The organism is Shimia thalassica (genome assembly GCF_001458215.1).
Taxonomy (GTDB): domain Bacteria; phylum Pseudomonadota; class Alphaproteobacteria; order Rhodobacterales; family Rhodobacteraceae; genus Shimia; species Shimia thalassica.
Genome location: NZ_CYTW01000006.1, coordinates 1 through 225,679, shown reverse-complemented (window position 1 = coordinate 225,679; position 225,679 = coordinate 1). Strand labels below are relative to the sequence as shown.

General features: G+C 54.4%; 191 protein-coding genes, 2 tRNA genes, 3 pseudogenes and 1 riboswitch. Of the genes and pseudogenes, 91 read left to right on the top strand and 105 right to left on the bottom strand.

Annotated elements, in window-relative coordinates; translation table 11 throughout:
- Positions 1-162: 162 nt before the first annotated feature.
- On the bottom strand, positions 163-756 hold the full coding sequence (msrQ, locus tag PH7735_RS18995) for a protein-methionine-sulfoxide reductase heme-binding subunit MsrQ (protein ID WP_058312999.1): 594 nt from the start codon (positions 754-756) through the stop codon (positions 163-165).
- Between the two features lie 359 nt (positions 757-1,115).
- On the opposite strand from msrQ, the gene PH7735_RS18990 reads away from it, so the two are divergent.
- The gene (locus PH7735_RS18990) at positions 1,116-1,553 is read left to right on the top strand and encodes a hypothetical protein (protein WP_158503267.1); all 438 of its coding nucleotides are present in this window, start codon (positions 1,116-1,118) and stop codon (positions 1,551-1,553) included.
- 13 nt (positions 1,554-1,566) lie between these two features.
- Here PH7735_RS18990 and msrP read toward each other — a convergent pair whose 3' ends face one another.
- Positions 1,567-2,475, bottom strand: a complete 909-nt coding sequence (gene msrP / locus PH7735_RS18985) for a protein-methionine-sulfoxide reductase catalytic subunit MsrP (RefSeq protein ID WP_058312997.1) — start codon at positions 2,473-2,475, stop codon at positions 1,567-1,569.
- Between the two features lie 69 nt (positions 2,476-2,544).
- Positions 2,545-4,038 carry an FMN-binding glutamate synthase family protein gene (locus tag PH7735_RS18980; RefSeq protein WP_058313021.1) on the bottom strand — a complete coding sequence of 498 codons (1,494 nt, stop codon included), beginning with the start codon at positions 4,036-4,038 and terminating at the stop codon, positions 2,545-2,547.
- 126 nt (positions 4,039-4,164) lie between these two features.
- Here PH7735_RS18980 and PH7735_RS18975 point away from each other — a divergent pair, with 126 nt between their 5' ends.
- Together PH7735_RS18975 and PH7735_RS20640 are read left to right on the top strand one after the other, a co-directional pair.
- Positions 4,165-4,608 (top strand): DUF302 domain-containing protein, encoded by a 444-nt coding sequence (locus PH7735_RS18975; RefSeq protein WP_058312996.1) that lies wholly within the window; start codon positions 4,165-4,167, stop codon positions 4,606-4,608.
- 406 nt (positions 4,609-5,014) lie between these two features.
- On the top strand, positions 5,015-6,235 hold the full coding sequence (locus PH7735_RS20640) for a calcium-binding protein (RefSeq protein WP_058312995.1): 1,221 nt from the start codon (positions 5,015-5,017) through the stop codon (positions 6,233-6,235).
- A 333-nt stretch (positions 6,236-6,568) separates the two neighbouring features.
- Here PH7735_RS20640 and PH7735_RS20635 read toward each other — a convergent pair whose 3' ends face one another.
- Together PH7735_RS20635 and clpB are read right to left on the bottom strand one after the other, a co-directional pair.
- Positions 6,569-6,817 (bottom strand): hypothetical protein, encoded by a 249-nt coding sequence (locus tag PH7735_RS20635; RefSeq protein WP_145865374.1) that lies wholly within the window; start codon positions 6,815-6,817, stop codon positions 6,569-6,571.
- A 330-nt stretch (positions 6,818-7,147) separates the two neighbouring features.
- Positions 7,148-9,763: an ATP-dependent chaperone ClpB gene (clpB, locus tag PH7735_RS18960; RefSeq protein ID WP_058312993.1), complete on the bottom strand. Its 2,616-nt coding sequence runs from the start codon at positions 9,761-9,763 to the stop codon at positions 7,148-7,150.
- Between the two features lie 209 nt (positions 9,764-9,972).
- On the opposite strand from clpB, the gene PH7735_RS18955 reads away from it, so the two are divergent.
- Together PH7735_RS18955 and pyrF are read left to right on the top strand one after the other, a co-directional pair.
- Complete coding sequence (locus PH7735_RS18955; RefSeq protein WP_058312992.1) at positions 9,973-10,254, top strand: hypothetical protein; 282 nt, start codon at positions 9,973-9,975, stop codon at positions 10,252-10,254.
- A 109-nt stretch (positions 10,255-10,363) separates the two neighbouring features.
- Positions 10,364-11,059, top strand: a complete 696-nt coding sequence (gene pyrF / locus PH7735_RS18950; RefSeq protein WP_058312991.1) for an orotidine-5'-phosphate decarboxylase — start codon at positions 10,364-10,366, stop codon at positions 11,057-11,059.
- 81 nt (positions 11,060-11,140) lie between these two features.
- Here the strand turns inward: pyrF and PH7735_RS18945 are convergent, their stop codons facing one another.
- Positions 11,141-11,575, bottom strand: a complete 435-nt coding sequence (locus PH7735_RS18945; RefSeq protein WP_058312990.1) for an NUDIX hydrolase — start codon at positions 11,573-11,575, stop codon at positions 11,141-11,143.
- A 33-nt stretch (positions 11,576-11,608) separates the two neighbouring features.
- Between PH7735_RS18945 and PH7735_RS18940 the strand changes: the two genes are divergently transcribed.
- A complete protein-coding gene (locus PH7735_RS18940; protein ID WP_058312989.1) occupies positions 11,609-12,862 on the top strand; it encodes a DNA polymerase IV in 1,254 nt (417 codons plus the stop codon).
- A gap of 1 nt (position 12,863) precedes the next feature.
- Here the strand turns inward: PH7735_RS18940 and PH7735_RS18935 are convergent, their stop codons facing one another.
- A complete protein-coding gene (locus tag PH7735_RS18935; RefSeq protein WP_058312988.1) occupies positions 12,864-13,724 on the bottom strand; it encodes an N-formylglutamate amidohydrolase in 861 nt (286 codons plus the stop codon).
- A gap of 154 nt (positions 13,725-13,878) precedes the next feature.
- Here PH7735_RS18935 and PH7735_RS18930 point away from each other — a divergent pair.
- Both PH7735_RS18930 and ykgO read left to right on the top strand, forming a co-directional pair.
- Positions 13,879-13,953 (top strand) — tRNA-Val (locus PH7735_RS18930).
- A 70-nt stretch (positions 13,954-14,023) separates the two neighbouring features.
- Positions 14,024-14,149, top strand: coding sequence for a type B 50S ribosomal protein L36 (gene ykgO, locus PH7735_RS18925; protein WP_012177066.1), 126 nt, complete (start codon positions 14,024-14,026; stop codon positions 14,147-14,149).
- 125 nt (positions 14,150-14,274) lie between these two features.
- Here the strand turns inward: ykgO and PH7735_RS18920 are convergent, their stop codons facing one another.
- From PH7735_RS18920 to PH7735_RS18875, 10 genes are all read right to left on the bottom strand, one after another.
- Positions 14,275-14,814: a GNAT family N-acetyltransferase gene (locus PH7735_RS18920; RefSeq protein WP_058312987.1), complete on the bottom strand. Its 540-nt coding sequence runs from the start codon at positions 14,812-14,814 to the stop codon at positions 14,275-14,277.
- A 102-nt stretch (positions 14,815-14,916) separates the two neighbouring features.
- A complete protein-coding gene (cysK, locus tag PH7735_RS18915; RefSeq protein ID WP_058312986.1) occupies positions 14,917-15,990 on the bottom strand; it encodes a cysteine synthase A in 1,074 nt (357 codons plus the stop codon).
- A gap of 203 nt (positions 15,991-16,193) precedes the next feature.
- Positions 16,194-17,414 carry a phenylacetate--CoA ligase family protein gene (locus PH7735_RS18910; RefSeq protein ID WP_058312985.1) on the bottom strand — a complete coding sequence of 407 codons (1,221 nt, stop codon included), beginning with the start codon at positions 17,412-17,414 and terminating at the stop codon, positions 16,194-16,196.
- 167 nt (positions 17,415-17,581) lie between these two features.
- Positions 17,582-18,406, bottom strand: coding sequence for an ABC transporter ATP-binding protein (locus PH7735_RS18905; protein WP_058312984.1), 825 nt, complete (start codon positions 18,404-18,406; stop codon positions 17,582-17,584).
- Positions 18,407-18,477: 71 nt separating this feature from the next.
- On the bottom strand, positions 18,478-19,764 hold the full coding sequence (locus PH7735_RS18900; protein ID WP_058312983.1) for an ABC transporter substrate-binding protein: 1,287 nt from the start codon (positions 19,762-19,764) through the stop codon (positions 18,478-18,480).
- A gap of 87 nt (positions 19,765-19,851) precedes the next feature.
- Entirely contained in the window at positions 19,852-20,928 is a 1,077-nt protein-coding gene (locus tag PH7735_RS18895) for a branched-chain amino acid ABC transporter permease (protein WP_058312982.1), read from the bottom strand.
- Positions 20,929-20,933: 5 nt separating this feature from the next.
- A complete protein-coding gene (locus tag PH7735_RS18890; RefSeq protein WP_058312981.1) occupies positions 20,934-21,188 on the bottom strand; it encodes a hypothetical protein in 255 nt (84 codons plus the stop codon).
- A gap of 4 nt (positions 21,189-21,192) precedes the next feature.
- Complete coding sequence (locus PH7735_RS18885; protein WP_058312980.1) at positions 21,193-22,197, bottom strand: branched-chain amino acid ABC transporter permease; 1,005 nt, start codon at positions 22,195-22,197, stop codon at positions 21,193-21,195.
- Between the two features lie 41 nt (positions 22,198-22,238).
- Positions 22,239-23,054 (bottom strand): ABC transporter ATP-binding protein, encoded by an 816-nt coding sequence (locus PH7735_RS18880; protein ID WP_058312979.1) that lies wholly within the window; start codon positions 23,052-23,054, stop codon positions 22,239-22,241.
- Complete coding sequence (locus PH7735_RS18875) at positions 23,051-25,021, bottom strand: AMP-binding protein (protein ID WP_058312978.1); 1,971 nt, start codon at positions 25,019-25,021, stop codon at positions 23,051-23,053. The genes PH7735_RS18880 and PH7735_RS18875 overlap by 4 nt, the downstream gene beginning before the upstream one ends.
- 197 nt (positions 25,022-25,218) lie before the next feature.
- Here PH7735_RS18875 and PH7735_RS18870 point away from each other — a divergent pair, with 197 nt between their 5' ends.
- From PH7735_RS18870 to PH7735_RS18860, 3 genes are all read left to right on the top strand, one after another.
- Entirely contained in the window at positions 25,219-27,126 is a 1,908-nt protein-coding gene (locus tag PH7735_RS18870) for a hybrid sensor histidine kinase/response regulator (RefSeq protein ID WP_058312977.1), read from the top strand.
- A 4-nt stretch (positions 27,127-27,130) separates the two neighbouring features.
- Complete coding sequence (locus PH7735_RS18865; protein WP_058312976.1) at positions 27,131-27,835, top strand: response regulator transcription factor; 705 nt, start codon at positions 27,131-27,133, stop codon at positions 27,833-27,835.
- 92 nt (positions 27,836-27,927) lie between these two features.
- Complete coding sequence (locus PH7735_RS18860; RefSeq protein ID WP_058312975.1) at positions 27,928-28,326, top strand: MAPEG family protein; 399 nt, start codon at positions 27,928-27,930, stop codon at positions 28,324-28,326.
- 60 nt (positions 28,327-28,386) lie between these two features.
- Here PH7735_RS18860 and PH7735_RS18855 read toward each other — a convergent pair whose 3' ends face one another.
- Positions 28,387-29,259 carry a LysR family transcriptional regulator gene (locus PH7735_RS18855; RefSeq protein WP_058313020.1) on the bottom strand — a complete coding sequence of 291 codons (873 nt, stop codon included), beginning with the start codon at positions 29,257-29,259 and terminating at the stop codon, positions 28,387-28,389.
- 98 nt (positions 29,260-29,357) lie between these two features.
- Here PH7735_RS18855 and PH7735_RS18850 point away from each other — a divergent pair, with 98 nt between their 5' ends.
- Both PH7735_RS18850 and PH7735_RS20430 read left to right on the top strand, forming a co-directional pair.
- Complete coding sequence (locus PH7735_RS18850) at positions 29,358-29,639, top strand: DUF1330 domain-containing protein (RefSeq protein ID WP_058312974.1); 282 nt, start codon at positions 29,358-29,360, stop codon at positions 29,637-29,639.
- Positions 29,640-29,695: 56 nt separating this feature from the next.
- Positions 29,696-29,944 (top strand): WGR domain-containing protein, encoded by a 249-nt coding sequence (locus PH7735_RS20430; protein WP_082645323.1) that lies wholly within the window; start codon positions 29,696-29,698, stop codon positions 29,942-29,944.
- Here PH7735_RS20430 and PH7735_RS18845 read toward each other — a convergent pair.
- Together PH7735_RS18845 and fdhF are read right to left on the bottom strand one after the other, a co-directional pair.
- Positions 29,934-31,133, bottom strand: a complete 1,200-nt coding sequence (locus tag PH7735_RS18845; protein WP_199535009.1) for a hydantoinase/carbamoylase family amidase — start codon at positions 31,131-31,133, stop codon at positions 29,934-29,936. The two genes, PH7735_RS20430 and PH7735_RS18845, sit on opposite strands and share 11 nt — an antisense overlap.
- A 147-nt stretch (positions 31,134-31,280) precedes the next feature.
- The gene (gene fdhF, locus PH7735_RS18840) at positions 31,281-34,058 is read right to left on the bottom strand and encodes a formate dehydrogenase subunit alpha (RefSeq protein WP_058313019.1); all 2,778 of its coding nucleotides are present in this window, start codon (positions 34,056-34,058) and stop codon (positions 31,281-31,283) included.
- 210 nt (positions 34,059-34,268) lie between these two features.
- Between fdhF and PH7735_RS18835 the strand changes: the two genes are divergently transcribed.
- Complete coding sequence (locus PH7735_RS18835; protein ID WP_058312972.1) at positions 34,269-34,928, top strand: histidine phosphatase family protein; 660 nt, start codon at positions 34,269-34,271, stop codon at positions 34,926-34,928.
- Positions 34,929-34,977: 49 nt separating this feature from the next.
- On the opposite strand, the gene PH7735_RS18830 is transcribed toward PH7735_RS18835, so the two are convergent.
- Positions 34,978-35,160 carry a zinc-finger domain-containing protein gene (locus tag PH7735_RS18830; protein WP_058312971.1) on the bottom strand — a complete coding sequence of 61 codons (183 nt, stop codon included), beginning with the start codon at positions 35,158-35,160 and terminating at the stop codon, positions 34,978-34,980.
- A gap of 86 nt (positions 35,161-35,246) precedes the next feature.
- On the opposite strand from PH7735_RS18830, the gene PH7735_RS18825 reads away from it, so the two are divergent.
- Positions 35,247-36,179 carry an ABC transporter ATP-binding protein gene (locus PH7735_RS18825; RefSeq protein ID WP_058312970.1) on the top strand — a complete coding sequence of 311 codons (933 nt, stop codon included), beginning with the start codon at positions 35,247-35,249 and terminating at the stop codon, positions 36,177-36,179.
- A 46-nt stretch (positions 36,180-36,225) separates the two neighbouring features.
- Here the strand turns inward: PH7735_RS18825 and PH7735_RS18820 are convergent, their stop codons facing one another.
- Positions 36,226-37,803: a DUF5928 domain-containing protein gene (locus PH7735_RS18820; protein WP_058312969.1), complete on the bottom strand. Its 1,578-nt coding sequence runs from the start codon at positions 37,801-37,803 to the stop codon at positions 36,226-36,228.
- 150 nt (positions 37,804-37,953) lie between these two features.
- On the opposite strand from PH7735_RS18820, the gene PH7735_RS18815 reads away from it, so the two are divergent.
- Positions 37,954-38,772 (top strand): sulfotransferase family protein, encoded by an 819-nt coding sequence (locus PH7735_RS18815; RefSeq protein ID WP_058312968.1) that lies wholly within the window; start codon positions 37,954-37,956, stop codon positions 38,770-38,772.
- Between the two features lie 94 nt (positions 38,773-38,866).
- Here PH7735_RS18815 and PH7735_RS18810 read toward each other — a convergent pair whose 3' ends face one another.
- The 6 genes from PH7735_RS18810 to PH7735_RS18785 all read right to left on the bottom strand — a co-directional run bounded on the left by PH7735_RS18810 (position 38,867) and on the right by PH7735_RS18785 (position 43,254).
- Positions 38,867-39,850 carry an adenosine kinase gene (locus PH7735_RS18810; protein WP_058312967.1) on the bottom strand — a complete coding sequence of 328 codons (984 nt, stop codon included), beginning with the start codon at positions 39,848-39,850 and terminating at the stop codon, positions 38,867-38,869.
- Complete coding sequence (gene nth, locus PH7735_RS18805; protein WP_058312966.1) at positions 39,847-40,491, bottom strand: endonuclease III; 645 nt, start codon at positions 40,489-40,491, stop codon at positions 39,847-39,849. The genes PH7735_RS18810 and nth overlap by 4 nt, the downstream gene beginning before the upstream one ends.
- 51 nt (positions 40,492-40,542) lie before the next feature.
- The gene (locus tag PH7735_RS18800; protein ID WP_058312965.1) at positions 40,543-41,385 is read right to left on the bottom strand and encodes a sterol desaturase family protein; all 843 of its coding nucleotides are present in this window, start codon (positions 41,383-41,385) and stop codon (positions 40,543-40,545) included.
- Positions 41,382-41,930, bottom strand: coding sequence for a TetR/AcrR family transcriptional regulator (locus PH7735_RS18795; RefSeq protein WP_058312964.1), 549 nt, complete (start codon positions 41,928-41,930; stop codon positions 41,382-41,384). Before PH7735_RS18795 ends, PH7735_RS18800 begins: the two co-directional genes overlap by 4 nt.
- A gap of 96 nt (positions 41,931-42,026) precedes the next feature.
- Positions 42,027-42,821 (bottom strand): ion transporter, encoded by a 795-nt coding sequence (locus PH7735_RS18790; RefSeq protein ID WP_058313018.1) that lies wholly within the window; start codon positions 42,819-42,821, stop codon positions 42,027-42,029.
- Positions 42,822-42,906: 85 nt separating this feature from the next.
- Positions 42,907-43,254 carry a hypothetical protein gene (locus tag PH7735_RS18785; protein WP_058312963.1) on the bottom strand — a complete coding sequence of 116 codons (348 nt, stop codon included), beginning with the start codon at positions 43,252-43,254 and terminating at the stop codon, positions 42,907-42,909.
- A gap of 138 nt (positions 43,255-43,392) precedes the next feature.
- Between PH7735_RS18785 and PH7735_RS18780 the strand changes: the two genes are divergently transcribed.
- The 3 genes from PH7735_RS18780 (at position 43,393) to PH7735_RS18770 (ending at position 45,665) form a co-directional block, all read left to right on the top strand.
- The gene (locus PH7735_RS18780; protein ID WP_058312962.1) at positions 43,393-44,280 is read left to right on the top strand and encodes a bifunctional helix-turn-helix domain-containing protein/methylated-DNA--[protein]-cysteine S-methyltransferase; all 888 of its coding nucleotides are present in this window, start codon (positions 43,393-43,395) and stop codon (positions 44,278-44,280) included.
- Positions 44,281-44,362: 82 nt separating this feature from the next.
- Positions 44,363-45,016: a YiaD family glycine zipper/OmpA-like lipoprotein gene (locus PH7735_RS18775; protein ID WP_058312961.1), complete on the top strand. Its 654-nt coding sequence runs from the start codon at positions 44,363-44,365 to the stop codon at positions 45,014-45,016.
- Between the two features lie 106 nt (positions 45,017-45,122).
- The gene (locus PH7735_RS18770) at positions 45,123-45,665 is read left to right on the top strand and encodes an NADPH-dependent FMN reductase (protein WP_058312960.1); all 543 of its coding nucleotides are present in this window, start codon (positions 45,123-45,125) and stop codon (positions 45,663-45,665) included.
- Positions 45,666-45,675: 10 nt separating this feature from the next.
- On the opposite strand, the gene PH7735_RS18765 is transcribed toward PH7735_RS18770, so the two are convergent.
- Positions 45,676-46,074: a VOC family protein gene (locus PH7735_RS18765; protein WP_058312959.1), complete on the bottom strand. Its 399-nt coding sequence runs from the start codon at positions 46,072-46,074 to the stop codon at positions 45,676-45,678.
- 41 nt (positions 46,075-46,115) lie between these two features.
- Between PH7735_RS18765 and PH7735_RS18760 the strand changes: the two genes are divergently transcribed.
- Positions 46,116-46,919 (top strand): HTD2 family dehydratase, encoded by an 804-nt coding sequence (locus PH7735_RS18760; RefSeq protein ID WP_058313017.1) that lies wholly within the window; start codon positions 46,116-46,118, stop codon positions 46,917-46,919.
- A 5-nt stretch (positions 46,920-46,924) separates the two neighbouring features.
- On the opposite strand, the gene PH7735_RS18755 is transcribed toward PH7735_RS18760, so the two are convergent.
- Positions 46,925-47,959 (bottom strand): NAD(P)/FAD-dependent oxidoreductase, encoded by a 1,035-nt coding sequence (locus PH7735_RS18755; RefSeq protein ID WP_058312958.1) that lies wholly within the window; start codon positions 47,957-47,959, stop codon positions 46,925-46,927.
- A gap of 61 nt (positions 47,960-48,020) precedes the next feature.
- Between PH7735_RS18755 and mnmC2 the strand changes: the two genes are divergently transcribed.
- A complete protein-coding gene (gene mnmC2, locus PH7735_RS18750; protein WP_058312957.1) occupies positions 48,021-48,695 on the top strand; it encodes a tRNA (5-methylaminomethyl-2-thiouridine)(34)-methyltransferase MnmC2 in 675 nt (224 codons plus the stop codon).
- Complete coding sequence (locus tag PH7735_RS18745) at positions 48,692-49,558, top strand: DMT family transporter (RefSeq protein WP_058312956.1); 867 nt, start codon at positions 48,692-48,694, stop codon at positions 49,556-49,558. Before mnmC2 ends, PH7735_RS18745 begins: the two co-directional genes overlap by 4 nt.
- Before the next feature lie 3 nt (positions 49,559-49,561).
- Here the strand turns inward: PH7735_RS18745 and PH7735_RS18740 are convergent, their stop codons facing one another.
- Positions 49,562-51,511, bottom strand: coding sequence for a lytic transglycosylase domain-containing protein (locus PH7735_RS18740; protein ID WP_058312955.1), 1,950 nt, complete (start codon positions 51,509-51,511; stop codon positions 49,562-49,564).
- A 143-nt stretch (positions 51,512-51,654) separates the two neighbouring features.
- On the opposite strand from PH7735_RS18740, the gene dapA reads away from it, so the two are divergent.
- A complete protein-coding gene (gene dapA / locus PH7735_RS18735) occupies positions 51,655-52,527 on the top strand; it encodes a 4-hydroxy-tetrahydrodipicolinate synthase (protein ID WP_058313016.1) in 873 nt (290 codons plus the stop codon).
- Positions 52,528-52,647: 120 nt separating this feature from the next.
- Here dapA and ubiB read toward each other — a convergent pair whose 3' ends face one another.
- Together ubiB and ubiE are read right to left on the bottom strand one after the other, a co-directional pair.
- Positions 52,648-54,180: a 2-polyprenylphenol 6-hydroxylase gene (ubiB, locus tag PH7735_RS18730; RefSeq protein ID WP_058312954.1), complete on the bottom strand. Its 1,533-nt coding sequence runs from the start codon at positions 54,178-54,180 to the stop codon at positions 52,648-52,650.
- Positions 54,177-54,920, bottom strand: coding sequence for a bifunctional demethylmenaquinone methyltransferase/2-methoxy-6-polyprenyl-1,4-benzoquinol methylase UbiE (ubiE, locus tag PH7735_RS18725; RefSeq protein WP_058312953.1), 744 nt, complete (start codon positions 54,918-54,920; stop codon positions 54,177-54,179). The genes ubiB and ubiE overlap by 4 nt, the downstream gene beginning before the upstream one ends.
- A gap of 254 nt (positions 54,921-55,174) precedes the next feature.
- On the opposite strand from ubiE, the gene mutM reads away from it, so the two are divergent.
- The 7 genes from mutM (at position 55,175) to gyrB (ending at position 64,423) form a co-directional block, all read left to right on the top strand.
- Positions 55,175-56,026: a bifunctional DNA-formamidopyrimidine glycosylase/DNA-(apurinic or apyrimidinic site) lyase gene (mutM, locus tag PH7735_RS18720; RefSeq protein WP_058312952.1), complete on the top strand. Its 852-nt coding sequence runs from the start codon at positions 55,175-55,177 to the stop codon at positions 56,024-56,026.
- 63 nt (positions 56,027-56,089) lie between these two features.
- Positions 56,090-56,866, top strand: a complete 777-nt coding sequence (locus PH7735_RS18715; protein ID WP_058312951.1) for an enoyl-CoA hydratase — start codon at positions 56,090-56,092, stop codon at positions 56,864-56,866.
- A 248-nt stretch (positions 56,867-57,114) separates the two neighbouring features.
- Positions 57,115-57,378: a 30S ribosomal protein S20 gene (rpsT, locus tag PH7735_RS18710; protein WP_058312950.1), complete on the top strand. Its 264-nt coding sequence runs from the start codon at positions 57,115-57,117 to the stop codon at positions 57,376-57,378.
- Positions 57,379-57,890: 512 nt separating this feature from the next.
- Positions 57,891-59,261 carry a chromosomal replication initiator protein DnaA gene (gene dnaA / locus PH7735_RS18705; RefSeq protein ID WP_058313015.1) on the top strand — a complete coding sequence of 457 codons (1,371 nt, stop codon included), beginning with the start codon at positions 57,891-57,893 and terminating at the stop codon, positions 59,259-59,261.
- A gap of 221 nt (positions 59,262-59,482) precedes the next feature.
- Positions 59,483-60,601, top strand: coding sequence for a DNA polymerase III subunit beta (dnaN, locus tag PH7735_RS18700; protein WP_058312949.1), 1,119 nt, complete (start codon positions 59,483-59,485; stop codon positions 60,599-60,601).
- Between the two features lie 64 nt (positions 60,602-60,665).
- The gene (recF, locus tag PH7735_RS18695) at positions 60,666-61,772 is read left to right on the top strand and encodes a DNA replication/repair protein RecF (RefSeq protein WP_058312948.1); all 1,107 of its coding nucleotides are present in this window, start codon (positions 60,666-60,668) and stop codon (positions 61,770-61,772) included.
- Positions 61,773-62,005: 233 nt separating this feature from the next.
- Entirely contained in the window at positions 62,006-64,423 is a 2,418-nt protein-coding gene (gyrB, locus tag PH7735_RS18690; RefSeq protein WP_058312947.1) for a DNA topoisomerase (ATP-hydrolyzing) subunit B, read from the top strand.
- 167 nt (positions 64,424-64,590) lie between these two features.
- Here the strand turns inward: gyrB and PH7735_RS18685 are convergent, their stop codons facing one another.
- Together PH7735_RS18685 and PH7735_RS18680 are read right to left on the bottom strand one after the other, a co-directional pair.
- Positions 64,591-66,432, bottom strand: a complete 1,842-nt coding sequence (locus PH7735_RS18685) for an amidohydrolase (protein WP_082645321.1) — start codon at positions 66,430-66,432, stop codon at positions 64,591-64,593.
- A 441-nt stretch (positions 66,433-66,873) separates the two neighbouring features.
- Positions 66,874-66,949 (bottom strand) — tRNA-Lys (locus PH7735_RS18680).
- 390 nt (positions 66,950-67,339) lie between these two features.
- Here PH7735_RS18680 and dapF point away from each other — a divergent pair.
- The 3 genes from dapF to PH7735_RS18665 are packed head-to-tail and all read left to right on the top strand — an operon-like array spanning position 67,340 to position 70,113.
- Complete coding sequence (dapF, locus tag PH7735_RS18675) at positions 67,340-68,185, top strand: diaminopimelate epimerase (protein WP_058313014.1); 846 nt, start codon at positions 67,340-67,342, stop codon at positions 68,183-68,185.
- Positions 68,170-69,459, top strand: coding sequence for a tRNA (N(6)-L-threonylcarbamoyladenosine(37)-C(2))-methylthiotransferase MtaB (mtaB, locus tag PH7735_RS18670; RefSeq protein WP_058312946.1), 1,290 nt, complete (start codon positions 68,170-68,172; stop codon positions 69,457-69,459). Before dapF ends, mtaB begins: the two co-directional genes overlap by 16 nt.
- A 27-nt stretch (positions 69,460-69,486) precedes the next feature.
- Entirely contained in the window at positions 69,487-70,113 is a 627-nt protein-coding gene (locus tag PH7735_RS18665; RefSeq protein ID WP_058312945.1) for a glutathione S-transferase, read from the top strand.
- Positions 70,114-70,212: 99 nt separating this feature from the next.
- On the opposite strand, the gene PH7735_RS18660 is transcribed toward PH7735_RS18665, so the two are convergent.
- A complete protein-coding gene (locus tag PH7735_RS18660; protein WP_058312944.1) occupies positions 70,213-70,653 on the bottom strand; it encodes a 6,7-dimethyl-8-ribityllumazine synthase in 441 nt (146 codons plus the stop codon).
- An 80-nt stretch (positions 70,654-70,733) separates the two neighbouring features.
- Positions 70,734-70,883, bottom strand: a riboswitch (FMN riboswitch).
- A 68-nt stretch (positions 70,884-70,951) separates the two neighbouring features.
- On the opposite strand from PH7735_RS18660, the gene PH7735_RS18655 reads away from it, so the two are divergent.
- A complete protein-coding gene (locus PH7735_RS18655) occupies positions 70,952-71,584 on the top strand; it encodes an FMN-binding negative transcriptional regulator (protein ID WP_058312943.1) in 633 nt (210 codons plus the stop codon).
- Positions 71,581-72,186: a glutathione S-transferase gene (locus PH7735_RS18650; protein WP_058312942.1), complete on the top strand. Its 606-nt coding sequence runs from the start codon at positions 71,581-71,583 to the stop codon at positions 72,184-72,186. Before PH7735_RS18655 ends, PH7735_RS18650 begins: the two co-directional genes overlap by 4 nt.
- An 18-nt stretch (positions 72,187-72,204) precedes the next feature.
- On the opposite strand, the gene PH7735_RS18645 is transcribed toward PH7735_RS18650, so the two are convergent.
- A complete protein-coding gene (locus PH7735_RS18645) occupies positions 72,205-73,110 on the bottom strand; it encodes a hypothetical protein (protein ID WP_233488355.1) in 906 nt (301 codons plus the stop codon).
- Between the two features lie 374 nt (positions 73,111-73,484).
- Here PH7735_RS18645 and petA point away from each other — a divergent pair, with 374 nt between their 5' ends.
- From petA to pncB, 5 genes are all read left to right on the top strand, one after another.
- Entirely contained in the window at positions 73,485-74,045 is a 561-nt protein-coding gene (gene petA / locus PH7735_RS18640) for a ubiquinol-cytochrome c reductase iron-sulfur subunit (protein ID WP_058312940.1), read from the top strand.
- An 11-nt stretch (positions 74,046-74,056) separates the two neighbouring features.
- Positions 74,057-75,370, top strand: coding sequence for a cytochrome b (gene petB / locus PH7735_RS18635; RefSeq protein ID WP_058312939.1), 1,314 nt, complete (start codon positions 74,057-74,059; stop codon positions 75,368-75,370).
- Between the two features lie 15 nt (positions 75,371-75,385).
- Entirely contained in the window at positions 75,386-76,177 is a 792-nt protein-coding gene (locus tag PH7735_RS18630) for a cytochrome c1 (RefSeq protein ID WP_058312938.1), read from the top strand.
- 245 nt (positions 76,178-76,422) lie between these two features.
- The gene (gene pncA / locus PH7735_RS18625; protein WP_058312937.1) at positions 76,423-77,022 is read left to right on the top strand and encodes a bifunctional nicotinamidase/pyrazinamidase; all 600 of its coding nucleotides are present in this window, start codon (positions 76,423-76,425) and stop codon (positions 77,020-77,022) included.
- Between the two features lie 80 nt (positions 77,023-77,102).
- A complete protein-coding gene (pncB, locus tag PH7735_RS18620; RefSeq protein ID WP_058312936.1) occupies positions 77,103-78,395 on the top strand; it encodes a nicotinate phosphoribosyltransferase in 1,293 nt (430 codons plus the stop codon).
- Here pncB and PH7735_RS18615 read toward each other — a convergent pair.
- From PH7735_RS18615 to PH7735_RS18575, 9 genes and pseudogenes are all read right to left on the bottom strand, one after another.
- Positions 78,392-79,366, bottom strand: a complete 975-nt coding sequence (locus tag PH7735_RS18615; RefSeq protein WP_058312935.1) for a phosphotransferase enzyme family protein — start codon at positions 79,364-79,366, stop codon at positions 78,392-78,394. The two genes, pncB and PH7735_RS18615, sit on opposite strands and share 4 nt — an antisense overlap.
- Positions 79,363-80,628 carry an aspartate aminotransferase family protein gene (locus PH7735_RS18610; protein ID WP_058312934.1) on the bottom strand — a complete coding sequence of 422 codons (1,266 nt, stop codon included), beginning with the start codon at positions 80,626-80,628 and terminating at the stop codon, positions 79,363-79,365. Before PH7735_RS18610 ends, PH7735_RS18615 begins: the two co-directional genes overlap by 4 nt.
- A gap of 62 nt (positions 80,629-80,690) precedes the next feature.
- The gene (locus tag PH7735_RS18605; RefSeq protein ID WP_058312933.1) at positions 80,691-81,644 is read right to left on the bottom strand and encodes a GlxA family transcriptional regulator; all 954 of its coding nucleotides are present in this window, start codon (positions 81,642-81,644) and stop codon (positions 80,691-80,693) included.
- Positions 81,645-81,722: 78 nt separating this feature from the next.
- A complete protein-coding gene (gene arfB / locus PH7735_RS18600; protein WP_058313013.1) occupies positions 81,723-82,148 on the bottom strand; it encodes an alternative ribosome rescue aminoacyl-tRNA hydrolase ArfB in 426 nt (141 codons plus the stop codon).
- 334 nt (positions 82,149-82,482) lie between these two features.
- The gene (locus tag PH7735_RS18595) at positions 82,483-83,118 is read right to left on the bottom strand and encodes a queuosine precursor transporter (RefSeq protein WP_058312932.1); all 636 of its coding nucleotides are present in this window, start codon (positions 83,116-83,118) and stop codon (positions 82,483-82,485) included.
- Positions 83,119-83,206: 88 nt separating this feature from the next.
- Positions 83,207-84,106, bottom strand: a complete 900-nt coding sequence (locus tag PH7735_RS18590; protein WP_082645320.1) for an esterase-like activity of phytase family protein — start codon at positions 84,104-84,106, stop codon at positions 83,207-83,209.
- Positions 84,079-84,885 (bottom strand): penicillin-insensitive murein endopeptidase, encoded by an 807-nt coding sequence (gene mepA / locus PH7735_RS18585; protein ID WP_233488359.1) that lies wholly within the window; start codon positions 84,883-84,885, stop codon positions 84,079-84,081. Before mepA ends, PH7735_RS18590 begins: the two co-directional genes overlap by 28 nt.
- A gap of 86 nt (positions 84,886-84,971) precedes the next feature.
- Positions 84,972-86,359: pseudogene (locus tag PH7735_RS18580) on the bottom strand (MFS transporter).
- 54 nt (positions 86,360-86,413) lie between these two features.
- Positions 86,414-86,950 (bottom strand): acyl-CoA thioesterase, encoded by a 537-nt coding sequence (locus PH7735_RS18575; protein ID WP_058312929.1) that lies wholly within the window; start codon positions 86,948-86,950, stop codon positions 86,414-86,416.
- A gap of 131 nt (positions 86,951-87,081) precedes the next feature.
- Between PH7735_RS18575 and PH7735_RS18570 the strand changes: the two genes are divergently transcribed.
- The 3 genes from PH7735_RS18570 (at position 87,082) to yaaA (ending at position 90,301) form a co-directional block, all read left to right on the top strand.
- Positions 87,082-87,363, top strand: a complete 282-nt coding sequence (locus PH7735_RS18570; RefSeq protein WP_058312928.1) for a YggT family protein — start codon at positions 87,082-87,084, stop codon at positions 87,361-87,363.
- Positions 87,364-87,447: 84 nt separating this feature from the next.
- Complete coding sequence (recQ, locus tag PH7735_RS18565) at positions 87,448-89,487, top strand: DNA helicase RecQ (protein WP_058312927.1); 2,040 nt, start codon at positions 87,448-87,450, stop codon at positions 89,485-89,487.
- Positions 89,488-89,518: 31 nt separating this feature from the next.
- A complete protein-coding gene (gene yaaA / locus PH7735_RS18560) occupies positions 89,519-90,301 on the top strand; it encodes a peroxide stress protein YaaA (RefSeq protein ID WP_058312926.1) in 783 nt (260 codons plus the stop codon).
- Here the strand turns inward: yaaA and PH7735_RS18555 are convergent.
- Complete coding sequence (locus PH7735_RS18555) at positions 90,298-92,487, bottom strand: response regulator (RefSeq protein WP_058312925.1); 2,190 nt, start codon at positions 92,485-92,487, stop codon at positions 90,298-90,300. The genes yaaA and PH7735_RS18555 overlap by 4 nt on opposite strands.
- Before the next feature lie 141 nt (positions 92,488-92,628).
- On the opposite strand from PH7735_RS18555, the gene PH7735_RS18550 reads away from it, so the two are divergent.
- Both PH7735_RS18550 and pbpC read left to right on the top strand, forming a co-directional pair.
- A complete protein-coding gene (locus tag PH7735_RS18550) occupies positions 92,629-98,064 on the top strand; it encodes an alpha-2-macroglobulin family protein (protein ID WP_082645319.1) in 5,436 nt (1,811 codons plus the stop codon).
- On the top strand, positions 98,061-100,106 hold the full coding sequence (gene pbpC, locus PH7735_RS18545) for a penicillin-binding protein 1C (protein ID WP_306341234.1): 2,046 nt from the start codon (positions 98,061-98,063) through the stop codon (positions 100,104-100,106). Before PH7735_RS18550 ends, pbpC begins: the two co-directional genes overlap by 4 nt.
- Positions 100,107-100,174: 68 nt before the next feature.
- Here the strand turns inward: pbpC and PH7735_RS18540 are convergent, their stop codons facing one another.
- Positions 100,175-101,350, bottom strand: coding sequence for an acetyl-CoA C-acyltransferase family protein (locus PH7735_RS18540; protein WP_058312923.1), 1,176 nt, complete (start codon positions 101,348-101,350; stop codon positions 100,175-100,177).
- A gap of 130 nt (positions 101,351-101,480) precedes the next feature.
- Between PH7735_RS18540 and PH7735_RS18535 the strand changes: the two genes are divergently transcribed.
- The 3 genes from PH7735_RS18535 to tdh all read left to right on the top strand — a co-directional run bounded on the left by PH7735_RS18535 (position 101,481) and on the right by tdh (position 104,428).
- Entirely contained in the window at positions 101,481-102,044 is a 564-nt protein-coding gene (locus tag PH7735_RS18535; RefSeq protein WP_058313011.1) for a helix-turn-helix domain-containing protein, read from the top strand.
- Positions 102,045-102,200: 156 nt separating this feature from the next.
- Positions 102,201-103,388 (top strand): glycine C-acetyltransferase, encoded by a 1,188-nt coding sequence (locus PH7735_RS18530; protein ID WP_058312922.1) that lies wholly within the window; start codon positions 102,201-102,203, stop codon positions 103,386-103,388.
- A gap of 11 nt (positions 103,389-103,399) precedes the next feature.
- Complete coding sequence (gene tdh, locus PH7735_RS18525) at positions 103,400-104,428, top strand: L-threonine 3-dehydrogenase (protein WP_058313010.1); 1,029 nt, start codon at positions 103,400-103,402, stop codon at positions 104,426-104,428.
- Positions 104,429-104,841: 413 nt separating this feature from the next.
- Here tdh and PH7735_RS18520 read toward each other — a convergent pair whose 3' ends face one another.
- The 3 genes from PH7735_RS18520 to PH7735_RS18510 all read right to left on the bottom strand — a co-directional run bounded on the left by PH7735_RS18520 (position 104,842) and on the right by PH7735_RS18510 (position 108,468).
- Positions 104,842-105,570: a metallophosphoesterase family protein gene (locus tag PH7735_RS18520; RefSeq protein WP_058312921.1), complete on the bottom strand. Its 729-nt coding sequence runs from the start codon at positions 105,568-105,570 to the stop codon at positions 104,842-104,844.
- A gap of 95 nt (positions 105,571-105,665) precedes the next feature.
- Positions 105,666-107,261, bottom strand: coding sequence for a phosphoglycerate dehydrogenase (gene serA, locus PH7735_RS18515; protein WP_058312920.1), 1,596 nt, complete (start codon positions 107,259-107,261; stop codon positions 105,666-105,668).
- A 61-nt stretch (positions 107,262-107,322) separates the two neighbouring features.
- Positions 107,323-108,468, bottom strand: a complete 1,146-nt coding sequence (locus tag PH7735_RS18510; RefSeq protein WP_058312919.1) for a phosphoserine transaminase — start codon at positions 108,466-108,468, stop codon at positions 107,323-107,325.
- Between the two features lie 228 nt (positions 108,469-108,696).
- Between PH7735_RS18510 and serB the strand changes: the two genes are divergently transcribed.
- Both serB and PH7735_RS18500 read left to right on the top strand, forming a co-directional pair.
- A complete protein-coding gene (serB, locus tag PH7735_RS18505; RefSeq protein WP_058312918.1) occupies positions 108,697-109,569 on the top strand; it encodes a phosphoserine phosphatase SerB in 873 nt (290 codons plus the stop codon).
- Between the two features lie 74 nt (positions 109,570-109,643).
- A complete protein-coding gene (locus PH7735_RS18500; protein WP_058312917.1) occupies positions 109,644-109,958 on the top strand; it encodes a YciI family protein in 315 nt (104 codons plus the stop codon).
- A gap of 92 nt (positions 109,959-110,050) precedes the next feature.
- On the opposite strand, the gene PH7735_RS18495 is transcribed toward PH7735_RS18500, so the two are convergent.
- Positions 110,051-111,046, bottom strand: coding sequence for an asparaginase (locus PH7735_RS18495; RefSeq protein ID WP_058312916.1), 996 nt, complete (start codon positions 111,044-111,046; stop codon positions 110,051-110,053).
- 163 nt (positions 111,047-111,209) lie between these two features.
- Between PH7735_RS18495 and PH7735_RS18490 the strand changes: the two genes are divergently transcribed.
- From PH7735_RS18490 to PH7735_RS18470, 5 genes are all read left to right on the top strand, one after another.
- Positions 111,210-111,737: an invasion associated locus B family protein gene (locus tag PH7735_RS18490; protein WP_058312915.1), complete on the top strand. Its 528-nt coding sequence runs from the start codon at positions 111,210-111,212 to the stop codon at positions 111,735-111,737.
- A gap of 120 nt (positions 111,738-111,857) precedes the next feature.
- Positions 111,858-112,862 (top strand): Hint domain-containing protein, encoded by a 1,005-nt coding sequence (locus PH7735_RS18485; RefSeq protein ID WP_058312914.1) that lies wholly within the window; start codon positions 111,858-111,860, stop codon positions 112,860-112,862.
- 71 nt (positions 112,863-112,933) lie between these two features.
- Entirely contained in the window at positions 112,934-114,130 is a 1,197-nt protein-coding gene (rlmN, locus tag PH7735_RS18480; protein ID WP_058312913.1) for a dual-specificity RNA methyltransferase RlmN, read from the top strand.
- Between the two features lie 86 nt (positions 114,131-114,216).
- Positions 114,217-114,600 carry a phage holin family protein gene (locus PH7735_RS18475; protein WP_058312912.1) on the top strand — a complete coding sequence of 128 codons (384 nt, stop codon included), beginning with the start codon at positions 114,217-114,219 and terminating at the stop codon, positions 114,598-114,600.
- A 132-nt stretch (positions 114,601-114,732) separates the two neighbouring features.
- Positions 114,733-114,942 carry a hypothetical protein gene (locus tag PH7735_RS18470; RefSeq protein ID WP_058312911.1) on the top strand — a complete coding sequence of 70 codons (210 nt, stop codon included), beginning with the start codon at positions 114,733-114,735 and terminating at the stop codon, positions 114,940-114,942.
- Positions 114,943-114,947: 5 nt separating this feature from the next.
- On the opposite strand, the gene PH7735_RS18465 is transcribed toward PH7735_RS18470, so the two are convergent.
- On the bottom strand, positions 114,948-115,784 hold the full coding sequence (locus PH7735_RS18465) for an LOG family protein (protein WP_058312910.1): 837 nt from the start codon (positions 115,782-115,784) through the stop codon (positions 114,948-114,950).
- Between the two features lie 177 nt (positions 115,785-115,961).
- On the opposite strand from PH7735_RS18465, the gene dapD reads away from it, so the two are divergent.
- Entirely contained in the window at positions 115,962-116,789 is an 828-nt protein-coding gene (gene dapD / locus PH7735_RS18460) for a 2,3,4,5-tetrahydropyridine-2,6-dicarboxylate N-succinyltransferase (RefSeq protein WP_058312909.1), read from the top strand.
- A 66-nt stretch (positions 116,790-116,855) separates the two neighbouring features.
- On the opposite strand, the gene PH7735_RS18455 is transcribed toward dapD, so the two are convergent.
- Both PH7735_RS18455 and PH7735_RS18450 read right to left on the bottom strand, forming a co-directional pair.
- A complete protein-coding gene (locus tag PH7735_RS18455; RefSeq protein WP_058312908.1) occupies positions 116,856-117,932 on the bottom strand; it encodes a transporter substrate-binding domain-containing protein in 1,077 nt (358 codons plus the stop codon).
- Positions 117,933-118,041: 109 nt separating this feature from the next.
- Positions 118,042-119,610, bottom strand: a complete 1,569-nt coding sequence (locus PH7735_RS18450; protein ID WP_058312907.1) for a choice-of-anchor L domain-containing protein — start codon at positions 119,608-119,610, stop codon at positions 118,042-118,044.
- Positions 119,611-119,806: 196 nt separating this feature from the next.
- Between PH7735_RS18450 and PH7735_RS18445 the strand changes: the two genes are divergently transcribed.
- Positions 119,807-120,175, top strand: coding sequence for a DUF8846 family protein (locus PH7735_RS18445; protein WP_058313009.1), 369 nt, complete (start codon positions 119,807-119,809; stop codon positions 120,173-120,175).
- Positions 120,176-120,194: 19 nt separating this feature from the next.
- Here the strand turns inward: PH7735_RS18445 and PH7735_RS18440 are convergent, their stop codons facing one another.
- A complete protein-coding gene (locus PH7735_RS18440) occupies positions 120,195-121,289 on the bottom strand; it encodes a Hint domain-containing protein (RefSeq protein WP_058312906.1) in 1,095 nt (364 codons plus the stop codon).
- Between the two features lie 25 nt (positions 121,290-121,314).
- Positions 121,315-122,880, bottom strand: coding sequence for a Hint domain-containing protein (locus PH7735_RS18435; RefSeq protein WP_058312905.1), 1,566 nt, complete (start codon positions 122,878-122,880; stop codon positions 121,315-121,317).
- A gap of 312 nt (positions 122,881-123,192) precedes the next feature.
- Between PH7735_RS18435 and dapE the strand changes: the two genes are divergently transcribed.
- The 4 genes from dapE (at position 123,193) to PH7735_RS18415 (ending at position 128,792) form a co-directional block, all read left to right on the top strand.
- Positions 123,193-124,338 (top strand): succinyl-diaminopimelate desuccinylase, encoded by a 1,146-nt coding sequence (gene dapE, locus PH7735_RS18430; RefSeq protein ID WP_058312904.1) that lies wholly within the window; start codon positions 123,193-123,195, stop codon positions 124,336-124,338.
- 8 nt (positions 124,339-124,346) lie between these two features.
- Positions 124,347-124,931 (top strand): TIGR04282 family arsenosugar biosynthesis glycosyltransferase, encoded by a 585-nt coding sequence (locus PH7735_RS18425; protein ID WP_058312903.1) that lies wholly within the window; start codon positions 124,347-124,349, stop codon positions 124,929-124,931.
- Positions 124,932-125,029: 98 nt separating this feature from the next.
- Positions 125,030-127,285: a ribonuclease R gene (gene rnr, locus PH7735_RS18420; RefSeq protein WP_058312902.1), complete on the top strand. Its 2,256-nt coding sequence runs from the start codon at positions 125,030-125,032 to the stop codon at positions 127,283-127,285.
- Positions 127,286-127,412: 127 nt separating this feature from the next.
- Positions 127,413-128,792: a lytic murein transglycosylase gene (locus tag PH7735_RS18415; RefSeq protein ID WP_233488354.1), complete on the top strand. Its 1,380-nt coding sequence runs from the start codon at positions 127,413-127,415 to the stop codon at positions 128,790-128,792.
- A 94-nt stretch (positions 128,793-128,886) separates the two neighbouring features.
- Here PH7735_RS18415 and PH7735_RS18410 read toward each other — a convergent pair whose 3' ends face one another.
- From PH7735_RS18410 to PH7735_RS18385, 6 genes are all read right to left on the bottom strand, one after another.
- Complete coding sequence (locus PH7735_RS18410) at positions 128,887-130,062, bottom strand: ABC transporter permease (RefSeq protein WP_058312901.1); 1,176 nt, start codon at positions 130,060-130,062, stop codon at positions 128,887-128,889.
- A gap of 5 nt (positions 130,063-130,067) precedes the next feature.
- Entirely contained in the window at positions 130,068-131,339 is a 1,272-nt protein-coding gene (locus PH7735_RS18405) for an ABC transporter permease (protein ID WP_058312900.1), read from the bottom strand.
- A 121-nt stretch (positions 131,340-131,460) separates the two neighbouring features.
- Entirely contained in the window at positions 131,461-132,564 is a 1,104-nt protein-coding gene (locus PH7735_RS18400) for an extracellular solute-binding protein (protein ID WP_058312899.1), read from the bottom strand.
- 73 nt (positions 132,565-132,637) lie between these two features.
- The gene (locus PH7735_RS18395) at positions 132,638-133,741 is read right to left on the bottom strand and encodes an ABC transporter ATP-binding protein (RefSeq protein ID WP_058312898.1); all 1,104 of its coding nucleotides are present in this window, start codon (positions 133,739-133,741) and stop codon (positions 132,638-132,640) included.
- A gap of 433 nt (positions 133,742-134,174) precedes the next feature.
- Positions 134,175-135,563 (bottom strand): aspartate aminotransferase family protein, encoded by a 1,389-nt coding sequence (locus PH7735_RS18390; protein ID WP_058312897.1) that lies wholly within the window; start codon positions 135,561-135,563, stop codon positions 134,175-134,177.
- 104 nt (positions 135,564-135,667) lie between these two features.
- Positions 135,668-136,357 (bottom strand): GntR family transcriptional regulator, encoded by a 690-nt coding sequence (locus PH7735_RS18385; RefSeq protein WP_058313007.1) that lies wholly within the window; start codon positions 136,355-136,357, stop codon positions 135,668-135,670.
- A gap of 138 nt (positions 136,358-136,495) precedes the next feature.
- Between PH7735_RS18385 and PH7735_RS18380 the strand changes: the two genes are divergently transcribed.
- From PH7735_RS18380 to PH7735_RS18360, 5 genes are read left to right on the top strand one after another with little or no spacing between them, the layout of a single operon-like run.
- Entirely contained in the window at positions 136,496-137,581 is a 1,086-nt protein-coding gene (locus PH7735_RS18380; RefSeq protein ID WP_058312896.1) for a polyamine ABC transporter substrate-binding protein, read from the top strand.
- Between the two features lie 60 nt (positions 137,582-137,641).
- The gene (locus tag PH7735_RS18375; protein ID WP_058312895.1) at positions 137,642-138,763 is read left to right on the top strand and encodes an ABC transporter ATP-binding protein; all 1,122 of its coding nucleotides are present in this window, start codon (positions 137,642-137,644) and stop codon (positions 138,761-138,763) included.
- Between the two features lie 3 nt (positions 138,764-138,766).
- Complete coding sequence (locus PH7735_RS18370; RefSeq protein ID WP_058312894.1) at positions 138,767-139,657, top strand: ABC transporter permease subunit; 891 nt, start codon at positions 138,767-138,769, stop codon at positions 139,655-139,657.
- Positions 139,654-140,475 (top strand): ABC transporter permease, encoded by an 822-nt coding sequence (locus PH7735_RS18365; RefSeq protein ID WP_058312893.1) that lies wholly within the window; start codon positions 139,654-139,656, stop codon positions 140,473-140,475. The genes PH7735_RS18370 and PH7735_RS18365 overlap by 4 nt, the downstream gene beginning before the upstream one ends.
- Positions 140,475-141,800 carry an NAD(P)/FAD-dependent oxidoreductase gene (locus PH7735_RS18360; RefSeq protein WP_058312892.1) on the top strand — a complete coding sequence of 442 codons (1,326 nt, stop codon included), beginning with the start codon at positions 140,475-140,477 and terminating at the stop codon, positions 141,798-141,800. Before PH7735_RS18365 ends, PH7735_RS18360 begins: the two co-directional genes overlap by 1 nt.
- Here PH7735_RS18360 and PH7735_RS18355 read toward each other — a convergent pair.
- From PH7735_RS18355 to PH7735_RS18345, 3 genes are all read right to left on the bottom strand, one after another.
- The gene (locus PH7735_RS18355) at positions 141,779-142,624 is read right to left on the bottom strand and encodes a phosphotransferase (protein WP_082645317.1); all 846 of its coding nucleotides are present in this window, start codon (positions 142,622-142,624) and stop codon (positions 141,779-141,781) included. The two genes, PH7735_RS18360 and PH7735_RS18355, sit on opposite strands and share 22 nt — an antisense overlap.
- 93 nt (positions 142,625-142,717) lie before the next feature.
- On the bottom strand, positions 142,718-143,371 hold the full coding sequence (locus PH7735_RS18350; protein WP_082645316.1) for a flagellar hook capping FlgD N-terminal domain-containing protein: 654 nt from the start codon (positions 143,369-143,371) through the stop codon (positions 142,718-142,720).
- Between the two features lie 10 nt (positions 143,372-143,381).
- Positions 143,382-145,115, bottom strand: a complete 1,734-nt coding sequence (locus PH7735_RS18345; protein WP_058312890.1) for a flagellar hook-length control protein FliK — start codon at positions 145,113-145,115, stop codon at positions 143,382-143,384.
- A 112-nt stretch (positions 145,116-145,227) separates the two neighbouring features.
- Between PH7735_RS18345 and PH7735_RS18340 the strand changes: the two genes are divergently transcribed.
- From PH7735_RS18340 to PH7735_RS18315, 6 genes are all read left to right on the top strand, one after another.
- A complete protein-coding gene (locus PH7735_RS18340) occupies positions 145,228-145,512 on the top strand; it encodes a rod-binding protein (protein ID WP_082645315.1) in 285 nt (94 codons plus the stop codon).
- Positions 145,502-145,852: a hypothetical protein gene (locus PH7735_RS18335; protein WP_058312889.1), complete on the top strand. Its 351-nt coding sequence runs from the start codon at positions 145,502-145,504 to the stop codon at positions 145,850-145,852. Before PH7735_RS18340 ends, PH7735_RS18335 begins: the two co-directional genes overlap by 11 nt.
- Positions 145,853-146,051: 199 nt before the next feature.
- A complete protein-coding gene (locus tag PH7735_RS18330) occupies positions 146,052-147,263 on the top strand; it encodes a flagellin N-terminal helical domain-containing protein (protein WP_058313004.1) in 1,212 nt (403 codons plus the stop codon).
- 76 nt (positions 147,264-147,339) lie between these two features.
- Positions 147,340-147,714, top strand: coding sequence for a flagellar biosynthesis regulator FlaF (gene flaF / locus PH7735_RS18325; RefSeq protein WP_058312888.1), 375 nt, complete (start codon positions 147,340-147,342; stop codon positions 147,712-147,714).
- Entirely contained in the window at positions 147,711-148,115 is a 405-nt protein-coding gene (flbT, locus tag PH7735_RS18320; protein ID WP_058312887.1) for a flagellar biosynthesis repressor FlbT, read from the top strand. Before flaF ends, flbT begins: the two co-directional genes overlap by 4 nt.
- Positions 148,112-148,900: a DUF1217 domain-containing protein gene (locus PH7735_RS18315; protein ID WP_058312886.1), complete on the top strand. Its 789-nt coding sequence runs from the start codon at positions 148,112-148,114 to the stop codon at positions 148,898-148,900. Before flbT ends, PH7735_RS18315 begins: the two co-directional genes overlap by 4 nt.
- A gap of 12 nt (positions 148,901-148,912) precedes the next feature.
- Here PH7735_RS18315 and PH7735_RS18310 read toward each other — a convergent pair whose 3' ends face one another.
- On the bottom strand, positions 148,913-150,238 hold the full coding sequence (locus PH7735_RS18310; protein WP_058312885.1) for a FliI/YscN family ATPase: 1,326 nt from the start codon (positions 150,236-150,238) through the stop codon (positions 148,913-148,915).
- Positions 150,239-150,322: 84 nt separating this feature from the next.
- On the opposite strand from PH7735_RS18310, the gene PH7735_RS18305 reads away from it, so the two are divergent.
- From PH7735_RS18305 to PH7735_RS18265, 9 genes are read left to right on the top strand one after another with little or no spacing between them, the layout of a single operon-like run.
- Positions 150,323-150,709: a FlgB family protein gene (locus PH7735_RS18305; protein WP_058312884.1), complete on the top strand. Its 387-nt coding sequence runs from the start codon at positions 150,323-150,325 to the stop codon at positions 150,707-150,709.
- Between the two features lie 14 nt (positions 150,710-150,723).
- Positions 150,724-151,110, top strand: a complete 387-nt coding sequence (flgC, locus tag PH7735_RS18300; RefSeq protein ID WP_058312883.1) for a flagellar basal body rod protein FlgC — start codon at positions 150,724-150,726, stop codon at positions 151,108-151,110.
- Between the two features lie 8 nt (positions 151,111-151,118).
- Positions 151,119-151,409 carry a flagellar hook-basal body complex protein FliE gene (fliE, locus tag PH7735_RS18295; protein ID WP_058312882.1) on the top strand — a complete coding sequence of 97 codons (291 nt, stop codon included), beginning with the start codon at positions 151,119-151,121 and terminating at the stop codon, positions 151,407-151,409.
- A complete protein-coding gene (locus PH7735_RS18290; RefSeq protein ID WP_058312881.1) occupies positions 151,409-151,678 on the top strand; it encodes a flagellar biosynthetic protein FliQ in 270 nt (89 codons plus the stop codon). The genes fliE and PH7735_RS18290 overlap by 1 nt, the downstream gene beginning before the upstream one ends.
- 3 nt (positions 151,679-151,681) lie before the next feature.
- Positions 151,682-152,395 carry a flagellar hook-basal body complex protein gene (locus tag PH7735_RS18285; RefSeq protein ID WP_058312880.1) on the top strand — a complete coding sequence of 238 codons (714 nt, stop codon included), beginning with the start codon at positions 151,682-151,684 and terminating at the stop codon, positions 152,393-152,395.
- A gap of 13 nt (positions 152,396-152,408) precedes the next feature.
- Entirely contained in the window at positions 152,409-153,194 is a 786-nt protein-coding gene (flgG, locus tag PH7735_RS18280) for a flagellar basal-body rod protein FlgG (RefSeq protein WP_058312879.1), read from the top strand.
- Entirely contained in the window at positions 153,194-153,610 is a 417-nt protein-coding gene (gene flgA / locus PH7735_RS18275) for a flagellar basal body P-ring formation chaperone FlgA (protein WP_058312878.1), read from the top strand. Before flgG ends, flgA begins: the two co-directional genes overlap by 1 nt.
- A gap of 11 nt (positions 153,611-153,621) precedes the next feature.
- Entirely contained in the window at positions 153,622-154,347 is a 726-nt protein-coding gene (gene flgH, locus PH7735_RS18270; RefSeq protein WP_058312877.1) for a flagellar basal body L-ring protein FlgH, read from the top strand.
- An 11-nt stretch (positions 154,348-154,358) separates the two neighbouring features.
- A complete protein-coding gene (locus tag PH7735_RS18265; protein WP_058312876.1) occupies positions 154,359-154,871 on the top strand; it encodes a hypothetical protein in 513 nt (170 codons plus the stop codon).
- Here PH7735_RS18265 and PH7735_RS18260 read toward each other — a convergent pair.
- The 10 genes from PH7735_RS18260 to PH7735_RS18215 form a co-directional block, all read right to left on the bottom strand.
- On the bottom strand, positions 154,868-155,287 hold the full coding sequence (locus PH7735_RS18260) for a hypothetical protein (RefSeq protein WP_058312875.1): 420 nt from the start codon (positions 155,285-155,287) through the stop codon (positions 154,868-154,870). The two genes, PH7735_RS18265 and PH7735_RS18260, sit on opposite strands and share 4 nt — an antisense overlap.
- The gene (locus tag PH7735_RS18255; protein ID WP_058312874.1) at positions 155,284-156,360 is read right to left on the bottom strand and encodes an EscU/YscU/HrcU family type III secretion system export apparatus switch protein; all 1,077 of its coding nucleotides are present in this window, start codon (positions 156,358-156,360) and stop codon (positions 155,284-155,286) included. The genes PH7735_RS18260 and PH7735_RS18255 overlap by 4 nt, the downstream gene beginning before the upstream one ends.
- A complete protein-coding gene (locus tag PH7735_RS18250; RefSeq protein WP_058312873.1) occupies positions 156,357-157,124 on the bottom strand; it encodes a flagellar biosynthetic protein FliR in 768 nt (255 codons plus the stop codon). Before PH7735_RS18250 ends, PH7735_RS18255 begins: the two co-directional genes overlap by 4 nt.
- The gene (flhA, locus tag PH7735_RS18245) at positions 157,121-159,190 is read right to left on the bottom strand and encodes a flagellar biosynthesis protein FlhA (protein WP_058312872.1); all 2,070 of its coding nucleotides are present in this window, start codon (positions 159,188-159,190) and stop codon (positions 157,121-157,123) included. The genes PH7735_RS18250 and flhA overlap by 4 nt, the downstream gene beginning before the upstream one ends.
- Positions 159,187-159,969 carry a lytic transglycosylase domain-containing protein gene (locus PH7735_RS18240; RefSeq protein ID WP_058312871.1) on the bottom strand — a complete coding sequence of 261 codons (783 nt, stop codon included), beginning with the start codon at positions 159,967-159,969 and terminating at the stop codon, positions 159,187-159,189. The genes flhA and PH7735_RS18240 overlap by 4 nt, the downstream gene beginning before the upstream one ends.
- A gap of 41 nt (positions 159,970-160,010) precedes the next feature.
- Positions 160,011-162,275: a hypothetical protein gene (locus tag PH7735_RS18235; RefSeq protein WP_058312870.1), complete on the bottom strand. Its 2,265-nt coding sequence runs from the start codon at positions 162,273-162,275 to the stop codon at positions 160,011-160,013.
- On the bottom strand, positions 162,272-163,141 hold the full coding sequence (gene motA, locus PH7735_RS18230) for a flagellar motor stator protein MotA (protein WP_058312869.1): 870 nt from the start codon (positions 163,139-163,141) through the stop codon (positions 162,272-162,274). The genes PH7735_RS18235 and motA overlap by 4 nt, the downstream gene beginning before the upstream one ends.
- A 129-nt stretch (positions 163,142-163,270) precedes the next feature.
- Positions 163,271-163,870, bottom strand: coding sequence for a MotE family protein (locus PH7735_RS18225; protein WP_058312868.1), 600 nt, complete (start codon positions 163,868-163,870; stop codon positions 163,271-163,273).
- Positions 163,867-164,238 (bottom strand): hypothetical protein, encoded by a 372-nt coding sequence (locus PH7735_RS18220; RefSeq protein WP_058312867.1) that lies wholly within the window; start codon positions 164,236-164,238, stop codon positions 163,867-163,869. Before PH7735_RS18220 ends, PH7735_RS18225 begins: the two co-directional genes overlap by 4 nt.
- Positions 164,239-164,248: 10 nt before the next feature.
- The gene (locus PH7735_RS18215) at positions 164,249-164,626 is read right to left on the bottom strand and encodes a flagellar basal body-associated FliL family protein (protein WP_370737393.1); all 378 of its coding nucleotides are present in this window, start codon (positions 164,624-164,626) and stop codon (positions 164,249-164,251) included.
- A 225-nt stretch (positions 164,627-164,851) separates the two neighbouring features.
- On the opposite strand from PH7735_RS18215, the gene fliF reads away from it, so the two are divergent.
- From fliF to fliP, 4 genes are read left to right on the top strand one after another with little or no spacing between them, the layout of a single operon-like run.
- Positions 164,852-166,471 (top strand): flagellar basal-body MS-ring/collar protein FliF, encoded by a 1,620-nt coding sequence (fliF, locus tag PH7735_RS18210; protein ID WP_058313002.1) that lies wholly within the window; start codon positions 164,852-164,854, stop codon positions 166,469-166,471.
- Positions 166,468-167,073: a FliH/SctL family protein gene (locus tag PH7735_RS18205; RefSeq protein ID WP_058312866.1), complete on the top strand. Its 606-nt coding sequence runs from the start codon at positions 166,468-166,470 to the stop codon at positions 167,071-167,073. Before fliF ends, PH7735_RS18205 begins: the two co-directional genes overlap by 4 nt.
- Positions 167,070-167,339 (top strand): FliM/FliN family flagellar motor switch protein, encoded by a 270-nt coding sequence (locus tag PH7735_RS18200; protein ID WP_058312865.1) that lies wholly within the window; start codon positions 167,070-167,072, stop codon positions 167,337-167,339. Before PH7735_RS18205 ends, PH7735_RS18200 begins: the two co-directional genes overlap by 4 nt.
- Positions 167,336-168,076, top strand: coding sequence for a flagellar type III secretion system pore protein FliP (gene fliP, locus PH7735_RS18195; RefSeq protein ID WP_058312864.1), 741 nt, complete (start codon positions 167,336-167,338; stop codon positions 168,074-168,076). The genes PH7735_RS18200 and fliP overlap by 4 nt, the downstream gene beginning before the upstream one ends.
- Positions 168,077-168,235: 159 nt before the next feature.
- Here the strand turns inward: fliP and PH7735_RS18190 are convergent, their stop codons facing one another.
- From PH7735_RS18190 to PH7735_RS18170, 5 genes are all read right to left on the bottom strand, one after another.
- Positions 168,236-169,351, bottom strand: a complete 1,116-nt coding sequence (locus tag PH7735_RS18190) for a flagellar basal body P-ring protein FlgI (RefSeq protein WP_058312863.1) — start codon at positions 169,349-169,351, stop codon at positions 168,236-168,238.
- Complete coding sequence (locus PH7735_RS18185; protein WP_058312862.1) at positions 169,348-170,352, bottom strand: flagellin; 1,005 nt, start codon at positions 170,350-170,352, stop codon at positions 169,348-169,350. Before PH7735_RS18185 ends, PH7735_RS18190 begins: the two co-directional genes overlap by 4 nt.
- A gap of 7 nt (positions 170,353-170,359) precedes the next feature.
- Entirely contained in the window at positions 170,360-171,787 is a 1,428-nt protein-coding gene (gene flgK / locus PH7735_RS18180) for a flagellar hook-associated protein FlgK (protein ID WP_058312861.1), read from the bottom strand.
- A 28-nt stretch (positions 171,788-171,815) separates the two neighbouring features.
- A complete protein-coding gene (locus PH7735_RS18175; protein WP_233488353.1) occupies positions 171,816-173,117 on the bottom strand; it encodes a flagellar hook protein FlgE in 1,302 nt (433 codons plus the stop codon).
- A 98-nt stretch (positions 173,118-173,215) separates the two neighbouring features.
- A complete protein-coding gene (locus PH7735_RS18170) occupies positions 173,216-174,049 on the bottom strand; it encodes a flagellar motor protein MotB (protein ID WP_058312860.1) in 834 nt (277 codons plus the stop codon).
- 241 nt (positions 174,050-174,290) lie between these two features.
- Here PH7735_RS18170 and PH7735_RS18165 point away from each other — a divergent pair, with 241 nt between their 5' ends.
- Both PH7735_RS18165 and PH7735_RS18160 read left to right on the top strand, forming a co-directional pair.
- Positions 174,291-176,105, top strand: a complete 1,815-nt coding sequence (locus tag PH7735_RS18165) for an autotransporter assembly complex protein TamA (RefSeq protein WP_058312859.1) — start codon at positions 174,291-174,293, stop codon at positions 176,103-176,105.
- A complete protein-coding gene (locus tag PH7735_RS18160; protein ID WP_058312858.1) occupies positions 176,105-179,551 on the top strand; it encodes a translocation/assembly module TamB domain-containing protein in 3,447 nt (1,148 codons plus the stop codon). The genes PH7735_RS18165 and PH7735_RS18160 overlap by 1 nt, the downstream gene beginning before the upstream one ends.
- A 40-nt stretch (positions 179,552-179,591) precedes the next feature.
- On the opposite strand, the gene PH7735_RS18155 is transcribed toward PH7735_RS18160, so the two are convergent.
- From PH7735_RS18155 to PH7735_RS18130, 6 genes are all read right to left on the bottom strand, one after another.
- The gene (locus PH7735_RS18155) at positions 179,592-180,350 is read right to left on the bottom strand and encodes a CpsD/CapB family tyrosine-protein kinase (protein WP_145865373.1); all 759 of its coding nucleotides are present in this window, start codon (positions 180,348-180,350) and stop codon (positions 179,592-179,594) included.
- Between the two features lie 66 nt (positions 180,351-180,416).
- A complete protein-coding gene (locus PH7735_RS18150) occupies positions 180,417-182,522 on the bottom strand; it encodes an NAD-dependent epimerase/dehydratase family protein (RefSeq protein WP_058312856.1) in 2,106 nt (701 codons plus the stop codon).
- A 19-nt stretch (positions 182,523-182,541) separates the two neighbouring features.
- The gene (locus PH7735_RS18145) at positions 182,542-183,513 is read right to left on the bottom strand and encodes a glycosyltransferase family 2 protein (protein WP_058312855.1); all 972 of its coding nucleotides are present in this window, start codon (positions 183,511-183,513) and stop codon (positions 182,542-182,544) included.
- Positions 183,510-184,784, bottom strand: coding sequence for a glycosyltransferase (locus PH7735_RS18140; RefSeq protein ID WP_058312854.1), 1,275 nt, complete (start codon positions 184,782-184,784; stop codon positions 183,510-183,512). Before PH7735_RS18140 ends, PH7735_RS18145 begins: the two co-directional genes overlap by 4 nt.
- The gene (locus PH7735_RS18135; protein ID WP_058312853.1) at positions 184,781-185,758 is read right to left on the bottom strand and encodes an NAD-dependent epimerase/dehydratase family protein; all 978 of its coding nucleotides are present in this window, start codon (positions 185,756-185,758) and stop codon (positions 184,781-184,783) included. Before PH7735_RS18135 ends, PH7735_RS18140 begins: the two co-directional genes overlap by 4 nt.
- On the bottom strand, positions 185,746-186,864 hold the full coding sequence (locus PH7735_RS18130) for a Gfo/Idh/MocA family protein (protein WP_058312852.1): 1,119 nt from the start codon (positions 186,862-186,864) through the stop codon (positions 185,746-185,748). The genes PH7735_RS18135 and PH7735_RS18130 overlap by 13 nt, the downstream gene beginning before the upstream one ends.
- 129 nt (positions 186,865-186,993) lie before the next feature.
- On the opposite strand from PH7735_RS18130, the gene PH7735_RS18125 reads away from it, so the two are divergent.
- A complete protein-coding gene (locus PH7735_RS18125) occupies positions 186,994-187,752 on the top strand; it encodes a WecB/TagA/CpsF family glycosyltransferase (protein ID WP_058312851.1) in 759 nt (252 codons plus the stop codon).
- A gap of 14 nt (positions 187,753-187,766) precedes the next feature.
- On the opposite strand, the gene PH7735_RS18120 is transcribed toward PH7735_RS18125, so the two are convergent.
- From PH7735_RS18120 to PH7735_RS18045, 17 genes and pseudogenes are all read right to left on the bottom strand, one after another.
- Positions 187,767-188,537, bottom strand: a complete 771-nt coding sequence (locus PH7735_RS18120; RefSeq protein WP_058312850.1) for an SDR family NAD(P)-dependent oxidoreductase — start codon at positions 188,535-188,537, stop codon at positions 187,767-187,769.
- Complete coding sequence (locus tag PH7735_RS18115) at positions 188,530-190,122, bottom strand: GMC oxidoreductase (RefSeq protein WP_082645312.1); 1,593 nt, start codon at positions 190,120-190,122, stop codon at positions 188,530-188,532. The genes PH7735_RS18120 and PH7735_RS18115 overlap by 8 nt, the downstream gene beginning before the upstream one ends.
- Complete coding sequence (locus PH7735_RS18110) at positions 190,119-192,116, bottom strand: acyltransferase family protein (protein WP_058312849.1); 1,998 nt, start codon at positions 192,114-192,116, stop codon at positions 190,119-190,121. The genes PH7735_RS18115 and PH7735_RS18110 overlap by 4 nt, the downstream gene beginning before the upstream one ends.
- Positions 192,117-192,214: 98 nt before the next feature.
- Positions 192,215-193,663: a hypothetical protein gene (locus tag PH7735_RS18105; RefSeq protein WP_058312848.1), complete on the bottom strand. Its 1,449-nt coding sequence runs from the start codon at positions 193,661-193,663 to the stop codon at positions 192,215-192,217.
- A gap of 79 nt (positions 193,664-193,742) precedes the next feature.
- Complete coding sequence (locus tag PH7735_RS18100; RefSeq protein WP_058312847.1) at positions 193,743-194,411, bottom strand: sugar transferase; 669 nt, start codon at positions 194,409-194,411, stop codon at positions 193,743-193,745.
- Positions 194,412-194,918: 507 nt separating this feature from the next.
- A complete protein-coding gene (locus PH7735_RS18095; protein WP_058312846.1) occupies positions 194,919-196,196 on the bottom strand; it encodes a Wzz/FepE/Etk N-terminal domain-containing protein in 1,278 nt (425 codons plus the stop codon).
- Complete coding sequence (locus PH7735_RS18090; RefSeq protein ID WP_058312845.1) at positions 196,193-196,954, bottom strand: 4'-phosphopantetheinyl transferase family protein; 762 nt, start codon at positions 196,952-196,954, stop codon at positions 196,193-196,195. The genes PH7735_RS18095 and PH7735_RS18090 overlap by 4 nt, the downstream gene beginning before the upstream one ends.
- Positions 196,954-200,151 (bottom strand): annotated as a pseudogene (locus tag PH7735_RS18085) (MupA/Atu3671 family FMN-dependent luciferase-like monooxygenase); the annotation flags it as partial. The pseudogene PH7735_RS18085 and the gene PH7735_RS18090, both read right to left, overlap by 1 nt.
- Positions 200,152-201,114: 963 nt before the next feature.
- Positions 201,115-201,585 (bottom strand): annotated as a pseudogene (locus PH7735_RS21255) (formyltransferase family protein); the annotation flags it as partial.
- A gap of 14 nt (positions 201,586-201,599) precedes the next feature.
- Positions 201,600-202,613, bottom strand: coding sequence for a glycosyltransferase (locus PH7735_RS18080; RefSeq protein ID WP_058312843.1), 1,014 nt, complete (start codon positions 202,611-202,613; stop codon positions 201,600-201,602).
- Entirely contained in the window at positions 202,610-209,008 is a 6,399-nt protein-coding gene (locus tag PH7735_RS18075) for a type I polyketide synthase (RefSeq protein ID WP_058312842.1), read from the bottom strand. The genes PH7735_RS18080 and PH7735_RS18075 overlap by 4 nt, the downstream gene beginning before the upstream one ends.
- A 100-nt stretch (positions 209,009-209,108) precedes the next feature.
- A complete protein-coding gene (locus tag PH7735_RS18070; RefSeq protein ID WP_058312841.1) occupies positions 209,109-210,497 on the bottom strand; it encodes an oligosaccharide flippase family protein in 1,389 nt (462 codons plus the stop codon).
- Positions 210,494-211,318 carry a glycosyltransferase family 2 protein gene (locus PH7735_RS18065; protein ID WP_058312840.1) on the bottom strand — a complete coding sequence of 275 codons (825 nt, stop codon included), beginning with the start codon at positions 211,316-211,318 and terminating at the stop codon, positions 210,494-210,496. The genes PH7735_RS18070 and PH7735_RS18065 overlap by 4 nt, the downstream gene beginning before the upstream one ends.
- Before the next feature lie 16 nt (positions 211,319-211,334).
- Positions 211,335-214,268 (bottom strand): calcium-binding protein, encoded by a 2,934-nt coding sequence (locus PH7735_RS18060; RefSeq protein WP_058312839.1) that lies wholly within the window; start codon positions 214,266-214,268, stop codon positions 211,335-211,337.
- A 62-nt stretch (positions 214,269-214,330) separates the two neighbouring features.
- Positions 214,331-216,961, bottom strand: coding sequence for a Hint domain-containing protein (locus PH7735_RS21205; RefSeq protein WP_082645310.1), 2,631 nt, complete (start codon positions 216,959-216,961; stop codon positions 214,331-214,333).
- A gap of 181 nt (positions 216,962-217,142) precedes the next feature.
- Positions 217,143-219,356, bottom strand: a complete 2,214-nt coding sequence (locus PH7735_RS18050; RefSeq protein WP_058312837.1) for an NADP-dependent isocitrate dehydrogenase — start codon at positions 219,354-219,356, stop codon at positions 217,143-217,145.
- A gap of 189 nt (positions 219,357-219,545) precedes the next feature.
- A complete protein-coding gene (locus PH7735_RS18045) occupies positions 219,546-220,319 on the bottom strand; it encodes a FadR/GntR family transcriptional regulator (protein WP_058312836.1) in 774 nt (257 codons plus the stop codon).
- A gap of 334 nt (positions 220,320-220,653) precedes the next feature.
- Between PH7735_RS18045 and PH7735_RS18040 the strand changes: the two genes are divergently transcribed.
- The 3 genes from PH7735_RS18040 to dld all read left to right on the top strand — a co-directional run bounded on the left by PH7735_RS18040 (position 220,654) and on the right by dld (position 225,587).
- Positions 220,654-221,706, top strand: a complete 1,053-nt coding sequence (locus PH7735_RS18040) for a TRAP transporter substrate-binding protein (RefSeq protein ID WP_058312835.1) — start codon at positions 220,654-220,656, stop codon at positions 221,704-221,706.
- A gap of 116 nt (positions 221,707-221,822) precedes the next feature.
- Positions 221,823-223,889 carry a TRAP transporter large permease subunit gene (locus tag PH7735_RS18035; protein ID WP_058312834.1) on the top strand — a complete coding sequence of 689 codons (2,067 nt, stop codon included), beginning with the start codon at positions 221,823-221,825 and terminating at the stop codon, positions 223,887-223,889.
- A gap of 15 nt (positions 223,890-223,904) precedes the next feature.
- Positions 223,905-225,587 (top strand): D-lactate dehydrogenase, encoded by a 1,683-nt coding sequence (gene dld, locus PH7735_RS18030; protein WP_058312833.1) that lies wholly within the window; start codon positions 223,905-223,907, stop codon positions 225,585-225,587.
- Positions 225,588-225,679: the final 92 nt, after the last annotated feature.

Here is a 225,679-nt window from a genome sequence, read left to right as displayed (position 1 = left end):
GCATCTCTGCGCCGCCGGTGAAGGGGGTTCTACGGCTACTATCAAAGAGTCGCAACCCCTTTTTATCAAAAACCACTCCCTTTTTCAAAAAATATCAATAATTAAACAATATCAACATGTTAGAGATAATGAACGTGAGGGGGAAGGTTAGCGAATAGGTGACTACCGAAACATCCCGCCATTCTTTGCACGACTCGCCAACAATCCGAGTACCACGGCCACATATATATAAGGTTCGGGGTGGAATCCTTTGACCTGCATGAAGTAATGAACCGTCCCCAGCACGACCACAACATAAGTCAACTTGTGCAACGTCTTCCAGCGACGCCCCAATTTGCGAACCGACCAATTGTTCGAAGTGATTGCCAGTGGGATCATCAGGAGCAAACCGGCCATACCGATGGTGATGTAGGGACGCTTGATAATGTCTCCCCAGATTTGAGAGGGGATTTGTACATCCAGCACAAGCCAGACCAACAGATGCAGACAGATATAGAGAAAGGCCAAAAGGCCGATTGCCCGGCGATACTTGATCAAACTTATCCCGGTTACGTTTCGCAAGGGCGTGATGACCAATCCCGCGATGATCAACTGCAAACCAGCCTTGCCAAGAGAATGTTCCATGACTTTGACTGGATCGACGCCCAGCCCCCCGGTCACCCCCTGCCACAAAAGCCAAAGAGGGTAGCTAACGCCAAGGACATAGACGAGCCACACGGGAATCCGGCGGATTGCAGTCTTCAACAGACCATTCATTCTTTGTTAAGTCTCATGGCTTTTGAAACGGACACTCTTCTTGATTGCGACAAAATTCGGCCATTTTCGATCTTTAGACACGGCTCAGGGTTATTTGCCCGACCAATACACAAATCGATACTTTTGGATGTTCTACTATGACTTTTGAGCAGAATTCTTTGCACCTTGTTCTATCCCTGTTGTTCTTTTGTTTCGCAGCCTGCGCCGCACTGTCGGTATTGTGCTTATGCAAAGGAAAATCTGTTTTCTCTCATGATACCTCTTTTAGAGGACATGTTTCGGCCGCGCTGTCTTCGTTCTTTTCCAAAACACCGCGTGATCTTGGCAACAAGACTCTGGAGTATCGCTGTCATTGGGCCATGCGGCTGCTTGCGCCCTGGATTGCCCCGACCGTTCTTGTCGCCCTGCTTTTTTCGCCGATCTTTCAAGTAACAGGCTATGACACTCACACACTTCAAACGATCTTCGTGACCGGGGCCGCCGGATTGCTGGGATACTGTGGGTTTATGATGGTTTTCGTTCAACGAGTCGTCTGCAACGCGCACCATGTTCAAAGTCACGGCCTGTCCCTTCGCGGTCAAACCCGTCGTCTGGATGGTCTTGCAGCAGTGCGTGTCAGCGAAACAATCCCCGTGATCGTTCTGACCTTTTCGAACCAACCAACGCTGTATATCCCGAAGTACACCATGCATCGTGACACCCTTATCCGTGATCTGCAGGAAATTGCGGATCACAATGGGAACAACGGGCGTGTTGCTCCCATCCCGACGTGGCAGGCACGCATGGAGCTTGCTTAGACAAGCGACCCACTCAGAAGAACTTTCGCAGGTCCATCCCTTCGTAGAGACCTGCGACCTCTTCCTCGTAACCGTTGAACATAAGTGTATCTTTGCGCGGCGCGAAAATTCCGCCGCCAATGGTCCGCTCTGTGGCTTGTGACCAACGCGGATGATCTACGGTCGGGTTCACATTACTATAGAATCCATACTCGTTTGAGATTGCCTTGTTCCAGCTGGTTGGCGGCTCTTTGTCTGTTAGCGTGATGCGAACAATCGATTTGATCGACTTAAAGCCATACTTCCATGGCACAACCAGACGGATGGGCGCGCCGTTCTGGTTCGGAATGGTTTTCCCATAGATGCCCGTCGCCATAAGCGTCAAAGGATGCATCGCTTCGTCAAGGCGCAGACCTTCGACATAGGGCCAGTCCAAGAAGGGATATTTTTGGCCGGGCATTTCTTCCGGCCGGACCAGTGTTTCAAAGGCCACGTATTTGGCGCCGTCTTTGACGCCGGCCATCTGCAACAGGTCCGCCAATTCGAAACCGTTCCACGGCACGACCATCGACCATGCCTCGACACAGCGGAATCGATAGATCCGTTCTTCAATGGTCATCTTGGACAGGATGTCGCCCAGCGCATAATCACCGGGGTTTTCAACCATACCATCAATTTTGATGGTCCAAGGGTCGGTTGTAAGGCTGTGGGCATATTTGGAGGGGTCTTCCTTGCCTGTGCCGAACTCATAAAAGTTGTTGTAAGAGGTGATGACGTCCCAACTGTCAGGAACCAACTTCTGCGAAGCCTGCGCAGCGTTTGCCCCTCCGAGGCCTGCAACACCCAGCCCTGCGAGTCCTGCCAAGATCTGGCGGCGATTCATATATACGGATTCAGGTGTGACATCCGCATGTGTCAGATCATTGGTCCAGCGTTTGGCCATCTATCCCTCCCTAGGTTTTGTTTCACTAGGATGTAGCCACATGGAGCCCGCAATCCAAACCACAACTTCTCACGAAGGCGTGGTTGAATTGTAACTTGGATAAATTTTGTTCATCGGAACCGAACGGCCATTGGGCTGAACGATGCGCACATGACGCCGTCGCATTTGACGGGGTTCGCTCACCCCGACCGAATGGGCGATGGTTTCGACCTCTTTGATGATCATCGTGGCATAGCGTGCGACACGCTTGTATTTACGCTCGACCACCAGCCCCTTTTGGAAACGGGGATCATGCGTTGTAATGCCCGTCGGACAGGTGTTCTTGTTACACTTGAGCGCCTGAATACAGCCCAGCGAGAACATAAAGCCCCGCGCCGAGACGATGAAATCGGCCCCCGCCGCCAAGGCCCACGCCACGTCGCCGGGATTAACCAGCTTGCCCGAGGCAATAATGCGTATGCGGTCATGCAAATGAAATTCGTCGCGCAGGTTCACCACCAGCGGCAGCGCCTCGCGAACGGGCATCCCGACGAGATCGATCAATGGCATCGGGGCCGCACCGGTTCCCCCTTCGCCGCCGTCAATCGTTATAAAGTCTGGCGCGGCATCCGATCCACGGCGCGCAATCGTTTCAAAGAGCTGCCGGAAGGGTTCTTCAGTGCCCACCACAGTCTTGATGCCAACAGGTTTGCCCGTGACTTCGCGGATGTGCTGGATCATATCCAAAAGGTGGTCGAAGTTATCGATTTCACGGTGACGGTTAGGCGAGATTCCATCCTGTCCGACCTTTAGGCCACGAATGGCCGCGATTTCTTCGGTCACTTTCTCTCCGGGAAGAATGCCGCCTTTGCCGGGTTTTGCGCCTTGCGCCATCTTGAGTTCGAACATCCGGATCTGCTCATGCGCTGCAACCGAACGCAGTTTTTCATCACTCAGGCCTCCGTGTTCGTCCCGCACGCCGAATTTCGCTGTGCCGATCTGGTAAACAAGATCACACCCGCCTTCGAGGTGGAACGGCGATACGCCTCCTTCGCCTGTGTTCATCCAGACACCGGCCTCTTTCGCGCCCATAGCCAACGCTTGAACCGCAGGCTTTGAAAGCGCGCCATAGCTCATCCCGGAAATATTATAGATCGATGGGGCGAGATAAGGCGTGCGCGCACCTGGCCCGATCAACAAAGGTTCGGTGCTGGCGAACTGATCATCCAAAGGTGGAAACGGATCATTTACGAAAATTGGTGTTCCGACAACATTCAGATTGCGCGTTGAGCCAAAGGCCACCGTATTGCCCTTTCCCTCGCCAGATCGTGCAACCCACTCTCGTTGTGCGCGGTTAAAAGGAAGCTCTTCTCGATCCATCGCAAAGAAATACTGCCGGAAGAATTCACCCAACTCCGAAAACAGGTGCCTGAACCGGCCAATCAAAGGGTAGTTTCTTCTTATGGCGTCTTCGGTTTGCATACGGTCGATCACAAACAGAACCATGGCCACCAATACCATCACACCCAGAACGGCAACAAAAACGAGCCCAAGTATCTCGACGAGATCAAATGCTCTATCCATGGACATATTCATATTTTCTAATCCTTGTTGACCTGCATCAAAGCCGCTAGGCGTTATGTTAATAAGGTGCCGTTTGTATCGCCTTGTCTCAAGTCACATTACACAAAACTTTTCGGGAGGATTGTTATGAAGTCTGTACTACTGGCCGCTGGCCTTGCATTGACCGCATCGCTGGCCGTGGCAGGGGACACAGCTGTGACTTATACGGTTGATCAGGACTATGATGATGTCATCTTTGGTCTCGAAAGCGCGATCACCGACAAGGGATTGATCATCGATGCGGTGAACCATGTCGGTGAGATGCTGGAACGGACAAAAGAAGATGTCGGGTCAACGGTCACAATTTTTGATCGCGCCGAAGTTTACAATTTCTGCTCTGCAGCTCTTTCACGCAAAGTAATGGAAGCCGACCCCATGAACCTTCAATTCTGTCCCTATGGTATTTTCGTAATGCAAAAGCCCGGGGAAGAGGGCGCAACCACGATCGGCTACCGCATTATGCCCGAAGGTCCGATGAAAGAGGTTCAGGCCCTTTTGGAAGACATCGTTCAAGAAGCGATAAGCGAATAAGCCTCATTCCACTGCAAAATCTGCGGTCACGAGAAGGTTAATTCCGATAAGGTGGTGGTGTCTGCAACCGGCGCCACCCCTAAGTGCATGCGCCCAACGTCATTCCCGCCACGATAGAAAGCGGCCAGAGCCACTCTGGCCGCCCAAAAAAAGAATCGTTTTTCCGTTGAAAAGACTCACGTTTCCACGGCGAAAACAGTTCACCCCAGCCACCATCGACTGTTTCAACTTTGGATCACAGATATTGATAGTGATGTCCAAAATGCGCCTTTTTACCGCCACATTTTCGCCTAATTCTTTGCCGGAAAGGCCCGATGTGTTAACCTTTTGTTAATATTTTAGAGCGCGGACACAACATTCTAACCGAGAAACGCTCCCAACTTTTAACAGAAGAAGGTTTCTTACAATGGCTGCAGATCCTCAAATAATCGACTGGAACATCAAAGAAGGCACGATGTACAGCGAGTACTTGATCGGTACGAACTGGAAAGACTGGATGTACGCCTATGGAGGCGACGATACCGTCTTCGGGCTCGAAGGTGACGACACTGTTTTCGCAGGCGAAGGCAATGATTCTGTCAGGGGCAAAGAAGGAGACGATGCTCTTTTTGGCGACGAGGGCGACGACATCCTTAGCGGCGGAGATGGAGACGACGGCATATTTGGCGGCGCTGGAATGGACACGATGTCTGGCGGTGACGGCAATGACAAGATGTATGGCGGCGATGATGATGACAGGGTCAGCGGAGGAGCAGGCAACGACATCGTGCATGGCGATGCGGGTCACGACTACCTATTTGGTGGGGTTGGCGACGATACGCTAAACGGCGGATCGGGAAGTGACTTTCTCTACGGCGGTTCTGGGTTTGATCGTTTGACCAGTGGCGAAGGCGATGACAGCCTTTATGGCGGGGACGATAACGATACACTTTACGGAGAGGCCGGAAATGACCGACTTAGCGGCGGGTCAGGTAATGACGGCTTGTTCGGCGGGCTCGACAATGACCTACTCTATGGGGGTTCTGGCGACGATAGCCTGTACGGCAATAACGGAAACGATCTGCTATACGGCGTTTCCAATGATGACCGCTTGAGCGGTGGCGCTGGCAACGACAGTCTTTATGGCGGCGACGATAGTGATACGCTGTTTGGTGGCACTGGGGAAGACAGCCTCAGTGGCGGCAACGGCGACGATAGCCTGTACGGCATGGAAGAAAATGATGTGCTGTCTGGAGGAAACGGGCTTGACCTAATGAGTGGCGGGGCCGGTAACGATACTCTCTACGGGGTGGAAGACGATGATCGTTTGTTTGGTGGCACAGGCGAAGATTTGTTGGACGGCGGGATAGGCGATGACGAACTCAGCGGTGGTTCGGACGCCGACACGTTTGTATTCAGCGCAGGCTCGGGCAACGACACGATCACCGACTTCGAAGATGGCTTGGACCTTATCGATGTCGCCGGTTGGACACCTGGTGTAATTGCCCTCGTCAGCAACCCGGCGTTTTCAGAAACGGTTCTCGCAGGAGACACGTATGTCTTGATCGACGGTCTCGACACGTTGACGATTTCAAACGACGGGCCTGGTAGCATCACGCTGACCTCTGATGATTTCATCATCGTTTAAGTAGGCTAAACAAGTTTATGGCCCGCCAAACAGGACTGTTTGGCGGGCCATTTTCGTAAATACTGTGAGTGTACAACGGCATCATCTGGTTTTTTGGATCCGAGAGGCCGATAAAAGACGTCGAGGCGTTGCTGGAAGAGGTCGTTCGCAAAGCCATAAGCGAGTAAAAGTGTGTGTTTGTACAAGAAACGGCATGAGGTTTGTGCGTTTGGTACAAAAGTTTCCGTTAAGACTTTGGCAAGAAACCCGCCCGAGGGGGGCGGGTTTTTCTGATGGAAGCTGCAGAGAGTTTCGATTGGCATCTTCGGCAGTAAGAGCCCAGGCGCCCTGAACTCAACCTTCTCTTGCGCCAGATTCAGCCTTGTTTGTTTCTTCTGATTCCACCTTGGTGTTGTAGTTCTCGCGCTCTTGGCGGACGAACTCATCTGCGGTGAGTTGCTCTGATTGCGGGCGTCCGAAATCCGCGATAGCCGGATTGGGCACATGATCGAGAGTCGAGCCGGTTGCGGCATCTACACCGATGCCGACGATCCCGCCGACCAGAATGTTTCCAGCCAGCGCCGCGCCTCCAGAACCACGCATACGGGTTTCGATTACGATCGTTCGCTTGTCATTTCCCCGTTTGAACGTTGCGACAAAGCTCTCTTTACGGGATACCTTGAGTTGGCAAGGTGTCGTGCAACGCATTCCATGGGACATTTCGACGTCAAGCCCGCTGGGATGGGAACCGAAATGAACATCTTCGCTTGTGCCCTTGGTGACTGTGGCACAGGCGGCCAGAAACACAAATTACTTCAACTTATTGTCTCTAAGAAATGACTTCCCATCACCTCCAGGAAGAGTGCAAATAAGTGTCATTCCGTGAAAGGAAGAGCCCGCCACAAGGGCGGGCTCAAAGAGTTTTAAATAAGATCAATGCACAACGGCATCATCTGGCTTGTTTCGGTCCGACGTGCCGACGCGATCGCCGATAATCAGACCCTCGGTGCCAGCCCTGATCGGGATGGTCTCTCCGTCTTTGATGTCACCAGACAACAGCGCTTCGGCCAGCGGGTTTTGCAACGCGCGCTGGATCACGCGTTTCAAAGGTCGTGCGCCGAAAACAGGGTCGTAGCCTTCATCGGCCAACCATTGCTTCGCGCTGTCTTCTAGCACCAAGTCGATCTTGCGGCCTGCCAGACGTTTTTTCAAAAGCGACAGCTGGATATCGACGATACCGTCCATATCAGCCCGCGCCAGTCGATCAAAAATGATCGTTTCGTCCAGCCGGTTCAGGAACTCTGGGCGGAAGTGCGCCCGCACAGCGTCCATGACATCCCGCCTTGCATCAGCCGCATCCGCGCCTTCTGGCAATTGCGAGAGCGATTGCGCCCCAAGGTTTGACGTCAGGATGATCAATGTCTGCTTAAAGTCCACCTTGCGACCCTGACCGTCGGTCAGAACACCATCGTCCAGAACCTGAAGCAGAACGTTGAAGACATCCGGATGCGCCTTCTCGACCTCATCGAACAAGACAACCTGATACGGACGGCGCCGAACCGCTTCGGTCAGAACGCCCCCTTCATCATACCCGACATAGCCGGGAGGCGCTCCGATCAGACGCGCGACAGAGTGCTTCTCCATAAACTCTGACATATCAACGCGCACCATCGCGTTGTCATCGTCAAACAGAAACTCTGCCACAGCTTTGGTCAGCTCGGTTTTCCCGACGCCAGTTGGTCCGAGGAACAGGAACGATCCCAAGGGACGATTTTCGTCGTTCAGACCCGCGCGCGCACGACGTACAGCGTTCGCAACGGCCGTGACCGCCTTGTTCTGGCCAATCACACGTCGATGCAGATCATCTTCCATCCGCAAAAGCTTGTCACGTTCGCCTTCAAGCATTTTGGACGTCGGAATTCCGGTCCAACGCTCAACGACCAAAGCGATCTGCTCGGGGCGTACCGCCTCTTCGACGGTCATGTCGGAACCGACTTCTTCAGCCTCGGCAAGCTTTTTCTCGAGATCCGGGATCACGCCGTATGACAGCTCACCAGCTTTGGCGAGATTGCCCTCGCGTTTGGCGATGACAAGATCCGCACGTGCCTGATCCAGCTGTTCTTTGATATCGCGGGCCGAAGCCAACTTATCGCGTCCAGCCTGCCATGTGGCAGTCATTTCGGAAGATTTCTCCTGAAGATCGGCAAGATCTTTTTGAAGCGTTTCCAAGCGGTCTTTCGAGGCTTGGTCATCTTCAAGCTTCAGCGCTTCTTCTTCAATCTGCATCTGCAAGATTTGACGATCAAGCGCGTCCAGTTCTTCCGGTTTTGAGTCGACTTCCATACGCAAGCGAGACGCGGCCTCATCGACCAGATCGATGGCCTTGTCCGGCAAAAAGCGGTCCGTGATATAGCGGTGCGACAGCGTCGAGGCCGCCACCAGAGCCGCATCAGAAATACGGACACCGTGGTGCAGCTCGTACTTTTCCTTGATGCCGCGCAGGATCGAGATCGTGTCTTCCACGGTCGGCTCTTCTACGACAACGGGCTGAAAACGGCGGGCCAATGCCGCGTCTTTTTCAACGTACTTGCGGTATTCGTCCAGCGTGGTCGCACCGATACAATGCAACTCGCCTCGCGCCAGCGCAGGTTTGATCAGGTTCGCCGCATCCATTGCGCCATCAGATTTTCCGGCACCCACAAGCGTGTGCATCTCGTCGATGAACAGAATAATCTCGCCGGCGGCCTCGGTTACTTCGGTCAGCACGGCTTTCAGGCGTTCTTCGAATTCACCGCGATATTTGGCGCCTGCAATCAAGGCCCCCATATCCAGCGATAGCAGCTTTTTGTTCCGTAAAGATTCAGGCACGTCACCGTTGACGATACGAAGGGCCATGCCTTCTGCGATCGCCGTTTTACCGACGCCCGGCTCACCAATCAGAACAGGGTTGTTCTTGGTGCGGCGGCTCAGAACCTGCATCGCGCGGCGAATCTCGTCGTCCCGACCAATAATCGGGTCAATTTTGCCTTGCTCTGCTGCTTCGGTCAGATCACGCGCATATTTCTTGAGGGCATCATAGCCTTCTTCGGCTGATGCACTGTCTGCGGTGCGGCCTTTGCGGATGTCATTGATGGCAGTGTTCAGCGCCTGCGCATTTACGGATCCCGCATCCAAGGCGTCTTTTGCCTTCGACTTTACCATAACAAGCGCCATCAAAATGCGCTCGACAGGTACAAAAGAATCACCCGCTTTTTTGGCGATTTTTTCTGCTTCGGTCAGAACTTTGACTGTGGCGTTATCGAGATATGGCTGACCTGTGTCCCCGCTCACTTGGGGAATCTTGGTCATCGCCAGATCGACGGCTTCGCGAACGCGTTCGGCGTTTCCGCCCGCGCGCGTGATAAGATTGGCCGCAAGGCCCTGCTCATCGTCCATCAGTGCTTTTAGAATGTGTTCCGGCACCATGCGCTGGTGGTTTTCCCGCATGGCAATTGTTTGAGCGGATTGTACGAAACCGCGCGACCGCTCCGTGAACTTACTCAAGTCCATGGTTATTCTCCTCTTATAAGCGCCCTATCGATGGAAACGCCCGCTCTGCAGCGCGCCCCCTTTTTGGGCCTCATTAACGAGATGGAAGTGTCGATGTGTCATTTCAAGATAGTGCCGCAGAAAAGATATCTTTGATTGGTTCCAATCCCGCCACAATTTGCCCACTTCTTTGGGTTTGATTGTGAATGAGCAGCAAATAGGAGGTTCATATGAAGATCGTAGAAATCGAAATGTCCCAACAGCACACCGATCCTTCAGTCGGCGTTTCAGTCGCGCAGGTCACCTTCCACACGGATCAAAACAACCAGACGCACTTTACCTGCCTGCTTAAAGCGGACGCTTTGGCCGAACATCCCGCACAAAGCCAAAGGTTGATGTTTGTTCACGATGCACTGCGTCAACTGCGCCGTATGCCGGAATTTCGCAGTGGCCGTGAAGTCATCACGTTTGCCAAGCGTATGATCGGGGCTCCCGAGGGGCTGGCCGCTTAATCAGCGGTTGTCCAAATCTCTTTAACGACAAGCGACATCGCACAGTCGCTTGCGCAGACAGGGGCAGAGGATTAGGACAGGCACAGCTTGTTTCTAAAAGGATCGCTCTATGTCCGACGACCGTCTGATCGTGGCACTTGACGTGCCCAATGCCTTGCAAGGTCTGCAATTGGCCGAAAAACTGGGCGACACTACTGCCTTTTACAAAATCGGCCTTGGGATGTTGACCGGTGGCGGCCTTGCTTTGGCCAACGAGTTAAAGCAGGAACACGGCAAACGCATTTTCCTCGACATGAAACTCTTCGATATTGGCGCAACGGTTGAAAATGCCGTGCGCGGGCTTGCGCAATTCGACCTCGATTTTCTGACCGTTCATGGCGATCCGTATGTTGTCAAAGCCGCCAAAGAGGGGGCTTCGGGAAAAGACCTCAAAATTCTTGCAGTCACGATTTTGACCTCGCTTGATCGCAACGATCTGGATGGGGCCCTGATTAAGGACGGCGAAATTAGAGATCTTGTTCAGGAACGCGCAGGCCGCGCGTTTGATGCAGGCGCTGATGGCGTGATTGCTTCGCCACAAGAAGCCGCGCTTATCCGGGCACTGCCCGAAGCAAACGGCAAATTGATCGTAACACCCGGTGTGCGCCCCGCAGGCGCCGCGTTGGGAGATCAAAAGCGTGTCGCAACCCCTGCCAGTGCAATTTCAGACGGCGCGGATCACATCGTCGTAGGCCGCCCCATCTGGCAGGCCGAGGACCCACGGGCCGCCGCCCAATCCATCGTGGACGAGCTGGCCGCGCTTTAAGAAAACGACCGCGCAGCATTCGAACGCCCATGTTGTGTGAACTACAAAGCGATCAAAGGTCCTGAACGCGGCATCACGCGTTCAGGACGCACCCGCCAAATAGTCGGCAAGGCGCGACTGGAACTGTGGAATCGCTTTGGGGTGTTTGAGATAGGACATCGGATCAATCAGTTCCCACCGTTGCCCTTCCGCGCCAAACACAATGTCCTTTTCTGCTGAGGCGGGCAAATGCGCGGCAAAGAACCAAAAGGCCACTCCACGCTTCCAATAGATCCTTCCCCAGTTTGGCGTCGTCGCGGGAATGACCAACCCCAGCTCTTCTTGTGTTTCACGTAACACACAAGCGAGCCCGGTTTCGTCCCCCTCTCGACCACCCCCCGGCATATCCCAATGACCCGGCCAGGGGATGTCGCGGTCTTCGTCTCTTAGAATTGTAATCAACTTGGCCCCGACAAAGAGCGCAATCTTAGCCCCGTGAAAGGCAGTGTCGTCTCTGCCCGCAGATGATACACTCATCTTGACCCACCTTTAGATAATACCAGTCTGACCATGCCTGCCCTTTGCCGCGATTGCATCACAACCTTTGACGCCCCGGGCCGGTGCCCGGCCTGTGGCAGCTTGCGTGTCAAACATCACCCGGAACTGTTTGACCTGTCCATCGCACATATGGATTGCGACGCCTTTTACGCCAGCGTTGAAAAGCGGGACAACCCGGATATCCGCGACAAACCCGTCATCATTGGTGGCGGAAGGCGTGGCGTGGTTTCAACCGCGTGTTACGTGGCCAGAATTCGGGGCGTGCGGTCCGCTATGCCAATGTTCCAGGCTCTCAAACTGTGTCCGGATGCCGTGGTGGTGAAACCGCGTATGGACGTTTATGCGGACATTTCGCGGGACATTCGCAAAATGATGGATGAGCTCACCCCTGACGTTGAACCCCTTTCGCTGGACGAAGCGTTCATGGATCTCACAGGGACCGCAAAACTGCATGGGGCACCGCCCGCCGCGATGCTGGCAAGGTTGGTCAAACGCATGAAGGACGAATTGGGTCTTACGGGGTCTATTGGTCTGAGCCACAACAAATTCCTCGCCAAAGTGGCATCTGATCTGGAAAAGCCACGCGGATTCTCTGTTATCGGCAAAGCCGAAACAGCCGAATTTCTGTATGACAAGCCCGTCAGATTGATCTGGGGCATTGGCCCCGCGGCGCAGGCATCCCTTGATAAAGCTGGGATTCGGTCTTTTGCTGATTTGCTGCGCTGGGACGAACGGGACCTATCGGAACGATTCGGCTCTATGGGCACCCGCCTGTGGTATCTTGCGCGGGGCCAGGACAAGCGGCGCGTCTCGGCTCATGCTCCGATGAAAAGCATCAGCAACGAAACCACCTTCTATGAAGACACCAGCAGCGACGACATTCTGGATGGTCACTTGTGGCGTTTAGCCGAAAAGGTCTCAGACCGTGCCAAAGCCAAATCCAAGGCCGGGCGGGTCGTGACACTTAAATTGAAACGCTCGAACCACAGCCTGATCTCCAGACGCGTGGCTTTGCGGGATGCAACGCAAATGGCCGATTCGATTTACCAAACCGCGCGCGGTCTTTTTGATCAGGTCGGCGATCAGGGCCCTTATCGCCTGTTGGGTGTGGGTCTTTCGGATCTGGTCGCGGAAACTCAGGCTGATTTGTCGAATGATCTTCTTGATCCGGAAGCGCACAAACGCCGCAAAGCCGAACGCGCCACGGATGAGATACGCAAAAAGTTCGGCACCAGTGCGATTCTCAAGGGACGTGCGATGCGCTGACTTATTCGGCAGCCAACCTTTGTCCAGGCCTGCCGATTTCAGCGATTTTGCCAATGACCGTCGCCAGAAGATTTTGGAATTCTGCAAAATCTGACCGCGGCTCGATTCGTGCCTCATCCATATAAAGGGAACGGTTGATCTCGATCTGGACAGCATGTTGTTTTCGCGACGGACGGCCATAGTGCTGTGTGACATACGCCCCCGCAAAAGGTGTATTACGGGTGATGTTCAGACCTGCGCCAAGAAACGCGTCCTCGATCAAATCCACGATTTCGCTATCGCTCGAAGCGCCGAACCGATCCCCGAGTACGATGTCAGGGCGTGTTCGTCCCGCATGCGCCATACTATCAAGAGCTTCGTTTGGCATCGAATGGCAATCGATTAGAACAGCCCGTCCAAACATATCGATCGATTCATTCAAAAGCTGCTGTAGGCGCGCATGATAGGGGCGCCAATACGAATCAATCCGTCTGTTTGCCTCTTCCAAAGAAAGTTTGCCGCTATAAATGGGTCTGCCGTTGGCAACCACACGGGGGATCACGCCCAACCCGGACGCCACGCGCGGATTATGCCCCACCTTGCGCACCCCCTTGATCAGGGCCGGGTCCAGCTCGTCTACTGATCTGTTCAAGTCCAGAAAGGCACGCGGGGCGCCAGCTTTCAGGAAAGGGGCCCCATGAAGAGGAGCGGCCTCAAAAAGCCTGTCTACAAAGGCATCTTCCGAGCTTCGGATACTGTGCGCATTTAAAAGGCTGCGCCGGACGAACCATTCTGGATAATCGCAAGCACTGTGCGGAGAGGCAAAAACCACTGCAGAAGATCTGCAATCAGGCTCTAGAACAGTAAAGGCGGTCTTCGGCATGGTGTCTCCAGTCCACTAAATATATAACCCGAAAAATATCATGTTCAAAAGCCCTTGAACCTTTGCGCGACTCCTTTTATAGACCCCGCTACCGGCGCGGATTTCCGCGCCCCCTTTTGTTAAAGGGGGGCAGAGAAGCCAAACTGGACAGAGTGGGCGATTAGCTCAGCGGTAGAGCACTTCGTTGACATCGAAGGGGTCACAAGTTCGATCCTTGTATCGCCCACCATTCATTCATAGCCCCGGCAACGGGGTCCCGTTCAACCCGGCGCATGTCGCGCCTAATTGAGGAGAAGACCATGAAGGTCAAGAACTCGCTCCGCTCGCTGAAGCAGCGTCACCGCGACTGCCGTGTTGTGCGCCGCAAGGGCCGCGTTTATGTCATCAACAAGACTCAACGCCGCTTCAAGGCTCGTCAGGGTTAAGCCCCGACAGTTGGCGATATTTTTAAGGCCGTCCTTCGGGGCGGCCTTTTGCTTTTGGGCGTGTCGTCCTTAGCAGGTGCGTGAAACGACTCGTCGACGCTCTATCCAACGCCGCAGGCTCTCGCCTACCAGAGGTCAGGATTGTTCAGTGCCGGGACGCACGTGCAAGGCCCTGAAATCGGGTCCATGCTGTTTGCTGTAAGTGACTGGCCCAACCAACCTTCGGGTTGCGACAGCGCAAGGGGGGCCTGCGCAAACTCCTCCGAGATTTGGCGAAACCCCACTCGGGAATAAAACGCAGGGTCACCATAGGTCGTGACAAAGTCGATCCCGTTTTGCCTCAACTCACTTAATCCAAATGAAATGAGCTGCTGTCCGACGCCTTTACCTTGCCATGCCGGCGTGACCGCAACGGGCGACAGAATAAAGACCTGACGGTCCTCCTGCGCATAGGTGAGCCGTGACAAAAAGATGCCACCCACGATCTCGGGCCCTTCCAGCGCGGTAAAGCAGTACAGATCTTCCTTGGCGGAACCGGACATCAGGTTCCGCACAAAATCCGCGATCAAGGCCCCCTCTTCAGGGCCTTCAGAGGTTGCAAACGTGTTTTCAAACAGGTCTGAAATTTCTTGGGTGCGGGAAATAAATCCGGACGAAAACTTCATTTCGAATCTCTTTGACAGGCAACTGCGGTGCGCGCACCCTAACAAACCCGTCTGGGGCAACAAAGCCGTCACACGGCTTTGTTGCTTGGCATTTAAGAAGCGTTACTCCGCCATCTGCTGACCCGGGGTCGAGCGGGAAATGTCGCGCTCTTCGTCACTCATGTCCTCTGCGACGCCCTCAAACAAAGGTGTCGACAGATATCGCTCTCCTGTGTCTGGCAGCATCACGAGGATATTTGACCCCTCGGGTGCATCTTTGGCCACATCCATCGCCGCAGCGAGTGTCGCCCCGGCGGAAATGCCGACAAAGATACCTTCCTCAGCAGCCAAGCGGCGCGACCACGCAATTCCGTCTGGTCCGTTGATCTTGAGCAGGCTGTCGTAGTATCCTTTGTCCAGCGCCTCTTGCAGGACAAAAGGCACAAAGTCAGGGGTCCAGCCCTGTACAGGGTGTGCCTGAAACGCTGGGTGGCCTTCTGTGGCCTGATGGGCGTCATTTCGCGGGTTCACCTCACCCGAAGACACAAGCGCCGCGTTAGAGGGCTCGGCAAGGATGATCTTGGTTTCAGGGCTTTGATCGCGCAAAACCCGCGAAACGCCGGCTACCGTGCCTCCGGTGCCATAACCAGTGACCCAATAGTCCAGCGATTCACCTTCGAAATCAGCAAGGATTTCGCGCGCCGTCGTGTTTTCATGGATGTCAGCGTTGTCCGGGGTCTCGAACTGGCTGGCAAGAAACCACCCATTCTTGTCGGCCAGCTCAATGGCTTTCTGATACATGCCAAATGCCTTTTCGGCTTTTGGAGTCAGCACAACTTTGGCACCAAAGAACCGCATCAACCGGCGGCGTTCGACAGAAAAGGCCTCTGACATGGTGATGACCAAAGGATACCCCTTGGCGGCACAGACCATCGCCAATCCGATGCCGGTGTTGCCCGAGGTCGCCTCGACCACGGTTTGACCCGGTTTCAACCGGCCATCGCGTTCGGCAGCTTCGATGATATTCAGGGCAAGCCGGTCTTTGACAGAGCCCGCAGGGTTTGCCGCTTCCATCTTGACGAAAATGTTTACGTGATCCGGCGCGATCCGGTTCAGCCGGATAACAGGTGTGTCACCTACGGTATCCAGAACGCTGTCAAAACGGCGTCCACGGCCATTGGTTTGTCTGATTGTCATGATCTCTTCCCTTTGTGCGGGGTAACTCAAAAACGTGTTCTTCAAATGAACCATGTTTTGCGCACTGGCGAAATGGGGCACCCGCAGACAAGGAAGGTCTTCCAAAGAAAACGCACCAAGCAGAAAAAAGGCGCAAACCGCATTGCCGAATAAGGATCAGCGGCGGTCTGCGCCCAGTGGTAGGGGAAGTAAATTTGACCGGATCAGTCGTACTTGCGCTGATCCTCGATAACGATTCCGTCCTTGGGCAAACTGTCGGGCGCTACAATCTCGACCTGCCCTTTGAGTTTGAGAGTTTCAGCCACAGATTTGGCGTATACATCCGCATCGCCATTCTCGGCTTCGATCTGAACCGTCATCACATCCATCTCGCCAGAGCGTGTTGCGATAACACGGGCCTTGGCAATTTCATCGTGTTTGGCGACCAGTGCCGCAACCTGTTCGGGGCGCACAAACATCCCTTTGATCTTGGCGGTTTGATCGGCACGTCCCATCCAGCCCTTGATGCGCATGTTGGTCCGACCACAGGGGCTTTGTCCCGCCAGAACAGCAGAGAGGTCGCCTGTGGCAAACCGGATCAGCGGATAATCAGGATTAAGTGTCGTGACCACGACTTCGCCCACTTCACCCTCTGCAACAGGCAGGCCGGTGCCGGGCGTAACGATTTCGACGATGACACTTTCGTCCACGATCATGCCTTCCATCGAAGCACTTTCGTAAGCGATGTTGCCCAAATCTGCTGTCGCATAAGACTGAAGGCATGTAATGCCCCGATCCGCATACTCCTGACGCAGGCTCGGGAACAGAGCACCGCCCCCAACAGCCGCTTTCGTGATGTTGAGCGTCACGCCCATTTCATCAGCCTTGTCGAGGATGATCTTGAGGTAATCGGGCGTGCCCGCATAGGCCGTAACACCGATAGCGGCGGCGGCCTGAACCTGAAGTTCGGTTTGACCAATGCCGGCAGGTACAACCGCAGCGCCAACAGCCTTGGCCGCATTTTCAAAAATCATACCCGCTGGCGTCAGATGATACGCAAAGCAGTTTTGAACGATGTCATCAGCGCCGAATCCCGCGGCATGCATTGCGCGCCCCATGCACCACCAGTCATGGCTGGTGTTGCCGGGTTCATAGATTGGACCGGGCGATTGAAAAATATGGGCAAAGTCACTGACCGGTATGGCGTTGAAACCGCCAAGAGGAGGATTTGCAGCCTGTGCTTTGCCCAAATCTGATTTGCGCAATACTGGTAGCTTGACCAGATCCGCCGCCGATGTGATCGAGGAAGGATCAACATCTGCAAATGTTTCGGAATATCCAGCGAGCGATTTGGCCCGTGCGATCTGTTCGGGCAGCGCCTTGGCAAGATCTGCAGCGCGGGCGTCTGCCGTCCGTGTTTCCAGTTCGTCGAAATACTGGCTCATCGTGCCATCCTTTATTCTGAACTCGCCAAGGCTTTGGGCCAATCATTGCCTTCGGGCGTAGCTTCCCTGATGGCAGGACGATTCCGCCCTGCCCCACTGTCTTTGTGATCTTATGCAAGACCTGTGCGGGCTGTATTAGGTGGCACCCCGCGCGGATTGGTGCAGGCTTAGCTCAGCCAACGCTTGCGGCGGCGATACGACCGCACGTCGCGGAAAGATTTTCGACCGTCATCGGACATGCCGAGGTAAAATTCTTTCACGTCCGGATTTTCACGCAGCTCTGCCGCAGGGCCGTCCATCACGATGCGACCACTTTCCAGAATGTAGCCATAGTTCGCAAAACGCAGGGCCACGTTGGTGTTCTGTTCGGCAAGAAGGAAAGTCACGCCTTCCTGTTCATTCAGGTTTTTCACAATGGTGAAAATCTCTTCAACCAATTGCGGCGCAAGACCCATCGAAGGTTCGTCCAGAAGAATGGTTTCCGGACGCGACATCAATGCGCGGCCCATGGCAACCATTTGCTGCTCACCACCAGATGTATATCCGGCCTGGGATTTGCGGCGTTCTTTCAGACGTGGGAAATAGGTATACACCATGTCCAGATCTTGCTGAATTCTTGCTCCGCCGTCCGAGCGCGTGTAGGCTCCGGTCAGCAGGTTTTCTTCAACGGTCAGGTGTTCGAAACAGTGACGGCCTTCCATCACCTGAATCACGCCCTGCTTCACCAGATCTGCAGGGTCCCGGCCTTGAATGTTTTTGCCACGGTATTCGATACTACCCTTGGTGACATCGCCTCGCTCGGATTGCAGGAGGCTGGAAATGGCCTTGAGTGTCGTCGTTTTACCAGCACCGTTCCCACCAAGCAGCGCCGTGATACCGCCTTTAGGTACCGAAAGGCTTACCCCTTTCAGAACGAGGATCACGTGATTGTAGATCACCTCAATGTTGTTGACCTCAAGCAGGGTCTCTTCTGTGCGACCAGCGTCGAGCATGTGAAAACTCTTTCTTAACGGTTGGAGTTGCCCCGGCCAGACCGAAATCCGGCCGGGAACATTACAGCGGCTTACTTGTTACAGTTCGACGCGATGTTGTTTTCTTTGGCATACGAAGTCGAATCTGCTTCGATCAATGCACCGATCACTTCCATGTCGGTTGCTTTGAAGTCCGAGATCAGCGACCAAGTTTTGTTTTCGGCATCCCACTGGGTTACGCCAACAAGACCTGGACCACCGTGGTTTTCGCACGACACTTCAAACGACGGACCAAAGTTCGGCATTCCGAGGGAAGCCATCTTTTCTTCGGTGATCGAAAGCGCTTCCATACCGTCACGCATCATGGATGCAGTGATGTCTTTGGTACCGTGGATTTCCTGAGCGGTCTTGGCAGCTTCTGCTGCAAGCATCGCTGCATACATACCACGGTTGTAAAGAACGTTACCGATTTGGTCGCCGGCACCGGCAGCTTTACCCGCATCAACAACATACTTTTGCATGTCGGCGAACACAGGGAAGTCACGGCCCACGTTGTGGAATGTCAAAGCTTTATAGCCGTTTGCTTTGGCGCCCGCTGGCATCACGTCATGCTCTGCACCTGACCACCAGATGCCGATGAAGTTTTCCATTGGGAAACGGATGTTCGCAGCTTCCTGAATGGCAACCTGGTTCATCACGCCCCAGCCCCACATCAGGACATTGTCAGGCTTCTCGCGACGGATTTGCAGCCACTGCGATTTCTGCTCCTGACCGGGGTGGTCAACAGGCAGCAAGCTCAGCTCGAAACCGTGCTTTTTGGACAGCTCTTCCAGTGTACGGATAGGCTCTTTGCCGTAAGCAGAGTTGTGATAGACCAGAGCGATTTTCTTGCCCTTGATGTCACCGTCGTTGATTTCCAGCAGATAGTTCACCGCACCCGAGGCACCATTCCAGTATGTACCGGGATAGTTGAAGGTGTGGCTGAACACGTCACCGTTGGCTGCCGATGTACGGCCATAACCCATGGTGTGCATCGGGATATCGTCAGCAGTGGTTTTCGGGATCAGCTGATAGGTGATACCAGTCGACAGCGGTTGATAGACAAGTGCGCCTTCACCTTTGGTCGACTCGTAGCATTCAACACCTTTCTCGGTGTTATAGCCGGTCTCACATTCCAGCAGCTTTGTCTTTACGCCGCCGATGCCGCCATCACGCTCGTTCAGCAGAGTGAAATAGTCTGCATAACCGTCTGCGAAGGGGATCCCGCCAGCAGCATAAGGGCCGGTGCGATAGCTGAGCGATGGGAATACCAGGTCCGCCATAACGGGGCCAGCTGCCATCAATGCGGTCAGTGCCGCTGTTGCTAGTGTTTTCTTCATCGGGTTAATCCTCCCTTGGTTTTTCCGATGTTGGTTTCCCAAGGCCTCCTCCTGGCCTGACGGGAATAAGTTAGCTTTGGCCCCGCCTTAGTGCGGGAAGGGCCACAGCCGTAGTTTTTGTTTTGTCACACGCCACAACTGAGCAAGCCCGTGTGGTTCGAGGATCAAAAATAGAATGATCAATCCGCCCACAATCACAAGCTGCAAGTGTGCGACGATATCTGTGGGCCAACCCAACCAGTCCACGCCGACAACTTTCAAGACGACCGGCAACAGAACCAGAAATGCAGCGCCGGCGAATGAGCCAAAGATCGATCCCAGACCGCCAATGATGATCATGAACAGGACCAGGAATGATTTGTTGATGCCGAAAGCTTCGCCCACTTCAACCGCGCCGAGATAGACCGAGAAGAACAGAGCGCCAGAGACACCTACAAAGAAACCCGAGACGGCAAAGGCGCTGATCTTGGCTTTCAACGGGTTCACGCCGATGATTTCTGCGGCGATGTCCATGTCACGGATGGCCATCCACTTACGACCGGCCATCCCGCGGGTCAGGTTGCGTGCGATAAGGGCGCTGACCACAACGAACACAAGACAGAACAGATAGGTTGCCCACGCTTCGGTATTTGGACCGGTGACCGGAATTCCGAATACTGTGCGCTCGGGCGCGTTGATCTGACCTGATGCCGAGTAGTTATAGAACCATGGCACCCGGTTAAACAGCCACACCAGAAAGAACTGGGCCGCAAGCGTCGCCACAGCGAGGTAGAAGCCTTTGATCCGCAACGAAGGCAAACCAAAGATCACGCAGACAAGGCCCGTGATGCCGCCCGAGATGAGGACGTGAAAAAAGATATTCACCTCTGGCATGCTGGTCATCAGTTTATAGCAGGCATAGGCGCCCACTGCCATGAAACCACCTGTACCCAGCGAAACCTGTCCACAGTATCCAACCAGAATGTTCAGACCCAATGCCGCGATGGCATAGATCAGGAACGGCAGGAAAATGGCGTTCGCCCAGTAGTCGTTGATGATGAACGGAATGACAAGAAATGCCACTGCCATAACTGTAAAGTACCCAAGACGATCAAATTTGATCGGGAAGGTCTGGTTGTCGGTGGCGTAGGACGTTTTGAAATCGCCCGCTTCACGATAGAACATATTGTTTAGCTCCCTTGAGCGTGCGCATTTTCGCGCGCAGCTGCGTCAAGTTGATTGGACTTTTTTGCATATCCGCTGGCCTCGGCAGCACGCACGAGTTTCAGATAAGCAAAGAGACCGGTAATAAGACCTGCAAAGGCAAGAAGTGACGCCACCATCAGCTGTCCATCTGAAAGAGAGTCCGAGGATATGGCGATATAACCAAAAGCCCAGAAACCCGACCATGCGATAACATTCAGAATGGCGATCACTTTTGTCATACCTTTACACCCTCTCGATGATTTTTTCGCCGAACAGGCCTTGCGGACGGAACACGAGGAAGACCAGCGCCAGAACATAGGCGAACCAGTTTTCAGTCGCACCGCCGACCATCGGGCCGATCAGGAATTCAAACATCTTCTCGCCGACACCGATGATCAGGCCACCCACGATGGCACCGGGGATGGATGTGAACCCACCCAGCATCAGCACGGGCAACGCCTTGAGCGCGATAAGAGACAGCGAGAACTGAACGCCGGATTTGGCGCCCCACATGATGCCTGCAACCAGTGCCACGAACCCGGCAACCGACCACACGAGAACCCAGATAAAGTTCAGTGAAATACCAACCGACAGCGCAGCCTGGTGATCATCTGCAACCGCACGCATGGCGCGACCTTGTTTGGTGTACTGGCTGAAGATAACCAGAGCCGACACAAGGATGATCGCAACGATGGTCGCGGTAATATCGAGGTTGTCGATAAAGAAGCCGTAGCCGAACCAGTTGTAGGTGGCTTCGTCGATCGCGAGGTTGATCCCCTGCGGCAAACAGGCGTTGGCCGTCAGGCAGACATCAAGCGTCTTGATCTCGGAACCCCACATCAGGTCCGCGAACCCTTCGAGGAAATAGGCCAGACCGATGGTTGCCATGAACAGGATGATCGGTTCTTGTCCGACCAGATGGCGGAACACGAACTTCTGCACGGCCCAAGCCAGGAAAATCATCACCCCAACGGTGAGCAAGATCGCCAGAAGGGAATGAACATGCCATCCAAAGTGGTGGATGTGGGTGCCCAGAACCGCATTAATCAAATGCGAGAACGGAACCTGTCCTTTTTGAATGCCCACCAGCGTCATCGCCGCGAACAGCGCCATAACACCTTGCGCAAAGTTGAAGATACCAGAGGCCTTGTAGATCAGAACGAAGCCAAGCGCGACAAGTGCGTAAAGCACGCCCGCCATCAGGCCGTTCAGGAACACCTCCATAGCAAATACGAGTTGTTCAGGCATCGGTTACGCCTCCGGTTTTCACTTTGGTTTCAAAGAATTGATTAGTCATGTGCCACCCCCAGATAGGCGTCGATAACCGCCTGGTTGTTGCGCACTTCGTCTGGTGTGCCGTCGCCGATTTTTTTACCGTAATCCATCACGACAACACGGTCCGAAAGATCCATAACAACGCCCATGTCGTGTTCGATCAGGGCAATCGTGGTGCCAAATTCGTCATTCATGTCGAGAATAAAGCGGGACATGTCCTCTTTCTCTTCGACGTTCATGCCGGCCATAGGTTCGTCCAGAAGCAGGATCGAAGGCTCTGCAGCCAAAGCACGTGCAAGTTCGACACGTTTCTTCAGACCATAAGGCAGGCGCCCGACCGGTGTTTTACGGATGGCCTGGATCTCAAGGAAGTCGATGATCTTTTCCACGGCTTCGCGGTTTTCGATCTCTTCCTTTTCGGCTTTCCCTCTCCAGATTGCTTGCGAGATCAGACTCGCATTCATCTTGCGAAGACGGCCTGTCATGACGTTATCGAGAACGGTCATGCCTTCAAACAGCGCGATGTTCTGGAACGTCCGGGCAATGCCCTGCTCTGCGACCTGATAGGGGCGCATTGGGGGGCGTTTTTTGCCTTTGTACCAAACTTCACCCTCTTGAGGGACGTAGAAGCCTGAAATCACGTTAAGCATCGACGATTTACCTGCTCCGTTCGGTCCAATAATGGCCCGAATTTCACCTTCGCGGATGTCGAACGAGATGTCGGTGATTGCTTTCACACCGCCAAAGCGCAGTGTGATGTTTTTCATTTCCATCACAGTCGGGCCGATCGTGCGACCGTCATCAGTGACGTAGCTTTCCTGCGTACTCATTCTGCGGCTACCTTGTTGGCGGTGGACACAACAGCAGCGTCGCGCAGTTCCAGCGTCGCGCTGATGCTGCCCTTGCGGCCGTCTTCATAGGTGACTTCGGTGACAGTCGAGACTTCGCTCGATCCGTCATAAAGAGCGTCCACCAGATCTTTGAATTTGTCTGCAACCACAACACGACGCACTTTGCGGGTGCGGGTCATTTCGCCGTCATCCGCATCCAGTTCTTTGTGCAGAACCAGGAAGCGATGCACCTGACAACCGGACAACATCGGGTCTTCGGCGACCGATTTGTTCACGGTTTCCACATGTTCCTGAATGGTGTCCAGAACACGCGGGTGACCGGCAAGTTCCTGATAGGACGCATAAGCGATGTTGTTACGCTCGGCCCAGTTACCGACAGCAGTCAGGTCGATATTGATAAAGGCAACACAGCGGTCTTTGCCATTGCCGAACAGAACAACCTCAAGAATATCGGGATAGAACTTGAGTTTGTTCTCGACGTACTTTGGCGCGAACATGCTACCATCGGCCATTTTGCCAACATCTTTGGCGCGGTCGATGATACGCAGGTGACCGGACTTCTCTTCAAAGAAACCAGCGTCGCCCGTTGCAACCCAACCTTCGGCATCCTTTGTAGAGGCCGTCGATTCCGGGTTTTTGTAATATTCGACAAATGTGCCCGGCGAGCGATAGAAAATCTCGCCATTGTCAGCGATCTTGATTTCCACATCCGGTGCAGGCACACCAACGGTGTCCGCGCGCACTTCGCCGTCCGGCTGCACCGTAATAAATACGGTGGCTTCTGTCTGACCATAAAGCTGTTTCAGGTTGATGCCGAGCGAACGATAGAAATCAAAGATTTCCGGTCCGATTGCTTCACCCGCGGTATAGCCTACACGCACACGACCCAATCCCAAAGTATCTTTGAGAGGCCCGTAAACGAAGAAGTTGCCCAACTTGTACTTCAGGCGATCCATCGCGCTGACGGGTTTACCGTCAAGAATGTCACCGCCGACTTTCTTGGCATGCGCCATATAGCGTTGGAACATCTTGCGCTTGAATTTGCTCGCATCTTCCATGCGGATCATGACGCTGGTCAACTGGGTTTCAAATACGCGTGGGGGCGCAAAGAAATACGTTGGGCCAATCTCGCGAAGGTCGGTCATCATCGTTTCCGGAGATTCCGGACAGTTCACGCAGAACCCACACCAATAAGCCTGACCAACCGAGAAGATGAAATCACCAACCCATGCCATTGGCAGGTAGGACAAGATTTCTTCGTCTGCGGTCAGCGTGTCGAACTCTGACGCGTTCTTTGCGGATTCGATGATGTTGCGGTTCGACAGAACCACGCCTTTGGGGCGACCGGTTGTACCTGACGTGTACAACATCACACAGGTGCTGTCATAGTCGAGCTTTTCGCGGCGCGCCTGCAGGTCCGTGATGAATTCATCATACGCTGCGCGGCCTTGATCCTGTACGTGGCTGTACTGGTGCAGCGAATGGTGGTCATACTTCCGCATGCCACGTGGATCGATATAGATCATGTGCTCGAACTGATGCAGATGCTCTTGGATATCGATGATCTTATCGACCTGTTCCTGATCTTCTACGATGGCGAAACGCGCACCACAGTGACCAAGAATGTACTCCATCTCTTCTGCGGCGCTGTCATTGTAAACAGGCACAGGCACGGCACCTACCGACTGAACGGCGACCATGGATTGATAGAAGTACGGGCGGTTGCGGCCAATAATGGCGATAAAGTCGCCTTCGTTGACACCAAGGTTGATGAGCCCAAGCGCCAAGGCCTCGACCTCTTTCTCGGTCTCGGCCCATGTCCAGGATTGCCAGATCCCGAATTCTTTCTCACGATACGCGGCTTTCTCTGCGTACAGAGTCGCGTTACGTTGCAAAAGCGCCGGAACGGACACGAGTCCTCCGGTCGCCTGTGACGACTGTCCCAAATTTTTATCCTCCCTAGAGCCCGCCTCCACGGGCCAAAACCGTCGAAACGATTCCCTCACCTCATAAGGTGCGTGTTTCACACTGTGCGTCAACTTTTTCCTGAACATTTCCCAATTCTTACGAATTGTAACAGCATGTATTTCTTGCTTTCCGACCTCCACATGCGGTGCTAGCCATGAAGAGGGAGGACGCCGATATGGAGGCAAATTCAGCCACCGCTCAGTCAATGACAATTGCTGGTTTGAACCTGATCCAACAAGCGCTGACAATCTATGACAGCGATCTGAAACTGGTTCTGGCCAACAAACGGTTCCATGACATGTTCAAGCTGCCGAGAGAATTCAACGTTCCCGGCGCAGACTTTGGCGAAACCATCAAATTTCTCGCAATTCGCGGCGAATACGGGGACATCGAGGATATCGATGCCTTTGTTCAGGGGCGTGTCGATCAGGCGTTGGCGTTTGAGCAGCATTATCTTGAACGGTTGATGTCCAATGGCCGCTGGATCAGCGTCGAAGGATCCCCCCTGCCCGAGGGCGGCTGGGTCGCGGTGTATACGGACATCACCAGCACAAAACGGCAGGAACAGTTGCTGCGAACGCGCTCGGAAGAGTTGTCGGATCAACTGCTTCAATACGCAGAAGAGCTCTCCGCCACCAACCGGCAGCTTGAATCGACGGTAAACGCCTTGGAAGAAGCCAAGCGGCAACTGACCGATTCCGAAGCCCGCATGCGCCTAACCGCAGAAATGATGCCTGCGCACATTGCGCACGTGGGGCCGGACAGCCATTACACCTATTCCAACAGACGGCTGACGGCCGTCATGCCGGGCCGTCCGTCAAACATTGTCGGGCAACACATCCGCAATGCCTTGGGCGAGTCCGCCTACCTTGCGATTGAGCCGCACCTCGAGGCGGCATTCCATGGCAAGGCATCGGTTTTCGAATTCAATGACCACCTCAGCACCCGTCGTATCCGGGTTGCCTTTACACCCGACGGGGGCGTCGGACCGGCGCGGGGTGTTTATATCCTGTCGATGGATGTAACCGAGGAAACCCAGACCCGCGTGGCCCTGCAGCAAACTCGCAGACGCGAGATCGCGGCGCAAATGACCAGCGGTCTTGCGCATGACTTCTCAAACCTTCTGACGATCATTCTTGGCATGCAATCCAAGTTACAGCGCATGGAGATGGTTCCCGAAGCCCGTGAACTTGTCGAAGCGACCGTTGCCGCGTCGCGTCGGGGCGGTACGTTGCTGAACCGGATTGCCGATATGACGGGCCACCGCGCACCGGAAATGCAGCCCGTGAATATGGATGTGTTTCTTGCCGACCTTCAGACTCTTGCGAACCCGACACTTCCGCCGGACATATCGCTGACCATCCAAAACAATATCCCCGACGTGCCGATCCTTGCCGACCCCGGCATGTTGCAGGATTCACTTGTGAACCTCATCCTGAACGCCCGCGATGCCTGTTCCGGACAGGGCGCAATCACCATCACAACAGAAATGGTGCATGACACATGGCTCCAACTGCGTGTGACTGACACTGGCACGGGGTTTTCTGAAGAGGCGCTCAAACGCGCGCTGGATCCCTTCTTTACCACCAAGGGTGGCGACGGCTCGGGTTTGGGGCTGGCTATGGTGTACGACGTTACCAAACTTGCCGGTGGCGAGGTTCGCTTGGGAAACACCGATGTCGGAGGCAGCGTCACCCTGCGATTGCCCTTGCGGCGTGCCCAAACCCAGCAGGCACCCGGACTTGTTCTGTTGGTCGAGGATAACCCGGACTTGCGGGGTCTGATCCGTGATATGCTCATCGACATGGAACACACGGTAATAGAAGCGGCCAGCGTAGAAGAGGCGCACGCGCTGTTGGCCAGCGTTTCGGAAATATCGATGGTCCTTTCAGATATCTCTCTGGAAGGGGATGCAACCGGTGTCGATCTGATCAAGTCATTGCGCACGGATGGCACGCCATCTTTTCTCATGACATCATTGCCTCAGACCCATCCACTCTATATCGAAGGCGCGGCCCGAGCTCCGGTCCTGTCAAAACCATTTGACGTCGAACAGCTTTACGCCTTTTTGCACACAAGGTGATGCCATGACTGCCCCACTGGTTACTATTCTGGATGACGAACCTGAAATCCGCTCGATGCTGGCGGACGCTCTAGAGGATGCCGGGTTTCGCACCATGGGCTTTGGACGGGCGACGGAATTCGAAGCCGCATTGAAGTCCACAACCCCTGACGTGTGCCTTGTCGATCTTGGCTTGCCAGACAAAGACGGGCTGACCCTTGTGCACCGTCTGGCCCTTGAACAAGGGGCGTCTGTCATCATCATTTCAGGGCGCGCTCAGGTACAGGACCGCATCACCGGTCTCGAACTTGGGGCGGATGACTATATTATCAAACCCTTTGACCCCACCGAAGTGGTCGCGCGGGTCCGCGCCCGCCTGCGAAAAGACCGCCCTGTCGCCCAAACCAGCAGCAACACAGCGCGGTTCAATGGCTGGACGGCGTTCTTTGACCGCTATGTTTTGGAAGACGACAGCGGTGCAGAAACCACTTTCAGCCACGCAGAAGGGGAAGTTCTGCGGTTGTTTCTGGAAAGCCCGAAACGCCTGATCAGTCGCTCTCATATGCAGGAAACTCTTGGCGGCGCTGCAGGAGAAAGCTTTGATCGGGCGATGGATGTGCGGATTTCCCGCCTGCGCACCAAATTGAAGGAAGACCCGAAAAACCCACGCCTAATCAAAACGATATACGGCGCCGGTTACATTTTTCTTGGCGATGTCAGCTGGGGTTGAGACACCCTAGATATAGGTCGCACCATACAATAGGCACAAAATGTAGGCTTTAGAGCGATATTGTGTTATCCTGCTCCTGAGGAGAGGATTTCATGACGGATCTTGAATTCTATACGGTGCTCAGTGCGATGTGGCTTTCGATTGCATGGCTCCCCTATATCCTTGATCGCATAATGGTCCGCGGCCTGTTCGGTGCTTTGGCGAACTACAGCACCGAGGCGATACCACAATCCGCTTGGGCACAACGCGCAAAGCGGGCACATATCGTCGCCGTCGAGGCCTTTGTCGTCTATGTGCCCCTCGCAATACTCACCATGATAAAGATGCCGAATGACGCCCTCGCCGGGACGTTGGCCTTTGCGTTTTTCGCCGGCATTCTTGCACATTACATCATTTATGTTCTGGGCCTGATCGTGCTTCGAACACTCGCCTTTTGTGTCGCCTTTCTCTCGAGCTTTGGGCTTGGGCTGAACCTTCTTGGCGTGATCTGAAACTGAATACAGGGTTCACTCCCGCTGCCCCCGCAGACCTTCATGGCTGTGGGGGCCTTTTTATGAGGTAAAGACAGCGCGGTTGCGCTTGAAATAAGGCACCAACACCTCTCTGAACGCGGCCACCTTGGCAGAGGCCCAGACATCTGCGTGCGCCACGACCCAAATTTCGGCATACGGCTGTGCGGGCAGAACCGGAACCTGAACCAGTCCGGGCGTCGCGCGCCCCAAAAACACGGGCATCCGCACAACCCCGAGCCCCGCCTGAGCCGCACCCACCATTGCCGTCATATCATCGCATGTCATGACAACCCGATTGTTTTGAAACCGCGGGTCCAACCCTTTGGGTGGCGTGCCCAATGCGTCATACACCACCCAATCAATTGTGCGCTCGGGCGTATTCTTGATTTGCTCGGCCCAACCCGGCGAGGCAAAGCTGGCGGAATGTTGATCCGACAGCCGAAGACCTTTGAGGGCGTCACCGGGCGTGCGGCTGATCCGGATGGCAAGGTCTGCTTCGCGTCGGGATAGATCGGCAAGATCATTGCTGGCGCGTAAATGAAGATCCACTTCGGGATGTGTCTGGGAAAACGTGCGGATGACTTCCGTCAGATGTGGTCCAACCAAAAGCTGCGGCGCAGTCACGGTCAGCTTACCCGACAATCGCGCATCCCGACCGGCAATGCCGCGTATCACGGCAAGACTTTGCGTCTCCATTTCGGAGGCATGGCGCGCCACAACCAACGCAGCCTCAACCGGCCGGTATCCGTCCGCCAGCCGATCAAACAGCACCGTTCCCAAAGCCCGCTCGGCGCGCGCAAGACGGCGCGCGACAGTGGTGTAATTCACACCCAGTTCGGTTGCCGCCGCCGCAAGAGTTCCTTTGCGCACCACATGCAGAACCGCTTTCAAGTCATCCCAATCAACATTCATACATGCAAAATTGCATATCGCCTGAGCACAATCACGCGTTTTCGCCATACTGAATACAAATTAGATTTGGCTTTGAAAGCGAACAAAGGAGACCCTAGATGATCTATGCATACGCAAAACTGACCGTGACCAACCCGTCAGCATTGGAAGAATACCGCCCTCTTGCTGGCCCCGCCCTTGCGCGGCATGGCGGCAAGGTTGAACAGGCCAGCGGCGAACCCATGCCCTTGGATGGCGCGCCGGATCTTCCCAACGTTGCGGCCATTCTCTCGTTTCCGGATCGTGCACATGCCGAAGCGTGGATCAATGATCCGGACCTTGCTGATGTGCATGCCCTAAGGCGCGGTGCGGGCCGTTCCGACATTGTTTTGTTGGGCTAAACGAAATTCACAATCGCCCTATTGCGCCGCGAATCACGGTGCAATAGGGTTTCTGTATGGCTGTTTGCATTCTATATCGACGAACCCGGGCGACCCGCCCAAGGTTCTATCGCGTTGAAATCGCATACAACCTGTTCGAAGAAATCTCTGTTCTGAGAGAGTGGGGATATGCTGGCGGCCAAGGCCAATCGCAGGTCGATATCTACGGCAATCTTCGAGAAGCATCCGTCGCAGCCGACCGTTTGCGCAATAGGGCGCTTAAACGTGGATACAGCCGCGCCGACCGGATGCTTGCTAATTCGTAAGGCGGGTCACGGCCCCCGCCAGAACGGCAAGACCATTCACCAGATCACTTTCGTTTGTATCCTCTTCAAACGCATGGCTGATTCCGCCAATTGACGGCACAAACAGCATTGCAACCGGCATATGCGCTGCAACATTTGTCGCGTCATGTAGCGCGCCTGACGGCATCTCGCGCCAAAGATCTGGTACGATTTCGGCTGCACTGTCGCGAAGCGCCTGTTTCAACCGTGCGTTCATGGCGACCGGCGCCAATCCCAGTATCGGGCCAAACGAACAGGTCACGCCAATGTCCGTTGCGACGGCTGCTGCCGTTTCTCGAACAACCGTTTCCATTTGTTCCAGACGTGAGGTTTCTGAATCTCTCCATTGCATGGAAAACGTGACGCTGCCCGGGACAATAGACGAAGCATTGGGATGTAATGAAACATGGCCAATCGTCCAAACCGTTGATGGCGTCACGAGTTCATCAAATGCGGCGTTCAAACGTTCATTGAAGGCCGACAGCGCCTGAAAAGCATCTTTGCGAAGATGCATCGGGGTCGTTCCGGCGTGGTTTTGCTCGCCCTCGAAAGTAATGCGCATGTCGCGAATACCCACGATGTCGGTCACAACACCGATCCCCTGCCCCGCTTGATCCAGCCATGGCCCTTGTTCGATGTGCATTTCGATAAAGCCGGTGAACCGGTTTGGATCGACAAAGTCATCGGTCAAATGTGCCATCCGCGCCCGAGCCTGCGACAGAGGCACCCCGTCCCGATCGCTCAAGCGGTCTGCTTTGTCCAATGACAGGGCGCCGGACCAGACCGTGCTGCCGGTAGTCACGCCAAAGCGTCCTTCCTCGTCCTGAAAAGACACGACCGAAACGGCGGGGCCGCCAGCCTCTTGGGCGGCTCGCGCGATTTCCAGCGCCGCAATCACCCCGAGTGCCCCGTCAAGCCATCCACCCTCGGGTTGGGTGTCCGTGTGGGACCCGAGCAAAAGGCTGGGCCCTTGTGCCAACCCCCAAACAGATCCCATCGGGTCAACATGCACTTGCAATCCGACGTCGCGCAATTGCGCCATCAGCCATTCCCGCGCAGCGATATCCGCATCCGAAAAGGCAGGCCGGATCACGCCTTTTCCCACACCAGAGGCCCCGAAGGTGCGCAATGTATGCAGGTCCGAGAGGAACCTTTCAGGATTTACGGGCAAACGGGCCATCTTTTTTCGTCCTCATTATTTCAAAAGATACTCTGGGCAGATGATGCGCAGATCAACACCAAAAAGGGCGACCACGATGTACCGTAGCCGCCTTTTGAGAAAATGGAATGCGCCGAATGCCGGTGCGTTAAACGCCCTTTATTCCGCTGCCACCTGCGATTGGATTTTTTCAACCTTTACCGCTGCAAACTTGAACTCGGGAATCTTACCATAAGGGTCGATTGCCGGGTTGGTCAGAACATTGGCCGCAGCTTCGACATAGGCGAAAGGCACGAAAACCATGTCTTCTGCAATAGCGCGATCCGAACGCGCCATAATGTCGATGGAACCGCGCCGTGTTGTCAGGCGGATCATCTCACCGGGTTCGATCCCCATCAGTTTCAATGTCCGCGGGTGCAAGGAACAGTTGGCTTCAGGCTCGACCGCATCAAGCACCTTGGACCGACGCGTCATCGACCCTGTGTGCCAATGCTCAAGTTGACGTCCGGTGGTCATGATCATCGGGTATTCGGTATCCGGGGCCTCATCCGGTGCAATCACGCTGGCGGGCGTGAAGTGCGCGCGTCCCGAAGGTCGTGGGAAGCCATCTCCGAAAACAATCGACTGACCCGGATCCGTTTCATGCAACGACGGGTATGTGATCGTCTCGGACTTGAGGCGATCCCATGTGATGTTGTTGAGAGACTTCATCGTCAACTTCATCTCTGCGAAGACCTCACTCACATCGGTGTACGTCCATGGCAGACCAATGCGCTGTGCCAGCTCAACAGTCACAGACCAGTCTTCCCGCGCCTCACCCGGAGGCGTCACCGCAGGGCGCACGCGCTGGACCTGACGGTTGGTGTTGGACACCGTACCGTTCTTTTCATAAAGCGCCGATGCGGGCAGAATGATGTCTGCATAGTTTGCCGTTTCGGTCAGGAAGATATCCTGCACAATCAACAGGTCGAGATTGGCAAATGCATCACGTGCATGTTCGGCGTCAGGGTCAGACATCGCCGGGTTTTCACCCAGAATATACATGCCCTTGATGTTACCAGCATAAGCCTGATCAACGATTTCGGTGACGGTGAGGCCCTTTTTGTTCGAATAGTCTTCATTGTCCCAAACGTCGTTGAACTTGGACCAGACATCATCGTTTTCCACCGATTGGTAATCAGGCAGGAACATCGGCATCAAACCGGCATCAGACGCACCCTGAACGTTGTTTTGGCCACGCAACGGGTGCAGGCCCGAACCGGGTTTGCCAACATTTCCGGTCATCAGAGCAAGCGAAATCAGGCAACGCGAATTGTCTGTGCCATGAATGTGCTGGCTCACGCCCATGCCCCAGAAAATCATCCCTGCTTTGGCGTTGGCAAATGTGCGTGCAACACGGCGAAGCTGTTCTGCGCTGATGCCGCAAATCTCGCTCATGGCTTCGGGGGTGAACTGTGACAGGTGCTGTTTTTCGGCTTCCCAGTTTTCGGTGAACTGGTCGATATAGGCCTGATCATACAGACCTTCTTCCACAATCACATTCATGATCGCGTTGAGCATCGACACATCCGCGCCGGGACGGAATTGCAGCATCTCGTCCGCAAACCGACGCATACCGACGCCGCGCGGGTCCATCACAATCAGTTTGCCACCACGTTTGGTGAACTGCTTGAAATAGGTGGCCGCGACAGGGTGGTTTTCAATCGGGTTTGCCCCGATCACAATCGCCACATCCGCATCCTTGATGTCGTTGAACGCAGCAGTCACACCGCCCGAACCAACGTTTTCGACTAAGGCAAACACCGACGACGCATGACACAGCCGCGTACAGTGGTCGACGTTGTTGTGCTTGAAACCCTGACGGATAAACTTTTGGAACAGGTACGCCTCTTCATTGGTGCACTTGGCCGATCCGAAACCGGCAACAGATGGACCGCCGTGTTCGTCACGCAGCTTGACCAACCCTTTGGCTGCCATATCCATCGCTTCTTCCCAAGACGCTTCGCGGAAATGGGTCGACAGATCGCCTGGGTCGACGTTCAACCCTTTGGCTGGCGCGTCTTCACGCCGGATCAGAGGCTTGGTCAACCGGTGCGGATGGTGGATGTAGTCAAACCCGAAGCGGCCTTTGACACACAATCGGCCTTCGTTGGCAGGACCGTTGATGCCCTCGACGTATTTCACTTTTCCGTCTTTGACCTTCAGAGACACTTTGCATCCGACGCCGCAGAACGGGCAGACGCTTTCTGTTTCCGAGTCAAAGTCAGCCATATCGCCGATCTGGTGTTCATCCACCACGGCCGCGGGCATCAGGGCACCGGTCGGGCAGGCTTGAACACATTCGCCACAGGCAACACAGGTCGATTGACCCATCGGGTCCATAATATCAAATGTCGGATAGGCATCATGGCCACGTCCGGCCATACCGATAACGTCGTTCACCTGAACTTCGCGACACGCACGCACGCAAAGACCGCAGGAAATACAAGCATCCAGATTCACGCTCATGGCGACGTGGCTGTCGTCGAGCAAAGGAATTTCGCCATCTTCCATCTTTGGAAAGCGGCTTTCGCTTACGCCACTCAGATCGGCCATATCCCAAAGGTGGCTCGATTTGTCATGGGCTTCTTCTTTCGCGGGCTGGTCTGCCACCAACATCTCAACCACAAGTTTACGCGCCGAAGTCGCCCGCGCGTTGTTGGTCGTGACCACCATGCCATCGGCAGGTTCGCGAATACAGGATGCCGCAAGGGTCCGCTCGCCCTCGATCTCGACCATGCACGCACGACAGTTGCCGTCCGGGCGGTATCCCGGTGCAGGTTTATGGCAAAGATGCGGTATGACCAGACCGCGACCGTTGGCGACTTCCCAGATGGTTTCACCGGCCTTGGCTTCGACGGTTTCCCCGTCCAGCGTAAACTTGATGGTTTCGGACATGCGTGTCTCCATGATTCAGCCGCCACTTTACTCTGGGGTTTCACAACAACGAGTCTCTCAATCCGACAGTGCAAGGCAAATTTGCGCCAAGCGCGGACGGTTTCGCAATCCAGAGTTTCCGATGCGTCACATCGGCGTCCCGTCTAAAATCTGCTCTTTTCGTGGGCCGCCTGCTGGCTTACGCATAGGGCGATATCAAAGGATTTTCTGATGCCCCATATTACCCTTGTGCGCCACGGTCAGGCAAACACCGAAGCCCGTGACGAGATTTCGTATGACCGTTTGTCCGAACTGGGTCACCAACAGGCCCGCTGGCTGGGTGCGCATATGGACTCGACCGGAGACCGGTTTCAGCGCGTTTACTGTGGCACGCTCACGCGGCATATCGAAACCGCAACAAGCATGGGTGCCGAAAAACACGCCGAAATCATCCAAGACCCTCGGTTGAACGAATTCACCTACTTCACCCTGTCCCAGCTCATGGAAGAACAGCACGGTCTGGCCGTTCCAGCCGAGCGCGAGGGCTTTGTCGAGCATTTGCCAGCAGTCTTAGGAGCATGGGAGCGCGGTGAAATCGAAGGGGCGCCGGAGTCTTACATCGATTTTGAAACGCGCGTTCGTGAAGCCATGACAGATATCGCGAAAGGCGAAGGCCGGGCGTTGGTTGTGACGTCTGGTGGATTGATCGGCATGGTGTTGCGCCAAACGCTTTCACTGGATGTGGGTGGATGGTCCAAAATGTGTTTGGCCATCATGAACACGTCCGTGCATCGCTGGCAAATGGTGCTGGACCAACCCCTGCTGGTCCAGTTCAACGGTGTGCCACATCTGGAAATGCCCGAAAGACATAACGCGCAAACGCATCTGTGATCCGCGAAGGCTGCGTTGTTTTCGGAGATTCTGGCAGGTCGCGTTTAAGCTATGCGGCCTTGTCAGCCGCGCTTTTGTGGACATATTTGCAGTCGCAATAAGGGCATTCAACCCAACCTTGTTCTGCCGGTATCTGCAAATAGACCCGAGGGTGACCCAATGCACCTTCACCGCCATCACAGGCCACCTTATAGCTGTCTACGATCTTGGTTTCAGGGGCTTGCTGGCTCATTGTGCACTGTCCTTTTGGTTGCCGTTCCCAACCGGGTTCGTTAAGGGCGACTATGATCCATACAATCCCGCGGGGCAAGAGCAGCCATGACGCAGAACGCCATTGAAATTCAGGGCCTGACCAAGACCTATCAGGCCAGCAAAGGGGCGCCGGCAAAGCAGGCCCTCAAGGGATTGAATCTGGATATTCCTGTTGGTTCCATCTTTGGCCTCCTCGGGCCAAACGGCGCTGGCAAGTCCACGACGATCAATATCATGGCCGGTCTGGTGACCAAAACCACTGGTTCGGTCCGCATTTGGGGCTTTGATCAGGACGAAAACCCGCGCCAATCGCGCGCCGCGATCGGGGTCATGCCCCAAGAGCTGAACCTTGATCCCTTCTTTACGCCGCGTGGTGCACTTGAGGTTCAGGCGGGCCTTTACGGCGTTCCCAAAGCGCAACGGCGCAGCGACGAAATCCTCGAGATGGTCGGCCTTACCGATAAGGCCGAAGCATATGCGCGGACCCTGTCGGGTGGAATGCGTCGCAGGCTTTTGTTGGGCAAGGCACTGGTGCATCATCCGCAAATTCTTGTTCTGGATGAACCGACGGCGGGCGTCGATATCGAACTGCGGCAAATGCTCTGGGCCAATATTCGCAAGCTGAATCAAGACCGCGGCATGACGATTATCCTCACCACCCATTACCTCGAAGAGGCCGAGGAAATGTGTGATCAGATCGCTATCATCGATCAGGGCGAGCTTGTTGCGCGTGACAGCACGTCAAACCTGTTGGGGCAGATTGATTCCAAGACTTTGGTCATTGACCCGATGGACACACCCGACACTTTGCCCGAGTTCAAAGGCCTGACTGTCAGCCGTCGTGCAAACGGCACGTTGAGCTTTACCTATCACGCCAAAGAAACGACTGCCGAAGACGTTCTGAGCGCCGTGCATGAAGCCGGTATTCGTATCCGTGATGTAAAAACCGAACAAGCCAGCCTTGAAGATGTCTTCCTCAAACTCACGGCGTCCCAATAAGCTGGGCCTGCACGCATGGCTCCCGTTTTGAAGTGCTTTTGGGCAATCAGTCGGCAAACAGGTGATTGACGGTGGCCACCTTGCCGGCCTTTTCCTCGGATGATTTGAGGAACCCCGTCAACGCCACAACATGGGCCTCGTAATCGTCTTTTTCGCGCAGCCTATAGTGATGCTCGAAATTACCGTCCCTGATCTTGTCGCTTTCATGAACGATATCCTGCCGGATCGTCGGCAGCAGGCTTTCCAAGGTTTCCTTGGGAGTCTGCGCCCCGACAAGGCCAATCCGGTTGGCGTGCCCAATCAGATAGTCATCCGAAAAGTCACACTGAATTTCGAGCATACGCGTCCCTGAACGATCGCCATAAAAGTCATAAATCAGATCAAGCGAAGACGGGTCGAGGCAAATCACCATCTGATCCGTGTCGTAATAGTCAAACAACATGCGCATCAACGCCCGCCGGTGGCGCGTGCGCTTTGCAAGCGTGGCTTGAATTCCCCCGAGATCGGGAAGCGGGGAACTTTCTTCGTTAAACAAATAGGCCATGGACGGCAGATCCGTGTGCTTTTCAACTGACGCCAAAAGGCGCTTTGCCACGTGCCACTTTTTGCAAACGATAATCTTGAGTTCCCGGTTCCGGCCAAAGGCGGACTCGGTTTCCCAAAATCTGCTGGCGAACCGCCGTCCGATCCTGCCGCGTCCGGTCAGGAACCGAAACAGACTTGGGCCTTCACCAGAAATCTGGAACCGCACACCGGATGCAGCAAACAGGTTACCCAACCGCTCTTTCAACTCCAAAGCTTCCGGGCTGATTTTCCGAGCGAACAGAAAATCCTGATTCAACAGCAAATCATAATGGTCATTATAGAATGTCAGCGGCATCCCATAATCGGTGAACATCAGAAACGTCAGCGTGCGCGTCCGGATTTCGGCCTCGGGAATCAGATGCCGTACAATGGTCTGGAAAAACGTTTCATCCGGAATCCATGTGGTCCGAAAAAAACGCATGACATCTTTGCGTTTGCGGGTGAATTCCAGAACGGCTTCCATGGTTTGCCTGCGCAAACACCACCATTGCGAGCCGATTTGCACCTGGATATCCGCAGGGATTTCACGGGCCAGCCCGAACTTTTTCTGGAAATTGAAGGCCGCATAGAACCGCCACTTCTGTGTGCGTTCATTAAAGAAATGGCGGTAGATCAACCGCTCTTCTTTCATGCCGGTCTTGATCCAGTCACTTTCGAAGTAGTCAAAGCTCTCGATGAAATCGACATCATTGTCGTCGAGATAATCATGCACATAGTCGGCGGTCTTGATGGGCATGCAATCGCCGGACAGCATGTAAAAATGCGTCGCGCGCGGAAAACTGTCTACCGCGGCCTCAACCGCATATAACGTCGCCTGAACAAGCGACCACGCCCCCCAGCCACATTTGATGCGTTTTCTCGAAAACGCGACGTTGGGGTTGTCTTCCAGTGCTTCTTTGATGAGGTCAAAATGTTCGCGTTTGGCGCGCGCATCAAAGTGGATTGCAATATAATCACCAGCAGCCGTCAGACGCTGCGCCTGTAGAATAATTGCCTCCGGATCCTTGTGGCAGAGCAAAATAAACGCGATTTTTGCCATTTTGGAAACCGTTACCTCGATTTTGCAGTGATTGTTTAGCTTGATAATGCTGATCGGGCGTTGAATAAACAGGATTTCTTTGCTTTTTTGTAGCTAATTGAAACTGTGACCGGTTTGCTCAGGATCACAGACAAACGGAGGCGGTACTTTATGGGGTTTCCCGGCACTTGGATGACCGAAAGCGAAAGCGTGGTCTATCGTGTTGTTCCCAAATGCGCATGTTCGACAATCGGTCAGATCATGTACTATTCGGATCAGGGCGAATTTTTCGATGGCGACATTCATGACGCTACGGGCGGCATGCACAAATGGGCACTTGAGGAGAGCCAAGGGCCCATCACGAAAAACGTCCAATCGCACAAATCTTATGCGTTCACATGTGTCCGCAATCCTTACACACGTATTCTCAGTTCCTTTTTCGACAAAATCTGCGGCATCCAGCGTAACGGCAAGCGGTATCGCGGTAATCTCGTCCCGACCTTGATCCAGAAATACGGGATCGAAGTCGGCGGTGATGATGGCAAACAGGAATTCGATCAGATTCGCAGCTTCCGCCGCTTCTTGTTGTTCACGCGCGATACCATCCGGTGGCGCCGCCCCATGGATCCTGACATCCATTGGTCCGGTATGTCGGGCCACGTCTCGACGTTTATTGTGAATGGTGGGAGCTACGACAACATCTTCTGGACTGAAAAGTTCAACGAAGGCATGCAGTCGGTTCTGGATAACATCGACACACGCCATTCCCTCGATTTGTCGCAAATTCCGCGTTTCAATGAATCCGAAGGTCATGGGCCAAAACGCGCGCACCCTGTCGAAGACTATTTCGACGATCTGTCGATGCATCTGGTTTATGAAATCTACAAACGCGATTTTGATCTATTCAAATACGATTTCGAAGATCCATCGAACAAGATGCCCATCGGAGAGATCGATCTGGATGAGGTTCACGCCAAGTTGGGCGATTGAAGCCGAGCGCACGCGCCTGTCGTGATTGATCGCCGGATAAAGAAAACCCCAAGGCAGAGCATCCTGCCTTGGGGTTTGTTTTTGCGGGGAAGTGTTAGATCAGGCCTGCATCCCGAAACAGCGCCTTGACCTCTTTTTCAGGGCGGGCACCGTAGTGGCCAATGACCTCGGCCGCAGCGACGCATCCCATGCGCCCGGCCACTTCAAGCGGCTGACCTGTGGCAACACCATAGAGGAACCCTGCTGCGAACTGATCGCCTGCGCCGGTCGCATCAACGGGCACAACTTCGTTCACGGGCACAATCGCCTCTTCCTCGCCACGGACCAGAACAACATCATGACCGGACCGCGTGCAGACCACCATCCCGGCGTCTTGGGCCGCTTGTTCGAGCGCAGATGACAGATCTGTCTGGTAGAGGGATTGCCACTCATGTTCGTTGCCGATCACGTAATCCAGTTCTTTGACCAACCTACGGAAGTCATCGCGGTGGCGTTCCACACAGAAGGGGTCAGACAGGGCGATCCCCGCTTTGCCGCCGCCTGCACGACACAACCGAGCAGCTGCTTCAAACGCTTCTTTGCCCTTAGGCTTGTCATAGAGATAGCCTTCGAGAAACAACAATTGCGCCTGTCCGGCGACATCATCCGAAACATCCTCGGGGCCAAGTTCCGCCGAGATCCCCAGATAGGTGTTCATCGAACGCTCGCCGTCCGGCGACACAAAGATCATCGATCGGGATGTGGGAAGCTCGCCACCTGCAACCGGCGGATTTACAAAATCCGTCCCATCAGCCTGCATTTCCGCAGCATAAAAATTGCCCAACGCGTCATCGTGCACACGTCCGATAAAGGCTGTCGACAGGCCAAGACTGCCCAAACCCGCAATCGTGTTGGCCACAGAACCACCGGGGGCCTGTGTCCGGTTGGTCATAGAAGCATAGAGCATTTCGCCCCGCTCTTTTTCGACCAGTTGCATAATGCCCTTTTGAATCCCCATTAAATCGAGGAACGAGTCATCGGATTGAGAGATCACATCAACGATGGCGTTGCCGATGCCGACAACCTGATACTGGGTCATAAGTTTTTGTCCTCGAATTCACATAGGTCACGGATCAGGCAAGTGCCGCACAAGGGCTTGCGCGCCTTGCAGACATAGCGCCCGTGCAAGATCATCCAATGATGTGCGTGTAGCTGGAAATCAACCGGAATTTGGTCTTCGATCGCGCGCTCGACAGCAACAACATCCTTGCCAGGGCACACGCCGGACCGGTTTCCAAATCGATAGATATGCGTGTCTACCGCCTGTGCGGGGTACTGCCACCACATATTCAGCACCACATTCGCGGTTTTGCGACCGACACCCGGCAAGCTTTCAAGTGCGGCGCGCGAACAGGGCACCTCTCCGTCATACTCGTCGACAAGCAATCGCGAGAGCTTGATAACATTTTTGGCCTTGTTCCGGAAAAGGCCAATTGTCTTGATGTGCTCGATCAGGGCCTCTTCCCCCAAATCGAGCATTTTCTGTGGTGTATCCGCGATTTTAAACAGGTCCGCCGTCGCCCGGTTTACGCCTTTGTCCGTGGCTTGCGCCGACAGAGCCACAGCAACGACCAGCGTATAGGCGTTTACGTGGTCCAGTTCCCCTTTGGGTTCCGGCTCGGCCTCTTGGAACCGAGTGAAAATCTCGCGGATGGTGTGATAATTCAGTTGTTTTGCCATGAAAACGGTATGCCCTTTGCCGGTTGATGCGGCAAGAGGGCTTTCGCGTTCTCAGGGCTTCCAACCCGGTCGGCCAAACAAACGCATCCAGACTTCTTGTCCGCTTTTTGCGTTCCTGAGGTCTTTCATCAGTGCCGGCAGTTCCGAGAACCAGACCTTGATTGGATTCTGGCTGTCGAAATCGGTCGTCAAACCATAGCGCGGGCGTTCTTCCTCTACTTGAAAGCTTCCAAACATCCGGTCCCAGATGATGAGAATGCCACCATAGTTCTTATCAAGATATTTGGCGTCCGCCCCATGATGTACACGGTGATGTGACGGGGTGTTCAGCACCCATTCCAAAGGTCCGAGTTTTCCGATGACTTCGGTGTGCAGCCACGTCTGGTATCCCAGGACGATAAGGCTGCATCCGAACACCACATCCGGTGCAAATCCGATCAACACCAACGGGATGTGCATGATCAGCGCCCAGAGACTCTCGAACGGGCCAAAGCGGATGCTCGTGATGATGCTATAGTCCCGTGATGAATGGTGTACGGCGTGCTGTGTCCACAAAAGTCGCACCTGATGCGCGATCCTGTGTTCCCAGTAATATGTCAGGTCGACGAGGACCAAAGCCACAATGACCGTGACCCATGTTGTTGGGATCTGCCATGAGACGAAATTCGCGCTCACCATGTACAAAACCCCATAGGCAAAGGTCATCACAAAGATTTCGACAAGCAGAAACGGGATTTGTGTCGACGCACTTGCCAGCATTTCCATCAAGGTTTTCTTGCGCAAGTTGCCTTTGAAAATCGCCTCGAGAACCTCAATCAGCAAAACGGCAGCGCCGATGAAAAAGAACACCTCGTCAATGCGTTCGGACAAGGTAAAGAAACTTTCTGACGTCATTTTACGTCTCCTTTTACGCCAATAGTGAGTGTTCTCCACGCTAGGGCAGACGCCTGTTTCGGCGTGGCCTCTCCTTCGCAAACCATCGTCCACGCAGCGTAGGTCAATGCTTCGAACGACTGTACAATCCATGCCGTCGGGACCGCGTTATCAAAGCTGCCTTCGTGTTTGGCGGCCTCAACAAGGTCCGTCAATTCAACACGCTGTTGTGCAAGCTCTTTCGCGACCGAGGGCATGTGGTCGACCGGTTCGTTTGCAAGGAAAAGCTGGCGTTCTGCCAAGGGAATCATCGCTTTGAGAGTAAGCCGCAGGCCGTCGGTATAGGTGGCTGCGTCTTTGGTGGCTTGGTCAACGGCCTGATCAAGCTCTGCCATTGCGCGATGAGCCAAAGCCGCCATCAGATCATCACGGCCTTTGAACAATCGGTGCAAGGTCGCGCGGCCAACGTCGGCCCTTTTAGCCACTTCTGCCAAAGTGGCCGTGGGTTTCACCGCAAACAGCGCAAACGCTGCTTCGAGAATCATAGTTTCAGTTTTTTGCGTCATGAGACATTGATGTCTCATTTGATACATGAGAGTCAACACCTCCAAAAGAAAAGGCCGCAAATTGCGGCCTTAGGTATCTGCTATACTTAGAAAAAGTTATTCCGGATCACGCCTCTTGTCGGCGGATGTCTTCAACAGTCCTTCGATTTCTGACAATCGCGCCAGAACTTCGTCCCGATAAGATCCTGTCAATTCATCGGCTTCGGCATGGTGCGCGTCCTGCATCGAATTCACGACCAAACCCACGACAAGGTTTAGAATGATAAATGTTGTTGCCAGAATGAACGGGACAAAAAACGCCCATGCATAAGGTTCAGCCTCCATTACAGGGCGAACAATACCCATGGACCAGCTTTCCAGGGTCATGATCTGGAACAATGAATACGTTGACCGACCCAGCGTCCCGAACCATTCCGGAAACTGCGTTCCAAACAATTTGGTCGCCATGACCGCGCCGATATAGAAAACGAGGCCCATCAGCAAAAAGACTGATCCCATCCCGGGCAAAGCATTCAACAGGCCTTCGATCACCCGTCGCAATGACGGGGCCACCGACACCACACGCAACAGACGAAGGATACGCAGCGCCCGCAAGACCGAGAAGGTTTGCGCGGCAGGGATGAGAGAGATACCGACAATCACAAAGTCAAAGATGTTCCAGCCGTCGCGGAAAAACTGCAATCTGTGGACATAGAGTTTGGCCACGATTTCAATGACGAAAATGGCCAGACACAGTTTGTCGAGCGTTATGATCAGGGGACCGATATCCTCCATGACTTCGGTCGATGTCTCGAGCCCAAGAATCACGGCGTTGAAAAGAATAACGCCCAAGATGAAATAGCGGACAATGGGCCGCTCGAGTTGAACGGCGATGCGGTCGCGCAAAGTCATTTTCGGAGAATCCATTTTTTGTGTCATGGGCCGGAATATGGGACGTGCTTGCGCCCTATACAACCGCCCGAATGGCTTCGAGGTATCAATTCAAAGACACGGGCACCGTTGTGTCTGCCCACCCGTCAACACTGCACTTGGCGCGCACAAAAACCGTGCTGATCCCATTCGGGATCGAAACGCCAGACAGGGATCGCGTAAAGGGCTGTTCATCCACATGAGGGTGCAGCAATTCGCGGGTTCCCAAAACCGATCCATCCTCGGTTTCAACACGCCATCCATCGGCATAGTGATCCCATCCCGTGTCCGGGTGCGCCAGCGTCACGTTGAAGCGCCATACCCCTGACACGGCTTGGACCTGCACATTTTCAATTACGGGCGCTTCAGCCAAAGCCGGAGAAGCCATCAACAAAACAAAGATCAGCGTTTTCATGACAACACCCTATCCCAAGTCACAGCTTTTGCGATTCACGGATGCGTTATGTGGCGTGGACTTTGCACAAGAAACGGGTCGCGGGACACGGTGTGAGCGCCTATGTTCGACAGGACAGACACGACAGGACAACGAGCGATGAACGATTTGCAGCAAGGATACCATTTCAATGTCATGCGCCGTGCCATCGAAGTGATCGACCAATCCGAGAAATCGCTTACCTTGGACGATCTGGCACGGGAAATGGACATGAGCCCAGCGCATTTCCAGCGTCTTTTTAAGCGATGGGCCGGCGTGTCACCAAAAAAATTCCAGCAGTATTTGACGCTTGGCCACGCCAAGGCCCTTTTGCACGACCACTTCACAACTCTGGACACCTCGGATGCGGTGGGACTTTCGGGATCTGGTCGACTGCATGACCTGTTCTTGCGTTGGGAATCCATGAGCCCCGGCGAATATGCCCGTGGGGGGGAAGGGTTGAACATTTTCTGGGGATGGTTTGACAGCCCCTTTGGATTGGCGCTTGTGATGGGCACCAACAAAGGGATTTGTGGCATCGGATTTGCCTCGGAAACCGGCGAAGAAGCCGCGATGATCGATCTTCTGTCGCGCTGGCCAAAGGCCAATTTTATTGAAGATCCAATGTTTTTGCGCCCTTGGGTCCTTTCGGCCTTCAACGAACAATCGGGGGAACTTGGCAAAACCCCCGTCTATATGATCGGCTCCCCGCTACAGATCAAAGTCTGGGAAGCTTTGATGCGCATTCCCTCTGGACAGGTGTCGACCTATTCCGAAATCGCCCAATCCATCGGTGCACCACGTGCGGTGCGTGCTGTGGGCACTGCTGTCGGGCGCAATCCCGTGAGCTGGCTGATCCCCTGCCACAGAGCCTTGCGTAAATCTGGCGCGCTCGGGGGATATCATTGGGGATTGCCCGTGAAGCGCGCCCTTTTGGCATGGGAAACAGCCCGCGCAGAAATGGATCCCGAGTATCAAGCGCAAGAAACCGCTGAAAAAACGGCCTGATCCATTTGGGTCTTGGCCTCAGGTCGCCTATGTTGGACATCAGAGCCGAAGAAATCGGCCAAACGATCCAAAGGCAGCAGTGATGAAACGCTTTACTCTTTCAATATTCGCAATCTCGGCAGTCGCATTAACCGCCTGTACCGACCCTGCATATGTCACAGGCAGTGCAGAAGACCGCGACGAATACCGTAAAACCAAACAGGGCGGCGTTATTGGCGGCCTTGTCGGAACCGCAGTGGCCGCCGCCACCGACACCAACCTTGTCGCAGGTGCCGTGATTGGCGCGGGCGTCGGCGCATTGATCGGCAATGACCTCGACAAACAAGAGGCCGAGCTGCGCAAGGAACTGGATGGGGGCATCTCTATCGAGAATACAGGCGATCGTTTGATCGTTGTTATGCCACAGGATTTGCTGTTCGCTTCCGATAGCGCCGTGGTGAGCGCATCTTTGTCGGATGATCTTGCCGCAGTTGCGCGTAACCTTCAGAAATATCCTTCTTCGACTGTTCAAGTCCTGGGCCACACCGACAACACCGGATCGGCGGCACACAACCAGCAGCTTTCAGAGCAGCGCGCGAACTCTGTCGCGGACAAGCTGATGGAAGGGGGCGTTGCCTTTGAACGCATCCAGACAATCGGCCGCGGCGAAGACCAACCCGTTGCGTCGAACCTTTCGGAAGAAGGCAAGGCACAGAACCGCCGCGTCGAAATCGTGATTCTGCCTACCGAAGCCTAAAACAACCTACTTCGCAAAAGACGCCGCGCAGAAACTGTGCGGCGTTATGCGTTGAAGTTCCTGATCGGGTGTTTAGGTATCACATACGCAAAACAGGAAACGCGACATGACCCAATACACCTTGCTGGGGCTTTCAGGCTCTCTTCGTGCGAAATCAGCCAATCGCAAACTCTTGCGCGAAGCCGGCAGGATATTTGGCGATGCCACTTATGTTGAGGCCAATCTTGAAATCCCCCTGTATCACGGTGACGTTGAGGACGCGCATGGCCTGCCTGCGGAAGTGCAAACGCTTGTCGACCAGATTGCCCAGGCAGATGCGGTTTTGATTTCCACTCCAGAATACAACAGCGGCATCTCTGGCGTTTTGAAAAACGCGCTCGACTGGATCAGCAGGGCACCGGTGAAACCTTGGGCGGACAAACCTGTCGCGATCATGGCGGCCGCAGCTGGCCGGACAGGAGGGGCGCGCGCGCATGTCATGCTGCGAACATGCCTTGCGCCATTTCGCCCATGCATCGCAAACGGTCCGGAAATCCTGATTGCAGAGTGCAACAGTCAATTCGATGAAAACGGGCGCATCACGGAGCGGTACGCCCAGAACATTGATGCGCTTATGACAACACTCAGAGCCGAAATTCAGCGGCGCTGAAACGCGGCCGTTATTCAGGATTGCTGACTTCGATCAGGTTCAGATCAGGATCACGGATATATAGCGAATGAATGGGCCCAACTGCCCCTGTGCGTCTTATGGGCCCTTCTTCAACGACCACATCCATGTTCGCGAAGTGATCTTGCCAAGTGGCAAGTGGCACGTCGCTCAGAAAGCACAGGTCGGCAGATCCCGGTTTTGGGAACGCGGCCTTTGGCTCGAACTCGGCCCCTTCTTGATGCAGGTTGATTTTTTGGTCTCCGAATTTCAACGCCCAGCGCACGGAACCATCGGCGGGTTGAAACTTCTCGGGGCTCATTCCCAAAACATCCCGATAAAACCGGATGGTCAGATCGATGTCCTGTACGGTGAGAACAAAATGGTCCAGCGAAGAAAGTTTTGGTCTCATGCGATCTTGCCCCATTTGCAACGCAGGCCTACCCTGCCGCCATGCAAGATGCCCTGCCCCAAACCCACAGTCAAAGTGACGTAATCGACCCGACACGAGCAAGCGCCTGCCTGACGATGCTGGACCTGCCTGCTGATGTCGATATCGGCGATCCCCTCCCCCCGTTTTTTCATCATCTATACTTTTGGGACGCACAGCCCCCTGCCAAGCTCGGGCGGGATGGTCACCCCAAAGTTGGCGGTCTGATCCCCGACATGGGTTTGCCCCGCCGCATGTGGGCTGGTGGGCAACTCGAGTTTCACCATCCCCTGCGCGCAGGGTTGCCGGCTACAAAGACAACCACGGTTGAGTCCGCCCAATACAAAGAAGGGCGTTCGGGGCCGCTCGGGTTTGTAAAGCTACGTCACGAATTCGAGCAGGCCGGACGCACTTGCGTGACCGAATTTCAGGATCTGGTGTACCGCGAAGACCCGGCACCTGACGCACGAAAACCCGTCCCGCCCGCGGCCCGCACAGACGAGGCGTTTTCGCAGCATCGCAGTTTTAACAGCACGTTGTTGTTTCGCTATTCTGCTCTGACGTTTAACGGCCATCGGATTCATTATGATCTGGATTATGCGCGCACCGTCGAAGGGTATGACGGTTTGGTGGTGCATGGCCCACTGCTCGCGCAGCTTTTGATGCTACAAGCCGCAGAACAATTGGGGGGGCTGAGCCGTTTTTCGTTTCGCGCCACCGCCCCTCTTATGCATTTCGAAACGGCCGAACTCTGCTGGGGGGGCGATGGCACACTTTGGGTGCGTGGCCCGGAAGGTCAGCAAAACATGATTGCACAGGCAGAATAACCAGATCAGAGCGAAGCTTCGGGCCTGAAGTCGTCGGGAATCGTGTCCACGCCATCCAGTATCAGATCGGCCATGACAGCACCTGCTTTCGGGGCCATCCCGAAACCGATCTTAAAGCCGCCATTCGCAATAAACGCGCCTTCGCGCAATGGATGACGTCCCAACATCGGCGCCCGGCTTTTTGCGCGGGGCCGCACACCGGCCCAGCGTTCGATCACCTCTGCATTTTTGAGAGCCGGGACCGCCGCAAAAGCGCGCTCTAGCACGGCATCAATCTGGGCATCGGTGCTGGTTGGAATTTCAAATTCACGCTCGCTGGTCGATCCGATTGCAACGGTTCCATCCACATGCGGGACAACATGCACCGAATCTGCAAACAGTTGGGGCAAATCCGGCCGATCAAGACGTAGAAGCGCAGCTTGGCCTTTAACGCCATTGCCCACCATGCGCCCCATGTCCTGAGACAGTGAAACAAGCCCCTGCCATCCCGTTGCCCACACCACTTGGCCCTCGTGTGGAGCTTCTTTGGTGATCTCGCCGCCTTTTTCTTGGATGGCTGCCGCCAAAGAGGCACATGCCATTCTTGGATGCATGCGGGCACTAAGCGTATCGTGAATAAGAAATCCTGTCGGCGAGTGTGGTGCCCAAGGTCCGGCGTCTTCCTCAGAGATCACGCACCACTTTGCCTGGCCGCGCCACAATGCACCTGAGGTTTCTTGTCGCGCACGCGCCAGCTCAAGCCCTCTGTCGTTCAGGACCGGCTGCAGACGACCCGTCCGGCCATATCCTGAAGACACTCCACCGGTCTCTTCCACCTCGGCCCAGAAGGCTTCGGCCATGATCAGACTTTGAAACTGGAACTCTTTCTTGTCATTCCAGTTTTCCGGCGTGTGCGGTGCCAATGCGCCGACCACACCACCAGACGACCCTGCACCGACACCATAAGGATCGATGACACGCACCTTTGCGCCCCGTTGCAAACAGGCCCAAGCAACAGACAACCCGAATGCGCCTGCCCCTAAAACGGTTACATCCACCATTGCCAAATCACCCTATGTGGCCCAATGCTTTTCCCTTGCATGACTACTAAGGCATCCCGACATGAGCGACCAGCAAGCAAATCTGGAATGGCGCGACGGCGCTGTGCCCGTCTCGACACGTTTCGACGACCCGTATTTCAGTTTGGAAAACGGGCTGGCCGAGACCACTTATGTGTTTCTTGATGGAAATGACCTGCCCAACCGGTTTGGTGCAGGGTTTCATATTGCCGAACTCGGGTTTGGGACGGGGCTAAATTTGTTGACGACCTGGGCCGCGTGGGACGCGGCGGGAATGGCATCGCCCCTGCGTTTTACAAGCTTTGAAGGCTTCCCCATGAGCGCAGAAGACATGTCACGGGCGCTCGAGTCGTTTCCGGTTCTGAAACCCTATGCCGAAAGACTGGTCGAGGCTTGGGCGAAAGACACATCTTTATCGACATTAAAAGGCATCGAGGCGCGCGTTGTTGTTGGCGATGCCCGCGAGACCCTCGCACAACAAGAGTTTGCTGCGGATGCCTGGTTTTTGGACGGGTTTTCCCCCGCAAAGAATCCCGAACTGTGGGATGCAGACCTGCTGCGACAGGTTGGGCTTCATACGGCCCCAAACGGCACTGCGGCCACTTATACCGCCGCCGGATTTGTGCGTCAGAATTTGCAAGATGCAGGCTTTGAGGTCGAACGCATTGCGGGCTTTGGCCGTAAACGTCACATGACGATTGCGAGGAAAGCGCCGTGACCGAACAAAACACGCGCTTTGGCATCATTTTGATGTGCTGCACGACCTTTGTCTTTGCCATGCAGGACGGGATATCCCGATATCTGGCGGATGAATACAATGTCTTTCTTGTCGTGATGATCCGCTACTGGTTCTTTGCGGCGTTTGTCATTGCTTTGTCCGCGCGCCAGACCGGCGGTCTGCGCAGGGTTATGCGCTCGCAACACACAGTGCTGCAATGCATTCGAGGGGCGCTTCTGGCGCTCGAGATTGTTGTGACCGTAGTGGCCTTTACCCTTTTGGGGCTCACCGAAACGCACGCCATCTTTATTTGTTACCCATTGATCATTGCCGCGCTGTCCGGTCCCATTCTGGGCGAAAAAGTTGGTTGGAGGCGCTGGGCGGCAATCGGCGTTGGCATGATTGGCGTTCTGATTATCCTTGAACCCGGCCACGGCGTGTTTTCCCCTGCTGCAATCGTGCCTTTGGTCGGGGCGCTCATGTTCGCGGTTTATGGTCTTTTGACGCGTTATGTGGCGCGCGCAGATGGATCTGCGGTCAGCTTTTTTTACACCGGTACGGTGGGCATGATCGTGATGACGGCAATCGGGGTCTTTTATTGGGAACCCATTGTCGGAACCGATTGGCTTTGGATGCTGACCCTATGTTGCACGGGTATTCTGGGGCATTGGTTGCTGATCAAAACCTATGACCATGCCGAGGCCAGCGCCGTGCAGCCCTTTGCCTATTTGCAGCTTCCTTTTGCGGCGACACTGGGCATGCTTGCGTTTGGAGAAACCCTTCGCGTCAATGTCGCGATCGGGTCGGCCATTGTTGTGGGCGCGGGTCTGTTTACCTTGTGGCGGGAACGCGCCGCCCGCTGAGGGCTATCGGGTAACTTTGATGGTCGATCCCACCAATTCCTTGCTGAATGGCACCGGAAGAGGGTCGCGCCCCAAACGCGCACGATAGATGGGCAGGCTTTCCGAGACCCGCATGACGTAATTACGGGTTTCATTAAACGGGATATGTTCGATCCAGTCGACAATATCCATGCCCCCGCGACGCCGTGGATCTCCGCGTTCCTTCATCCAGCGTTCAGGCCGGCGCGGGCCCGCGTTATAGCCCGCCGACACCATGATGACGTTTCCATCAAACTGTTCGGCCAGCCCTGCCAGATACTCGGCACCAAGCGTGATATTGTAGTCCGGTCGCGCGGTAAGCCAGGATTCCGAATAGGGCAAATCAAGCCGGTTCGCGACCAGCTTTGCGGTACCGGGCATGACTTGCATCAGGCCTCTGGCCCCTGCATGGCTCACGACCACTGGGTCAAATTCGCTTTCCCGACGCGCAATCGCGAGGGCCATTTCCGTAGACACCGCCAGTTTGCCATTCACCATGGGGTGCAATGGATAATAGGGACCCGGCAAAACCACTCCGTTGCGAACCATTTTCTTGCCAAGCATGACGGCAATGTGCGGCGCACCCAGATCTTGCACCATGGTGCCCATTTGCCCCAGCGCGGTGCGATCTTGCGTTTCAGACAAATGCACCCAGAAGCGTTCCGCCAACGAAAGCTCGCCAGCCTGCAACAAAAGCAACGCCGCGTGGTGGACGGATGACGAAACAAACGGGGCCTTGCGCCAGCTTGGGAATGCTTCATTGCCCTGAAGGGCGGGGCTTAACTCCATCTTGGCCTTTTCGGCGGACAACAAACCATAAAAGCTTGTCTGGTAAGCACCCCCCATACGATACGCCTCTTTTGCCTTGGCGCTGTCTGCCATCGCCTCGTAAGAGCGGCCAATCCAGTAACCTGCCCGGCCTAATGAAATCGGTGTGGCGACGCTTGTTTCGAACCTTTTAAAGTGTTTGACCGCAACCCCCGGTTTGTTCAAAAACCGCAGCGCAACATATCCCGAAATCCATTCATTGTCCGCATAGGCATATCCGTCCTCGGGTGACAGACGGTGGGTCGAGGCGATGGCATAGGCCGTCTTGTAATTTCCTGCGCGCATCTGTTTGCGAGCGAGATCACGACGGCGCCGCGACCAGTCTTTGGCCTGCCCCAATGTGTCGGCACGGCTGCGTTCGAGAAGCAATTCAATGGCAGATGCATCACGCCCCTTACGGGCGCGCCAAACGAAACGTTCGTAGGCCATGCCGGGATCGTTTGAGAGGCTTTGGGGTACGGCCTCGATCAGAACGTCAACGTTCTTGGCCTGCGCTCGCAGTCCCAAACGCGCATCTGCAAGCTTTTGCCAGCCATCATTGACCAGAGGTTTCATGCGGCTGGTATTGGTTTTCCAGTTTTTCCAAAGCACCATATCCATACGCGCAACGTGGTGTTTTTTGAGAAGTTTGCCGTACCGCTCCAGGAACTGCTGATGCGACTTTGGGCCAACCTCCATTTCGCGCCATGCCCGAACAACAAGGCCCTGCGCATCACTTTTTTTGCCTTGGCGTTCCAACTCTCTGGCTTGGGTCAACACACCCTGAGCGGTTTGGGCATTCCCATAGAGATAAAATTCGGCAATCTGTTTGCGTGTCGCATCTACAAAAGCAGGTTCGGACTGCTTTCTCAGATAGGCCAACCCCGGCCAATCCGGACGCCTTTTGAGAAATGACAGAACCTCGGCGGGCGACCCTTCCCCGGCGCGCAGCCGGTGCCACTCGACAATATCCTGCGCAACCTGGCTTTCGCCTTTTACTTCACGCGCCGCACCAGCCCAATCCTTTGAGCGGACATCCCCCATCGCATCAGAGACCGGAGTCGCCTGCGCCACAGAGGTTGAAATCGATATAAATGCCAAAAGAACGGCCAGCCAAACGCGGAACATCTTGCAATTTCCAATGTGACGAAGGATAGAACCCAACCATAAGTGTGTCCAAGCCTGCCTACAATTCACAAAGGTGACAAGAGCAGGTCGGGTTTTCGAAAAATATGGGCGTTTCGCCCAGCTACGCAAAAAAGGAGCGTGTCATGTTTAAAGGGTCTCTGCCCGCACTCGTCACGCCGTTTACGAACGGCGAGCTGGATTTGGAAACGCTTAAGAAATTGGTCGAATGGCATATCGGTGAAGGTTCAAACGGCTTTGTCCCTGTGGGCACAACCGGCGAAAGCCCGACGCTAACCCACGAAGAGCATGACGCCGTGGTCGACACGGTTGTGCGCACCGCTGCGGGCCGCGTTCCGGTTATCGCTGGCGCAGGATCGAACAACACCCTTGAATCGATCCGTCTGGCGCAAGCTGCTGAAAAAGCGGGGGCAGATGCCATTCTGGTCGTGACGCCATATTACAACAAACCAACCCAACGCGGGCTGATTGCGCATTTCACGGCTGTACACGACTGCTGTAACCTGCCGGTCATCATCTACAACATTCCCGGTCGTTCGATCGTGGACATGACACCGGAAACAATGGGCGAGCTGGCCAAGCTGCCGCGCATTGCGGGCGTCAAAGATGCCACTGGCGACCTAAGCCGTGTGCCCCAACAACGCCTGACCTGTGGCACCGACTTCATTCAGCTTTCGGGCGAAGACGCAACGGCCCTTGGGTTCAACGCGCACGGTGGTGTGGGATGCATTTCGGTGACTGCCAATGTCGCCCCGAAACTCTGTGCAGAGTTTCAGGCCGCAACACTGGCCGGCGACTACAACAAAGCGCTGGACTATCTGGATCGTCTGATGCCCCTGCACATGGCCATCTTTGCAGAGCCGGGTCTGGTTGGTGCGAAATACGGCATGTCCAAACTGGGTCTGTGTAATGAAGACGTCCGCCTGCCATTGACGGGTCTTAGCGATGAAACAAAATCGCAGATCGACGCCGCGATGGCGCATGCGGGTCTTCTCTAAAATTCACAAACGATTGTGACGTTCAAACCCCGGCCTCAACCGGGGTTTTTTCTTGTCTTATCGTGATCTGGATGGATTTGAGAGAGCCGCCATTCCGCGTGGCGGCGCCCCCTCACGTGTTCAGGTCAGTGACACGTAAGCCGCGACAAGCGCTGCGCCGGAAACAAGCCCCAGCCCCCCGCAGATTACAGCAAGCTTCCACGGATTTTTTGGTGGCTCTTCCTGTGGTGTCGCCTGCCGGATAAGCGCCCCTTCGACGAGGGCGGGCAAACGTGGCCCGAACCGTGCCATGACCCGTGCCGTTTTCATCAGATCCCGCCCCAAGGCCCGAGGTCCGATGCTGTCTTTGATGTATCCTTCGACAACAGGTTTTGCGACGTCCCAGATATTAACCTCTGGGTCCAGCGACCGTGACACACCTTCCACAACAACCATCGTGCGTTGCAACAGGATCAGCTCGGTACGTGTTTCCATGCCGAAACGCTCGGTCACCTCAAAGAGATAGGACAGCAAGCGCCCCATCGAAATGCGCGTGGCGTCCATGCCAAAGATGGGTTCGCCCACGGCCCGCAAAGCCCGCGCAAATTCGTCGACGTCCTGATTGGCCGGCACATATCCGGCTTCGAAATGCACTTCGGCAACACGCTGGTAATCACGCTGAATAAAGCCAAACAGAATCTCGGCGTAAACGCGGCGTGTGTATTCGTCGATATGCCCCATGATCCCGAAATCATAGGCAATGATGTCGCCGTTGGCGGCCACCTTAAGATTGCCTTGATGCATATCGCCGTGAAAATACCCATCGCGCAAAGCATGGTTCAAAAACAGCGACAGGATACGACTGCCCAGCGCGTGACGGTTATGGCCCGCCGCGTCTAATGCATCATTGTCCCCCAACGGATCACCCTCGGCCCAGTCCAGCGTCATAACGCGGCGGGCTGAATATTCCCATTTGATCGCGGGAACCTGAAACCCTTCGTCCTGCGCCGTGTTTGCGGAAAACTCGCTGGCCGACGCAGATTCCAGTCTGAGATCGAGTTCACCGGTGACGACACCATCAAAGTGTTCGATCACATCACGGGGACGCAGTCGCCGCGACGCCGGAGACAGCAGTTCGATTGTATCTGCCGCGAAGTAAAACGCGTCGATGTCCTTGCGAAAGGCTTTTTCAATTCCGGGACGCAAGACTTTGACGGCAACCTGTTCTCCGGTTTCGGCCAAACGCGCCTTGTGCACTTGCGCGATGGAAGCTGCAGCGACGGGCTCCGAAAACTCAGAGAACATCTCATCCAATGGATGTTCCAGCTCATCTTCAACGGCTTGCTTTGCCGTTGCCAGATCAAAAGGCGGCAGCTTGTCCTGAAGGACGCGAAGCTGTGTCGCCAGATCACTGCCCACCACATCAGGACGAGTCGAAAGCACCTGACCAAACTTGATATAGGCCGGACCCAACGCCGTGAGCGCCCGCGTCAGCGGGGGCATGTTGGGATCACCCTTGATCCCCAACCACCGGAAGGGCCAGACCAAGGTGCGCGCAACGACGCGAACCGTTTTGGGGGCTTCCATCTGATCCAGAACGACCTGCATCGCGCCGGTGCGCTCAAGTGTGGCGCCTGTCCGGATCAGTCGCCAGATATTGTGCGGTCCTCTCAAATTTTCCACCCCGAATGCAGCGCGGCGATCCCCAGAGACAGGTTACGGTACTTCGCATTTTCGAAACCCGCGGTTTTCACCATGTCCAGAAATGTGTCCTGATCCGGGAAATTGCGGATCGATTCGACAAGGTACTGATAGCTGTCGCGATCATTCGCAATCATTTGCCCCATGCGCGGGATGACATTGAACGAGTACAAGTCATAGGCTTTTTGCATCATCTCGTTCGGGATCTGGCTGAACTCAAGAACCATCAAACGCCCGCCGGGTTTGAGAACGCGGAACGCTTCATTCAGTGCCTCTTGAGGGCGTGTGACGTTTCGAATGCCAAAGGAAATCGTGTAGACGTCGAATGTATTGTCTTCGAAAGGCAGCGCCATCGCATCTCCGACAACCCAGTTCAGGCTGTCAACCATGGCCTCTGCCTCGGCGCGTTTGCGACCCTCGACAAGCATCGGCTCTGTCAGATCACAAACGGTGGCATGTCCGTATCCGGCCCGTTTCAGAAACCGGAAGGAAATATCGCCGGTCCCCCCTGCGACATCCAAAAGCCTTTGACCCGGGCGCGGCGCAAGCCAATCCATCATCGCATCTTTCCAGATGCGGTGGATTCCCATGCTCATCACATCGTTCATTACGTCATATTTGGATGCAACCGAGTTGAAAACGCCCTGTACGCGGCCCGCCTTCTCAGACTCTGGAATATCCGTGAAACCAAAATGGGTTGTCTTATCCGCCATGTGCACACCTCGCCGTGTCTTTCAAGTGTTCGGGATATACAAACTGTAGGTCGGACACAAACCACCTTTTGACGCGGAGCGATCAATGAGCGACGCAAAGCCAAGGGGCGCGACGATTAGAGAGCAGCCTAAACTGCTTGATCAAAAGCCAGTCAAAAACGGCTCATGTCATTCGTGAACACTGGCAGGTTTCCGTTTCAGGACAAAGTACGTTAGAAGACGCGCACCTTATCCCAGATAAAATGTAGCCAGCCATGCCCGAACTTCCCGAGGTTGAAACAGTCCGCACCGGTCTTGCCCCGTCCATGGAAGGACATGTAATCGCATGTGCCACCGTAAACCGCCCGGATCTGCGCTGGCCGTTCCCAGAGAGGTTTGCAGAACGGCTGACTGGTCGGCGGGTTGAGCGGCTGCGCCGCCGGTCCAAGTACATTCTGGGCGATCTCGATAACGGTGAAACCCTTTTGGTGCATTTGGGAATGTCGGGGCGCATGACCGTATCGGGCGATCCACTGGGGCTTTTTGTGCACGAACACCCCAAAACCGCAAAACATGACCATGTCATCTTTGATATGGATAATGGCGCACGCATTACCTTTAACGATCCGCGTCGGTTCGGCGCGATGGACCTTTTGCCAACGGACCAGATCGACCTGCATCCGCTTTTGGCCAAGCTCGGACCCGAGCCGCTGGGCAACACTTTTGACGAATCTTACCTGCTCGAAAAGCTTCAAGGCCGCAACACCCCCATCAAATCGGCCCTTCTGGACCAGAGAATTATTGCCGGTTTAGGGAATATTTACGTCTGCGAGGCGCTATTTCGTGCACATATTTCTCCGCGGCGCAAAGCTGGAAATGTGAGCAAAGCCAAAGTTGCCGCGCTGGTGCCAATCATTCGCAAGGTGCTTCAGGACGCGATTGAAGCAGGTGGATCAAGCCTGCGAGATTTTCGCCAAGCCGATGGTGAACTTGGATATTTCCAGCACAGCTTTGATGTATACGGACGCGAGGATGCCCCCTGCCACACCACCGACTGTGACGGCGTAATCAGGCGAATCACGCAAGCGGGACGCTCATCATTCTATTGTCCGCAATGCCAAAGATAGCTTGATCCGTTCGGACACAGTGATAGGAATCATCTCCGACCGACAACAAGGAAAGCACCACTCATGGCTTTTGAGACGATCATCGTCGAGATCGAGGACCATATTGGCCTCATCAAACTAAACCGCCCTGATGCACTGAATGCGCTGAACAGCCAATTGATCAGCGAACTGCTTGAAGCTTTGGAAAGCGCTGATGCCAACGACAAGGTACGTTGCATTGTTTTGACCGGATCGGACAAAGCCTTTGCCGCGGGCGCGGACATCAAAGAAATGTCCGAAATGAGCTTTGTGGACGTGTCCAACATCAATCTGTTTGGCGAAGTGAATGCTCGCATTGGTGCCATTCGCAAACCGATCATTGCCGCGGTTTCCGGGTACGCTCTGGGCGGCGGCTGTGAACTGGCCATGGCCTGCGACTTTATCATCGCATCTGAGTCGGCCAAGTTCGGGCAGCCCGAAATCAATCTGGGCGTCATCGCGGGTATTGGCGGCAGCCAGCGCCTGACACGGTTCGTGGGCAAATCCAAATCCATGGATATGAACCTGACAGGACGCTTTATGGATTCGGCCGAAGCAGAACGCTCTGGTCTTGTGAGCCGTGTTGTCCCCAACAAAAAGTTGATGGACGAAGCAATGGGCGCTGCACAAAAGATCGCAGAGAAATCGCTGATCACGGCACGCACAGCAAAAGAAGCGGTTAACCGCAGCTTTGAAACCACTCTGGAAGAAGGGCTGCTTTTCGAGCAACGCCTTTTCCATTCGCTGTTTGCGACCGAAGACCAGAAAGAAGGCATGGCAGCTTTCATCGAAAAACGCCAAGCCCAGTTTCGCGACAAGTAAAGCGGGTTCAAACTGAATTTCAGGGCCACGCGTCATCGCGTGGCCCTTTTACGTTCACACCCTGAAAGCCCAGGTTTTATTGGCCGATAGATTAGTGTTTGCATCTGCCGCAAAAATCTATAGTAAGCGCCGTCATACATGCGCGTGCAGCCCGCTCTGGCTTGAATCGATTCTTTCCCAATGGAAAGAACGTCCCGTTTGGGCAGTGGCACGTGTTTAACTGAACAAACTTTAAAAGGACCTGATTCATGGCAAATTCGCCCCAGGCAAAAAAACGCGCCCGTCAGAACGAACGTCGTTTTGCAGTAAACAAAGCCCGCCGTTCGCGCATCCGTACTCACCTGCGTAAAGTTGAAGAGGCTATCGATTCTGGTGACAAAGAAGCCGCAACTGCTGCTCTGCGCGCTGCTCAGCCAGAACTGATGCGCGGTGTGACCAAAGGCGTTTACCACAAGAACACAGCGTCGCGTAAAATGTCGCGCCTGTCTTCGCGGGTTAAAGCACTTAGCTAAATCTAGCCAAGTCATTGATGAAAAAGACGTCACTTCCGGTGGCGTCTTTTTTGCTTTCTGTATCCAATTTTATCCACAGAGATTCTTTTTCTGGAATCTCTGAGTCAAGTTCGAAGATCAGTTGCCCGCCCCCCTCTCGAATTGCTAATTTCGATCTTGCGATTCACATCGCCTTGGGGGGACAGACGCAAACGCGACCTGACCAACGGTCAATCAAAAGGGAAACCGGCAAATCAATTTTGCCGAACGATTTCTTATGGCTGTTGGGTCTGCAATGAAAACCAATGCTGGTTTTCATTGTGCTGCTGCTCTGTTTTCTGGGGAAGTGCATTTTGCGCATGCATGGTCAGGACCTGTTGAGTGGGGACTCATTCAGGGGAGGGAACCGGTCATTGCATGCTGCCGAAATGCCGCCCCAGAAGGGCCAGGCCGTGTCAATTCGCACTGAAGGCAGAAAAACGGGGCCGAATGGCCCTTCAGACGAACGGCTTAGAGCTCGGAAATGGGGACAGATGACACAAGAACAATGGGGTGCACTGCAAGGAAACTTGCTAAATACGGTTGGGCAGAACAACTACAAGACCTGGATCGAGCCACTTGAATTCGCAGAGCTCGAGGATGGCGTCGCAACGTTTCATGTCCCGACCAACTTCATTGGCAACTACGTGTCGCAGAATTTCGGCGATCTGATTCTACATCAGCTTTCGACCACAGGTGAAAGCATCCAGCGCGTGCATTTCAAGGTCCCGGCCAGCGCTGCCACAGCACCAAAGGCACGCCCCGCAGTGTCCTCGCCATCAATGGCAAAGAAGGCCGCGGCACCCGCGCCTGCTCGGGACTCTTTGCCGGGTGCGCCCTTGGACGCCCGCTTTACCTTTGACAGCTTTGTTGTGGGCAAACCCAACGAACTTGCCAATGCCGCTGCACGTCGCGTCGCCGAAGGTGGTCCTGTCACTTTCAATCCGCTGTTTCTTTATGGTGGTGTTGGCCTCGGCAAAACCCACCTGATGCATGCGATCGCTTGGGAGCTGCAAAAGCGGCGTCCAGACCTCAACGTCCTGTATCTTTCTGCCGAACAGTTCATGTACCGATTTGTCCAAGCCTTGCGGGATCGCAAGATGATGGACTTTAAAGAGATGTTCCGGTCGGTTGACGTTCTTATGGTTGATGACGTTCAGTTCATTGCCGGCAAGGACTCGACGCAGGAAGAATTCTTTCACACCTTCAACGCACTGGTCGATCAGAACAAACAGATCATTATTTCGGCTGACCGCGCTCCCGGCGAAATCAAAGATCTGGAAGACCGGATCAAGTCTCGTTTGCAGTGCGGTCTTGTCGTGGACCTGCACCCGACCGACTATGAACTGCGCCTTGGTATTCTTCAGTCGAAAGTCGAACAGTACCGTGTCCAATATCCGGATCTGCAGCTGGCTGATGGTGTTCTCGAATTTCTGGCGCACCGTATTTCAACCAACGTTCGTGTTCTCGAAGGTGCCCTGACCCGCCTGTTTGCGTTTGCCTCACTTGTCGGGCGCGAAATCACGATGGAACTGACGCAGGACTGTTTGTCGGATGTTCTGCGTGCTTCCGAGCGGAAAATCTCGGTCGAAGAAATTCAGCGCCGCGTCGCAGAGCATTACAATATCCGCCTCAGCGATATGATCGGCCCCAAACGTGTCCGGACGCTGGCACGCCCACGTCAGATCGCGATGTATCTGTGCAAGCAGCTCACCAGCCGCAGCCTTCCCGAGATTGGCCGGCGTTTTGGTGGACGCGATCACACAACAGTCATGCACGGTGTCCGCCGGATTGAAGAGTTGCGCGTTCAGGACGGACAGATCGCCGAAGATCTCGAGTTGCTGCGACGCTCGCTCGAAGCCTGAAAATCAATCAGAATTGAATCAGACAAGGCCGCGCAGTTTCTGCACGGCCTTCGTGTTTTTCGGGACAGAGTGCCCCAGAGCACAACTTCTTCGCCCAAATAGCCGCCAGAACCGCGCAACCTTCTTGACGCCCCCTAAGAATACGCCGACAAAAGCAAAAAAGGTTGCGCGAGAAGGGGAAACGGATAGTGTTCTCCTCCCGGCAGACGGAGGATGATGGAATGAAAATCAGCATTGAACGCGGAAACTTGCTCAAGGCAGTTTCGCAGGCGCAATCGGTTGTCGAACGCCGCAACACCATCCCGATCCTCGCCAATGTGCTGATCGAAGCAGAAGGTGACACGGTCCAGTTTCGCGCCACCGATCTGGACATTGAAGTGGTCGACAAAGCCCCCGCAATGGTCGAACGCGCAGGAGCCACGACGGTATCGGCCACGACCTTGCATGAAATCGTACGCAAGCTGCCTGATGGTGCTTTGGTGACATTGACCGATGACGGCGCATCCGGGCGATTGACCGTCGATGCGGGCCGGTCCAACTTCTCGCTGGCGACATTGCCCAAGGAAGATTTTCCGGTCATGGCCTCGTCCGAGTACCACTCGAATTTTTCGGCGCCTGCCGCAATCCTGCGTCGTTTGTTCGACAAATCCAAATTTGCGATTTCGACAGAAGAGACACGTTACTACCTGAACGGTGTATATATGCACACCTCTGACGGTGAAGACGGCAAGGTTCTGCGCTGTGTTGCAACCGATGGTCACCGCCTCGCGCGTATTGATGCGGATTTGCCAGACGGCGCCACAGATATGCCCGGCGTGATTGTCCCACGTAAAACGGTCGGAGAACTGCGCAAGCTGCTGGATGACGACGACATGCAGATTGCCGTGTCGGTCTCGGAAACCAAAGTACGCTTTGCAACGCCCGACATCACGCTGACATCGAAAGTTATCGACGGAACATTCCCCGACTACACACGTGTTATCCCTGTCGGCAACACCCGCAAACTGGAAGTTGACGCCAGCGAATTCGCACAAGCAGTAGATCGCGTTGCGACCGTTTCATCCGAACGGTCCCGTGCCGTCAAATTGCAGCTGGATGAAGATCGCCTTGTCCTGTCTGTGAATGCTCCGGACAGCGGCGCCGCGGAAGAAGAACTTGCCGTCGCCTATAGTGACGAGCGACTGGAAATCGGCTTTAACGCGAAATACCTTCTGGAAATTGCCAGCCAGGTTGATCGCGAGAACGCTGTCTTCATGTTCAACTCGGCCGGAGACCCCACGCTCATGCGTGAAGGTAACGACACCAGTGCCGTCTACGTCGTTATGCCGATGCGCGTGTGACACGCGCCGGAATTCACCACGAATTCCGGGCCGTCTCGTGTAACGAACGACTGCGGGGAACCTCATGACAACCCTCGCGTTGACCCGTTTGACCCTCTCCCACTTCAGGTCACACAAAAAGGGCGCCATCGAATGTGATGCGCGCCCTGTTGCCATTTTTGGCCCGAATGGTGCGGGCAAAACCAATATCCTAGAGGCGGTTTCGCTGTTTTCGCCGGGTCGTGGCCTACGCCGTTCGAGTGCAGAAGACATGACACGCCGCCCAGAAGCGCTTGGGTGGAAGCTGACGGGTCATCTTTCCGCTCAATCTAAGCTTCACGAAGTCGAAATTTGGTCCGAAGAGGGTGCCGCGCGGCAATTACGTCTGGATGGCAAGACCGCCCCCCAGACGTCACTGGCGCAAATCGCCCGTGTTCTGTGGCTTATTCCCGCGATGGACCGGCTTTGGATCGAGGGGGCCGAAGGGCGAAGGCGCTTTCTGGATCGTATGGCGCTGTCCTTCTTTCCCAACCATGCAGAAGCCTCTCTGGCCTATGAGAAGGTCATGAGACAGCGCAACAGGTTGCTCAAAGACCAAATTCGGGATGCCGCTTGGTATGATGCGCTTGAACGCCAAATGGCCGAAGCTGCCGAAGTTATACATCAAAACCGGTGCAGCACCCTCGGGCATCTGGAAGCCGCGCAGGCCGCAGCCGAAACGGCCTTTCCCACCGCCACTTTAAAGCTGACGCATGCCGAGCCCGAGTTTCCCGAAACCGTTGAGGATATGCGCACCGCTTTGCGAGACAGCCGGCAAAAGGACCTTGTGGTTGGTCGGACCCTCGTCGGACCTCATCGCAGTGATCTTGACGCGGTTTTCGCCGCCAAGGGCGTGCCTGCAAAGGATTGCTCGACGGGTGAACAGAAAGCGTTGCTTATTTCTTTGATCCTTGCAAACGGGCGCGCTCTGGCACAGCTGACAGGGGCGCCCCCTATCCTGTTGCTGGACGAAGTTGCGGCGCACCTTGATGCCACGCGACGTGCGGCCCTCTACAACGAGATTTGTGGCCTTGGTGCCCAAGCATGGATGACAGGGACCGGCCCCGAGTTGTTTACCGATCTGGAAGACCGCGCCCAGTATCTCGAAGTGACTGAGGAAAACGGGATCTCGCTCGTGGAAAGTGTGCGTTAGTCTGCCGTCAGATCGCGGCGTTTTCGCGCTGGAAACACTTGCCGAGAACACCTTTTAGACCCCAAAACCGAAAGACTGTGCAGGCAAAAGGCGCAGCACTGGGGCACCTGATCAACCCAGCCACAGTGTGGTTTGGGAATAGGCCGCAAGAACCTGTTTTTTCTTGCGTCATTTGCGTGACATTCCCGTTCAAAACCCATATTTTAGGCGGACTGAATAAGGGAAAAAACCACATGTCCGAAGAGACGCAGAGCACACCTGAATATGGCGCGGATTCCATTAAGGTTCTCAAAGGCTTGGAAGCTGTCCGCAAGCGCCCGGGGATGTACATCGGTGACACCGATGACGGTTCGGGCCTGCACCACATGGTCTATGAAGTCGTCGACAATGGAATTGACGAGGCACTTGCCGGTCATGCGGACTTTGTTCGCGTCAAAATCCATGCCGACAGCTCGATCTCAGTGCGTGACAATGGTCGTGGTATTCCCGTCGACATGCACGCCGAGGAAGGCGTGAGTGCGGCTGAAGTGATCATGACCCAGCTGCACGCTGGCGGTAAGTTCGACTCAAACTCCTACAAGGTTTCGGGCGGTCTGCACGGCGTTGGTGTTTCCGTTGTGAACGCCCTGTCTGATTGGCTGGAATTGCGCGTTTGGCGCAACGACAAAGAACACTTTGCCAAATTCGAGCATGGCGACACCGTTGAACATTTGCGCGTTGTCCAAGACACAGTAGGCGAGTCTGGAACCGAGGTCCGGTTTTTGGCCTCGACGAGCACGTTCTCCAACTTGGACTACGTTTTCGAAACGCTTGAAAAACGACTGCGCGAGCTGGCTTTTCTCAACTCCGGTGTCCGCATTATTCTGGAAGACGAACGCCCCGCAGAACCGCTGCGAAGCGAGCTCTTCTATGATGGCGGCGTCAAGGAATTCGTAAAGTACGTGGACCGCCACAAAACGCCCATGATGGAAGAACCCATTTATGTGAAAGGCGAAAAAGACGACATCGGCGTCGAAGTCGCCATGTGGTGGAACGACAGCTATCACGAAACTGTCCTGCCCTTTACCAACAACATTCCCCAGCGCGATGGCGGCACGCACATGGCCGGTTTCCGTGGCGCGCTGACACGCACAATTCAGAAATACGCCCAAGAAAGCGGAATCGCGAAAAAGGAAAAGGTGAGCTTTACCGGTGACGATGCCCGTGAAGGTTTGACCTGTGTCTTGTCGGTCAAAGTACCGGATCCCAAGTTTTCGTCACAGACCAAAGACAAGCTGGTCTCGTCAGAAGTGCGCCCCGCCGTAGAGGGCCTGATGAACGAAAAACTGACCGAGTGGTTTGAAGAGAACCCCAACGTTGCAAAGATCATTGTCACCAAAATCGTCGAAGCCGCCCACGCCAGGGAAGCCGCACGCAAAGCACGCGAATTGACCCGTCGCAAATCAGCGATGGACGTCAATTTCCTTGCAGGGAAGCTGAAAGACTGTTCCGAGAAAGACCCGTCTAAAACCGAAGTCTTCCTCGTGGAGGGTGACTCGGCTGGTGGTTCTGCCCAGACGGGGCGGGATCGAATGACCCAAGCGATTTTGCCTTTGAAAGGTAAAATCCTTAACGTCGAGCGTGCACGTTTTGACCGCATGCTGTCTTCTCAGGAAATCGGCAATCTGGTGATGGCGCTTGGCACCGGCATCGGTCGCGACGAGTTCAACTTGGAAAAGCTGCGCTATCATAAGATCGTCATCATGACCGATGCTGACGTCGATGGCGCCCACATCCGTACCCTTTTGTTGACCTTCTTCTATCGCCAGATGCCTGAATTGATTGAAAAAGGTCACCTGTTCATCGCACAGCCGCCACTTTACAAAGTGGCGCGCGGCAAGTCAGAGGTATACCTCAAAGACCAGGCCGCGATGGATGAATACCTTGTGAACCAAGGGATCGACGGGGCCATTTTGCGGCTTGGCGGTGGCGAAGAGCTGAGCGGCCAGGATTTGCTGCGCGTAGTTACAGAAGCCCGACAGATGAAACGCGTTCTGGAAGCGTTCCCAACGCACTATCCGCGCCATATCCTCGAGCAAGCCGCGATTGCTGGTGGATTTGTTCCGGGCGCGGTGGATGCGGACCTGCAAGGCGTCGCAGACAAGGTCGCAGCGCGTCTGAACCTCATTGCCCTTGAATACGAGCGTGGCTGGGCCGGCCGGATCACCCAAGACCACGGCATCCGTCTTGCCCGTATCCTGCGGGGTGTCGAAGAGGCACGCACTCTGGACGGGCCAATGCTGCGTTCGGGTGAAGCACGTAAAACAGGAAGCTTCACCGAGAGCCTGCAAGAGATCTATAGCACGCCTGCCACTTTGGTCCGCAAGGACCGCAGCCAGGTGATTTACGGACCTCTGGACCTGCTCAAAGCAGTTCTGGCCGAGGGCGAAAAAGGACTGTCCCTCCAACGCTACAAAGGTCTGGGTGAAATGAACCCCGATCAGCTCTGGGAAACCACGCTTGATCCCGACGCGCGCACGCTTTTGCAGGTGAAAATCGAGGATATGGTCGAAGCCGATGACCTGTTCACGAAACTGATGGGCGACGTCGTCGAACCACGCCGCGAGTTCATTCAGAAAAACGCATTGAGCGTGGAAAACCTCGACTTCTAAATATGTCGTTACAAACCACTCAAGCGGCAAAGGCCGCTTGAGTATCTCTCTAGATAAATATCAGATTGGTAACCTGCGCTGCTCTGGCATCGCCGTTTTGCGCAACACACACGGAACAGGTTTTTCCGCTTTGACTGTTCATGAACAGATAGATGCGTGCCCGCCCGTTACTTTGTTTGGGCCATCTTGAAGAACGCTGATTCCGCAATGTGCTGAAACGAGTGGCTGTTCACTGGCGTGCCCCCTGACGCAAACCCCACCTGTCGGTTCTGGTTCTTGAGCGAACTCTCGGACAGGCTGTTGTCAGCTTCGAACACGACGATGTCTTCTTTGATCGTGACCAAAATCTGAATTGCATCCAGTGTTTCGGGATCAATCGCGGTTGGGTCATCTGACAAAATCACGAAATCAGCCAGCTTGCCCACTTCGATCGTTCCCTTCATATCTTCCTCGAAATGCTGCATCGCGGGCCAGATCGTCATCGCCTTGAGCGCTGTGAGCACGTCCACGCGCTGAGATGGGCCAAGGATGTCGCCTGACCTTGTTCGGCGCGTCACGGTCGCATCCAGCACGCGCATGCTGTCCGGGAAGGCGACAGGCGCATCGTGGTGCGTGCCAAAGGCCATGCCCCGCTGCCTCAACCACCCTGTGGGAGATATATTGTCCGCAAGGACAGGGCCGACGGTGTGGTCTCTGTGCCAATCCCCCCAGTAGAATGTATGCATTGGGAACAGCGAAGGGAAAATTTCGAGCCGCTGCAATGAATCCACCTGATCTTCGCGCAAAAACTGACCGTGGATCAGGACGGGACGGCGGTCTTTCTCGCCGTGATTTTCCTGCGCAGATTCTATGGAAGCGATCAAAAGGTCAGATGCTGCCTCGCCATTCGAATGCGTTAGAATCTGAACGTCGTTTTCAAAGGCCCAGTCGATCGATTCAATGACCTGTTGGCGCGTCGCAGACGCATAGCCCGAATAACCCGGCGCGTATTCCCCGATGGGGTCGTAATAGGGGCGGTCGCGCCATGCCGTGAACCCTTGTGGAGAGCCATCAATCGTCAACTTTGCGCCCGCCACCCGCATCCGATTGTGATATTCGTCGGATACATTTTCCGCGATATAATTGCGATCGACCAGAATATCCGGGTAGACGGAAATATCGATCTTGAAACCGCCTTCTGCTGCAACGCTTTTCATAACTTCCACGATTGGCGGCGCGGTACGGCCTTCCTGCGCTGTGGTGTATCCAAAGCGCGCCCAGAGTTCAGGACCAGCAAGAGCAAAGGCGCGTAGCCCCTCTTCGCCAAGCCCGCCCAACAATGGCGTCAACACCGCGAAAAATGCGTTCTCTTCCAGAACTCCGTTAGGCGTGCCATCGGATTGCCTGCGAATGATTCCACCCGCCGGATCAGGCGTGTCCGGCCCAACGTTCGTCACTTCCAGAGCTTTTGAATTGGCAACACCAAAATGCCCGGACTGGTGCACGATGATAATCGGGATAGACGTCGAAACTTCGTCCAGTTCATCGCGGGTGGGGTGGCGCAGCTCGGCAAGTTGCGATTGGTCATACCCGAAACCAACGATCAGCTGCACTGTCTTCACTGTTTCTTCATTGTCGGCCATCCACGTGCGAAGCGTGTCCTGCAAGCTGGCGATATCCGAGACGTCTCCGTCCGGCGCCGACAAAAGATTCGCAGAGAGCGCCTGCAAACCGCCCATAATGGCATGCCCATGGCTGTCTACGAACCCTGGCAACATGGCACGACCTTCAAGATCAAAGATCTGGGTGCCGTCTTTCTGAAGAGCCATCACATCAACAAGCGATCCTGCCGCAACGATAAGACCATCTTTCACCGCAACGGCTTCTGCGCGTGGCGCCGCATCGTTGATGGTGAGTATCGGACCGCCAAGATAGATTGTGTCAGCCATCTCTTGAGCGACCGCATTATGGCTTGCCATCAATCCCCATACGGCGACAGAAGCTGCAAGGAAACCGGACGTTCGTTTCATGATCTGTCTCCAGAAACGTTTTTACACATGCCTGAGCTTAGTGCTCAAGGCGGGTGAAGCAAACGTTTCTTTCAGGGGCAATCTTTCAAAACATTGATTTCAATATGTTTTAAAGAATCGTCGTTTCGAATCTGTCTCCGCTCTTTCTTGCTGTCAGATCAGGCGAGGAAAGTGGACTCAACACTCGGAAATCTAGCATCGGAAATCATGCAGAACGATCCTGTCCCTGTTTTCACAACGCCATATTTGCAGAGGTTCTTTCGCTCTTCAGGAGTGAAAAACCACGAGGCAGACTTGGAGCAGCAAGAATCTAGGCACCCCTGAAAATGTTGATGCCGAGAAAACGGATCAAAGATAGGCTGCTTATTTTTCCAGCTATGACGGGTGGGGCAGACACCACCACTCTCTTCGCCTAACATCTTGATTTGTAAGGAGAGAAAGTGGTGAGCCGTGATGGGTTCGAACCATCGACCTACTGATTAAAAGTCAGTTGCTCTACCAACTGAGCTAACGGCCCACTCTGTCTGTGGAGGCGCTTCTAGAAACTGCGGGGGTCAGGGTCAACCCCGAAAAGTCAAATTATCAAACTTTCTCGAACGGGCTTCGAGAAAGTTTCAGTTGCGAGTTTTACCACAAAGGCGACGATACCCCGAATTTCATAATGAAACGGGTGAAATTCCCCGGAATGTGAGGACACCCCCCTTTGAGAAATGGTTTGCTCTTATAAGATCGGCTTTCCGCAACCGCAGCCAGAGAATCTTCGCAAGCATCTCGCCTTCAAACGGATCACACAGCACCCACCTGATTTCAGGAGATGAAGCTATGTTAACGGATTCGCATGCCGGGTTTGTGCAAATGTGATTGGTGCCTTCTGGTATCCTCGAAACAACAGGCGTATATCCCCGACATGATCGCGCGCTCAAAATCCACTTTGCCCTTTGAAAAAATGCACGGGCTGGGGAACGACTTTGTCGTTCTCGATGCGCGTGCGCGCGATGTGGCGTTGCCCGCCGCACTGGTATCCGCGATCGCGGATCGTCATCGGGGCGTGGGTTTTGATCAGTTGGCCGTTATTTCCAAGGGCGAACATGACGCGCATTTGACATTCTACAACAGCGATGGCTCGCTTTCTGCGGCATGCGGAAACGCAACCCGTTGTATCGCAAGAAAAATCATGTCCGAAACGGGCCTCACGACTTTGCGTCTCACGACGGATCGTGGCCTGCTTCTGGCGCGGGATGCCGGCAATGGACTCACGTCTGTGAATATGGGCCATCCGCAGCTTTTGTGGAACGAAATTCCACTCGCAGAAGAGATGGATACCCTGTCGCTGCCGATCGAAGGCGCCCCCACCGCCACAGGAATGGGCAATCCACACTGTACCTTTTTTGTGGACGACGCTGATTCGATAGATCTTGCTGCCTTTGGCGCGGCTCACGAACACCATCCGCTGTATCCCGAGCGCACCAATGTTCAGGTTGCCCAGATCGTAGCACCTAACCACATTCGTATGCGTGTCTGGGAACGCGGCGTCGGAATCACGCTTGCTTCTGGATCGTCCTCTTGTGCAACGGCTGTTGCTGCGCACCGCCGTGGCTTGACCGGACGCTCTGTGCAGATTGATCTGGACGGCGGTACCTTGCGCATCAACTGGGCCGAGGACGGCGTCTGGATGACAGGTGGCACAAGCCATGTGTTTTCGGGCACGTTCACTCATGACTTCCTCGAGGAAGCGACATGTCAGAGTCGCTAAAAAAGCCGCCCCAATTCACGACTCTTGGATGCCGCCTGAACGCTTATGAAACCGAAGCGATGAAGGAGCTGTCCAAAGACGCAGGGCTTGAAAATGCCGTCATCGTAAACACCTGCGCGGTTACAGCCGAGGCCGTTCGCAAAGCGCGCCAGGAGATACGCAAACTTCGCCGTGAAAACCCCGAGGCGCATATCATCGTGACCGGGTGCGCCGCCCAGACCGAACCCGAGACCTTTGCCAAAATGGATGAAGTCGACAGGGTTATTGGCAACACAGAGAAAATGCAGGCCGCGACGTGGGCAGATATGGCCCAGCAACAAGGCCCTGACTTTATTGGTCAAACTGAAAAAGTGCAGGTCGACGACATTATGTCCGTGACCGAGACCGCTGGCCATCTGATCGACGGTTTTGGCACACGCAGCCGCGCCTATGTTCAGGTGCAGAACGGGTGCGACCACAGATGCACGTTCTGCATTATTCCTTATGGCCGTGGAAATTCGCGGTCAGTTCCCGCTGGTGTCGTTGTGGATCAGATCAAGCGTCTGGTGGACAAAGGCTATAACGAAGTAGTGCTCACCGGCGTCGACCTTACCTCGTGGGGGGCGGACCTGCCTGCGGAACCCAAGCTTGGCGATCTGGTCATGCGGATCCTGCGTTTGGTCCCCGATCTGCCGCGTTTGCGAATCTCTTCCATCGATTCCATCGAGGTCGATGAAAACCTGATGATGGCGATCGCCACCGAGCCGCGTTTGATGCCGCACCTGCATCTGTCTTTGCAGCATGGCGATAATATGATTCTCAAGCGCATGGCCCGGCGCCACCTGCGGGAAGATGCCATTCAGTTCGCAACAGAGGCCCGCAAACTGCGCCCTGACATGACCTTTGGTGCCGACATTATTGCTGGCTTCCCGACCGAGACCGCGGACCAGTTCGAGAACTCGCTCAAGTTGGTGGAAGACTGCAACCTGACGTGGCTTCACGTGTTCCCCTATTCCAAACGCGAAGGGACACCAGCGGCGCGCATACCAAATCAGGTCAACGGCACGGTGATCAAAGAGCGTGCGGCACGTTTGCGGGCAGTTGGCGAAAAACAGGTCGCACAACACCTTGCCGAACAGGTTGGAACACCGCACCGTATCCTGATGGAAAACGCACATATGGGGCGCACCGAACAATTCACGGAAGTCCACTTCGAGGCCGCACAGCCCGAAGGCCAGATCGTTTCTGCCACGATTTCCGGTGTACGGGGTACACAGCTTTTGGTGAAATCGTAACAACGCAAAGAACCACAGGGCCAAGCAATGACCCCAATCCTCTACAGCTTTCGGCGATGCCCCTACGCCATGCGTGCCCGCCTTGGTTTGGCCAGCGCCGGGATCGAGGTCGAGCTGCGCGAAATTCTGCTACGGGACAAAGCGCCCGAGTTCCTGCAAACGTCTCCAAGCGGCACCGTTCCCTGCCTTGAAGTGCATGATCAGGTCATTGACGAGAGTCTCGACGTTATGATCTGGGCCCTTGGTCAAAACGATCCTGAATGTCTTCTAGATATGCCGGATGCAGGGCACGACCTTATCGCTGCCACAGACGGGCCGTTCAAAACGGCTCTGGATCGCTACAAATACCACACGCGCTATGAAAACTGTGATCGTGAAACCGAGCGCGCCAAAGCGGTAGAACACCTTGATTTGCTGAACCGGCAACTTGCGCATGATGCGTGGCTGTTTGGCCCAGACCCAAAATTGGCGGATCTCGCCATATTGCCGTTTGTCCGCCAGTTCGCGTTTACGGACAAAAAATGGTTTGATGAGCAGGATTGGCCACATCTCCAGCGCTGGTTGACCTTTTTCATCACCTCTGATCGGTTTTTGTCGATCATGGAGAAATACCCAAAATGGCAATCGGGTGATCCGGTCACGACTTTCCCCTGATAGCGGGGTCGCCCCCATCCTTGAGGCACTGCGCGCCCGAACCCCACCCCGACAGGGATGGGGTGAGATATCCAGCGCGCCGCAAGGCGCACAATCAGATCACGCTGCTTTGGCGACCTTTGCGCGCGCCGCTATAATGCCCAGAGCGGCATTCGCAGCCTCCTTGCCCTTTTCGACAAAGTGCGTGCGGTAGATTTCGTTGTGGTGATCGGTTTCCTGATACTGATGCGGTGTTAGTGAGACCGATAGCACTGGCACACCTGTATCAAGCCCCGCGCGCATCAGCCCATCAACCACGGCCTGCGCAACAAAGTCATGCCGGTATATCCCGCCATCGACCACAAAGGCGGCGCAAACAACGGCGTCGTATTTTCCGGTCGCCGCCAGATCCCGCGCCAGCAGCGGTATTTCAAAGGCGCCCGGAACATCGAAAACATCAACTTGGTTTGCAGGAATGGTGTCGCAAAATCCATCCAGCGCGCGATCTACGATATCGGCATGCCATTGCGCCTTGATGAATGCAAAACGGGTGTGTGTCATAGTGATCTCCTTTCGTAACAGACACGTCACCCAAGGCGATCACGAACAACAGTCCGCCCCCAACAAAGAAGCGCCCCGTCGCACGTTCTCTTTCATCCGGACTATGACCGTCGGCTCCGGAGTTTCACCGGATCTGCTGACACTTTGGACCGAACCAAAGCCGCTCGCGGGCTCATGGGGGTTTCCCATTTACCGCCGGTGGGGAATTTCACCCCGCCCTGAGAACAGCGCGACCTTGCCAAGACATCAATTCACTTGCAACATCCAACTTCGGATTTCCCGTATCCCGAGGCCAGACATGCATCCAAATCCAGCGTTTCGTCAGGAAACCCAAGCAAAGAACCTTGCCTTTGTACGCGATCGAGGGTTTGGCATATTGTCTGTTTCCACGTCACAGGCCCCACTGTGCTCTCACATCCCGTTTCTGCTTTCAGAGACAGGGGATCAAGCCGAGCTGCATCTCGTGCGCTCGAATCCGATTTGCCGAATCAAACAGGATGAAATTCCTGCAACTCTCGTCGTGAGTGGTCCGCACAGCTACATTTCGCCCGACTGGTACAACATCACGGATCAGGTCCCCACGTGGAACTATGTTGCGGTTCATCTGACGGGCACGCTCAGCCCATTGCCCGAGACGTCCCTGCCGGACGTGTTGGAACGCTTGTCCGATAATTTTGAAGAGCAGCTTTTGCCAAAACCTGTCTGGAAGCAAAGCAAGTTGGACCCGGATGCCCTTGAACGGATGATGAGAATGATCCGGCCTTACCGGTTTACCGTCCAGGATGTTCAGGGCACATGGAAGTTGGCCCAAAACAAATCGGACGAGGCACGCCTTGCCGCGGCCGATCAGGTGGCGCAACATGACATCGGGGTCGAAACAGAAGCCCTTGCTGCTTTGATGCAGTCCATTCAACGAAAGGTAACACCATGAAATTGATCTCTGCCAGCGCCTCTCCTTTTGTGCGCAAAGTGCGCGTGTTGCTGCATGAAACAAACCAGATCGACGATGTTGAACTTCTGGACGTGAAAACCTCTCCTCTCGCCACCAGCGATGAGGTTAAGGCCGCAAACCCGGTTGGAAAAATTCCGGCATTGATTCGCGCAGACGCACCGGCGCTTTATGACTCGCGCGTGATCTGTCGATATCTCGATGCCCGTGCCCAAGGTGCGATGTACCCGGAGTCCATGCTTTGGGATGTGCTCACAATCGAAGCCACCGCAGATGGCATTATGGATGCGGCTGTTCTTGTCACATATGAAGGACGCCTTCGGGCACAGGAGATGCAGGACGAAGCATGGCGCGAAGCACAATGGGATAAAGTTGCCCGTTCTGTCGCAGCCCTAAATACGCGCTGGATGAGCCACCTTGCAGGCCCCTTGAACATTGGCCAAATCGCCGTTGGATGTGCCTTGGCCTATCTCGACTTTCGTCATGATGCTCGCAAATGGCGCCGTGGCAACGAGGCTCTTGCCGATTGGTACGATACGTTTTCACAACGCGACAGCATGATGGCCACCGCTCCGCATGACTAATCGCCGCCCCGTGTTTGTTTAGAAAAATATGCGGAACGCCAATCCTGCTATGGGCGCTGTGTCGTAGGATTGGCGGCTGACGCTTGTTCCTGCGGCATTTGTCAATTCAAGCTCACCATCAAACTCTGCGCCGACAAAGGCCGTGAATGACATCGCCGGGTTGGGTTTATATTGAACCGACGCCACAACGGGAAAACTGCTGTCTTCCCCAACGCCACCCGGGGCCAGACCCGCGTTGTCCAGCCGGAACCGGACACTCTCGTATCGTGCGCCCAACGAAAAGCTCAGGGTCTTCGACTGATTAAACGTCAAGGAAAGACCCGGCCCCTGGGTCGCGCCCAGTCCGGTGCCCGTGGACAGGTTCCAGCGATCCGCGAAGTTCCAGTCAACCAGCAGCGCAGGAAACACATCAAGACCGTCTTCATCCAGCTGGGAATATGCACCGATGGCCGGTCCAATCGTCAGCCGTTCGTTTATCCTCCACGTGATCCCGGCAAAGGCACCATAGGTCGCGCCGTCTGACATGCTGACACCGCGTTGATAGTCGTAACGCACAGACGGGATAAAAAAGACATTGGCCGACTCACCCACCGAGAAACGGATCGGCGCAGACACGCGAAAGTCGTTAATATCGTCCCACGGCTGGTTCAGGGGATTGTCAAAGTCATAAGAGAATCGACCCGAACTGACCAAAATCCCTGCGGAAGCCTCGTTATCGAAACGGTAAATCGCACCAGCGCGCACAAAAGCGCGACTTGCGGAAAACGCGCCACGGCCGCTTAAGTCCGCGTCCCCCTGATAGATCGCCAAACCGTCAACCAAACCACGCCAGCCATCCGGCAAAGGCCCGCTTTGCGCGAAACTCTGGTTTGCACCTGAAGAGAAAATTGCCGCGCCAGACAGCAGGAATACGATGTTTTTCAAGATTTCACTCCAAACGAGCTTGTTTCAAAGGATATTGATCCAGATTCGTCCATCCAGAGTTAGCTTTCGAAAGGAATGCGTCAAACGCAAACCCGACCTGTGTGCAGGCCCGGAGAAGCGACCAAAAATTAATCAGAAACCAAACATGCCTTCCAGAATCATGATGAACACCGTCTGTCATGAAAGCAAATGTATTAAATGGGCTGTGGCACATGCGGCACAAGCGCGACAGAGGGACGCGAGACCTCAAGTCAGGCGAAAGTTCGCTGGACGGGTTGCAATGCCTCCGCTAAATAGCGGCGTGGAGAGGCTGGGCTAACGCGCGGCCCCACTGTTATTAGCCGGTTTATCGGCTGAAGAATGGAGATAACCTCGTGTCCCACGCAGAAGATCACGAAGGCACCCGGAGAGACTTCCTCTACTACGCCACCGCAGGCGCAGGTGCCGTGACCGCTGGTGCAGCCGTTTGGCCACTGGTCGATCAAATGAACCCCTCGGCAGACGTTAAAGCCCTGTCGTCGATCCGCGTAGACGTTTCGGGCGTAGAGCCCGGTACTCAGCTCACTGTAAAATGGCTCGGCAAACCGGTCTTTATCCGCCGCCGTACCCAAGCAGAGATCGACGATGCGCGTGCCGTTGATCTGGGCGACTTGATCGATGACAACGCTCAGAACCGTAACGACATGGCGCTTGATGCGTCTGACCAAAACCGCTCGCTCGACGAAGCTGGCGAATGGCTGGTCATGATCGGCGTATGTACGCACCTTGGTTGTGTTCCAATCGGTGACGGCGCTGGCGACTTTGGCGGCTGGTTCTGCCCATGTCACGGTTCGCACTACGACACCTCAGGTCGTATCCGCAAAGGCCCGGCACCAGAGAACCTCTGGGTTCCGGTTGCCGCATTCGTCGATGATTCGACGATCAAACTGGGATAAGGAGCACAAATATGTCCGGAATTCCCCACGATCACTACGAGCCAAAGACTGGTGCGGAAAAATGGCTGGATAGCCGTTTGCCCATCGTCGGCCTGATCTACAACACAATCATGATCCCCACCCCGAAGAACCTGAACTGGTGGTGGATCTGGGGCATCGTACTGGCGTTCTGCCTGGTGCTGCAAATCGCAACCGGCATCGTTCTGGTGATGCACTATACACCTCACGTCGACTATGCGTTCGCTTCGATTGAACACATCATGCGCGACGTGAACGGCGGTCATATGATCCGCTATATCCACATGAACGGCGCTTCGTTGTTCTTCTTCGCAGTTTACATCCACATTTTCCGTGGTCTTTTCTATGGTTCCTACAAGGCGCCACGTGAAATCACATGGATCATCGGCATGCTTATCTTCCTGATGATGATGGGCGCAGGCTTTATGGGCTACGTTCTGCCTTGGGGCCAAATGTCTTTCTGGGGTGCGACTGTAATTACCGGCCTGTTTGGTGCGATCCCGTTCATCGGTGAATCGATCCAGACATGGTTGCTGGGCGGACCTGCTGTGGACAACGCCACGCTGAACCGCTTCTTCTCGCTGCACTATCTTCTGCCCTTCGTTATTGCCGCTTTGGTTGTCGTCCACATCTGGGCCTTCCACACAACAGGCAACAACAACCCAACCGGTGTTGAAGTACGTCGCGGGTCGAAAGAAGAAGTCAAAAAAGACACCCTGCCGTTCTGGCCTTACTTCGTGATCAAAGACCTTGTTGGTCTGGCGATTGTTCTGGTTCTCTTCTTTGCGGTTGTCGGCTTTATGCCCAACTACTTTGGTCACCCGGACAACTATATCGAAGCGAACGCTCTGGCGACGCCTGCACACATCGTTCCAGAATGGTACTTCCTGCCCTTCTACGCGATCCTGCGTGCCTTCACCGCTGACGTTTGGGTTGTGATGTTCGCAAGCTGGATCACCGGTGGCATCATCGACGCCAAGTTCTTTGGTGTTCTGGCGATGTTCGGCGCGATCGCTGTTATGGCTATCGTTCCATGGCTGGATACTTCGCGTGTTCGTTCGGGTCGTTACCGTCCGATGTTCAAATGGTGGTTCCGCCTACTGATCCTCGACTTCGTCGTCCTGATGTGGTGTGGTGCTATGCCTGCCGAGCCTCCCTACTCGACCATCTCGTTGATCGCTTCTGCGTACTGGTTTGCCTACTTCCTCGTGATCCTGCCTATTCTGGGTGTGATCGAAAAGCCGACAACTCCGCCGGCCACGATCGAGGAAGATTTCGAAGCCCACTACGGCAAACCTGCTGAATAAGAAGGAAACAGGATAATGCTTAAGAAACTTAGCATCGCTGCAATCGCCGCCCTGTCCTTGTCGGCAGGTGGCGCTATCGCAGCCGGCGGCGAGAGCCACATCCATGATGTGGACTTCTCGTTCGAAGGTCCGTTTGGCAAATTTGACCAGATGCAGCTTCAACGCGGCCTTCAGGTCTATACCGAAGTCTGTTCTGCCTGCCACGGTATGCGTTATGTACCGCTGCGGACACTGGCGGATGACGGCGGCCCGGCTCTGCCAGAAGATCAAGTTCGTGCCTATGCAGCACAGTTTGACATCTATGATGTCGAAAAGGACGAAGATCGCCCACGGACCCCAGCGGATTTCTTCCCAGAAGGTGGAGATCCCAACGCACCTGACCTGTCTCTCATGGCAAAGGCACGTGCAGGCTTTCACGGTCCCGAAGGCACTGGTCTGAACCAGCTGTTCAAAGGCATGGGTGGTCCAGAGTATATCGTCTCGATCCTGACCGGTTACACCGGTGAGGAAAAAGAAGAAGCTGGCACGACATTCTATGCAAACACCGCCTTCCCGGGTGGCTGGATTGCAATGGCTCCACCGCTCTATGGTGAAGACGTAGAATTCGCTGACGGTCACTCGAACGACTTGCACCACGAAGCAGAAGACACAGCGGCCTTCCTGATGTGGGCAGCTGAGCCAAAGATGATGGCACGTCAAAAAGCCGGTTTTGTCAGTGTTCTGATGCTGACCCTGTTGGCTTCGCTTCTGTATCTGACCAACAAAAAGCTTTGGGCGCCGATCAAGGGCAAAAAGTTCGACGGCTAACCCGATAAGATATCATTATGAAAGCCCGCCAGATCGCTTCTGGCGGGCTTTTTCTTTTGGGCCGCCCCTTTTTCTTTGGCAGGCTCAGTTTCCCCGTTTCCACCCGCAATACAGAAAACGAACTTGGCACGCCCGTTCGGGCACATTTACAGCGATGCCACGCAACTTGAGGCGCGCCACGGTCAAAAACCCCTGTTTCTCATGACCAAGCCTGTTATTCAGAAACAAGGCTACAGGAGACCGGCATGACAAACGCTCTTATCGTTATCGACGTTCAAAATGACTTTTGTCCCGGCGGTGCGCTGGCCGTTCCGCAGGGCGATGCAATCGTATCCGGAATCAATGAACGTATGGCTGACTTTGATACCGTCATCCTGACCCAGGATTGGCATCCTTCCGGCCACAGCTCTTTTGCGACATCCCACAAGGACAAGGCCCCTTATGAGCTCGTGACCATGCCTTATGGACCTCAAGTTCTATGGCCAGACCATTGTGTGCAAGGCGGCACTGGTGCCGAATTCCACGAGGTTCTGGACACCGCACGCGCAGACATGATCATCCGCAAAGGATTTAACCCTGCCATCGACAGCTATTCCGCTTTCTTCGAGAACGACCAGACCACGCCAACAGGTCTGGAAGGGTATCTCAGAACGCGTGGCATCACCGATCTGACTTTGGTTGGGCTGGCCACGGATTTCTGTGTCAACTTCTCTGCACAGGATGCCGCGAAACTCGGGTTTCCTATTACGGTTGACCTTGGTCTTTGCCGGGCGATTGATCTGGATGGCTCGCTCGAAGCCGCGCTTGACGGCATGAAAAACGCTGGTGTTGTCCTTAAAGGTTAGGGGCGAACTAAAGATATCGACTAGACCCAATAGCGATATACCGGCTATCAACTCAAAAACCGCGTTATGAGGCCCATTATATGGTCGATATTGCCAACCGCGTCTGGAATCATAAGTGGAAGATCGACCCGATCGTCCGCTCTTTGATCGACAACGACTTTTATAAACTGCTGATGTGTCAGTCGGTCTTTCGCAACAAGCCCGACGCGACGGTTACTTTCAGTCTGATCAACCGCTCAAAAGACATTCGGCTTGCGGACCTGATCGACGAAGGCGAACTGCGCGAACAGCTGGATCATATCCGGTCGTTGTCGTTGACCCGTGGCGAGAGCACATTTCTGCGCGGGAACACCTTTTATGGCAAACGCCAGATGTTCCGCCCCGACTTTATGGAATGGTTCGAGAATCTGCGCCTGCCCGACTATCACCTTGAAAAGCGAGACGGTCAGTATGAACTGACTTTCGAGGGGAAATGGCACGAGGTCATGCTGTGGGAAATCCCCGCGCTTGCCGTGTTGATGGAATTACGTGGTCGGGCTGTCCTGCACGACATGCGCAAATTCGAGCTTCAGGTGCTTTATGCTCGCGCCATGACCAAGCTTTGGGAAAAGATCGAACGCCTGCGTGACGTGCCCGATTTGCGGATTGCAGATTTTGGCACGCGTCGTCGCCATTCCTATCTTTGGCAGGATCGCTGTGTCCAAGCTATGATCGAAGGCCTTGGGGACAAGTTCATTGGGACATCAAATTGTCTGATCGCGATGAAACGCGATATCGAGGCGATCGGCACCAATGCCCATGAACTTCCCATGGTCTATTCTGCGCTGGCAAAAACCGACGAAGAACTGGCGCAAGCGCCTTATCAGGTTTTGGCGGACTGGCATGAAGAACACGACGGCAATCTTCGTATCCTGTTGCCAGACACCTATGGCACAGAAGGGTTCCTCAAACGCGCACCTGACTGGTTGGCCGGCTGGACAGGTATCAGGATCGACTCGGGTGATCCCGCAACAGGTGCCGAAATCGCGATCAAGTGGTGGAAAGACCGCGGCGAAGACCCGCGCGAGAAGCTGATCATTTTCTCGGATGGTCTGGATGTGGAAAAAATTGTCGAACTGCGCACACAGTTTGCGGGGCGCGCCAAGGTGTCTTTTGGCTGGGGTACACTTTTGACCAACGATTTCCGCGGCCTCACGCCTGACGACGGTCTTCTTCCGTTTTCACTGGTTTGCAAAGCGATCAAGGCCGATGGGAACCCCACGGTGAAATTGTCAGACAATCCCAACAAGGCCATGGGTCCTGCGGACGAGATCGAGCGTTACAAACGTGTGTTCGGCGTCGGCGAACAAAGCAGGATGGATGTGATTGTCTAGGGCCTGTTGCCCAACCAGCCCCGGACCATTTCGACCGCACGCGCCGCATAAGCACGTGTTGCGGGGTGGTCATCATCATATCGCCCGATGACCCAGCCACAGCTGGCCAGCCCGCGTAAGACAGTGAAGGCTTCCAGCAAGGTGTCCGCCGCCTCTGGCAGGTCACGTACACTCGCATACCCTTCAAGCAGGGCCCTCCCTAGTTCCGCTTTGTTCGGCTGGTCCCAGTTTTGCGACATCGCCACGCCCAGTTCGTACATCCGGAACCCGAAGACACCGTCGTCAAAATCAATGAGTTTGACCCTGCTTTGGTCAACCATGACGTTTTCCCGCAATGCGTCTGCGTGGATCAGACCAAAGTCACCGTTATCGTCGGCATGTTTGGCGACCACGCCCTTCAAACACAGTCTGGCATCTTGCAGCAACGAAACCTCGGACGAAGACAGCGCCGGGTTTTCCCAGAACCGCCCCCAAGCCGGATCAGGACCCAAAAGTGCATCCAGATTCAAAGTGGGACGCGTAAAGTCATTGGGTAAATCTGCGGCATCGCTTGCTGTATGCAATCTGGCGAGCTCTTGCCCAAGAGCCTTGTGCAACGCCTGTTGCTCGGCACTTGTGCCCCGCAATGGCACATCACCGTCCCCCATCGGCTCTCCTTCGGACCAGCTCACCAGCGACGCCATGCGACCAGCTTTGGTAACCTGTGCCAAAACATCACCGTTCAGCGTGCGAAACGGGACAGGTACATCCATCCCTTCGCCGACAAGCGCTTCGGCCCACCACAGTTCAGAGCGGATAGAATCGTCACTCTGATATCCGGGCCGATGCAGCCGCAATGCTGCTTTTCCGCCATTCGGAGCGCGGGTTTCGAACACCGCGTTTTCACGATTCTTGATCAGGCGCGGGGTATCGGACACGCCCCAGTGCTGCATCGCTGCAACGGCAAATGCGCGGGCTTCGCTGTCGTTCATGTCACTGCCCCCAATGCCTCGTCCATCACTTCAGCAAGTTGATCTGCGTTTTCGCGATTGAACACACACGGGGGGCGCACCTTCAGGGTGTTCGAGTATCTGCCAACCGAATGCAGCAGAACACCACGGTCCCGCATTTCGTCGACCATAGCTGAACAAACATCTGTCGCAGGTTTTCCGTCGCGCCACAATTCGGCGCCAAAAAACAGACCAGACCCGCGCACGTCTGCAATCACGTCATGACGTTTCGCCAATTCCTCTAGAAGGCCAACAGCATAGGCGCCCGTGTCGCGCGCGTTTTCCACAAGGTTTTCGTCTTCTATCACGGACAACACGGCCATCGCAGCAGCGGCGCTGACCGGGTTGCCTCCGAAAGTGTTGAAATACTTAAAAGCGTCTTGGAAACAGGCCAGAACATCCTGCCTTGTGACAACGGCTGCGACGGGGTGGCCATTGCCCATCGGCTTGCCCAAAGTCACGATGTCAGGCGTAAAACCCAGTTTTTCGTGCCCCCACCAATGGGTGCCGATGCGCCCGAATCCCGGCTGGACCTCGTCGGCGATGATCAGACCACCTGCTTTGCGAACGACATCAATTGCGCGATGCAAAAAACCGGCCTCAAGCGTCGGGAAGCCTTCGTTTGCGAAATAGGGGCATACGATCAAGGCCGAAACACCGTGCCCGTTTGCTTCCAGTTCTGCAACGGCCTGTTCGACCCCTTTTGCAAACGCTTCGGCCTGCCCCTCACGCGTGCCGCCCACGGGTTCAAGGTTATCCGGTGCAGGCACTTGGCGAACGTGGTCCTGATACCCGCCCACAGGAACCTTGGACGAATTCAATTGCGAGACCGCCGTCGTGTTGCCGTGATAGGTATTGTCAGTTCCGATAATGCCGGTTTTTCCGGTCATCGCCTGTGCCATTCTGAGCGCCACATCATTCGCTTCTGAACCGGAACACACCATCACCATGCTTTCGAGGTCCGAACCAAACTTTGCCGTCAAAGCATCGCCGTAGTCCAGAATCATGTCGTGCACATATCTCGTGTGGGTGTTGAGTGTCGCAGCCTGCTGACAGATCGCGTCGACCACGCGTGGATGGCAGTGGCCCACATGGGGGACGTTATTGTAGCAATCCAGATATTTCCGGCCGTCAGTGTCCCACAAAAAGGCCCCTTCACCGCGGGCCACATGTACGGGCTCTCGGTAAAACGTGGTCATTTGCGGACCCAAAAGGCGCGCACGTCGGTCCAGCACGGTTGTCATCTCAAGCTCCCTCACAATCGCAGGCCTTTGATGCCACAGACGTCAGGGGAAACAACCCCCGATCAGTTGCTGCTGCCCTTCTCGCCACGCAAGCGATGGGGTGACATCCCGTATCGTTGCCGGAACAACCGCGAGAAATGAGATGAAGAGTTAAACCCGCAGGCGACAGAAACCTCCGTCACAGACATATTGGTTTGCAACAACAAGTGCTGGGCGCGCTGCAAACGCATGTCCATATAGTATTTCTTGGGCGTCGCGCTGAGATAGCGCCGGAACAAACGCTCAAGCTGGCGCGTGGAAATATTGACAGTTTTGGCAAGGTCACCTGGCCGCAACGGTTCTTCCAGATTGGTTTCCATCAAGGCCAAAATCTCGGACAACTTGGGGTGTCGCATACCGATACGTTCGGCCACCTGAACACGCGCGGAATGTTGCAGTACGCGGATGTTAGTATACATCAACTGATCAGCGACAAGGTTCGCCAATTCCTGCCCCTCAGCCTCTGCAACAAGATGCAAAGCCAGATCAATCGCCGAGGTCCCTCCAGCGGTCGAATATCGCTTGTCCCGCACGACATAGGTATAATCTGACAGATCTACATCGGGGAATTTTTCGGCAAAGCTCGATCTGTTTTCCCAGTGAATTGTCGCAGAGTATCCGTTTAACAATCCCGCCTCGGCCATCACCCATGCACCGGTATAAAGACCGGCAATTTCGCTGCCTTGGCGGGCACAACGGCGCAGCCATTGCAAAACACCTGGTGAACAATTTTCACGGACATCAGCGCCAGAACAAACAACGATTACATCGTCTCGCCCGAATTCATCCAATCCGTTGTCGATCGGGAATTCCGAGCCTAGGGAGTCCCGTACGGCGACTCCACCCTCGGCACAAACCAAGCAAGAAAAAGGTGTGCCATCACTCATGCGGTTCGCAAGTCGCAATGTTTCCATTGTCATAGAAAAAGCCATCGCCGAATAGTTCGGCAACAACAGGAACACAAAGCGTTTTGGCATAAGCTTCGCCGTCTCCCAGAAAGAGCTGTTATTGTTATAGTCGTTTACTCTGACCCGCTTTTTGCAAATAGAGCAAGGCTATAGGTCGTCCCCGCTTACTCTTCCGCGCATGGTTTTCACTTCGCCGCGTACTTTTTTTGCTTTCAAACGACGCTGTTTTGACCCGTATGTTGGCTTTGTCTTGATCCGGCGTTTCGGCGCAACAAGCGCTTTGCGGATCAGCTCGGCCAGACGTTCTTGGGCCAATTCGCGATTGCGGGCCTGACTGCGGGTTTCGTCACACTGGATCACGATGGCCCCGTCTTTTGTCCAGCGCCGGCCAGCCAACCGTTTCAGACGCGTTTTAACGGGGGCCGTGACCGAAGGTGACCGCTCGGCTTCGAAACGCAATTCCACGGCGGACGCCACCTTGTTGACGTTCTGCCCACCGGGACCCGACGCCCTTATGAACTGCTCTGTGAGTTCCCAGTCCTGAATCGTGATGTCTTCGTTGATAACGAGCACAGCCCCGCCTTTCGTTTTCCAATGTGCAGCATGTCGCCAAGAAAGACGCTTTTGTTTCGATGCTGCCATTGCAGTTTAGGGCATTGGGTTCATCTCTGACATCTACAAAATGAAAAGGGCCGTTCCTAGCAGGAACAGCCCTTCGAGATCGTAGGAGGTGCGCCGGTTAGGCGTGCACCAATTCGGTTTTCGTATCTGCCGAGGGCTGCCTCAGCGGGTCTCCCTCCGAACTGTTCCGACACCTCTCTCCATAGCTTCTCTAGACAATGGGCACCTCCTTTCAAGCTGTTTCGCACCATCAGGTTGCCACAGCCTGTGGAGATGTCAAACAAAATCATGTGGTGCGCGGCACCAAATACCCCACGATGATGCGGAATGGCACAAGAGCAAGCAATGCAAGCGAGAGTTTGACCATCCAGTCCGCGACCCCAAGGCTAACCCAAAGAGGCACCACAGGACCTGCGCCAAGCAAAGGCAACATCTCACCTGCCCAGCTTACGTCGTTGCCAGGTTCGAGGAAGGTAAACGCACCGGAAAACGCCAAGGTAAAGAAAATCACGGTATCAACCGATGATCCCACCAAGGTTGACGCCAAAGGCGCACGCCACCATGCACCTTGGCGCAGGCGATCAAAAATCCCCACATCAAGAAGCTGTGCGGTTAGGAAGCCAAGCCCCGAGCCCAACGCGATGCGCAAGGTCACAGCAGGATAGGTGTAACCATCTCCCTGGAGCATAATCTGCGTTCCGATCAGGGAACAAATTACGCCCACAATGAAGCCGACAAAAACAACACGGCGCGCAGCAGACACGCCGTAAACGCGGTTCATCACATCCGTGACGAGAAACGCGAGAGGATAGGTAAAGGCACCCCAGGTCAGCCATTGGCCGAAAAGGAATTGCACAAGGATATTCGAGGCCACAACGATTGCAGCCATGGCAAGAATGCCAGGAAGGTGGATTTTTTTCATGTCATATAGCCCGTTTTGACAAGGTAGCGGCGACTTGGCCCCGCACCGTCGCGGGACGGGCGGTGTCTATAGAGGCTTGATCAACAAATCAAGGGGTTTTGGAGACGACGTATTCAACGATCTCCGTACGCTGGATAAACCTGAAATTGTCGTCCGATATCATCGTCAAACGGATCGCCCCCTCTTCGTCTTGCCAGACCGCCAATCCCTCGAGGTTGTCGTGCTCTCCGGTGATCGTCCGCAAAAGCTCGACCTCGCGCGAAAACCGCCCATTTTCATAGCCGAAGCGCCGGACGCGAGACCGAAACCCCAAACCGTTGAAACCGCGCTCCAAAAGATAGAACCGCCCGTCCGGACCAAAATCCGCGCCAACCGGTTTAAACCCTTCACTGCGCGGGATCGAAAATGGAACGTCCCATTTTCCATTGCGAAACACCAAAACTTGCGCCTGATTTTCTGCTCCTATCGGCTCTTCCGACAATGCAAACAGGATACCCCTTTCGTCTATCGCCAACGCTTCAAGCGACCCGTTCAAACGGAAATTCTCAAAGAAAACGCTTTTAGGAAGGATATGCGCCCTTTGCCCAAGCGCAGCATAGGACTCGACACGATGACGGCCTTCGAACGACACAAAATAGGGCCCGCCGTCGAGATGGGCCAAACCTTCAGAGTCCTTAAGCTTTGAAGATGGCGCATTACCCTGACTGTCAAGCAGCCGCTTGTGGTTTTGCAAAACGACGCCAACGATTTCGCCGTCTTCCCGACGAAACGTCCCTTTTGCAAAATGGCTGCGATCTGAAAGCGCGATGAATTCCGTGCCATCTTCCGAGATTTCCAACCCCGAAAAACCGCCAAACCAGCCTTGCGCTTCTTGCCATTTGGTCACGGAAACAAGCTGCGCGCGGCCTTGGAGCCCCGCGCGCACTGTTTGCCAACCAACCCCGACACTCAGGGCAGCGATTAAGGCGATTGCAAAACGTTTACGCATTGGCCGGGCAAATCCGCCATTTGAAGTTCTCTACGGGGTTTAGGCTTTGGCGCATTCGGATCGGGTGGCGGCGGGAACAAAATGTTTTGCACCCATTGTTCGGCGTCCTTGCACCCGTCCCCTGCAGGTGGCGGGCTTTGGTCGACACAGCCTTTAGCGCCTTTGGGACAGTTCAGACGAACGTGGAAATGATAGTGGTGCCCCCACCATGGGCGGATCTTGCGAAGCCATGCTCGATCCCCCTTTTCATCGTTGCACATTTGGACCTTTGCTCCGGGGAAGACAAAGATACGCGCAACACGCGGGTCTTTCGCGGCTGCCTTCAGAATTTCATGATGCGCAGGTGTCCAGCTGCTATTGACGTAGGCGCCGTTGGAGCGCCGCATGGAAATAGAAGAAATGCTTTCCCGTTCCGAAACGCTGAGGTTCAAGCGATCCGTCGGACGCATCCAGATATCGATATCCATACCAATCTGGTGGCTGCGGTGTCCGGACAACATCGGGCCACCGCGCGGCTGGCTGATATCGCCGATATAAAGACCGTTCCAACCCGGTTGCTTTGCCGCTTTGGCAGACAGGTCCCGGATATAATCGATCGTTTCAGGGTATCCCCAATTCCGGTTCCGGGACAAACGCATGGCCTGCCAAGTCGGGCCGGTTTCAGGCAATTGAACGGCACCGGCAACACATCCTTTTGAATACCCTCCAAAGGGTTCGGCGGATTGACCCGATCCACCCTTTTTTGCGCCGAACAGCTGGCGCGCCTCGACCCCCTGCATCGACGCAGGGATTTGTTGCTTGGTCGAGACGGTCACAGTCTCTGTTGTCTTGGTCTGGCAGGCAGAGACCGCCAGCACAGCAAGTACTAGGAGGAAGCGTCGGCCCATGTTTCTTTGTCTCCCTTAGCGTTGACCCAGCGTAGCAGGATCAGACCCAACAGGAAAAGAAGGATAACCGGCGATACGCCAAGTCTTGCCGATCCTGTCAGTGTTGTCGCGATACCGATGAGAATTGGGGCGATAAACGCGGTTGCGCGTCCCGAAAGACCATAAAGGCCAAAGCTTTCGGTTGGCGTGGCGGGGTCTGTATGACGCACCATCAATGTCCGGCTTGCCGCTTGCAGGATGCCCCCCATGCCACCGAACAACGCTCCGCTGATCATCATAATGATGTCAGGCAGGTTTGATCCTTCGGCCAAAGGCATCCCAAACAGAGACTCGCGCGACATGTTGATGATCACGAACGCCACCCCGATCAACACCCAAATTGCGCCGATAATGACGGGTTTGGGCCCATACCGTTTGTCCAGCTTTCCGCCAATCCAGCTAAAGAAAACAGAACTTGCAGCGCCGATTATGCCAAAGATACCGATCTGTGGAACCGTCCAATCCAGCACAAGGTGTGCATAAATCCCGCCAAAAGCATAAAGCCCATTCAACGCATCCCGATACAACATCGAGGAAATCAGGAAATACAGAAGGCTGCTTCGGTCCTTGAGTTTCACAATTGTATGTTTGAGCGTTTGAAGCGCTTCCGAGACTGTGCCCCGCGCCTTTTCCACCAAAGGTTCGTGAACCCACCGGAAATACGGAATGATGAACACCGCATACCAAAGCGCCGTAATCGGGCCTGTGGCGCGGGTGCCTTCCATTTGCTCACCGTCAAGCAGGCCAAACGCTGGCGGCAAACCAATGATTGTTTTACCGCCACCCATTTCTGCAAAGAATACAAGAACAATAATCAGCGACAAAAGCCCGCCAAAATACCCAAACGCAAAACCGGATCCGGAAATCTCGCCAACTTCTTCTTCGGTTCCAAGTTCGGGAAGCTGCGAATTAATGAAGATCAACGCGTATTCCGCGCCGATGAAACCCAGCGAAAAGGACAGCAGCATCCAATACAGATTGGACCCGTCCAAAGCGATGAACCAAAGCATAAAGGCGCCGACCACGTACATATGGAAAAGCCCATAATCCAAGGCCGTCTTCGTCCTCTGGTATCCGCCAAAGCGCCCATGATAGGGGCGCCAATCCCGATGATCAGACCAGCGGCCCCCATGTTCCATGCCCAAAGGGTTTGAGCACTTGCTTTGGCAGACTCTTTGTCCAGCCCCGTGCTCAGGAAATAGTCTGTCGCGACCACCGCAAAGAACGGCCCGAAGATAAATGTCACCAAAAGAGTGTGGTACGGCTGGCTGGCCCAATCAAAGAACCACCACCCCCAAATGCGTTTGCGCTTTGAAATTTCGGCCATCCTGCCCCCCGATGCGTTTTAACCACTTAGACAGGAAGGGCTGAATCGGGCAAGTTAATCCTGCATTGGCGGCCAGGGGCGCAGGGCCTCGGCGGCGATCCATGCCTTGGCAAATTCGGGTATTTCGGGGCTGGTTGCCTCAACTCCCATGGCCTCTGCAATACGCGCGGGGGGCACAATGCCGTTTCGATCCGTGAGGGCCGCGCGATACAGGGCGTGATTGGCACATTCGCCATCTCTTTTCCAACTGGACTGTTCCAAATAGATAAATTTGTCATCCCAGCAAATGGCGCGGCTGTGGATTTCGAACCTTTCAAACGTCCGAATGCGACGACGATACCGCACGGTCACGCCCGCCATTGTCATGCTCCAACGCTCGCGGCGCATGACTTTGATCAATCCGATGCGCATCGCCAACGGAATCCGCCCAAGATCGAGTAACGTCAAAGTACGCCCGTTGTTAAGCTCCATCCAGATGTCGATATCCCACGGCCAGCAAATGTGCTGCGACACATGTGTCCCTGTTAACGGCAGAGGATCTGCGTTTCGGTTTTTGACCATTTCCTTGAGCATCCGAACGACGGGATACATGGGCGTGCCTCCATTTTTCGGGCTTCTTCTCTGCCCGCTTTACCAGAACGTCAACCGTAACCACGCAGCGGTCTTGCTCTTTGTTGATGCGATGCTTAACTGTCTGGCAGAAACGACGGAGACACAGGCTCATGATGGCAATTTACGGACCGCTGCGGCTCATTCTGGATATCGCATTCTTTATCATGCTGATTCACATCATCATGAGCTGGCTGATCAGCTTTCAGGTCTTGAACCTCGGTCAACAATTCGTGGCGCAAATCTGGTACGGTCTGAACCGTCTGCTGGAACCGATTTACACCCCGATCCGCAATTTCCTGCCGGACACCCGTCCGCTTGATCTTGCTCCGCTGGTTGCATTCGTCATTATCATCAGCCTGCGCGACTACATTCTTCCGACATTGCTGTTCTAGCGCCCTTCGGGGCTTGTTCACCGAATCCGGTTATGGGAAAGTCTGCGCCAACGAGCAGATCAACCAATAATAACGGAATTCTTCATGTGCGCCGCTGCCACGTACCTGCGTGACGTCTTTGGGTTCGACTCTTTCCGCCCCGGGCAGGAAGAGATCGTAGATGCCGTGGTGCACGGGGAAAACGTTCTTGCGATCATGCCCACCGGTGGGGGCAAATCCTTGTGTTTCCAGCTGCCTGCGTTGGCACGCGAAGGCGTAACCGTCGTTATTTCCCCTCTGATTGCACTGATGCGCGATCAGGTCCGCGCCCTGCGCGAGGCCGGCGTCGAGGCCGGTGCACTGACCTCGGGCAATACTGATGAGGAAACCGCCGCGGTTTGGGATGCACTTGATGAAGGTCGCCTCAAACTTCTCTACATGGCGCCTGAACGACTTGGTTCTGGCGCGGCTCTCGGCATGCTGCGCCGGATCGGTGTTAGCCTGATTGCCGTCGATGAAGCCCACTGTGTGAGCCAATGGGGACATGACTTTCGGCCGGATTACCTTCGTATCGGAGATTTGAGACGCGCGTTGAACGTCCCGCTGGCCGCCTTCACCGCAACCGCAGACGCCGAAACGCGCGACGAGATCGTTCAGCGACTGTTCGATGGGGAAGCCCCAAGCACATTCTTGCGTGGCTTTGATCGTCCCAACATCCACCTTGCCTTTGCGGCCAAGGACGGCCCGCGTCGACAGATTCTGGATTTTGCAGCCGCACGCAAAGGGCAATCCGGCATCGTTTATTGCGGCACCCGTGCAAAAACAGAAAGCCTTGCCGCTGCCCTGCGAGACGCGGGTCATCTTTCGATGCACTATCACGGTGGGATGGATCCTGCGGACCGCCGCAATGCCGAAACGCGGTTTCAACGCGAAGACGGGATGATTGTTGTTGCCACGGTTGCCTTTGGCATGGGGATCGACAAACCGGATATCCGATGGGTTGCGCACGCCGATCTGCCAAAATCCATCGAGGCCTATTATCAAGAGATTGGGCGCGCCGGACGGGATGGCGCCCCTGCCGAAACCCTGACGTTGTTCGGGCCAGACGACATCCGTTTGCGGCGATCACAGATCGACGAAGGCCTCGCCCCGCCCGAACGCCGCGTGGCAGATCACGCACGCCTCAATGCCCTCTTGGGGCTTGCAGAAGCCCTGAAATGCCGTCGACAGTCTTTGCTGAACTATTTTGGCGAGACAGAGATCTCTTGTGGCAATTGCGATTTGTGTGATCGGCCCGCTGAGATCTTTGACGGCACGATCGCCGTTCGCAAAGCCCTGTCTGCTGCTCTGCGCACTGGCGAATGGTTCGGATCAGGACATCTGATTGATGTGCTGCTGGGCAACGAAACGGAAAAAGTGAAAGAGCGCGGACATACCAGCCTGCCGACCTTTGGTGTCGGTCGTGAATACAACAAACGCCAATGGCAGGTCATTTTCCGTCAGATGATGGGGCGCGATCTTTTGCGGCCAGACCCGGAACGCCACGGCGGCCTGCGCATGACCGACGACGCGCTCCCTCTGCTCAAGGGCGAAGCTTCCATAGATCTGAGACAGGACACGATCAGCAAGGCAGATCGGCGCCCTGCTGCAAAAGCACTTGTCAGCGAAGAAGATGCGCCTCTTCTGAGCGCGCTCAAGGCCAAGCGCCGCGCGCTTGCAGAAGCTGCAAAAGTACCTGCTTATATCATTTTCAATGATCGAACGCTGATCGAAATGGCGGAAAAACGCCCCTGTTCTCTGGACGACATGGCCGGAGTTGCCGGAATCGGTGCCAAAAAGCTGGCAAGTTATGGTGAGGAATTTCTAAACGTCATCAATTCCGAAGCAGAGCAGATGCATCCCACACGGCGAAAGCTTGCAGGGCGGAATGCCGGTTCCCTTTATGACGAACTGCTTGCTGTTCAGGCCAATCTGGCGCGCGGTCCGGCTGGCATCGATAAACCGCTCAGCTGCTCCGCCTCTCTTTTGGCGAAGGTCGCAAATATGCGCCCACAGGACAAAGACGCCCTCAATAGATTGCTGGGTGACAAGCGCGCCGAACGTTTCGCAGATGCCTTTCTGGACGTCCTGCGAGAGGCGGGCTAAGTCTAGGACAAACCGCAAAAGGACTGCCTCAATGCTCGTAGTTGTTTCCCCTGCCAAACGTTTGAACTGGGACCCTGTCGAAGGCCAGACGACGGCGCCTGATTTTCAGGACGAGGCGGTCAAACTTGTGAAAACAGCGCGGAATTTGACCCTGCGCGACCTTCAGTCCCTGATGGCGTTGAGTCCTGATCTTGCCAAGTTGAACCGGGATCGATTCAAAGCCTTCGAAACAGAGCCGGATGCCTTTGCGACGCGCCCCGCCGTGCATGCGTTTGCGGGGGATACCTATATCGGCCTTGAGGCCGCGACACTTGAACCCGATGAAATGATGTGGGCCCAAGATCATCTGAGAATCCTATCTGGTCTTTATGGCCTTTTGCGACCCCTTGATGCGATCCAGCCTTACCGTTTGGAAATGGGCAGCCGTCTGAAAACGCGCCGTGGCAAAAACCTTTATGAATTTTGGCGCGACTCGATTTCCAAGGCCCTGAACACACAGGCAGAAGAGGTGAGCACAGACGTGTTGGTGAATTGTGCCAGTCAGGAATACTTTGGTGCCGTTGATCCCAAAGCTCTAAAACTGCGCGTCATCACCCCTGTCTTTATGGAAGATAAAGGCGGAACCCCCAAAATTGTAAGCTTCTTTGCGAAAAAGGCGCGCGGTTCGATGGCGCGTTTTATCATCCACAACCGCCTGAATGATCCAGAATCCCTGAAAGACTTTGACCTTGGTGGCTATGCCTATCAACCCGATCTGTCCGAAGGGGATCGTATGGTGTTTGTGCGGGACTATCCGGACACCAAAGCGGGCTAGGTTCCGGTCGGGTGCAACTCTTTCCGGAATGGGGAAATCACATTCTCCGGAGTTAGGTCCGCGATCATCTCGAACACCTCGGCCTTGCTAATCGGCTTGGTCAAATAGTGATCCAGCCCCGCAGCAAGAATCCCGGCCTCATCTCCTTCTATGGCATGCGCCGTCAGGGCGACGATCGGCACATGGCTTGCCTCTGCTTCAAGCGCACGAATGCGCCCGGTAGCCTCTTTTCCATCCATGACGGGCATGGAAATATCCATAAAGATCATGTCCGGCTGCATGTCCTGAAAGGCCTCAAGGGCTTCTTCGCCATTACCGGCAAACCGCAGGTCAATGTCGAGCGGCATCAGCATTTTTTGCAACAATAGCCTGTTTGTCTTGTTGTCCTCTGCCGCGAGAATTTTCATTTTCCGCGAACCACCCGTCGACACTGATGCTTGGGCGATCATTGGAGTTGCGACCTCTTCACCTGTCGCCTCAGCCACTTTGCGAAACAGCTCTCGGCGCGAAGTCGGTTTTTTGATCACACCTTCAAATGGTCTGTCCGCACCGGTCACCTCAACCAAGTCGGGGTTAGTGCTCAGGATCAGACACGGAACGGTTACCCCTGCTTCTCGTAACGCTGCAGCAAACTCTTGTCCGTTCATAGGCGGCAAACCATGGTCGGAAATGATCAGATCCGCGTCCCACGCCAGTTCCATCGCTTTTTTGGCATCGCTGCAAAGGGTAACCGTCGCGCCCATTTGCTCCATCTGTTTTTGCAGCAGGGTTCGGTTGACCTGCTGTTTGTCCGCGACCAGCACCTTCTGGACATGTTCGGGTAACGAGGGCGGGTTGATGCTTAGGTCTTCGTCTACTGGCAAGTCGAGTTTGAAACCAAAGCTTGACCCTTCGCTTTCCCGCGAATCCACCCAAACCTCGCCTTCCATCAATTTGAGCAATCTTTCGGTGATCGCCAGCCCCAATCCTGTGCCCTCAAACTTGCGATTACGTTCGGCGTCTGCCTGATTGAACTCTCCGAATATGTGATTGACCAATTCTTCTGGGATACCAATTCCGGTATCTTCCACCGTCACATGCACCTCGCAGGTTCCTGTGACGTCACGGGTTTCGCCCACCACGCGCACAAGAACATGCCCCTGATGGGTAAACTTGACCGCGTTCCCAATCAAATTGGTAAGAACCTGCCGGATTCGCCCTGGATCGCCAACGAACAACGTGGGCAGGAACAGGTCGTAATCGACAAGCAAATCGACAGATTTCTCGCGCGCGCTGGGTTGTAGCAATGTCAAAATATCATGAATGCACCGCTCAAGATCAAACGTCTCGGGGTAGAGCGTCAGCTTTTCCGCCTCGATTTTGGAATAGTCCAAAACGTCGTTGATAATCACCAACAGCGCTTCACCCGAATTTTTGATGGTTGAGACGAACAATTGCTGTTCTTCATTCATGGGGGTGTCCAGAAGCAAATCTGCCATCCCCACAACGCCATTCATGGGGGTGCGGATTTCATGGCTCATGTTGGCCAGAAACGCTGACTTGGCACGATTTGCGGCTTCTGCTTTTTCCTGCTCGGTTCGAAGCTTCGATTCGTAGCGAACGGTGTCAGTGATGTTATGCGCAAGGCTCACGATGTCGCCACCATGCCCACGCCGGTCCATCAACTTGATGTATTCCCCATTCCACAAACGACAGACAATCGGGGCGGGTTTCGGTTTTTGCCACCGGTCCATCATAGACGCCTTCCAGCTTTGGCCGGACACTTCCCCGATATGAAAAATCCCCTCTTCGATGATCAGATCAAGGATTCGGGCATATGTAATCCCCGGCGTCACCTCTTCCAGCCCATCAAAAATAGCGAGGTAGGACGGATTGGCCGCGATCATGCGCCCGTCAGCATCAAAGAAGGCGAAACCATCCTGAATGGCTTCGATCGAGTGCCACAGCCGCCGCTCAGCGATCTCGGTTTTATAATTCGCGACTTGGAGGTCGGATTTTACCCGCAGGTTTTCATCCCTGACATTTTCAACCTCGGCACGGGTTTCGACAATTTCGTTAGAGAGCTTTTCCGCATGTCGGCCCAATTTGCGATTGGCTTCGAACAATTCGGCCTGCTTCAATTCAAGCAGACGCTCTGCGGCCAAGCGTGCACGGCGTTCTTCGGACAATTGTCGTGCGAGAGTCATGGTCTCTCCCTGATTGGAAACATCTTTGCAGCACGATCCATGCGGCAAATGAAAATCCGCTTAATTTCCAAAATTCAGTGAATCGTTGCCTTGGCGACAATCCACATGGCACGATACCGCCATAGCTGAATGGAGAAAAAAATGCGCTGGATTATGGCTTTGGTGTCGGCAGTGTTTCTTGCCCAAATCGTTTTGGCAGAAGAAAGCCATGTTCCAGAGCGCCGCGCAGTCATGAGTCAGGGCATAGATTTTTACGGCTCTGATCTTACCAATATTTTTGACACGACGTTTACCGCCTGTCGCTCGGCCTGTTTGAACGACAAAGACTGCAAAGCCTTTACGTTCAATAGCCGCTCAAACTCATGTTTCCCCAAAAGCGATATCAGTGAAAAACAACCCTATGATGGCGCAATATCAGGTGAAATTTACACTGCTGACCCTCGAGTATTGGCGGCAGCTGCCAGCCGCGCCTCGGAACTGGACTTTGTTTTCTCATACGAGCTTGCCAAAGCACGCGAGCAAGCGATCAAGATCGGGCGTCTGCATTCCGGCGGACCTTGGGCCGTTGAAGACATGCTTGATGCCGCGCGGGACCGGCGCGCAGAAGGCGATGTGTTGAACGCGATGCGCTGGACAGGTGGCGCCGTGGGGAAAACGGACAAAAGCGATCTGTGGCTGGAATATGCGCGTCTCAATCAAGAACTTAAAACTCTACAGAAAAACGAGCGCACCAAATACCACGAGCGCGCGCTTCTTGCGTCTATCAATGCCTATTTGCGCGCCCTTTCCGATCCGGCAAAGGTATCCTCACTTTTGGTGATATCCCAGCTGCTTGAAGATGACAGCAGAGGCCGCGCTTCTTTAGGTGCCTTGCGGTTGGCAGAGAGCATTCAGCCGCGTCAGGACGTACTGGCCGCATTGGACAAAGCGATTGCAAAATACGGGTTTCGAATTTCCGAACACAAAGTTGAAAGCGATTTGGCCAGTCCACGCATTTGCGCCGAATTCAATGAACCTTTGGTGAAAACCGGCATCGATTATGACACCTATGTGCGTCTTCCGGACCAACGCCTTGCAGTGGATGCAACCGGCAATACCATTTGTATCGGCGGCGTGGAACACGGTGGATATTACACCGTCACATTCCGCAAAGGTCTGCCTGCAGAGAGCGGAGAGGTATTGCTGCGCGATACTGAACTGACGATGTATGTTCGGGATCGCGCTCCCGCGCTAAAATTCCCCGGTCGGGCCTATGTTCTTCCGCGCAGCGCGGATGCGGGCCTTCCGATCGAAACCGTCAACACAGATCAAGTGGCGCTCAAACTTGATCGGGTGAATGACCGCAACATCCTGCGTTCCATTCAAGACAGCTATTTCGGAGAGCCGCTGTCTTATTGGCAAATTCGAAATTTCCGCCGCGAGGTTGCTGAAACCGTCTGGGAGGGGGACGCCCAAGTTGGAAACGATCTGAACGATGACGTCACAACAAGGCTGCCCATCGGAGATGTGATTTCAGGGATGCCACCCGGCGTCTATGCTTTGACTGCCGATCTTCCCGGTGCAGACCCCTACGATGAAACAAGCGCTACACAGTGGTTTGTCCTGTCAGATCTGGGCGTGACGACCCTTTCTGGTGTCGATGGTCTGCATGTGTTCGTGAGGGGCCTCGGGGATGCCGTCGCACGCGAAAACACGAAGATCACACTGTTGTCCCGCGCCAACGGCGTTTTGGGCACCGCGATGTCTGACGCGCAAGGTTACGCCAAATTCGACCCGGGTTTGACGCGTGGCACAGGTGCAACCGCCCCCGCACTGGTTACACTGGAACACGGGGATGACTTCTCGTTTTTATCTCTCACCGATGCTGCATTTGATTTGTCGGACCGGGGCGTCGAAGGCCGCCCTCCTGCGCCGCCGGTTGATGTCTTCCTGACGACAGATCGCGGGGCATATCGGGCTGGAGAAACCATTTTCGCCACCGCATTGACGCGCGGCGATGCCGCCGAAGCATTGGAAGGCTTGCCGCTGACCGCGATCCTCAGCCGTCCAGACGGTGTTGAATACAGTCGCAGCCTGTCAAACGCGGATGCGATGGGTGGGCACGTTTTCCAGATGCCTGTTGGTCAAACGGTCCCACGCGGCGCGTGGAGGCTTACACTCAAATCAGATATGGATGCGCCCGCACTCGCCAGCCAAAAAGTGCTTGTTGAAGACTTCTTGCCAGAGCGGATCGATTTCGATTTGTCCTTGGGAAAAGACCCTATTCCAGCGGAAACGGGCATTACGTCCATGACCGTGCAGGCACGATACCTTTTCGGGGCACAGGGGGCCGGGCTGGATGTTGAGGGCCAATTGACCCTGCGCGCCCGCGCCGAGGTTGAGGGTTACCAGGGGTATGTGTTCGGCCGTTACGATGATCGGCTTTCCCCACAGACCGAGTTTTTTGGAGGCGAAAAGACCAATTCCGATGGCGAGGCTGTGATTGATATCGGCCTGCCCGAGATACAGCAAAAAGGCCGCCCCCTGCAGGCGGACGTCATCACGCGCGTCCTCGAGGGGTCGGGGCGACCCGTTGAACGCCGCTTGTCTCATCCTGTCGAATCTCTTGGGGCGATGATCGGGATCAAACCGATGTTCGACGGGGTTGTTCAAGAAGGCACAAATGCGGGCTTTCAACTGGTCGGGCTTTCACCTGATCTGAAACCCGAGCCGATGAAGGTACGCTGGTCTTTGAACCGTGTTGAAACGACGTACCAATGGTACAATCTCTATGGAAACTGGAAGTGGGAACCCACAACCCATCGCACCCGCGTTGCCAGCGGTGAGGCAAATCTGGACGGAACCCCACAAACCATCCAAGCCCCCGTCGCATGGGGTCAATACGAAATAATCGTCGAGCGCCTTGATGGTGAATACATCAGCAGCTCAACAGATTTTTATGCTGGTTGGTATGCGCCTGGGGACGCCACAAACACGCCTGACACACTCGACGTTTCACTGGACAAGCCAAGCTATGCAAGCGGCGAAACCGCAAACTTGCGGCTGGTGCCACGGTTCGCCGGAACAGCGCTGGTTTCCGTCATGTCGAACCGTCTGATTGCGATGAAGGCCGTCGAAGTTCAGGAAGGTGAAAATCTGGTGCCACTGGATGTCACTGATGAATGGGGTGCAGGCGCCTATGTGACCGTTTCGGTCGTGCGTCCGTCTGACATTCCTGCGGGCAAAAATCCGGCCCGCGCCTTGGGGCTGAGCTATGCAAAGGTCGCACCGGGCGCAAAGCAGCTGTCGGTGTCCTTGGACGCGCCCCAAAAAATGGCGCCAAACTCCCCCCTGAATGTCGGGGTCAATGTGACCGGCATCGCGGAAGGTGACACTGCGTTTGTGACTTTGGCTGCCGTAGATGTGGGCATTCTGAACCTCACCGGTTTCCAAAGCCCCAATCCTTCCGAGCATTACTTTGGGCAACGACGGCTGGGAATGGAAATCCGCGACATCTACGGGCGTCTGATTGACGGGTTGAACGGCAACATGGGCGCCATTCGGTCCGGTGGTGACGCAGGCGGAGGCTCTCAGTTCCAATCCCCACCGCCAACAGAAGAATTAGTCTCATATTTTCAGGGACCGGTGCGTGTTGACGCCAATGGAATCGCTCAGGTCACTTTCGATCTGCCCGAATTCAACGGCACGGTGCGTTTGATGGCTGTCGCCTGGAGTGACACCGCCGTTGGGCAGGCTGAAAAGGATGTGCTTGTCCGAAACCCCGTCGTTGTCACCGCAAGCCTGCCAAGGTTCCTCGCCCCCGGAGATACAAGCCGCCTGCTTCTTGAAATCACACATGCCGAAGGACCGGCGGGGCGCATGGGACTGGATGTCAGTGCATCCGGTGTTGCGCTTGAGGCAAGCTCGGTTCCATCGGGTATTACCTTACAGGCCAACGGCAGCACGCGTGTTTCAGTACCGGTTGTGGCCAATGATACCGGCGATCACACAATTCGCGTGGCGGTCACCACTCCGGATGGCAAACAATTGGTCAAAACACTGTTGTTGCCGGTTCGTGCGAATGATCCCGCGATAAGCATCACACAACGCTTGACCCTAGCGGCCGGAGACACCTTCACGCTGGATGACAACCTGTTCGCAGATTTGCGTCGCGGCACGGGGCAGGCTGTTATTTCGTCCGGTGCCTTGGCAAAATTTGATGCCCCCGGCCTGCTTCAAACACTGGATCGGTATCCTTATGGATGTACGGAACAAGTGACTTCAAAAGCCCTTCCATTGCTCTATTTCGAGACTGTTTCGGCGGCATTGGACCAAGACCAGCATGACAAGGTCCAAGAACGCGTCAACGAAGCTGTTTCGGTTATTCTGAGCCGTCAGTCCAGCAATGGTGCTTTTGGATTATGGTATCCCGACGACGGTGATTTCTGGCTTGATGCTTATGTCAGCGATTTCCTGTCCCGTGCAAAATCCAAGGGATATGAAATTCCGCATTTGGCCTTCCGCTCGAGTGTGGACAACCTGCGCAATCATGTGAACTATGCGCCGGACTTTGACACAGGCGGCGAAGATATTGCTTATGCGTTGATGGTTCTCGCACGAGAGGGCGCAGCGAATATCGGTGATTTGCGATACTATGCTGACGTCAAGGCAGATGCCTTTGCGACCCCGCTGGCCGCCGCACAATTGGGGGCTGCCCTCGCGTTTTACGGCGATCAGACCCGTGCAGATTTCATGTTCCGCAAAGCTGCGGACAAAATTGCAAATCGCCAGACAGATACCGCAAGCCCGCTCTGGCGCGCTGACTATGGCACCAATCTGCGTGATGCAGCTGGCGTGTTAACACTGGCGGTAGAAGCGGGCAGCCAGACGATTGATCGCGATGATCTCAGTCACCAGATCACCCGAACGAACCGGACTCTTTCGACCCAAGAATCCGTCTGGTCCTTGATGGCCGCGCATGCCTTGATCACGGATACGGGCACTTCGCATTTGAGTGTGAACGGGCAATCAACAGACGGCGCATTGGTCAAGGCTTATGAAGATGCGCTAACCAACGAACCTTTTCTCATTCGCAACGAAGGTGCCAAGGCGACGGATTTGACGCTCACCACAATCGGAGTGCCCAACTATCCCGTTGAAAAGGGCGGATATGGCTATTCGATAGAGCGGCTCTATTACACCACGTCTGGTGATCCAACCGATCCCCGGACGGTCAAGGTCGGAGACCGGATGGTCACGGTGTTGCGCGTAACACCCAATTCATCGGTCGGCGCTCGCCTTATGGTGAATGATCCTCTTCCAGCGGGTTTTGAAATTGATAACCCCAACCTTTTGGCAAGCGGCGACATACGCGAGATGGATTGGCTCAAGCTCGCTGAAACGCAGAATGCCGAATTCCGGTCTGATCGTTTCCTTGCTGCGGTTGACTGGCGATCCGATCAGTCTTTCGATCTGGCCTATATTGTCCGTGCGGTCTCTCCGGGAGAGTTCCACCAGCCGGCCGCAACCGTCGAAGATATGTATCGCCCCCAGTACCGCGCGCGTACGTCTGAAAACAGGGTTTCGGTGACCCAGTGAAACAACGCGTTTGGCCCCTTTTGTGTGTTGTGGTGCTGATGGCTTTTGCCGCGGCCCGCGATGCCTTTGACGACTGGGTTGACCAAACACAGCTTCCTGCGGTGCTAAGTGAAACGTCGGTCGAAGTTCTCGACCGAAATGGCCAGCTTTTGCGGGCTTATACCGTCGAAAACGGGATTTGGCGACTGGGCGTTACCGCTGACGAGGTGGATCCACTGTTTTTGGATATGCTAATCGCATACGAGGACAAACGCTTTTATGCGCATGCAGGTGTTGATCTTTTGGCGATAGCGCGGGCCACCCTTCAATCGGCGTGGCATGGCCATGTCGTGTCTGGCGGATCGACCCTAACAATGCAGGTTTCACGCCTTTTGGAGAACAGCGGCACGGGCCGTTGGAAAGGCAAGGTTCGTCAAATGCGGCTCGCTTGGGCGCTTGAAAGGCGTTTATCAAAGGACCGCATTCTGGCGCTCTACCTAACCCATGCGCCCTACGGCGGAAATCTGGAAGGGCTGCGGGCCGCAACGTTGTCCTGGTATGGAAAAGAACCAACACGACTGACACCTGCACAAGCCGCATTCCTGATTGCCCTTCCCCAAAGCCCGGAAAGACGCCGTCCTGACCGGCATTTACGAGCAGCGCAAGATGCGCGGGATCGGGTTCTGACAAGGTTGGAGACCTCGAAAACCCTTACAGTTGAAACTGCGCTCGCAGCAAAAACAGAGACTATTCCAGCAGGAAAGCGCCCCTTTCCGAAACTGGCCGCACATTTGTCAGATCGCGCGTTGGCCGATACACCCGAAAAAATGCGGCACAATGTGACTCTGGAAAAAGGGTTGCAGGTTTCGCTGGAACGGCTCGCCTCCAATACGCTGACCGGCAAACAAGAGCGGCTGTCGATTGCGATGCTGGTTGCGGATCACCAGACCGGAGAGGTCCTCGCCTCGGTTGGATCGGGCGGCTATTCAAACCATGACCACCGAGAAGGATTTGTCGACATGACCCAAGCCGTTCGGTCGCCGGGGTCCACGCTCAAGCCGCTGGTTTACGCACTTGGCATTGATCAGGGTCTAATACACCCTGAAACCATCATTGATGACCGTCCCGTTCGGTTTGGATCTTATGCGCCGCAGAACTTTGATGGACAGTTTCGCGGCGAACTTCGGGTTGCCGACGCGCTTCAGCAATCGCTCAATATCCCGGTGGTCCTGCTCGCCGATCAAATTGGCCCTGCGCGCATCATGTCCGCAATGCAGAAAACGGGCGCGGCACCAAGACTTCCTTCCGGCAAGGCGGGGCTTGCAATGGTTCTTGGCGGCGTTGGTGTGACGCTAGAGGAATTGGCCCAGATTTACGCAATGCAGGCACGAGGAGGCATGGCAATCGATTTGACGTGGCAAGCCGACGTAGAACAGAAAACCGGCACACGTGTTCTAAGCCGCGCGGCATCCTGGCAGGTGGGTCACATTCTGTCTGGCATTTCCCTGCCTTCGGGCATGTCGCAGCGTGGTCTGGCCTTTAAAACCGGAACAAGTTACGGGCACCGCGATGCTTGGGCCGTTGGCTATGATGGTCAACACGTTATCGCAGTGTGGATCGGACGCCCCGACGGCACCCCTGTTCCAGGGGCCTTTGGTGGAGATCTTGCAGCGCCCGTTCTGTTTGAGGCGTTCCAGTACCTTAAACCAAAACTCGACCCGTTTGGTCCGCCGCCACCCGAAACTCTTTTGGTGAATGCCGCTGCGCTTCCCTTGCCGCTTCAACGGTTTCGCGGGCGGAATGCCGTGTTTGAAGCCGCCGCTGACGCCCCAAAGCTTGCCTTCCCACCTGATGGTGCCCGGTTGCTGGCAACGACGAAGGGGCTGACGATCAAAGTGAAAAACGGTGAATTGCCCTATTCGGTGTTAACCAACGGTCACTTGGCCGCGACGCAGGTACACCAACGCGAAATGACGCTCTCCGAGATAGGAAAAGGGGCGTCGACAGTCACCATCGTTGACGCGCAGGGGCGCTCTGATCGTGTCAGTGTTTGGCTGGACTAGGGGCTAATGGATAACGAAAAATGGCCCGGAACATTGTCCGGGCCATCCTAAATAACTCACATGGTATTTCAGATACGTTCGATCGCAATCGCGATGCCCTGACCACCGCCGATACACATTGTGATCAAGGCTTTGGACCCACCAATGCGCTCGAGCTCATAAAGTGCTTTGACAGTGATAATGGCCCCTGTCGCGCCCACGGGGTGGCCAAGTGCGATGGCGCCACCGTTGGGGTTCACCTTGGCCGCATCAAGACCCAACCCTTTATTCACGGCCAACGCCTGTGCCGCGAAGGCTTCATTTGACTCGATGACGTCAAAGTCGGAAATCGACAGGCCGGTTTTAGCAAGCAGGTTTTCAACTGCTGGTACGGGGCCGATGCCCATAACTTCCGGGCGGACACCCGCATGGGCATACCCCAAAATACGTGCTTTGGGTTTCAGACCCGCCTTTTCGGCGGCATCGGCGCGCGCCAAAACAATTGCTGCGGCACCATCGTTAATACCCGACGCGTTCCCAGCAGTGACACGGCCATCCTTTTTGAACACCGTGCGCAGTTTGCCCAAAGACTCCATAGTGGACGCTGTGGGGTGTTCGTCCACTTCGAACGGAACCATGTCACGTTTCACTTTGATATCGACCGGAACGATTTGGCTCTGGAAATATCCTGCTTCAATCGCGGCCGCCGCGCGTTGTTGCGAGGCCAACGCAAATTCGTCCATTTGTTCACGGGTCACATCATGCTCGTCCGCGACGTTTTCGGCTGTGACACCCATGTGGCCCGTCCCGAAAGGACAGCTCAGCGCACCCAGCATCATGTCGAGCGTTTTCACGTCGCCCATTTTCTGGCCCCAACGCTGTGCCTGCATGATGTAGGGAGAACGGCTCATGTTCTCTGCGCCACCAGCCAAAGCAAAATCCGCATCGCCAAGCATCAGGGACTGGGTTGCGGACACAATCGCCTGCGCGCCGGAGCCACACAAGCGGTTCACGTTCATGGCAGGAGCGGTATCGGGAATCCCTGCATTCATGGCTGCAACGCGGCTTAGATACATGTCACGAGGCTCGGTATTGATGACATGACCAAACACAACATGACCGATCTGCCCCCCCTCAACTCCAGAGCGCTCGAGAGCAGCCTTGGCCGCCGTCGCGCCCAAATCGATTGGGGTCGTTCCTGCCAGCGAGCCGCCGAAGGTGCCAATGGCCGTGCGTGCGCCATCAAGAATTACGATATCCGTCATGGGGGTTCCTCCTCGGGGATTCTTAAAGTCCGCTTATCCTAATCTTATGGGAATGAGCCACAATACCGCAAAATCACGCATGACGCGGCGTGCATTGACAGCGACGCTGCGGCACAGCAGGAATGTAGATATGAACAGCGATACCCAAATCCTAAACCTCCTGCCCGTTCGCTTGAAAGAGGCCCGTCGCGCACAAGGTTTGTCTCTTGATGCCGTGGCCAAATTGTCCGGCGTTTCCAGATCAATGGTAAGCCAGATCGAACGTGGCGAATCCAGCCCTACAATTGCAACACTGTGGAACCTGACACGCGCATTGCAGGTCGATTTCGCAGGCCTGCTCGAGGAAAGCGCCTCTAAGGATCGGATCGAAACATTGCGCGACGCGCAGGTCCCGACGATCGACAATCGCGGTCAGGGATGTCGTATTCGAATTCTTTCTCCACCCGAGGAAGCAGGGAAACACGAGGTGTACGAGCTCAGCTTTAATGACGGGGGCGAGTTGGACAGCCAGCCCCACAAACGGGGCGCACGCGAGCAGCTTACCGTCATTGAAGGACAGGTTGTTCTATCCTCGGGGCAGGCCAGCGACATTTTGAATGCGGGGGATACCGCGCGTTATGCATCCGATGTCACCCACTGCATCCGTGCTGAAAATGGACCCGCGCGTGTCTTTTTGATCGTTCAGGACGCTTAACGCAAAACGATCCACATCAAGGTTCGCAGCGGAAGGGGACCGAAGGTCCAGCGCCCAAATTCCTTCATTTGGGATTTTTTCCGTGATATCGGATTTCCTCTATTTCGGAATTATATCCGCTATGATAGAACTGCTTCCAGAATCATGGAGGCACCAATGTCTGACTCGTTCCTGACCCACATCTCGCAAACCCTTGAACAGATCGAAGCCGAAGGTCTTATGAAGCGTGAGCGAATGATCACCTCGCCCCAGGCGGGCGAAATCACGGTGGCAGGGCGCGAAGTCATCAACCTGTGTGCCAACAACTATCTCGGATTGGCCGACCATCCTGCTCTGATTGAAGCGGCACAATCGGCAATGGGCCCCAAAGGGTTTGGCATGGCGTCGGTGCGCTTTATTTGCGGCACCCAAGATATCCACCGAGAACTTGAACAGAAGTTGGCCGCCTTTCTGAACAAAGATGATGCCATACTGTTTGCCGCCTGTTTTGATGCAAATGGCGGTTTGTTCGAGCCTCTTTTGGGGCCCGAAGACGCCATCATTTCGGACAGTCTTAACCACGCTTCCATTATCGACGGGATCAGATTGAGCAAAGCAAAACGCTATCGCTATCTGAACAACGACATGAATGATCTCGAAGCGTGGCTTAAACAGGCGCGTGCAGACGGTGTGCGTCACATCATGATCGCAACGGATGGCGTGTTTTCGATGGACGGCTATCTCGCAAACCTGCCGGAAATCACACGTCTGGCCAAGGAATACGACGCCTTGGTGATGGTCGATGACTGCCATGCCACAGGGTTTATGGGCCCGAATGGTGCAGGAACGCCGGATCATTTCGGGGTAGATGTTGATATTCTGACAGGGACACTGGGCAAAGCACTTGGGGGGGCCATCGGCGGTTATATCGCCGGGCCGCAGCCAGTGATTGACCTTTTGCGGCAGCGTGCGCGGCCCTATCTTTTCTCCAACTCGCTGCCGCCATCAATTGTGGCCGCAGGGCTCGAAGCCCTACGGCTTGTCGAACAGGGCGCTGACCAGCGCGCGCAGTTGTTTGAAAACGCCCGGTATTGGCGTGAAGGTCTTGAAAAACTGGGGTTTGATGTCCTGCCAGGGGAACACCCTATCATCCCCGTCATGTTGGGCGAAGCACAGTTGGCCCAAGACATGGCCACAAAACTGTTCGAAGAAGGCGTTTATGTCAGCGGATTTTTCTTCCCTGTTGTCCCCCGTGGACAAGCCCGCATTCGAACGCAGATGAACGCCGCGTTGCGACGAGACGACCTCGACCGTGCACTTGCCGCCTTTGGCAAAGTCGGGCGTGAATTGGGGATAGTTTCATGAAACCCAACACCATGAGCGCACTAGAGAAATCAAAGCCCGAAGAGGGGCTTTGGATGGTGCAAGCGCCAGTGCCGGAAATCGGTCCTGATGACGTTTTGATCCGCATAAACAGAACCGGCATTTGTGGGACCGATATTCACATCTGGAATTGGGATGACTGGGCGCGTTCTACGGTCCCTGTTCCGATGATTACAGGACACGAGTTCGCTGGTGAAATCGTCGAAATCGGCAAGGACGTTGACGGTTTGCACATCGGGCAACGGTGCTCGGGCGAGGGACACCTGATCGGCCACGACAGCCGTCAAAGCCGTGCAGGAAAGTTTCATCTCGATCCCGGAACACGTGGGATCGGTGTGAACGAACAAGGGGCCTTTGCAGAGTATCTGCGCCTGCCCGCGTTTAACGTTGTTCCGCTTCCTGACGATATTCCAGATGAGATCGGCGCCATTCTCGACCCACTGGGAAACGCTGTTCACACGGCACTCAGTTTTGATCTGTTGGGAGAGGACGTTCTGATCACCGGTGCAGGTCCCATTGGCATCATGGCCGCCGCAGTTGCCCGACATGCGGGTGCACGCAATGTGGTCATCACCGACATCAATCCAGATCGCCTAAAGCTCGCCGCGCATGTCGTGCCAACGGTCCACACCGTTGATGTCTCCAAAGAAGATTTGCACGACGTAATCCCGAAACTGGGCATGACCCAGGGCTTTGATGTCGGTCTGGAAATGTCGGGCAACCAAGCTGCGCTTGACCAGATGATCGAAGCCTTGGTCATGGGCGGCAAAATCGCGCTGCTTGGTATTCCACCAGGAAAGTCGCCGGTGGATTGGAGCCGTATCGTTTTCAAAGCCATCACTCTGAAAGGTGTGTACGGGCGAGAAATGTTCGAGACGTGGTACAAGATGATTGCCATGCTGCAAAATGGCTTGGATGTCAGCCGCGTGATCACCCACACCTTTGACGTCAGCGACTTTGCCCTAGGGTTTGAAGCTATGAAATCTGGACGATCCGGAAAGGTCGTTCTGAATTGGCGATAAAACAATGCCTCCGAGATATAGGAGCAACGCGCCTCCGATCTACGGCACCCCGAAATCATAACGCCGTCGCGCAGGACCACGCCTTTTCCAATGCGCGACGGTATGGTTTTGTCTTTACTCACTCTCTTTGGAAGCCGTTTTGGACGGGCAAAGACAGCAGAGTTTAGTCTCTAAATGAGCGAAATAGGGTCGAATCCCCGAGTTCTGTCAGAAGGCGCACCAAACCTCCCATTGCTGTTTCGTGTACCACGCCGCCTCTTGGTTGATGGACTGTTGCCGCCTGCCAAGTGATGTCTGGGTTTTGCATTTTGTCACCCCGTTTTATCAAGGGCCCCCACACCAGACATCTTGTATGCTCAATTCTTACTGAAACCCTAACGCCTCAGGGCCAGATGAACTGCTTTCAAGACAAATTAGGGGAGAAGTGCGATCCGCTCGGTGCCTTCCAGAACCCAGCATTTGCGGCCTTCAAAAACCGCTGCGGTGATCGGACGACCATATCCCGCCCCTGAATCAAGATTGACCCGGTTGCCCATATGCACCGGCGACTCTTGCGGGGTGTGCCCATGTACAACAAGCCATGGATGGGGATCAGAAAAGTTCAGGAAATCGTGTCTAATCCAGCACAAATCATCTTCTGACTGTTGATCCAGCGGCACGTTTGGACGAATGCCGGCATGCACGAAAAGCAGGTCATCGTGCTGTACGAAAGCCGGCAGATTTGCCATGAAATCCTGATGCGCCTGCGGGATCACCTGCTGTGCAATTGGATGTATTTGAAAATAGCGTGCATTCTCGGGGATCTCGATGCCATAGGATGCCAGCGTTGATTTACCGCCAATTCTTTCGTTGAACCAATCGTACCCCAAAAGAATTTGTGGATCAGGTCGCGGCAGGTCTTCAAGGAAATAGGAATACATCCGGTCATGGTTGCCTCGAAGAACGGTCCAATTGCGCCCGGACGCCACACCTTTTTGAAGCAAATCAATAACGCCAGCGCTGTCAGGGCCACGATCAACAAGGTCCCCAAGAAAAACGATCTTTGCATCAGGGCCACCGTCACGTTCGATACGCTCTAGCGCGTCTTCAAGCATGCCAAGCTGTCCGTGTATGTCACCGATTGCGTAGACGGGCGTCGTCATGAAGGTCTCCTAGAATACAGATAACATATTAACTAAACGAAAAACGCCGCCCCTAACAGGGACGGCGTTCCATTTTTTCAAATCAGCCAGGCCGATTAGGCAACATCAAACACCAGAGGTTTGATCTGCGTAAAGAGACCGGTTTCAGCCAGCTTTGCGCGGGCTTCAGCAGGAACTGGTTCGTCCACATACAACAACGCAATCGCCTCACCGGCAACGTCAGCACGGCCCAGAGTAAAGTTGGCGATGTTGACGCCATTTTGGCCCATTGTCTGACCCAAGGCACCGATGATGCCCGGAACGTCTTCGTTTGTTGTATAGAGCATGTGCGCTCCGACCTCGGCATCGATGTTGATGCCTTTGATCTGGATAAAGCGCGGCTTGCCATCAGAGAAGACCGTACCAGCGATCGAACGCTCACGCTTATCAGTAACAACAGTCACCTTGATATAGCCGTCAAACGTACCGGATTTGTCTTGGTTGGTTGTCGAAATCTGAATTCCACGCTCTTTGGCAACAACGGGTGCCGAGACCATGTTCACATCAGGGTTTGCCTTTTTCATGATGCCCGCAACAACAGCACAGTTCAGCGCAGCAAGGTTCATGTCGGCAACAACACCGTCATAAAGGATGTTGATTGCTTTTATCGGCTCGTCGGTCATCTGACCAGAGAAGCTTCCAAGGTGATCCGCAAGTTTGATCCAAGGGCCCATGACCTTTGCTTCTTCAGCAGTCACAGAAGGCATGTTCAACGCGTTTTCAACCGCACCGGTAAGCAGGTAGTTCGACATCTGCTCGGCGACTTGAAGCGCCACGTTTTCCTGTGCTTCGGTCGTCGCCGCACCAAGGTGCGGTGTGCAGACCACGTTTGGCAGGTTGAACAATGCGTTTTCTTTGGCGGGCTCTTCCTTGAACACGTCAAACGCAGCACCGGCAACGTGACCGGATTTCAACAGATCAGCCAGCGCTTCTTCGTCAACCAGACCACCACGGGCACAGTTGATAATGCGAACGCCTTTTTTGGTCTTCTCAAGGTTTTCGCGGCTCAGGATGTTTGCAGTCGCATCCGTGAAGGGAACGTGCAGCGTGATAAAGTCAGCGCGCTGGAGAAGCTCTTCCAGCTCAACCTTCTTAACGCCCATTTTGTCGGCTTTTTCTTCTGACAAGAAGGGATCATAGGCAATGACCTTCATCTTCAGGCCACGGGCGCGATCACATACGATACCGCCAATATTACCCGCACCAATCACGCCCAGCGTTTTGTTGGTCAGCTCGACGCCCATAAATTTGGACTTTTCCCATTTACCAGCATGCGTAGATTCGCTGGCCTCGGGAATTTGACGGGCAACGGCAAACATCATTGCAATCGCGTGCTCGGCAGTTGTGATCATGTTGCCGAAAGGCGTGTTCATCACGATCACACCTTTTTTCGACGCAGCTTCTTTGTCGACGTTGTCGGTTCCGATACCTGCGCGGCCAATGACCTTGAGGTTGTCGGCCTTTTCCAACAAGGCAGCGGTTGCTTTGGTGGCCGAACGGATCGCAAGACCATCATACTGACCAATCACTTCGGCCAGCTTTTCCTTGTCTTTGCCAAGGTCGGGCATGAAATCAACGTCGATGCCACGGTCACGGAAAATTTGAACGGCGGTTTCGGACAGTTTGTCGGATACGAGGACTTTGGGGGCCATGGGGGCTCTCCTTCAAAGAAAAATTCTGGGGGGATGGACGGGGCAATGCCCCGCCGCAGAGTTATGCTTGGGCTGCGATTTCGGCTTCGAACGCCCATGCCAACCAAGGCAACATGGCTTCGACATCCGCCGTTTCGACCGTACCACCACACCAGATCCGCAGACCGGCAGGCGCATCACGATAGGCACCGATATCCAGAGCGATGTTTTCGTTTTCAAGACGCTTGGCCACAGCCTTGGCAAAGGCAGCGCCGTCCTGAATACGATCATCGGTGAACTTCAGGCAAACCGAGGTGTTCGAACGCGTGGCGTCGTCTTCCGCGAGGTTCGCGATCCAGTCGTTCGCGTCACAGAAATCAAACACGGCTTGCGCATTTGCATCTGCACGCGCGATGAGGCCTTTCAGGCCGCCAACCGAACCGGCCCAGTCCAGAGCGAACAGGTAATCTTCGACGGCCAGCATGGATGGCGTGTTGATCGTTGCACCGGTAAAGATACCGTCGATCAGCTTGCCACCTTTGGTCAGGCGGAAAATTTTTGGCAGCGGCCACGCAGGGGTATAGCTTTCCAGACGCTCAACAGCACGCGGGCTGAGGATGATCATGCCGTGGGCTGCTTCGCCGCCCAGAACCTTTTGCCAAGAGAATGTGGTCACATCCAGCTTGTCCCAAGGCAGGTCCATCGCGAAAGCGGCAGACGTCGCATCACAAATGGTCAGACCTTCGCGGTCATCCGCAATCCAGTCGGCATTCGGAACACGCACACCTGCGGTGGTGCCGTTCCAAGTGAAGACAACGTCGTTGGCTTTATCAACAGACGCCAGATCAACGATCTGACCATAGTCGGCAGTTTTGACTTCAGCGTCGATCTTGAGCTGTTTCACAACGTCTGTGACCCAACCGGATCCAAAAGATTCCCAAGCCAGCATTTCTGCTTTGCGTTCGCCAAGAAGCGACCACAGAGCCATTTCAACTGCGCCGGTGTCTGACGCAGGAACGATGCCGATTTTATAATCTGCGGGGATGCCCAGAACTTCGCGGGTGCCTTCGATCGCGGCCTTCAGCTTGTCCTTGCCAACGGCGGCACGGTGCGAACGACCAAGAGCGGCATCTGCCAACTTGTCCAGGGTGAATGTAGGGGGTTTGGCACATGGGCCAGAGGAAAAACGCGGGTTAGCCGGCCGCGTTGCCGGTTGCTGAGTAGCCATTGATGCTATCCTTACAGATATCTGCCTCTCGTTGGGGAGAGGTGTCCCACGGACGGACATAGGGGCATATCCGAGGGGGCACAACCGGGAAAATGAGGTGAGAGCGACCATAACAAATTCAAAACCGACGCAAAATGCCACTATCGGAAACTTGCGAAACCTTCCGTGAAACGCTGGATTTGTCCCAATCCGTTTGCTAGGTGCCTTCGCGAACGACAGGAGACACCCATGTATATCGCTACGCTTCTCACCTCCCCCGCGACTCCGACACTTGATCCGGCTTTGGTCGAATCACTCCGCAATGCTTGGGGTGGCGGAGATGCGGATTGGCTTGCTGTAGACGAGGCCGCCACGTTTACGCTCGGCACCATGCCCGACAATCTCTGGGATGTTTGGGCCGACTTGCAAAACATGGGCGTCGATCTGGTGATCCTTCCCGCAGAGGGACAGCGCAAGAAGATGCTTTTGGCGGATATGGATTCAACCATGATCCAGCAGGAATGCATTGATGAACTGGCTGATGAGGCCGGCGTTGGTGACCGTGTCAAAGACATCACCGCCCGCGCAATGAACGGGGAGCTCGACTTTGAGGGTGCCCTGACTGAACGCGTCGGCCTTCTTGAAGGTCTGGATGAGAGCGTGATCGACAAGGTTCTGAACGAACGCATCACCTTTATGCCCGGCGGTGCCACCTTGCTTGCGACCATGAAAGCCAACGGCGCGTATGCGGCATTGGTGTCTGGAGGGTTCACAGCCTTCACAACCAAAGTCGCGGGTGAGTTGGGCTTTGATGAAAACCGCGCCAATACTCTGTTGGTCGAAGGTGGCAAGTTGAACGGCGACGTACAGCGCCCCATCCTTGGACGGGAAGCCAAGATTCAAGCTTTGAAAGAAATCACCGAACGCCTTGGCCTTGGTCATGATGACGTGATGGCCGTGGGCGATGGGGCAAATGATCTGGGGATGCTGCATCTGGCCGGCGCAGGTGTTGCCCTTCATGCCAAGCCTTCTGTTGCTGCCGAGTGTGATATCCGCATCAACTTTGGTGATTTGACGGCACTGCTTTACATCCAAGGCTACAGCAAATCAGACTTCGCCTGAGCGTTCTGACATTTTCGTGAACCGTTCGACCCCTGATTCTCGGGTATAATGTCCTCTTTGAGAGAGGATATATCATGCCAAAATATGTGTTTGTTTATCATGGTGGCGGCCGTCCCGAGTCTCCGGAAGATGTGGAAAGTGTCATGGCGGCCTGGTCAAATTGGATGGCCGGTATGGGGGACGCTCTCGTTGATGGGGGAAACCCAGTCGGCATGTCAAAAACCGTAACGAGCAACGGCATTCAGGACGATGGCGGCGCAAACCCGGTCTCTGGATACACGCTGGTCAACGCGCCGGACATGGATGCGGCCTGCGAGATGGCCAAGGGATGCCCGATCCTTGAAAACGGTCTTGGTACGGTCGAAGTGGCCGAAGCGATGGAAATGTAGTCGCCCCACGGCCCCTTAGAAATACCTTCAAAAGGACCGGGGCACTGCCCCGGTCAGATCACAGTTTTGAACCACAAAGTTGGAAAATCCTATCAGATGAAACCCTCAACAGGTTTCATTCTTCCGGTCACCAAACCGTCCCAGTTTTGAATCGGTGCGTTGATGTATTTCTGCGCAAGAGGATGCGCTGGATCCAACACGCCCAACCGAACAAGAATGGATGCAATCGCACATTCTGCACCTCGTGTGCTGCCATCAAGGATTTTGACGGCAACGCCCATCTTTTTCTCAGGCACAATCGCAATGAAATAGGCTTCGGCGCCGGTTTTCACGGCCACTTTGTGGTCCATCGCCCGCATGAGATCGGTACAGGCCCGCCCTTCTCCGGCAACCAGTTCGGGATAAGTCGCCATCGCGCGTGTCAGCTTGGCCGCGGCGCTCTCCCGCGCGCCACCATCGGGGTTTGCACCCGCAAAAAAGGCCATCGCGCGCGCCATGCCGTGCATCGTCGTGGCAAAGTTCGGGGCCGAACACCCGTCAATTCCATAGCCGGGCGTGTCTTCTTGCGTGACCTCTTCGAATGCGGCTTTCACTGCCTTCTGCACAGGGTGATCGACCGCCACATAATCCGGTCCGGCGTTCAAATATTTGGTAAGCGTTAGAAAGCCCGAATGTTTACCGGAACAATTGTTATGATAGCGACAGACGGGCTTATCCTCTCGTATCAGCGCATCGCGCACCGCGATATCTCGGGGTTCTTGCGGTCCGCATCGAAAATCTTCGTCGGATTTACCCAGCGCTTCCAGCCATGCCTTCACGCGCACAGAGTGAATCTCGGACCCGTTGTGCGACGCACAGGCCAAAGCAAGTTGTTCGTCGGTCAGACCGGCATCCGCAGCAGCGCCACTTTCCAACAAAGGCAATGCCTGCAGCATTTTAGAGGATGATCTCGGCAGGACAACGGCTTCGGGATCGCCCCAGGACTCTACAATCTGGCCGGTGTCGTCACACACAACAGCATGGCCAGAATGCATGCTTTCCAGAAACGGTCCACGCCAAATTTCCACCATTGGAACAGCAGTCGCCATGTTCAGCCTTTCAGTCTATGGGCAAAATTGTGCCAACGGGTCTTTTCCCGACTGGCTAAATCAGGCTAATATGATTGTATCGAGAAGAAAACGCCCGACCCGCAAAAATAAAAAAGCACGGGAATGGGAAAATTGAGGCAACCACAGCTTGGAGGCTGTACTTATGGGACCACGTTTCGTGAGCATTCTTGCCGCGTCAGCGATGCTGCTGACAGCAGGACTTGCGCAGGCGCAACAAAGCAGCACCAATCAGGTTGCTGCCATGACCGACTGGAGTGTCTTTGAGGCAAAAGACCCCAAAGAATGCTGGGCTGTCAGCACTGCCAAAGAAAGCGTCAACACCAAGGACGGCCGCGTTGTTGCGGTGCGTCGCAGCGATATTCTGTTCATGGTGTTTTACCGTCCTAACGCCGGCGTGAGCGGGCAGGTCGGCTTTACCGGTGGATATCCATTTGCAAGCGGGTCGATGGTTGACCTCGAGATTGATGGAAACAAACACGTGCTGATAACAGAAGGCGAATGGGCCTGGCCCGCATCACCCGATGACGACGCCAAGATCATTGCGGCCATGAAGCGCGGTTCGAGCGCCAAATTGTCAGCCCGATCCGCACGAGGCACAAAAACCGCCGACTCGTTTTCGCTGCTGGGCTTCACCGCTGCAGTCGAAGACGCCGGAAAGCGCTGTAAATAAGTATCAGCCCGCTTCATCGCGGGCTGTAGACCCCTGCCAGGGTCTCTAACCGTCACATTGCCACCATGGGGGAAGTCGCTCGGATCAACCGAGCGGGTTTCACTTTCGTGGAGGCAGAACATGGCCGTACCTGAGTTTACCGAGATCAAATACCGCGGCAGCGCGAATGGCGATTTCATCGAAGTCGCGATTGCCGAAGGCGAAGATGTGTCTGGAATCCAGATCGTCGTTTACCACCCGAACGGCAATATTCGCTCGACCAACGCTATTGGCGTCTATGAAAGCACCATGTTTGGCAAGGATGTCTATTCTCTTAACGTGGGTGTTCACAAAGACGGTGCTGTTGCTCTCGTACAGGACGGTGTCGTTATCGATTTCGTCTCGTTCGATAGCGTTGTTTCCCCATCCACTGGTCCCGCGGCGGGCATGTCTTCGACTCAGATCGGTTCAACTGGAAACAATTCCGACCAATCCGTTCACATCGACGAAAACGGAAACTGGACAACAGGCGACATCAACGAAGGCACGATCCCTTGCTTTTTGTCAGGCACCAAGATCGCGACCAAACGTGGCGAGGTTTCTGTCGAAGACTTGCGTCCCGGCGATATGGTGGTCGTCCGTGACGGAGGGTTCTTTCCCATCCGCTGGATAGGCTCGTTCACCGCAGATGCACGCGGGGAGGGGTTTGAGGCAAATGCCCCTGTCTGTATTCCTCGCAACGCAATGGGACGCGGCGTGCCAGCGCGCGATCTGTTCGTGTCGCCCAATCACCGGATCTTCATGCAGGACGCCAGCTTCGAGATGTTCTTTTCGGACCGCGAAGTTTTGATCCCCGCCAAACATCTCGTGGGCTGGAAAGGCATCAAGCAAGTCAGCTTTGTGCCGCGCCCCGAATACTTCCATATTCTGCTGGATAAACATCAGATCATCCTGTCTGACGGCCTTCTCACCGAAAGCTTTCACGCCGCGGAAGAGACCTTTGACCAGTTTGAACATGAAACGCGTGATGAAATCCTGCGTATGTTCCCGGACCTTATCAAACTCGCGAGTCAGGGAAATACGGCAAGAAGATGCCTGAAACGCTTTGAGGTTCCTATCGCCCTGAGTGCCAAATCGGCGGCATAAGCCTTGTTTTGTTTGCTTTCGCGACCAAATGGTGTATCTGACGCGTCTGATTTCGAAACAGGACAAACCCAATGACCGCCAGCGCCCCCATTACGCAGGATGTAAAAACGATCCCGCGCAAGCTGCCTGAAGGCGACAAGATCAATCTTGTTGGATTGACCCGTGACGCCTTGCGTGACGCTTTGATCGCAAACGGCACACCTGAAAAGCAGGCAAAGATGCGCGTTGGCCAGATTTGGCAGTGGATCTATCAATGGGGCAAACGCGATTTCGCGGATATGACCAACCTCTCCAAATCCTATCGCGAGGAATTGGCCGAGAAGTTCACCATCGAAATACCAGAGGTGGTGAGCAAACTGGTGTCCACCGATGGCACACGCAAATATCTGGTCCGGATCGCTGGTGGCCACGAAGTTGAAGTCGTTTATATCCCAGAAGTAGATCGCGGCACGCTGTGCATCTCTTCGCAAGTTGGGTGCACGTTGACGTGTTCCTTCTGTCACACCGGCACGCAAAAGCTTGTTCGGAACCTGACCGCCGCAGAAATCGTTGGCCAAGTTATGATGGCACGTGACGACTTGGATGAGTGGCCTGTACCCGGCACCAAAACATCGAATGATGCGCGTCTGCTGTCCAACATTGTGCTGATGGGCATGGGCGAGCCTTTGTATAATTTCGATAACGTGCGGGATGCGATGAAAATCGCTATGGACCCCGAGGGCATTTCCCTAAGCCGCCGCCGGATTACCCTGTCCACATCCGGTGTCGTTCCAGAAATCGCACGTACCGCAGAAGAAATCGGCTGTTTGCTGGCTGTGTCATTCCACGCGACAACGGATGAAACGCGGGACATGCTGGTTCCGATCAACAAGCGTTGGAATATTGAAACGCTGCTGGATGCGCTTGCCAAATATCCCAAGGTTTCGAATTCCGAACGCATTACATTCGAGTACGTCATGCTGAACGGCGTAAATGACTCGGATGAGGATGCACATCGCCTGATCGAGCTGATCAAAACCTACAAAATTCCGGCCAAGATCAACTTGATCCCTTTCAACGAATGGCCCGGCGCACCTTACAAACGCAGTTCGAACAACCGAATTCACGCGTTTTCCAATATTATCTTCAATGCGGGGTATTCTTCCCCGATCCGCAAACCACGTGGAGAAGATATCATGGCCGCCTGTGGCCAGCTCAAGTCCGCCACCGAGCGCGCGCGCAAGTCTCGTAAGCAAATCGAAGCCGAGGCCGGTATCGCCACGCCCTAAAGCACTTGGACGCAAAAAGGGCGTGAACATTTCCGGATTTGCGCTAACCTAGCCAGAAATCAATTGAATTCTGCGAGGGTAAATCCGTGTCACGTCATATTATGTCCATTGCCGCTCATCTGCTTGGCAATGCCGTTGGTCTTCTTCTGGCCGCTCTGTTGCTCGACGGTTTTTCCATCGATGCATTGTCGTTTGTTATTGTCGCTGTGATCTTTACCGTGATCGAGGTGATCGCCTCGCCCCTTATCAACAATCTGTCCGAAAAGAAGGTGCCTGCCCTGAAGGGCGGCATTGCTTTGGTCACGACGTTTGTCGGCCTGATTGTAACCGAAATTCTGATTTCCGGCTTTACCATTGGCGGCATCGCCAACCTTCTGGCGTCAACCTTGCTGGTCTGGTTGGGGGCTTTGGCGGCGGGTATCCTGATCCCGATGTTCCTGTTCAAGGAACTGCGCGAACCCAAGAAATAGATCCTCTGGAGGATCATACGTTCGGGGCAAAACACCATCTGCCCCGAATTTTTCACAATTCCGGTACAATTCAGCCCCGATCAACAGTCAGTTTCCATTTTGTAAACAATCATCCTGAGTAGGAATTACAAAATGGCACATGCAGATATTGGCGGCTTGGTTATCGAAACCCCGATCTTGAACCTGATTACCCGCGAGCGCTCAAAAGCGTTGAGCGCCCGTGAATGGAAGTTTCGTTTGGCTGGATACGGCTATGCGATCAAAGATGTGCAGGGCGCACAGGTCGTGACCAAATTGCCCCAAGGTGTTGAGCTTGGAGTTTTGCCCGTACACATCCACTGATCCGGTCAACGACCCGGAATAACGTCCCTTGGGGAACAATCCCCCCATGTGTCGATGACTTCGATCGCTTCTTCTGCGGTCTCGACAAAACGGAACAGTTTCAGGTCATCTTCCGAAATGGTGCCGGCATCTGCCAGCGCCTCCCAGTTGATAATGTCTTCCCAGAACTCCTTGCCGAAAAGCAGGAAGGGTACACATTCCATCCGTCCGGTTTGTATCAAGGTCAGAGATTCAAACATCTCGTCCAGGGTGCCAAACCCACCGGGAAAGACGCAAATCGCCTGCGCCCGCATCAAAAAGTGCATCTTGCGGATCGCAAAATAGTGGAAATTGAAACACAGTTCGGGTGTGACGTATTCGTTTGGCGCCTGCTCATGTGGCAATACGATATTGAGGCCGATCGACTTGCCTCCGGCGTCAACTGCGCCGCGATTTCCAGCCTCCATGACACCGGGCCCGCCACCAGTGACAATCACGTTGGTACGGCCATCACTTCGTAACGTCATAAGCCGCGCGAACTCGCGGGCTTCGTCATAAAACCGCGACAAATCCGCAAGCGTTTTCGTCCGCGCAGCATCTTTATGTACCGGAGCGGGGATGCGGGCCCCGCCAAACATCACGATTGTGCCTTCAATCCCCTCTTCCATCAATTCGAGCTGCGGTTTGTGCAACTCAAGCTGAAGACGGACTGAACGCATTTCGTCCCGACACAAAAAATCCTGATCCGCATAGGCCAACCGATAGGCCGGTGACCTTGTCTGTGGTGTATCCGGCACATGGCTTGCCGTGTCGGCATCTGTATGCGCGCTTGGAAGCGGGCTTAGGCGGGGATTATGTTCCATCAGGATACCTTTTTGTTCACTCGTCTGTTCAAGAGGTAACCAAGAACATGCCCTAAGACCAGTGACACCAGAGTGACCCTGCCGTTTCATCAATTCGACTCGTCGCATTGCGAACTTCTCCACAGGCCCCTATACCGCTACACAACTTGAAATACTGTGACTGTGGAGTCGGAAAACATGTCGAACGCCCAACTGGAACAAGCCATCGAGGCCGCGTGGGAAGCACGCGATACCATCACCCCAACAACTGGTGGTGAAACCCGTGAAGCCATTGAAGACACCCTGAACGCGCTGGATTCGGGCAAATTGCGTGTTGCTGAGAAGCAGGACAGCGGCGATTGGCACGTAAACCAATGGGCAAAAAAGGCCGTTCTTCTTGGTTTCCGCATCAAGGATATGGAACATCAGGATGGCGGCCCCCAAGGCAGCGGCTGGTGGGACAAGGTTGACAGCAAGTTCAAAGGCTGGGGCGATCATGAATGGAAAGAGGCCGGTTTCCGTGCCGTTCCGAACTGTGTTGTCCGCAAATCAGCATACGTCGCGCCTGGCGTTGTTTTGATGCCATCCTTCGTGAACCTTGGCGCCTATGTCGACACCGGCACAATGGTCGACACCTGGGCAACCGTCGGATCCTGTGCACAGATCGGCAAAAACGTTCACCTGTCCGGTGGTGTTGGTATCGGTGGCGTGCTGGAACCCATGCAGGCTGGCCCGACCATCATCGAAGACAACTGCTTTATCGGGGCCCGCTCTGAAGTCGTCGAAGGTTGCATCGTGCGCGAAGGATCTGTCCTTGGCATGGGTGTATTCATCGGCCAGTCCACCAAGATCGTCGACCGTGAGACCGGTGAAGTGATGTACGGCGAAGTTCCTTCGGGATCGGTTGTTGTCGCCGGTTCGATGCCGTCCAAGAATGGCGTTAACCTGTACTGCGCCGTCATCGTAAAGCGTGTTGATGCGCAAACACGCTCCAAGACGTCGATCAACGATCTGCTGCGCGACTAAGTTCGCATAGATATCAAATCAAAAAGGGCCGAACGCGTTTACCTCGTTCGGCCCTTTTTTTGTGCGTCAGTTTCTGCGGAAGTTTGAGCCAAACCACTTTTGCAAGATGGCGTCATAAGTTCCGTCTTCGAGCAGTTCCAGCAAAGCCCTGTTGATAGGTTCTCGCAAGCTGCTGTCGCTTGGAAGCGCGATCCCATAGTCCTCTGGCCGATAGACGCGGTCTATGAGTCGTGATTTTCCGGCCCCCGCCCCATTTGCGTAATAGGCAAGGATCGGTCCATCAAAGACCACCGCATCCACACTCCCCTCATCAAAGGCTTTCAGCATTCCCTGCGGATCGTCGAACGCTTCGTGCCCGACTTGCAAAGAGCCAAGGAAATCTGCGCTGGTCGATCCGGCAACCGCTGCAACACGCCGGTGCTCGAGATCCGAAATGGATTGTACGTTGGACTGCAAGGCATCGACGGTTACAGCTGCGGTAATTGTCGCCACAAAGACGGAAACGACAAACAGGCTCGAAATCACAAGAAGCACGGCAAAGACCCGCCCCAAGCGCGACATCGGCATTCGTTCCTCAAATCCGCCGTTCACAACCAGGTTCAACGCCCACCAGAACGAAGGGAACATCGCGTCCCCGGCCGGACGATCAAAATACGGTTGATGACGCCGCTCGAACACCCACATCAACATCCCGCCACCGAACAGCAGGCCCAAAGCCAGCAAACCAAGCAACAGAATTTCGCGTGTCATCAAGACACCAATCTGTTGAAACGTGCTTTCTTCCTCGGGCAAGAGAATTTGCAGGCCACTTGCGAAAATGGGCAGAGAGAAATCCATCTCGGACTCGCGTGCAGCCGTGATCGAAATATTGGCCACAGCACCATCGGTTTGACCCGAACGCACGCTTTCCAGCATCATCGTAAAATCGTCAGCCTGCGTGAAGGTGATTTCCACATCAAGCCGGGTTGCGATTTCTCGCATAAGATCAATGCTGAACCCACTTTGACCGGTGTCCTCAAGGATTGAGAAGGGTGGGCGATGCACCGTTGTAAACTCAAGATCGCCTGTCGTTTGTGACTGTGCGACCGGCGCAACAAACAGGAGCGACAAAAGCGCGAATGCTGCTGCCTTTATCAGATTCATCAATCAAAACCCCATTCCTTTGATCGGATAGGGCAACATGATAGTTAACGGCCGGAGGGTCAACGTGACGCAATGACTGCATTGCCATCAATCGCCAGCTTCCCTTACGTCAATTTCGCAGCAATGCCTTTGCTTCGTGCTTGCGCAGTGAAATTCGGGCTGTTGGCCCATACCCGTATCCCATCATGGCATCCATGTTCGGCATCAATCTGAGAATCTCGTTGCGGGTTTCCTGATCAAATCCATCCAGTGTTTCGCGACCGGGGTGATAGCTTTCGCTATCCAACCCATTGCCGCGCACAATTTCATGGCGATCAAAGAGCATGTGAACATATTTCACAGGCTTACTGTCTTCACGCCGCCGAATGGTTTTGTCGTTAACAAGATCCTTTGCTTTCACAAGAACCTCGTTTTCCCCGAACAATAGCCCCGCTGAAGGGGAGTTGATCAATACACGGTGATTCTGGGAAAACTCGACAACTTCGTGCTGGCCAAGTGCGCCGGCCTCAAACCGGATAGGCGCATCTTTACCCTTGGCAACGCATTCGCTTGAGCCAATCCAACGAATTGGTTGGAACCCGTTGTCGCGTGTCAGGACCATATCGCCCGTTTCCAACGCTTCGACAGCAACCTCTCCGTTCACGGTCAGGATCATTGTTCCAGCAACAAAACAGGCGGTTATGACGGTGACAAAACCAACATCCGTGTTCCCGTCCGAATCTTCGACGGTATATGAAAAGACATTTGATCCGAGATCTCCGTCGGTTTCGATCGTGACCGTTCCGTCCGCATTAACGGTGATGGTTTCCCCGGTTCCGAGTACAATCGGCTCGCCAACGATCACTTCCTGACCGCCAATGTGCGTAATCGTCAGAGTGGCACCTGTCGCGCTGACATCGTTTTCCGAGATGCCAAATGTTTCGGAATCATTTGGTGACATCGTAACTGTGTCGTCGTTGGCAACAAGAGCGGTTTGGATGGAGTCGCCGGCAATCATCAAGTTACTGTCGTATACAGAGTCCCCACCATCCGCGATTGCGATTTTGATGGTGTTTTCTTCATCCGGGATGACATTTGCCTTCAATGTCATCGTGACCGTGAAGCCGTCCATCTCGGTATTGGCAACTTCGTTGTCTGCAGGGTTGTCGACATAGAGGTTTGAGTTGCTGGTTGTATTGATGTTGTTGATCGTAATGTCACCATCGCCAACAGTAAGTTCGGCCTTTTCGCCGTTCACCCAAACACCCACAGCATCGTTAAAGCCAGAGTTCACGTACTCGAGGTATTCCTCGGACGAAAAGGTCACCTGCATTGTCAGAACACTGCCCTCGGGCACAAATGTCGCTTCGAAAATCGCCGCATCGTATGTTTGCGCGCCTGCGATTTCATTCAGGTCACTGTCACCTGAAAGGCCATGATTGGTCGATTCATTGGATTGACGGTTGGGGTCGCCACTGCTGCGCGTCACATCTGCAGCCTGACCGGTTGACAGGATCACGCCAGTATCCGAAGGTGTCAGTATGGGGGCTACGGTGTCGCCATCCGAGTAAATTCCGGACGCGCTGTCGGCGCCTGTATAGCTGGCAGATTCGATAGAGATGCCAGAACCAAACATGGCTTCCGCCATTTCCATAGCCGAGGCGGAGGTATCGATAGGCAATTCAGATGCAACGGGCATGACTTAAAACCTCAATTTACTCGTACGCAAACTACACTTGCGCTCAAATGTGTATTTTTTCTTAGATTCGCAAGAGAATCTTGTGGGAAAGCTTATGTTTTATTCCCCTAAATTCTGCGCGTGCAGTGTGGCGATGTTGGGACAGCATCGTGACGAATATTGACCATTGTGCGTTTTCCGCGATATGGCCGAAAATATGGACAAAGTTAAAAAGAAATCACGCCAGCAGGTTTATACTCTTCTGGTTCAAGTTGGACGCAAAGACGGTGACGGCCTGCCCAAAGGGGCAACAGGTGCGGCGTTGATGATCTATGCCAGCGGAATCGACGAAGCCGAGGCTGTGCGCGAAACCGTTGCCATCCTCAAGCAGGCAGATTTGGCACCTCTGGATGTGACCGGATATGGCACGCTGGAAGAGCGCGAAGCTCAAGGGCATGAAATCACCGACGACGAACGGAGCCTGATGGAACGCGCCCTCGAAGAAAACTCGGTGATCGTGGCGCACATGACCGAGTTTTATAACGGAGAGGAAACCCTCTCTGCAGATGATGAAAGCATGAACTAAACAGAAATACTGCTCTGGTTCAGGCCGCGCGCTGCTCGGCCAGAACCAACGCCTCGAAAGACCTGAGTACAGGGAACGCGGTTGTTGAATGTTCGGGCAATGTCGATTGCTCGAACTGGGACAGAAGGCTCGACCTCAACAGGTCCCGCTTTCTGCGGATGCGTCCGATATTGAAGCTTTCTAAAAACGTACCTGCGGCATGGATTGCCTCGTGGTCGGGCAACAACACCTGAGTATATGTCACGAGCGCGTGGTTCGTTTCTCTTATCGCTGCGCTGCCATTCACAAGGTGACGTGCAGGAACCAGTACGTGCTCGGCGCCAAACATGTATTCAACACGTGACCCCCCGATGACCAGACGCTGTTCGGGCGCAACCACCATGTCCTGAACCAGACCAAAATATGGCGTCCGCAGCCGGACAGGTTCAAACAACCCCTTTGCAGGAACCGTGCGCCGTACAACTTGCAAGACCGGCACCATGTTTCCGTTAAGGGTTTCAACCAGATCACCCCGTTTCAAATCCCCCATGGCGCGATACCCGAACGGCGTTGCGACAGGAGTCGAAGCTGTCATGCCAGGCATGGGACCAATGGGTTCAATACGATCCGAAACCGCAAAGAAAAGCACATCTTCGGATATGCTTCTCAAGGCCCGGTTTTTAGTAAGCTCGCGGACATCAGACAGTGTTATCGGCAGCGGGTTATCCAGTATCACCTGAAACGCCTTGCCGTTGTCAGGGCGTTCCACAGCGAGACGTGCTTTTCGGTGCCGCATGTCCCAACTGTAGGTAATCCGGAGAATGTCGGTCCGTGACAGAGAGTCATGGCTGAGCACGCCGTGAAAAACGTCTTTGCCCCGAGAATGCACCAGATGGACACCGGCGCCCGGAATAGCGCGAATAGAGAATTTCAGCGCGTGTTCGAACGCCCTTTCCAACCCCAAAAGAAGTTGTGGACGGTCATAAGGAGAAAGCCGCGTTTCCATGAGCAGGCTACCGGTCTCAAGTACCTGTTCAAGATCGGCCTCGGGGCTAACCGCGTCTTTGCCCGAATTAGAGATCCCGTTGGCGGAAAAAAACTGAGAGTTACGATCCGCGATAGCAAGCCATGTCATATCGTTATCTCCTTGTTGAACATCATCATGCGGCCCTCGTGCGAGACAGCAGCACATCTGCTTCATAGGCCTTCAACATTCTGCGGGCTGCAGGGCTGTAGCCCTCACCCGTTTGCGTATCCAGCTCTGGGAAAATGGTTGTAATCTCATCAAGTGTTTCCGCCTCGAAGATGTTGTCGATCTGCGGGCCGGGCAGAAAACTCTCGGTTTCCAAACCTTGCGAGAAAACAATTTGGTGCCTGTCAAACAGCATGTGAAAGTACTGCACTGTGCCACCAACCTGCCGTGTGATTGTACGGTCGTTCACAAGGTCTTTTGCGGCGATGAGTACTTCTGTGTCGTCAAACAACAGCTCTGCCAAGCTGTCCCTGACCAAGATCCGATGCTGCGGCGAAACCAGCAAGGCAAGGTGATCACCAAGCGCTCCCGCCTCAATCCGGATCGGGGCAAGATTTTCGAGGGCCGGAACTGTGCGATTGCCAATCCACCGAATGGGCTGGGCACCATTGTCAAAGGTCTCGACCATATCGCCCGCTTCCAGATCTTCCACGGGTACATCCCCATAAGGCGTGCGGATCAACGTTCCCTTTACAAAACACGGGGCGGCATTGATCGTCACATACCCGACATCCGTCACACCCGCGTCGTTCTCGATGGTGTAGGTGATATTCGAGGTTTCGGTATCGCCATCGGATGTGAACGTCAGAGTCCCGTCACCATTCGCCGTAACGGTTTGCCCGTTTGGCAAAGGAATCGGCACCCCAACAACAACGGCCGCGCCGTTGATATGCGTAATCGTCAGCGTACTGCCGGTGTTCGAATCGTTGGCAATCACATTGACGGTTTTGGTGGCGTTGATACCCATATTCACGGTATCAGTTTCGGCAATTACCGCCGTCTGAACCGAGTCTGCTGCAATCAGCAGGTTTGAGTCATAACTCGCGTCAGCAACATCAGCGATTGCGATGCGGATGGTGTTTTCCTCACCCGGATCAACATCCATCGTCAACGTCATGGTGATCGTGAAACCATCCATTTCGGTATTGTAAGCGTCGCCGGTGTTATCGATGAACAGGCTTTCGTTTTCACCATCGTTCACGTTGCCGGGATCGACATCACCATTCCCGATATCCATCGGCACAAGCACGTCATTGACCCAGACCGCCACAAAGTCCTGATAAACCGAATTTACGTATTCAGGGTATTCTTCCGACGCGAAGACAAATTGCATTGTCATTGTATCGCCGGTCGGGATGAAAGTGACGTCAAGATATGCAGCATCATAGGTGCTGGTGCCGGCAATCGCGTTGAACTCGGCAACGTTGTTTGGTCCGCTCGAGCTGGTTGTTTGGTTTGTATCCTGGTTGTATTCGCCATTTCGGTTGGCGAAGTTGCGTGCATCACCTGTGGAAAGAATTACACCAGAATCACTCGGGGCGACCCCGGGAGAAACAGTATCCGCGTTAGAGTAAATCCCAGATGAATCACTATCACCTGTATATGTCGCCTCCTCGACAGAAACACCGTCGCCGAAAATGGCTTCCGCCATCTCCATTGCATTTGCAGAGCGATCTACTGGTAACCTTGCCATATTTAAAGCTGCCTCACTTGGTAAAAGCAGAGACAAAGCGCACGCGCAGCCATCCGGACAAACCGGATTATTAAGTATCGAATGCCGCCTGACTGCTCGATCGGGAGGATTCTATGGGATGGCCATTCGGCCTTACTGCGATGTGACCTGCCTCGGTCTTATATTATTGAAACCACTAAACAGCACTTTGAATGTGTTGTTAAGCCTTTTGGCAGTGAGCCACTGAAAAATCAGGCCTTTTTGTGGCTTTCCGGGCTCACGCCCTTGTGCGACAACTGCGGTGAGCCCTTCTTTGTCCAAATGAGATAAGCCATGTCCGAAATCGATGCTGTTGCACTTACTGCTGACTTGATCCGCTGCCCCTCTGTCACTCCGAACGAGGGCGGAGCGCTGGTGTTGCTGGACGCTTTGCTCGCAGATGCAGGGTTTGAATGCACCCGCGTTGACCGTGAAGGAATCAGCAACCTGTTCGCACGTTGGGGTGCCAAGGGTCATGACCGGACCTTTGGTTTCAATGGTCACACGGATGTGGTTCCTGTCGGAGACCAAGCGGCGTGGACAACCGATCCCTTCGGGGCCGAGGTCAAAGACGGCATCATGTTTGGCCGTGGTGCCACCGACATGAAATCCGGTGTTGCAGCCTTTGCCGCCGCCGCCATTGATTTTGTGCGTGATACCCCCCCCGACGGGTCAATCATTTTGACCATCACAGGTGACGAAGAGGCCGACGCGATTTACGGGACAACGGCCTTGTTGGATTATATGGACAAGACGGACGAAAAAATGTCCGTTTGCCTTGTTGGCGAGCCGACCTGCCCCAACGATATGGGCGACATGATGAAGATTGGCCGCCGTGGGTCCCTGACCGCGTGGTTCACTTTCAAGGGCAAGCAGGGGCACTCGGCCTACCCGCATCGAGCAAAGAACCCCCTACCAGCTATGGCGGCGCTTATGCATCGTCTGGCCTCGCACACACTGGACGAAGGAAACGCGCATTTTGATGCGTCGACGCTCGCGGTCGTTACAATGGACACCGGCAACCCCGCGACCAACGTCATTCCCGCAGAGTGTCGCGCGACGGTGAACATTCGGTTCAACGACATTCACAGCGGCGAAAGCCTGACATCATGGCTTCATGCCCAGCTGACCGGCGTGAGTGAGGAAACGGGTATCGATATTGACGTGAACATCAAAGTGTCAGGAGAAAGCTTTATCACTCCTCCGGGCCCGCTGTCTGATCTGGTAGCCAACGCTGTTCAGGCAGAGACAGGCCGCACTCCGGAACTCTCGACCAGTGGCGGCACGTCCGACGCCAGATTTGTTAAAAACCACTGTCCGGTTGTTGAATTCGGGCTTGTTGGCAAGACCATGCATCAGGTGGATGAAAACGTGCCAGTCGTTCAGATTCAACAGCTCAAAGCGATCTACGGTCGCATTTTGCGAGACTACTTCGCCTGAAAGCCGTGATGTCCTATCGTCCCCGCCTTGTTGTCATGATCAAAGTTCCACGTCCGGGGCGCGTAAAAACGCGCCTTGGCCGCGATATCGGCATGACAACCGCTGCGTGGTGGTTCCGCCACCAAAGCCAATCCTTGATCCGCCGCTTAACCAACCCGCGCTGGGATCTCTTTTTGGCTGTAGCGCCGGATCATGCCGGAATGAGCAGCCGCATCTGGTCGCCCAACATCCCTCGCATTCCACAAGGTTCCGGCGATCTTGGGGATCGTATGTCCCGCATTTTTCGCGAGCTCCCTCCCGGGCCGGTATGCATCATTGGCGCCGATATTCCGGGTATCCAAACCAACCACATCGCCGAGGCCTTTCAGGCGCTCGGGGACAATGACGCGGTCTTTGGCCCTGCCTTTGATGGTGGGTATTGGCTCACTGGTCTCAAACGCGCAGCGCCCGTTCCCGCCACACTGTTTGACAATGTTCGCTGGTCAACCGAACACGCCCTGACAGACAGTATCGAAACCCTGCACGGACAACGCATCGCGCTGATCTCAAAGCTGCGGGATGTGGACACGGTCGCCGACTTACCTTTTGCATAAACCAACCAAGTCGAAATCGCACAAAGCAACGCCTTGGCCCACACTCGTTGGGGCGTTTTACACATGACGCGGGTTTGATCCCATGCTAGGCCGATGGCATGCGCATCCCAACCAAAGAGGAAATCCTTGAGTGGATTTCCGAAAACCCGACCCTCACCTCGAAACGCGACATTTCCAAAGCCTTTGGTATCAAAGGGGCTGCGCGGATAGATCTCAAACGCATCTTGAAAGAGCTTGAGAGCGAAGGCCATCTCGAGAAACGCAAGAAGACCTATACCGACCCTGACCGGTTGCCGCCTGTGAGCGTTTTGCAGATTGCCGGACCGAATGATGACGGTGATCTGATGGCGCGTCCGCTGGAATGGCATGGAGAGGGCGCAGCGCCCGCCATTCTTGTTATCACCAAAGCCAGTGATCCTGCGCTGGGCGGCGGCGATCGCATTCTTGGGCGCCTCACCGCCGTTAAAGACGAAGACTATGCCTATGAAGCGCGCCTGATCAGGCGGATTGGCACCAATCCGAAACGCGTTTTGGGTGTGTATCGTAAAACCGCCGAGGGTGGCCGCATTCTTCCCATCGATAAAGGTGACGGCAAGGAATGGATGGTTCTTTCCGACGGCACCAACGGTGCAAGGGACGGCGAACTGGTCGAAGCCCAGCAAACAGGCCCCAAGGGCCGCATGGGCCTGCCTCGCGCCAAAGTGGTCGAACGGTTGGGCGACCCCAGTGCGCCCAAAGCCGTTTCGCTTATCGCGATCCACCAACACGGTATTCCCGATAGTTTCCCCAATGATGTCATAGCCGAGGCCGACGCGGCCAAACCCGCGCCGTTGCGGCAACGCGACGATCTGCGTGATATTCCCCTGGTTACGATCGACCCCGCCGATGCACGTGACCACGACGATGCATGCTGGGCGCATGCAGATGACGATCCAAAAAACGAAGGCGGCCATGTCATTTGGGTGGCGATTGCGGACGTGGCCCACTATGTGACGCCTGGATCCGCGCTGGATAAAGAGGCCCGCAAGCGCGGCAACTCATCCTACTTCCCTGATCGCGTTGTGCCGATGCTGCCGGATCGTCTGTCTGGTGATCTGTGTTCGCTTCATGAAGGTGTGCCGCGCGCCTGTATCGCCGTTCGTATGCAAATCGACGCAAAGGGTCACAAGATCGGGCATCACTTTGTGCGTGGCATGATGCGGTCTGTTGCGTCATTGAACTATGCCGAAGTGCAACAGGCCCGCGACGGTGCCCCGAATGACCTGTGTGCGCCGTTGATGGAAGAAATCATCAATCCGCTTTACGATGCCTACGAAGCCCTGAAAAAGGCGCGCGCTGACCGGCAGCCTCTGGATCTTGACCTGCCCGAGCGCAAGGTCGAGCTGACCCCAGAAGGTCAGGTGGCCTCGGTTATGTTCCGAGATCGTTTCGATGCTCACAAGCTCATTGAAGAATTCATGATTCTGGCCAATGTCGCGGCGGCTGAAACTCTGATTGCCGAAAAATCTCCGCTGTTGTTCCGCGTTCACGAAGAACCAAATCCCGAAAAGCTGGATGCCCTGCGTGAAACAGCGCAATCGGCGGGTTTCAATCTCGCCAAGGGTCAGGTCCTCAAAACCCAGCATCTGAATTCGCTGTTGAATGCTGCTGCCGGAACCGAAGACGCAGAGCTTATCAATATCTCGACCCTGCGCTCGATGACCCAAGCCTACTATAGCCCGTCGAACTTTGGGCACTTTGGATTGGCACTCCAGTCATATGCCCACTTCACATCGCCCATCCGCCGTTATGCCGATCTGATTGTGCACCGTGCATTGATCACCGCCCACAAAGATTGGGGAGACGACGGGCTTTCACCGCAAGGTGTCGAGATGCTGGAGAAAACCGCCGCGCATATTTCAGATACCGAGCGGCGTTCCATGCTTGCAGAACGTGATACCAATGACCGTTACCTTGCTGCCTACCTGTCTGAACGCATCGGCAACGAATTTAGCGGTCGGGTAAGCGGCATCGCGCGCTTTGGTGTGTTTATCAAGCTCGACGAAACGGGAGCAGACGGCCTGGTCCCCATGAGAAATCTGGGTCGCGAGTATTTCAAGTACGACGCAGAGGCGAACATGCTGACCGGGTCGGAAACGGGGATGACCATCGGGCTGGGTCAGCGCGTCACGGTTCGCCTGACCGAAGCCGCGCCAGTCACGGGCGGGATCGCTCTTGAACTCCTGACGATTGATGACAAATCCATTGCGCGCTCGTCCCAAAACAGGCGCGGGAAACCTGTCCGCCGAAAAGGCGCAAAGGCCAAACGCAAAGCCGACAAACAGAAAAGAAAAGTCTCGCGTCGCCGTAACTAAAGTTTTGCAGTGATTTTCCGCCAGAACCGCTGACCGATAGGCGAATACCAGCGCCTAGTGGTGCAGCGTGCTTTCTCAAATCCTGTATTCGCGCTACCCTCATGTAAAAGAAAACATGAGGCAAACGATGCGAACACAAATTCCTGCAGTTTTGATTGCAGTGGGTTTTCTGGGGCTTCCGGCACTGGCCAACCCACCAAAAGAATCCCTGCGCCCAACGGCACGCGCGCAGGACCCCTCTTCTCAGGTGCAACTGGCATCTGCAGTGGTGCGCCCTGTGATGCGCCCCTCATCCACGATTGACGCCGCCCCCGCCGCCGAACCCACATCCGGGAACCTCGGGTTTCAGCGTTGGATCGACGGGTTCCGGCAACGCGCATTATCCTCTGGGATCTCCGCCAAAACCTTTGATCGCGCCTTTAGAAACGTCAAATACAACACGGACGTTATCCAGAAGGACCGCAACCAATCCGAGTTCACGAAAACGATTTGGCAGTACCTTGAAAGTGCCGCTTCCGAAAAACGGATCAAGAACGGCAAAGCCGCACTTCGAAACCATGCCCGCACCCTCGACGCGATCGAGCGGCAATATGGGGTCGACAAGGAAGTCGTCGTCGCGATCTGGGGCATGGAAAGCAGCTATGGCGAATACAAAGGCGATTACAACCTGATCGAAGCGCTTGCGACCCTGTCTTATGACGGGCGGCGTGGAAAGTTCTTTGAAGGCCAGTTGATGGCAGCTTTGAAAATCCTGCAAAGCGGTGACACCACACCCGGTAAGATGAAGGGCAGCTGGGCCGGGGCGATGGGCCATACCCAGTTTATTCCAACGTCCTATCTGGCCTATGCCGTTGATTTTACGGGTGATGGAAAGCGCGACATCTGGTCGAATGACCCCACAGACGCGCTTGCCTCTACCGCAGCCTATCTTCAACGCTCTGGCTGGCAAAAGGGCAAACCGTGGGGAGTTGAGGTCAAGCTATCCAACGGGTTCAACTATGGCCTTGCCAGTCGCAAGATCACCAAACCCCCATCGCAGTGGGCGTCGCTGGGCGTCACGGACATCAACGGACGTGCCGTACCAGACAGCTATGGCAGCGGTGCAATCCTGTTGCCGGCAGGCGGTCGAGGGGCCGCCTTCATGGTGTTCAAGAATTTCCGCGCCATCGAACGCTATAACGCCGCGGATGCATACGTTATCGGCGTTGGTCATCTGAGTGACCGTTTCAAGGGTGGCCCACCTATCAAGGGGAACTGGCCAGAAGGCGACCGTGCCCTGACCGAAAAAGAACGCAAGGAAATGCAACGCCGGCTGAATCGTGCGGGCTTTAAGGTTGGCAAGGTGGACGGCAGGATCGGTCCGAATTCGATGGATGCGATCCGCAAATACCAGACGTCCAAGGGTATGACGCCGGACGGGTTTCCGTCCTTTAGCCTTCTGCAAGCCATGCGAGGCGGCAAGGGGGGCTCGGGGTCGAGTTCGTCTTCCCAATCACCGAACAAGTAAAAGCGTCTCGACGGGGTCTGAGACGTTGAAAGACCCGAGAAATGAAAAGGCCCGCCAAACTGGCGGGCCTTTTGTCATTCCACTGTCCGAAGACTTAGGTTGGTGTGATACCACGCAGGCGCTCTGAGCGTCGGCGCAACATTTCCACCGTTGTCAGCAGACAAATCGAGATCACAACAAGGATGGTCGCAACCGCAAGGATCGTTGGAGAAATCTGCTCGCGCAAACCGGTAAACATCTGCCATGGAAGCGTTTTCTGACCCGCAGAGCCAACAAACAGAACCACCACCACTTCGTCAAACGATGTGATAAAGGCAAACAGACCCCCGGAAATAACGCCGGGCAAGATCAGAGGCATCTGAACCTTGAAGAAGGTCGTAACGGGATCTGCCCCCATGTTTGCCGCCGCGCGCGTCAGTGACCGGTCAAAGCCAACAAGCGTTGCAGTCACGGTGATGATCACAAACGGAATACCCAAAGCAGCGTGTGCCAGAACAACACCAAAGTAGGTCCCTTGCAGTCCAATACGGCTATAGAAGAAGTACATGCCAGCCGCCGAGATGATCAACGGAACGATCATGGGCGAAATCAGGATCGCCATAATCGCCCGACGAAACGGCACGTGCGGTTGGCTCAGGCCGATTGCGGCAAGTGTACCGAACCCAACCGACAGAACCGTTGCCATTGGCGCAATTGTCAGAGAGTTGCGCAGGGCGCTTTGCCACTGATCGCTGGTGAAGAAGTCACGATAGTGCTTGAGCGAATACCCCTCTGCCTCGAACCGAAGCATTTCAGGTGTAAAGGTAAAGAAGTCTTGCGCGTTGAATGACAACGGCATCACAACGAGGATCGGCGTGATCAGGAAGACAAAGATTACCCCGCAAATGACGCGGAAGGTAAAGTGCCACAGAACCTGTCCAGATGTCAGATATGGCGCAAGCCGCGAACGGTACCGGCCTGTCGCAAGCCAGAACACGAACCAACCGAAGAACAGCCCAAACAGCGCACCGATTATTCCGGCAGGCAAGCCGCCAATAGCGAAGCCGGCAATGCCACACGCGACCAGTACAACCGCGCGGACGATCTTTTCTTTTTCAATCAATCCAGTGCTGACAAATCCAAGGATAGCCATAAGCAGCGCGCCCACGACGATCCCCAGAAGGCCAGAGCCTTGCGCTGTGCCAACAAAGAGGCCCGCAAAGGCACCCGCCGCAGCAGAGACAGAGGCTGTGAAAGTCGGGGTTTGTTTTTTTACAGGAGTCAAAGCCATTTCAATTATCCCAACTTCACGTTGTCGATGCCGACAATTTTGTCATAGGCCCAGTACAGTCCCAAAACGACCACCAGCAGGATGGTGCCCAACGCCGCAGCGAGACCCCAGTTCAACGATGACGAAATATGGAAAGCGATCCGGTTCGAGATGAACACACCTTTGGTGCCACCAACAAGTTCCGGTGTGATGTAGTAACCGATCGACAGAATGAACACGAGGATCGAGCCAGCGCCAATACCCGGAACGGACTGGGGGAAGTAAACCCGCCAGAAAGATGTCCAGTTGGTTGCGCCCAAAGACTTGGCCGCGCGCAGATAGGTTGGGTTGATCGTTTGCATCACGGAATACATTGGCAGGATCATGAAGGGCAAAAGAATGTGCGTCATTGCCACGATCGTACCAAACTGGTTGTTGATCATCACAAGTCGCGCATCATCTGCAACCAAGCCCAGCCAGACCAGCGTTTCATTGATCACGCCCTGCTGTTGAAGCATAACCTTCCACGCGGATGTCCGCACAAGCAATGAGGTCCAGAAGGGCAACAAAACCAGGATCATGAGTAGGTTCGCTGATCTTGAGGGCAAGTTCGCCAGTATCCACGCGACCGGATATCCAAGGATGATACATGACGTGGTAATGGCCAGCGACATAATCAGCGTACGAATGAACAACGTCCAATAGATCTGTTCGTTTTCGGGCCGCCACTCGGCGCCATCAGCGCCCTTTTTCATATCGGCCGCGTTCAGGAAGTACCCGTTGGTCAACTTCGGCGAATACACTTGAATTGTGCGCCAAACGTCCGGACTACCCCAGTTTTTATGGATATCCAGGAATTTTTCTTTGAAGGGCCCATCATTCTCGATGTCCCACTTTTTGGCTTTTCGACCAGCCTTACGGAAAAGCGACGAAATACCGGGATTTTCATAGTTCAGACGCGATCCGACGCGCGTGTGCAACTTGGCCTCGGCTGCGATTTTCATGTCCTCAGCCAGCGCTGTGAACACCTCTTCGTCAGGGGCCTCGCCGCTTTCTGAATCCCAATCAGCCAGAGCAACCACAGTGCGCGGCAGCGTTTCTGATACGATCTGGTTTTCGACCGACCGGAACAACATGTCTGCAATCGGTAGAATAAAGGTAAGCAGAACAAATAGAAGCAGCGGTGCGATCAGCATCAGTGCTCGGATTTTCTGCATCCGGAGCGCGCGAGCGAGGCTACGCTTCAGTGGCGTGCCGTCAGCGGCCAGAACCGGTCCGGAATTGGTGGTGTCGCTCATGGGTGTCCCCGTTGGTCATGCGCCGTTCTTTTTCAGCGTCAGGATGGGCCCTGCGTGGGGCGCCTTTGATTTTATGGGCAGAAGGGCGCGGGGCGCCCCTCTGCAAATGCTTGAAAACGGCTTACTTAGCCAACCACGCCTGGAACTTTCCGTCCAGATCGTCACGGTTGTCTGCCCACCATTCGTAGTCATAAACGTGAACGTTACCGGCATTGGCTGGATCGGTTGGCATGTGTGGTGCCATGTCGATGCCCAACTCGGCGTGCTTGCCAACGAGTGGAGCCGACGATGCACGTGCAGGACCATACGAGATGTATTTAGCCTGATCAGCCAAACGCTGGGTGTCTGTCGCGAACTTCAGGAAGTCCATTGCGCGCGCTTTGCGGTCTTCTGGAAGACCAGCAGGCATTACCCAACCGTCAAGGTCAAACGACTGCATGTCCCAAAGCATACCAATTGGCTGGTTTTGCTCTGCGATTGCAGAGAACAGACGACCGTTATAGGTCGAACCCATTACGACTTCGCCGTCAGCCAGAAGCTGTGGAGTTTCTGCACCTGCAGACCACCAAACAACGCTGTCTTTGATTGTGTCCAGTTTCGCCAGAGCTTTGTCGACACCTTCAGGAGTGCTCAGTGTGTCATAGATATCGTCTTTCGCAACACCGTCGCAGTACAGAGCCCACTCCATGTTGTCGATTGGACGCTTTTGCAGCGAACGCTTGCCAGGATACTTGTCCAGATCGAAGATTGCGCAAACCGAGTCAGGCTTGTCGATCAGGTCTGTACGGTATCCGAATGTGGTCGAATAAACGATCTGTGGAACAAAGCAGTCCGATACCAGCAGAGCGCCGAAATCGTCCGATGCAGATGTGCCATCGGGCGCCGCTGCAAGATCATTGTCGTGATCGATTTCTTCTGCAAGGCCTTCATCGCAAAGACGCATCGAGTCAGACGCAACAGCATCAACCAGATCCCAGGTTACGTTTCCGGCTTCGTTCATGGCACGAAGTTTCGCAACTGCTTCAGCAGAGCTTTCGTCCCAGATAACTTTCAGGCCGGGGTTCATGGCCAGATATGGTTCAACATATGCTTTGTGCTGGCTGGACTGGTATGCACCACCCCAAGATACCAGGGTCAGTTCGTTCGACATGTGACCGTCGGCATATGCCATTGGCGCACACAATGCGGTCGTTGCCGCCAGTGCCGAAAATTTACTGAATTTCATATTCACTCTCCTTGTTGAATTCGTATTTTTTTTGCGGTCCCCGCCTCCCAACGGGGGACTGTCGCGCGCTGGATCAGGCGTCCAGCGCGCGACAGTCTTCTGACAACCAACCGATTTCGATTTGCTGTCCTGGTTTCAGACGCACCTGATCGGGTGCGTTCCGAGTCTTGATGACGAACTCGTCGTTTCCAGCAACCCGCAGACGGGTCCGGAAAATATCGCCCATATAAATGAACTCGAGAACTTCAGCTTTGAGCGTATGAGCGCCTTCTTGCAGGCGTTCCTTGTTATATTCGACACGTTCGGGACGGATCGAAACCCGTGTGCGGGCACCGGGAACAACTGAATCGTGCACCGGTTTACAGTCGATAAGCTCACCACCGTCCAGCTGAACCAAAGCAAGCCCGTTGTTGATCTCTTTCACAACGCCTTCGAGGGTGTTGTTCTCACCAATAAACTGCGCAACGAAGCTGTTTTTGGGCTCTTCATAAAGCGTGTCCGGCGGATCCAACTGCTGAATGCGGCCATCATCAAACACCGCCACGCGATCGGACATTGTCAGGGCTTCTGTTTGGTCGTGCGTCACGTAAACAGTGGTAATGCCCAGTTCATGCGCCAGGTGGGTGATTTCAAACTGCATTTTTTCGCGCAGCTGTTTGTCCAAAGCGCCAAGCGGCTCGTCCATCAGAACCAGTTCGGGTTCGAACACCAAGGCGCGCGCCAGCGCAACACGTTGTTGTTGACCACCGGAGAGCTGTGCTGGTCGACGACCTCCAAAAGCACCCATTTCAACCATGTCCAGCGCGCGTTTGATTTTCTCTTCGCGCTCGGACTTGCCCATCTTGCGAACTTCGAGCGGGAAGCTGAGGTTCTCGGCAATGGTCATGTGTGGGAACAATGCATAGTTTTGGAAGACCATGCCGATGCCGCGTTTGTGCGGTGGGATGTTGTTGATTTCGCGTCCGTCCAAACGGATTTCGCCGTGTGTGGCGGTTTCGAAACCAGCAAGCATCATCAGGCAAGTGGTTTTGCCGGAACCGGACGGCCCAAGCATGGTCAGAAACTCGCCCTTCGGCATTTGCAGGTTAAGGTCTTTGACGACGAGCGTTTCGCCATCATAGCTTTTCTGGACGCGAGCGAATTCAACGAACGCGTCATTCGTTGCGGTATCAGCCAATTAAAGGCTCCCTGAGTAAATTTCCGGCAGATTAGGTCTGCGCTTGTGCTGCGAATGTAAGCACACCTGTGGCGAGATGTGAACACCGCGTTGTGGCTTTGGAGGCTAAGTGCGGAAAACCGACATTCGGCGCCGATTTGCGACAGTTTAGCAGAAAAATCCGCCAAAAACGAACCTAACGTCAGCTTTTTCGCCTTAGGAAGAAAATTTTACAACGATGTAAATTCAAACAAAGTGGTTCACATGTGCACCAGCGACTGCATTTAGATCAAACTCCGGTCAGAGAATCGGTCATCGATTAGGCATCGGTCAATTTTTACAGGTGAAGTTTTCGGCAAACCCGTCCGGCTGCCGTGAAAAAGAAAATCGCGCCCACTGGTTTATCCAATGGACGCGACTCGAAAGTGAACGATGTGGAATCGCTTTGACCCGATTAGGCGTAAAGCCCTTCATCCTTGATCTGCTGCAACGTCAGGTCCAAGGCCTTGGTCGCGCGTTCGATCAATGTATCGATCTCGTCTTTGGTGATCACCAGCGGTGGTGAAATCACCATGCGATCCCCGACGTGACGCATGATCAGATTGTTGGCAAAGCAGTGCTCACGGCATTTGAAGCCAATTGTCCCCACATCCGCTTTGAACGCTGCCCGTGTTTCTTTGTTGGGTGTCAGGGCAATCGACCCCATCATGCCAACAATTTTGGCCTCTCCGACCAACGGATGGTCTGCCAGCGCTTTCCATTTCTTCTGAAGGTAAGGACCGGTGTCTTCGCGGACCGTTTCAACAATCTTTTCTTCTTCGAGAATTCTGAGGTTTTCCAGCGCAACCGCCGCTGCAACAGGGTGACCCGAGTAGGTGTAGCCGTGATTGAATTCCGTGCCACCAATGACCGCCGCGACCTCGTCAGACAGGATTGATGCCGCAATTGGCGCATATCCAGAGCTGAGACCCTTTGCGATCGTCATGATATCGGGGCGAATGTTCAGCGTTTGCGATCCGAACCAGTTGCCGGTCCGACCGAAGCCACAAATCACCTCATCGACGATCAAGAGAATTTCGTATTTGTCGCAAATCCGCTGAATTTCAGGCCAGTAGGTGTCAGGCGCCACGATAACACCGCCAGCGCCCTGGATTGGCTCTGCGATAAAGGCTGCAACCCGATCTTCACCAAATTCAAGAATGGCTTTCTCAAGCTCTTGTGCCCGCTGCAAGCCAAACTCGTCGGGGCTCATGTCCCCACCTTCGGCGTACCAGTTTGGTTCATCGATGTGATGAACATCCGGAATAGGCAGCCCACCCTGAGCATGCATGCCGCTCATACCGCCAAGGCTGGCACCCGCCATGGTCGAGCCGTGATAGGCATTCTTGCGGCTGATCACGACTTTCTTTTCGGGTTTGCCCTTCTCGGCCCAATAGGTCCGCACCAAACGCAGGTTGGTGTCATTTGCTTCGGATCCGGACCCGCCAAAGAAAACGTGGTTCAAATCACCGGGTGCCAGTTCCGCAAGCTTTGCTGACAGCGCGATCACCGGCACGTGGGTCGTTTGGAAAAACGTGTTGTAGTAAGGCAGCTCTCGCATTTGGCGTGCGGCCACATCGGCAAGCTCTCCACGGCCATAGCCGATGTTGACACACCACAAACCCGCCATCGCATCCAGAATTTCGACGCCTTCGGAGTCAAACAAAGAGACGCCCTTGGCACGCATAATGACACGTGCACCTTTAGAGGTCAGTTCGTCTTGGTTGGTGAATGGGTGAACATGGTGCGCGGCGTCCAGCGCCTGCAGTTCGGCCGTCGGCATCTGGTTTGTGATCATTTCCATGACAGTCCTCGCGAAATCTGGAAAAGGGACTTCTCGTCCCGACATTGTCTGACTGCCAGAATATGATCAAATCTTTTTGTGTCAATCACGAGCTGCGCATCTGATCACAGATTCAGCGAATCTTTTACCTGCTGCATCCCCTGCATAACGTCTTGGCGGATTGCTTCGGCCGCCCTCGCTCCATCTCCGACACTCAGGGCTTGCAAGGTTTCTTTATGTTCATCCGGTAGATTCTGGGTGCCAATCCGCCCGCAAACCACGCGCAATGAAGGGCCGAACCGCAACCACAAACCATCTGCGATTTCCGTCAGGATCGGCGATTGCGCAACGGCATAAAGCTTGGCGTGGAATGCATAATTGTGGCGCAGGTAGGCACCGACATCCCCGCGCGTGATTGCGGCATCAAGTTCATTATCAATTTTCGTAAGGGATTCGATATCGTCAGCGGTGATTATTTTCGCAGCACGACGCACCAGCTCTGGCTCAATCGCCTGTCTGGCATAGATTAATTCCTCAATGCCACTTGGTGTCGGCGTGGGCACGGTAACGCGACGGTTGCCTTGAAATTCCAAAGCACCTTCTGCGGTCAAACGGCGAATCGCTTCGCGCACCGGGGTCATGCCCGCCTCGAGATTTTCAACCAATCCTTGAATAGTCACAGGCTGACCAGGGGCAAGTTCTCCAAAAAGAATCTGTTCTCTCAATTTGAAATAGACTTGTTGATGGGCAGGGATGCGTTTGGGGTTTTCTGTGCCATACGCTACCTTTAGTGCCTCTTTTTCACTGCTCGCCATTTGTGCAATTCCACCTTCCTCAATGATCTTTTGTGCGCCGTGGTGCAATCCAATGTTGCCATACGACGAAAACTTGATCAAATTATTATCACAACAAATCGATCCGGACGTTGTTCGGCGACCCAACGGGAGAAAAACATGAAAAAGACTCTGATCACTCTAACGACGACCGTTGCCCTTGGCGCGATGGCCGCACATGCCGAAGAGGTACGTGTCTACAACTGGTCCGACTATATCGACGAAGACCTGCTGGGCAAGTTCGAAGAAGAAACCGGCATCAAACTGATCTACGACGTTTTCGACAGCAACGAAGTTTTGGAAACAAAAATGCTTGCCGGCGGATCAGGGTATGATGTCGTGGTCCCGTCAGGTACCTTCCTGCAACGCCAGATTACGGCCGGCGCGTTTCAGAAACTGGACATGGCGCAACTGTCGAACAAGGGCAACATGTGGGACGCGATCGAAGCACGCACAGCCAAATATGACCCCGACAACGCCTACTCGATCAACTACATGTGGGGCACCACCGGTATTGGTGTGAACGTTGGCAAGGTTCAAGAGGCGCTTGGTGCCGATGCTCCTATCGACTCGCTGGCACTCGTGTTCGATCCGGCCAACATGGAGAAGCTGGCAGACTGCGGTGTGCACCTCCTTGATGCGCCTGCCGAAATCATTCCTGCGGCACTCGCCTATATCGGCGAAGACCCCGACAGCCATGACAAAGACGTAATCGCCAAAGTCGAACCCATTCTGACAGCGGTCCGCCCCTACATTCAGAAATTCCACTCATCCGAGTACATCAACGCTCTGGCAAATGGCGACATTTGCGTAGCAATCGGTTGGTCGGGTGACATCTTGCAAGCGCGCGACCGTGCTGCAGAAGCCGAGAATGGTGTCGAGATTGCATATAGCGCTCCTTCGGAAGGTGCTTTGATGTGGTTTGACCAAATGGCCATCCCGGTCGACGCGCCAAACCCGGAAGCAGCACACAAGTTCCTGAACTTCATCATGGATGCTCAGAACATGGCCGACGCTTCTAACTATGTGTATTATGCAAACGGTAACCTCGCGTCGCAGCCATTGCTGGAAGAAGACGTGATCGGTGATCCGGCCATCTATCCAAATGACGAGACCATCAAAAATCTCTACACAACAACGCCTTACCCACAAAAGGTACAGCGCGTCGTGACCCGTATGTGGACAAAAATCAAATCAGGCACCTAAGACCTGCTCTCGACCCGCGCAACTTTTGCGCGGGTCACTTTTAACCCACGGAGGCCACCGATGGCGATTGATGAATTCGCACCTTGGGAAGATCCTGAGGCCAAACCAATTATCCAATTCAAAAATGTCACGAAGCGCTTTGGCGATTTCGTCGCCATTGATGATCTGACGGTGGACATCTACGAAAAAGAATTCTTTGCCCTTCTGGGCCCTTCGGGCTGTGGCAAGACCACGATGATGCGTATGCTCGCAGGTTTTGAAACGCCAACTGAAGGCACCATTCTGCTTTCGGGCAAGGACATTGCGCCCGTGCCGCCCAACAAGCGCGCCGTGAACATGATGTTCCAGTCCTACGCGCTTTTTCCGCACCTTTCGATCTGGGACAACATCGCCTTTGGCCTGCGCCGCGATAACCTTCCCAAAAACGATGTGAAAGATCGCGTTGAAGAAATGTTGCGGCTGACCCGCATGGAAAAATTCGCGCGCCGCAAACCGCATCAGGTTTCTGGCGGCCAACGCCAACGCGTCGCTTTGGCACGATCCCTTGCCAAGGCGCCAAAGCTTTTGCTGTTGGACGAACCGCTTGGCGCGCTTGACAAAAAGTTGCGTCAGGACACCCAGTTTGAACTGATGGATATTCAGGAAAAAACCGGCACGACCTTTGTGATTGTGACGCATGATCAGGAAGAGGCCATGACCGTCGCCAGCCGGATTGCGGTTATGGACAACGGCAAAATCATCCAGGTCTCCACACCTGATGCGATTTATGAAACACCGAACTCCACCTATGTGGCCGACTTTATTGGCGAGGTGAACATCATCGAGGGCAAGGCCACATCGGTTGGAGAAAAGCTGAGCATGGCATGGGCAGAAGGACAGCCCGAAATCGTTGGCACCCCCACGACAGAGTTCGAAAAGGGGCAATCGGTCCATTTCGCAATTCGGCCTGAAAAAGTCTCTATTTCGGCGGAAAAACCCGAAACGGCCAACGCCGTTCAGGGCAAAATTCTGGACATTGCCTATCTCGGGAACATCTCGACCTACCACGTCGAACTTCCCGGTGGGCAAATCATCAAAGCGCAGGCCGCCAACAACCGCCGCCTGTCCCGTCGCAGCTTTACATGGGAAGACAACGTGTGGCTGGGATGGACGGACACCGCCGGTGTCCTGTTGGGGCGCTAGGATATGCGGCGTTTTGCTCTGATTGCTGTCCCGTATCTCTGGCTTTTGGCGCTGTTTCTTGTGCCCTTTGTCATTGTTCTCAAAATCTCTCTGTCCGACTCTGCGTTGGCAATTCCTCCGTACCTTCCCACTCTGGATCTCAAAGCGGGTTGGAGCGGCATCACGGAATTTTTCTCTCAGCTCGATTTCGAGAACTTCGTGTGGCTGACGGAAGATGATCTTTACTGGAAGGCCTATCTCTCAAGCCTGAAAATCGCGCTTGTGTCTACGGTTCTGACTCTGGCCGTAGGGTTTCCAATTGCGTACGGCATGGCGCGCGCGCCTCAACACTGGCGCGCAACCCTGTTGCTGTTGGTGATCCTGCCGTTCTGGACCAGCTTTCTAATTCGCGTTTACTCCTGGATGGGTATCCTCAGCCAAGAAGGCTATCTCAACCAGTTTTTGATGGGCATCGGGCTGATCAATGAACCGTTGATCATCCTGAACACCAACGTCGCGGTCTATATTGGCATCGTTTACACGTACCTGCCGTTCATGATTCTGCCGATCTACTCTGCTCTGGAAAAGCTGGATGAAAGCTTACTGGAAGCTGCAGAGGATCTGGGGTGCTCGCGCATGTCTGCGTTTTGGCTTGTCACGGTGCCTCTGTCGAAACAGGGCATCATCGCTGGCTCGTTCCTTGTGTTCATTCCAACGCTGGGTGAATTCGTGATCCCCTCACTGCTTGGCGGTTCCAAAACTCTCATGATTGGTAAGATTTTGTGGGAAGAATTCTTCTCGAACAGGGATTGGCCTGTTGCGTCAGCCGTGGCCGTTATCCTGCTCTTGATCCTCGTGATCCCGATCATTCTGTTCCAACGTAACGAGCAAAAGCAAAGGGAGGCAGAAGGATGAGACGTTTTTCTTGGTTCAACGCAACGTCTCTGACGCTTGGCTTTGCTTTCCTTTACCTGCCGATGGTCATTCTGGTGATCTACAGCTTCAACAAATCCAAGCTTGTCACGGTTTGGGCTGGCTTCTCAACCAAATGGTACGGAGAGTTGCTGAACAATGATGCCTTCCTTGATGCCGCATGGGTCACAATCAAGGTTGCTGTCCTGAGCTCTACCTTTGCGACGGTCTTGGGTACGATGGCGGCTTTGGTTCTGATCCGCTCGGGCCGGTTCTTTGGACGCACGCTGTTTTCGGGAATGATCTATGCCCCTCTGGTTATGCCAGAAGTGATCACCGGTTTGTCTCTGCTCCTGCTGTTCATCGGGATCGGGCTTGATCGTGGGGTAATAACAATTGTGTTGGCACACACCACTTTTGCAATGTGCTACGTCTCTGTGGTGGTCAGTTCACGCCTTGTCAGCTTTGATCAATCTCTGGAAGAAGCCGCACTGGATTTGGGCTGCTCGCCTTTTCAGGCTTTCCGGCTTGTCACTTTGCCGATCATTGCACCAGCAGTGATTTCTGGCTGGTTGCTGGCATTTACCCTGTCGCTAGATGACCTCGTCATTGCTTCATTTACCGCCGGTCCGTCTGCAACGACCCTGCCCATGAAGATCTGGAGCTCGGTTCGCCTTGGCGTTAGCCCGGAAATCAACGCACTTTCGACCCTGATGATCGGGATCGTTGCGATTGGTGTAATTTCGGCCTCGCTCATATCTAAACGGTCGGCGATCCAGCAACAGCGTGACGAACGTGCCGCAGAACGAAGCGATGACTAATGGATCGCATTTGTGATCCATTTGCGTATGGGGACGGTCCCCTCGACACGTGTTTCTGGTCTGAAACGGTGTCGGGCGAACCTTCTCCTGTTCTGGATCAGGATATCAAAGCGGATATAGCAATTATCGGGGCCGGTTTTACCGGTCTCTCAGCCGCTATTCGACTGGCCGAAGCAGGACGCAAAGTTGTTGTTCTGGAAGCAAAACAGCCGGGTTGGGGCGCCTCCGGTCGCAATGGCGGATTCTGTTGCCTCGGCGGCTCAAAACTTCCGGATGCGGCACTCAAACGCAAATTTGGGGCTTCTGAGGCGCACGAATATCGATTGGTCGAACGCGATGCCGTGAATCTGGTCGATAAGATGATCACGTCACTCGGCATTGACGTGGACCGGCACTCGGATGGCGAAACAATACTCGCACATCGGCCAAAAGACTTCACTGAATTGGAAGGTGAAGTTTCGCAGCTTTCCCAACTTTATGGCGTTGAGCCTATCTTGCACTCACAGCCTGATCTCGCGCACGAAGGTATGGCGGGGGGCTTTCACGGGGGCCTAACTATCCCGATCGGGTTTGCTTTGAACCCGAAAAAGTATGTCCTTGCCCTCACCGATGCGGCGCAAAAGGCGGGTGCCACGATTTTCGGTGATAGCGCCGTGACGAAAGTTCGCTCCGCCCCAACAGGATACGTTCTGGATACAGATGCAGGATCCGTGCAGTGCCAAAAACTCATTATCGCAACCAACGGATACTCTAGCGAAGACTTGCCGGATTGGATGGGCGGGCGGTTTATCCCTGCCCAATCAAGTGTTCTGGTGACGCGCCCGCTTTCATTGGAAGAGCGTGAATCGCAAGGTTGGACAAGCTATCAAATGGCCTATGACACGCGCAACCTTCTGCATTATTTCCGGCTGATGCCAGACGGCAGATTTCTGTTCGGAATGCGTGGTGGACTTGCCACAAGTGAACCCGTGCACCATCGCATCCGGCGCGAGATTCGACGCGATTTTGAACAGATGTTCCCTGCCTGGGCTCATGTGGATACGCCGCACTACTGGTCTGGGTTTGTGTGCTTCAATTTAAATCTGACGCCTTTTGCAGGTCGCGTTCCAGAGCATCCCGATTTGTATGCCGCGTTTGCCTATCATGGAAACGGGGTCGCCATGGGAAGCTATTGCGGCACTGTTGTGGCGGATCAAATCCTGGGCCGCGAAACGCTGCGGCACCCCCAAGCGTTGCAAACACCTCCTAAACGGTTCCCCGGCGGTCACTGGCGACGTGCAGGAATGTGGCCCGCTTATCTTGGCTACAAGCTTATGGACCTTTGAAGCGCTGCAACCTCATGCGCCATTGCATCGCGATACTCGGGACGCCCGTTCTCTGATTGCCACAGGCAATACGCCGCCATCCTCCAATGATAGAACGGCGCAAGCATTCGATAACGCTGTGCTACGTGCTCGTCTGCATAAGCATCAAAGAAGCCTGTTTCCTCAGCTTTCGTTAGCGGCCTTCCGCGATAGAGGCTCTGCATAGCAGGCGACAGGAAAATCGCGATGTCTTCGCACGGGTCACCAATTCCGGGGCATTGCCAATCGATCAAGGACAGCCCGCCCTTACCTTTGATCAGGTTTCCCGGCACGATGTCTGAATGCAACAATCCAATTTGTTCAGATGGGCCCACGCTGCCCACGGGTTCCATGCCTTTCAGCACGGAAGATCCCGAACACTTTTGCAGGATTTCGGTGGCGTGTTTTTGCAGTTCACGACTTCCGTTGGGAAGATGTCGAAGGTCCGCAGGATGGTCCAAACCGTGCAGATTTCGCATCAATTCCGCGACCTCTGCCACGCCTTCGCTCCACGCTGATCCGGGAATGTGCTTGAATACATTGCACACACCAGCCTCGCAGAGATACGTGCCGATCAGCTCTTGAGCGGGGAACTTACCTTGAAGAAATGTGAGAAGAGACGCTTCGGAATATGGGTCATTGGGAAACAAAGGATTGTTCGCAGGCCCACGATACAGCTTGACCACCAGCCCAGAAACATCCGCGCCTTGCCTAATCTGCCAGGTAAAGTTTGTGCGCCCGCCTTGCAGGGGCAGCCATTGCGCGCCTTCGTCTATTGCCAACTCGTCCAAAAGAAGTTGGCGCAAAGACTCTGGGGGAGATGATGAAAAATGTGCCAGAGCCTGTTCCCGCTTAGTGAGCGGCGTGACGCTAGTTCAGAAAACGACCCTCAGCAAGGCTCAGTCCGCCGCACGCAGCGCAAAAACGCTGGTTGAGGACACCTCTTGCCCGTTAGTCAGGACCAACATCGTATCGGATTGACCGCTTCGGGCCTCGGTCACACGTTGGTACGCCATTGCCGGGCTGGTTTCGATCAAATCACCAGCCGCATAGCTTTCTACAGAAAAGGAATAGAGACCTTGTGATGCTGTGCCATTTTGGATGTTAGCCCCGGACCAGGTGAAATCAGACTGGCCCAGCGCGGCTTGACGGCGATCAACCTCTAATCCATCGGCGTTTTTAACGCTTATCCAAATGTCATCCGCCAGATTGTCGGGCGACAAAGACAGCTGAACAGGGTCGCCATCGTAATAAACTGGCGCCTCAACCAAGACCTCCATACCAATCCAGTTGGCGTATTGCGCCAATCCAGAAGTTGAAATTTGAGAGGTCATCGCTTGCAACAGGTCGTTGGTCAAAACCTGCTGCTCAACTGACGAAAACGTGGCCAGTTGAACGGCATATTCTGATGAATCCACCGGATTGAGCGGATCCTGATTTTGCATCTGGACTGTCAGCATTTTCAAAAATGTCTCGAAATCAGAACTTATCCCGGAACTTACGCTGGAAGAGGAAGATATCTGTGTCGAAGTTGTCGCTGAGTTTATTTCCAATTGGTCTCTCCTACACTCTCAAATCCAACCCACCATCCGAAGCGATTCTGCGTGAACCGCTTTCTACTTCGGCAGCGTCTTCCAATGGGTCGGATGTTCGCAAAAATTCGGTATTTGGCTGCTCATCTTTTTCCCGATCTCCGAAAAAGAAAGAGGCCTCCTGAAAGCCCATTGAAAGTAGTTCTTTTTCTAGCAGCTGGTGGTGGCGCTTCATCAATTCCAGCGTATCGGCGCGCTCTGATTGAATGGTTATAGAAATTGCATTTTCAGATTGGGCCACCCGCATTTTAACATCTCCAAGCTCCTCCGGGCTAAGTCGAATTTCAACACTGCCATCAGTTCCTCGCTGGATTGCCTGAGCAAGCTGGCGCGAAACATCCGGCGCATCAAAACCCCTTGGGGAAGGTTGCGCCTCAAATGGCCCCGCCGCGCGCGAGGTCTGCTGAGGCAGCTCAGAACGATGGGGGGTTCCTACAACTCCTTCTTGTTGTAGTGAGTCTATTTTGATTTCCGCCTTACCGGACTCTGTTGTCTTTTGCTCTGTTGCTTTTTCGGGCATCACAGTCACAGCGGTAGGGGACACGTGATTGGTGTCGACTCTCGGAAATTGACCCGATTTCACTTTCTCGACTTCTGGCACCGAAAGCGCGCTGCTCGCCATCCTTGAGGTCGCTATGTTCTCAGCCGGCTCAGCTGCCCGAACAGGCTCGGAGAGACGAACGCCTTCCACTCTCGCATTCTCCAACCTCGGCGGTACCCGCGTCAGATCAGACACCTGAGGCGTCGATTTTGGGGCGCGAGGCGGTACATCAATTGGAATGATTTCCTCCTTAACAAGCGCATGCAAAGCGGGCTGGATTATCCTTCCAGGCGCCTCTGACACCCGCACTTGGCGAACTGCAGGCTCAGTTTTGACCCCAGTCTTTCCACTTTTTGTTTCCGACGCTCGCCCAAAGGGCTCAGTAAGGCTGGTTTGCGAACGTGACTCGACAGTCTTAATCGCTCCACCACGACTATTTTCAGAACTTTGTGAAGCAACTCTTTTTTCAGAAACTTGCGCCACATTTTCCAAAGCTTGTCTCTGAGAAAGCTCCACTTCATGCGCCGACGTTGCTGGCGGCAAAACAAAGGACCGACCGTTGTCTTGCGGAACCACACGTTTGCCTTCGTGGCCCATGTCTCCACCTCGAGACCTCAGATCGCGCAGAACCGGGTCTTCTGACCCAACACTAGTCAGTTCAACAACGGGCTTCTCAGAATGGGACAACCAAGGCGGCCCTTCTCGACTTTCCACAGGACGGTCCGGGGTGTTTGCCTCAAGCCCGTTCGTTCTTGCAACCTGTCCTGTCTGACCATCAAAAATGGTCTTCTCTTGCAGTACCGAGGTATCAGATTCGCCACGTTTTGATGGCAGAATATGTTGCGCGTTGCTATCCAATCCATTTTGGCGGTTAAAAGCAAAAGAAATCGCCGGTACTTCGTCGTCTTCGGAGCCTTGGACACCTGTGCCACCTTCGGTTTCTAGTTCGGTCTCATCCGGTTCCTGTTTTCCCTCGGAAATCACACCCACCGCGCTGGTTTGCTTTTGGCCCCCTTCGGTTTCCGTAAAAAGCCTTTCGAAGACCTCATTGAAGGCTACGCCGGCTGGTGACCCTGACAGCTCTTCGCTCACTATTTTGGTTTTTTCTGAACCAGAGCGGGTAAGTTCAAACCCGGAGCCAGAAAAGGACATTGTTGACGTCATGTGAATGCCTCGGAATTCTTCCTTCTGGATCGAATATGAGCATTAGGCGGTTACCATATGTTTACTGCCGCACTGCAATTTGAATGAAACCGCTTCAAATTGGAGATACCGGATGATTCACGAACACCCCTCGCCTCTTTTAACAGGCCCAAGGCAATCAGACCCACAGGCGCCGTTGCGAAAAGTTGCGCAAGACCTCGAAGCGACTTTTCTTTCCGAGATGTTAAAGTCAGCCGGGTTCGGCGAAACCTCTACCTCTTTCGGGGGTGGCGCAGGCGAAGACCAGTTCGCCTCTTTCTTGAGGAACGAACACGCCGCCCAATTGGCAAAAGCCGGAGGGATCGGTCTTGCCGAAACGATTTTTGAATCGCTGAAGGAGACCTCAAATGAAGGATGACTCTCTCGAACAGTTGCAACGTATCCTGGAAACAGAAAGAACAGCCCTATTGAACGGCCACCTCGATCAGTTGCACGATTTACTGCACGAAAAGGAACGCTTGCTGGGCAGCTTGGGGTCCGAAAACATTTCGCACGACAACAAGCTTTTAAACACGTTGCAGCAAAAAATGCTGCGCAATCAGACCCTTTTGGAGAATTCCCTGTTGGGCATCCGGGCTGTTGCCGATCGCGTTTCCTCTGTCCGAAAAGTTAGGGAGTCTCTGGAGACTTATGACAACAACGGGCACCGGTTGGAACTGACTTTGGGACAGGCAACCAAACTTGAAAAACGTGCTTGAATGAAAATTTCTTCAAATGCTTGGAAAAGCGGTTTTCCCGTTTAGCATTCCATTAGCAAATCTAACGACATGGTGGCTTTGCACCCACGAGGTGGCGCCGGACGAAAACGTAACGGCATGGGTCAGAATGGCACCCACCGCCCGATGAAAGGCGATTGTGAAACCTGGCGCAAAGCGCCGCAATTACCAAGGAACCACCATGTCCAGCATCTTGACCAACAGCAGCGCAATGGTTGCGCTGCAAACTCTTAAAACAATCAACTCGAGCCTCTCTGACACGCAAAGCCAGATTTCGACAGGCAAGAAAGTCGCCAACGCCACCGACAATTCGGCGGTTTGGGCAATTTCCAAAGTCATGGAATCGGACGTTGAGGGATTCAATTCCATTTCTGAAAGCCTGTCGCTTGGCCAGTCCACAGTCGCAGTTGCACGTCAAGCTTCGGAAACGGTAACGGATCTTCTGACCGAGATGAAAGGCAAGATCGTTGCCGCACAAGAAGACAACGTTGACCGCGGAAAGCTGAATGCAGATGTCAGCGCGCTCAAAGACCAAATCGACTCGGTTGTGGGCGCAGCGCAGTTCAATGGGTTGAACCTTGTCGATGGCTCCGCATCAAGTGCCTCAGTTCTGGCCTCGCTTGACCGCGATGCGTCTGGCGGTGTGTCGGCATCTTCAATTTCGGTCACTGCGCAAAACCTCTCGACCGGCGGCTATACGGCAAAGGCCGCGTTTACCGGCTCTGACGGCGTAGCTGCAGACAGCGCCGATGCATTCGGGTTTTCATTGGATGGCACCGGCGGAACCACCGATTCTGGAACGGTTGTAATCGCTGACCCAACCTATGCCGAAGGTGACAAGATTACTTTGCGTCTCGGAGATGAAGAAGTCTCCTATACCGTCACAGCTGACGATGCAGCCTCTTCGACGACAGAAGACATTGTCGCAGTTGGTTTGAAAGCGGCAATTGAAGCGACGGGCTCCGACCTGACCGTGGATTATGACAGTGCAAATCCGGGCGAGCTGGTCATCACTAATGACTCGACCGACTCAATTCAAATCAGCGGGCAATTTACCAACGCAAATTCCGGTGGTCTGGGTGCGTTGGCGTCGATTGACGTCTCAAGCTCTGCCGGTGCGACGGCTGCTCTCGGAGCAATCGAAACACTGATTGATACAGCTATTGATGCGTCGTCCGCATTTGGGTCAGTCGAAGGCCGGATCAATACACAGTCCGAGTTTGTATCGAAGCTCACCGACTCTTTGAAAACCGGGATCGGTTCTTTGGTGGATGCGGACATGGAAGAAACTTCCGCGCGTTTGCAAGCCCTTCAGGTTCAGCAGCAATTGGCAACCCAGTCGCTTTCCATTGCCAACCAAGCCCCACAATCGATCTTGTCACTCTTCCGCTAAAGATCATTGCATTCCAAGCACGGCTCACGGCTGTGCTTGGTCTTCCCCTCAATCCTGAAATCTTCAAGGAGCTGTCATGGTTTCTTTTAATCTCGCACGCGAGGCCTATGGACGATCGGCTCCGACCAGATCCCCTCGCACAATCGAATATGAAGTCATTGCGCAAACGACCCATCAGCTTAAGACGGCAGCCCAACTTGGCAGCAAGGGTTTTCCGCAATTGGCGCGCGCTTTGTACGACAATCGTAAGTTATGGACTCTGCTGGCGACAAGCGTCGCAGAAAAGGACAATGAACTGCCGCAATCACTACGCTCTCAAATTTTCTATCTCGCTGAATTCACACAGGTTCACAGCGCCAAGGTGCTGAATCGTCAGGCAAAAGTGCGCCCTCTTATTGAGGTGAACATGGCAGTTTTGCGCGGCCTTAGACAAGAAGGAGCACCAGCATGAGTGGTCTTGTATTAAAGCTAAGTCCCAAAGAGCGTCTGTTGGTAAACGGAGCGGTTATCGAGAATGGGGAAAGACGATCGAGGCTTTCGATTTTGACGCCAAAGGCTCATATCCTGCGGCTTCGTGATGCCATACATCCAGAACGCGCCACAACACCGGTGCGTCGGGTTTGCTATGCTATGCAACTTGTTCTGTCTGGTGATGTCAGTGCAGAAGACAGCCAGCTTTCCACTTTGCGTAACATTGAGGAACTGAGCAGAATTCTAACCGATTCCGATAGCCGTCGGCATCTGACATTGGCAACAGATGCTGTCCTAGATGGCAAGTACTACTATGGCCTCAAAGCGCTGAGATGCCTTATTCCCAGAGAGGACCGGTTGCTTGCCGCGCATCATTCATGACCTTTCAACCAATCTTACCACTCGGAGGGTTGGCAGGATGGTCGTTGCTGCAACGCACCAAAGATGCGCAAATTGACAGTTTTTCCAGTGTCCCCGAGCAAGAACGGCGCAGTGAGTACTTTCTCGAGAACATCTCCAAAGTCGAAACGGCGCAACAGCTGGTTGAAGATCGACAATTGTTGCAAGTCGCACTTGGGGCATTCGGCCTGTCAGACGATCTGGACAATCGATATTTCATCCAGAAAATTCTTGAAGGTGGCACGACCCACAGCGACGCTTTAGCCAATCAAATGACAGATAGTCGCTATCAATCACTGGCCGAGGCATTTGCATTTGACCGAAGTTCCGGACCCGCGACCTTGGAACCCGGGTTCGCGGAAAAGATTACGTCACTTTTCACGGAACGCTCGTTTGAAGAAGCCGTTGGCGTGCAAGACGAGACCCTTCGTCTGTCGTTGAATGCGCAAAGAGAATTGGCAGATCTCGCCAGCGATTCAATGAGTGACAACGCAAAATGGTATCGTGTGATGGGGTCTGCCCCTCTTAGAGAGGTATTTGAAACGGCGCTGGGTTTGCCATCTTCATTCGGCGAACTCGACATCGACAAGCAGCTGGAAGTCTTTCGGGAAAAGACACTGCAGCTTGGTGGCGACAGCGAAATTTCGCAGTTCACGGAACAGGATAATGTTGATTCCCTAGTGGAGCGCTACCTTTTGATGTCACAACTGGACAGTGGGCTTTCTATGTCATCGGCCCAAATCGCAATCACTCTGCTTCAGAGTTAGATTTTCCACGCACTAGGCCTTTGCTCGACGCAAAATCAGATTGAGTTTGGAAAAACAGTGCTTCGTTTTTTGATGACCCGCCTCTGCCCAAAATTTATCGAGGTCCGGCCAGGCGCGTATCGCAACATCAAGAACCGGATCGCTGCCTTCGTTATAAAGCCCGGCTTTGATCATCACTTCGGATTCATCGTAAGCGCCCAATAAGCGCCGAACGGTGGTGATTGTTTTGTTTTCCATCTCGTTTGCTGCGCTGGGCAAACTTCGTGAAACAGAGCGCACGATATCAACGGCGGGGAACCGCCCTCGTTCGGCAATCTTACGATCCAGCACGACATGCCCATCCAAAACACCGCGCAAAATATCAGCAATCGGTTCATCCATATCGGATCCCGCGACAAGAACGCTAAAAACGGCCGTAATATCTCCATGCCCCTCTTCTCCAGGGCCCGCCCGTTCGCACAGAGACATAATTGTGTGTGCGGTCGAAGGCGGATAGCCACGCAATGAGGGCATTTCTCCCCCCGCGACGGCGACCTCTCTGTGCGCCTCTGCAAAGCGTGTCACAGAATCCACCAACAACAAGACGTGTTTTCCTTGATCTCGAAAGAACTCGGCTGTGGACATAGCCGTCAACGCACACCGCTTACGCACAGAAGGGGGTTGGTCCGACGTCGCAGCGATAATGACAGAGCGCGCCATACCTTCTTTGCCCAGCGCCTTTTCCACAAATTCTCTGATCTCGCGCCCTCTTTCCCCTACCAGGGCGATGACCACAACATCCGCGGACATATCCGAAGCAAGGCGCGCCAATAGTGTAGATTTGCCAACCCCAGAGCCCGCAAACAGCCCGATCCGCTGCCCCCTTACAATTGGCAACATCGTATTGAAAATCGGTAGTCCGGTTTCCAAACGCTTTCCAAGAGGTTTACGCACAGTGGCGTTGGGCGGCATACGTTTTATCGGCACCGGTTCACTGCCGGGCATCAAGGGCTGGCCATCAATGGGCTGACCTTGGGCATTGATAATTCGTCCAATCCAGTCTGAACTCGGTTTTAACTCAAACGAACCGATCAAACGCACCCGGTCGTTTATGGCAACGCCTTCAGGGCTCCCATTGGGCAAAACCGAAATTTCCGCCCCATGAAGCTGAATCACTTCACCGGTAAGCAGCGTTTGCATGCTGGTTTCGATTTCCAGACTGTCCCCGACACGCGCAAGACCGCCAAGCCCCTGTATTCGCAACAAGTTTCCTTCCACCGCGCAAATGCGGCCAATTTCTTGCACAGCTTTCAAGCCAGAAAATCGTGACTTTAGCGACAACATTTCCAAATTGGTCATCTAATTCTCCGCAATTCTTCTGAAAAGAATTTCTAAAGGAATCAGGGTTAAGCCTTGCTTTAAGCCGTTCGAGGAGAAGCCCGGATGTTTAAAGAACTTGAGATATTTAAGATCTCACACGCCATGTCGTCTCATGCTGCGCATCGCCAATCCGTCATCGCGCGCAACATGGCGAATGCAGATACGCCAGGATACGCGGCACAAGATGTCGCTCCGTTTTCTGAAATAATAGAAACATCAACGCCTGCCTTTGGCATGCGCGCGACCCGTTCCCAGCATTTGCAAAACACCGCCACGGCGACCGCCCCGGCGTCATTTTCCACATCCAGCCCCAGCGCGCCGAATGGCAACAACGTTTCTCTTGAAGAAGAGATGCTGAAGGCAGTCGACGTCAAACGACAGCACGACAAAGCGCTCGCGATCTATAAATCCGGACTAAGCGTTTTGCGCGCCACCCTCGGCCGCAACTAAGGGAAGGACCCAAAATGAATGATTTTTCTTCCGCCTTACATCTCAGCAGCAGTGGTTTGCGGGCACAGGCCAAACGTTTGCGCCACGTCTCGGAAAACATCGCAAACGCAGACACCCCCGGGTATCGCCGAAAAAATGTGCCGTTCCAACTCGATACAGGATCGCCGCACAACACCGTGCGCGCCGGCAAAGTAAGGCTCGATCCGTCAGAGTTGCACAGGGTTTATGACCCCTCACATCCATTGGCAGATCACACAGGATTCTTTGAATCGTCAAATGTCGACGTGATGGTCGAAATCGCGGACGCCCGCGAAGCTCAGCGCAGCTATGAGGCCAACCTCAAAATGTTCGAACAGACACGACAAATGTCATCGTCGCTCATGGACCTACTCAGAAAATAGGAGATGAAATGAATATCAATGCCCCTTTCGCCGCACAGGCCTATGCCGCCGCACGGCCCGCCACAGAAGCCAAACCCAATTCCAATTCGGCAAGCGACTCGCTGTCTCAAACAGTGACCGATTTTGTCACCACCCTGAAAGACAGTGAAAAAATCGCGACGAATGCCATGACCGGCACGGCGGACCCTCATTCTCTGGTACAGGCGCTGGCGCAAACCGAGCTTGCGGTAGAAACGGCCGTGACGGTTCGCAACAAGGTCGTCGAAGCATATCAAGAAATTTTACGGATGCCTGTCTGATGCTCGACGAGGCTGGATTTATTGACATTTTGCGTCAGGGGCTTTGGGTTGCGGTGGTAATCTCTATCCCGATCTTATCTGCGGCACTAGCAGCCGGTGTCGTCGTCGGATTATTCCAAGCCCTTACATCCATTCAGGAAATGACCTTGACGTTTGTCCCAAAGCTGATCGCGATTGTGGTCGTGTTTTGGGCATCGATGAGCTTCATGACGAACACTCTCGTCTCTTTCTTTCAAGACCAACTGATCCCCATCATCATCGGAAGCTGAAAAATGGAAAACACGAGCTATACGATCCTAACGCGGCAAACCGGTCTCAAGCGAGAAATGTCCGCAATCGCAAATAACATTGCAAACGCTTCAACCAACGGGTTTCGTCAAGAAGGCTTGGTGTTCTCGGAATTCGTACAAAAAGTGGGGGCAACGGACTCGGTTTCAATGTCGACCGCGAATGTTTCAAACGCTTCTGCAGTGCAAGGTGCACTCACTCAAACAGGTGCACAATTTGATTTGGCGATCGAAGGGGACGGTTTCTTTCTGGTCGAGACACCTGCGGGTCAAAGGTTAACGCGGGCCGGCTCATTCACACCGAATGCCGAAGGTGATCTCGTGAATTTCGACGGTCACCTCGTTCTGGATGCCGGCGGCGCACCCATCTTTGTGCCCCCAGACGTCCCGAATATCCAAATTTCCAACGATGGAACGATCAGCGCGCTCGGGCGTCCTCTGGCACAGATTGGCGTTTTCAGCCCCGTTCAACCGAATGATCTGACGCGCGAAGCTGGAACACTGTTTCTCAGCAAAGGCGGACATGAACCTGTGGAAAGTCCAAAGGTGATTCAAGGATTCCTCGAAGACTCTAACGTCAACACCATGTCGCAACTGACCCGAATGATTCAGGTGCAGCGCGCCTATGAAACCGGCCAGAGCTTTATGGAAGCCGAAAACGAACGCGTTCTAAACACTATCAAGACACTCATCAAATAATAAGGAGTCCCCCATGCGCGCCCTAAAAATCGCAGCAACAGGCATGAGCGCCCAACAAATGCGGGTTGAAACCATATCAAACAACCTCGCAAACATGTCGACCACCGGGTACAACGCCCGACGCGCCGAGTTTTCCGACCTGCATTATCAACAAGTCTCTCGCGCCGGCTCAATCAGCGCGGCAGATGGAACAGTTTTGCCAACCGGCATTCAGCTTGGCCTTGGCGTACGGCCAACGGCAGTTTCCATTCATCTGGCTCAAGGGTCCTTGTCACAAACGAACAATGATCTTGATTTGGCCATCGAAGGATCGGGGTTCTTCGAAGTCACCCTTCCCTCTGGCCAATCCGGCTATACCCGCGACGGCGCTTTGAAACGCAACGCAGAAGGGGTCGTCGTCACTTCGGATGGCTATGCTCTTTCACCCGAAATCGTAATCCCGGAAGATGCGCGCAGCACCTCAATCAACGCAGATGGTCAGGTCTTTGCATATTTCTCTGATTCAACCGACGCTCAATTGTTGGGTGAAATCACACTGTCGACGTTTCCAAATGCCAAAGGCCTTGAAGCAACCGGAAGCAACTTGTTTCTCGAAACCGAGGCCTCGGGTGCCCCCTTTGTTTCTGAACCCGGAGAAGACGGAACCGGCACCTTGAGGCAGGGGTATTTGGAATCCAGTTCCGTTGACGCGGTGCGAGAAGTCACCGAGTTGATTGAGGCCCAGCGTGGATATGAACTCAATGCCAAGGTCATTACTGCAGCAGATCAGATGCTGGCCGCAACGTCGCAGGTCCGGTGATGAAAATCCTCTCCATTGCCCTCTGCTTGCTGACCCATGAAGCTGTGGCACAGTCTGTTGTTCCGACGCGGACGATCCGGCCGTTGACGGTTATCACGTCAGAATCGGTTTCCCTGACAGCAGACAGTGTCCCCGGAACGTATACATCCCTGCAGGATGTCATCGGTTTCGAAGCGCGCATCGTGCTGTACCCCGGCCGTCCGATTTTCGAAGGAGACATTGCCCCGCCAGCGATCGTAGAGCGCAACGCGATTGTACCGCTGATCTATTCAGTTGGCGGCCTCACAATCGCAACGGATGGGCGTTCGCTCACCCGAGCAAGCGCCGGGGAATCCGTACGCGTCCTTAATCTGGAATCGCGCACACCTGTGCGTGGCAAGGTTCAGGCCGACGGATCCGTTTTGGTTTCAAGATAGAAAGGGCAGAAATGCGCCCAATAATGTACTTTGGAATTGCGATACTTCTTACAGGTTGCGCTCGGGTCGATCACCTTGGCAAGGCTCCAAGCTTCACTCCGACGATGAACAATCAGGAACACTTTGCAATGATGAACCCACCTTTGCCGGTGGTTCTGGAAACGCCCAAACCCAGTGATCAGGCGTCGCTATGGAGCAAAAACAGACAATCCCTGTTGGGAGATCGCCGCGCGATGCGTCGCGGTGACATCCTCACAGTGGTGATCGAGCTGGATGAAGAAGCCGAGATTTCGAATGCAACTTCGCGTTCCAGGTCCAACTCGGAAGAAATGGCGGTGCCACAAATGCTGGGCATTCCACAGCGGCTGGATGAAGAGCTGCCAGATGGCGCATCCATGTCAAATGCCGTCGAGCTTGAGTCCCAAAGTAAAAGTGGAGGAGACGGATCCGTCAGTCGCAGCGAACAGCTCACTCTACGAGTTGCAGCAACGATTGTTGACGTCTTACCCAATGGGGTTCTGTCGATTCAGGGCAGTCAAGAGTTGAGGGTGAATTTCGAAATTCGCGAACTCTTGGTGTCGGGGTATGTGCGCTCGGAAGATATCTCCCGTCAGAACGAAATAACTTATGACAAAATTGCATCGGCGCGGGTGTCTTATGGTGGACGCGGTCAAATTACCGACGTGCAGCAACCTCGCTATGGCCAGCAGGTGCTGGACATGGTTCTGCCGTTTTAGGGGACAGCGCATTGAAAAAAGTTCTTCCAATCTTGCTGGCACTGTTCGGCGTCGGCCTTGGCGCTGGTGCGGGTTTTTACCTGAAGCAAGAAAATGCAGAAAAACCTGAAGACCTATCCGAGGAATGTGTCGCTTTCGAACATGGCGGCCTAACTAATCTAACCAAAGGCGAAGAAGTAGAAGACAGCATTTCAGCCGTTGATAAGGATTACGCAAAGCTCAATAACCAATTTGTCATTCCCATCGTACAGGAAGAAGCCGTTGAATCGCTGGTTCTGATTTCCCTCAGTATTGAGGTTGTTTCAGGCAACAAGGATCTTGTTTTCGAACGCGAGCCAAAACTTCGAGACGCTCTTTTGCAGGTGATGTTTGATCATGCCAACATGGGCGGCTTCAAAGGCATGTTCACCAACTCTTCCAATCTGAAGGTACTTCGGACGGCTCTGCTTGAAACGGCCCAGAAAACACTCGGCGACGTTGTGTCCGACGTATTGATACTGGATCTGGCTCGGCAAGAAATTTAGCTTTTACCCGTCCTAAAGAGAGCCTGTGCCAACGACTTTTCAATTTCTTGAGATGCCTTTTTGCGGACTTCGGCGGTTTTGTTTTTGGCGGCCAAGTTCTGAAGCGACTGCGTGCGCCCAAACGCCATCCTATAATCCTGCAAGCTGGATTCTTTTCGCGCCAGAACATTCGCAAGCCGAAGATTGACCTCGCGCCTTCTCTCGCCAATCCACCTCAATTGCGCAATGTCCACCCCAAGCTGTTTTAGGGTTGGGTCGCATTGCATCGCTTCGATCTTGTTATGGTCAAGCTTGGTAGCAACTTCGCGTAAGTGGGTTTCTTCCCTATGAATCTCTGCCATCTTTGATTTTTGAGCATCTTCTTTCGCCTTTAACACTGTCAAAAGCCCCCTCATACGCTGGTCAAGGTTGCTCATTTCCACGTCTTCCTTCTCATTTCTTCCGAAAACCGGATCGCAGCTGCCACTGCCAAATAGTGGTCTGGTGCGATCTCATTGCCGATCTCTACAGTTGCAAACAACAGTCTCGCGCACGGGGGATCGCTGTGAATCGGAACAGCATTTTCTTGTGCTAGTTCGCGAATTTTCCCGGCAATTTCGTCAACACCTTTTGCAACACACACCGGGGCCGATTGCTTCTGTCGACTCCATTTTAGCGCGACCGCATAATGTGTTGGATTTACGATCACAACGTCCGCAGACGGAACATCCTGCATCATCTGAGTGAGCGCAATTTGCTGCGCTCGCTGTCTTCTTTTCTGTTTGAGTTGCGCGTCGCCCTCGTTGTCCTTTGCTTCGTCGGTCAACTCTTTGCGAGACATCATATTTTTCCGGATGTGCTCTTGTCGTTGCCATAGAAGATCGATCGTTGCGATCGCCGCAGTAATCAACACGCTGATTAACAAAAATTCCAAGGTCAGCGCCCCAATACCCATCATGAGTGCTTGAGGCTCTGAATGAATGAGCTGTGCCATTTCATCCAGACGCGCCCGCAAGAGTAGCCCCAAACAAATCGAATAAAACATCAACTTGATGAAGCTCTTTGCAAACTCGAACAATCCGCTTCGACCGAATTTGGACTTTGCATTCTGTAAGGGGTTAATCCGGCTCATCTTGAACTGCAGTTTTGACGGTACAAAGGTGAACGCGCGCTGCAGGAGTATGCTCAGAAGCACAAAGATAGCCGGCACCGCGAAAAGTGGAACCAGCCCCGAAGCGATCTTTACGCCCCATCCCGCCACCGCAGCGGGAAACGCACCATCGAAAATTTGATTGGAAAATTCGTTCGTAAACTCAAAAGGATACCGGAGTCGGGCCGCTGTCGAAAGAAGAACGGAACCACCCACGGCCGCCAGACACAAACAAAACCCCGCATAAGCGGCGGCCACCTGAACATCCAGCGACTTGGCAATTTCTCCTTTGCGCCGTGCCTTCTCTAGTTTTTGCGGAGTTGGGTCAAAGGACTTTTCGCTATCGTCTTCTGCACTCATGGCTGCACCGGGAAAGGCGCCATCAAATAGGCCTCGAACGCTTGCCACCACACCATGGTCATTACCGAAGCAAGAAGTGCAAGAAGGATCAGGCTGCTTGCTGTAATAGCCGGTGCCCCAATGAAAACCACCATGAGTTGGGGCATCGCGCGATTTATGACGCCCAACGTCAAATTGTACAAAAGCGAAATCGCGACAAAGGGGGCCGCGAGTTGAAACCCGAGTGAGAAGGCCGACGCAAGTCCACGAATGCCCCAAGGCACAACGCCTTCCGTGAGAGGCAAAGCCCCAAAAGGAAATATCGCGTAAGACTTTACCAAGTAGACAACCAAGTGCTCGGGCAACCTCATTATCATGGCAAGCGCGAGCCCACTGATAACCAAAACCTGACCCACCGCTGGTGCAGGCTCGGTTACATTCGATCCGGCCAGCTGCGCCAATGAAGTTGCCTGGGCGGCAATGGAGCCTGCAATGTGCAATGTAAAAACAAATGCACGCACACCAATGCCCAGAAGGAGACCGATTGCCATCTCGATGAAAAAAATGGAAAAAAGCTGAGAGACGCCCAACGTATCCAGAGTTATTTCAGGGGTTAGAGGCACTACAAGAACGGTCAAGAGCACAGCGATGACAAGGCGAATTCGGGCTGGCAAGAATTGCTTGCCAAATCCGGGGGCAAGGCCGACAACGCCACCCACCCGTAGAAATACAAAAAAACCCAACCAGAATTGCGATTCAACCCAATCAGCAAAGGTAAGCGTCATAGCGGCACAACACCAACCAATGCTGGCCGCGCGTCCAAGCCGATTTCCTCAAAGGAAAACACGGGATTAGAAATCCCTTTTGAGTTCATCACCAAACGGAGAAAACGGCGCCTTTGCGAAGAGGTCACCAACGCAGCAAATGCCCCTCTATCTCCCGCTTCTGACAATTTCTCGGAAATTGATGTCGCCAATTGAGTAAAAAGGTCCGGCGGAAGAGCAATATCCGCGCCTCGTTCGGTTTCAAGTTGATAACTGGAGAACGCTTCTTCCCACTCGGGCGCTAGCTGCACGAGAGGAATTGTACCGTCGTTCCGGCGCATCTCGGAAACCAACTGAAATCCCAACCTTTGGCGCACATGCTCACAAATCACTTCGGCATTGCCCAGTTGTCGGACTTCGGATACCGCTTCAAGAATCAAAGGTAGGTTTCGGATTGAGACGCGCTCTTCCAAAAGAAGCTTCAGTATTTTGTGCAACAGGTCCATTGGCACTTTGTCTGGCAACAAGTCGTCCAGCATCTTCCGATTTGCTTCTGCATGCTCTGAATTTGAGAGACTCGTCATCTCATCCAGAATGCGACGCATGGACTTTAGGGTCAGCAACCGTCCGAAATTCCGCTTAATGGTTTCCAACAAATGAGTGGCCAAAACCTCGGAAGGCGACACGGTTGTAATGCCTAATAGAGCCGCCTTCTCGCTTTCGTTCGCGGCAACCCATCGCGCCGCAGCACCATAAACAGGCTCTTCCACATCAATCCCTGAGGGGAGGCTGTCAACGGTCTCGTTTGGAATAAGCGCCAAGACCTTGTTGGGATATAGCTGTGCCTGAACCTGGGGTACGCCCTGAATTCGAATTACATAGGTTCCATTGGGAAGCGCAGGATCGTCAGTCAGCCGAATCTCGGGGATGATAAGCCCAAAATTCGTTGCAATATGGGTCCGCATGCTTGCAATTCTGGCATCAATGCCGATGCCGGAATCCAAGACGAGTGCAATCAAATCTGTGGCAAACTCAACATGAATGTCATCCAATTCCAGAATATCACCCATGGTTTTTTCGAATGCTTCAGGAGGTTTTTCGACCCCATCTAAAACGTCATTTTCGGAAGCCGTCGGTTTTTGAAATTTCCAATATGCGATGCCGCCCAGCGCCAACGCCCCCGCAGAAAAGGGAAGGAATGGCAAACCGGGAACCATCGCAAACAAAAACATCAAAAAACCGACTGTTCCCAAGGCTCCGGGATGCGCTCCGAACTGCTTGAAAAGGGTCACATCTGTCGACCCCGCGGCGCCGCCCCGTGCCAAAAGAAGTGCAGAGGCGATTGAAATGATGACAGCCGGAATTTGAGTGACCAGTCCATCCCCAACCGTCAAAATCGCATAGGTTTCAAACGCTGTCGAAAACCCCATTCCATGGACTGTTACGCCCATAATCAGCCCGACAACAATGTTCAAAAGGGTTATCAGTAACCCGGCAACAGCGTCTCCTTTCACGAACTTTGACGCACCATCCAAAGAACCGAAGAATGTCGTTTCCTGCTGCTCAATGTCCCTCCGTAATTTGGCCTCTTGGTGGTTGATCGCGCCAGCTGACATGTCCGCATCAATGGCAAGCTGTTTTCCCGGCATCCCATCCAGCGCAAATCGCGCGCCAACCTCTGCCATCCGTGCGGCGCCTTTGGTGATAACCATAAAGTTCACGATGAGGAGTACGCTAAACACCACCAAACCAAGGAATACGTTTCCCCCCATGACAAAACTGGCAAAACCCTCGATCACATGACCCGCTGCTCCGGTTCCGGAGTGTCCTTGTCCGATTATCAATTTGGTTGAAGACACATTGAGGGCCAAGCGAAGCATCAATGATGCCAACAAAACGGTCGGGAACGTTGAAAAGTCTAAAGGGCGCTCAATAAAAAGGGTGATGGTAAAAATCAAAATAGCGAGCGCAAACGAGAACGCCAGTCCAACATCCAGAACCCATGCGGGCACCGGCAAAATCATCATGACAATGATCGCGATCAGTGCGATCGCAAGAAAGATCGTGGGATTCCCTTTGAGAGTCATTCGAAGAAAAGGCCCCCGCGAACGCTCGAAAAGCGCCCCTTTGTCGGGTTTGTTTGGACAACCGGCACCAATGAACCGAGGTGAGTAGTGCCGGGCGTCACCTCTCTTAGCAGAGGAAATCTGTTGGCTTTGGTGCCAAGAACAACCGAATTGATGTTTGTTTGTTGCGTATCCTGTTCACGGCCAATCTGGGCTTGATGCTTTTCAAAATTGGAGATGTAGGCCTTTGCATACTTGGGCGTCCGTGAATGATAGGCGCCAACTGCCTGCGTCCACTCACCCTTTTCGCGGTAAAGCTCCAACAAAAACTTGGCAGCATACGCCGCGTTCGCTTTAGGTTCGAACATGTGTTCAAGAGAGCGAAACGCGTGGCCGTGCCAACGATAGTTTATCTGAAAACACCCCACGTCAAAGCTGCGGGCGCCTTCTTTGTATTGGCCAAAGGCAAATGCACGTGCCTGTTCGTCACTTTCGAACCAGTAACCTTTGCCATTCGCGTTCACGGTCCACGGCCAAGGACCAAATTTCCCGTTTTTGGTTCGCCCTGTTTCTGTTCGGGCCACAGCACGTAGCAAGTCCAATGGAACTCCTGTTTCACGCGATGCGTCTTCTGCGGCTCGCTCACAAAGCGCGCCCTGATCATTGGTGAAGGCGACTTGTTTGGCCCCAGCAGAACTTACAGCAACAATGAACAAAACTGCTGAAACCATGACGTAGCCAGTGACAGACATATCGGCTTTGTAAACTAACACGGTCATGGGAATGCCTTCTGCAAACAACTTAGCGCTCACGTTAGGAGACAGTTATTTATAAATTGTAATCAGAGTGGATCTAACTCACGTCCAGAGACCTCTTCGCCGGTTGTCCCAATTGACGCCCTTACCTGCCCCAAAAGTTCTCTTGCGAGGGCGCTTTGTTGTAACAACGAGCGGCTTTGTTCAAGGATCGTTGCGCGTCCCTGCTGGGGCTGTTCAGGTTCTTGAGCAGCGAGGGCAACAGCAGCTTGAAACCCAGTGCCAGTCGAATTTTCCAAGGACGCCCAGTTCTTTGCCTGCCATGCTTCTTTGGTGGCACTTCCCCGATCACCAAGATCTTCGTACAAGATTTCTGCCTCACCATGATTTCCCGTCGCTGAAAATGCCAAAGCTCGAAGCTTATTAGCCTCTTCTCCCTCGACACTCAGAAGTTCGGCAGCTGCGAGATACGGCTTGCGTTCGATCAATGCGGCCTTGGCACGCAACAGCCTGATTTCGTCATCAACATAGTGAAGAGAAAAAGCGCCTAGAATCTTCAGGGCTTCGCTTGAAAATCCTTCATCGATAAACCGCGAGGCCAAACGCTTGAGTGCGTCTTTGGTCAATGGCTCGCTCGTCACCTCATACCGGGTCGCCAGCGCGAGAAAATCAAGCCGGTCTCCATTCTCGGATAGCGATACAAACGCTTTGGATAAAAATTTGTCTCGAAAAGACGGATCTTGTTCGGAGCGACTTTCATCAATCGTCAAAAATGCCTTCTCAAAATCACCGGCCAATAAATACGCATGTATTTGAGTTTCTTTGGTTTTCATGGCTTGGGGTGTGTTTCGATGCTCGGTTGCAAAAGCACTGGCCAAATCCAAGGTTTCGATGTCTGGTCGAGATTTTTGATTTTCGAGAATTTCCATTTTAGTTGCCAGAACCTCAGGATTTATTTCGTTTTCTGTCTCCAGAATTTCATCAATAATTTCTTCCGCTTCCTTTACCTCTTCTCGGGCTATCAAAATCGATGCCTCTCCCAATTTGTGTTCTGTAGAGGGCATTTCACTACCACGACTGCTCAACGACAAAAGCTGGGCCGCCGTTTCGATTTCTCCGAGATCAAGCAAACGGTTGGCCACCTTAGGCCCCAAATAGGTTCGCATATGTAGCGGCATAGCACTCACCGACAAAAGCACTGCCTGATAGTCGTTGTCGTTCAGTTGCTGATTGGAGTTCGATAACAAACTCCACAGGATCGCCGCTCCGCTGCACCCTGACTGGTTTTCGAATAAGTTTTGATTTCTTGGACTTTGCCCGTCCATGATGCGCGCGAGGTCCATTAAGACATCAGTTTCACGAGAACTTGGCAGGCTTTGTAACAAGCGGTGCGCTTCAGCGCCAAAAGAAAAATGTAAATACAGCTTTGTTAGCAGTTTTGCCGCGTCAATATTTGGTCGGTCAAACTCATCAAATAAGGCTCTTCGAGCATTTCCAATTCCCTGTCCAAAGGACGTATCGGTCTCCCAGGTTGAAAAATCAACGAGCGTTGCATCTAAACAAACAATGGCTTCGCCCGGCATCAACGTTTGTAGATCCTGGCTAAATCCATTTTGTATTGCATCGTTGGTCACTCTAATCTGCGTTAGACTTGAAGCCTCAACCGCAACACTCGGCTTCACTTTTGGTCGTTCTATAAGTGTTACTGCAGGCGCGGTATCACTGCTCGTGGTAAGAGCAATTTGAAGCTCTCCTCGGCTTGCCGCTTTGGCAATTTTTTCGACAAGCGCTGTTTGCGAAAGACTTTGGTTTCGATCCGTATTCAAATGTGGAGTAATTGATAAAACTTCTTGTTTGAGGCTATCGGCGGCTAGGGTATCTTTTTGAGACTGTTTTGCCGCCTGAAGCTGGTTCAGCAATCGCAACGAGGAATTTGCCGTCGCTAGAGACAAAGGCGCCGTCAAACGCAGCCTTTCCTTTTCTGTTTTCTCAATTGATTTGATATCGATGACGATGAACCTGCCGTCGTACTTTTTGGCGATGGCTTCACATTCACATCCCAATTCGAACTCTAGACTTTCAGGTGAACTACCTGGGTTTAAAGACGTAAGGCGACTTCGTGGAATGCGGTCAAACACAGTCGAAATTTCGAATGTTGGATCTGGCTCATTAACTTTGAGGACATAGTTTGCACCCTTCGGTAAAAAGCTCCAGCTGGTGCTGGCCTTGGGCAAGGTAACCACAATTCTGGTAAAGTCCGCGTGTTCTCCAGATTTCACAACAATTTCTGACGCAGACACCGTTGGGGCCAGAGACAAGAGAAACACGATCAATCCGGCAAACAATCTCATGCGGCTTCTTTCTTGACGGCCTTCAGGGCGTCTTCCAGATCGGCAAATTTTGGTCGGCAATGCGCAGGAGTGTTTTGCCGACCGACTTCGATGCAAATATTCGCAGCATGACTATGCAAATTTGCCACCAGAACTTCGCGTATCAGTTGGTAAAAATGACTATCTTCCTCAACAACCGCGCGAACTTTGGAAGCAAAAGGCCCGACCAGTCCGTATGCAAGAAAGACGCCGAGAAAGGTTCCCACCAACGCCCCACCGATCATCTTTCCCAAGATTTCCGGAGGCTGGTCAATTGATCCCATTGTTTTGATGACACCAAGAACCGCAGCCACGATGCCAAGCGCGGGCAAGCCATCTGCAACGGTTTGAAGAGCATGGCTGGAGTGCATCGCATTCTGCAGATTCGTCTCCATACGTTTTTCCAGAACCTCTTCAACCTGGAGAGGGTCGTCGTAATTCATCGATGCCGACCGCAGCGTATCAGCAATCAGCGCGATTGCTTCGGAATCTTCCAGTATTTTTGGGTATTTACTAAATATCTTGGAACTTTCCGGCTCCTCGATTTCCTGCTCAATCGCGACCGGGTTTTGTTTTGCCAGCCGGATCAGTTCGTACAAAAGGCATAGCAAGTCTTTGTAGTCTTCCGGTTTCCACTTCGGACCTTTGAACACCTTTCCGATATCTTTTGCAGTGTGTTTGATGGCATGCATATCGTTGCTGATCAAAAAGGCGCCAATTGCAGCCCCGCCGATCATCATCATTTCAAACGGAAGTGATTTGAGAATAATTGCGAACTTACCGCCGGCAGCCAGATACCCTCCAAAAACCATCACAAAGATAGTTACTATACCGATGAGTCCAATCACATTTCTCTCCTGCCTAATGACGACTCGAACGTGAAAAATTTTCCAAGAGGCCGAAACGCATGGCTGGTCCAAATGAAAAACTGTTCTTTTTCACTTTCCCATCAAGCAATTAAGAAATTCTGAGCAGCCTCATTTGTTTTTGGGTGCATTCGCGTTGCGGCCTGCAAGGACCACACTGACGGTATAGGCAACCTGCGGGGACAATCCCGCCATAATGCCAGCGGCCGCTTCCGGTCGCATTCTTCCGAGAAACCCGGCGGCGAATTCAGGCGCCATTTCTTCAAACAAAGCTGCTGCTTCTTTGGGCTTCATTGTTTCATAAACTTCGGTCAGCCGGCTAATGTCCTTTTCAGCCGCAGTTGAGGCATAGGCCACCATCTCTCGCAAACTATCTTCGGCGCGCTTCAGTTCTTCCAGTTTTGCGTCAATTTTTTCGTCTGCCAGCGATATCGCAACCGAACGCATGTTGATGGCTTCCTCTTGTTGACGAAGAGCCGTGTCACGCTGTGCAAACATGTCGAGCATCTTTTCGAGATCTTCACGCGTTTCGCAACTTTGGAGTTGCTGACCGGACAGTTCAGGTGCCTCTTCCAAAGGTGCTTCACGCGCAAAGGCTTGTCCGGCTTCAGTTCCAATTCTGATAGCTGCGGAGGCAAACAAGAAAACCGCAACCAAAGACAGGCTTCCGCGTCTTTTTCGAAGCTTTTTCTGCGCGGAAGCCTTGGTCATTCTCCTGCTCCAACTTCCGGGGCAAAATGGCGAACGAAAACTGCTTCTTGACGCGGATCCAACTCAACAGCCTGCTCTTTCTGTTGGGGCAAATCATGCATCGACGCAACAAGAAGCTCCAACTTCTTGGCCGATGCATCCGCACGCTGTGTCAAATCTGACAATTTCTCAGCGGACAGATTCGCCGCTTGTTGTCCCGATTCAAGCGCTTTGGTCAAATCATCCACCTGAGCGGACAAAACTGCGACCGCGCCTCCGACGCCAGTTTCCAGATTGTTAAATCGCGCAAGACGACGACCAAGCACGAGACAATATACCCCCGCTCCGATAGCGCCAGCAATCAAGAGAGCATCAGCAATCAGTTCCATTGACTCACCTTCATTTCAATACGAATTCCATGACCAGCAAATCGTTCACACGCCCCGGGCCGACCACGATTTGCACCCTTCGCAACATCTGTGCCCGCAAATTCATGAGGGCGGCGGGCTGTTCGATGTCAGATGCCTCCAATGCACGAAGGTAGTTGTTCAAAACATCCACAATACGCGGCAGTAGATGGATCACGTCCTGCTCATGAGCAGGCACGACTTCGAGCTGTGCGCGAAAACGCAGGTGGCGGTTGATTGCGTTTGGACCAAGAGAAACAACAAGCGGGTCGATGGGCACAAACGCCACATCTGGCATTGGCGCTGCCTCGACTTGTGCTTCCACCTTGGCGCTTTTTGTCTCATCACCGAACAGCAGGTCCGAATACATTGCGTAAAACGCCCCTCCGCCGCCGAGGACTGCCAGAAATAACCCCAGATACAGGGGACGTTTAGATCCACGAGCGGGTTCCAAATTTTCAGGTTCAGTTGTGGTCGCCATTTCCAGATCCGTTTCTTCGACAAACCCATATTTGCATTTACTCACTAACCGATTGTTAAGCCTGATCAGGGAATGTTGCCGGGCAGTCGATTTTGGCAGCTTTCGGAGGGAAACGTGCAGCAGCTACTTACACTCTGGTCTTCTTTGGATCTTCGGCGACGTGTGTTGCTTGGGGCTGTTTCCGCGATGATCGTGACAGCGATTGTTGCCGCTGTATCGATCGCAAGTGCCCCCAATATGGCCCTGCTTTATGGCGGGCTGGAGGGAAGGCCCGCAGGCGAAGTGGTAAGCGCCCTTGAACAGCGCGGTATCTCTTATGACGTTCGCGGCGACGGTATCTATGTTCCGATTGAAACCAGGGACGAACTACGCATGACTCTGGCGAGCGAAGGCCTCCCCTCTAACAATGGCCAAGGGTACGAACTGCTTGATTCGCTTTCGGGATTTGGCACCACGTCACAAATGTTCGATGCTGCGTATTGGCGTGCCAAAGAGGGTGAGTTGGCGCGCACAATTCTCGCCAGCTCACAAATCTCTTCCGCGCGCGTGCACATTTCAAACACTGGCAAGACCCCGTTTCAAAGAACCTTGAAACCGACGGCATCTGTCTCTGTTGTTGCGACGATGGGTGCAATCGATCCGAATTATGCCCGCGCGCTTCGCTTTCTGATCGCATCGGCCGTTTCGGGCATGTCCCCTGAAGACGTCACCGTAATAGACAGTCAACTTGGCATTATTGGCGGATCAGATGCAGCTCATGCGGACAATGGCGCATTCGACAAATCCCAGACCCTGAAAGAAAGCATTCAACGCCTTCTCGAAGCCCGCGTGGGCGTTGGAAATGCGGTGGTCGAGGTGACCGTCGATACGGCCATGGAAACTGAAACCATCCACGAACGCATCTTTGATCCTTCCAGCAGAGTAGCGATCAGCACAGACTCAGAAGAGCGAAGCACAAACTCACAAAACACCGGGCGACAGGCGGTCACTGTTGCATCAAACCTTCCAGATGGAGATGCGGCAGGGGATGAAAGTTCGACCAATCAGGACAGTGAAACCCGTGAACGCATTAACTATGAGGTTTCAGAAACACAAAGGGAACTGGTTCGAAACCCCGGAGCAATCCGGAAGATTTCCGTGGCTGTCCTCGTCAATGAAGCACAATCTATTGGACCTGAGGGCGAAGTGATCATCGCTCAGCGGGCGCCGGAAGAACTCGACGCGATGCGGGAACTCGTAGAATCTGCGATTGGATTTGATGCCGAAAGGGGGGATGTCGTAACCCTCAAATCCCTTCCATTCCAAGGGCATTCCCAAACAGCCACGGTGTCGAAAAGCGCGTTTTGGGGATGGGGGAAACTCGATACAAACTCACTGGCCCAGATTTCAGTATTGGGTTTTATCACTTTGCTCTTGGGCATTTTTGTTCTCAAGCCAATCCTCTCGCAGCGCCCCCAAGACTCGCCTTCTGCTACGCCGTTGCTGTCGCGAAACGCGGAAGAGCCTCAAGAGAAAATTGAGATCGCGCGTCAAACATCTCTTCCTCAAGAAGTGTCTCAGGGAGAGGTTCTTACGAACGATGACTATTCTACCCCTGCCACAGCACAGATTTCGCAAATCACCGACCCTACTCACACTCCCGTCGAGAGGCTGCGCGCCCTGATCGCAGACCGACAGGAGGAAACCGTTGAGATTTTGCGAAGCTGGATGAATGAACGTGAGGAAACCAATTGAAAACAATTGCGAACCTGCTTGAAAACTTTTGTGTAGAACAGCCCACCCCATCAGATCAGGACGATCCCGCAAGTGCTCGGGACGACGAATTGCTGGATTCTTTCGAGCAGGGCTACAAAGCTGGTTGGGAAGATGCCATTCGTGCAAAAGCCGAAGAAAAAGCGCACGTCTCAGCAGCTTTGGCGGGCAACCTGCAAGAGCTGACCTTTACATACCATGATGCCAAAACATCTATTCTGGCAGATCTGGGTCCGGTTCTAGATGCCGTTGTGCGAACCCTTTTGCCTAAGGTTGCCTATCGCTCGATGGGCGAACGGCTAGTCGAACAGTTGTTGCTGCTTGCCGAGACCAACAGCAACAAAGATGTGAGAATCTCAGTTGCCTCCACAGAAGTGGTGGCGGTTTCAGAGTTGCTTCCTGAAAACCTCGCTTTCCCAGTCCTTGTTACAGGAGACGCTTCGTTGAGTCCGGGTCAAGCCCACATAAACTTTTCCGGCCGAGAGCAGCAAATCGATCTGGATGAACTGTTGGCCGAGCTTGAGAAATCCATCGAAGCATTCGACGTACACACACGCCATAAAACGAAGAAGGGCAGCCAATGAGCCATGAAACCCCGAACCTGTTTAGCACTGTTCCCATTGAAGTTACTGTTTCGGTTGGCAAGGCGCGGCCATCAATCGGAGACTTACTCGACCTCAAAACAAACGCCGTTCTCAATCTCGACAGGAAAGTAGATGACCCCGTCGAGCTTTACATCGGAGAACGTTTGATTGCCAAAGGGCAGTTGGAAGAATTGGACGGGCCGAACGAGGGACAACTCGCCGTTCGCTTGACTGAAATCTCGAATCTTCCAAACGGAATCGAATGATGAAGAACGGCACTCTTTTCATTCTGTTGCTTGCGTGCTTTTTCGTCTGCGGTCCAAATGAAGGCATCGCCCAAAGCATATCGATCTCGATGGGTGAAGAAGGGTCCATTGCCAAAACCAGTATTCAACTATTTTTGTTGATCACCTTGCTTAGCCTCGCGCCCGGCATTGCAATCATGCTAACGTGCTTTCCGTTTATCTTAACCGTTCTGTCAATTTTACGTCAGGCCATCGGGCTACAGCAATCACCTCCAAACATGCTAATCGTGAGCCTGTCACTTTTCTTAACGTATTTTGTAATGGAGCCGGTTTTCAGCTCAGCTTGGGCAACGGGCGTCACGCCTTTTCTTGATGATGCCATTTCTCAGGATGTTGCGATTGAACGTGTATTGCAGCCGTTTCAGGCATTCATGTCTTCACGCGTCGACCAGGTTACTTTGCTGAACATGGCCAGCTTACGCGTAGACACCGTCTCGGCAGAAATCGTCTCGGACCCTCCTTTGTCTGTGCTGCTTCCGAGCTTCATGATTTCAGAGGTGTCACGTGCGTTTCAGATCGGTTTCATCCTGTTTTTGCCATTTCTGGTTATTGACCTCGTAGTCGCCGCCATTCTCATGTCCATGGGGATGATGATGGTCCCACCAGCGATCGTTTCTCTGCCGTTCAAACTTGGTTTTTTTGTTTTGGCAGATGGCTGGAGCCTCGTAGCGGGAAGCCTGGTCAGAGGATACTTCTGAGTTCGCTTTCTAAGCGTGCTAGCATCGACTGCTTTCAGCACGTACTCTCACCAACGAGGGTTTTCCCTCGGACTCATTCCCCTCTAAATCACCAACAATGCGCGCCCCTCGGTTACGAACAACCCCGGGATGGCCTTCATGTAGGGCCTTTCCCAAAACTTATCTCACTACAAACTCTGCGTGCAGTGCGCCGGCTGCCTTAATTGTTTTGAGAATGTCGATCATATCTCTCGGAGGGACGCCAAGCGCATTCAACCCGTGAATAACTTCGCTCAGAGATGTGGACCCTGAAATTTCTGCAAGCCCGGTACCTTCTTCTTCATCCAGCTCGGCGGTAGATCTGGGCACCACCACTGTTTGCCCATCAGAAAACGGGTTCGGCTGAACCGCCAGTGGTTTTTCCTGAATCCGCAATGTTAAGTTCCCTTGCGCGACGGCCACGCGCGATATGCGAACATCTTCTCCCATGACGATTGTTCCGGACCGTTGATCGACAACCACGCGCGCCTTTCGTTCTGGTTCGACATAAATGTTTTCGATGCGGCCCAGAGCATGTGCCACCGAAGCCATTCCGGAGGCTTCCAGATTGAGCCTTACTGTCCCGGGATCTGTCATCAAAGCAATGCGTCGACCGAAGTTGCTGTTGATCGCACCTTCAATTCTTGCTGCAGTCGTAAAATCGGGTTCTCTCAACGCAATTCGCAAAACACTCAGGTTTTCAAATGTAAAATCGACTTCTCGTTCGACCCGCCCCCCGGCCGGTATTGAACCTGATGTCGGAACGCCTTTAACAACTGTTGCAGCATCACCTTCGGCCGAGACCCCTCCTGCGATTATGGTGCCTTGAGCGACGGCATAAATCTGGCCATCTGCGGCGTTCAGGGGCGTCATGATAAGCGTTCCACCCAAAAGGCTTTTTGCATCGCCGATTGCGGAAACCGTCACATCTATTTTCCCGCCCGCGCGCGCAAAGGCCGGAAGTGTTGCCGTCACAAAAACCGCAGCCACATTTTTCGGTCGAAACTGTTCGCCAGTAACATTTACGCCCAACCGTTCGAGGATGTTCGACATCATCTCTTCGGTGAACGGTGCATTTCTTAGTCCATCCCCGGTTCCATTCAGCCCCACCACGAGACCGTATCCAACAAGATCGTTCCCGCGCACGCCGTCAATTTCAACCAGATCCTTGATGCGTATACGATCTGCGGCTGCGTAGGGCACGCAAATGCAGAGTTGTGCGACAAAAACCAGTACGCCCGTTACCAACCACTTCATGAGAGATAATCCATCAGTGACATCTGGTTGAGACGCGCAGTCACAAGATAAATACCTTCCATCTGGGTACTCACATTTTCGAGTCTGGTTGCTGTCTCGAAAGGATCCACAGATAACAAATCTGCTATCGCACTTTCGGTTGCCAAACGACCTGCTTCATTTGTAGCGATCGCTGTTTCCAGGTATTCTTGCGACACGCCAAGCTGTGCTTGCATATCAATCAATGTGTTACGAGAATCTGCGAGTTCAGGAAGCATCGTCTCGAAAATCTGTGTCTTATCAGCATCCGAAAACCCAAATGCCGGGTCCGCGACCAAGGCAATCGCAGCAAAGTCTCGAAGGACTTTTCTTATTCCACTTTGATCGGCCTTTAAATCGAACCCAACCGAGACGTCATCCCCCACATTCACCGGTTCAGAGAAGTTATCGGAACCTAAATAGGCGACTGTTTCAAACCCACCACCCGGAGCAGAAAACCAATCATCCAGACTTTGGATATACTCAGCCGGCGTTGCCACTGCTTCGATCTGTTCTCGAACGGCGGTTAGAATTTCATCAGATGGTGCAAGCACGGGCTGGTCAAACTGCGCGCCACCGAACACTGACCGACCTGCCGTGTTTGAATTCAATGCCGATACAGCACCTTGAAAGGCTTGCAGTCCTTCTGCAGCGATTGCATTCACCGCAATGTTAGTCCCTGTTTCTGACAAAAGAGGCAGTTTTTCCGCCAAGTTGGAACTGAACGAATACAACGTTGAAAGCGCGCCACCCGCAGTATCGAGAGCAAGCTTTGTCTCCGCCGCGACCAAACGATAACTCTCAAGCCTTTTCAAAGAATGCTGTAGGTCGGCAATGGCGTTGAAATCTCCAGAAAGAAATCTGGCTTTATCAGATGTTTGCCCGGTTGCAACTTCTTGAGACAGTTCAACAAGTTCAGATTTCAAGGAAGAGGTTTGAGCGCGCAGAACAAAGCGCTGCGTCAGGTTTCCAATACTTTGCATAACTGTTTCACATCCTTAGCAAGGTGTTCATGAGGTCGTCGATCGTTTGAATGACACGCGCGTTTGCGGCAAATGACTGTTCAATCAGCAACAGGTTTTGCATTTCGACATCTGTATCCACGCCGTCCGCCAGCTCGTTTTCTTTGAGTTGGGCAAAGCGAGCGGATTGGAAACTGTGGCTCTCTTCAAGCCGCAATCGATCCGAGGCCACATGAGTTTCAAATGCACTCCCCATTTCAAACAGTGATTGCCCTAACCCAGAAGGCAAGGTGGACGCCTCATTTAGGGCCTCTTTCATCTTGGAGAGGAGCGAGTTGTCCCCCACATCACCATTGAATTCCGCCCCGAGGCCGCTGCGAAGACGCGATACGTCAAATGCGCCTTCATGAGAAATTAGATCATTGATCGCGAGACGCCCGGAAAGCCCCACCAACGCATTTTCATCCACCCTCGCACCGTTATCGGTGAATATCGCAGGGTCATCTGGGCCAATGCTTTCATCCAAATCCGGGTTTTGAAAGCGGAGAGACAAATCCAGAACGATAACATCCAGTTGTTCTTGAAAATCCACAGTCAACTCATCGCGGATGGTTAACTGCGCCTCTAACGCGCCACCTGACAGGGACGCCGCTGCGGGGCGATCGTTCATCAGAACTTGCGAGAGCAATCCATTTTCTACTGTCATGTGTGGAACAATCGTCGGCGTGCCCGAAAACGAGAGATCCACCGCTGATCCATCCAAAAGAACCGCCCCCCCGACCGAAACAAGGGCGATCTCACCGAAGTCGCGCTTCATTTGGTGTACCGGAACAATTTCTGAAATATCATCAACAAGCTTTTGCCTCTGGTCAAAGAGAGACGAAGCATCGCGATTGTTCACTTCGGCAGCGATTATCAGCCGGTTCAACTCTTCCACATTTTTGAGGTTATTTTCGAGAGACTCGACCAGACCCGCAACTTGAGCGTCTGCGTCTTGCCTCGCGTCTTGCACGCTTTGCGACATGCCCGAAATCTTGGACACAACCTGTGCTGCGGAATACGCAACATCTTCCAACCGGTTCAAAAGATCGGGCCGGCTGACTGCGGCATCGATGCTGGCTTCAAAATCAGCCAGTCGCGCGGACAGAGAACTCGCATCTGTTGGGTCACCTACTAGCGTTTCCATCCGACTTTGATGGGTCAGCAGGGCGGTGGAGTGCGCTTGTGCTGCACCGGCCAGACGACGCTCAGACAGGGTTTGTTCGTTAACATGCCGCGTCACACCGCTTACGCGAACACCGCCTTGAGTCGAATATGAAGTCGCCTCCAAACTCAGCTCGCGACGGGCGTACCCATCCGTAGATACGTTTGCAACATTTGCAGAAACCAGCTCGGCGCGCTTTGACGAGACCGCCAAACCGCCCAAAGCATTGGAAAGTGCGCTGGATATGCTCATGCCTTATCCTTTCGTTGCCGGTTGAAATTTATCTTTTGATATTCGTGGTTTCTTGCAGCATCTCATCGACCGTCTGGATCACTTTCGCATTCGAACTGTAAGCGCGCTGTGTCTGAATCATGTCGGTGAGTTCGCCGGCGACATCAGTGGCAGATTCTTCCCTAGCATAGGCAACAACGTCACCTGTTGGACCGTCTCCTGCATCCCACAAGAAGAAAGAACCGCTCTCGGGAGAGGGCGAATAGGTCTGGTGATCCATCGCAACCATTCCGTTCGGGTTCGGAAGGTCAACCAGAGGGACCTGGAAAATGGCTCTGGTTATTCCGGTATCGAAGAAGGCATGCACGATGCCATTTGAATCCACCTCTACCGAGGTCATATTCCCGACAGGTGATCCATCTTTGGAAATCTGAAGCGGCGCAAAAGAATCCGACAACTGCGTCAACCCATCACTGGCACCGAGTTGACCGATATTGATCTCCATCGGCCCACCCGCGACATCCACAATCACAGACCCAGAAGTGGGATCATACGTTCCCCCGGAAATCGCGGAGACAGATGACAGAGTGCCTCCGGAACTGCGAGAGTCGTCGAAGGTCAATGTGTATTCTCCGACGATGCTGTCATCAGAGGCCGTATCGCGAATGCGCAGGGTCCATTCATTCGAAGACCCGGACGCTGGAATGGTTGGCACAAACTCCATCAACAGATTTTCTGACGTGCCCAGATTGTCGTAGTATTCAACAGAAAGCTCTTGTGAGTCTCCTGATGCGCCTGCTTCGGTACTCGTCGCGGGCAGGTTCACGCCAAGAGACATATGTGTTGTCGGCTCTCCAGTAAGCTGGTTTACATTGATCCGTACAGGTTCAAGGCCATCGCTCGTGTCACGGGGATAGGTTGGAACCGTCCCGTCAGCATTCGCAGGCCACCCCAAAAGCACCAAACCGCTTTCTGTGGTCAGGTACCCATCCGCGTTCGTGCGAAATGACCCCGTCGTCGCAAGCAACATCTGGGCGTCACCATTGTTCACGGCCATTTCCGAAACATTGGCCACAGGCAACATGCCACGCCCCCGAACGGCAAGATCGGTGGGGTTGGTCGTGGTCACCAGAGCCCCGTTTTCATCGATGATACGCTGATTGGTCGAACGCACACCACCCGCGGTGTAGGACCCGCCAGCAGAAGAAATAACCATGGAATGGAAATCGGTCTCTATCCGTTTATAGCCATATGTGGCCGAGTTCGCGATGTTGTCCGAAATCGACGCCAACCTGCTGGCATTCGCCGCGAGGCCTGCCACTCCGGCATTCAGAGAAGAGGAAATAGTCATGGATACGCCTTTCTGCTGCATCAGGTTTTGCTGAAACAACAAATAGGTCGTGGCCGCTTAACAGGCCGCTAACATCTAAAATCTTACCGAGTTTTACGTCACTGGCTTCGCAACAGGATCACCTCTAGCCGGTTATTTCGCACGCCAAGAGGATCAGGATCCTTCAGCTCGCGATCGGCATGACCTGTGACCCGCAACAGGCGATCCGGCGCTACTCCATAGGTTTGTAACAACATTCTTGCCCGATCAGCCCGTTTGGCAGACAAGGGCCAGGCTGATTTCTGAGCACGCACAACAGGCTCTGAAGACACATGTCCCTCAACCGCAATACCGTTTTGAACAATAAGAGAGGCCTGCGCGACGTGACGCAGCATATCAACGAGCAATCTGGTGGGCTTTTCGGTGCCGGCCAGAAACAAGGGATGCCCTTCAAGCGCAAAGATTTCAATCACCAAACCTTCGTCGGTCAGCCGGGATGTTACGTGTTTTAGGGCGTTGTTCATAGAAATGCTTTCGCCCCCACCACCGATCAACATATCTTTGACTTTGCCGAACGACTTTTTGTCGACGTCGCTTAGTGGATCACTCTGGCGCTTGCTGCCGGGGTGCCCATTCTGGTTTCCGTCAACGGGCAATCCCCCAATACCGTTTCGTGCCAGCGTTTTTTGCGCAAACACATTATCGCCGCCGAACATGCCATCTCCACCACCAGAAACGCGGTTGATTTGTACGGTCGGACTAAAATAGTCGGCGATCCCTTTTCTCTGTTTTTCTGTTGTCGCATTCAACAGCCACATCAACATGAAAAAGGCCATCATTGCCGTCACAAAGTCGGCGTAGGCGACCTTCCACGCACCGCCATGATGCCCGTCACCTTTGATAACCTTTTTTCGTTTAATGATGACTGGCGCGACATTCGTCGGCACACCCATTTCACCACCTTTTACTCACCCACATTCAGAGTTAGGTCGCAATGATTATGAAAATGCTAACACGAATGGATCAAAAGGCTGGTGCGGGACCTTTGTCATTTCAGTTTTTTGGAAAATCCTTGCCATCCATATCGTATTCCGCAAGGCCAAGCACAGTTCCTATGGCCAAGTCACAGGAAGTAAATTAGGCTGCTCGAAAAAATTGGTTCGGCGCTGTACGACGCCGCAAAGCTTTGGGCTTATGGCTGATATGAAAACAGGCGATTTGAGCAGTCTAGCACGTGCACTGTCAGGTATTGTTTTGACGGGTTTTCTGGCCTGTGCCAGCCTTCCCGCCTCTGCATTTGAACTGATCTGGACGGGCGACGTATCCGACGACATGCAAAAGGCGCTCAAAAACGCGTCTTTGCTAGAAGCCGCCCAACGCGATGAAGTCACAGATGTTCAGGAAATCATTGCCAACGCACAAGCCGAATACCGCCGGATGGTTTCCGTTCTTTATGCGCAAGGGTTCTTTGGCCCCAAAGTGCACGTTTACATAGACGGGCGAGAGGCCGCGACGCTTCCACCTTTTCAGCGTATCAATACCATCTCCAAGATTCAGGTCGATGTTACATCGGGCGACGCTTTTACATTTGGTCGTGCAGAAGTGACCCCGCTGGCACCGGAAACCGCCATTCCCGAAGGGTTCGCCCGCGGTGAACCTGCAAGAACATCCGTCATCACCAGTGCCACAACAGAAGCATACAAAGCCTGGCGGTCGGCAGGGCACGCCAAGGTCCAGGTGACAAGTCAGGATCTGGTTGCCAATCACAAGGACGACACGCTTGACGTGAAAATCGGGATGAACCCCGGCCCATTGCTGCGTTTTGGCGATCTTACGATCAGCACAGAAAGCTATGTCCGCGAGGGGCGCCTGCGTGAAATCATGGACCTACCCTCGGGGGAACAATTCGATCCGGAAGAACTGGAAAGAGGCCGAAAGCGCCTGCATCGCACGGGGGCGTTCCGCTCTGTTACGATTGCCGAGGCAAAAACGGCCAATCCTGATGATACCCTTGATATCGACCTGACCGTTTCGGATGAAAAACGGCGCCGGCTCGCTTTTGAGGCCGAACTCGAGTCCCGGGATGGTCTGAGCCTTTCGACCTACTGGATCCACCGAAATGTATTTGGTGGTGCAGAGCGGCTTCGTATCGAAGGAGAAGTCGCAGGGATCGGGGCGCAAACAGGTGGCATTGACTACTCTCTGAGCGCGGAACTGATCCGGCCCGCAACCTTCAATTCAGACAGCGAAGTTGCGTTCCGCCTTGAGGCCAGCCAGGTCGATGACCCTCTCTATTTCCTTAACCAGATCGAAGGCGCGCTGACATTCACGCGCGTTTATTCGGATGAGTTTCAGTTCTCAGCCGGCATTTTGTTCCAGCGCAGCAACGTAAAAGACGATTTCGGTGATCGTCAGTTCGCAACCGTCGGCTTACCGGCCTCGGTCACTTGGGATCAGCGAAATCACCCTCTTGATGCGACCAAAGGGTATTACCTGAAGGGCAGTGTCATGCCCTTTACCGATTTCAAAAGCGGCGAGCCAGGCACATATCTGCAAGGCGACGTGCGTGGTTTTGTGACACCCGGCGACTTTGGTTTGACGTTTGCGGGCAGGTTCCAGTTTGGGTCTATTATTGGACCATCTCTGGCGGAAACACCTCCGGATATGCTGTTTTATACTGGTGGCGGCGGAACCGTTCGGGGGCAACCGTACCAGTCGAACAATGTCACAAATGGCGGGATAACCAGCGGTGGCTTGTCCTACGCTGCGATTTCTGGCGAAATCCGGTATAAATTCCGACCCGCAATGTCGGCTGTCCTTTTCTATGATGTTGGCTTTGTCGGCGACACCAGCGACTTTCAAGGAAGCGGGAACACGCATTCCGGTGCAGGTATCGGTTTTAGATACCACACCGATTTCGGGCCCATTCGGGTTGATCTTGCCACCCCTGTTTCGGGGAGCACGGGCGATGGCCTGCAGCTTTATATCGGCATAGGGCAGGCGTTTTGATGCGGTGGCTAGCGGTTTCATTCTTTCTTTTGGTGCCCGTTCTTGCGACCGCTCAAAAAGCGGATGAAGACAAAAGCCGGATCACCAAATTTCTGGAAAGCTCCCTTTCTGGCGGCGGACGTGAAGTTGTCATTGACGGGTTCAAAGGCGCGCTCAGTTCTACTGTCACAATGGAAAGCATGACGATTTCCGATGCTGACGGGGTTTGGCTCACGCTGGAAGACGCAGTACTCGATTGGAACCGTGCGGCCATCCTGCGGGGCGACATTCAGGTGAACACCCTGAGCGCATCCAAAATCATTTTGCCACGGCTGCCAAAAACCGAACCCGCGCCAGCAACGCCCGAGGCAACACCTTTTGCATTGCCTGAACTGCCTGTCAGCATCAACATCGGTTCTCTGGAAACCAACTCTCTGTTCCTTGGTGAAGATATCATTGGGACGGATGCCACATTCACAGTCAACGGATCGTTCTCCCTTGCTGACGGGGATGGGGCCGCAGACATGAAGATCAACCGGACAGACGGGTCCGAAGGCATTTTCAATCTCGACGCCGGTTTCGCCAATGCAACACGACTGCTCAAGATCGATCTTTTCGCCAAGGAAGGCGCCAATGGCATCGTTTCGAACCTCGCCAAATTCCCCGACAACCCGTCTCTCGAGTTTTCGGTTAAAGGTGAAGGTGAACTCGAGGACTTTGTGGCCCGTATCAATCTTAAAAGTAACGAAGAAGAGCGTCTGACAGGGCTTGTCGCCCTCAACGTCGTGGCCGACCCGAATTTGCCAACACCTGCCCCCGGTGAACCTTTGGTCGATCCAATGCGCGTGTTCTCGGTCGATCTGCAAGGGGACGTGACGCCCCTGTTTATCCCGCAATACCGTGATTTTTTCGGTGAGAATGTGTCCCTTACATCTGTTGTCAGAAGCAGAGCAAACGGGCGTATCCTTCTGGATCAGTTGCTGTTGCAGACGGCCCATTTCGGAATCAAAGGCGAATTGTCCATTGAACCGGAAGGCATGCCGGACCGCTTCAACTTTGACATCTCGATGGTCTCGCCAGATAAATCGCCGGTATTGCTGCCGTTGCCGGGTGTCGAAACCCGCCTTCAGGAAGCGCGACTTGTGGCGCAATACGACCAGAGCCTTGGCGATTCATGGAGCCTTCGCGGACGCATCAACGGCTTTGAACGTGAAACTCTCAAATTCGCGACCGCCGATTTGGACGGCTCGGGTGAAATTCTTCTGGGCGAACGTCCCAGTGCCACTGCCAAAATCCACGCAGATGTGATGGGCATCGAAACGCCCGACGAAGGTCTTCGGGATGCGTTGGGTGACAGCGTCAATTTTGACACGCAGCTGTCTTGGGAAAAAGGCGGACCACTTTTCGTCAATGCCCTTGAATTGATCGCCAAAGGGATCGAGGCAACCGCAAACGCCAAAGTCACCGAGATGAGCGAAAATATGGCCATCGAGGGCAAAGCAGAAGCGCGCATTGATGAATTGTCCGGCTTTTCCACGTTGGCGGGTCGCACTCTGGACGGGGCCGCGTCTACGACGGTTGCCGGAAACTTTGCCGTGTTGTCCGGCGCGTTCGATGTAACGCTTTCCGCGACTTCTCAAGATCTCAAAATCGGCATTCCCCAAGTGGATGCTCTTGCTCAGGGCGAGAGCCAACTGCTTGTCTCGGCCAAGCGAGACGCAGACGGGGTAACATTGCGGCAAGTCTCGCTCGAGTCCGACAACCTGAATGCCAAGGCCAACGGGACATTGAACAGCAAGGATGGCGCGCTCGACTTTGAAGCGTCTCTTGCGGATACCGCCGCTGTTCTTCCCGATATTTCCGGCGCTGCCTCCGTGAAAGGAAACCTGACGCAAAACGAAGAGGGACTGCTGGCCAAAGTGGACGCAACAGCGCCCGGTGGCACGACACTCTCCGCAACCGTGTCTGATCCCGCCTCGGCAGCACTCGCTGCCAATCTGGAAGCACAGATTGAAGATATCTCGGTATTTGTGCCGTCGCTTCCCGGGTCCGCAACGATCAACGCCGAGGTCAAGGAAGACAACTCGAACTGGCAGGTACTGGCGGATGTGGTCGGATCAGTGGGCTCAAATGCGCATATTGACGGTTCAGTCTCGCAAGACTTTGAAACCGCCGATCTCTCTATCAACGGACGTTTGCCTCTAGCTTTGGCAAACACAGTACTCAGACCAAATGCCGTGCAGGGTGACGCATCGTTTGATCTCAAGCTGAACGGCAAGCCCTCTTTGGAAAGCCTATCGGGAAATGTGACCACCTCGGGCGCGCAATTCGTTCTACCGTCGTTGCAGTTTGCCCTGTCTGACATTGCGACGCGTATCGATATCGAAAACAGCCGCGCCAACATTCAGGTCTCAACAAACGGCAGCTATGGTGGCGACATTCGTGTGAGCGGTGGTGTCGACCTGATTGAGCCATTTACATCAAACATCGATATCGCGCTTAACCGCCTCGTTTACCAAATGGGCACATTGCTCACCACGACCTTGAATGGGCAGGTCGCGATTGGTGGGCCTTTGGCCTCCCGCCCTTCTGTTAACGGTGATATCGGGCTGTATGCCACACAAGTGCGCCTCTCGACCTCTGCCTTGGGGGGCGCCGGTGCCGTGCCCGAAGTCAGCCACCGGAATGAACCCTCGAAAGTGCATCAAACCCGTCAGTTCGCCGACCTCATCAAGGAACCCAAGGCGGCAGGAGAGGCCGCCTCTACCGGGTCTCCGGTTGATCTGAAACTCTCGGTGCGCACCGAAGAACGTGTTGTTGTGGATGGCTTGGGGCTTCATGCCAATTTCGAAGGTGGCTTGGATGTCATCGGAAACAGTTCGGAAATCAAGACCGACGGTGAATTCAATCTGACACGTGGCCGCCTCACCTTTGTGGGAAAACAGTTCGAACTGACCGAAGGTCTGATCCGGCTGGCAGGCAGCTTTGTTCCCGATATTCGCGTTGTTGCCGAAACCACGTCCGGCGACACCGATTTTGAAATCATCGTTTCAGGATCGGCGACAAGCCCGGATCTGGAAATGGTTTCCGATCCCGAGCTTCCGGAAGAAGAAATGCTATCGCATCTTCTGTTTGGCAAGGGCGTCTCGAACATCTCGGCCATTCAGGCTGCGCAGCTGGCTTCGGCAGCGGCAACGTTGTCTGGTGGTGGACAGGGCGCGCTTTTGCGCACCCGTGACTCGGGCGGGCTGGATGATTTCGGTCTGACGACCGACGAAGAGGGCAATGCGGGTCTGCGAGCCGGAAAATACATCAACGAAAATATTTACACCGACATCACGCTCGACAGCAAAGGCGACAGCACCGTTAACCTGAACCTTGATGTCACAGACAGCCTGACGCTCAAAGGCAGCGTGGATTCTGAGTCCGAAACCGGCATCGGTATCTTTTTCAGATACGATTACTAGAGAACAAAAGCGCGGCTGTATGACACCCGCCGCGCGTGCCCTAGTTTGAAACCACGCCTTCGGATTTGTTCATGACGATACCCGCAAGCGGTTTTATCCCTGCGATCAACGCTTCTACACGTTCGATTTCGTCAGTGGTCGAAACCCCTCCGCCGACGACGAGCAGAACCGCGTCCACTTTGGGCAGAAACGCCAAAAGGTCATCGTGGTCCAACGCCGGTGGCAGATCGAACAGCACGATGTTGGGGCAAAACAGATCTTCCATTTCGTCCAGAACATCCATCGTCATCGTAGATTGAAAAAGCTCCGAAGCATTTTCGGCAGGCGCACTTCCAAGACCCAGCCCAAGATTACGACCGTGTGCCAAATAGAAATCCTGTGGATCAATTCGACCTTCCAGATAGCTTTGCATGGATTCAAGCGGCTTGATCCCGAAGGCATCCGCCAACCCAGGATTCCTTAGGTTCAAATCCACCACCATCGTGAACACTTCCTCGAGCCGAGACAGAGACACGGCAAGATTGGCGGTAACAAAGGTTTTGCCGCAGTTGTTGGTAGGGGACGTAATCGCGACCCGCTTCCAATCCTGTTCCTTCATCGTTTGCAGCAAACGGGTGCGCAGCATGTCAAAAGACCGGTTCGCGGCGTGCTTGCGCTTGGCCGTGACAATGCGGTTCTGATCCAGAACATCGAGGTCAAAAGGCACCCGCTGAAGATAGCGCCAGACCTCAAGAGGGTCCTGCACAATCGGAAGGTTTTCCGGTGTGCCCTGTGCGTCTTCGAATTGATCGTCATTCATTGCTGCATCCGCCTTCATGTTCGCCCCCCAGCCTAGCTGATCCGAACACCAATCTAAATCTGTTGTTCAAAACCCGAACAGGTTTGCCTTTGTAATCGCGTCCTCAACGAAACTATCTTCATTGGCCTGCGGTTCCCAACCCAGAACTTGCTTGGGGTGCGCATTGTCGAACTGCGCAAAATGCGCGCGCGACTTCCAATCTGCCAGGGATGGTCGACTGATCCCCTTGCGCCGCAGCACGTTTTTCTTGAGGAAAAACTTAACCCCGTCTGTCAGATAAAACATCGTGAGGTTCCCCGACACAACTTTTATGCGGGCGTTCTGCGCCTTGTGAATTGCGTCAAAATATCCTCTCGCTGACAGCATCGGATCACCAATCAGGTTAAAGGACTGGCCAACGGCGGCATCCGTTTCGGCCATCAAAATCAGCCCTTTCGCAATGTCCGCATTCAGGACAAACGGCAAATTGTGTTTGCCACGTCCCCAGATCCGAACAGCCCCCGCACCATGCCAGCGCCCGATGCCCCAGTGTTGCAAAGGCCCACCTGCACCGACCACAATGCCCGGACGGGCGATGACCAGAGGCAGCCCATGATCCAGATACATTTGGGTCAACTGCGACTCGCATTCGGCCTTTGAACGCGCATAGAGATTGCGATCTGTCATATCTTCGGCAAAGCCCGTCGTTTCGGTGATGACGGCGTTTGGATCAGACATGTCATAGGACGCGATTGTTCCAGTATAGACAAAGCGCTCGACACCAGCGCGTTGGGCGGCTTCGGCAATCGCAACCGTCACTCCGACATCGTTCTTGAGCGCCGCTTCCCACGTCGCATCCAGAGACTTGCCCAGATGATAAACGGTGCGAATTCCCTGCATGGCCCGATCAAGGCTTTCGGGGTCACTCAAGGACGCCGAGAACAGCTCGACATGATCGGAGATATCATCAAATGGGCCGTTTTTTCCACGGCTCAGCACACGCACATCGCGCCCCATCGCAACCAGCTGTCGGGTGAGTTCCCTTCCGATGAAGCCGGTTCCCCCGATCACAAGCACATCAGGCTCGGGTGTGCCTGTCGGCCTTTCAAGCGGCGCTTCTGGCGGGAGCAGATCCAGCGTGTCCTCGATGGCCTGCATGACCTCGATCCCCGCGTCAGGGGCAAAGCGCACATCAAGAGGTTTGTCCTCTCGGATCGCCGTATAAAACGCCTTGAAAGCACCTTGAAAACTGAGAGCGTAGGGGGATTTTCTGTTCAACGACACCAGTTGTTTCGTAAAGTTTGCGAGCCCCACCATGACATGAGAGCCACCATGAGACAGCTGTTTTACAAGCGGATTCAAGACGATATCAGAGGTGTTGTCGAACTGTTTGGTAAGAACATCATTGGCATAGTCAAGCCGCGCCATGCCGCTTGATCCGCGAACGACGACAGAACGGTCATCATAGGTTTCAACCAGAGAGAGGTTCAGCGTTACATCGACATCGCCAGCCCGCGCCAGAATACGCCAGCTCTGCGGGCGGGTGCCGCCTTCGGGCATGGTGATGAACTTGCCCACGTCCAGCGAAATGATGTCCAGCGGCCCAAAAAGATCAACGGCAAAGGCGTATGGGTGAGGCCCCAATTCCAACAGGAGGTTGCAGGTTTCCTGCATCAACCACAGCCCAAAAGGCCCCGACCGCAAGGGTCCCAAAGGAAACTGCCAATTGATTTCTACATTGGCAATGCGCCCCAGCTTCCCGTCGCTGATATCCTTCTTCAGCCGCTGATACCCCGGAATACCCAGAAAATTGTGCCCGAATCCCAGAACCTTACCCGTTTCCTTGGCTGTATCCGCCATTTCTCTGGTGTCGTCGCTCGACAGCGCGACGGGCTTTTCCACAAAGCAATGCACGCCAGCCCGAAGGCAGGCCTGGGTCAGACCTTTGTGAGAATCCGGCGGGGTCAGAACATGCACCGCATCACAGACATTTGCGGCAAGCATTTCGTTCACATCGGTATAGGCCTTGATCCCGCGCGCGTCGGCCATTGCGGTGGCGGCCGAGGCGGATCGATCACAGACGGCAACGAGGTCAACGCCCGAGGTGGCCTTGAGCGCGTCCGCATGCCAATCCGCGATATATCCTGCGCCTATGATCGAGGCCCGTACTCGGTTTTGTTTCAATTTGTACATTTTGAAATCGCCAATGTGTCTATTTGTACTCAATGATATTCATGCTGCGCCCTTTGAAATGACGCCAATAAAACGTCAGCATCCCGCGCAGGTTCGGCACCTTTGACAGCGTCAGGTACACCGCATGCCGCCGCGCCCTTTCCGGCAGCAGGCCGCTTTGGATCAAACCACGTTTTGTGCGCCAGTATGACAGGGCATAAGCTGCGACACCAATCGCCGTGAGCCACAATGACGTGATAAGCCCAACCAGCGCCAAGACAGGCAAAATCGCCCCAAACACCCAAACACGCCGCCGTTCGGGCACAAAGTAGTCGGGATGCAAATGCCCGACCTGAGCGAAGCCGTGTCCACTTCGGATGGCCCGTTGCCACCATTGATCAAAGCGCGTCATGTTCGCGTCATGGCGGGTCATGCTTTCAGGAAGGCGATGCAAACGCCATCCGGCGGCACCGACGCGAATACAAAACTCGTCATCTTCGGCCGCAATCACAGACGGGTTGAACCCTCCGACCATTTCAAAGGCCTGACTACGAACCATCATGTCGCCACCACAGGCCGTGATGTCCCCTGCGGGGCGATGCCATTCAAATTCGCAAAGATCGTTATAGATGCTTGCCGTTGGATAAATCTCGCTGCGCCAGCCAGTGACAATGCCCATGTCGGCATTTTGATCCAGCGCATGACGTGCCTTTTCGATCCAATCGCTGACAACGATGCAATCGCCGTCGATAAACTGGATATAGGTGGGCAGGCCAACACGCCGCAGGGCATCGACACCCGCATTGCGCGCACGGGCCGCAGTAAATGGGACAGACGTATCCAGATCAACAATTGTTGCGCCCGCTTTTCGCGCTTCGGCCACGCTATTGTCGTCTGATCCGCTGTCGACATAGACAACCGAAACGTCCTGATTGGCGAGCGAGGCAAGGCACGCGATCAAACGCGCACCTTCGTTGCGACCAATAACAACAACGCCAACGGTGCCTGTCATGACAAATCTCCGTCATAGGGGCGCAGTCGTTCCGGCGGCGTGTTGGCCAAATATCCTTGGATCAGATCGCTCAGCCATTGGGCTTCGGGGGTATTGCTGAATTCAGAGACCACTTTGCCACGTCCCGCCAGACCCATGGCGCGGGCCGTTTCGGTCGCTGACAAGATTTCGGTGATTGCCTCTTTCAGGCCCGCCTTGTCCCCTGCGGCGACAACACGGCCAGATATGCCGTCTTCAACCAGTTCGGGAATGCCTGCAATGCGGGAGGTGACAACAGGGCGGCGCGCGGCCATTGCTTCCATCAAGACAACGGGCACGCCTTCGGCAAAGCTTGGCAAGACCAGCATGTCAGACTGTTTCAACAGATCCGCAACAGCCTTTTGGGACTGATACCCGAGGAAAGTCACGATGTCAGACAGGCCGAGATCACGGGCGCGGTTTTCAATCGCGGTGCGTTCGGGACCATCACCCGCCAGCGTCAAACGCATCGCCGGAATGTCCTTTCGGATTTCGGACATGACCTCGAGCAGCAAGGGCACGCCTTTGACACCAGCAAGGCGACCGACGAACAAAAGCTCTCCGGTTTCCGGGGCGAGCTCGGCAAAGTCATAGCGGGCGGGATCAACGCCACAGTGCACGATGTGCAGTTTTTCCCAATGCGACGGATCGGAAAAGGCCATCGCCTGCGCCCGGCAGAAATGGCTGATGCAGGCCACGAAGCTTGCGGTTTCGATTTTTTTGTCGAGACGCCAATGATCCGGCGCGAAAAAGATATCGGGTCCATGCAGTGTGAAACTATAGGGGATGCCCGACATTTCAGAGGTCACCATGGCGACCGTGCAGCTCGACTTGGCAATATGGTTGTGCAGGTGGTCGATCCGGTTCTGGTGCAGGTGCCGTGTCAGGACGGCTGCCTCAAGAAAATAGAACAGCTGATACAGAAGCGCCTTCAGACCCGGCGGTGAGGTTCGCAGCGCAAGACCAAGCGCCCGAAAGTACCGTACAGGCCCCGCGACAAGGGCCGCAGCGTGACACCTAATCAGGTGGAACGGGTTCTTGGCCGCAGTCAGAACATGAAACGTTGCCTGCGCTTCGGCGCGTTGTTCCGGCCCGACATGATGGTCCGTGTCGGTGCGTCGGATCGAGCAAGTTTTGACCTCGTGACCCAGCGCGCGCAACGCCGCGACCTCGCGCTGGATAAAGGTATCCGTGGCGCGCGGGTATTCGCCCGTAAGATAGGCGATCCGGCAATGGGTTTCAGGGGCGCTCATGCCTTTGATCCATCGGTGTTTTTGATCGCGTCTGTCATGGCGTCTTCAAACGTGACCATTGTGACGTCTTCAAGGCACATGTGCAGCCGTTTGTTGGAATATTGAACCGCCCCAAAGCGGGCTGCCAATGCCGCGGGCTTCAAAAGGCCGACACGTTGTAATGACGCGGGAAGTGCCTTTGCCAGCGTCAAAAGAGGGAAAAGAGGGATCGGCAGCACCCGTTTCGGCCAACCGCACTTTTGCACGGCTTTCAGATAGCGACGTGCATCTGGCCGGTCGTCGTCGAGAATATTGATCACGCTACACGTCGGGGTGCTGACCTGACAGGACGCAGAAACCAGAGCAGAGGCGCAGGTTTCGATGTGGCAGGTCGGGATATCCGTGGCATTGCCAATACGCAAAAACAGAGGGCCCGTTGATACCCCGAGATGCGCGTTGAACAGCCGGTTTGGCCCCCAGACCGCCCCGACGCGCAAGACGGTCAGGTTCAGACCGGCGTGGGTGCGAAACAGGTTTTCCTGTTCAGACTTGGCACGGCAATATGCGTCACGCTGGTCAAAATGTGTCTCTAATTCAGCGGATTCATCTATTTTTTTGGCACCCTGATACCCATAAATGGCGATTGAGCTGACAAGCACCACACGCGACACAGCCGCTTGAGACATAGCGTCGAGAAGGCCGGAAGAGGCTTGGATCGTGTCACGCATCAACGTGTCGGCATCGCTGCTAAAACTACCGGCGGCGTGGATCACGACATCAACGTTTCTGAGGGCCTTTGCCAACGTGTCGTTGTCAGTCACGAGATCGGCAAAGACAATTTCTGCGCCGGCCAAGGCATCGGGAACCGGTCGTCCCGGGCGCAAAACCGCTTTGACTGTGTGGCCATCCCGCAAGGCGTGTCTGACCGTCGCCTGACCGATGTAGCCTGCGGCACCGGTTACCAAAAGTGTGCGCTTTTCGCCTACTGCGCCCATGGCATAGGCTCGACTGGATCACAGCGGGTTTGCATTTCCTGAGATCCCGCATCATCCCCCGCATTCTGAATGGCGAGGGTGACCTCGTTTACATGCAGGGCCAGTTCAGGAGACATGCGACAGGGCCGCCCCTCGGCGATGGCGTCCAGCATCTCAACCGGTCCAAGCGCAAAGTTCATCGCCGCAGCGCCCCAACGGCCGACCTTGGGGTGTGTTTTCGAGGGTGGCCTGATCCGCCGCGCGAGCGGAACCTCGAGCAGACGACGGCGCAACCGGACCCGCTTGTGAAACTTGACCGGCGCGGCGTTGTCCCAAGCCCGATCTACCTTCAGGACACCGGCATCCCCGATGACCCTGATCTGGTGATCGTGGGGTGCAACGATGGAACAGGTCAGCCGCGCGAGAACGCCACATTCAAAGAACAGCGTCGCGATCGACACATCGGGGGTACCGTTCGACCCCTTGTCAGGCAGCACCTCGGCGCTTGCAGCAACAACACGGCGGATGCTTCCAAAATGACCGATCAGCCAAGTCAAATAATATCCTGCGTGCTCTAGCGTGCATCCCACCTGAAACTCGTCTTCGGAAGGCCACGGCGCGCCGGTTTCGCTTTTCCAATCCTGATAGGGCGCTTGGGGAATGAAACCGTCGTCCAGTTCTGCATAAATAAGTCGCACCGGCCCCGCGACACCATCACGAACGGCCTTGCCCAGCATTTGGGACGCTTGCCCCAGCATGGAACAGGGGGCGGACGCCAGCATCAGACCCTTTGCCTTTGCGGTTTCAACAAGATCCGTCGCCTGTGTCATCTCCATGGCCAGTGGTTTTTCGGAATACACTGAAAATCCGGCGTTCAGGCAGGCCATGCTGACCTCGAAATGTGCGTTTGGATTTGTAAGGTTCAGAATAACGCACCCGCTTGGCAGAGCATCAAAGAACCCCTGCAGGGTTTCATGGGGGCGTAGTTTCCAATGGTTTGTAAACGTCTCGAGCCGGTTCAGGTCGGTGTCATGGACGTGATCAAGAGACACATCTGCATGCTCGGCAAACGACCGCATGTACAGATCGGCAACAAATCCACATCCTATGATCGCGACAGATCTCATTTGCACACTCGTTTGACGTTTATTCATCACAAACTATACGCCACCCCCAATCCAAACCAGTCGGTTATAGGCGACAATGCTGCAATGTGACATAAGAAGGACAACCGATTGCCCAACAGGAGTCGTAGGTTGCATTTTCCATCAGTGGCTGGCCGTATTAGGGTCAACGTACCGGATCATGGTACGCTTATAAAATCAGTGACGGAAAGGCTTCGGTCCGGCAACGGGTTTGCCGTCGCGACGATCAACCTCGATCATCTGGTCAAGCTGAAGGAAGACCGTGGTTTTGCCGACGCCTATCTTGCGCAGGATTTGGTTGTTGTAGATGGGAACCCATTGGTGTGGATGTCACACATCGCGAAACAACCCGTCGATTTGATGCCCGGTTCAGACCTTGTTGTCCCGTTGGCGCGATTGGCGGCGGACCTTGAAATGCCGATTGGTTTGATCGGCTCAACCGAGGACGCGCTTGGCAAAGCAGAACAAGCATTGCGAGACACCATTCCCGCGCTAAAGGTTGCATGTAAAATTGCCCCGCCGATGGGGTTTGATCCTGAAAGCCCTGCGGCCGAGGCGCTTATCCAAGACGCGGAAAAATCGGGGGCTCGCCTTTGCTTTCTGGCTTTGGGTGCGCCCAAACAAGAGCTTCTTGCCGCCCGAGGCCGCAGTATCGCGCCTTCTTTGGGATTTGTGTCCATTGGGGCCGGATTGGACTTTCTAGCAGGAAGCCAAACACGTGCGCCTGTCTGGATGCGTAACATGGCACTGGAATGGGTTTGGCGGCTTATCCAAAATCCGCGACGTCTGGGTCCTAGGTACGCACAGTGCCTTGCAATCCTTCCAACACTTACGACAGATGCCTTCAAGCAGCGAAACACGCCGAGTTAGAGCCTGTTTTGGCGTCAGATCTTGAGGACGCGCGGAGGCGGGGGGCGGCGCAGCAGCACCGCGTCTTTGATCTTGCGCTTGAGACCTCTGGGGGCTGGCACCTCTCGGTCCATTTCGAAAATTGCCCCGTTCAGAGAGGGGTCGTGCGCCAATGCCAAAGCCACCCCCCATTTGGCCGCAACAGAGGGATCCAGCCCGTCAGGTATCCCCATGTCGGTCGCCAGCATGCCCGGCATCCATGTGTTCACGATAATCTCGGGAAATCGATCATGCAGATCGGCGTGCAACGCAGCCCCGAACATACGTCCCGCACCTTTGGAAACGGAATAGGCCGCACTGGCAGGAAGCGGGGCCAAATCGGCAAAGCTTGACACGTTGATAATGCGGCCAAAGCCGGTTGTGCCCATGTCCTTTAGCACCTCAAGCGTGCAGGTCACCGTTCCACCGAGGTTGATCGCGACAACTTCCATGAAACTGGAACCGGTCTCGTCAAAGATGTCGTTGCGAGGGTACACTCCGGCATTGTTGATCAGCAGTGACACGGCACCATGATCCACCCTGATCTGGTCAAAAGCGACACTCACAGAGTGGGGATCGCTGACATCAACGACCATCGGGATAAAGCGGCCTTCGGGGATCTTTGATTGTGTTTCAAGCAATGCGTCGTTGCGCCGTCCGAACCCGACAACCTTGAACCCTGTGTGGGCCAATTCGATGGCCAGTGCCCGCCCCAATCCGGAGCCAGCCCCTGTCACCAAGGCCAATGTGTGTCTGGGATCAATCATGTCCAAGGTCCTTTTCCTTTAACAGCGCCCCATGGACATGGTCCGCGACGCGCAAGGCATTCGCTGCGATTGTCAGGCTCGGGTTTGTGCCAAATGACGTTGGCATAAAGCTGGAATCAGCCACATACAGGTTATCCAGATCATGGGCCTTGCAAGTTTCATCAAGCACGCTTTCGGCTGGATTAGAGCCAAATTTGAGTGTTCCGCAAGCATGTCCATAGTTCAATTCCGGCCCGCGATTGAGAAACACCATGCGCATGCCTCGCAGGGCGCGTTTGATCTCGGTGCGAAAGGTCTTGCGCCGCATCAGAAGCTCTGGCGAAATCGTGTATTCAAAGGCAAGCTGGTCCGGGTTTTCACGATCGGCAATCACGCGGTTTTCTTTGTAGGGCAGGTCTTCGAGAATGCCGACAAAAACCGCGGCACTTCCAAAAATCTTGGCTGCGATCAATGCTGGAATGCGCGTGAATTGCTTCAAAAGCCGGAATCTGCGCAAAAAGGACCGATCATAGGCCAGATTGAGGAAATGAACGATCTCGCCATATTTGGCCTCGATCCCCATCGCCTGAACCAGCCCCAGCCGTTGACCGTCTTTGTAATAAAGATCGCGCATGGCGATGGCTTTGGTCGGCCCTTCGGTGCGGGCGGATTTCGGGGGCCATAGGGCGAACATTTCGTTCATGTGGAACATGAGGTTTTTGCCGACCAGACCACTGGAGTTGGCGCAGCCATCGGGCCATTCTTCCGAGGCTGAATTCAACAGTATCCCTGGCGAGGACAGCGCACCTGCCGCGAGCACCACAATGCGGGATTTTAGAGTCTGAATCCCCTTATTAGTCTCTATTTCTACTTCACTCACACGCCCCGAATGCCCCTTGAGGCGGCGCACCGTGGCGTTGGTCAGAAGTGCGGCATGTCCGGTTTCAAGCGCGGGATCCACACCCGCCGTGCGACCATCCATTTTCGGGTGCTTCGGGCATCTTCCGCCGCTGGTACATATCGGGCAGGACGGATCTCGTCGAAAGGCCAGATGCCCTTGATATGGGTGAAGGCCATTTGCCTGCATCCCCGCGATCAACGCCGCCTCGTCCGTGCGCGGTGCGTTTGGCGTCAAAAGACGTTCCTGACCGTCACCAAGAGGATCTTGGGTGCCGTTCACCATGAACATGGCTTCGGCCTCTGCCAGCCACGGTTGCATCTGCGCAAATGACACCGGCCAACCGCCAGTTGGATGGGGCCGCTCTGTGCTGTCGTCCAGGTCATGCGGTTCCGGCCGTTCGAGTGCGCCCGCATAGAAGGTGGACGATCCTCCGACACCCGACCCGAGAGGCGCGAAGAATTCAAACGTCTCGTTGTTTACGGTCGCCCGCACGGGCGTGGGCCAATACCCCCGCACGTGACGTGCAACCGGATCGGCCATTTCATAGTTCAGATCATGTTGCGCCGCCGGGTGCCCCAGCGGACCACGCTCGACAAAAAGGACCGACCATCCCTTTTCGGCCAGACGACGGCCAAGAGGCCCCCCTCCCATACCGGTTCCGACGACAATCACATCCCAATCACGTGCGAAAACATCCTGACTCAAGGTTTGTCTCCCTTCTGGCCAAGATCAAAGGCTGGTGCAAACACGTGCCGCAATCGTTTTGCGGCGGCATTGGTCACATGGTTGTTGTCAAAATACTGACCTGTCCCATCATGGATCGCGTAACAGGTGGTTGCATCGCACATTTCGGGCCACGTCAGGATAGGTAGAACAAGACCGCGGTCTTTCAGGCGGGTCCAATGTTGCGTGACTTGCCTCTGGCGCGCCTCGACCTCTGTACGCGGTTCTGCGGCCGCGTCTGCGGCCTGTTCCGGTGTCAGGACCCCATAAGACAGGTCACGCGCGACACGGCGCGAGTCATAGCGAGTAAACTCTGGAACCTGCTGCACCACGAAAACCGCCACATCGCGTTTTTGCAGCGTTTCGACCGTTTGCTGTGCCAAGGCATCATAGTCTTGGTGCAGCTGAATGTGGTTATGGGCGTCAATGCCGAACCCCTGACCCGTCGCATAGTAGGTCCAGCGCCCGATGAGCACGACCGATTTCAAATCTTGCCAGCCTTCAATGGCGATTTCGATCCGGGCATTGGCCAGCCTGCAAGCTTCGTCCTGCGCCGAAGTTGCGGCGCTTTCGGTTTTGGACACGCCAAAGAAGGGGGGACACCCCGCGCGCCAGACGATAAGGGCCGGCACGCTCTTTTCCAGCGCCAACAGGGCCAGCCCGTCTTGATACGCCCGCAAATGGGAGTCGCCCCAAATCAAAAGCTCTGGCGGGCCTTCCGGACCAATGGCGCAGGTTTCAATGCCTTGCCAGGCGCCCGCCTGAGGGATGCTGCACCTGCTCCAATCCTGAATGAAATCCGCAGACGCATCGATGTGTAAACGCACATCATCAGAAAAGCGCGCAGGCATGCCTTCTGTCTTGTATAGCAACGCCCCGATACCCAATGCGGCGCATGACGCCACAGCGGTCGCCCCGACAAGAATGCGTGGTGTGATAGCAGCCGACAGGCGCACAGGCTGTTCAACGAAACGCCAGGACAATGCGGCAAGCCCAATCGAAAGAGCGATCCAGCCTGTCTTTTCCAACAGCGTTTCGATGGGGCCGAATGCATAAGTGGCAAACACGAAAACCGGCCAGTGCCATAGGTACAGAGAATAGGAGACGAGCCCGATCAAGACCGGCCCTTTTGATGACAGGGCACGATTCACGATATTCTCGTCTCGCCCTCCCATGATGAGAAGAACCGTTCCCAGAACAGGGAAGATCGCCTGCCATCCGGGGAACCCGAATTCCGGTCGGATCGCGATAACTGACCCGATGACAAGCACTAGACCAGACCATGACACCCATGGCCCCATGCGCTGCTTTTCTGCGCTGATCATGGCGAGAAGGACCCCCACCAACAATTCCCAGGCGCGGAAAGGAAACAGATAGAATGCTGCCGGTTGATGGCGTGTCGTCAAATAGATCGCGGACACAAGCGATGCAGCGGCGATGCCCCACAAGGCGGGCACCAAAACCTTGGGCCAGCGCGCCAGAAGCAACAAAAGGGCGGGAAACACCAGATAGAATTGCTCTTCGACCGAAAGGGACCACGTGTGCAACAGCACCTTTTCTTCGGCCGAACCGTCAAAATATCCAGCTTGGCGAAAGAACAAAACGTTGGACAGATACACCGTCGCCGCAATGACGCCTTTGCCAAGTTCGCGAAACTCGAAAGGCATGAGAACCACCCAGCCAACACCAAGCGCAACGGCCGTCATGACAAAGTAGGCGGGCGCCAGTCTTCGAATGCGACGCAGATAGAACCGCGACAGCGAGATCTGTCCGGTCTCTTGCAGTTCTCTCCAGAGGATGGACCCAATCAAAAAGCCGGAAATGACAAAGAAGATGTCAACGCCAACAAACCCGCCGCCAAAACCGGTCACCCCAAAGTGGTAAAAAACCACTGCAAGCACGGCAATGCTGCGCAGGCCGTCTATTTCGGGACGATGCGGCGTTGCGTTCGGGGGCTTTGACGATGAGGCCGTCACGTGGACTCCAAATTTCTGTTCAATCCGAGTTTATGATCCTATGGGCGGATTACACGCTCTTTTGGGCGAAATAGGTGCAAGAATATGATCTCTGTGCGTTACATATAGGTGCGCTTTTCGGTGACCACCATCGGCTCGATCGCCTTTGTATCCCCTCTCCAGCGGGCCATAAGCTCTGCATGTCCCAACAGCGCACCTGCCACAAGCCATGTCAAAGGGGTCAGCGTTGCATTGGGAAGCAAATCCACCAGATTGATCGCCAGTACCAATAAAAGAGCACCAACATAGGGCGAATGTTCAAGACGCCCCCATGTTTCATCCCGGTCTGATCTGTTGTTCTGTTTGTCGCGCTCGATCCGCCCCTGTTCGAGCCAAACCAAAAAGATCGGAAGGGCCAGCAAACCGAATTCGGCCAGAAACCCGACCCATCCGAACATCCCGATCACAATAATCCAACGGCCATCCGTGACAGATTCAATCTGGCCGGTGAAATAGTTGTGTTCCTGATTTCGACCCCATGTGCCCCACCCGAAAACGGGCTTTTGTTGCACACGCCGAAGCAGTTCTTCTTCGTTTGAAAACCGAAAGGCAAGCGACTGTGCACGCTCTGCACTTACCTTTGCGGCCTGTTCAAGCATGGCGCGTTCCGGGATAACGTCCGCGCCTTTCAAGATAGGATAGGCGAGCGCAAACAGCGCCAACAAGACGGCAATGTGGGCTTGCAGCCTTCGGGAAGCGAGCAAGACCAGAACGCCAACAAACCCGCCATACAGCAACGCGGCCAGCGTCTTGCACAGGATGAGGACCCCGAACAGATATACCCCGGCCAAAAGGTATCTTGTCCGCGTGCCCGGCGCGCCATTGCGAAACAACGCCATCGCAAACATGCAGGTCATCATCACAAAAAAGGCGACCCAGATGCCGTGCTCGAGAAAGACCATGGGGCGGAACCCGCTTCCACGGATACTCTGGGCAAAGAGGTGCTGGAAAAAACCATAGACCCATGTGTTCATCTGCGGGCTAAGCCGCACTTCGACCAGAACAGGCAGGGAAAATGCCAAACCGGCCACGACAAAAATACGCATGATGTCTTTTTGCGAGGCTGCGGTCGCCAACAATCCCCGCGCGGCCAGAAACCCCGCAATGGTCATAAACTGGGTCAGAATGATGCCCACCGCATCCAGCATCACAAGACCGCGGATACTTGATTGTGCAAAAATCAAAGGTTCAGGATTGGTGACAACCGTGATGATGGGTGAAAACAGAAACACCGCGATCAGCACCCTTGCGAAAAGTGACTTTGGCAAGAGATCGGCGTTCGGTTTTGCAGAGAGTATCCAAAAGACGAACACTGCCAGATTGGGCAATGTCGTTTTGTTCAAGGCGGGCATCAAAGGCGGATCAAAAGCCACCGGATACGGGGGCAGAATGAGATAGCACCCAACCAAAGACCAGATCAGCGCCTGACCCGCGGGCAGTTTTTTAAACAGAAACCAGATTGCTACAGGCGCCAGCCCGAGAACAAGATAGGCAAAAGTGTTGGGCATTCCGTCGCGCGATCCTTGTGTCCGTATCGCCAGTCAGCCCCACACTAACCTGTTCTTTCGGAGTTGTCAGCGCGGCGCGTCAGACACCGGTGCCATGAAGCACAACTTTGACCGTTCTGAAAATAAGCGTCAGATCCGTGCCCAGAGACAGGCTGCGGTCATACTTGGTGTCATAATATGCGCGCTCGGCAAAGCTTGTGACATTGCGCTCCGAGGTTTGCCAGAAACCGGTAATACCGGGGCGCACATTGAAGTATTCTTCGCCAGGATAGAGTTCGACCTGATCCACCATCATGGGCCGCGGTCCGACAACTGACATGTCGCCAATCAGAACGTTAAAGAACTGAGGCAGTTCGTCCATTGAGCTGCGGCGCAAGAAACGGCCAAAATTCGTAATGCGCGGGTCGTTTTTGAGCTTCTGGTGGTGATCCCATTCTTCCCGCGCGTCCTGATTGGACGCCAGATAATCATCCAGCAACTTGTCAGCGTTCGGAACCATGGTGCGCAGCTTCACCATTTTGAAAACAATGCCATCCAAGCCCACCCGAGATTGCAGGTAGAACGGGTTTTTGCGATCTTTCAGAAAGATGACGACAGCAAGCCCTGCGACAATTGTCAGGACAGGCAACGCAATCAAACAAACGAAAAGAATGTCGAAGAGACGCTTGAAGAAAACACGATAGACACCGCCCACTTCTGGAACGGCGGAATAGCTGTTTTCAACACCTTCTTCCGATAACATCGTCATTCGTGTTCACCCCTAATCTGGCACTAGGCCCCCACCCGGTTTCCAAATCGAGAAAGTCAAACAAACACGCACGTCCCCGTTTCTGGCGACGTCCAAATCCATTTCTCTTACTTTGACCGGCTGGGTCGAAAAAAGCTCTTCGGGGTATCCCCACCTTTCCGAATTGCTCTCTAACCTCGATCCGATAAAGGTAAGAAAACACAGATTTCAACATTTTGTCTAATATCTCTTAGGTTGCATTCACCATTAAGCAACTGATTTTAAATAAAACAATTCGAAAAATTGTGGCAAAATAAATTTTCGTTCGCCCTATTTTCGCCACTTTTCACAATGTGCTGTTATGGGGAATGGGACGATGAGAGGCGTGGACAAAAACTGTTTCCAAACAAGCAACTGTGACGAATCGTTTTTATCTTGCTGGCCAGAGAGGTCGAAAATGGACGTTTTCTTAAAATCCGGAGATTTCGCCTGTGTCGCCGCCAATATTGCCTTGTCGTCGGGGTTTTGTCAGGCGTTGGCAGAGCCGAAATACCAAACAATGAAGACTGCGGAAACAAGGAATATCGCGGCGATTGCGATCAACATGGCGAACTGCTTGCCAAAGCGCATTCTTCTGGCGCCGGTGGTTTCAATCACCGGTATCGACACGACAGGGATCAGGCCGGTTTTACGCACCAGCTGATCGCCGCTCCAGATAACCAGACTTCTGGATTCAAGCATAACAACCAGGCCCGTCGCGATTGCGGCGCTGACCACCATCCCAAGCGCGAGGTTGCGTTTACGTTTCGAGGCCAGTGGCCGCTCGGGGACCAGCGCCTTCTCCAACACCTGAAATTTGTCACCCTTCTGGCTCGCTTCGAGCATGTGGCCCATTTCCGCTTCGGCACGACCCGCAGAAATCGCAAGGTATTGGTCTGTGAGCTTTTGCAGCTGCAACTGCATGGTGTTCAGAGTTTGCTCGACTTCAGGCGCGCGCGAGATCGCGTTGGACAGTTCTTCGGCTTCTGCGTGATACAGCTCTTTCTGGTTTTCCAGACGTCGCACACGGTTAGCCTGAATAGAGGTCGCCGAGGTCTGGGCACCGCTGCGCAGGCCGATAATTTCGCTGTCGATCTCAAGTTCGATGCTGCGCACATCGGCCAGACGTTGTCTCTGTTCTTCCAGCGCGCCCGGAAGTGAGGCCGAGTTCTGGCGCTTATAGTCGGCGATTTGCTCTTCGAGCATCACAATGCCTTCGCCAACCCGTCGCTCTTCGCCATCGTAGAACGCCAAGGATTCCTCGGCTCTTTCACGGCGGCGCTGTTCGGTTTGGGCCAGCACATTGTTAACCAGTTCGTTGGCAATGTCCGCCGCAAGTTCCGGATCGTTCCATGTAACAATCACGTTCAGCGCGGTGGGGCTCAGATCTTGTCGCCATTGCATGCTGGGATCAGCGATCTGCACGACTTGAGCCGCAAGCCGCAGTTGAAAGACCTTTTCAGACATCGACATTCCCTGCGCATCTGAAAACAGGTCATATTCATCGATGATTGATATCAGATTGTCACGCGCCATCACGCGCTGTTCAATGATCTGCAACGTTTGCAGCGCCGCCGCATTTCCGACCGAACTGCCCGTGTCTTTTACAGAGGCTTGCTCGATCTGGATCACCGCCGAAGATTCATACATCTTGGGTTTGGCCATCACATAGGCCAATGCTGCCAGAGTTCCCAAAGCAACAATCGCGGACCATGTTACGGCCCATCTTCTGAGAATGTTCAGGATTTCAACAAAAGACTGGTTCACTGCTGGATCGCTTTCCAAGATTCATGTGTCTGCGATGCCCTTCCTTCTTGGCGAAGGTATGGCGGTTCCATGGAGATGGCTTGGGTTTTCGCTTTTTGCGACGGTATGGCCATAAAGGCAATCATATGTTGTCCGGCAAAAGTAAACTCTCCGTTCAGGGTTTGTCCGGTTTCAAACAAAGGGACCGGTTGCAGAAAGGTGGCCACAAAGCTGTTTGCCTTCAGGGAAATCTCTATCGCGTCAAACCCGAACAATGTCTGGCTCAGAGGATACTGGCACTTGTAGGTGCATTCCTTGGCACAAAAAATCATGCGCGCAAGGCGCAAACGTTGGTCTTTTGGCTGTTGCGCAAGCCAGTTCTGTTCCTCGGTCGTGCAGACTTCGCACACCAAATCGGGATCAAGTGGCGCATCCGGTTCAATGTCTATCCCCAGCGCACGCCATTGATTGTCTGCGCTCACCACCGCAACGCAGGTTTTGTCGTGATGGGAAATGCTACCGATGACGCCATCGGGCCAAACGGGTGCGCGATCCGCCCCTGCAAGGATCGGCTTGGGCGATAACCCGAGTTGCTTCATTGCGATGCGCGCCGCTGCGCGACCTGCGGAAAACTCTTGCTGTCTTGAGGGCACAGCATTCTTGATAAAGGCCATTTCTTGCAGGAACAGAGCCTCATTTCGGGGCGAAACCCGTGTCACGCCCACCCCGATGTCTTGCGGCAATCCGGCACTCAATGCCGCTTTGATATCTCCTGACATCAGGCCCTCATTCTGCGTCTACTGCGCATGGCACGACGTTTGGACATGGCATCGGACCGCGCCGACGCCTTCTCGGCAGGAGGCGTGTCACTGATGGGCGCGGCAGCCGCCGCTGAGGCGCCTCCGGAGAGTTCATCCACTTTGCGCGCTAAATCGGACAAAACAGGAAAACGGAAGATGTCCGTGATGCCTAGTTTGGGCACCTCAAGCTCTGTCCGGATTTCGCGGTGCGCCTGAACCGCCAAGAGAGAGTGCCCCCCGAGATCAAAGAAGTTGTCGCCGGAAGCGATGTTTTGAACACCCAGAACGCGCGACCAGATTTCCGCAATTTTGGCGCCTGTGCCGCTTGCGGGTTCCGCAGCCTGTGTCACGCGCGCCGCGCGGTTTGTGTCTTTGGCCGAAGGCGCAGGCAGTGCTTTGCGATCCACCTTTTTGTTCGGCGTCAACGGGAAGGTATCGATCTCTACAAAATGCGAAGGCACCATGAATTCTGGCAATGCCTGTTGCAGAATTGACCGCAATTGCTCTGCGCCTGATGCGCCTTGTCCTTTCAGATAGGCCACAAGACGCGTGTCACCGGGGGTGTCTTCTCGGGCCATAACAACGGCCTGATCAATGCCAGCTTGCGCTTCCAGAAGGGCTTCGATTTCGCCCAGCTCAATCCGGTAGCCCCGCAGTTTCACCTGATGGTCCGCACGTCCGAGGAATTCGAGTGTTCCGTCAGACCGCCACCGAACCAGATCACCTGTGCGATAAAGGCGCCCTTGGGTTCCTGCGATGCTGTCTTCTACAAACCTGTCCGCTGTCAAATCCTCGCGGTGCCAATACCCCGGAGTGACGCCTGCTCCGCCGATATACATTTCACCTGCAACACCCACGGGCACAGGGGAACGGGCCTCGTCCAAGATATAAATCTGCGTGTTGGCAATGGGTTTTCCGATACTGACCAGACCATCGGTGATTTGTGCCTCTGCGGTGGTCGACCAGATGGTTGTCTCGGTTGGCCCGTACATGTTCAGGATTTCCGCTCGTGTCAAAGTCTTCAACTCGGAAACCAGCGCGCCGGGCAAGGCTTCTCCGCCAACCATGAGATGCTCCAGCTGGCCCAAGGCGAAGCGTGCTTCGTCGTTCATTGTCAGCATCCGCGCCATGCTTGGCGTGCACTGCATGTGGGTCACCTTGTGGCGCAATATCTGGGCGGCGATCGAGAAATCGTCTTCGGCCAAGGCACCAGACGTATTGGCGCGCTTCAGAACCTCTGCGACAAGTTCCAGACTTTGCATGACCGTCGGGGTTTCGATGCCATAGTCGATCAGGCAGGCGACTTCGCCGACGCCTATCTTTTTCAGGGCTTCAACACGGTCCAACGCATCCTGCACAGTGCCGAACAAACCGGAATCTTCAAAATACCGCAGGAACGCAAAGTCCAGAATGCTTTCGAGTTCATCATCCGACAACACCCCAAGGTCCAGTTCAAAGGGGTTCTTGACGCCTTCGGGTTTCTTGAACGCCGGAAATGCCCAAGCATATTGTTTGATAAGACCCGCCGCGCTGCGCAGGTAGTCTTTCATCGGTTCCCGCGCGATCTCTCGGGCTGTTTCGCGGTCCTCTGCCAAAAAGGTGTGCAACATCAGCGTGACCTTGAAATCATCAGTGTCGTATCCCGCCTCGCGCAGTTCCGCATGATAGAGGCCAATCTTTTCAGCCACCTCATTGATGCTTTGCCCCAACAAGTGCGTCAGGATATGCGCACCCGCACGGCCGGCCTGTTTCCAGGTTTCGGGATTACCCGCAGTCGTCACCCACAGTTCAATCTCTTTCGAGACCGGACGCGGCTGCGTCATAACCGGATGCATGGTGCCGTCTTTGCGTGGAAACTCGACAGGTTCACCGCGCCACAACCGACGCAGTTCATCCATCTGTTCGAACATGGCATCGCGGTTTCTGGGCGGCGTATTTTCAGGACGCAAAACAAAATCATCCGGCTGCCAGCCAGAGGCAATCGCCAAACCAGCCCGTCCGGCGGTCAGATTGTCAATCACGGCCCATTCTTCGGCAAGCCGCGCGGTGTGGTGAAGGGGCGCAACACAGCTGCCAGCGCGCACACCAATGTTTTTCGTAACGGCAGCAACCGCAGCCCCCGTCACAGAGGGGTTCGGATAAGGTCCACCAAAGGCATGGAAATGCCGTTCGGGCGTCCAGACCGCGCAAAACCCGTTCTGGTCGGCAAATTTCGCCCCTTCCAACAGAAGTTCGTATTTCTTCGGACCTGGCGCATCATCGTTGCCCCAGTAATAGACCGAAAACTCCATGCCTTTTTCGCTGGTTGGAACATGTCCGTTGGAAATCTGTGTGCGGCTTTCATCCCCACTCAGCACCAGTTTGAAGCCACGCGCGAGGCTGTAGAACAGTTCGAGCACCGAGATATCAAAAGACAGGCTTGTGACTGCAAGCCATGCACCTGCCGGATCATGCGCCACCCGTTCGTCCATACCCAGAAAGAAGTTCGAGACGTTTTGATGCGACACCATCACGCCCTTGGGCAGCCCCGTCGAACCAGATGTGTAAATCACATAGGCCAGATCCGCACCCGAGGTGTCCGCAGCCAGATTGGTCGCATCCGCAGCAGAAATACGCGGATCGCTATCCACCAAGAGTTGCGCCGCTTTGCTCTCGGGCAATGTGTGGGCCAGATCATTTTGCGTGACGATAACATCGGCCTCGCTGTCGCGGATAAAGTGGGCGATCCGATCCGCAGGATATGCCGGATCCATCGGCACATATGCCGCGCCAGCCTTGAGAATGGCCAATGCAGACACAACAAGCTCGACTGAACGGCGGCAATACAGGCCAACAAGGGACCCTGTTGTGACGTGCATCGCTTGCAGAACACGTGCCGTCTGGTTGGCGCGTAGGTTCAATTCCCGGTATGTTAGAGACTGATTTTCAAACACCAGTGCAATTGCGTCGGGGGTCAGCTCGCACTGTTTTTCAAACTGTTTGTGCATGCTGAAACCGGCATCAAAATCCGCCTCGGTGGCGTTCCACAGATGCAGGGTTTCGTCCTGTTCTCCTTGCGGCATCGCATTGAGAGTCGTGACGTCGTCTGTGGGCGACGCCGCGCTCCATTGCGCGGCCAAAAAGACCAGACGTTCGAGAAGCCGCTCTGCATGAGACGACGGCACACGGGATGCATCGAAGCTAAAGCTGGCTTTACCAGCGCCCGCAAAGCCTATCGTCACCGCCGCGCCATCAACGTGCGAGACATCATCTTCGAAGGTCAACGCAATGTCGGGGGTCGACAGGGGTTGAATGCCGGGATCTCGCAACACCAGATCACAGGCAAAGGTGCCTTTATCCGAAATTTTATCTAAGGCGTTGCGGGCATGAGCCTTCACATCGTGAAGGGAATGCGCGGTCTCTTTGGGAAGACGCAAGGGGACCCAATGGTTCAAATACCCTTTTGCCCGCGGAGCCTCGTTTCGAAACGCAATGTCAAAAGGCGCAGGGACGCCACTGCGGTCCGCCCAAAGACAGACGAGGGCAACCATATCCTCAGGGGCCAGATCATCGGGCAGCGTCATTGATAGACGGCGTATTTCCGCAAGATCGCTGGCATCAGAAATCAGGGGAAGACGGGCACCATGAAACGCGGGCAGAACGTTTCGCCAAAAGGATTCCCCCTTCAGAACCGTCTCCATCGTGTTGGTCAATTCGACAGCTGCATCGCGCTCTAGCGACGGGAGAGTATTGCCAACAGAGACCAGACGCAGCGGCGCAACAGGATGCCCAGCGCTGTCTGTGATGCCACCAAGGATAATGGCGCCGCGCCCGCAAGACAGCGTAAGCGTCTCTGTATCAGCAGAAAGCACCGTTCCAGGAAGACCATGTCCCACCTCGGGGCCTGCCAATTCAGCCGTTGAAACGCAAAGAACCTGACCTGCGGCGACGATCTTGGGGCAGGACAATGGATTCCAGTAATCCCCGTGATCAAGTGCCTTGACCAGCGCCACCAGTTCTTGGGCATCCAGTCGGAAATCAAGACGCGCTGCGGCCGCAGGACGGGCAGACTTGCCAAAATAGCTTCGGTTCTGAAAATCCTGAGGTTTTGACGGCGGTACATCTTGGGACAGGCCGTCCAAAAGATCGGGAAAGCTGTCGATCGCGGCTTCGTAACACTTGGTGTTCAGGGTGAGCGCCGTGTCCGAAGGCGAAATATCAAACATGCGCTGAACAAGAATATCGCCCCTGTCGGCCCCTTTTGCCATCATATGCCATGTGATGCCATGCTTGGGCTCTTGGTACATCCGCGCCCAAACAGGTGCATTCAGACCTGCATATGACGGCAGTGGACCGTCGTGAAAGTTCACCGCGCCCCGTTGGGGCAGATCGAGAACCCCCTGCGCCAGCATATCAAGGTTGGCAATGCTCAGCAGCCAGTCAAAGTCCAGTCCTGCCAATGCAGCGCCAAGGTCATCATCCGAAGAGATGACCGTCACGCCGGCATCCCTTGCCCATTTTGCATTCTCTCGCGAACGCGTCACAACCGCCTGAATCCTGTGGCCGGATTGCCGCCAGATTTCCGCGCATTGCACAAGCAGAGATTCATTCCCGATAAGAACGGCAGTCATTTCAATTTGGGTTGTCATAAGACACCTCCCTCTTGCGGTGACATGGGCATCGGAGCATATGATGGTGCGCTGCGCTCGAAAGGCGCGCGCCATTGCACATCATGCGTCACTAGGTCCCTGAGAAAATGCTCAGGATCACGTTTTGGCTTGCCCGTCAGAATACGCCAAATGCGCCACAATCCCGCGCCCGCCACATGTGCGATTGTGGCCATCGCAGCATAGGTTTTTCCATGGTTCATGGTGAAATAGTAGCGCCGCGAGTCAAACCAATAGGTTGGCATGCGCTCCCATGTTTTCATGCCGGTTGACACGGACCCGATGTGGGTGACCGCGCTGTCCCTGACATACAGGGTTTTCCAGCCCGCGCGTTGTGCGCGAAGGCAGAGATCCGTTTCCTCGAAATAAAGAAAGAACGTTTCATCAAACAGGCCAATCGCCTCGAGAACATCTGGCCGGATCATCATGCTTGCCCCGGCAAGCCAATCGACTTCGCACGTGGTTTCCGGAAGCGGCAAAGGCACGATTGACCGTTTCAGTACACGGCTGATGGGTCCAATACGCGCGGCACCTTCGAATTCACCGGCAATGGTCGGGAACCGAAAGGCCGTAATATGCGGCGCATCGTCAGGCCCGTGGATATAGCTGCCTGCAATCCCGACATCGGGGTGATTTCGCAGGGTGTCCACCAGACGGCCAATTGATCGACTGTCCGGAAATGCATCGGAATTCAGGATGTAGACAAACTCGGGGTCACACAGAGATAGCCCCGTGCGAATTCCAAAGTTGTTACCAGCCCCAAAACCACCGTTATTGCCGGACTGAACAACCGTCACGTGGTCTTGCCAGCCCCGATCAATCGCCGCTTGGCACAGTGCCTCGAACGAGCCGTCTTGAGAGTCGTTGTCGACCAGAACCAGATGCCCGTCCAAGCCTTCCATTTCCTTCAAAGCCGCATCAACCGCGTCCGCCGTCATATCCGGCGTTCGATAGTTCAAAACGACTGCAAGAAGTGTGACGGTCCGGGTCATTCTGCGGCCTCTTGTCGTGCGGCAAGAGTGATGTCGCGCTCTGCGGTTTCGATGGCCCGTTTCATGCGGGCGGCCAGAACGCGCACGTTTGGCTCCAACACCATTGAATCGTGATCTCCCGGAACCTCGACCACCTCGATCCCCGGCACAAACTGTCCCCAATCGTTGTCATGGAAGACATATGCGCGTTGGTGATCGACCATACGCCCGTCACCCATATCCCATTTTCCGGCCAATGGCGGGCGGAACAAAGACATCCGGCCGGTCCAGGGACGCATCGGATAAGATTCCACTGCCCTCAGAAATGCGGCTTCGATTTCTTCATTGTGGAACTGTGTGTCTGCAGTTTGCGTATCTTCGCCGACGTCGGGCGCGCGTCGTTTTTCCATCTCCCAGCGAATGCGGTTCTGCAACCATTTGGCGGGGTAGGCCAAACCACCCGACCGCAACTCTTGCATTTGAATGCGCATCCGGTCTTCGAAACTCAAGGCACGGCGCACAGGCAAGGGCGTATCCAGCAGCGCGATCAAAGCAACCTCTTCGCCAGCCGCTTCGAGCTGATGGGCGATCTCGAAAGCAGTGATACCCCCACCCGAGAAACCGCCGAGCAGATAGGGGCCCTTGGGCTGAACCTGTCGCATTTCGGCGATGTAGTCGCGCGCGGCTTCGATCAGGTCCTCGTGCGGGTCGGCGTCACCATACAACCCTCGTGCCTGCAACCCATAGAAGGGCCGATCCGCACCGAGAAGATGTGCCAGATGGCGCAGGTTCAGAACGTTGCCGAACATCCCCGCAACAAGGAAAAACGGTGTACGAGAGCCACCTTCGCCCGAATGCATCGGCACAAGATGGGTAAATCGCCGTTCGGTCTCTTCGGGACGCGCCACATCTGTCGAAGTCTGCCCGTCTTCTTGGGGGCCAACACGTTCGGCGATCAATTCTGCGCATTTGGCAATGGTGGGGGCTTCGAACAAAATCGAAATTGGAAACTCGATGCAATAAGCCTTTTTCACCATCGCAAAGAGGCGCACCGCAATCAGGGAATGCCCGCCAAGATCAAAGAAGCTGTCTTGCGTGCCGACCTCGGACACCCCGAGCAACTCTTGCCAGAAACCGGCCAGCGTGCGCTCGATATCATTGGAAGGCGCAACAAAATCGGTTTCCAGCTCCGGCCGTTCAAACCCGTCATGCACAACAGACGATTCATCTGCCCCCTGCGCGGCTTGTGCAATAAGCGCCTCAAGATCAAGGGACGACATGATCACCTGAGACCGTCCTGATCCCAGCGCCGCTTCGAACAGATCGGCCCCATCTTGCGAGGGAATCCCTTGGGACAGGTTATGCGCCAATCGTTCTTCGGCAGCAGACATGGGCCGGTCGGACGATCCCGCTTCGAATTCAACCTCGTTGCGACGCAAGGCCGGCGCGGCAGCAAAGCCTGCTGATGTTTCAACCTTTTTGATGGTCAGACCGTGCACTTCGACACACACGTTGCCGGATATATCCATCAGTGTGACATCAAACGACGCAATGCCGGTTTCGGCACTTCCATTAACAAGGTGAACGTGGCTCACAAGGTCCTGAGGCAACGTTTCCCAGGCTTTGAGCTGACCATAGGAAACCGGCACCCACAGATGCGCCGCACCATAACCCGGGATCAGGCTCATCGCCCATCCGGTGGCCAAATCCAGAAGGCCGGGGTGCAAGGCAAAACCGCCTTCCCCCAAGTCCGATGCAAAAGCATCATCCAGATGAAGACGGGCGAACCCGGCAGTGCCAGAGGTCGTGGTTTTTTGGAGAACCTTCCAGCGTGGGCCGAAATTCAAATGCGCCTCTTGAGGTGAAACCAGAGCGGGGCCCGTTTCCAATCCTTGCAAATCCACAGGAACCGTTTCGGTGGCCGGTTTGTTTGGCGACAAAGGCAAAAGGCGGGCTTCTGCGTGAAGCTGATATGCCTTTTGCCCCTCAAACAGACATTCGGTGTGAAATTCGACTTTATAGCCTTCGTCGGTGCGCATCATCCGGACGCGCAACTCTTCTGTGGCGTTGTCCGCAACCGGAAGCGCACGCAAGAAGGTCAAATCACGAATTTCAAATGGACCTGTCTCTCCTTGGGCGGTCCATGCTTCTGAAAGAACTTCGAGATAACCCGTGCCTGGAAAGACCGCTTCGCCCTCTTTGGTGCGATGTTCGGACAGCACCCAATGGGTTTCGGGACTGAGCGTGGTAAAAAACACCCGATGTCCGTCGGCATCAAATCCTGATGTATCAAGAAGTGCAGCATTTGTTTGCTGGCGTTCCGAGGGTGCTTGGACGCCTGAAATCGCCGCAACAGCATCCGCCGCCATGCCTACATCCGACCAGATGCCCCAGTTGATTGCCACAACACGGGTTTTGTCTCCCTGGCGCGACTGGGCATAGGCATTCAGATAGGCGTTGGCCGCAACATAATCGATTTGGCCCGCCGGTGCGGTTGCCGTGCTTGACGACGAAAAGAGAACCAACCAGTCGAGAGACCCGTCCGGAAAGATGGTTTCCAAAACTTGTGTACCGTGCAGTTTCGGAGCCAGCACATCATCCACATTGGCAGATGTTTTGGTCATAAAGGGCGCATCATCAATCACGCCAGCGGCGTGAACGACCCCATCGATCTTGCCAAATGCCTGTTCCGCTTCTGACAACACGCGCTGCATGTCATCAATGTTACAAACGTCACCCGCAACACTCAGGACCTTACCGCCAAGGCTCTCTAGCCGTTCGACAGCCCGAATTTTGCGCGCCGTGCGATCTGCGGGGCCATGACCCGCAAGGTATCCGGCCCAATCTTCGCGCTCAGGCAAGGCCTCTCGTCCCAAAAGGACAACATTTGCGCCATTGGTGCGCACCATCCGTTCCGCCACAGTAAGGCCAATACCGCCAAACCCGCCTGTAATCAGATAGGTCGCACCTTTCTTCAAAACCGCTTCTTCAGAAGAAAGAGGCTGTTGGCGATATCCGCGTTCGAACCGTTTGCCCGACCGATACGCCACAATTGCGTTGCGCGGCGGTGCTAGCAGGTCTTCCAGCACGGTATCCGCATTGGTTTCTGAGGGATCGAGATCGATCAGGCCACAGGTCAAACCCGGCATTTCGCGCGGGATCACTTGTACCGCCCCAAGAACCGTCGCCTTTTCGGGATAGGGCAAAGGTTCGTCCCGAACCTGTAGGGCGCCAGAGCTGATCACGGTTGAATGGATGGGCATCGGTAGATTTTCATCCGCCATTGCCTGCGCAAGGAAAAACAGGCTGAACAGCCCTTGTTCCTGATTGCGGTGGAAAAAACTGCTTCCCGGGCGATAGGTTTCGGCGCGTGTGCACAGCCACATATGCACAACACGGTCTGGCGCAACACCGGCCGTCATCAAATCCCTGACAAGCGCATCATACCCGTCGCGACCGCGCTCTGGCGCAAGGACATAGCGGTTGTCGTCAATTTTGCCAAACTTGTCACCGGACGCCACGGATATTACATCATGACCGGCATTTTGTAGCTTTTCAGCTATGTTAGAGCCTATTCCAGACTCATCTTCAAAGATCAGCCAGCTGTGTTTATCTGCCAGATGCAGCTCTGATGTGACATCGAGATCGCAGGCGGCATATTGCGGTGTCCAAGATGGAACATAGCTCCATTTGGCGCGATCCTCTTCTCGCATCAGGTCGGCTTCGGGGGGCGTCATCACGGATGACCCCGGCTCGATAAAATACGAGGACCGTTGAAAGGCATATGTCGGCAAAACAACGCGCTGTCGTGGCACATCACCCCAAATCTGACCCCAGTCAACGTCCACGCCACAGGCCCAAAGTTGCCCCAGAACCTGTAGGAAGAAAAGATCGTCGGCCAGCTCTTCGTCCGGATGTCGCAAGCTGGAGAGGATTTTGTCGTTAGGCACCTGCCCGTTCATACGTGTCAGCGAACTCAGCGCCTTGCCCGGACCAACCTCGAGATAAATGCGGTTCTTCTCTTGCGACAAAGTCGAGATGTCATCGCTGAACATCACGGTGTTGCGCAGATGGGCCACCCAGTAATCGGGGCTCATCGCGTCTTCATCCTTTAGGATCGCACCGGTCAGATTCGAAACGATAGGTAGGTTCGGCGCATTGAGAGTGATAGAGGCGAGATAGCTTCGAAAGCGGTCTAAAATAGGCTCTAACATTGCGGAATGTGCCGCAATATCGATGTTGATACGCTGTGTTTCAATCTCCTCCAACGCCAGCTTTGACGCCAAATCCTGCAATGCCTGATCAGGTCCGGAAATGACAGTCAGCGCAGGGGCATTCACCGATGCAATATCATGCCGGTCATCAAGGTATGTCTGAACCTCTGCCAGCGGCAGGGGCACGCTGAGCATTCCGCCGGGTGCCACAGTGTCGAACAGTTGTCCACGCAGCAGAACCAGCCCGAGACAGTCTTCAAATGACATCACCCCAGCCAGCGCCGCCGCGGTGTTTTCGCCCATCGAATGGCCCACGAGAACAGCGGGCGCCACGCCCCAACTGATCCACAACTGTGCCAGCGCATATTCGACCATCATGATCAAAGGCAATTGCGCAGAAGGACGTGCCAAAACCGTCGCAGCACGCACAGCTTCCTCGCCTTCGGCAAGCCAGAGCGCTCGCAAATCTTCGTCTGAATGGGTCTCTAAATACTCAAAACCACGATCCATCCACTCCATAAACGTGGGTTCGGTTTCATAGAGATCACGTGCCATACCGACATATTGCGCCCCACCGCCGGGGAACATGAAAACCAACTCTGGTTTGTCGATGTCTGCCGTGTGGTTGAAGACGCGGCGCGGATTGTTTGTTTCAAGCAGCTCTGCGGCTTCTTCGTGGGTTTCGGCCACGATCACCCGGCGTTTTTCAAATGCGCGGCGCCCTTCTTTCAGGGTAAAGGCCACATCTGCCAATGGCTGGTCAGGGTTTTCGCGAAGATGTGCGGCAAGCCTTGCTGCGTTAGCATCAAGCGCTTTGTTGGTGCGTCCGGAAATGACCAATGGGAAAAAGGGCCAATCGGCCTCTTGTGAAGGTGGGCGCTCGGGGGCCTCTTCCAACACGACATGCGCATTTGTGCCGCCAACGCCCAGCGAATTGACACCAGCGCGGCGTGGCCCCTTGTGCGACACCCAATCGGTAAGCGTATCGTTCACCTTGAAGGGACTGGTTTCGAAATCAATGGCCGGATTTGGCTTTTCATATCCCAAGGTTGGCGCCATCTGTTTGTGGTGCAGTGACAACGCTGTCTTGATAAGGCTTGCAGCACCCGCAGCCGTATCGAGATGGCCAATATTGGTTTTCACAGATCCAATGCGGCAAAATCCTGCATCATCCGTTGTTTCACGAAACGCTTCGGTCAGGGCCGCAACTTCGATCGGGTCACCCAGATATGTACCGGTTCCGTGGCATTCGACATAATCGATCGTTTCCGCCGAAATACCCGCCAAAGCATGGGCATTCGCAATCGCTTCGGCCTGCCCGTCCACGCTGGGTGCGAGGTATCCAGCCTTGGCAGAGCCGTCATTGTTGACATTGGACCCTTTCACAACGGCCCAGATGTGGTCTCCATCCGCGATGGCATCGGAGAGGCGGCGCAACACAACGGCCCCCGCGCCGCTGCCAAAAACCGTTCCCTGCGCCCTGTGATCAAAGGCGTGACAATGCCCGTCCGGTGACAGGATTTCACCTTCTTCAAAAATGTATCCGCGTGCATGGGGCAGCTCGATGGTCACACCACCGGCAACCGCCATATCGCATTCGCCATTCAGCAAAGATTGCGCTGCATAATGCACGGCCACCAAAGATGTCGAGCATGCGGTCTGAAGACCCAAGGACGGACCCGTCAGGTTAAGAATATGGGACAGGCGAGTGCTGAGAAAATCTTTGTCATTGCCCGTATGACGCAACAGGAACATGCCGGTGTTTTGGACCAGCTCGGGGTTTGAGCAGATGTTGAAATAGAAATAGCTGCCCATGCCACACCCAGCAAAAACGCCGATTGGGCCATTAAAGGTTTCTGGTGGATGCGCTGCGTTTTCCAGAGCTTGCCAGCTGACTTCGAGGAATTGACGGTGCTGCGGGTCCATGATGGCCGCTTCCTTTGGGCTTAACCCAAAGAAGTCGGCATCAAACTTTTCGAAATCCTCAAGAATTGCGGCTGAAGGAACATAGTTTTTGTGCCGCATCCGTGACGGGGACTCGCCCGCCTCTTCCAGTTCGCTTTGGCTCAGGCTTTTGATCGACTCGATGCCGTCGCGCAGATTTGCCCAATAGGCATCAATCCCGTCCGCACCCGGCAAATGGGCCGCCATGCCGACAATGGCGATGTCGTCTTCTGTCGAAACCGGATCAAGCTCAACCATAGAATGCCTCAACGCAATTATGCCGGCTCCGTTCAGAACCCGCAGGGAGAAATCTCTTCATTCAACAGTATATGGTAAAACGTTACTCAGAATGAAGAATCTAGGGCAAATTCAAGGCCGATAGCGCGTAAATGGCCTCGGAATTCAGACTATAAGCGGCTGTGGCGCACAGGATGCCCAGTCCTGCAAAAATCGCATCATGCAAGGGATCCCAGCTGCCTTGCGAGCGGGCCATCCACACTGCAACAGGATAAACCAGGATCATTGCAACGGCTTGGCCGATCAACGCACCAAGAAGTCCAGCCACCTGCACCCCTATCAAAAGGCCAGCGATCATAAACGCCGCACGTGTCGCAGCCAGAATGAAAAAACGCCTGGCATCACCCGAGGCGAGTGCCGATTGATCGTAAGTTAAAACAATGACTTGCGGGATTTGCACAATTGCCACCATGACCAAAACGCCCCCTGCAAGGACATAGCGATCATCATAGAGGACATGCACCATCACAACACCGGACAGGGCCAGAAAAACCAGCATGACAAACAAGCCACCGGTCAAGGCAAAGCGCAGTTTTTGAAGTGCGCGAAAATTATCAGAAGACTGGGCCGGGGGGCGCTCCCTGTAGACCGGAATGAGCACCTTCCAGACAACCATCCCCCCAAGCATCAGCGGAAAACTCGCCCAGAAAAAGCCAATGTTATAAATGCCCAGCGCATGTAACGACAAAAATTTCCCGAGAACCAGCTTGTCCCCTTGGGAAAAGATGAAGCCTGCAATGGTGCTAAAGAAGATCCAGCTGCCAAATTTGGCGATTTCCGCAGCTGACGACTTGTCAAATCCAAAACGGCTTTTGCGGCCCGGCAGGAACAGATTGTAAAACACAAGCTGAACAGCAGAGGTCGCAACAGCGCTAAAGACCAGCGCCCAAATGGACCCCGTGAGCCACGCGATCAATACGCCCACAACAAGGCCAAACGCCTGTGCGCCAAGATCAAGCATGGTGACGCGTCCCAGCATGAGATGCCGGTTGGCGCTTTCTTTTCGTGCGGGGAAAAAGCCCGCTATCAACAAGGTTAAACCCACAACCGGAAGCAGCTGAGCGAGTTGGGGCGCGTCATAGAACGTGGCAACGGGTTGTGCCAAGACGATGGTCAGCCCCCACAACAAAAGCCCCCGCACCACCTGCAAGGTCCATGCGGTGTCTAGAAACTCTGGATCGTCCCCTCGTTTGTTTTGCTGGATCGAGGTCGCAATACCGATGTCCGAGAAATTCTGAAGCCCAACCATGAACACCCAGACCAGACTGAGCAGGCCAAACGCCTCGGGGAACAGCAGACGGGTCAGGATCAGATTGGACAGCAACCTGAGGAACTGGCTGCCGCCGTATCCCAAAATGGTGAAAACCGAACTGCGCGCAGCGCGCGCGCCAAGGTTTTTGCCCTGACTAAAGCGGCGCCACAAAGAGGGTCTGGGATGGGTTTCTGTCATCGTCCCCTCTCCCAGTTTGAGGTGTCGCGGGGGCCAAAACGAACGGCAAGCGCCACCGCTGTGTAAACCGCAAACCCGATTGGATCGGTCAGTGCCAGGCGCAGCATACCGGACAGGCCAAGGCGATGTTTATCATCATTCTGCAACAGCGAGGGATAGAGGTTTTGAATCTCGTCGACACCTGTATTTTGACGCCTGCGCACGCGTACCAAAGTCGAAAAACCCTCGACCAGAGGCCAGTCATAGGGGGCTGGCACGGCAATACGTTCGTTCGGGGAAAAGCTGAGACGTACAAATGTATCGTCAGAAATGATCTGTGGAAAATCGCCCCAACGGGCGCGCCCGGCGGCGTTGACCGCAAAAAGGCCCGCCCCCGGAACACCGTGGGTCATGAACGGCACGCGCGCATATATACGGCCATAGGCGCGTGACACCCATGTTTCCGCCTGCGCAATCCGCATTGTACCGCTGGCATAAACCGGCGCATCCTTCGAAAGGATATCATCAAGCTGGGCCAGCAAATCAGGGGACACGACAATATCCGCATCCAGATAAACCCGTTTGTCGCCTTTGGCAGCAGCATCGCCAGCATTGAGGGCATTGGGTTTGCCCCCTTGCTTGAGATCAATCACCGTCAGGGCCCACCCTTTCAATGCGAACTCATTGGAAAACGCAGCAGCACATGCCGCCGTATCATCAGAGCATCCGTTCGCAACAACGATCACCTCACCCCCATCAGGGCCCTTCCCCATAAGCAGGGAACCCAAACAACGCCCGATCAGATCGGCTTCGTTGTTGGCTGGGATGATAATGCTGATCAAATGCTTAGACCTGTCGTCATTGCAACTGCGCCAGTTCAAGCAGGCTATCTTGGGCACCGGAAAATTTGACCGCTTCGATTTGGGCCAGAACAAACCGCCTCTTGTCCGAAACAATGAAGGTTCGCTCGCCAATCTTCCGGATCAAATAATCCGCCTGATTTCCCGGAAGTTCCGCAATGTCATAGCCCGCACCGCCATGAAGATTGTCTGCAAGACCTGCCGCAACAAGGACGTCATCGCCGGAATTTCCAAGCAAAACGTCATGTTTTACCGTTCCAGCCAACCGGTCCGGCCCGTCGGTCCCTTCAAAAATGCCGCCATGAAGAAAGGTCCCCTGTTCACGAGAATTGTCCCATTGGGGCGGTTGTTGATTTGCAGCACTCAGCGCGTCAAACCGCGGGTTTGTGTCATCCAGATGCCGCAATGATCCCCAACTGCCCCATTTGCTGGGGTTCGAGACATCACTGTAGGCGTTGAAGAACATCGATCCTTCGGTGTTGCGCCACGCGCTCAAAAGCTCTTGATAAAGTCCGGCCATCTCGGGGCTATAGTTCAGTTGGATAAACAGATTGGTCATGGCTTCGTCGTCCGCCCATTCACCAATACCCGTGACATGCGTGCCACCTTCGTACATCGCGAGGGCAAGGCCGTTCTCTTTGGCGACACGGGCATGGTAGGGCAGCAAATCTTTGGTGAGTAGAGACAACGACCCGTTGCGCAATGCCTCTGCCGCCAAGGGAATAGCGGCGTCAAAAAGGTGATCACGCACATAGTCCTGCATCGCCGCCCGCTTGAGCCCCTGCCCCATCGCATCTTTGAGCGCGGATTGCATCGATGTGTTTATCCAGCCAAGCGTTTTCTCGGCCCCTTCATCACTTCCGAGTTCGAGGCCAAAGTACCCTGAAACCGCATAAGCATCGAAAGCCGTGATCGGCGCGGGGTTGCCGCGTGCTTCTTCCAGCCAAAGCGGTGCTTCAAGCTGAACCTGTTCAAGGCCCTTCCATCCTGTGTGCACCGCAACAACCCGCACGAGCCGGTCTTTTGTCTCGGATCCAAATTCCCATTCCCAAATGCGGGCGATTTCGGCGGCTCGCATACCGGCGTATTGCATCCACGCATCATCACCGGCCTTTTCACCCCAACGCTCGACAGCTTTTTCACTGGCCCAGTTGGCCTGTTCGAACGTGAAGTTCCAAAGTTCGTTGGAATACTCGACAAAGACCTTTCGGTCCGGATGCAAATCCCGTTTGACCATCCGCGCAAATTCGGCGGCATAATTGTTTGTCGCCTGATGCGGCAGCGTCACCCAGATGTCAGCGCCGATGCGATTGCCCAGCGCAACCATGACCTCGACCGGGACACCGCGCCAGGCGTATGAGAAATCCGACACAAGAGGACGTTCCCCCCATTCGGATACACGCGAGTCATTGGTCTGCATCCAGTCCATAAACCGCAAAACACGCAGGTCGCCGACCTTATCCAGCCAATCAGGATTAAAAATCAGACCCGCCTCGTGCAACGCGATGTGATCTTCCCGCAATACGCGAATGTTGTTGATATAATCGCCGGTACGCATCGGATCGGTTTGATCAATCCGTATACCGACAACGCCATCTCCGGGGCGATATTCAAACCAGATTTCTCCGTCTTCTCTGGACTGCACACGCGCGCGCCCCGTCAGGGACACCTCACCCGCTCCGTCATAGGTAAGACGGTAACGTCCCGTGAGGCTTGAGGACTGTTCCGGCTGATCCGTAAGAATAAAAGTTTCGACCGCTTCAATTTTGGGAGGAATACCCCAGATCCAGCCCTCTTCATCGAAGAACCCCCCAAAGTCGAGATCTTCAGCACTCATCCCGCCCCATTGACCCGGAACATGCCCGATCCAGGGTCGTGCGGACTTCATAAGGTCAATAAAAGCGTTTTGCGTGCTCCAGTCAGCGACGACGCTGACGCCCATGCCAAGAGAAGGGTTCTCAAGTCCAAGCCCCGGAGCAGGTGTTCCGGCATTTGGTGCGGGCTTTGCAACGGCGACCTTCTTGGGTGCAACAGCTGTGGGTGCTGTGGTCTGCTTTTGGCCCATCTCTGCGTGAATAAAGGCGCGGACCGCATCATAGTTCGCCCGCAAATCGGGATGCAGCGTATCGGGCAGGTTCATATCAGACGGTAAAGCATCTTCGTAAAGGCCAACATACGTGATTGCAGCTGCCAAGAAGTACAGCGTCGGTGTGCCGTGCGGAGCATCATCCACATAGAGGGCCTCAACAGGAATATCTTTGAGCGGCCCATTCTGAAACATCTTGCTCAGAATCCGCGCCACAGGGATCAGATCAACATCTTTGTCCGGCAACGCAGTTTTCACGAGCGCATGATAGTCTTCATACCACTGGTGGTACTCACCCTGATTGAACTCGTGAAACCTTCGCAGCTGTCGTGTGCGGGGCGGAAAGCTTCTGACGAAGGCACTCATATCTGCCCAACCTTCGTAAATGACAAAACGAGGGGCATCTGCTTTGGCAGAAATGGCCGCTGTTGCTGTCAAAGGCGTTTCGCGCGTCGCATTTTCCCCATCAAAGGGGGCGTCGGGGGATTTGTATTGGATAAAGTTGGCAGGGTTCACCATGACAACATTGTATCCCACATCCGCAAAATTCCGGATGTTGCGCGTCCATGCGCGTGGCGCTCCGTTAAAGCTCCATTGTGCTTTTGGGCGCCCTGCTGCGGCAAAGTCCCTGAGAAACCCCCATTCGCCATCAACGGCAAATGTTTTACCGCCCGCATTTGCGAATTGGGCCAGCCAATAGGGCACTGCGGTTTCTTCGGTTTCGGATTGATGATGAACAAGGCTGTTGCCAAAGACATAAAGCTTGATTTCATCTTCCGCCTTCGCGGGTTGGGACAAAGCCAAAGCCCCCAAGGCGACAAAAGCTAATTTCCGGATCAGTTTCATGTCAGCTCCTCTGGCGGCCAGCGCATAACAACTATGCCGTCATTCAGCTTTGCAAAAAAGAACTATTGTGTGTGAAAGACCATTGCTTCGGTTCGTGTCAGGGTTCTGCGAGATGATCTGAACAAATCCTTGGCATCTGCCCCTTCGAGTTCCGGAAAGAGCTCGAAGATTTCCCTGCGTTGCTCCTCTTCAAGAGCGTTCATGACATAGCTGCCGGGTTGAAAGCTTTCGGTCCATGCATTGTTGGACAGAACCAGTTCATGACAATCAAACAAGATGTGCCAATAGGTGATTTCCTCGACCTCGGCGGCCGTCACCCCCTGCATCCCGATCAGATGTTTGGCAGGCACCAGAACCTCACCTTCACCAAAATACAGCATCGCTTGTGCACCGCATAACAACACGCGGTGATTGGGGCTGAACAAGGTATCGCGATTGGGCAAACCTTCGCCCAGCGCGCCCTGTTGAATACAGACAGGTTGCCAATGGGCGTGTGTTTCAAATTCCCTTGGGCCGACGTCGCGATGACCAATCCAACGAATGCGTTGAAACCCATGATCGCGTGTCAGCACTCGATTACCGACGGTCATGTCTTCAATGGGTACACTTCCACGTGGCGTCGTCAAAAGGGTGCCGGTGGTAAAACAGGCAACGATATTTTCGATGCCCTCGAATGTCATATTACCGAGGACTGCTCCGCCGCTGTCCAGAAAATCAACACGGCCAGAGGTCGTGGATCCATCGTCATAAACGACCTTGAAGGGGCCGTACCCCGTGAGATCAAGACTGTCGGTTTCGCCAACACCGTCGCCGCCAAACACCGCATCGCCAATCGTCGCGCCAAGAAAGTCATCGCTTCCCGCGCCCCCGATCAGGACATCCGCACCTGCGCCACCCGTTAAGGTATCGTCGCCAATACCCCCGTCCAGCGTATCGTTTCCTGCTTCGCCATAGAGGTCGTCGTTGTCGTCTTCGCCGTAAAGAGCATCATGCCCTTCACCGCCAAAAAGAATGTCATTGCCAAGGCCCCCGAACACTTCGTCCTGTCCGAAAGCCGAGAAAACGAGATCGTTGCCTGCACCGGCCACCACGATATCGTCATCCCCGAATTCGCCCGGCAACAAGGCATCATCGTTGTCGATCCGGTCTCCATCGTTGTCGCCGTCATATCCGACAAAGATCAAATCATCCTCACCGGTGCCGGTGACGATGCCGTCCGGATCTTCCGGCACGCCCATCGATTCAAAGATTTCCGGATCGTCAAATGCGCTGGGCGGCACACCGTCAAGCGTCAAGGTGTCCCCGTATGGGAACGTCAAAACAGCATTTCCGCTGCCATCATCACTGACAACGATATCGCGTACCGTGATCGGGGTCGTTCCGAAATCTCGCGTGACCTCGGTGACATCCAGGGTATCGATGGCGGTATAGGTGCCATCGCCGTTGTCTGTTGGAACCCGAAAACCGGAAATGGTGTCATTCCCGGACCCGTCCCCCAGCTTGATGGTGTTGTTACCATCCGCCAGAAGAATGTGTTCGATTTCGTTATAGTTGGCGGTATCCACACCATCTGTGAAGGTTCCGGTGCCTTCGATAGAAGACGTCAGATCAATCGTCAGGGCGCTTGTGACGCGTGTCAGGTCAAGCGTATCGCCAATGGTCTCGTCGATGCTTTCGCCTTCGACCGTGTCATTGCCAAATCCGTCCTGAAAAACGAATCTGTCGTCGCGATACCCACCCCAAAGATAGTCATCTCCGTCGCCCGCACCGCCGCTGTGAATCGTGTCTTCACCAAAGCTTCCACGCAGGAAATCATTGCCTGTCCCGCCGTGAAGAACATCGTTACCGATATCGCCATTAACCCAATCGTCACCTTCTCCGCCAAAGAAGATGTCGTTGCCCGAGCCCATCTCGACCGAATCCGCGCCGTCACCACCAAAAATAGTGTCGTGACCGGTGCCCGCAAAGATGGTGTCATTCCCGTCTTCACCGTAGATGCGATCATTGCCAGCATCGGCATCAATTGAATCATTGCCTTCCGCTGCACGAATGATGTCATCTCCGGACGTCACCATGTCGCCTTCAGCGTCGGTATAGAAAATGTTTATCGTATCGTCGCCAGATGTTCCGTCCACGATATCATCGCTGAGCGGCGCAGAATCCAGACCGATGTTACCGATGCCAAAGGTACCCGTTTCTGTAGCACTTTCGCCGGGTTCGAACACAAATGTCAGCGCCGTGATGGGGCCGGTGATAGACACAAAAACCGAGTCGTCCGCGCCGCTTGTTTCAATACCGGTAGAGGCATTGCCATCCGCATCGACCACGTTTCCAGAAGCACTGTGCAAACCATCGAGATCTGAAAAGCTCACCGGGACCTGTGCACCTGTGGCATCAGTTGCAAATACTGTCAGCCGGTCGTCCCAGACGCCGGTATTCTGATCAATGTTGTAAATTTCAAATGAAAGGTTCTGGACAGGCGCCTCGAAAACCAGCTGTGTGGTTACGCCAGTGGTCAGGCCATCAACCCAAAGCCCATTCTGAGTTGGCGTGCCGTCGGATCGTGTTTCTGCCGTCCGGCCATCACTGTTGTAGCTGGAAACGACTCCGACACCTATCGCGCTCGGACCCGTACCAGCCGTGTATAGGCCGTTTGGACCCACACTGGCCCAATCGAGTATATGCTCGGGCATTTTCCACTTACCTCAATACAGACCGTTATCAATGCCGGTCTTGTTGCTCTTGCATCTGCTACCAATCGAATATGGTCAAAGTTGGGAACAATTGGGCCGGATTAACGTAAGGGAAGCGTCTTGATTTGGAAAAAAGGCGCCCGAAACACGGACGCCTTTCAAATTTTTCAAGCCGTAAAGCTTAGCCGATGATGGCGTTCAACGTTGCCGAAGGACGCATAACTTTGGCTTTCAGCTCAACGCTGGGACGATAGTAGCCAGCGATGTCAGCTGCGGGACCTTGGGCCGCTGCCAGCTCTGCAAGGATCGCTTCTTCGCCGTCTGCCAGAGCTTTGGCAACCGGTGCGAATTCAGCCGCCAGATCAGCATCGTCGCTTTGTGCTGCCAGAGCTTCTGCCCAGTAGCGTGCGAACCAATAGTGGCTGTCGCGGTTGTCAGGCTGGCCAACCTTGCGCGAAGGCGAACGGTTGTCGTCCAGAATGCCTTGGGTGGCAGCTTCGGCAGCGACACCCAGAACACCGGCTTTTGCGTTGCCTTTGCTGTCCGCCAGGAAGTTCAGCGATTCACCCAGTGCGCAGAATTCACCCATCGAGTCCCAACGCAGGTGGTTTTCTTCGACCAGCTGCTGAACGTGCTTTGGTGCAGATCCGCCAGCACCGGTTTCAAACAAACCGCCACCTTTCATCAGCTTCACGATCGACAACATCTTGGCCGATGTGCCCAGTTCGAGGATCGGGAACAGGTCGGTCAGATAGTCACGCAGCACGTTGCCGGTGATGGCGATGCTGTCGTTGCCGGCAGTGATCGTTTTCAACGACTGTGCTGTTGCTTCGCGTGGCGCCATGATCTGGAATTTGTCGGCAACGCCGGCTGCTTCCAAAGCTGGTTTCACATATGCGATCAACTGTGCGTCGTGGGCGCGGTTTGCGTCCAGCCAGAAGATTGCTTCCGAACCTGTCAGACGCTGACGATCCATCGCCAGTTCGATCCAGTTTTCGATAGGTGCTTTTTTGGCGGTGCAAGAACGCCAGATATCACCGGTTTCAACATCGTGGCTGTGCAGTGTTTCGCCATTGGCGGTCACGATGCGGATGGTGCCGTCAGCAGGAGCTTCGAATGTAGTCGGGTGCGACCCGTATTCTTCAGCCTTCTGCGCCATCAGACCAACGTTCGCAACGGAACCGGCAGTGGTGACATCCAGTGCGCCGTTCGCTTTGAAGAAGTTGATGGATTCATCATAGATGGTTGCATAGCAGCGATCAGGGATCACACAGTTTGTGTCGCCCTTGTTGCCAGCAGCATCCCAGCCTTTACCACCTGCGCGGATCACGGCAGGCATCGACGCATCAATGATCACGTCCGAAGGCACGTGCAGGTTGGTGATGCCTTTGTCGCTGTCGACCATATACATGGCAGGGCGGTCAGCTGTTACAGCTTCGATTGCGGCCATGATGTCAGCGTTGTCTGCAACACGGTCCAGAAGGTCACCCATGCCCGAGTTAGGGTTCACACCCAGCGCGTCCAGTTCAACACCGAATTTTTCAAAGACCGGTGCAAGCCATGCTTTGACTGCGTGACCAAAGATGATCGGGTCCGAAACCTTCATCATGGTGGCTTTCATGTGCAGCGAGAACATGGTGCCGTCGGCTTTGGTGTCTTCGATGGCACCAGCCAAGAAAGCGCCCAGCGCTTTGGCGGACATAAAGGTCGCGTCTGCCACGGTGCCTTCTTCCAGTGGCCAGCCGTCTTTCAGAACGGTGACCGAGCCGTCTTTTGCAACAAATTCGATTTTAGCATCACCAGCCTGGTCTGCCGAAATCGTTGCCGACACTTCGTTGGCATAAAAGTCATTGCCGGGCATCGACGACACTTTGGTCTTCGAGGTCGATTCCCATGCACCCATCGAATGCGGGTTGTTTTGGGCGTAGTTTTTAACAGCCTTAGCAGCACGACGGTCCGAGTTGCCTTCGCGCAGAACAGGGTTCACAGCGGAGCCCTTGATGGCGTCAAAACGGGCGCGGATTGCTTTTTCCTCGTCTGTCGACGGCTCTTCAGGATAGCTCGGGATGTTGTACCCTTTTTCCTGAAGCTCGGTCACAGCCGCAACCAGCTGAGGCACGGATGCCGAAATGTTCGGAAGCTTGATAACGTTGGCACCCGGTGTCTTCACCAGTTCACCCAAAGCGGCCAGATCATCAGACTGACGCTGTTCGTCGGTCAGGTTTTCAGGGAAGGTCGCGATGATACGGCCTGCCAGCGAAATGTCAGGTGTTCCCACCGTAATGTCAGCCGCCGAGACGAACTTGCGAATAATTGGGAGAAACGACGCTGAGGCCAGCTCGGGCGCTTCGTCTACAATGGTATACAATATGTCTGCGTTCAGTTGATCGGCCATGATTTCTCTACCTTTCAGCGTGTCAAGGAAGTCGGGTTATTTGCGCATCAGGGCGATAACCCAAGGTTGGCGTTGCAAAAGCACACAATATGCTCGGGCAACAGAAACTTATGTCGCCCCTTTAAAACACTGGATCATGAAATTCAATTGACTGTTGCCTAATATGGCAGAGGCATGATGCCGCGCGTCCTACATGGACAACTTGCGCCGCTTGGCGGCACGGTCTTCGCGGTCTCTTTGTTCCTGCCCCAGACGAAACGATGTTTCGACAAAATCCATGTGATTGCGCGCCGCGGCATCCGCGCGGTCAGGATCGCCGGCAACAATCGCATCCACAATTTCCCGATGCTGGGCCAACAGCTTTTTGCCAGTTCCATCCATCGTGCGCAAAAAGGCCCTGTTATAGAACACACCTTGTCGGGTCAGGTCGTATACCGACGCCATCATATGAATGAGCGTGGTGTTCTGGCTGGCATCCACAACGGCGGCGTGCAGTTTTAGGTCGGCCTCCTGGCTGGCCTCTGAATCGTTTTCGTCGAAAGCTTTGTTCATCTCGCCGATGATTTCCATCAAGCGCTCTTTGTCTGACTGGGTTGCTCTTGCTGCCGCAAGACGGCAGGCAAAGGCTTCTTGTTCGCGGCGATATTCAAGATAATCATAGAACGCCCGCCCGTGTCTGGCATAGAGCGCCAAAAGTGCAGGCGACATCGCACGGCCAGTCAACGTGGCAATAAACGTCCCTTCCCCGTGGCGGACATTCACCAATCCTTCGGATTCGAGGATCTGGAGAGCCTCGCGCAGCTTTGGGCGGGACACACCCAAAGCCTCTGCCAATTCTCGTTCCGATGGCAATTTTCGTCCCTCTTTGAGGATACCGTCGACGATCATTGTCTCGATTTGTTCAACCACGGCTTCTGCAAGTGATTCGTGTCCGACGGGGTCAAAAGGGCTTGTATCACTCATCTTCACGGCGACTCTCTGTGGTGTTGGCACTTTTTTGGTTGTCTTTTTACTTTACCAATCTTCGCAACAAAGACAACCACGCCATACCCAGAAATGCGGATGCATAAATTTTCCGCAATCTGTTGATTTAGAAAGATATTCACAAAATACAACCGAAAAAACGCTGCTTTTTGTCCGAAATCGCTTGTCTGTATTTTCAACGCTCACGCTGCCAAGTGGTAAATAAACTTGTTGACTGATTCACATGGTCAACAATATTTACCATCCGCATACCGCCTATGCGGTGAGATCATGGCCGATACCCCGGCCAACCTGTACTCTGGAGGAGACAAGTATGAAAAAGACCCTGACTTCGTTGGCCATGGCAGCTTCCCTGCTGACTGCGCCTGCCGCATTTGCAGCAGACAAGATGTTGCTGAAGACCCCAATTGCATTCTCGACCTCGTTGCCGGGTCTGGGTTCGCCGATCCCACGTGTTGCGGAACAGCTGAGCCTGATGTCGGGCGGTACACTCAAAATGAAGGTTTACGAGCCGGGCAAACTGGTTCCCCCGTTCGAAATTCTTGATGCTGTTTCGTCTGGTAAAATCAACTCGGGCTACACCACTGCAGGTTACTGGGCAGGCAAAATCCCGGCAGCACCGTTGTTTTCCGCAGTTCCATTTGGTCCTGAAGCTGGCGAATACATGGCGTGGCTCTACTATGGAAACGGCATGACGCTGTACCAAGAGATGTATGATCAGGCCGGTTACAACGTTAAGGTTCTGCCTTGTGCCATCATCGCACCGGAAACCTCGGGCTGGTTCGCCAAGGAAATCAACAACCCCGAAGACCTCGAAGGTCTGAAAATGCGCTTTTTCGGCCTTGGCGGTAAAGTCATGCAGAAACTGGGCGTTGCGACATCCTTGCTGCCCGGTGGTGAAATCTTCCCTGCTCTGGAAAAAGGCGCCATTGACGCCACTGAATTCTCGATGCCGGCCATCGATGCGCGTCTCGGGTTCCACAAGCTGGTCAAATACAACTACTTCCCCGGCTGGCACCAGCAGGCGACCGTTTTCGAACTCATGATCAACAAAGACGTCTGGAACGGCGCTTCGGATCAGCACAAAGCGATCATCGAAAACGCATGTAAAGCTTCGATGGCAGATTCCTTTGCCGAAGGCGAAGCCATCCAGCACGCTGCCCTGATCGATAACGTTGAAAACAACGGCGTCCAGATCAAGCAATGGAACGACGAGATGCTCGAAACATTCCGCACCACATGGAATGAAGTGGCCGCAGAAGAAGCTGCTGGCGACGAGTTCTTTGAAAAAGTTCTGACCGACATGAACGGGTTCCGCGACGGCTATGCCGTTTGGAAAGAGAACGCGTTCCTCCCTCGCAAGTAAGACCTCCCACCTACTTGCACCTCAAGGGGGCGGCCACGTCCAATGCCGCCCCCGCATTAATCCTGATTACATTTTGATCGCCCAAGCGATCCGCGCCAACTTCCGAGGAGGAGACGATGGCTAGCAATTCCCAGCACACAAACGATCCTGTCGATGTCTATGAACACATCCTTGAACACGAGGAGCGTGATCAACAAAAGATTGCTGTTGCCATCGACAAAGGCGTCAAAGCCGTCGGCAATGTTGTCATGTGGGCAAACCTGCTGCTCATCCTCGCCATCGTATCCCAGGTTCTATTTCGCTATCTGCTGAACCAGAACTATCCAAAGCTCGACGAGATCCAGTGGCATTTTTATGGTCTGGTGACGATGGTTGGCATCTCTTACGCTCTTGTCACAGACAGCCATGTCCGCGTCGACCTTTTGCATATGCAACTGTCCCCGCGCGCACGCCGCATTATCGAAATCATTGGTATTCTGACGCTGATCGTGCCGTTCATCTATTTGATGGTCGATCAGGGATGGGACTATTTCTATGAAAGCTGGCGCGTCAACGAACGCTCGAGCAGCCCAACAGGGTTGTCCGCACGCTGGGCCCTAAAGGCCGTTATTCCATTCAGCTTTGTTTTGCTCGCCCTCGCCGCTCTTGCACGCCTCATCCATGATGTGCACGCCCTGTGGCTGAACCTCGAAGAGGAACGTCAGGGCAAAGGGTTGCGTCTGATTTTCTGGGCTTTGCTGTGCTTCGCCGTGGTTGCAACCGCGTTGACATTCCTTGTGGAGACCACAGAAGAAAAGCTTGTCATTGCGATGTTCCTGACATTCATCGCGCTGCTGTTTACCGGATTTCCCGTTGCCTGGACCCTTGCAGGTGTAGGCGTCGCGTATTGTGGTCTGGCCTATCTGTTCGACAACGACTTGATGCTGTGGACCGGTCTTGAAAGCACATTCACAGGGCTGGACTACCTGACACTTGGGGCCGTGGTGAACCGCGTTTACGCGACCATGTCCAATGCCGTTCTTGTTGCCCTGCCGATGTTCATTTTCATGGGGCTAATGCTGGACGAATCCGGTGTCGCCGAACGTTTGATGAGCGCGATGCAACGCCTGTTCGGCACCGTGCGTGGTGGTCTGGCCATCACCGTTACCCTGATCGGGATCATTCTTGCGGCTTCTACCGGCATCATCGGCGCATCTGTTGTGCTTCTTGGTGTTCTGTCGCTGCCTTCCATGATGGAGCAGAAATACAGCCCCTCTCTGGCAGCTGGCGTTGTTTCGGCTTCGGGGACTCTGGGCATTCTGATCCCGCCCTCAATCATGTTGGTGATCATGGCGGACCAGATGGCGTTGTCTGTCGGTGACCTGTTTATGGCTGCGGTCTTTCCTGGTGTGATCATCGGCGCGCTCTACTTGACCTATATCTTTGTTATCGCACTGGTGAAACGTGACGTGGCCCCCGTTCCCGAAGGTGCAAAACGCCCCGATTGGAATGCCGTCAAAGACGTGATGATCGCGGTTCTGCCCACACTGGCATTGATTTTGTCTGTGTTAGGGTCGATTTTTGCAGGCCTCACCACGCCGACCGAAGCCTCGGGCGTAGGCGCATTGGGTGCCACACTGCTGGCGCTTGGGTATCGCAAGCTGACATTGGCGAAACTCGTGAATGTGCTGAAGGCGACCTTCAACACCACAGCCTATATCTTTGCAATCTTTCTTGGCGCGACCGTGTTCTCTTATGTTCTGCGTGAGATGGGTGGCGATGCGCTGATCGAAGACATGATCCATGGCGCGGGCCTTGGACCGAACGGCACTGTCTTTATGATCCTGTTCATTGTCTTCCTGTTGGGCTTTGTGCTGGACTGGATCGAGATCACCCTGATTGTCCTGCCACTGATGCGCCCGATCGTGAACGGTCTCGGCCTTGATATTCCCGGTTTCGGCGTAATGGATGAACCTGCGCTGGTTTGGTTCGTGATCCTCGTCGCGGTTACATTGCAAACCTCGTTCCTGACACCGCCCGTTGGCTTTGCCCTTTTCTACCTCAAAGGCGTCTGTCCCCCCCAAATCAAGCTTATGGACATCTACAAAGGTATCATTCCCTTTGTTATCCTGCAGCTGACCGGACTTTTGTTCGTCTTCCTTTGGCCACAGCTGGCAACTTGGTTGCCATCAGTCGCCTACTAAGCAAGGGTGCGCACCATGACTGATGCAGACTTGATCCAAAGACTGAAATCCATCTGCGGGCGGCGGTATGTTCTGACCGACGCACGCCGAACGCAACGCTTTCGCAAAGGGTTTCGGTCTGGCGAAGGGGATGCATTGGCCGTGGTGCAACCCGCCACCCTGCTTGAGCAATGGAAGGTTCTGCAGGCCTGTGTTGAAGCTGACAAAATCGTCATCATGCAGGCCGCAAACACGGGTCTGACCGAGGGGTCGACGCCAAAGGGCAACTATGATCGTGATGTGGTGCTGATCAACACCCGCCGCATGGACCAGTTGCACCTTGTCAATGACGGCAAGCAGGTTCTCAGCTTTCCCGGGTCGACCCTGTTCGCGCTGGAAAAGCTGCTCGCCCCTATCGGGCGACAGCCACATTCGGTAATTGGATCCTCTTGTATCGGGGCGTCTGTTGTTGGCGGTGTCTGCAATAACTCTGGTGGATCTCTTGTTGAACGGGGACCGTCCTATACCGAGCTGTCCCTCTACGCACAGGTCACAAAAGACGGCACGTTGGAATTGGTCAATCATCTGGGCATCAACCTCGGCGACACACCCGAGACCATTCTGACCCGACTTCAAAACGGTGAATTCCAACCCGAAGACATCGAAACCGACAATCGCAAGGCATCCGACACCGATTATGCCCTTCGAGTCCGCGATGTAGATGCAGACACCCCTGCCCGTTTCAATGCCGACAAATCGCGCCTTTACGAAGCTGCGGGATGCGCGGGCAAACTCGCGGTATTTGCGGTACGGCTTGACACCTACGCCAAGAACGATGCCGAAAAGACGTTTTATGTTGGCACCAAAGACACGGCCTCTTTGACGGAATTGCGCCGCCGCATCCTTGCCGATTTCAAAACCCTGCCTGTAAGTGCGGAATACATGCACGAGGAAGTGTTTGACGTTTCCGACGTCTATGGCAAAGACACGATGGTGATGATCGACAAACTTGGTACAGATCGTTTGCCAACCTTTTTCGCCATCAAAGGTGCCGTCGACGCGCGTTTGGCAAACATTCCCGGACTGTCGAATTTCACAGATAAGTTCATGCAGTTTGCCATGAAACTTTGGCCAGATATCCTGCCGAAACGCATGCGCGCTTTTCGCAAACAATACCCCCATCATCTGATCCTCAAGATGCGGGATGGTGGCATTCAGGAAGCGGAAGACCTGCTGGGCGAAATGCAAAACGAGGCGAAACTCGACTTCTTCAAATGCGACGCACGTGAAGCCAAGATCGCGGGGCTGCATCGCTTTGCGGCTGCCGGTGCGGCGATCCGCTATATGAAAGTGCACGCCAACGAGGTCGAGGACATCATTGCCTTGGATATTGCGCTGCGCCGCAATGACACCGACTGGTTCGAAGACCTGCCTTCCGAAATCGCAGATCAACTGGTTAGCAAGCTCTATTATGGTCACTTCATGTGCCACGTTTTGCATCAGGATTACGTCGTCAAAAAAGGCGTTGATCCAAAGGCGCTGAAACAGGCGATGCTGGAAATCCTCGACAAACGCGGGGCGGAATACCCCGCCGAGCACAACGTCGGCCATCTCTATGCCGCCAAACCGGATCTCGCAGCGTTTTACAAATCTGTTGATCCGACAAACAGCATGAACCCCGGCATCGGCAAAATGTCGCGGAACAAGAACTATTCCTAAATTTGCTGCGAAAGCGGCTTGAGAAAATCCCAAGACGGAGGGGAAACCCATGCCTGACTTCGACAAGATTCTGATAGCGAACCGTGGTGAGA

Excerpts from the sequence above, each read along its gene's own strand:
- msrQ (WP_058312999.1), bottom strand. The coding sequence starts at position 756 with ATGAATGGTCTGTTGAAGACTGCAATCCGCCGGATTCCCGTGTGGCTC.
- PH7735_RS18990 (WP_158503267.1), top strand. The coding sequence starts at position 1,116 with ATGCGGCTGCTTGCGCCCTGGATTGCCCCGACCGTTCTTGTCGCCCTG.
- msrP (WP_058312997.1), bottom strand. The coding sequence starts at position 2,475 with ATGGCCAAACGCTGGACCAATGATCTGACACATGCGGATGTCACACCT.
- PH7735_RS18980 (WP_058313021.1), bottom strand. The coding sequence starts at position 4,038 with ATGGATAGAGCATTTGATCTCGTCGAGATACTTGGGCTCGTTTTTGTT.
- PH7735_RS18975 (WP_058312996.1), top strand. The coding sequence starts at position 4,165 with ATGAAGTCTGTACTACTGGCCGCTGGCCTTGCATTGACCGCATCGCTG.
- PH7735_RS20640 (WP_058312995.1), top strand. The coding sequence starts at position 5,015 with ATGGCTGCAGATCCTCAAATAATCGACTGGAACATCAAAGAAGGCACG.
- PH7735_RS20635 (WP_145865374.1), bottom strand. The coding sequence starts at position 6,817 with ATGCGTGGTTCTGGAGGCGCGGCGCTGGCTGGAAACATTCTGGTCGGC.
- clpB (WP_058312993.1), bottom strand. The coding sequence starts at position 9,763 with ATGGACTTGAGTAAGTTCACGGAGCGGTCGCGCGGTTTCGTACAATCC.
- PH7735_RS18955 (WP_058312992.1), top strand. The coding sequence starts at position 9,973 with ATGAAGATCGTAGAAATCGAAATGTCCCAACAGCACACCGATCCTTCA.
- pyrF (WP_058312991.1), top strand. The coding sequence starts at position 10,364 with ATGTCCGACGACCGTCTGATCGTGGCACTTGACGTGCCCAATGCCTTG.
- PH7735_RS18945 (WP_058312990.1), bottom strand. The coding sequence starts at position 11,575 with ATGAGTGTATCATCTGCGGGCAGAGACGACACTGCCTTTCACGGGGCT.
- PH7735_RS18940 (WP_058312989.1), top strand. The coding sequence starts at position 11,609 with ATGCCTGCCCTTTGCCGCGATTGCATCACAACCTTTGACGCCCCGGGC.
- PH7735_RS18935 (WP_058312988.1), bottom strand. The coding sequence starts at position 13,724 with ATGCCGAAGACCGCCTTTACTGTTCTAGAGCCTGATTGCAGATCTTCT.
- ykgO (WP_012177066.1), top strand. The coding sequence starts at position 14,024 with ATGAAGGTCAAGAACTCGCTCCGCTCGCTGAAGCAGCGTCACCGCGAC.
- PH7735_RS18920 (WP_058312987.1), bottom strand. The coding sequence starts at position 14,814 with ATGAAGTTTTCGTCCGGATTTATTTCCCGCACCCAAGAAATTTCAGAC.
- cysK (WP_058312986.1), bottom strand. The coding sequence starts at position 15,990 with ATGACAATCAGACAAACCAATGGCCGTGGACGCCGTTTTGACAGCGTT.
- PH7735_RS18910 (WP_058312985.1), bottom strand. The coding sequence starts at position 17,414 with ATGAGCCAGTATTTCGACGAACTGGAAACACGGACGGCAGACGCCCGC.
- PH7735_RS18905 (WP_058312984.1), bottom strand. The coding sequence starts at position 18,406 with ATGCTCGACGCTGGTCGCACAGAAGAGACCCTGCTTGAGGTCAACAAC.
- PH7735_RS18900 (WP_058312983.1), bottom strand. The coding sequence starts at position 19,764 with ATGAAGAAAACACTAGCAACAGCGGCACTGACCGCATTGATGGCAGCT.
- PH7735_RS18895 (WP_058312982.1), bottom strand. The coding sequence starts at position 20,928 with ATGTTCTATCGTGAAGCGGGCGATTTCAAAACGTCCTACGCCACCGAC.
- PH7735_RS18890 (WP_058312981.1), bottom strand. The coding sequence starts at position 21,188 with ATGACAAAAGTGATCGCCATTCTGAATGTTATCGCATGGTCGGGTTTC.
- PH7735_RS18885 (WP_058312980.1), bottom strand. The coding sequence starts at position 22,197 with ATGCCTGAACAACTCGTATTTGCTATGGAGGTGTTCCTGAACGGCCTG.
- PH7735_RS18880 (WP_058312979.1), bottom strand. The coding sequence starts at position 23,054 with ATGAGTACGCAGGAAAGCTACGTCACTGATGACGGTCGCACGATCGGC.
- PH7735_RS18870 (WP_058312977.1), top strand. The coding sequence starts at position 25,219 with ATGGAGGCAAATTCAGCCACCGCTCAGTCAATGACAATTGCTGGTTTG.
- PH7735_RS18865 (WP_058312976.1), top strand. The coding sequence starts at position 27,131 with ATGACTGCCCCACTGGTTACTATTCTGGATGACGAACCTGAAATCCGC.
- PH7735_RS18860 (WP_058312975.1), top strand. The coding sequence starts at position 27,928 with ATGACGGATCTTGAATTCTATACGGTGCTCAGTGCGATGTGGCTTTCG.
- PH7735_RS18855 (WP_058313020.1), bottom strand. The coding sequence starts at position 29,259 with ATGAATGTTGATTGGGATGACTTGAAAGCGGTTCTGCATGTGGTGCGC.
- PH7735_RS18850 (WP_058312974.1), top strand. The coding sequence starts at position 29,358 with ATGATCTATGCATACGCAAAACTGACCGTGACCAACCCGTCAGCATTG.
- PH7735_RS20430 (WP_082645323.1), top strand. The coding sequence starts at position 29,696 with ATGGCTGTTTGCATTCTATATCGACGAACCCGGGCGACCCGCCCAAGG.
- fdhF (WP_058313019.1), bottom strand. The coding sequence starts at position 34,058 with ATGTCCGAAACCATCAAGTTTACGCTGGACGGGGAAACCGTCGAAGCC.
- PH7735_RS18835 (WP_058312972.1), top strand. The coding sequence starts at position 34,269 with ATGCCCCATATTACCCTTGTGCGCCACGGTCAGGCAAACACCGAAGCC.
- PH7735_RS18830 (WP_058312971.1), bottom strand. The coding sequence starts at position 35,160 with ATGAGCCAGCAAGCCCCTGAAACCAAGATCGTAGACAGCTATAAGGTG.
- PH7735_RS18825 (WP_058312970.1), top strand. The coding sequence starts at position 35,247 with ATGACGCAGAACGCCATTGAAATTCAGGGCCTGACCAAGACCTATCAG.
- PH7735_RS18820 (WP_058312969.1), bottom strand. The coding sequence starts at position 37,803 with ATGGCAAAAATCGCGTTTATTTTGCTCTGCCACAAGGATCCGGAGGCA.
- PH7735_RS18815 (WP_058312968.1), top strand. The coding sequence starts at position 37,954 with ATGGGGTTTCCCGGCACTTGGATGACCGAAAGCGAAAGCGTGGTCTAT.
- PH7735_RS18810 (WP_058312967.1), bottom strand. The coding sequence starts at position 39,850 with ATGACCCAGTATCAGGTTGTCGGCATCGGCAACGCCATCGTTGATGTG.
- nth (WP_058312966.1), bottom strand. The coding sequence starts at position 40,491 with ATGGCAAAACAACTGAATTATCACACCATCCGCGAGATTTTCACTCGG.
- PH7735_RS18800 (WP_058312965.1), bottom strand. The coding sequence starts at position 41,385 with ATGACGTCAGAAAGTTTCTTTACCTTGTCCGAACGCATTGACGAGGTG.
- PH7735_RS18795 (WP_058312964.1), bottom strand. The coding sequence starts at position 41,930 with ATGACGCAAAAAACTGAAACTATGATTCTCGAAGCAGCGTTTGCGCTG.
- PH7735_RS18790 (WP_058313018.1), bottom strand. The coding sequence starts at position 42,821 with ATGACTTTGCGCGACCGCATCGCCGTTCAACTCGAGCGGCCCATTGTC.
- PH7735_RS18785 (WP_058312963.1), bottom strand. The coding sequence starts at position 43,254 with ATGAAAACGCTGATCTTTGTTTTGTTGATGGCTTCTCCGGCTTTGGCT.
- PH7735_RS18780 (WP_058312962.1), top strand. The coding sequence starts at position 43,393 with ATGAACGATTTGCAGCAAGGATACCATTTCAATGTCATGCGCCGTGCC.
- PH7735_RS18775 (WP_058312961.1), top strand. The coding sequence starts at position 44,363 with ATGAAACGCTTTACTCTTTCAATATTCGCAATCTCGGCAGTCGCATTA.
- PH7735_RS18770 (WP_058312960.1), top strand. The coding sequence starts at position 45,123 with ATGACCCAATACACCTTGCTGGGGCTTTCAGGCTCTCTTCGTGCGAAA.
- PH7735_RS18765 (WP_058312959.1), bottom strand. The coding sequence starts at position 46,074 with ATGAGACCAAAACTTTCTTCGCTGGACCATTTTGTTCTCACCGTACAG.
- PH7735_RS18760 (WP_058313017.1), top strand. The coding sequence starts at position 46,116 with ATGCAAGATGCCCTGCCCCAAACCCACAGTCAAAGTGACGTAATCGAC.
- PH7735_RS18755 (WP_058312958.1), bottom strand. The coding sequence starts at position 47,959 with ATGGTGGATGTAACCGTTTTAGGGGCAGGCGCATTCGGGTTGTCTGTT.
- mnmC2 (WP_058312957.1), top strand. The coding sequence starts at position 48,021 with ATGAGCGACCAGCAAGCAAATCTGGAATGGCGCGACGGCGCTGTGCCC.
- PH7735_RS18740 (WP_058312955.1), bottom strand. The coding sequence starts at position 51,511 with ATGTTCCGCGTTTGGCTGGCCGTTCTTTTGGCATTTATATCGATTTCA.
- dapA (WP_058313016.1), top strand. The coding sequence starts at position 51,655 with ATGTTTAAAGGGTCTCTGCCCGCACTCGTCACGCCGTTTACGAACGGC.
- ubiE (WP_058312953.1), bottom strand. The coding sequence starts at position 54,920 with ATGGCGGATAAGACAACCCATTTTGGTTTCACGGATATTCCAGAGTCT.
- mutM (WP_058312952.1), top strand. The coding sequence starts at position 55,175 with ATGCCCGAACTTCCCGAGGTTGAAACAGTCCGCACCGGTCTTGCCCCG.
- PH7735_RS18715 (WP_058312951.1), top strand. The coding sequence starts at position 56,090 with ATGGCTTTTGAGACGATCATCGTCGAGATCGAGGACCATATTGGCCTC.
- rpsT (WP_058312950.1), top strand. The coding sequence starts at position 57,115 with ATGGCAAATTCGCCCCAGGCAAAAAAACGCGCCCGTCAGAACGAACGT.
- dnaA (WP_058313015.1), top strand. The coding sequence starts at position 57,891 with ATGACACAAGAACAATGGGGTGCACTGCAAGGAAACTTGCTAAATACG.
- dnaN (WP_058312949.1), top strand. The coding sequence starts at position 59,483 with ATGAAAATCAGCATTGAACGCGGAAACTTGCTCAAGGCAGTTTCGCAG.
- recF (WP_058312948.1), top strand. The coding sequence starts at position 60,666 with ATGACAACCCTCGCGTTGACCCGTTTGACCCTCTCCCACTTCAGGTCA.
- gyrB (WP_058312947.1), top strand. The coding sequence starts at position 62,006 with ATGTCCGAAGAGACGCAGAGCACACCTGAATATGGCGCGGATTCCATT.
- PH7735_RS18685 (WP_082645321.1), bottom strand. The coding sequence starts at position 66,432 with ATGAAACGAACGTCCGGTTTCCTTGCAGCTTCTGTCGCCGTATGGGGA.
- dapF (WP_058313014.1), top strand. The coding sequence starts at position 67,340 with ATGATCGCGCGCTCAAAATCCACTTTGCCCTTTGAAAAAATGCACGGG.
- mtaB (WP_058312946.1), top strand. The coding sequence starts at position 68,170 with ATGTCAGAGTCGCTAAAAAAGCCGCCCCAATTCACGACTCTTGGATGC.
- PH7735_RS18665 (WP_058312945.1), top strand. The coding sequence starts at position 69,487 with ATGACCCCAATCCTCTACAGCTTTCGGCGATGCCCCTACGCCATGCGT.
- PH7735_RS18660 (WP_058312944.1), bottom strand. The coding sequence starts at position 70,653 with ATGACACACACCCGTTTTGCATTCATCAAGGCGCAATGGCATGCCGAT.
- PH7735_RS18655 (WP_058312943.1), top strand. The coding sequence starts at position 70,952 with ATGCATCCAAATCCAGCGTTTCGTCAGGAAACCCAAGCAAAGAACCTT.
- PH7735_RS18650 (WP_058312942.1), top strand. The coding sequence starts at position 71,581 with ATGAAATTGATCTCTGCCAGCGCCTCTCCTTTTGTGCGCAAAGTGCGC.
- petB (WP_058312939.1), top strand. The coding sequence starts at position 74,057 with ATGTCCGGAATTCCCCACGATCACTACGAGCCAAAGACTGGTGCGGAA.
- PH7735_RS18630 (WP_058312938.1), top strand. The coding sequence starts at position 75,386 with ATGCTTAAGAAACTTAGCATCGCTGCAATCGCCGCCCTGTCCTTGTCG.
- pncA (WP_058312937.1), top strand. The coding sequence starts at position 76,423 with ATGACAAACGCTCTTATCGTTATCGACGTTCAAAATGACTTTTGTCCC.
- pncB (WP_058312936.1), top strand. The coding sequence starts at position 77,103 with ATGGTCGATATTGCCAACCGCGTCTGGAATCATAAGTGGAAGATCGAC.
- PH7735_RS18615 (WP_058312935.1), bottom strand. The coding sequence starts at position 79,366 with ATGAACGACAGCGAAGCCCGCGCATTTGCCGTTGCAGCGATGCAGCAC.
- PH7735_RS18610 (WP_058312934.1), bottom strand. The coding sequence starts at position 80,628 with ATGACAACCGTGCTGGACCGACGTGCGCGCCTTTTGGGTCCGCAAATG.
- PH7735_RS18605 (WP_058312933.1), bottom strand. The coding sequence starts at position 81,644 with ATGCCAAAACGCTTTGTGTTCCTGTTGTTGCCGAACTATTCGGCGATG.
- PH7735_RS18595 (WP_058312932.1), bottom strand. The coding sequence starts at position 83,118 with ATGAAAAAAATCCACCTTCCTGGCATTCTTGCCATGGCTGCAATCGTT.
- PH7735_RS18590 (WP_082645320.1), bottom strand. The coding sequence starts at position 84,106 with ATGCGTAAACGTTTTGCAATCGCCTTAATCGCTGCCCTGAGTGTCGGG.
- mepA (WP_233488359.1), bottom strand. The coding sequence starts at position 84,885 with ATGCAGGGGGTCGAGGCGCGCCAGCTGTTCGGCGCAAAAAAGGGTGGA.
- PH7735_RS18575 (WP_058312929.1), bottom strand. The coding sequence starts at position 86,950 with ATGTATCCCGTCGTTCGGATGCTCAAGGAAATGGTCAAAAACCGAAAC.
- PH7735_RS18570 (WP_058312928.1), top strand. The coding sequence starts at position 87,082 with ATGATGGCAATTTACGGACCGCTGCGGCTCATTCTGGATATCGCATTC.
- recQ (WP_058312927.1), top strand. The coding sequence starts at position 87,448 with ATGTGCGCCGCTGCCACGTACCTGCGTGACGTCTTTGGGTTCGACTCT.
- yaaA (WP_058312926.1), top strand. The coding sequence starts at position 89,519 with ATGCTCGTAGTTGTTTCCCCTGCCAAACGTTTGAACTGGGACCCTGTC.
- PH7735_RS18555 (WP_058312925.1), bottom strand. The coding sequence starts at position 92,487 with ATGACTCTCGCACGACAATTGTCCGAAGAACGCCGTGCACGCTTGGCC.
- PH7735_RS18550 (WP_082645319.1), top strand. The coding sequence starts at position 92,629 with ATGCGCTGGATTATGGCTTTGGTGTCGGCAGTGTTTCTTGCCCAAATC.
- PH7735_RS18540 (WP_058312923.1), bottom strand. The coding sequence starts at position 101,350 with ATGACGGATATCGTAATTCTTGATGGCGCACGCACGGCCATTGGCACC.
- PH7735_RS18535 (WP_058313011.1), top strand. The coding sequence starts at position 101,481 with ATGAACAGCGATACCCAAATCCTAAACCTCCTGCCCGTTCGCTTGAAA.
- PH7735_RS18530 (WP_058312922.1), top strand. The coding sequence starts at position 102,201 with ATGTCTGACTCGTTCCTGACCCACATCTCGCAAACCCTTGAACAGATC.
- tdh (WP_058313010.1), top strand. The coding sequence starts at position 103,400 with ATGAGCGCACTAGAGAAATCAAAGCCCGAAGAGGGGCTTTGGATGGTG.
- PH7735_RS18520 (WP_058312921.1), bottom strand. The coding sequence starts at position 105,570 with ATGACGACGCCCGTCTACGCAATCGGTGACATACACGGACAGCTTGGC.
- serA (WP_058312920.1), bottom strand. The coding sequence starts at position 107,261 with ATGGCCCCCAAAGTCCTCGTATCCGACAAACTGTCCGAAACCGCCGTT.
- PH7735_RS18510 (WP_058312919.1), bottom strand. The coding sequence starts at position 108,468 with ATGGCTACTCAGCAACCGGCAACGCGGCCGGCTAACCCGCGTTTTTCC.
- serB (WP_058312918.1), top strand. The coding sequence starts at position 108,697 with ATGTATATCGCTACGCTTCTCACCTCCCCCGCGACTCCGACACTTGAT.
- PH7735_RS18500 (WP_058312917.1), top strand. The coding sequence starts at position 109,644 with ATGCCAAAATATGTGTTTGTTTATCATGGTGGCGGCCGTCCCGAGTCT.
- PH7735_RS18495 (WP_058312916.1), bottom strand. The coding sequence starts at position 111,046 with ATGGCGACTGCTGTTCCAATGGTGGAAATTTGGCGTGGACCGTTTCTG.
- PH7735_RS18490 (WP_058312915.1), top strand. The coding sequence starts at position 111,210 with ATGGGACCACGTTTCGTGAGCATTCTTGCCGCGTCAGCGATGCTGCTG.
- PH7735_RS18485 (WP_058312914.1), top strand. The coding sequence starts at position 111,858 with ATGGCCGTACCTGAGTTTACCGAGATCAAATACCGCGGCAGCGCGAAT.
- rlmN (WP_058312913.1), top strand. The coding sequence starts at position 112,934 with ATGACCGCCAGCGCCCCCATTACGCAGGATGTAAAAACGATCCCGCGC.
- PH7735_RS18470 (WP_058312911.1), top strand. The coding sequence starts at position 114,733 with ATGGCACATGCAGATATTGGCGGCTTGGTTATCGAAACCCCGATCTTG.
- PH7735_RS18465 (WP_058312910.1), bottom strand. The coding sequence starts at position 115,784 with ATGGAACATAATCCCCGCCTAAGCCCGCTTCCAAGCGCGCATACAGAT.
- dapD (WP_058312909.1), top strand. The coding sequence starts at position 115,962 with ATGTCGAACGCCCAACTGGAACAAGCCATCGAGGCCGCGTGGGAAGCA.
- PH7735_RS18455 (WP_058312908.1), bottom strand. The coding sequence starts at position 117,932 with ATGAATCTGATAAAGGCAGCAGCATTCGCGCTTTTGTCGCTCCTGTTT.
- PH7735_RS18450 (WP_058312907.1), bottom strand. The coding sequence starts at position 119,610 with ATGCCCGTTGCATCTGAATTGCCTATCGATACCTCCGCCTCGGCTATG.
- PH7735_RS18445 (WP_058313009.1), top strand. The coding sequence starts at position 119,807 with ATGGACAAAGTTAAAAAGAAATCACGCCAGCAGGTTTATACTCTTCTG.
- PH7735_RS18440 (WP_058312906.1), bottom strand. The coding sequence starts at position 121,289 with ATGACATGGCTTGCTATCGCGGATCGTAACTCTCAGTTTTTTTCCGCC.
- PH7735_RS18435 (WP_058312905.1), bottom strand. The coding sequence starts at position 122,880 with ATGGCAAGGTTACCAGTAGATCGCTCTGCAAATGCAATGGAGATGGCG.
- dapE (WP_058312904.1), top strand. The coding sequence starts at position 123,193 with ATGTCCGAAATCGATGCTGTTGCACTTACTGCTGACTTGATCCGCTGC.
- PH7735_RS18425 (WP_058312903.1), top strand. The coding sequence starts at position 124,347 with ATGTCCTATCGTCCCCGCCTTGTTGTCATGATCAAAGTTCCACGTCCG.
- rnr (WP_058312902.1), top strand. The coding sequence starts at position 125,030 with ATGCGCATCCCAACCAAAGAGGAAATCCTTGAGTGGATTTCCGAAAAC.
- PH7735_RS18415 (WP_233488354.1), top strand. The coding sequence starts at position 127,413 with ATGCGAACACAAATTCCTGCAGTTTTGATTGCAGTGGGTTTTCTGGGG.
- PH7735_RS18410 (WP_058312901.1), bottom strand. The coding sequence starts at position 130,062 with ATGGCTTTGACTCCTGTAAAAAAACAAACCCCGACTTTCACAGCCTCT.
- PH7735_RS18405 (WP_058312900.1), bottom strand. The coding sequence starts at position 131,339 with ATGAGCGACACCACCAATTCCGGACCGGTTCTGGCCGCTGACGGCACG.
- PH7735_RS18400 (WP_058312899.1), bottom strand. The coding sequence starts at position 132,564 with ATGAAATTCAGTAAATTTTCGGCACTGGCGGCAACGACCGCATTGTGT.
- PH7735_RS18390 (WP_058312897.1), bottom strand. The coding sequence starts at position 135,563 with ATGGAAATGATCACAAACCAGATGCCGACGGCCGAACTGCAGGCGCTG.
- PH7735_RS18385 (WP_058313007.1), bottom strand. The coding sequence starts at position 136,357 with ATGGCGAGCAGTGAAAAAGAGGCACTAAAGGTAGCGTATGGCACAGAA.
- PH7735_RS18380 (WP_058312896.1), top strand. The coding sequence starts at position 136,496 with ATGAAAAAGACTCTGATCACTCTAACGACGACCGTTGCCCTTGGCGCG.
- PH7735_RS18375 (WP_058312895.1), top strand. The coding sequence starts at position 137,642 with ATGGCGATTGATGAATTCGCACCTTGGGAAGATCCTGAGGCCAAACCA.
- PH7735_RS18370 (WP_058312894.1), top strand. The coding sequence starts at position 138,767 with ATGCGGCGTTTTGCTCTGATTGCTGTCCCGTATCTCTGGCTTTTGGCG.
- PH7735_RS18365 (WP_058312893.1), top strand. The coding sequence starts at position 139,654 with ATGAGACGTTTTTCTTGGTTCAACGCAACGTCTCTGACGCTTGGCTTT.
- PH7735_RS18360 (WP_058312892.1), top strand. The coding sequence starts at position 140,475 with ATGGATCGCATTTGTGATCCATTTGCGTATGGGGACGGTCCCCTCGAC.
- PH7735_RS18345 (WP_058312890.1), bottom strand. The coding sequence starts at position 145,115 with ATGACGTCAACAATGTCCTTTTCTGGCTCCGGGTTTGAACTTACCCGC.
- PH7735_RS18340 (WP_082645315.1), top strand. The coding sequence starts at position 145,228 with ATGATTCACGAACACCCCTCGCCTCTTTTAACAGGCCCAAGGCAATCA.
- PH7735_RS18335 (WP_058312889.1), top strand. The coding sequence starts at position 145,502 with ATGAAGGATGACTCTCTCGAACAGTTGCAACGTATCCTGGAAACAGAA.
- PH7735_RS18330 (WP_058313004.1), top strand. The coding sequence starts at position 146,052 with ATGTCCAGCATCTTGACCAACAGCAGCGCAATGGTTGCGCTGCAAACT.
- flaF (WP_058312888.1), top strand. The coding sequence starts at position 147,340 with ATGGTTTCTTTTAATCTCGCACGCGAGGCCTATGGACGATCGGCTCCG.
- flbT (WP_058312887.1), top strand. The coding sequence starts at position 147,711 with ATGAGTGGTCTTGTATTAAAGCTAAGTCCCAAAGAGCGTCTGTTGGTA.
- PH7735_RS18315 (WP_058312886.1), top strand. The coding sequence starts at position 148,112 with ATGACCTTTCAACCAATCTTACCACTCGGAGGGTTGGCAGGATGGTCG.
- PH7735_RS18310 (WP_058312885.1), bottom strand. The coding sequence starts at position 150,238 with ATGACCAATTTGGAAATGTTGTCGCTAAAGTCACGATTTTCTGGCTTG.
- PH7735_RS18305 (WP_058312884.1), top strand. The coding sequence starts at position 150,323 with ATGTTTAAAGAACTTGAGATATTTAAGATCTCACACGCCATGTCGTCT.
- flgC (WP_058312883.1), top strand. The coding sequence starts at position 150,724 with ATGAATGATTTTTCTTCCGCCTTACATCTCAGCAGCAGTGGTTTGCGG.
- fliE (WP_058312882.1), top strand. The coding sequence starts at position 151,119 with ATGAATATCAATGCCCCTTTCGCCGCACAGGCCTATGCCGCCGCACGG.
- PH7735_RS18290 (WP_058312881.1), top strand. The coding sequence starts at position 151,409 with ATGCTCGACGAGGCTGGATTTATTGACATTTTGCGTCAGGGGCTTTGG.
- PH7735_RS18285 (WP_058312880.1), top strand. The coding sequence starts at position 151,682 with ATGGAAAACACGAGCTATACGATCCTAACGCGGCAAACCGGTCTCAAG.
- flgG (WP_058312879.1), top strand. The coding sequence starts at position 152,409 with ATGCGCGCCCTAAAAATCGCAGCAACAGGCATGAGCGCCCAACAAATG.
- flgA (WP_058312878.1), top strand. The coding sequence starts at position 153,194 with ATGAAAATCCTCTCCATTGCCCTCTGCTTGCTGACCCATGAAGCTGTG.
- flgH (WP_058312877.1), top strand. The coding sequence starts at position 153,622 with ATGCGCCCAATAATGTACTTTGGAATTGCGATACTTCTTACAGGTTGC.
- PH7735_RS18260 (WP_058312875.1), bottom strand. The coding sequence starts at position 155,287 with ATGAGCAACCTTGACCAGCGTATGAGGGGGCTTTTGACAGTGTTAAAG.
- PH7735_RS18255 (WP_058312874.1), bottom strand. The coding sequence starts at position 156,360 with ATGAGTGCAGAAGACGATAGCGAAAAGTCCTTTGACCCAACTCCGCAA.
- PH7735_RS18250 (WP_058312873.1), bottom strand. The coding sequence starts at position 157,124 with ATGACGCTTACCTTTGCTGATTGGGTTGAATCGCAATTCTGGTTGGGT.
- flhA (WP_058312872.1), bottom strand. The coding sequence starts at position 159,190 with ATGACTCTCAAAGGGAATCCCACGATCTTTCTTGCGATCGCACTGATC.
- PH7735_RS18235 (WP_058312870.1), bottom strand. The coding sequence starts at position 162,275 with ATGAGATTGTTTGCCGGATTGATCGTGTTTCTCTTGTCTCTGGCCCCA.
- PH7735_RS18225 (WP_058312868.1), bottom strand. The coding sequence starts at position 163,870 with ATGACCAAGGCTTCCGCGCAGAAAAAGCTTCGAAAAAGACGCGGAAGC.
- PH7735_RS18220 (WP_058312867.1), bottom strand. The coding sequence starts at position 164,238 with ATGGAACTGATTGCTGATGCTCTCTTGATTGCTGGCGCTATCGGAGCG.
- PH7735_RS18215 (WP_370737393.1), bottom strand. The coding sequence starts at position 164,626 with ATGTATTCGGACCTGCTGTTCGGTGATGAGACAAAAAGCGCCAAGGTG.
- PH7735_RS18200 (WP_058312865.1), top strand. The coding sequence starts at position 167,070 with ATGAGCCATGAAACCCCGAACCTGTTTAGCACTGTTCCCATTGAAGTT.
- fliP (WP_058312864.1), top strand. The coding sequence starts at position 167,336 with ATGATGAAGAACGGCACTCTTTTCATTCTGTTGCTTGCGTGCTTTTTC.
- PH7735_RS18190 (WP_058312863.1), bottom strand. The coding sequence starts at position 169,351 with ATGAAGTGGTTGGTAACGGGCGTACTGGTTTTTGTCGCACAACTCTGC.
- PH7735_RS18185 (WP_058312862.1), bottom strand. The coding sequence starts at position 170,352 with ATGCAAAGTATTGGAAACCTGACGCAGCGCTTTGTTCTGCGCGCTCAA.
- flgK (WP_058312861.1), bottom strand. The coding sequence starts at position 171,787 with ATGAGCATATCCAGCGCACTTTCCAATGCTTTGGGCGGTTTGGCGGTC.
- PH7735_RS18175 (WP_233488353.1), bottom strand. The coding sequence starts at position 173,117 with ATGACTATTTCCTCTTCTCTGAATGCCGGAGTGGCAGGCCTCGCGGCG.
- PH7735_RS18170 (WP_058312860.1), bottom strand. The coding sequence starts at position 174,049 with ATGGGTGTGCCGACGAATGTCGCGCCAGTCATCATTAAACGAAAAAAG.
- PH7735_RS18165 (WP_058312859.1), top strand. The coding sequence starts at position 174,291 with ATGGCTGATATGAAAACAGGCGATTTGAGCAGTCTAGCACGTGCACTG.
- PH7735_RS18160 (WP_058312858.1), top strand. The coding sequence starts at position 176,105 with ATGCGGTGGCTAGCGGTTTCATTCTTTCTTTTGGTGCCCGTTCTTGCG.
- PH7735_RS18155 (WP_145865373.1), bottom strand. The coding sequence starts at position 180,350 with ATGAATGACGATCAATTCGAAGACGCACAGGGCACACCGGAAAACCTT.
- PH7735_RS18150 (WP_058312856.1), bottom strand. The coding sequence starts at position 182,522 with ATGTACAAATTGAAACAAAACCGAGTACGGGCCTCGATCATAGGCGCA.
- PH7735_RS18145 (WP_058312855.1), bottom strand. The coding sequence starts at position 183,513 with ATGACAGGCACCGTTGGCGTTGTTGTTATTGGTCGCAACGAAGGTGCG.
- PH7735_RS18140 (WP_058312854.1), bottom strand. The coding sequence starts at position 184,784 with ATGAGCGCCCCTGAAACCCATTGCCGGATCGCCTATCTTACGGGCGAA.
- PH7735_RS18135 (WP_058312853.1), bottom strand. The coding sequence starts at position 185,758 with ATGGGCGCAGTAGGCGAAAAGCGCACACTTTTGGTAACCGGTGCCGCA.
- PH7735_RS18130 (WP_058312852.1), bottom strand. The coding sequence starts at position 186,864 with ATGAGATCTGTCGCGATCATAGGATGTGGATTTGTTGCCGATCTGTAC.
- PH7735_RS18120 (WP_058312850.1), bottom strand. The coding sequence starts at position 188,537 with ATGATTGATCCCAGACACACATTGGCCTTGGTGACAGGGGCTGGCTCC.
- PH7735_RS18105 (WP_058312848.1), bottom strand. The coding sequence starts at position 193,663 with ATGCCCAACACTTTTGCCTATCTTGTTCTCGGGCTGGCGCCTGTAGCA.
- PH7735_RS18100 (WP_058312847.1), bottom strand. The coding sequence starts at position 194,411 with ATGACGATGTTATCGGAAGAAGGTGTTGAAAACAGCTATTCCGCCGTT.
- PH7735_RS18090 (WP_058312845.1), bottom strand. The coding sequence starts at position 196,954 with ATGTCAGGAGATATCAAAGCGGCATTGAGTGCCGGATTGCCGCAAGAC.
- PH7735_RS18080 (WP_058312843.1), bottom strand. The coding sequence starts at position 202,613 with ATGACCCGGACCGTCACACTTCTTGCAGTCGTTTTGAACTATCGAACG.
- PH7735_RS18075 (WP_058312842.1), bottom strand. The coding sequence starts at position 209,008 with ATGGTTGAGCTTGATCCGGTTTCGACAGAAGACGACATCGCCATTGTC.
- PH7735_RS18070 (WP_058312841.1), bottom strand. The coding sequence starts at position 210,497 with ATGACAGAAACCCATCCCAGACCCTCTTTGTGGCGCCGCTTTAGTCAG.
- PH7735_RS18060 (WP_058312839.1), bottom strand. The coding sequence starts at position 214,268 with ATGAAACTGATCCGGAAATTAGCTTTTGTCGCCTTGGGGGCTTTGGCT.
- PH7735_RS21205 (WP_082645310.1), bottom strand. The coding sequence starts at position 216,961 with ATGCCCGAGCATATACTCGATTGGGCCAGTGTGGGTCCAAACGGCCTA.
- PH7735_RS18050 (WP_058312837.1), bottom strand. The coding sequence starts at position 219,356 with ATGGCCGATCAACTGAACGCAGACATATTGTATACCATTGTAGACGAA.
- PH7735_RS18045 (WP_058312836.1), bottom strand. The coding sequence starts at position 220,319 with ATGAGTGATACAAGCCCTTTTGACCCCGTCGGACACGAATCACTTGCA.
- PH7735_RS18040 (WP_058312835.1), top strand. The coding sequence starts at position 220,654 with ATGAAAAAGACCCTGACTTCGTTGGCCATGGCAGCTTCCCTGCTGACT.
- PH7735_RS18035 (WP_058312834.1), top strand. The coding sequence starts at position 221,823 with ATGGCTAGCAATTCCCAGCACACAAACGATCCTGTCGATGTCTATGAA.
- dld (WP_058312833.1), top strand. The coding sequence starts at position 223,905 with ATGACTGATGCAGACTTGATCCAAAGACTGAAATCCATCTGCGGGCGG.